We start from the raw sequence: 230,686 nt of genomic DNA, 5'->3' as shown, positions 1-230,686 counted from the left end.
AAACCTAGGCTTTAAAGCTGGTTTTAGTAAAGCAGATGAGGTTCTTGCCACAGCCTCAAGAGGTATAGCAGAGGTAATAACACACCACTATACACAAAACATTGACTTGCGTGATGCAAAGACAGTGTTAAGTAAATCTGGTACAGCTATAATGGGTAGCGCTACTGCTAGTGGTACAAGTCGTGCAAATGAGGCAATATCAAAAGCGCTAGACTCACCATTACTTAATGATAACAAGATTACAGGTGCAAAGAATGTACTACTACTTATCGTTTCTGGTGGTGATGAGATTACTATAGATGAGATAGGTGAAATAAATGATCACATACAAGCAGAGGCTGGTCACAGTGCAAACATCATTATGGGTGTGGGTGAAGATGACTCTCTAGGAGATGCGATTTCTGTGACAATAATAGCAACAGGTTTTAATGCGGAGCAGCAAAACGATATTGTAAACGTTGAGACAAAAAAAATCATACACACGCTAGAGGAGGAGCAAAAAGCACAACAAGACCTTATGCCAGAGGCTACAGTAGAGATACCGCCAGCAGCACCCGTTGAGCCTCAGAAACCAGTAGCACCAGCTAAGATTGTACACACGCTAGACTTAGATGAGCTGGAGGATACTACTAGCGCTTTCGCGAAAGCGCCTGTAAAAGAAGTTCCACAGGAAAAAGCTCCAGAAGCACCACAGGCTCAGTCAAGACAAGAAGCTCCAACAAGCCAGCAATATAAAATGGATATTGTGCCTACAACAGATATTATAAAAAATATCAATGTAGTATATGATGAAATTCTAGCCGAAAATGATGCAGACTTTGAAATTATAGACACAACTGTACGTCAAGAAAGCCCAGTAGTCGAAAACAAAGAGCCTGAAGGAAACGGAATGCTCTTTTTTGATATGCCACTTAATGCAGACACTACTGTACAAGAGGAAGAAAGTGCACCTAAGCTTTTTGACCTAGACGATAGCACAGCATCAATAGAAGTAAATGAGCCTATAGAAATCATTCCAGTTACCGAGCATACTAATGATGGAGAGACTCGCTACAGTCTTGAAGATTATATGGAGCTCGAAGAGACACTCTCAAGTGCCTCTATTGTAAAAGAAGATATTGATGAGGAAGAAACAATCGTTTTTGAAACAAAGACAGTTGCTCCTCAAGAGAAAGAAGAAGATGAGCCAGAGGCAGAAATAGACCCTATGAATAGCCCTATCTCAAAGTTACTTATAGATAGAGCATCAGAGCGTAAACGTAAGATGAAGGAGTTTAATTACAAGTTTAGAAATAACCAGTCACGTATAGAAGAGATTGAGAAGCAGCCTGCATATAAACGTATGGGTATAGATCTAGATGAGACGCCAAAAAAAGATGGTAACCTATCTAGAACGTCACTCTCTACAGATGATAATGACGAAGTACAACTACGTAAGAACAACTCATTTCTACACGATAATGTAGATTAATACAATTATTATTAGTGCTTTGTAGTCCAATGATCTCCCCCAAGATTGTTGGACTACTTTTTTATAGAGTGATTATTTCTACTTAAGTGGTACATATAAAACTCCGTATCTTTGATAATCTAATCAAAACAATAAATTATGAGTCTATCTAAAGATGTGATGACGGCTTTGAAGGAGGCTATGAAGGCCAAAGATCAAAATGCCCTTACATCACTACGCGCTATAAAATCTGCTATCTTACTTGCACAAACAGAAAGCGGTGCAAAAGAAGAAATAACAGAGGAGCAAGAGTTAAAATTGCTTCAAAAACTTGTTAAACAACGTAAGGATAGTGCAACCATCTTTAATGAACAAGGTAGAGCAGATCTTGCAGAGCCTGAGCTTGCTCAAGCAGAAGTTATTGCACAATTTTTACCTGAACAACTAGGAGAAGATGATATTGCCAAAGTGGTAGATGAGGTCATAGCTACTACTGGTGCTCAAGGAATGAAGGATATGGGTAAAGTAATGGGGCAGGTTAATGGCAAGCTAGCTGGTAAAGCAGACGGTAAGACTATAAGTACGATCGTAAAATCAAGACTGAGCTAGTATATACTTTAAATATAATACAATTGAAAGAGGCACAATAATGTGCCTCTTTTTTTATAACTAAGCTGAAGGAACAGCTATAATTTGTGAATACGTCGATTAATTAACACAAGTAGTGCCAATTTTCTAATTTAACATATTAAATTTTATGATGCAAGATGCTAGTTTTCAATAGGTAAGGCTAGTGTCTTTTACTTTTTTTAGTATGTTTGCGCTCTCCCCTTTTTTGTAGTAAAATTCTATCCTCAACTTATCTTTTAATTAAAAAGTTAATACTTAATACTAAAGGTTAAATGAAGAATTTTTTACGTGGGATCACGTTATTAGTCTGTTTTTTATTTTATATCACAGGGGCGGCTCAAGATGCAAAACTTGCTAGAGCAAATAAAAAATTTAATCAACTTGCATATATAGATGCAATAGAAATCTACAAAGACCTCGTAGCAGAAGGTTTTAAGTCTTATGATGTTTTTAAAAAAATAGCAGAAGCTTATTACTATAACGGTAAGTACTCACAAGCTCAAGAATGGTATAAAAAGATTACAGAAAATTATGCAGACTCGGTAAGTGCAGAGCATTATTTTAGGTATGCACAAACTTTACGTGCAACAAAGGAGTATGACGAGTCTGATGATATGATGCAGATTTTTACCACCTTGAGCGGTAATGATTTTAGAGCAAGGCTATTTAAAGAAAATCCAGACTATGTAGCTGTAGAGGGCTATAAGGAAAGTCTTTACGAAATCAATATGCTACGCACGCTTAACTCTAGGTACTCAGATTTTGGGCCCGCATATTATAATGGTCAATTAGTTTTTGCTTCGGCGAGAGATACGGGTATTGTAAGCAGGCGTATACATAAATGGACTAATCAACCTTTTTTAGATTTGTATAAATCTACAATTAAAGAAGGTGGTACAATGTCACCACCTTCACGATTTAGTAATAAACTCAATACAAAATACCACGAGAGCTCTCCTACATTTTCCAAGGATGGTAAAACGATTTATTTTACCCGTAACAATTATACCAAAGACAAGTATAAGGCCTCAAAAGATGGGATTAATAAGCTAAAGATTTATAAATCTACTTATCTCCCTTCTTCAAAAAACTGGACCATTGCAGAAGAAGTTCCCTTTAATAGTGATGATTTTTCAAATGCGCATCCGGCATTAAGTAGTGATGGTAAGTATCTCTACTTCTCTTCAGATAGGCCTGGAGGTGTGGGACGTTCAGACATCTGGAGGGTCGCTATAAATGAAGATGGGACCTATGGAGAACCGGAAAATATGGGCAAACCTATAAATACCGAAGGTAAAGAGACGTTTCCTTTTATAAGTGATACAGGTAATTTATATTATGCTTCAGACGGTTATCCAGGCTTAGGCGGTCTAGATGTTTATGTTACAAATCCCTCTTCAGAAGAAATTGCTGTTGTGGGTGTGGGAGCGCCTATTAATAGCTCTAGTGATGACTTTGGTTACATTGTAAATGATAGTATAAAAATGGGCTTTTTCTCGTCTAGTCGTGCTCAGGGTATGGGTAGTGATGACATCTACCGTTTTAAACAGACAGAAAAACCACCTCGCAAATGTGATATACCTATAAGTGGTTTTATAACAGATAAAAACACAAAAACACCTATTACAGATGCAAAGGTGCAACTTCTAGATCCTGATAATAAGGTTTTACAAGAAGTACAGGTCTCGCCTAAGGGTAAGTATACATTTGATCTTGTTTGCTCTCAGAATTATATCATACGCGCTTCCTCCAAAACGTATTACTCAAACGAAGTTTTTGTGATGACACCAGCAACAGAGCAAAGTTTAGAAAGAGATATAGAGTTAGAACTTAGACTTACAGAAGTAGGCGTAGGAGACGATCTTGCAAAGCTTCTCAATTTGAACCCTATATATTTTGACTATAACAAGTCAGATATAAGACCAGATGCCGCCCTTGAACTCACTAAAGTCATCTCTGCTATGAAGCAAGTGCCGGAGATGGTTATTAACGTGCGCTCACATACAGACAGTAGAGGTAAAGATTCTTATAACTTGTCATTATCAGATAGACGAGCAAAGTCTACAGTGGCATATATCATCTCAAGAGGTATAAAAGCAGAGCGTATAAGTGGTAATGGTTATGGAGAGACACAACTTGTAAATGGCTGTGGTAATAATAGTGATTGTACCGAGGAGCAGCACCAGTTAAACAGACGCTCAGAGTTTATTGTTGTTAATCAGTAAAGGAGTAAATTTGCGCTTTCGCGAAAGCGTAAAAAGGCTGCGTAGTTCAACTGGATAGAATATCAGATTTCGGCTCTGAGGGTTGGAGGTTCGAATCCTCTCGCGGTCACAGATAAATTTAAAAATCCCCCAGTAAGGTATAAACTGAATGGGGGATTTTAATTATAAGCTCTCTGTCTTTCAATTAATGAGGCAACTTGTCTTTAAGTATACCATATAAAAAAGTACCTAGTATTGCTGCAGCAATTACTACCAGTATAGGTACAAAACCTGCTCCTATAAGAGTAAACATAGGCCCCGGACACGCACCTGCAAGTGCCCACCCTAAGCCAAAGATTATACCACCTATAAGGTAGCGGCTTACACTCCTGGTTTTTGGATAAAAGTGTATGGTCTCCCCATAAAAAGATTTTATATTAAATTTCTTAATGAGCTGTATAGTGATAACACCTATCACCAGTGCAGAACCTATAATTCCATACATATGAAATGCGTCAAATTTGAACATTTCATAAATACGAAACCAAGAGGCAGCCTCACTCTTAAACATTGTAATCCCAAAGAGGATTCCTATAAATAAATAAACTACTGTTCTCATTAGGCAAAAATTAAGGGGTATAATAAATGTATCATCACAAGACCTCCTATAAAGAACCCTACTACGGCTATAAGTGACGGGAGTTGTAAATTACTTAATCCAGAAATCGCGTGTCCAGATGTACAACCACCAGCATAACGCGCCCCAAAGCCCACGAGGAGCCCACCTATAATGAGTATAGCTAAGGTTTTAAAATCTAACAGCGCCGAGGTTTCAAAAAGCTCTGTGGGAAGGTATGCTTTACCAGCACTATTAAAGCCTAGATCTTGTAAATCACTTATAGTTTCTGGTGTAATGGCAACGGCGGCATCTGGAGTCAAAAAATTTGTAGCTATAAAGCCACCTATAATGGCACCTATAACCACGGTGAGATTCCATTTTTGTGCACGCCAGTCTAGTTTAAAAAAGTCTGCTTTTGTACCTGCTCCACAAATGGTGCACATCGTTCTAAGGTTAGAAGACATACCAAAGTTTTTACCCACCATAAGTAGTAAAAACATTACAAAAGCAATCATTGGGCCCGATACATACCAAGGCCAGGGGGAATATATCCAATTCATTACTTGATTTTTGACAAAGAAAGCGCAAAAATAACCCCTGTTCAGTAACATTTGTTACCTAGGAGGGGTCTTTATTAATAAAGTGTTTTAATGTATTGTAAATGTGTTTGTTACGCTTTCGCGAAAGCGCAAAACTTAATAACTATGATCATCTAGTTGTACTTTTCCAGCAAAAGTCTTGTATACAAAAAATGTATAACCAAGCACCAGAGGCGTACCTATAGCCACCATTGTTAAACTTATTCCTAGTGATTTATCTGATGAAGCTGCATTGAAAATCGTAATACTATTTGCCGGATCTATCGTAGAATACAGTAAGGTAGGATACAGCTCTATAGCCACAAGCGCCATCATTAATGCAATAGTGAGAGCAGAGAAAAAGAAGGCAATTTTAAAGCGCTTTTTATGCGCTAGTCTAGGGATGTTTGCGATACTCAAAAATGTGAGAATTGGGAATATAAATAGTATAGGGTTAGACTTAAAATCATCAGATAGATGAGGGATGTAGATAAGTGTGTATAATGTGGTAATCACAAAAAATACTATAAACAGTATGATGCCCTTTTTAAGTAAGCCCTCCAGTTTATCAAAGAGCCTTCCTTCTGTTTTAAGAAGTAGATAGATAGCCCCGTGAGACATAAAAAGAAATAATGTAGTAAAGCCTGTTATGATAGCATAGGGATTTAAGAAACCTAAAAATGGACTTCCATCATACTCAAGATCTGGACCTATAGGGATGCCTTGTAAAACATTACCTAGCACTACACCTAGTAAAAATGCGAGCATTATACTGCTCACGCTATAACATATATCCCACATCTTGCGCCACCATAACCACTCTTCCTTACTTCTAAACTCTATGGCAATTGCCCTAAAAATGATAAACATTAAGAACAACATAAATGGAATGTATAAACCAGAAAAGAAGGTAGCATACATTACTGGGAAGCCAGCAAAAAGTGCACCACCACCTATTACGAGCCACACCTCATTACCATCCCATACAGGGCCCACGGCATTAAGCGCTATCCTACGGCTCAACTCTTTTCTAAAAAACAGATGCCAGGCACCGGCCCCAAAATCAAATCCATCTAGTATTGCATAACCAGAAAAAACACCACCCACAACGAGAAACCAAAGTGTAGGGTAATCTATACCAAATAAAGTTTCCATATCTAAGCGTTTAACGTGTTTGTAACTTGGTTTGTAATCTCTTTTGTAAATCTTCTTTCTTCCATATCGTTGTCGTCTTCATCATATGGCCCGTGTTTTATTTTTTTTGTCAAGAGGTATAAGAATAAAAATAGAAGTAGGGCATACACCACAAAAAATAGTATTAACGAGAATACAATTTGATTTGCCGTGACGGCTTGAGAAAATGCTTCTGAGGTTCTAAGATGTCCATATACAACCCACGGTTGTCTTCCCATCTCTGCCGCAAACCATCCTACTTGATTACCTATTTGAGCTAGGATTACAGAAAATACAAATGTTTTTAATACCCACTTGTTTGTAAATAAAGTGCCACGCCACCATAAGAAACAAGCATAAAGTGTGAGAGCTATAAAAAACATACCTATGGCAATCATTATATGATAAAACTGGAATACGGCATTTACCTGTCCTGGTCTATCTTCTTCTGGAAAAGCATTAAGACCTATGACTGGAGCCTCAAAATCTTGATCAATTAAAAATGAGAGTCCTCCAGGTATTTTAATACCAGTAACCTCTTGCGATTCATTATCTACCCAGCCAAAAAGGTATAAATCTGCAGGACCACTTTTATCATAGTGACCTTCCATCGCAGCTAGTTTTGCAGGTTGATTTTCTGCCACACCATCTGCAGAGCTATGCCCCGTTACGAGTTGCATTAATGAGAATACTGTAGCGACTCCTAGCGCAATTTTGAAAGCCATTTTTGAGATTTCTACATATCTACCTTTAAGCAAGTAATAGGCGTGCACACTTAAGACTAAAAACGCACCTGCAAGAAATGCCGCAAACCACGTATGCGTTAATCTATCTACACTAGAAGGGTTAAAAACCATCGCCCAGAAGTCTGTAATCTCTGCACGTGCATTCATTCCTTCTCCTACAATGTGATACCCCGCTGGTGTTTGTTGCCAGCTATTTGCTACTACAATCCACACTGCAGAAAACATAGAGCCCAAAAATACCCCTATGGTTGCTACAAGGTGTACCCAGGGTTTAACACGGTTCCACCCAAAAAGTAAGATGCCTAAAAAACCACTCTCAAGTGCAAAGGCAAATATTCCCTCTGCAGCTAGTGCACTCCCAAAAATGTCACCCACGTACCTAGAGTAAGTCGCCCAGTTGGTCCCAAACTCAAATTCCATCACGATACCGGTCACTACACCTATACCAAAGGTGAGTGCAAAAATCTTGGTCCAGAATTTTGCAAGAATATGATATTTTTCATTTTTAGTACGTATCCATAAGCTTTCCATTATGACCATAATAAGTCCCAGGCCTATGCTTAAGGGTGGGTATATGTAGTGAAAGGAAATAGTGAAGGCAAACTGGATTCTAGCGAGAATTTCTGTATCCATAGTGATAGTGTTTTAGCTATAACAAAGTTACTTCTAGAGGGAATTTCTCAAAGTAACTTTGGTTACATAATGTACGTGTTTTTTGGAGTTCTGTAACATAAGTAGCGTATCAATCTGGTTGCGTACAGTAATTTTGAAAGTTGAATAGTTATGCTGGATTTGTGTTTTAATTACGCTTTCGCGAAAGCGTAAAAAGTCACTCATAAAACGTAAAAAATCTATTCTTATTTACACCTAGTGAAAGCAATTACCGTTATCCTATTATCAATAGTACTATTAACTAATAGTTTGAAAACTTCATTCATATATGGGTGGTATACCCTCGAGATAGAAAGTTTTATTGAAATGTTATGTGAGAATACTGATAAACCAGAAATGCAATGTAACGGAAAATGCTTTCTCACTAAGGTGACCGCTAGTGATAGTTCTGAAAATCAACCAGAGGCTATCACAATAAACTGGGATCAACTTATATTTTGCGAGCTTGACGTAGTTGTAACCTCATATAAACTTATAAAGTTAGACCGCGGTAATGATATTGTATACAGGCAATTTTTACAATCTTCTTTTACAAACCTGATTTTTCATCCTCCTCGTTGTACGGAGTATTATCTCATATAATAACGTATAACAATATTATCATCACTTAATGATGATTAACAATTTAAGAAATGAAAAAGATGTTTCTCGCGCTCTTATGCGCAATACCTACGATGGTCTGTTATGGACAAATAGTAGAAAAAAAGATAGATAGTTCTAAAGGAAAGGTAATAGAACTTAATACCGTAATGGTCACCGGAAAGGCCAGTACAGACCCCGTACTTTCTAAAGTTAAAACAGATCTTGTAAAGAAGGTAGTTCAACCTAAAAATGTTGCAGATCTCTTTAGTAATATTAATGCTTTTACTCTTATAAAGAGAGGAAATTATGCTATAGAACCTTCGTTTAGAGCGTCACAGTATGAGCAATTAAATATTCAATTTGATGGAGGTACTAAGGCAATGCACGCCTGTCCTAATAGAATGGACCCTATTACAACACACGTAGTGCCAGAGGATATTGAAAAAATTGAAATTATAAAGGGCCCCTACACGATGAGATATGGTTCCACCTTTGCAGGGATTGTAAACCTTGTAACTCAAACACCTCAATCTATGCAAATGGGCTTGCACGGGAGTGTAAGCTCTGGTTATGAGTCTAATGGTGGTGCATCTGTGTCGTCTATAAAATTACAACAGGTTACAGATGCATATGATATCACAGCAAATGCTGGTTATCGAGATTTTGGTAATTACAAAGATGGTGCGGGTACGGTTATCCCTTCATCGTTTAGAAGCCTAGATTACGGTCTTAAGGTAGGATATAATATAAGCGACACACAACGTGTTCAAGCTCACTGGAGACAGTCTTACGGTAGAGATGTGTTACACGCGGGATTGCCTATGGATACAGAAGAGGATAACAGTTCTATATTATCACTAGATTATAAAATAAACGGACTTAAGGGGCTTATAAAAGAGGTAAATGCAAAAGCCTATTACTCTTATGTAGACCATATAATGTCTAATAATAACAGACCTTCATTTGCAATGACCGAAGCGTTATCTACTATAGATGCTACAACTGCTGGGGGAAAAGTTGAGTTTAAACTTAAGCCAGCTGAAGAATGGACCGTTTACTCTGGACTTGATGCCTTACTAGTGGCACGTGATGGAGGAAGATCACGACTTGTAAAACGTAATATGATGGGAGAGGAGCTCGCAGAGCCGTTGTATTTTCAAGATAAAGTATGGCAAGATTCTTATATAAATGATTTTGGGATTTTTACAGAACATAAATATAAGTTTTCAAATAATACACTACTTACTGCTGGGGTACGCTTAGACCTTGTAACATCAGATATACGAGATCCCGAAGAAGATTTTAGGGAATTATATCCAGACCTAAAAAATAGAACCGAGTCTAACTTTTCTGGAACAGTATCTGTGAAGCAAAAGCTCTCTGAGGTACATACGCTTGAGGTCGCCTTTGGTAGAGGAACGCGCAGTGCAAATATGATAGAGAGGTACATTAATCACTTTCAAGTGGGGCAAGATCCCTTTGAGTATGTAGGTAACCCTTATCTTGATGCAGAGGTTAATAATCAGTTTGAAATAGGCCTTAGCGGGAAAAAGAGCTTAACAAGAGGAGTAGATGCATTACAGTACAATGTGTCTGGCTATTATTCTATTTATGAAAATTATATTGTTCCCGTAGTAGACCCTCTGCTAGATAGAAAGTTTAACCCGACTGCACAACCTCAAGAGGTAAAGCGCTTTATTAATGTAGACAAGGCGTTCAAGACAGGTGTTGAAGCAGATCTCTCTATTGACTTTATGGAGTACTATAACTTTTATACCGCTCTCGCATACGTATATACCAGAAATGAAGATCTAGATGAATCTTTGCCATTAACACCACCTCTTACAACTCGCTTTGGAGTGCGTTATGAAAGAGGAAAATTATGGTCGAGCCTAGATTATAATCTTACTTCTCAACAAGAAGAAATTTCTACTAGTTTTAGAGAGCAAGAGACAGAGGGATACCAAACATTAGATTTTAAAATAGGTGTAGAGCCTATAACAAATGTACATATAGGTCTTGCTGTTCTCAATCTATTTGATGAGACATATAACAATCACTTAAATTTTTCCTTTGTAAACCAGGAGGGGTTTGATAGAGTTCCTATCAATGATCCAGGGAGAAACTTTTCAGTATTTGCAAAGTATTTGTTTTAACTATCTTAATTACAAAAGCCCTTTTGAGTTCATCAAAAGGGCTTTTTTTTACGCTTTCGCGAAAGCGTACCTATACTAGTTTTGATAAGCAGAGAGCATCCAGACTAGTTTTTCCTGCTGTACAATATAATCACTCATAAGTGCTACTGTACCTTCATCATTTGCATCTCCAGCGATAGAAAGGATTGCTCTTTCTTTTTTGAGTAAGACAGTAAGTGCCTCGAGTATACTTGATATTGCTGCCTCACCATCTGTAATATTTTCGGCACCTTCAATCTCTGATATCTCTAGATATTTTTTAAAGGTGTGAAGTGGAGTAGCGCTTAGGGTAAGTACACGCTCTGCAATCTCATCTACTTTTATAAGTGCGTCGTTGTATAATTCTTCAAACTTGAGGTGTAATTCAAAAAATCGCTTTCCTCTTATGTTCCAATGAAAACCTCTAAGGTTCATATAAAACATTTGATAGTTTGAGAGTAAATCATTAAGCTCCTCTGCTGTTTGTTGTGAGGATGTTACGTCTAGGCCTATGTTATTTAGATTTTTCATAATATTAGTTTTTAAAGTCGTTAATTGCTTCGCTAAGGTCATATACCTTAGCATCACGTAGTACTCTTTGTACAATACTACTACCTGCAGCGCTTCTATAACCTCCAGCACAATGTACAACTATAGGTTTATCTGTGGTAATAGTACTGGCAGTATCTCGTAAATTATTAAGTGGGTGCGAGTGAGCATTTTTAAAAAACTGCTCGTCGTTTACTTCACTCTCATTACGAATGTCAATAATTGTATAAGAATCTAGATTGTTTTTAAAATCAACTAGATCAAGTGTTTCTGTCTCGTTTAGGTTTTCTGGTGCTAGGGTTATGATTTCTTTAAGTTGTTTCTCATAGCCTATTTTTGCTACTCTATTGAGTATGTAATCGGTTTGATCTTCTGTAGCAATCACAAGAGTAAATGCTTCTTCTGGCTGCACGATAGAACCTAACCAGGTTTCAAACTTAGCATTTTCAGAAATAGCTTGAATGTTAATACTCCCTTCAAGATGTCCCTTCTTAAAATCAGCCTCATCTCTTATATCTATAATCAAGCCTTCTGCTGTGGTGTTCTTTTTAAATGGGATGTCACTTATCGCTGTTTCTAGATTATCTGCCCCAGCTTTATTAGTATCTACATCGTACCCAAAGTAAGATGGTATAAAGGGTTGTCCATCTAGTATAGTTGCCATAAACTCTTGTTTAGACTGTTCTTTAAAAGCCCAGTTACCTATACGCTCATTGCCTAGTGTACTGCTGTTTGCATCACTTAAATTTTTACCACAAAGCGAGCCTGCGCCGTGTGCTGGATATACAACAGCATTATCTGGCAGATTGCTGAATTTTGTAGTAATAGTTTCATACATCATCTCTGCAAGCTCTTCTCGCTTAGCCTTCATATTACCTGCCTTTTCTCTCAGATCTGGACGACCTACGTCGCCTATAAAAAGAGTGTCTCCGGTAAAAAGTGCTATATCATTAGCCTCTGTGGCAACAATTGTAATACTATCTGGAGAGTGTCCAGGTGTGTTAATAGCCTCGAGCGTGCAGTTACCTATGGTTATCTTATCACCATCGTCAAAACTTTTGTGAGGATATTCTGCTCCCAGTTTTTTACTGTTATAGATGGTTGCTCCCGTCTCTTTATGTAATTGCAAATGCGAGCTTACAAAATCTGCGTGAGGGTGAGTCTCTATAATTGCTTTGATGGTTGCGTTTTGCGCTTTCGCGAAAGCGTAATATTCTTTTGGATCACGCTCTGGGTCTATAATGGCCATCTCACCATTACTTACTATTGCGTATGAATAGTGGGCTAGAGGTTTATATTCAAATTGTTTAATATCCATAATAGGTTGTTTTATAGGTTGATGAAAAGATAAGGGCTTTTACTCTTAATGAGCAAAAGCCCAATAGTTTTTAAATGTCTTTTTTTGCAAGGTACCAAGTCACCTTTTCTACCGTGTCATCTTGTAAGCGTTCATTAAGAGCGTCAAGTGATTTGGGTGGAGGACATATTGCTTGGTCTCCTCTTTTCCAGTCTAGTGGCATTGCTACTTTATGCTTATCAGACATTTGTAGCGCATCTAAAGCTCTTAAAATTTCGTCCATATTTCTCCCTACATTAAGCGGGTAATACATTACGAGTCTTATCTTTTTTGAAGGGTCTATAAAAAATACGGCTCTTACGGCTGCAGTCTCACTCTCGTTAGGTTGTAGCATTCCGTAGAGCTTAGATACTTTCATATCTATATCTGCAATTATAGGAAAGTCAAAGTAAACTCCAGTGTTCTCTCTTACATTTTGGACCCACCCTAGGTGTGCGTGTATACTATCTATACTCAAGCCTAAGAGTTCTGTGTTAAGTGCATCAAATTCTGGTTTGCGTTGTGCAAAACCGCTCATCTCTGTTGTACACACTGGTGTAAAATCTGCGGGGTGAGAAAACATCACAATCCACTTGTCTTTTGCAAAGTCAGACATCTGGATAGTTCCTTTTGTTGTTACTGCCGTAAAATCTGGAGCTGTATCTCCAATTCTAGGCATTGCAATAGGTTGCTCTGGTAATAGGTTTTCGTTATTCATAATATAGTTTTTATTTATTGTTTTTAATTATGATATAAAAATACGCTATAACTAAAGTGTTTATAGTAACCTTTGTTACACAGTCATTATTTTATAAAAGTTTTAACAGCCTGAGTCTCTACTTAAAAGATAGGGCTTGTTATAAATTACAAAAGGCAAGATCTAAGATCTTGCCTCTATACAATATGGGGGTACTGTATGAATTATACATTTTGCCCTTTTAGCATTTTATTCCAGTATAAGTAGGGAAGCATAAATTTTTTGAGCATCCATAATCTCCAGTGTTCTTTTGAGCTATCTTTTATAAGCAGTTGCTTAAGTTTTGGGTCTGGAGTGAAATTGTTATTATAATCAAATTCTGCAAGCACCATTTTACCATAATCTGTTACAAGTGGGCACGATGAGTACCCGTTATATGATTGAGTACCTATTTTATTATGTTGTATAAGAAGGCTTAAGTTATCTACAACGATAGGAACTTGCTTGCGTATAGCAGCACCAGTTTTTGCTGTAGGTAAGGCAGCTACATCTCCAAGCCCAAAAATATTTGGGTACGTGTTATGCTGCATTGTATGATGATCTACATCAAGCCATCCAGCACTGTTTACTAGATTAGACTCTTTTACAAACTTAGGTGCTACAGATGGGGGAGCTGTGTGCATCATATCATAATGTATTCCATACCTGTCACCTTTTACAGTTACTTTTACATTTTTATAATTGTATTGAAATTTTTCATCTAGGTGTTTATTTTCATCGTCTCCAGACATTACAACACATCCACCTGCAGAGACATCTTTTGTGAGCTCATACCAGGCTATTTTATTAGCACCGTCTACTTCAACTAGTTTATGATTAAAACGCAAGTTTATATCCTTACGGTCTACAACCTCCATAAGTGTTTTTGCGATTTGCTTTACGCCAAAGATTATTGTACCCGCCGTTGCAAAGACTATATCTGTTTTTGCAGTGACATTATTTTTACGCCAGTGATTTTCTGCTAAATACATAATTTTTTGAGGAGCTCCACCACACTTTATGGGAGTTGCAGGTTGTGTAAAAAGAGCAACACCGCCTTTAAAGTTTTTTATGACATTCCAAGTATGTTTTGGATCTGTATAGTTACTACACACCACACCATTATCTATGGCATCTCCTAGACCTGGAACCAAACTAAAGTCATAAGCAAGACCTGGAGCAACAACGAGATAATTATAGGTGATACTACCATTAGATTCGGTGAGGACGCTATTTTTTTCTGGATTAAACCCCGTAGCTTTATCTTTTATCCATACTGCGCCTTCTGGAATGACAGAAGCCATAGGTTTTGCAGTTTTATCAAAATCATACGTACCTGCACCCACTAGTGTCCAGGCTGGTTGATAATAATGTGTATCTGCCGGCTCTATGATTCCAACACTGCTTGATTTTTTATTTTTAAGAAGTTGTGCAGCAGTCATTATACCTGCTGTTCCTCCGCCTATGATGAGTACTTGATAATGTGATGTCATTTTCTGTGTTTGTTTGTTAACTCGTTAAAAATAAAGCAACTATATTGTGATTAATGTAACTTATGTTACACACAGCAGGTGTTTTTAATAAATTAACAAGTAAGGTGTCTATTTTATTTAGACAGCTTAATCTCCCTATCATTAAGTGACTGTTCATCTCTATAGTTATTGAGTGGCATTAGAGCCTTTAGTTTTTCTACTTGACTTAGCGAGACGGTAATTGGGTTTTTAAAAATGAACCATTGCACGTTTTCTGTACAAGGAGGAGTGGTGAGAGAACCGCTATATGTGAAGTAAGCTCTATTATCAGGGAGGTTGAGGTTCATATCAAAAGCACTATCTACAATACGGTTTTCACCCACTGGGATGGGTAAAAAGCTTTCAAGAAAATCAAAAGGTTTACTACTTTTCCCTTCCTTTGCCATAACAGCTAGTACGGCATACGTGCCATTTTCACTTTTGTGCACGAGATGAATCACCATAGGGTAACGTATACCATCTATTAGATGCTCTGCAGGTTCGTGAAAATGAAACTGCTTTAGCTCATAAGTCACCCCCTCTATCGTGATATAATCTCCACTGTCAAAATTGTACTGTATCGTGTGTCCATTATTTATAATGTCGTGTATATGTGTGCTATCAGAATAGGTAATTTTAAGTGGAGTTAATAAGCTATCTACCTTATAGTTTACAATATTAAGAGGTGATTGAAACAACCCTCCACAATCAGAATTTTTTTCAATTTCTCCCCAGTGTACTGGTCCAGTCTCACCTTCATAGCTCCAGTGTGCATCCTTATGCAAATCTGTTTTTTGTACACAGCTTATTATTAGAATAGTGATTAATAATATTAAAGAGTGTTTCATTGTTAAAATGTATAAGTAAGCGTAGTTTCCCACACTCGGTTGTTTATAAATAGATCTTCTCTCTTAGCATATATGTCGTGATATCCAGAGCGCACTTTAACTTGTTTGCTTACGCGAAAAATTAAACCCACAAACATCCAGTTTTGATCGAGCTTTTTTGGCCTCAAACCAGTTTCTAGGTTCAAAAAGGCCTCATCATATAGTACAGCGCTTAAGACGCGATTATCACTATATACTCTTAAAGGTATTCTTACTTGAAATTTATAACGAAAACGGTTTCTTATCCTCGCGCCGTCCACATCATAGACTCCATTAAAAAGTTCTGTGATGTTGCCTATATGTCTCACTTCAAAACGCAATCTGTGATCTAAAATAAAATTTGAAAACCTATGCGTAAGAGTAAGTTGTTGAAAAATATTATGCTCTATGATATCAAGAGGTAGGCTATTACCATCGTGTTTATAATTGCGTATATAGCTATAACCAAATGCTATATCTAGATCATTCTCAAATTTATAATGGACAAAAGGACGTATTACAAGTTGTTCCCAATCTTTTAAGAACTGTGTGCGTCTCAGGTTAAATTCAGTATTTATAGACCAATTTTGATTGATTTTTTTTGAAACATCAAAGGTGTTCCAGCTACTATATCTTGTGCTAGTATTTTGACCAGTAGCATTTGTGATGCCAAAACAGAGGAAACTAAAAAGTATAAAAAATCTCATCATAAAATACGAGCATTGTTCCATAAGCTTCGTGAAGCAAACAGATGCGTAATTCATTAAAATCTAAAAGTGAGTATGGCTATTATGTTTACAAAATCAAATTATTGATTGTGCATTGTAAAGCCATTTTTGGAAGGTGTAAATCGTTATATGTTGCGGGTAATAAGGAAGAGAAAGCAAGAGGCTTTCATAATACATTACTCTTTATAGTAGTTTTTGATACTCTTCTTTACATATAAAAAACGAAACAAACCTATAATTAATAAGGCAGGTCCTATAACAATGAGCATAATACCTATCCAGCGTATTTCGTTTAACAGGTCTAATTTTATAATAGCAAAACCAGAACTTAAAAAAACAATAAACGTTCTAAAATAAGCAAGAAAGGTCCTCTCGTTTGCCAGTCTCGTTCTATCTATCGCTAGTTTATCTCGTAGTGATTGCTCTAGTGTGCTCATAGGTTAGGTTATTTTTCCCGTAGCACAACTTACAAAAGATTTTGCCTTTAACAATACACCATTATCATCTTCTATAGATGGATAGCCTAGTTTTTTTAGAGTTTCCTTTACAGATAGCGCATCTAGAGCATCTTCGGCTGTAAAGGAGATTGTAGATGATTCTAGATCTACACTAACATTATGTACATTTTCTAATGCATTAATTTTTGTAGTGATTGTATTAACACAGCCACCACATCTTAGATTTTGAACAATTATAGCCGTTTTCATAGTGTAAAATTTTGATGAAGAGATTAAGTAAATTGATTTAATTAATTACGCTTTCGCGAAAGCGTGATTGCATACATTATAATCATTATGATTTATAGACTAAGCTATTTCCAGTTGTTATAACCATCTTCTAGATCAAAGATGATTTTGAAACCTAGGCTATCTAATTTTGCCGCAGCGCGCTGGCTTCTATTACCAGATCTACAATAGAGGTACACCGGTTTATCCTTATCAAGTTTATTTACCTTAGTTGTAAACTCTGATGTTTTAAAGTAATCTATATTTTGTGCTTTTGCTATATGACCGGAGCTGTACTCATTTGCAGTACGTACATCTATGAGCTGTACACTAGGGGTTGCTATTGCGCTTTTAAAAGCGTCTCTGTCGAGTATTGTGATAGCATCGCTCTGTTGCAATTTATCACCGAAAAGTAAGGATAGAAATGACATAAGTATGAGTGTAAGTTTCATTATTATTTTTACTCAAAGATAAGCGCTTAGTATACGTTTGTCAGTGACTTAGGTTACATAGTAATGCTTTTAAAACAAAAAAAAGTGACTGTTTGTACAGTCACTTTTTTCTTCACTAATTTAAAATAATAAGCCTTAATTATAATGAGGCAAATTATGCGTTATGGTGCTACCGTTTCTCCTGTCCAGGCCATCATTCCACCTGTAAGATTGTATGTGCTTTGTACATCCATATTATCAAGTATTTGACAAGCTTGCCCACTACGATTACCGCTCCTGCAATAGATGTAGTAATTTTTTGAGGTGTCAAGCTCTTTTATAGAAGCCATAAACGAGGGTTGGTCTAAAAAATCAATCATTTGAGCATTAGCCTGTATACCCTCTGCACACTCTCCAGGAGTTCTTACATCTAGAATTACAGCCTGACTGTCATTTGCAATGAGTTCTTGCCATTCGGCTTGATTTATATTTTTCATTTTAAAAGTTTTATAATGTTGTTGGACACACAAAATCTGTAACAGGTACACCAGCTTCTTTTATGGCTTTAAAACCACCTTTTACATCTATAAGATTGTGTATGCCTCTGCTTTTTAAAATAGATGCTGCAATCATACTTCTATATCCTCCAGCACAGTGTACATAAAAAGTGTCGTTTTCTGGAAACTCTGCAAGGTGATTATTTAAGAAATCTAGAGGTGTGAGGTGAGCGTCTTTTACACGCTCAGATAAATACTCACTCTCTTTACGTACATCGTATACCGGTTTTTTAGATTTTTCAAGATCAGACTTAAACTGTGCAGCCGTTATAGAGCTTACCGTATCATACTCAAGAGCTTCCTTTTTCCAGGCATCAAAACCACCCTTGAGGTACCCCAGTGTGTTGTCAAAACCTACACGTGATAATCGTGTCACTGTCTCTTCTTCCTTGCCAGGTTCTGTCACTAGTAATATAGGTTGCTTTACATCCGCAATAAGGGCTCCTACCCACGGAGCAAAACCTCCCTTGAGACCTATAAAAATAGACCTAGGTATATGACCCTTTGCAAACTCATCTTGATGACGTACATCTAGTACAATGGCCCCCGTCTCATTTGCAGCAGCCTCAAAAGCTTGTGGTGATAAGGCTTGTGTACCTCTTTTTAAAACATCTTGTATGTCTTCATAGCCTTCCTTGTTCATTTTTACATTGAGCGGAAAATATTGAGGTGGCGGTAATAGTCCATCTATAACCTCATTTATAAACTCTTCCTTAGTCATATCTGCTCTCAAGGCATAGTTCATTTGCTTTTGGTTCCCTAGAGTGTCTACGGTTTCCTTCATCATATTTTTACCACAAGCAGATCCCGCACCGTGTGCTGGATATACTGTAACATCATCTGCAAGGGGCATTATTTTAGTGCGTAAGCTGTCATATAAGAAACCAGCAAGGTCGCGCTCTGTGAGTTCTCCCATTTTTTGAGCAAGATCTGGCCTTCCTACATCTCCTAGAAATAAAGTGTCACCACTAAAAATCGCGTGGTCTTTGCCGTCTTTGTCTTTAAGAAGGTAAGTTGTACTTTCCATCGTGTGTCCTGGTGTGTGTAATGCTATAATAGTTACATCACCCACCTTGAACTCTTGACCATCTTTTGCAATTATTGCATCAAAAGAAGGGTTTGCATTAGGACCATATATGATAGGAGCGCCTGTTTCTTTGGCTAGTGTTACGTGACCGCTCACAAAATCTGCGTGAAAGTGAGTTTCAAAAATATACTTGATTTTTGCATCATCAAGTTTTGCTCTATCAAGATAAGGTTTTACCTCTCTTAAAGGATCAATTATAGCAACTTCACCTTTGCTTTCTATATAATAGGCACCTTGTGCTAAGCATCCTGTGTAGATTTGTTCAACGTTCATAAGTATATTTTTGGATACGCTTTCGCGAAAGCGTACTAATAATTAATAGTGTAAAATTATAATACAAGTAGTGTCTTTACAGTAACCTAAGTTACATAGGGTAAAATTAATAAAAACTCCTATTACCAAGTGTTAATAGGAGTTTATCATAATACGTGCTACTTTATAGTAACGTAGTAGGGCAAATATAGTCAGTTTTTGGGATGCTTGTCTCAGCAATCTCTTTAAAACCGCCAGTAACATCTACAAAGTTGTCCCACCCACGCTGTTTTAAAATTGAAGCTGCTATCATACTTCTATAACCACCAGCACAATGTACTATAAATGGAGTCTCTTTCGGAAACTGAGCAAGGTGCTTATTGATCTCATTAAGTGGTATGTTTATAGCATCAACTATATGCTCAGAGTCATATTCACTCTTTTTACGCACATCTATTATAAGTGGTTGCTCACTTTTGTAACGTGCAGCTAGCTCTGTTGCGTTTATGCGGGCTGTGGTCTCAATGTCTTTACCGCTTTCTCTCCAAGCGCCAAAACCTTTTTTGATATAACCTATGGCATAATCATAACCTACGCGAGATAATCTAGTGATTGCTTCTTCTTCCTTACCTGGGTAGGTTATGAGTAAAATTTCTTGTTTTACATCTGGAATCATCTCACCTACCCATTGTGCAAAATTGCCATCTAGTCCTATGTTAATACTGTTAGGTATAAATCCAGAAGCAAAGTCTGAGGCATCACGAGTATCAAGCATAAGAGCACCAGTTTCATTTGCGACAAGCTCAAACTCTTCTGGAGTAAGGGCTTTTGTAGCTCTACTCATCACGGTATCTAGACTTTCATATCCTTTAATATTCATAAGAACATTTTGCGGGAAATATCCTGGAGGAGCAGTGAGTCCATCTAGTAGCACTTTTATAAACTCTTCTTTACTCATATCTTGAAGAGCGTAGTTATACTTCTTTTGGTTGCCTAGTGTGTCTGTAGTTTCCTTGCTCATCATTTTTCCGCAGGCAGACCCAGCACCGTGATTAGGGTAAACGATGAGATTATCATCGAGCGGTAGTATCTTATTTCTAAGAGAATCATAAAGGTGGCCTGCAAGTTTTTCTTCTGTGAGATCTGACACTACGTGTTGAGCAAGGTCTGGACGACCCACATCTCCTATAAAGAGTGTGTCACCAGTTATGATGCCGTGTTCAGAATTATTTTCATCTATGAGTAAGTAGGTAGTGCTCTCCATAGTATGACCAGGGGTGTGTATTACTTTTACTTTATAATCACCTATAGAAAAGATTTGCCCATCTGTTGCTATTGTAGCTTCATAAGCCGGTTTGGCTCCAGGACCAAATACAATCTCTGCACCGGTTTTTTTTCTTAAATCAAGATGACCGCTCACAAAATCTGCGTGAAAGTGAGTTTCAAAAACATACTTAATTTTTGCATTGTCACTTTGTGCACGATCTATATATGGTTGTACCTCCCTTAATGGATCAAACACTGCTGCCTCGCCATTACTTTCTATATAGTATGCAGCGTGTGCTATACATCCGGTATAAATTTGTTCTACTTTCATTGTGAATAGATTTTAATGTTAAACACTATAAAAGTAGTAGGCTTTTATGAGTAGTTTGGTCACTTATGTTACAGAGAGGGAGGTAATTATAAAACTATGACATTTGTCATATTATATGGCTGTAAATAAAAAAAGACCTCGTGAGAAGGTCTTTTGTATAATGTGTTGAGGCTTGAGTTATTTAACAAAGAACTCCATATAGAAAATAAATACCGCCATCACGAGGATAAAGTAACCAAAACCTTTTTTGAGCTTCTGTCCATCTATAAAATTACTTAAATAACTGCCTGTAAAAATTCCTACAAGAGAGATTAGTGTAAAAATGGAGAGAAATACCCAGTCTACATCCATCGTTAAAGCGTCACCTAAAAAGAAGCCCATAAGAGATTTAAATGCTATGATTATGAGTGATGTCCCTACGGCTACTTTCATTTTTATGTTTGCAAGTATTACTAGGGCAGGTATGATTAAAAAACCACCACCAGCACCTATCATACCAGTAATAGCACCTACTAGTAATCCTTCTATTAAGATAAGAGGATAGTTATAAGAAACCTTACCGTCATTTTTTTCTGGGCATTCTTTACGCTTTTTGAGCATTGAGAAAGCCGCTGGTATCATTAGTATAGCAAAGAGGCCAAACATTGCCATCCTGCGTGTAAAATCGAAATCACCTATGGTAAATAAAACGTCTGGTAAAGCTGGAACTACATAATGCCTTACCACTGTAACTCCTACAATAGCAGGAATACCAAATACTACTGCAGTACGCCAGTCTACATATCCTTTAAGATGCTGTTTAAGTCCGCCTACGAGCGCACTGGCACCTACAATAAATAAAGAGTATGCAGTTGCTACTTTTTCGTTTACAGAAAACAAATATGCAAGAACAGGTACCGCAAGTATGGAGCCACCACCACCTATGAGACCTAAAGAAATGCCTATAATGAGAGCACTTATATATCCTAATACTTCTAAAACTTCCATAATGAAACTTTGTATTTTACAGCAAATGTATTCTGATATAAAACTACTGGCAGTAACAAAGGTTACATAGCTAGTCTAAATCTATGATTTCTATATAATTTCTATGTAATTCTATTTTTCCTAGTTTTTCTAATTTCTTGAGGAGCCTGGATATAACTACTCTCGAGCTGTGTAGTTCTCCTGCAATTTCTTGATGAGTATTACGTATGCTGTTATCTTTATTAACTCTAGATTTCTCTCTAAGATAATCTAGTAAGCGCTGGTCCATATTGTTAAAAGCAATAGTATCTATGGTATGTAACATCTCGTTGAGACGCGTGTGGTAACTTTCAAAAACAAAATTTCTCCAAGATTTATATTTTGAGGTCCATAATTCCATTTTTTGGACAGGTACCATTATAAGTTTAGTATCTGTTTCTGCTATGGCTCTAATCTCACTCTTTGTTTGCCCAAGACAGCAACTCATAGTCATAGAGCAGGTATCACCTTTTTCTAGGTAGTAGAGTAGGAGCTCATCTCCTTCTTTATCGTCTCGCAATATTTTTATAGCACCAGAGATAAGTAAAGGCATTCCTTTTATGTAAGAGCCTATCTCCATAAGTTTAAAGCCAGCGGGAACTTCTTTATAAGTCCCTACTTGCGCAATCTCGTTTATTAAGTCGTCTTCAAAAAGGTGACCGTAATTTTGCTTAAGTTCTTGAATCATTTATATATAAATAAGTCAGTTTGTAAATTACAATTATGATGATAGATACTTCAGTTTTTATGAAGCATTACATTACTACTGTATTTTTTGTACTGTAAAGTTAACCTAATTCTAATGTCCTTTAAGTAACAAAAGTTACAGTAAGAAAGATATAGAATTCATTAATTTTACAAAATGAGATGAGCACTTTAAAAGGTAGCAAAGTTTGTAAGATTACTAGCAAATTACGTCTACTTATACGTGTAAAAGTCTAGCACTCTAGTTAAGAACATATGGAAAAATATATGATAGGTTTTAAAGATGCAATTCTAGGTACCATAGACTGGACCTGGAAATCTGTCATTTATGAAGTCCCGTGGTATTCGAATTACTTCTGGGGGCTTATCATTTTATCGTTACTTGTATGGTCTATGGAAATACTCTTCCCTTGGAGGAAGGAGCAATCTGTTTTTAGAAAGGACTTCTGGCTAGATGGGTTTTATATGTTCTTTAATTTTTTCTTGTTTGCAATAGCAATAAGCGGTTTTTATAAGCTATTGCAACTTGGTTTTGAAGATATAGGGATAAGCGAAGATTCTCTAGCGCTCTTTGATCCATCTTCTTGGCCTATGTGGAGCCAGTTACTCGTCTTTTTTGTTGTACTAGACTTTGTGCAATGGTTTACACACACCTTATTACATAAATATCCTTTTTTTTGGAAGTATCACAAGGTGCACCATAGTGTAAAAGAAATGGGGTTTGCAGCACACTTGCGCTATCACTGGATGGAGAATATTCTCTATAAACCACTTAAGACATTTGGTGTAATGATTCTTTTTGGTTTTGAACCTACGCAGGCATACATCGTGCACTTTATTGCAATAGCAATAGGTCACATAAATCACGCAAACATTAAGATTACCTGGGGGCCTTTAAAGTATATTTTTAATAATCCCGTAATGCACTTATATCATCACGCATATACCATTCCCGAAGGAAGTTATGGAGTAAACTTTGGAATATCTCTAAGTGTATGGGACTATATTTTTAAGACAGATTATATACCTGAAGATAGCGGTACCATAGAACTAGGTTTTCCCGGAGATGAGGTTTTCCCAAAAGACTTTGTGAGTCAAAACACCTACGGTTTCAAAAAAGGACAACAATAGGGGAGTAGTACGCTTTCGCGAAAGCGTAATTACAAATAAACAATCGATAATCGGGGCTATCTATTCAAAAAGCTCAGATGAAAGGTATCTATCACCACGGTCACATATAATACTTACAATAATACCACTCTCAAGCGTGCTTGCCAGTTTAAGTGCTGCTGCTGTAGCGCCACCGCTGCTCATACCCGCAAGAATACCTTCTTCTTTTGCGAGACGTCTAGCCATTGCAATTGCTTCTTCTGTACTTACTTCAAGAACACGATCTACCTTTGAAGCGTCAAATATAGCTGGGAGATAAGCCTCTGGCCATTTACGTATACCGGGTATTCTAGAACCATCTGTGGGTTGTACGCCCACTATCTCTACATCCTTATTTTGCTCTTTGAGATAGGTTGAGGTACCCATAATGGTACCAGTTGTGCCCATAGATGATACAAAGTGAGTTACTTCTCCATCTGTATCTCTCCAGATTTCTGGACCTGTAGACTTGTAGTGTGCTTTCCAGTTATTATCATTAGAAAACTGGTTAAAGCTGTAATAGCCTTCATTTTTTACTTTGTCGATAGCATAATCTCGAGCGCCTTCTATACCGTCTGGATGTAGCGTTACTTTTGCACCATAAGCACGCATAGTTTGTACTCTCTCTTTGGTAGCCCTTTCTGGCATTACAAGCTCTATATCTAGACCATAAATGGCTGCAATCATAGCTAGCGCGATACCCGTATTACCACTTGTAGCCTCAATGAGTTTTGACGTTTTATCAATCTCACCAGCATCTAGAGCCGTCTTAATCATATTAAGAGCAGCACGATCTTTTACACTCCCTCCAGGGTTATTTCCCTCAAGTTTAAAATATAGGGCTACGTTTGGGTTTGTATTAAGCGTAGTAGACTTTACAAGTGGTGTATTACCTATTCTATCTATGAGTGTTTTATTCATTTTTTCTTATTTGTTTTGTAGATACTTGTAGCTCTGGTCTATGTACGACAAAGGTATGTGGCTCTATAGATGAGGTTATCCAGGTGTTACCTCCTATAACGCTGTGCTCACCTATTACTGTATCACCACCTAGTATAGTAGCATTTGCATAAATGGTTACGTTGTTTAGTATAGTAGGGTGGCGTTTTGTGTTTTGTAATTCTTTAGTCACAATAAGCGCTCCTAGCGTTACTCCTTGATACAATTTTACGTGATTGTGTATCTCTACCGTTTCTCCTATAACTACACCTGTACCGTGGTCTATAAAAAAAGAGTCACCTATGGTAGCGCCAGGATGTATATCTATACCTGTAAGCTGGTGAGCATACTCTGTCATTAATCTTGGTATGAGTGGTAGGCTCAGATTGTAAAATTCTCTTGCCATTCTATAAATTGATATGGCAAAGAAGCCAGGGTAGGCAAGGTAAACCTCTTCAAGTGATTGTGCAGCAGGATCATTTGCAAGTATAGCCTGTGCATCTTTTTTGAGATTAGTGCAAATAGTAGGTATCACTTGCATAAAATCTGTCCAAGTCTTACAGGGCTTTCCCTTTATCTCTGGACAAGCTAGGTCTCTTATAGTAGTAAATAAAACTTCTAGTTCTATAAGTGATGTCTGTACATCTGTCTCAACATCAAAGAGTGTGTTAAAAAGAAGTTGAGCAAATCGCTGTGACTCCTCTTTTAACCGTACAGTAACGTGTACTTCTTTTTTATGAGCATTTATTGCATCTACAAGGTGTGATACCTCCATAAGTTATAAAATCTGGTGATGTGCCTAATTTATTAGACTTATTATGATACAAAAATAAGGTAATTATAAACGCTATGTTAGTAGTAGCTATGCAGGTCTATTTAAGAGTCTATAGTATTAGCTGCCTTTTTACGGGATTTATCATAATTAAAGAAAAACTGTGCCCAGATAATTTTAGATAGTGCATAAAGAAGCGGGAAAAGCACGATAAGAGATACCACAAAAGATATCATAAGTGAAGATGGAGTAAGCTCCTCTCTAAAAATATAATTTAGTACAACTACAGCCATAAATAATGCAACCCCTAGAGCATAAGAAACATAGTAAGACCCTTGGTAGAAACCCGTTTCAAGTTCAAACTTTGTATTGCAGCAAGAGCAACGCTTGTGTACTTTACCCATTGTGCTAAACTTATAAGGATGCCCTTTAAAAAAATCACCTTCTTGGCACACCGGGCATTTCATAAATAACACGCTATATAGTTTGGTTCCTTTAAGCATAATAAGAAGTTTTATGTAAAAATAACGGGTTGTTACGACCTTGTAAGTAACTATTGTTACATAAGGAGAGATAATATAACCGCGAGGGAGAAAGAATATTAAATAGTGAGTTTTATATTTCTATTTTAAGCATAATTATTACCTTAGTCGTTCCCTATGATGACACAACCAGATGCTTTAATTGCTAGATTTCTTCAAAAAGACGCTATGTCTTTTGAGAAGATATATGAGCTGTATAGTGAGAGCCTCTTTGGAGTTATTAATAGTATACTGCACGATAAAGAATTATCTGAAGAGGTACTACAAGACACTTTTGTAAAAATCTGGAATAACTCAGATCGTTATAACCCAAAGAAAGGTAGATTCTTTACCTGGATGCTCAACATAGCGCGCAACAGTGCAATAGATAAAACAAGATCCAAGGCATTTAAAAATCAACGTAAAAACCATACAGCCGAATATTTCGTAGATATTCTTGAAGCGAGAGGGAGTTTTAATACCTCTGTAGACGCCATAGGGATTCAAAAATTTGTAGACGTTTTAGAGCCGCTTTGTAAAAAGATAATTCACTTTTTGTTTTTTAAAGGGTATACCCAAAAGGAAACAGCCGAAGAGCTAGATATTCCTCTGGGAACCGTAAAAACAAGAAATAGAATCTGCATAAAAAAATTAAGAGATATCGTAGGAGTAGAATGAAAGACCCACAAACATATATAGACTCAGGAGTGCTAGAACTCTTTGTATATGGGATCCTTCCTGAGGAAGAGATGGTCGAGGTTGCTCACATCGTAGCTCAAAATCCTGTACTCTTACAAGAAGTAGTTTCTATAGAAAATAGCTTAATGAAACTTGCCAGCGCAGCCGCTCCGGCTCAGGTGGCAGACTTTAGCAACTTAAGAAAGTATATAGGTATAAATGGTAAAGTAATACCGCTTTCGCGAAAGCGAACTCCAATACCTACCATAATATTATGGGCAGCTGCCATTCTTTTACTTGCTGGTGTAGGTTATTTATACACTGAAAACAGTAAGCTAGAAAACCAGCTTGTAGATACAGAGCGAGAGTTATTATTACAAGAGTCTAAAACCCAAGTAGCCGAATCTGATTTACAACAAACAAAGGATATCCTTAACGTGATAAGACAGCAAGATCTTATCGCTGTACCACTAGGAGCTCAGGCCGTTGCACCAGAAGCATATGCATCTGTGTACTGGGATAAAGAAAATGGTAAAGCTTATATAGATGTAAAAGGTCTTCCAGAACCTCCACAAGGAAAGGTGTATCAAGTATGGTCGCTTACTTTAGAACCACTCACGCCTACCAGCTTAGGGATACTAGACAAGTATGATGTTACGGGAAATCAAATCTTTGAACTTGATAATCCTAACCAGTCTGAAGCATTTGGTATCACACTAGAACCTGCCGGAGGTAGTGAATCTCCTACTCTTGAGCAATTATATACGCTGGGTGTAGTAACCTCTTAATATTCTTCTTAGATGTTATATTTAAGACGCTAGTCGCAATTCTGTGTCTTCTCGTTTGTCTCATATAACTCACTAACTCATCTTTAATATATATGTTAATGTGAATTAGATTTCTTAATCTGAGTTGGGTTATGAGCAAAAAAAAACGACCTACTTAAAAAAGTAGATCGTTCACAAACAAACTAAAAAACTATCCAACCTTATAGCTTTTATACTATATCAATACTTACGTAAATGCTTGTGTCTTGGTTTCTTATTATAAATTTTTTATTTGTGAGTAGGTTACTGGTCCTAACTCATAACTTGTTTCTAATAGTTCTTCTTTAATAGTGGTGAGGTCTTTTTGCATACCTAGTGCTTTATAGATTTGTGCTGTGTGAAACTGTGCCGCTGGCTCATATGTTTTACCTATTACGTGGTCTTGTACAATTTTAAGTGCTTGCTTGTACTCACCTTTTCCATAGTGTGCGTGGGCTAGTAAATCATAAGACATAGGGGTGGGGCGGTTGCTCACTTCCTTTTTTGCTAGAGTAATTGCTTTATCTGCTGTTTCTGGTTGAGATGCATAAAGCTCTACAAGATAAGCTCCATACATATCACCGTAGTTTATTGCAGTGGCACTATTTATAAATTCCTTCTTTAAATCTTCGGAAGTTTTGTGATCGCCTATATACTCATAGATTTCAGATTTTAATAAGGTATAGTCTGGACTTTTAGTGTCTTTTTCAATCGCTTCAATAATTCGTAATGCCTCTTGAGGGTAATTCTCATATGAATATGTAATCCAGGCAATTCCTTTTTTCGCGTAAGCGTTAGAAGGGTCTAAAGTTAAAGTCTTAAGATAGTGGTTGTAAGAATCTCTTATGCGACCAGCGTGACCATAATAATCTGCTAGGTTTGTATATACCCATATTTTAAGATCTGGAATATTGCTGCGCTCTGCGATGCGCATTGCGTTTTCCATATGCTGTATGGTGGCGTCTAGATTACCGCTGTAGTCTTCCCACTTTGCAAGTCTTATTAAGTAATTGTAGTTAGAAAAGTCTGCTTCTTTGTCTAGTAGTGTTTTTGCTTCTTTATACTTACCTAGCTCCATTGCTACATCAAATAATACAAAGTTGCTAGCGCTTACTTCACCGCCTACTTGTGCGGCAGAGTCTATGATAGTTTTTGCTTCTTTAAAACGGTGTTGAGTGATATAGTTTTGAGCGAGAGCGCGTAGATAATTGTCTTTACCTATCGCCGCTTTTTGTGCAGCTTTGTGCAAATTTTGCTCAGCCTTTTTGAGCATCTCGATATCTGCATTTTGATTAAAAAGGGCGGCGTAAGTTCCTGCGCTTTTACTTAAGTCTATTATTTGCGAGCTGTCTTTTTTAATACGACTGTTCCAGAAGGCAACTTGATCATTAAGTTCTGAAATTACTTTACTATTTGAGGTGTTGAGATATGCATTATAATCATTTTGATCTGTGAGGATTTCCTTCTTATGGCTATGACACGACGTGAGAAAGATTAATGTACATAGCACTATGAGGTATTTTGTATGTGGTAGTTGGCGTGTTTTCATAGTTTGTTTTATTAAAAAAAGGGACTGAAAAACTTCAGTCCCTTTATCATTATTTGTTAGGGACTAGTGAGGTCCTTCTAGGTATGGGAACGTGGTGCTTGGGTTTTCACCAGTGTTTGATACATTATCTGTAACAAGTATTGGTAAATCTGCCACACCATCATTATCAAGATCTTGACCATTAAAACGGTCACCATTATTACCTCCAAAAAGAAGTATAAGTGATACATCTACAACATCATCTGTAAGATTACGACCAGTAAGTACATTACCATCACCATCTATATATGTAGTAGGTGCATCTGGCGCAACTTGTAATACATCTGCCGCGAGAACTGTTGTAAGTGTTGTTGCATCTAGACCTAATACATTATTTTCATATTCTACACCAAAAGCAGCGTGTAATGCAACTGCTCTATCAAGAAACCCTTGCTGAAAGTTTGCTACCATCTCAGACGGTACTGTAAGGTTAAAGCTGTTTTTTGAAGCGCTATCTCCATTAAGAACGGTGTTTATAGCGGCTCTTCCCATCTGGTCTTCTTGAGCAAAAGTTCCTTCAAAGTTAAGCTCCTCCATTTCCATTTGTTCTTCTGGTGCTGGTATAAATAAATCGTCATCATCGTTACACGATACAAACCCTGCGAGTACAGCACCTACTAATAGGTATTTTATGTTTTGTAATTTCATCTTTATGTGTCTTTAGTAATATTATTGTTGTCTTTTTGCTTCTACCCAAGTGTTCCATACTTGTACATCAAACCCTGCTGGGTGAGCTACTGTAGGTCCTATAAGGGCGTTAGGGATTTCTACAACTATTGATAGCACATTTGTGCCGTCAAAGGTGTCTACTGCATTTTCAGCAGTTTGAAAACCTCCATTAGGTCCATTATTTTCTGAATCTCCGCCTATAACAGCATTAAAAGTTCCAAAGTCAAAAAAGAAAGGATCTTCTCTAGGGCCTGCAAACATTTTAATACCACCTTCTGTAGTTTCTGTAATAGCATTACCATCTGTAGTAATCGCTACCGAACCTATCATTTGAGATGCATCTATAGTACTATTTAATCCAGTAGTAGAAGGCGCATATGGGCCAAAAAAGTACATTCTCCCATCTCTAGCTATAGCTTGTATCACGCGATCTTCTACAAGATCTCCCGTGTTATCTATATTAAACTCAACTAGAACGTTCTCGTCAAATGTTGCGTCGTTACCTGCAGGCGCTAGCGAGCTCTGTACGTTTGCTACAAATACGGTGTTGTCTCCATTTTCTGCACTTTCAAAGGCAAAATAATCTGTGATGTCTGCCGTGGTTCCTCCCACAGCTGGTGCATCTAGGTGGTCTGCCGCGATTAGGGCACCCACTCCAGCAACAAGTGTGCTGGCAATTAGAATTTTTGATACTGTTTTCATTGTTGTATGTTATTTATTTCAGATATCTACGCAGCTTATGTGCTATGGGTTTTATGGCATACGTTAAACTCTTGTTAACATAATTTTTAAAAATAGCATTCTATAATTCCTCTTTACACAAATTTTACAAGCAGTTTGTGCAATTTTCAATAGAGTATAATACCTTAGACCTTATACAAACACCATAGTAAATGAATACATTATTAGGAATAGGGAGTAGAATAGATCACCATAAACTTGGAAAAGGGGTGATCACAAACGTAACATCAGAGTTATATTGGGTTACCTTTATAGACGGTGGTCTAGAGACCATCACGCTAGATGATCATTTTGATGTGATAGAAGCTATAGAAGACGAGGTAGATACTGTAAGTTTTTATGAAATAGAGAAGTCTTTAAGAGACTTGTTAAAAAGATATAGTGACATCTCTGAGGTCGTGCCACTAGCAGATAAGTGGAGAGGAGGTACCCTCACAATGAATCCAAAGGATAGTAGCCTAGCCTCAAAAGAAATCCCTATAGATAGTTTCTTTCATAAAATCGTGATGGTGCGCGACCGTATACGTGTGATGGAGCAAAAGATAAACGCGAGTAAAACTCTTGATGATCAAGATAAGATAGACCTGCAACAGTATATTACCCGCATCTACGGAAGTCTTACCACTTTTAATGTCTTATTCAAAAATAGCTCTCAAAACTTTAAAGGAGCTTCTTCAAAGAAGTAAGAATCCTTTAAACTATACCTATTAGGTACAACTATAGACTAATAGGCGCTTGTAGGTTTTAATTACGCTTTCGCGAAAGCGTAAAACATCTTTTATTACATTTGAAACTATTAATCATCAATCAAATATATTTATATGGAATCACCACAACCTCAATTTTTACCAGTAAGCGCACTCTCAGACGAGCAGCGCGTAGATTTTTATCGCAAAACCTACACATATGTTGCGCTAGCGGTATTACTATTTATCGTTACTGAGTACTTATTTTTTCAATCACCAGTTATAGTAAACTTTGCAATGTCACTTACGGGTGGATGGAGTTGGTTATTATTACTGGGAGCATTTATGTTTATTACAAACTATGCCGAAGGCCTAGCACTTAACTCCCGTGATAAGACGAAGCATTATCTAGCGCTAGGTATCTATGTAGTGGCCGAAGCCTTTATTTTCATACCCTTATTGCTCATTGCTTTCTCAATGATAGATGGTGTTGAGATGCTTCAAAAAGCTGCTGTAATGACTATTGCACTCTTTGCGGGGTTATCTGGAGTGGTGATTATAACAAAAAAAGATTTTTCGTTTTTAAAATCAATACTCACTATAGGTTTCTTTCTTGCTCTAGGTCTTATGGTTGCAGGTTTGTTATTTGGATTTGACTTAGGACTCTGGTTTAGTGTAGGGATGGTTGCTCTTGCTGCAGGGTCTATACTTTATACAACCTCAAATATGGTTCATAAATATGATGAGGAGCAGTATGTCGGTGCTGCCTTAGGCTTATTTGCATCACTTATGTTATTATTTTGGTACATACTTAGAATATTTATGTCAAGAGACTAGTAATACCAAGTTTTATAAAAACAAAAAAAGCCATTGCTGTATAAGCGATGGCTTTTTTATTTACTTAATTGACCACTTATATAATCTGTGATTTTAGATTTTTAATTGTGGTAACAGGATTTTCGGCCTTAAAAACATAGCTTCCGGCTACGAGCACATCTGCTCCTTTTTCAATAAGTTGTGAAGCATTTTTATTTGTTACACCACCGTCTATTTCTATAAGCGTGGTCGCACCTTTTCTTATAATGAGAGAGTTGAGCGCAGCCACTTTATCATAAGTATTTTCTATAAATTTTTGACCGCCAAAACCAGGATTTACACTCATCACACATACTAGATCAATGTCTCTTATTACATCTTCTAGTAGAGATATAGGTGTGTGTGGGTTAAGTGCTACACCAGCTTTCATACCAGCATCTTTTATAGCCTGTAGTGTTCTGTGTAAATGCGTGCAAGCCTCATAATGTACGGTAAGAATATCTGCTCCCAGATCTGCAAATGTCTGTATGTACCTATCTGGATCTACTATCATTAAGTGCACATCTATAGGCTTACTAGCGTGCTTAGTGATATCTCTAAGTACTGGCATACCAAAAGAGATATTAGGCACAAAAACACCATCCATAATATCTATATGAAACCAGTCTGCATTGCTATTATTTATCATTTCTATATCACGTTGCAAGTTTGCAAAGTCTGCTGCTAGTATAGAAGGGGCTATGAGTTTTGAAGACATAAAAGATTCTTTAGGGTAAAGATAAGATTATCTAAATATTGAAATGAAAAATCCCCGGTAATCAGCCGGGGATTCATTCATCAATCAAAAAACGAACAGTTATGATAAACTGTTGTTGCGGTTATTAAGTCGCCAGAGGCGTTAATTACTTACATTAGTGCGGTAAAGATACCAAAACTTTTATTTTACAAAAAGTTAAACTGAAACTTTAAGAGATTATGCACTTTATCGATGCATATATCACGTTTATCCCAGATATGTTTTAAGAATTTTACTTCTTGAGGTATGCTTGAGTCTACGTATAGCTTTTTCCTTTATCTGTCTAACTCGTTCTCGAGTAAGGTCAAAGGTTTCTCCTATTTCTTCTAGCGACATAGGTCGTTGGTCTCCTAGCCCAAAGTAGAGTCTCACCACATCTGCTTCACGAGGGGTAAGGGTCTCTAGCGCTCTCTCTATTTCTGTTTTAAGAGATTCGTGCAATAAAGCACGGTCAGGGTTAGGTGATTCTCCAGAGTTTAATACATCATAAAGATTAGAATCTTCTCCTTCTACAAGAGGAGCATCCATACTTATGTGACGTCCAGAGTTTTTAAGAGACTCTTTTACGTCTTTTATCGTCATATCCAGTTCCTTTGCAATCTCTTCAGGACTAGGAGGACGCTCGTTAGCTTGTTCTAAAAAAGCAAAAGTCTTATTAATTTTATTTATTGAGCCTATCTTGTTAAGTGGTAATCTTACTATACGTGACTGCTCTGCTAGTGCCTGTAAGATAGACTGTCTTATCCACCATACAGCATATGATATGAACTTAAACCCACGTGTCTCGTCAAAGCGTTGTGCCGCCTTGATAAGTCCTAGATTACCCTCATTAATAAGATCTGGTAGTGTAAGCCCTTGATTTTGGTACTGTTTTGATACAGAAACTACAAAACGCAAATTTGCCTTAGTGAGCTGTTCCAGAGCACGGTGATCACCCGCTTTTATGCGCTGTGCTAGTTCTACCTCCTCCTCAGCAGTAATAAGATCTACTTTACCTATTTCTTGTAGGTACTTATCTAAAGAAGCAGTCTCTCTGTTTGTTACCTGCTTAGTAATTTTAAGCTGTCTCATAGGGCCGAAATAAACTTGGGTTAGCGTTCATTTATTATACGAGGCAAAGTTGCAAAATGTTACAAAAATCTTAAAGTTTTTTTTAAGTGGTTTTTTAGTTATAGCTTAGGGCGTTTTTTTGAACCTCACAAAACACTGGTTTTTATACTTATTGTTATCAGTAGTTTAAACTTTAGCAAGTATATACAGTTTAATGTATTATAAATGTGAAGTTAAGGAGTTACGCTTTCGCGAAAGCGTAAAACACAACTTTTGGAGACTCAATAATATTATATAAAGCTTTTAAACCATATTGCTATTAAATATCTTTGCAACCTATGATAAGCTTACCTCTTTTTATTTCGGGTACCGAGATTGCCTTCATTATTTTTATAGTGATTATGGTTTTTGGTGCAGATAAAGTTCCAGAAATCGCACGTGGTCTAGGGAAAGGTATGCGTCAGATTAAAGACGCTACAAATGATATCAAATCTGAAATAACTAAAACTGCAGAGCGTAACGATATAGATCTTGATGTAACTAAGGATATCAAGAAAGAAATAGATAAGGCAAAAGAAGATATAAACGACATCACGGGGCCTATTAAAAGATCGCTCTAGATGTGGGAGCAACTCCAGCAATGGGATAGGTCATTATTTATATACCTTAACAGTCTGGGTATAGAAGAATATGATGCTTTCTGGATCTTTGTCACCAAGATTGAGCACTGGACACCGCTCTACATTCTCTTTTTTATTCTCTTTTTTATAGTTTACACACGCCGCAAGGCATTTATAGGTGTAGGTATAACACTCTTAGTTTTTGTCACAACACTAGGTGTTACAGAACTTGTAAAAAATACAGTAGGTAGATTGAGGCCTAATAATAATACAGAACTTTCAGATCTTATACGGGTATTACAAACTCCTGGTAACTTTAGCTTTTTTTCCGGTCACGCAGCTGTTTCTTTTGCAATAACCACATTTGTTGTACTGGCATTGCGATCAAGGTTTAAGTGGGTGTATTTATTTTATATCTGGCCACTACTTTTTATTATGAGTCGTATTCTTGTGGGAGTCCATTATCCGGGTGACATATTTGTAGGTGCACTTGTAGGAACTACTATAGGCTTTGTTTTTTGGAAATATCTAGGTAGGCGCTTGCTGTTAAAGGCTTAATTGTTACCAACAAAAACGTATTCTTTAAAATTTCATATAAAAAATTATGATTTTAATATTATGCACGCATAATTATTAATTTTTTAATAAATTGAGGTGATTTCAACACAAACCCAATCAATATGAAAAAAGCTAACTCCTTAGTACTTGGACTGTGCCTTCTTGCGGCATTCTCTTGTACAAAAGATCAAGATGAAGCGTCAGACCTTCTTACAGAAAATGTAGAGGTAAACCTTCAAGATTCAGATACGTTCTTAACTATCGAAGAGATTAACGCCTTAATCAACCAGTCATTTTATGAAAAACAATCATTCTCTTGGAGTGAAGTCCCGGCCAATGTGCTTTGGAGTGCCACAGTGCACGGAGGTAAAGTCCTAACCATAGGTTATGGTGAAAAAGGTGAGAGCTTTAGAACAGAAAAAAATGACCGTCTTGATGCCACAAGGCTTGGTCTTGTAGATCTAGTTCAAAGCAGTGAGCAAGTTGCCAAAAAAGATTTCAGAGTAAAAGAAGATGAGGTTCTTAATGTCCTAGATCTTGAGGTCACAAAATTAGAAACTATAAGAGAACTCATAGCCTCAGATGGAGTGAGGTATTTAGAACCTAACGGTTATTCTTATTATGACATCACTACTCCACAAGGAGCAAAGCCGGCGCCTACTCAAACACGCAGCGCAGGTTGTGATACTAGTGGCAGTACCCTTAATAGTGCAGATTATAGGAGTATATGGCCGGGAGCACTTGTACCTTGGACGTTTGATCGTCACAATATAGCCAGCGCTTGGGGGCGCTCTCGTGGTGCAGGTATTACAATAGGTATTATAGATACAGGTCTTTCACCTAACCAGCCATTGCTGGGTAACAGTTTTGGAGATGGAGCTTCTATAAACGGAAGAACGGTAGAAAAATATGGAACTTATATAGACTCTGCCTGGTGGTGGTCTAACAATCTAGATGGACCAAATGACCGTTGTGGTCACGGTACAAGTATGGCAGGAGTCGCCGCAGGACCTCGCAACAACGATGGACTTCCTTCTGGAGTAGCTTATGATGCAAATCTTGTAATGTATAGAGGAACATCTGATGTTGTTCTTAATGATTATCACGAGCGCAAAGGGGTGTCTAACGCATTACGAGCACTTGCAGATAGGAGTGATGTAGATATTATCTCAATGTCTATAGGTTACCCTTGGAGTATAGGTAATGTAAGAGATGCTGTACGTTATGCATATAGTCGTGGTAAACTCATATTTGCTGCAGGAGGCACAAGCACCAGTGCTACAAACTGGTACCCAGTTATTTTTCCAGCAAGTATGCCAGAGGCTATTGCAGTGACAGGAGTGACAGACTGGTCTGGAGGTTATAGAGAGTGTGATATTTGCCACGACGGTAACGAGATAGAATTTACAATCGTGATGGAACGCGATAGTAATGATGATAGAACAACACCAGTGATAGGTTTTAACCAGGGGCAACGTGATTATGTAGGTGGCTCATCTGTAGCTACAGCAACTATGGCTGGCGTAGCAGCGATGGTTTGGTCAAAATATCCTAACTGGTCAAGACAGCAGGTTCTTAATAGGCTACGCCAGTCATCAGACTTATATGGTAATACGAGTAGTAAGTACGGTTATGGTAATATAGATGCCTACCAAGCTGTACAGTAAATAGGATGTCATTTTGAATATCAAAGGTCTCATTGTAATCATCAATGAGACCTTTTTTTATGATGTCTAGAATTACGCTTTCGCGAAAGCGTAATTAAGACGAGTAATATACTACTTCACACGACTCACCGTAAGACCATCTCTTATAGGTAATAGAACGGTCTCTAGACGTTTGTCTTCATTGAGTAGTTTGTTATACTCCAGTAACACTTTAGTGTCTATGTCTTTCTCATTAAGTGGTTCAACCACTTTGCCGCTCCAGAGCACATTATCAGAGAGGATAATGCCACCCTTGTTCATCTTATCAATAATCACATTATAGTAGTTAATGTAGTTGCGTTTATCTGCATCTATAAAAACGAGGTCAAAAGTAGTGTCAATGGTTGGAATGATATCTAATGCTTGACCGAGGTGCTGTGTAATTTGTGATCCGTAAGGCGAAGCGTCAAAATGCTTGCGCTGGAAGTCTACAAGTTCTTCCTTAATATCTATGGTGTGTAGATGCCCTTTTTGTTGTAAACCTTCGGCGAGGCATAAGCCAGAGTAGCCTGTAAAAGTCCCTATCTCAAGAATGTTTTTTGGGTTTACTAGCTTGCTTATCATACTAAGCACTCTACCTTGATACGCACCAGAAAGCATACGTGGTTGTAGTATCTTTTGATAGGTTTCCTTTGTAAGCGCTTTGAGATGAGCTGGTTCTTGCGCCGAGTGGGCAACCACATAATCATCAAGTTCCTCTGGTAAAAAATGCATTATAAATAAGTTTGAAAGGGCAAAATTACCTATCGCTTTTGAGATAGGTCTAGGTAATGCAATAATTTATTTTTCGCCTAATATTCTTTTCCTGAAAGCTTCTTTGCGCTTCTCATCATCTCCATATAGCCAGCGCACAACATTATCATCCCATATCTGGTCATACTCGGTAGCATTAATAATCTCGCGTTCTAAAGCAAGATCTAATATCTTACCAGGATAACTACTCTGGTTATCGCTTTCCATTTCACCTAGCGGGTATGGATCATCAAGTCCCATAACTACCTGCTTGCTTCCTTGGTTTTCTATCACCATTTTAAGCGAATTTGTATCGTGTACTAGGGTGTCAAAAAAGATATTAGGATGCCCCACAGATTTACGTGGGTGTGTTTTTCCTTCAAAAAGATCTGGCCTTCCGTCAAAACCTTGTATACGTCTCCCTAGATTTATTTGTGCTAGTTGGCCACCGTGTGCAAAGCACACACGCATACCTGGATACTTATCTGCATAGCCATTAAGCGTAAGAAAGTGGTAAGCATCTGCACATTGTGCAAGCATCCAGATGAGGTGAAAACGCCAGTTTGTATTCTGTAGTTTTATAAACTTCTCACCATCATACGGGTGAATCTCTACTGCGAGATTATACTTGCTTGCAAGTTCAAAAATAGGTTCATTTTCTTCATCAAAAATACATCGCCACGTCCCGATGGTATCCATATAGTGTGTAGGCAAGCATAGTAAATCCATACCTAGCACTTCCACACATCGCTCTATCTCCCATAATGCCCCACGCACAAACCCTGGATGTACCACAAAACCAGTTGTAAATTTATCTGGGTGATCTTGTTGTACTCGCGCATTAAAGTCGTTTTGAAATTTAAGTGCTTGCTTCATTTCCTCTAGACGTAGTCCGTTTCCATAGAGCTGGGATAGGTTAAGTACCACCGCGTGGTCTACCTTGTTGCGTTCCATCCATTCTAGTTTTTCGTGCAAGAAAAAACTAGAATCTGTCACAGGTCTGCTCCAGTCTTTTTGGAGCATAAACTTTCGGTCTTTGTCTACCCAAAAAATCCCCTTGTCTTTCATAAACTGAGGAATTTCCTCAGGGTAGGGAAGTAGGTGAGAGTGACCGTTTATGCGAAGTTTTTTATGTGACATATTGAGTATGCTTTCGCGAAAGCGTACTACGCAATCGCTGTTGTGTTTTTAAAAATACAATTATTATACGAGTACCGCCTTACTCTTTTACCTTCTTGAGTTGTATATAATATAAGACGAGTAGTATAATAAAACCGCCAAAGGTTGCAACCAAAAAATAACTACTTAATCCCGTCTGTTTACCCACGGCAACTGCCATAGATTGATAAACCAGCCACCCAAAAAGTAGGGTGCAATACAGCGCCATTTGTGACATAAAGGTTTTTGTAACGGTAACCTGTGCCTCATTTTTAACCCCTTGCTTATGCTTATTAATCTTTATAGACTTGCCTGTCATAAACTGGAATAGTAAGATAAGTAAGACGCTAAGTGCGGGTAAGATAAAAAGTTCATTTTTTGACCCATATCTATCTGCCACTCCAGTCGCATCAAAGTGCATAGGTACCTCGTCTGGAATGTCTCCATAGTGTATCAAAATCATCGCAAAGGTAACTCCCGCCACGAGCCAACTTAGTATCCAAAAAATCTTTTTAATATCCATCTACAAGCTTTTTGTGCGCCCTCCATCTACAGGAACATTTATTCCATTAATAAATGAAGCAGCTTCACTAGCTAGAAAAACAATCGCATTTGCTACCTCTTCTGGCTTTGCAAAACGTTTTGCTGGTGAAGCGTTTGCCATAGCTTGAGATACCTCTTCTATAGATTTTCCAGTCTTTTTTGCTTTGTTTTCTATAATCTCAGAGAGTCTACCAGTAGCGGTTGCGCCAGGAAGCACGTTGTTTACAGTGATGCCGTATTGTCCTAGTTCATTTGCCATAGTTTTACTCCAGTTTGCTACGGCGCCACGTATCGTGTTACTCACGCCTAGACCATCTAGCGGTTGCTTTACAGAGGTAGAAATCACGTTAATAATACGCCCATATCCTTCGGCTTTCATTCCTGGGAGTAAGGTTTGTGTTAATAGATGATTGGTTTGTAGGTGTTGTGTAAACGCTTTCGCGAAAGCGGTAACATCTGCATCCACAATGGGTCCGCCTGGAGGGCCACCCGTGTTATTGATTAATATGTGATGCACATTACCCGTTGCCGAAACAGCAGCTGCCACCTGTCGCGGATTTGTAAAATCTGCCACCACATAGCTGTGCTTTTGTGAGCCGTTATTAGGTAACTGCTTGATTACTTTTTTGAGCTTCTCTTCTGTACGAGCAGCAAGGGTTACATTTGCACCTTCTTCAGCTAGACCCATTGCGGTTGCTAGTCCGATCCCTGCTGTAGAGCCACAGACGAGTGCATTTTTATTAGTTAGGTTTAGTTTCATAGTATGTGATTGCGAGCGTAGCGAACTAATCTGTTCGACTGAGCTCTAATTTTATTTTCTAATTATATTTAATACAAACATTTTTTGCCTCAGTAAAAAATCGGAGCGCTTCAAAGCCGCCTTCACGCCCCACGCCGCTCGCTTTCACCCCTCCAAAGGGTGTGCGCAAATCTCGATTCATCCAAGTATTCACCCAGATAATACCCGCTTCAAGTGCATTGCTTAAATGCATTGTTCTGTCAAGTTGCTGAGTCCAAACCGTTGCAGAGAGTCCGTATTTTGTTTCATTTGCAAGAGCAAGGGCTTCTTCTTCGGTGTCAAAGGGCATTATAGTCACCACAGGTCCAAAAATCTCTTCTTGGTTAAGTTTGCAGTCATTACTGTTCACCTCAATAACCGTAGGTTCTAGGTAATAGCCATTCTCATATCCTGCAACGGTTACTCGCTTACCACCACAAAGAACAGTACCACCGTAAGTCTGTGCATTGTGAATGTAATCTTCTACTTTCTCAAGGTGTGATTTTGATACGAGTGCTCCTAGGTTTGTGCTTTCTTGTGATGGATGTCCCACGACTAACTCCTTAACTTTTGAAATGAAATCACTTTTAAATCGGTCATAAATAGATCGCTCTACAAAAATGCGACTCCCACAGAGACAGATTTGCCCTTGATTTGCAAAGGAGCTCCTTACGGTTGTGGCAAGCATATCCTCATAATTACAATCGGCAAAAATGAGATTTGGGTTTTTACCACCTAGTTCTAGCGAGAGTTTTTTAAACATAGGGGCACACGTCTTTGCGAGATGCGCTCCCGTTTTTGTACCTCCCGTAAAACTTATCGCCTTGATGTCTTTATGTTCTAAAATAGCTTGTCCCGTTGTGTGTCCCAGTCCGTGTACAATATTGAGAACACCAGGAGGAAGTCCAGCCTCTGTACAAATCTCACCTAGCAGATAAGCCGTAATAGGAGTGACTTCACTAGGTTTTGCAATCACACAATTGCCAGCGGCTATTGCCGGAGCGATTTTCCAGGTAAAGAGATACAGTGGCAAATTCCACGGACTTATGCATCCCACCACGCCTATGGGTTTACGTAGGGTGAAATTCATTGCGTTCATTCCCACACTCTCGTGACTCTCTGCCGAAAACTGAGTGATCGCATTTGCAAAAAACCGAAAGTTACTCGCCGCCCTCGGAATGTCTACAGCCATTGCTAGTGATACCGGTTTCCCATTATCGCGACTTTCGGCTAGCGCAAGTTCTTCAAGTCTAGCTTCAATGCCACTTGCAATGTTCATCAAGATGCGACTGCGCTCATCAAGCGTGGTGCCGGACCACTGTGGGAATGCCGCTTTCGCGAAAGCGGTAGCCTCCTCAATATCTTGCGCATTACTATTGGGAATCTGCCCATATACCTCACCAGAAGCTGGCTCATAATTATCTAACCAATCATTTGATGCTGGGTTTTTATAGTCGCCGTTTATGTAGTTTTTGATGTTCATCTATTCCGGCTTATAAGCCATTACCTTAATTTCAACCACCAGATGCGGATGTGGTAGCTGGTGTACGGCTACGGTGGTTCTTGCAGGGCCAGTTTCTTTATTAAAAAACTCTCCGTAGGCTTCATTGTAACCGCCAAAATCATTCATATTTACAAGAAATGAAGTAATATCTACGACATCTTCCATCGTGGCATTTGCGGTTGCGAGTGTTTTCTTTATATTTTCTAGCACGGCTCTGGTTTGCTCTTTGATATCAAGGTGCATTGTGCCCATCTCGTCTATCACGTGCACGCCGGCAAAGGTGTTATCTGCCTTGCGGCTGCTGGTGCCCGAGACAAATAGAAAGTCTCCAGCTCTTTTAATATGAGGATAAGCTCCTCTAGGTGTCACTTTCTTTTCATTAAAAGGATCGCCTTGTAAACGTAGGTCTAAATCTTTATCACTCATAGGTATATGATTTTGTTATATGTTTCCGGCTATGGCATCGTCGTGCAAGATGTCTTCTGTAGCCTGTTGTACTTTTTTTAATTTCGCTTTAAGCGAAAGAGAATCAGGAAGCAATCCGTCATCCAGTAGGTTTAAAATAGCTTTGTTCTGTGCTCTACCGCGCGTCATTGCCTCTTTGTATCCTATCGCCTCGTTGAAAGTTACTAAACTATATTTTGAGTAATACTCCTCAGGAAATTCTTTCTCAAATTGTGTCTCTAGCTTTCTCTTCTCTTGAAACATAGGGTGAGCCGTGTGTTCTTTCATCTCGTGAAAGTTATCTACAGCAAGGTCTGCAATGGCATCTGTATCTGGTTTTCTGGTTTTTTCAAATTCTTTGAAAACCTTCTCCCATCCTTGATCGCCAAATGCATCTAGCGTCTCGTCAAAAACTACCACATCTTCAAAACTAGCATTCATCCCTTGTCCATAAAATGGAACAATGGCGTGTGCCGCATCTCCTAGGATGCACGTTTTTCCAAAGGCGCTCCACGGGTGGCATTTTATAGTACCTAGCGGCCCTACAGGATTTTCTTCATACTCTTTTACTAGTTCAGGCATCATAGGGATAGCGTCTGGAAACTGTCTTGTAAAGTATTCTGTAATTGCAGCTGGGCTATCTAGCGATGCAAAACTATCTGGTGCATCTTCATAATCTATAAATAGCGTTACAGTAAAACTCCCATCTAGGTTAGGTAAAGCAATGATCATATCACGACCACGTGGCCAGATGTGTAAGGCATTTTTTTCAGTGCGGTAACCGCCATTTTCGGCAGGAGGGAAGGTGAGTTCCTTATAACCGTGACCTAAGTAATCTTGCGAGAAGCTGAATAAAAAGTCTCGACTCATATACATACTCTTACGCACTGCAGATCCTGCACCATCTGCACCAAGAATAATATCTGCAGTGATGGTTTGCTCTTCTTTTGTGTGATAATCTGTAAAGGTTGCCGTAGCATTTTTAAGATCTACGTTTGTACAAGCTTGGTTAAAGTGTACTTGTAAGGTGTCATACTCATCTGCCGCATTAAGTAGCATAATGTTGAGGTCTGTACGTGAGATAGAATTTATGTATTCATCTGTACGTCCAGAATACGGACTAAAAAGCGTGTTACTTTCTTTGTCGTGCAACATCCTTCCATTCATAGGGATGCACAAATCTTTTACTCGATCCTCAAGGCCTACGAGGCGTATACCTTTTAAACCTCTGTCTGACAAGGCGAGGTTTATACTTCTACCAGCATCTTGATGTACGGCTCTTAGGTCTGGACGCTTTTCCATCAAGGTGATTTTATAACCACGTTGTGCCATACGTAATGCTAGAAGCGAACCGCAAAGGCCTGCGCCTATAATGAGTATGTGTTCTTGTTTTGCCATATATTATTGTGAGTACTAGCGTGACCTCTCAGTTAGTACTGTTTGAATTTTATTTATTTCTCAAGCACTCCATTTCGTCTGCGACGGCTTTGTCGTTTGGAGTTCCATTTTCGCGTAAGCTAGAAACTACAGCAGCGTGATTTTTGTCGTTTCTGTTTTGTGACATCTTTTTTACAGCTTCAATGCTCGTGATCTCAATCTCAAATGCCACGACGCCATTTATTTGTCGCAATGTTTTTTCAGAAAGCGCATCCATATCTATTGGATTTTTTTGCGGAGCTTCATACTTATCCATCAATGCTTTGATGGATTTATAAGTGCCTTCTTTATCTAGTAAACGCACATTACCTCTCACTTGTACGGCCGTATAGTTCCAGGTGGATACTTCTTCAAAGTCGTACCAACTAGCCGAAATATAACTGTGAGGTCCATTAAAAATACAGAGCGCCTCTGCGCCATTTTTGAGATGAGCAACTTGCTCATTCATTTTTGAGATGTGTGCGTGTATGATTTCGGTGCCGTCTGGGCGTTTTGATAATTCTAGAGGGATGTGTGTCGCACACGATTTTCCGTCAAGATTTGTGACAAGAATCCCAAAAGCATTTTCTTTTAAGAAACTGCGTATCTCCTCTGGGTTTTCATTTTTATAAATCTCAGGGATATACATTACAGTATCTTTTTGAGTCGTTCTACCATTTCAAATACGTCTTGATAACTATTGTAAAGCGGTGCTGGAGCGACACGTATTACATCTGGCTCACGCCAGTCTGAGATGACTCCTGCTTCGGTTAGTTTTTTGTGTAAACTCTTATCGGCATTTTTTACTTGAATACTTAGTTGACACCCACGTTGCGCTGGATCGCTAGGTGTAATGATAGCGATGTGCTCATTATCGAGTTCGTTTACTAAGAACTCTAGGTAGCCAGTGAGTTTTTCAGATTTTGCACGTATGTTGCTCATACCAGCTTCCTCAAAAATATCTAAGCTCGCTTTTACCGCTGCCATACTGAGAATAGGAGGATTTGATAATTGCCAGCCTTCGGCAGTTGGTATGGGGTCAAAGCCTTTGCGCATATTAAAGCGTGTGTCTTTGTTTTGTCCCCACCAGCCCGTAAATCGCTGTATGTTTTTATCTGTATGATGGCGCTCGTGTACAAAGCAACCACCTAGACTTCCTGGACCGCTGTTGAGGTATTTATAAGTACACCACACGGCAAAATCTGCACCGCTCTCGTGTAAGTCTGGCATAATATTACCCACTCCGTGTGCAAGGTCAAAGCCTACTTTGCTGCCGTTGTTGTGACCTAAGTCAGTGATTTTTTTAATAGGGTAGCACTGTCCAGAATAATAGTTTGTGTTACCAATTAAAAGAAGCGCGACGCCGTCGCCGTGTTCTTTTACAAGTGCTTCTAGGTCTTCATAACGACATAATTCTTCTCCTTCTCGAGGTTGCCATAGTATAAGGCTCGTCTCTGGATCGTACCCACGCTGGCGTATCTGACTTTCTACCGCATATTTATCTGATGGAAAAGCATCACTTTCTATAATGATTTTATGACGTGATGGCGTAGGATTATAAAATGAAACCATCATCAAGTGAAGGTTTGTCGTGAGCGTATTCATTATCACTACCTCGCTCGGTTTTGCACCTACGATGTGTGCCATAGGTTTTGCGAGTTCCTCGTGATAAGACATCCACGGAGTTTCTTCTTTAAAATGCCCTTCGACACCCAGATCTGCCCAGTCATTGAGTTCTTGCTCTATGTATTGTGCTACAGATTTTGGCTGACAGCCTAGACTGTTTCCGCAGAGGTAGATAAGTTCGTTATCCTCTTTGTCTACTGGTATGTAGAAGTGATTTCGGTACTCTTTAAGGGGGTCTTTTTCGTCTTGCGCTTTCGCGAAAGCGAGATTATTTTCATACACCATATATGCTGTTTTCTTGAAGAACTGTTGCTTGTCTAAAAATAATGATTTTAAGGGAGAAAATGCCTTACAAGGCTTATGAAGCAGCCTAAATGTTCAGCACATTTAAATTGTAATATGTAACTGAGTTTTTCTTACGTTGAGAGCCGAGGTTATTTATATTTGTGCACCATTTAATAATAAACTTTATGAAAAAACTAGTTGTACTACTTTTACTAATTGCAGGTTGCTATACACAGGTTACTGCACAAGAAAAAGAAAAATTTAGATTTGATATACGCCTTGGTTATGCTGCGGGTAATGAATATGGCGATGGTGTTTTATTTAATCTGGAACCTAAATGGTCAATAGATGAAAAGATAAATGTAGGTTTTAGAATAGGTGGTGCGGCACTTGCCGAGTTAACAAATCCTTCTAATGAAATTGACGCTTTTGAAACAGATGTCGTTACTGTTTATGGATCATACCTAGGTACAATAGATTATTACTTTTACCATAGAGATGGGTCACCTTTTGCAGTATTTGGTGGTGCTGGGATAGGATATGTTTCTAGTGCAAACGTAATCGCAGATTTTGATGAATATGACGATGCAAATAATATAGAAACCGATAATGGTCTAGGTGGGATGTTGCGAGTAGGTTTTGACTACTTTAAGTTTAGACTTGCTGCAGAGTATAATTTTGCGCCAGAGGGTCAATTACGTGACCTTAATAATAATGAGTTTGGTGCTGTAAAGAATGGATACTTTGGTATCTCTTTAGGATTTTATTTTGGTGGTGGAAAGTGGAAAAATGTAACAGTCCAAGAGTAAATATTACTGACATACTATAATAAAAAGGTCTCTCAAACTGAGAGACCTTTTTATTATAAAACGTTTGCGTATAAACTCTTGCACTCTTGTGGTTTGAGTTATAAGATGATTTACTTTTGAGAGATGAATTCTCTGTTTCTCATACTATCAAGAAAACGATACTTTGCACCCGCTTGGGTTTTTGCCTCACTCAATATTATGATAGGTACTTGGGTGCTTTACATCCCGAGAGTAAAAGAAAAGCTAGAAATAGATGATGGTGAGCTGGGTGTAGCTTTATTCTGTATGGGGTTAGGAAGTCTCGTGTCGCTCACGATGGCCTCTCGAGTTATAAAGCGAGTGGGAGTAGGGGTAGCTACAGTAGCAGGTATTATAATCTTCTCACTATTGTTTTTAATGCCATTACTTGCGCCATCTTATATACTTCTGTGTGTGTCTTTGTTTTCTGTAGGGCTATTTTCTTGTTTTACAGATATAGCAATGAATGCGCTCGTCTCAGATATTGAAACCGAAGATGATGTACATATTATGAGTTCTTCTCACGGTTTCTTTTCTATAGGAGGAGCAATTGCCGCAGTGATAGGTTATTTTATAATAGACCTTGTTAAGGTGCCTGTTTATCACGGTATGGGAGCTGCAATTCTGGTCATTGTCACAAATTTGTGGCTTTGCAAAAGTTATATAACGCATAGAACACCTATAGATGACAGTCACGGGACACTTAATTTTAATTTACTCAAACCACTGCTAGGTCTTACCATAATAGCTCTCATTATTATGGGAAGTGAAGGTGCCATTGAGCAGTGGAGTAAGCTCTATCTAGAAGATATTGTGCAAGTAGCTACAGAAAAAACTGCAGGAATGGGGTTTTTACTTTTCTCACTGTTTATGGCGATAGGGCGTTTCTTTGGTGATGGGGTGAGTAAGCGCTTTGGGTCGTTCAAAATTATCATAGGTGGTGTTCTTCTTGCGGTTGTAGGCTACCTAGCGGTACTCTCAGCTAGTACCTGTGTCACTCTTATAGGTTTTGCAATTATAGGGCTCGGCTTTTCTGTGGTTATTCCTGAGTTGCTTAGACTAGCAGGGAAAGCAAAGGGAGTAAACAGCGCAGACGGTATTTCGTTTGTTGCGGGAGCTGGTTTTATAGGGTTTCTTGCGAGTCCACCATTGGTGGGATTTTTGGCAGATTTTTCAAGTCTCAAGCTGAGCTTTACGGTGCTAGGTGGCGGAGCATTACTAGCGATGATTATCGGGATTACGCTTTCGCGAAAGCGTAATTGACTCCAACTATAGCTATACGTATGTTAAGGTAACGTAGACAGTTATTGTAAATAGTTTTAAATCTAGTAGTATTATCTATCTTTGCACGCTATGACAAAACAGGCCCTAGATTCATTACAAGCACAAATAGACCTTGGTGAGATGCTTCCGCTTATGGAGGAATTTTATACCATACAAGGAGAAGGATTCCATAAAGGAACAGCAGCTTACTTTATACGAGTAGGTGGTTGTGACGTGGGGTGTCACTGGTGTGATGTGAAGGAAAGTTGGGATGCTGCAATACACCCTCCTACAAATGCAAATACCATTGCCGAAAATGCTGCAAAGTACTCAGATACAATTGTGGTAACAGGTGGTGAGCCGCTTATGTGGGATATGAACCCGCTTACTAAAAAATTAAAGTCACTAGGACTTACAACTCACATAGAAACTTCTGGTGCCTACCAGCTTTCTGGTGATTGGGACTGGATATGTCTCTCTCCCAAAAAACGTATGCTGCCTACACAGTCTGTACTAGAAAAAGCAAACGAACTGAAGGTGATTATCTTTAATAAGTCAGATTTTGACTTTGCAGAGAAGCACGCCGCACAAGTAGGTGAGGACTGTATTCTATACTTACAGCCAGAATGGTCTGTGCGTGATAAAATGGTGCCACTCATTGTAGATTATGTGATGGAAAACCCAAAGTGGAAGGTGAGCTTACAGACACATAAGTATTTGAATATTCCATAGTAGGCTTAAAGCTTTAAGCGATATGCTATAAGCAAGGGATACTGTTACGGAGATGATGAAGTTGGTAGTCCAACAGTTTCTGTACATCTTTCTTAAAAATTTTATCGTCAATTATCCAGCAACTTTATATTTGCTAACAGCTAATTTTCGCTAAAGCGCATAAAAAAATCCGCTACTTCTCAGTAGCGGATTTTTTATTTATTGAGTTTCTTAGAAGCTTATGCTTCTACTTCTTCCTCTTCTTTTTCTTCCTTTAATCCTTTCTTCTGTACTGTGTCAAACATTACAGGAGTTGCGATAAATAGTGAAGAATATGTACCTACGATCACACCTACAATAAGTGCAAACATTAATCCTCTAATAGATGGAGCTCCTAAGAAGAAGATCGCTAGAAGTACGATTAATGTAGTTACAGACGTATTAAGTGTACGGCTTAATGTACTGTTAAGTGCTTGGTTAATTAATTTACCAAATCCTCTAGTAGAACCGTGCTCTTTAATGTACTCACGTATACGGTCAAAAACTACCACTGTGTCATTCAGAGAGTACCCAATTACGGTAAGAATAGCCGCAATAAAGTTCTGATCTACCTCCATATCAAATGGCATTATGTTTTTGAATATTGCAAATACACCTAGTACTAACAATACATCGTGGAAAACTGCTGCTACAGCTCCAAGAGAGAATTGCCATCTACGGAAACGTAATAAGATGTATAAGAATACCACAATTAATGAACCGATTACGGCAAAAAGTGCTCCTTTCTTAATATCATCTGCAATAGTAGGACCTACCATATAATATTCCATTTTACCTACCTGCTTATCATCTGTAGACTTTGCAAAAGCTGCATAGCTCATACCGCTAGGTAAGAATGGTGTAAGTGATGTAAATAGTTGCTGCTCAACCTGAGCATCAATATCTGTACCTGTCTCATCGATACGGTACTTTGTAGTAATCTTTAATTGATTATCTGCTCCAAAAGTTTTTACATCTGCACTTCCAAAATCTGCAACAAGTGCATCTTCTACTTCTTGTGCATTCATAGGTTGATCAAAACGTACTGTATACGTACGACCTCCTACAAAGTCAATACCTGCGTCAAGACCTCCTGTTAATAAGGCAGCAAGACCTCCTACGATAAGTACTCCAGAGATAGCGTAAGCGATTTTACGTTTTCCTAAGAAGTCTACATTGTTGTTTACAAATAGATTCTTTGTCATAGATGTAGCAAACTCTAAAGACTTTCCGTTTTTACCGTATCCATCTATAAATAGACGTGTGATAAAGATTGCACAGAAAAGTGATGTTGCAATACCTATCATAAGCGTAGTTGCAAATCCTTGTACCGGTCCTGTTCCAAATAAGAAAAGGATAAGTGCCGTTAAGAACGTCGTAATGTTTGCATCAAGAATAGATGAAAGTGCGTTGTTAAAACCGTCTTTAATAGCATCTTTTTGAGACTTTCCTTTGCGTATCTCTTCTTTAATACGCTCAAAGATAAGTACGTTTGCATCTACAGACATACCTATAGTAAGTACGATACCCGCAATACCAGGAAGTGTAAGTACAGCTCCAAGACCTGCAAGTACTCCAAAGATGAAAATGATGTTTACTACAAGTGCGATATCTGCAAATCCTCCGGCTTTACCGTAGTAAAATACCATCCAGATAAGTACTAGTGAAAGTGCGATTAAGAATGATAAGATACCAGAGTTAATAGCCTCTTGACCTAATGATGGTCCTATTTCTTCTGCTTGAATAATCTTAGCAGATGCAGGAAGTTTACCTGCGTTTAATACTGTTGCAAGATCTTGTGCGCTTGCTACTGTAAAGTTCCCAGAGATCTCTGTGCTACCTCCTTTAATCTCTTGACGAGCTGTTGCTGCAGAGTATACATTACCATCTAGTGCAATGGCAATAGCATTTCCTTTTTGAGCAACCTCACGAGTAAGTTTTGCCCACTGGTTAACCCCTTGTCCTTCAAAATCAAGACCTACAGATGGTTGTTGTGTTTGAGTAAATTGCTGGCGTGAGTCGTTTACAACGTCACCATCCATATATGGTGCTCCCTGTCTGTTAGACTCAAGTGCATAAAGTCCTACGATGTCTGCACCTTCTTCTGGTACACCCCAAGCAAACTTTGCATAACGTAAAGATGCCGGACGCTGCTTGATAACTGCTGGGTTTCTTAAGTAAGAGTTTATTGTTGCTGTATCTTTTACAGCCGCAAATCCTACAGTAGGTACTTGACTAAACTGTACAGCTTGCTGGTTAGGACTAAAGATTTTAAATAGTGGTCCAAAATCTTGCTCCTCTTCTTCTTCATCTACATCTTTAAGTAGGTCAGATACATTATCATCTAGTGTGCTGTCTTGAGCAACAGCTGCTTCTTTTTTCTCAGATGCAGCAACAAGAGTTCTTAGTGTCTCATTTGCTCCAACAAGATAGTTAAGTGCTTCACCAGCATAGTGAGTTGTGTAAAACTCAAGTTGTGCTGTCTTTTCAAGAAGACCTCTCACACGGTCAATATCCTTTGCTCCTGGAAGCTCAACAAGTATACGCCCGTTATCTCCTAGAGACTGTATGTTAGGTTGTGTAACTCCAAACTTATCAATACGATTACGTAACGTTTCAAAAGCAGAGCCTATAGTTTCTTTAATTTCACCTTCAAGAACTGTAGCAACTTCAGAGTTGCTCATTCCTGTGTTTACTTTGTCTTCTAGAACAACATTTGCAAAGATGTCTGGAGAGGCTAGTTGCCCACCCTGCTTTTCAAATTCTGTTACAAAATCTTCAAAATAGGTGTTTTGGCTATCTTTTTGCGCCTCATCTGTAGCATCTAGTGCTGCGATAAAAGCTGGGTCTGTACTGTTGTTAGAAAGACCACCTAAGATATCACGTATAGATATCTGAAGTATCACGTTGATACCTCCTTTAAGATCCAGACCTTTATTAAGTTCTTTCTCTTTTGCATCATTATAAGTGATGCCAGCAAAGATAGGATTTGCTCCTATGCTGTCTAAGTACGTGCGCTCTATGCGATCTTGTGCATCTGCATCTGTAGGCGCTTGTGCAACGGCATATGCCTTTGCTTCGTCTTCTGTTTTGTTTGTTAAATACGTAAATGATAGTTGGTATAAACATACCAGACCAAAAATTAACGCAAAAACTCTAATGAGTCCTTTGTTTTGCATTTTACTTTGTTTGAGTTCAGAAAAGGTGGCTTTACTGTAAACCAAAATCTCTGAAGGTTGATAAATAATTAATTGATAATAAGTGCCACTTCTGGGTATTGAAGTAGCGTTGTAGACATTACAACAAGCCACTGGCGAGACTGTATATATCTAGGTGAAGTTGTTAAGAAATAGGTCCAGCACGTACTTGTGGTATGCGGTACTGGATATTTTTTAATGCGATAGCATTGTACCTATAAAGTGTATAGGTTGTGTGTGTATTACTATTTTCTTCTCTTGCTTGCTGGTTATTAAAAGCAGCATAGGTATCAAAGCTTGTAGCACGTGTAGTCTCAGGCTTAGGCTCAACAATATGACCAGCTGGTCCATCAAAATCGCTGGTATTCTGAATTTTATAGATGTCCAGCTCGTAGTACTCTGCAGGACTCTCACCAGTAGGGTAGTGGTCAGGAGTAGTCGTGTATGCTTGACTATTACTTGTTTCGCTAAAAATTTCTTGAATCTCAGATACGTCTAGATCACTGTAGTAACTGAGTTTGAGCGTTCCATCTGCAAGCTCTTCAACTTTGATATTACTTACGTCTACATTTTCTAGTTTGCTCTTTACAAGTGCAATTGCATCTTGAGTGTTATGCACACTGTTTTGAGAAGTAGTAAATTTTATGAGAATCTCCTGGTTAGGTACAGCATTTTGCTCCAAGCTTATTCCTAAAATAGCTAGGGCAATAATAAATGTATATAAGTACCACTTGTTTCTCACAAATTGATGTTTATTCATCAGGCGACAAATATAATATTCTCAGGTTAAGTACCCAATGTTTTAAAGACTACTTATTAGCATATTTGAAGGTATTGTAAAGCGTTTTATTGTTAGTTTTTAAGTATTCCGCTTTCGCGAAAGCGTAAAAAAAGCCTGCTACATTTAAGTAACAGGCTCTTTGTGTCGAGTTATGTAGGCTGTATTATAGCTCTAATAATCCGTTAGTTTTCTTAACGCCCTCTGCACTTTCTGCAAGGTGTGCTTTTTCTGCATCGTCAAGGTTGATCTCTACTATTTTTTCGATTCCGTTTTTACCTAGTACTACTGGTACACCGATACAAAGATCAGAAAGACCGTACTCACCATCTAGTAGTGTAGAACAAGGGAATATTTTCTTTTGGTCACAAGCAATAGCCTGTACAAGACCTGATACTGCTGCTCCTGGTGCGTACCAAGCAGAAGTTCCGAGAAGTTTAGTAAGTGTTGCTCCACCTACTTTAGTATCTTCTTTTACTTGAGTAAGACGTTCGTCAGAAATAAATTCTGATACTGGCACACTGTTACGAGTTGCAAGACGTGTAAGTGGTACCATTCCTTTGTCTGAGTGTCCACCTATTACCATACCATCTACATCTGAGATAGGAGCTTCTAGAGCTTCGGCAAGACGGTACTTAAAACGTGCACTATCAAGAGCACCACCCATACCGATGATACGGTTTTTAGGAAGTCCAGTTACTTTATGAGCTAGGTAAGTCATTGTATCCATAGGGTTAGAAACTACGATAAGGATCACGTTAGGAGACTCTTTTACAAGACTAGCAGCAACACTTTTTACGATACCTGCGTTAATACCTATAAGTTCTTCACGAGTCATACCTGGCTTACGAGGTATACCAGAAGTAATTACCGCGATGTCACTACCTGCAGTTTTTGAGTAATCACCAGTAGTACCTGTGATTTTTGTATCAAAACCGTTTAATGAAGCTGTTTGCATTAAATCCATTGCTTTACCCTCGGCAAAACCTTCTTTAATGTCTACTAATACTACTTCACTAGCAAAATCTTTTATTGCGATATATTCTGCACAGCTGGCACCTACGGCTCCAGCACCTACTACGGTAACTTTCATTGGATATAATTTTTAATTTTTATGTTGATTTATACAGCTTTTTAAAGCTGCTACGAAAATACGATATCTCCTTCTTTTAATGTAGTCTAAGATGATAAAACTGTATTAATAGGCGTCAAAAAAAAATCCCTGTCGCTACAAGTAGTGACAGGGATATAACAAGCCTGAATTCACAATCCAAATGAATCAAAATATTATGTTGCTTGTTTTTTAAACCATTTCAAATACCCAACTTAGAATAGTTTAATAATCAACGTATGATTACGCTGGTGTAAATGTACTACGACTTAAAAAATTGATTTTTTTGTTAAGTAATGTTAGAGATCAAATATGTAGATTTATGTAATTCATCGATAAATTAAGTATTTCATCGATTAAAACTAAAATCTTGTACGGAAGTATGCACTTATTGAGAAGGCTTAATTAAAAAAAATCCTCACTATCAGATAGCGAGGATTTACGTATGACTAGATTCTTTAAAATTAAACCCCTACATCTAATTATAAGAAAATAGCGAAAAGTGTCAAACACTCATCATATACTACTGCAATTTAAATATTTTTTGAAGCTTTAAATTGTGAGGTGATAAAACATTAATCAGATTGTTTAAAACTACACTTTGTCGATTATAATTTACTTTTTATCGATATTGTTTGAATAAGATGAGAGCTTTAAGATAGTTACAGCCTGTACATAACTGCTAGGTTAGAATTTGTAAATCTTCCTACCGTTAAGATGTGCGATAAGCTCCACTTTGAGAAATGATAGCTCACCCCAATCTCACCTCTTATAGCGGTTTTTTGAGTATCAATTTTTTCTACTAGCTGATTTAAAATAGATAAAAACTGACTTTCTTGACCATTGAGCGAAAAATCATAATTGCTCACTGTTATTCCCAGATTACCCATAAACTCAAATTGCTTATGTCTCTTAGAAGTTATAAGTTGAAAAAGCATCGAATTTGAAGCTATTTCCATACCGTCTACTTCTAGAAGCGGAGTTGTCTCTGTGTCATCTGGATTGTCTATAGTAAAAGCATCTAATTTGATCCTTAAGTCAAACCGAGCGTATGAAGCTGCAATAGCATACTGAAGTGATTCTGGATTTTCGCCTTTAGAGCTGTATTGATTGAGGTTATGTTTAACGCCTATACCATAAATATTATATGCCGCATCTTCAATGGGTATTCTAGGGGAATAACGTAAGGTAACCTCTGTCTTTTTCCACAAGCCTACAGAGGCCTGTAGAAAGGGGTGGAAAAGCACACTTTGTTGTACGCCTTCAAAAGCTTGTAATTCATTAGGTTCATCGCCTATGGTAAAATCAAAAAAGGTAGAAGTCTCACCACCTAATGCACTCGGTATGATAGCGCTGCTCGAACCATCACGAATGATAAAATTATTGAAATCTGAATTTGAGACTTCAAAACTACGCTTACTATTGGGTGTAAATAGCGTGTTAAAGTGCAAAGAAGTTTTGGTTTCGAATAATCTCAATGAACGGGCATTATCTACCCAAGCTGCAGAAGATTGAAATGAGCTTGCCTCTGCACCGGGTGTTATAAAACCTTCAGAAATAAAAACGAGGTCTTGTACAGTTTTTTCTACATCTTCAAAAACAGATTGGGCTTGAAGCGAAGTGCAAATAATTAAATTGAAAATACAAAGGCGTAGTTTTAGTGTCATAATCACATAGGTTTCAGTAGGAATATGGGAAAATACTATTTATCAAACTATTAGAGAATTCGTAATGCCATTTAAAATAAAAAAAGGCTCTAAACCTAAGTTTAGAGCCTTTTACGTATATTATTAAGAGTGTTTAAGCGTCTATGTTTGCATAGATAGCATTCTTCTCGATAAACTCACGGCGAGGTGGTACCTCGTCACCCATAAGCATAGAGAATATTCTATCTGCCTCTGTGCCATTATCTATAGCAACCTGGCGTAGTGTTCTAAATTCAGGATTCATAGTTGTATCCCAAAGCTGCTCTGCATTCATCTCTCCAAGACCTTTGTATCGTTGTATAGATACACCTTGAGTACCCAGACGCTCTGCTATCGCATCTCGTTCTTTATCATCCCAAGCATATTGCTTTTTCTGACCTTTTTTAACCAAGTATAATGGTGGTGTTGCAATGTATACAAAACCTTTTTCTACCAGCTCCCTCATATAGCGGAAGAAGAAAGTAAGAATAAGAGTAGAAATGTGACTACCATCTACATCGGCATCACACATAATAACTACTTTGTGATATCTAAGTTTTGAAAGGTTAAGTGCTTTACTATCTTCTTCTGTACCTATAGTTACTCCTAAGGCTGTAAAGATATTTTTGATCTCTTCGTTTTCAAAAACTTTATGCTGCATTGCTTTCTCAACGTTCAAGATTTTACCACGCAGTGGTAAAATGGCTTGAAACTCACGGTCACGACCTTGCTTAGCCGTTCCACCTGCCGAGTCTCCCTCAACAAGAAATACTTCACAAACTGCAGGATCTGTTTCAGAACAGTCAGATAATTTTCCAGGTAAACCACCTATACTCATTACCGTCTTACGTTGCACCATCTCACGCGCTTTCTTTGCTGCGTGACGAGCTTGAGCTGCAAGAATTACCTTTTGAACAATGGTCTTAGCATCATTCGGGTTTTCTTCCATATAAATCTCAATCATCTCTGCCACTGCTTGAGATACTGCAGATGTAACCTCACGGTTACCTAGTTTGGTTTTAGTTTGCCCTTCAAATTGTGGCTCACTTACCTTAACAGAAATAATAGCTGTAAGACCCTCACGGAAATCATCTCCCGCGATGTCAAACTTAAGTTTATCTAGCATTCCAGAGGCATCTGCAAATTTCTTGAGTGATCCCGTAAGACCACGACGAAAACCTGCAAGGTGTGTTCCTCCTTCGTGTGTGTTAATGTTGTTTACATATGAGTGTAAGTTCTCTGCATAGCTATCATTATAAATCATAGCAACTTCTACAGGGACACCATTTTTCTCTCCCTCCATTGAGATAACGTTCCCTATTATAGGATTACGGTTACCATCTAAGAAGCGTACAAATTCTGAAAGGCCTTCATTGGAGTGAAAAGTTTCATTTTCAAACTCACCATCTTCTTTCTTATTTCGCTTGTCAGTAAGTGTTACAGTGATACCTTTATTAAGGTAAGCCAGTTCTCTTAATCTTGAAGCAAGCGTGTCATAATTGTACTCTGTAGTTTGCTGGAAGATAGAATCATCAGGAGTAAACGTAACTTCAGTACCTGTAAAATCTGTATCTCCTATAGCTTTTACTGGGTATAATGCTTTACCACGTTCATACTCTTGCTCCCATACTTTTCCTTCTTTATAAACCGTAGCTTTAAGATGGTTAGATAGTGCATTCACACAAGATACACCTACCCCGTGAAGACCACCAGAAACCTTATAAGAGTCTTTATCAAATTTACCACCGGCACCTATCTTAGTCATTACTACTTGTAATGCAGATACACCTTCCTTTTTATGAATCCCTACAGGGATACCACGACCATTATCTCGTACCGTGATTGAGTTATCCTCGTTAATAGTAACATCTATAGCGTCACAGTAACCTCCCATAGCCTCATCTATAGAGTTGTCTACCACCTCATATACTAAGTGGTGCAAACCTCTAACTCCTACATCTCCAATATACATCGAAGGACGCATACGTACGTGCTCCATTCCCTCAAGGGCCTGAATACTATCTGCCGAATATTGCTTTTTATTAGCGTCGTCGCTCATATTATAATTCTTAAAATATTGTCTAAAAACAAATATAAAGAAAGGGTCTCCAGAAAGGTCTTAAAAACCCTCGAAAACCCTTGAAGTTATTAACATTTTGTGGAAAAATACAAGCCTCTTTTTAGCGTAATTTGTGAGGTGCATTTTTACGCTTTCGCGAAAGCGGAATTATGATCTTTAAATATCTATAAAGCTTTAATTTTTCATCTCAGTTGGCGCATTGATCTCTGCCTCTGGCGGAATGCGTTTTGCAAGAAATAAAACCTGACCTAAGTGACTCGACTGGTGTTCCATTACGTGAAACCAGGCGTAGTAATTATTCATCCCATAACTAGGTACTTCTTCAAGAAGCCACTCGTCACTTGCAGACTTAAAAAGAGCTTTAGTGCGCTCTCTAACTTTTGTAAACTCCTCTAGGTAATAGCTCACAGGCTTCCCTTTAAACTCCTCTTGAGCCTTTTTACCTAAGTCTAAGGCTAGTCCCCACTTTTTGGCTTCTTCTTCATTAAAGCCTCTGTTTTCAAATGTTCTTACTTGGTAAAATGCCTCTGCTGCTGCTAGGTGCATTACGAGTGCACCTATACGATTTGCATTCTCATCGTGTAGATGATCTATCTCGTGCTGAGACATTCCTTTTACTCTATACTCAACTCGCTCTTTTAAATCATCTAGCATTGATATTAAAACACCTAGCTGGGGAGCATAACCATCTTCAGACTTAATTTCGGCTGGGCCAAAGTCCATAGTTTCGGTACCTTCTCCTGTTATCATTAGGGAGTGTGCTCCGGTAAAAGCATCGCTAGATGATTCTAGTGTGTACTCCAGTACAGAACTGCTGTTTGTACCACCTATACCTTCTAACCAAGAGTCTATTTTCTCTCCTTTTGCTGTTTTTTCAAAGTCGGCATTTCCTAGTGGAAAATCTGTCATTATGCCGTTACTGTCTTCTATTTGTAAAGAGAAGTTGTCAAAATAGAATGTTCCATCAGATAGCATCAAACCACCTATAAGTAATCGTTCTGCATTTTTACCTATGGTCCCTTCTATGGTATATTCTTTCCACTTTGGATCTCTGATAGGTCTATCACCCATATTATCAAAAAAGCCATTCTCATTATTCTTCATATCTACTCGGGCCCATAGTCCTGCCCAAGCTGTGGAGTCTGCAATTTCGGCCTTTACAGCTGCTTTAAGAATAAATTTTCGCTCCTGGTCCATACTCATATCTATAGATTGAGAAAAGGCTGTCCAGCTGTTTGATACTTGAGATTGCTGTGCTTTTGCAACAAATGAGCAGCAGAGTAATACGATAAGAGTTGGAATAAATTTCATTGGATTGACTTGTTTGAGTTCTTACTGGCTTTATTAGTAGCAAGATAGGGGTTTTGTTACAAAATGATATGTTTGAAAAATCAACGATTAATCAATACATCTTTATAAATCATTGGATATTTGGATTTTGCAGAAGCATCATCTCTTAGTTGAGGATGATTATTGTAATCAGTTCTCAACTGATAGATAGCTTTTTTGTAACCTATTATAAATTCCAAATATTCTTCTACTGAAATATCTTGGTTAATGGAAAATACAAACGCAGTATTACTTTGTGCGCCTTCATAGATATATGAGAATATCGAATCTTCGATGGATGTCTTAGTGTTTTTAAATGAAGCAATATTTAAAGTGTCTACGTTTTTATCTAGTATAAATTCTTCAAAAAATCGGGGTGGTGGTGGAGGGGGAGGATAGTCCTTTGAGTTAGACCATTTGTTATAAAGTTCTTTAGACGTGATAATATGATGTTTGTAATAGATCTCCCATAAAGCCTCAGAGTCAGTAATTGTAATTAATACCTTATTTGCATTGGTTAATAGAAGTTTGTCAAATAATGTGTCTAGTTTATTCCATTTGATAGATTTATCAATATAGAATAGAGCATCATATCTATAATGAGATTGTTTAGATTCTAGGATAGACACCTGGACGTCGTGATAAGTCAAGAAACGATCCCATCCAAAAATTTTGATACTATCATTCTTCTCCGTGACTTTAAATCTAATTTGATTCTGATGTGAATCTATAAATATGTCTTCTCTATACTCGCTCTCAAGTTTAAATTTTGGAATATTTGCAAATGATCCATTCATAGATTGAAGATTGCCTTGCTTATCATAAGCATTTATGTTACTCAAAGCGATGATAAATACTAGTAGACTCAGTATAGCAAAGTGAATACTCATTTTTGCGATTGTATACCCTTTTAAAAATCTCCTTAGACTTTTTACTTGGTCAAAGAATAAAACTATGGGTGATAATGCTATTGCATAAGCAAACTCCTTAAATACTATGGAACTGTGGGATATTATGATGCTTCCTATTGTGAGGACTAAAATCTTTAAAATCCAGAATATTGCAGTTGGGGTAAGAGCACTTTGGTCATTTATAATTCTCCTTCTGGCTTTTCTTTTTTGACTATTTGTGTCAGTTCCAGAAAAAATAAAAGCTATGCTAATTGAGTTTCCTAGCGCGACAGAAATTGAAGAAAAGAATAGCGCAATATAATTCCGTGTATCTGTATCTAGAGTGTTATCTGAATTATATACAAATGCTAAGAGTACACCTCTCTGGAGTATAAAAAGATACTGCAGGAAGTAATAGAAGATAACAGCGGTTAAAATCCCTAAAACAATACCTAATAAGAATTTTCTTTTTGAGAATTCTTGTAGCGGTATTTTATGAAGAAATTTCTTTGAACCCAAATGTGTGTTGCTAGATTGTGTTCTAAGTTGGTAGTGATAAACTTGTATTTGTTACACCAACCCCTTAACCTCCTCAAAATCTAAGCCGCCATAATTGCCACTACTCATAAGCAGTATGGCTTTATTTTTAAGCTCTTGTTCAAATAAAAAGGCTTTAAAATCTGCGGGGTCTGTAAATATGGTAAGGTCATCACGTTTAAAAGCTGCTGCGATTTGCTGCGCTGTGATAGGTTCTAGTTTTTTGATTTCGACAGCCTTTGGTGAGTAAAAAACCACTGCCACATCTGCAGCATCTAGTGCTCCTTGATATTCGCTTAAAAACTCTGGATTAAGGCTGCTGTACGTATGAAGCTCTAGGCAGGCTACAACAGTACGGTCCCCATATTGTTCTTTTACGGCGCTTGTAGTTGCAGCTACTTTAGAAGGACTATGCGCAAAGTCTTTGTAAATGACCGTGTCTTTACTTTTAGCGATAAGTTCAAGTCGCTTACTGGCTCCCGTAAAGGTTGAGATGGCTTCATAAAAATCTTCTTCTACAACACCCATATGCTGGCAGATCCACTTGGCACCGGCTAGGTTATTGAGATTATGTTTCCCAAAAACTTCTATAGGCATCGCACCATCTGGAGTTTCTAGTAGGGTCTCACCATCTTCTACCGTGTACTCAGGTGTTTGGTAAGGATATTTTTTAATGTGGGCAGTGGCATTCTCTACTACTTTCACCACATTTTCATCTTCGGTATTGTACACCATTGCACCACCGTTTGTCATTGAGTCTACAAAAATCTGAAACTGCTCCACATAATTGTCAAACGTGGGAAAGACATTAATATGATCCCAAGCAATACCGCTTAGTAGGGCAATATTAGGTTTGTATAAGTGAAATTTTGGTCTGCGATCTATAGGGCTACTCAGGTACTCATCACCCTCTAGCACCATAAAATCTGCGTCATCTGTCATTCTCACCATCGTGTCAAAGCCTTCTAGCTGTGCACCCACCATATAGTCTACCTCTTTATCCCAGTAATGCATCACGTGCAGTATCATAGAGGTAATGGTGGTTTTACCGTGAGATCCTCCTATAACGACCCTAGTTTTGTCTTTTGCACGTTCATATAGATATTCTGGATATGAGTAAATGTTGAGGCCTAGTTCTTGTGCTTTGAGCAACTCTGGGTTGTCTTCTTTTGCGTGCATTCCTAAAATAACTGCATCGAGGTCGCTTGTTATTTTTTCTGGAAACCAGCCAAATGCTTCAGGTAATAGTCCATATTTTTCAAGTCGAGATTTTGACGGGTCAAAAATCGTGTCGTCACTACCTGTTACGGTCTCTCCTTTGTGATGTAAAGCAAGTGCTAGATTATGCATTGCGGCTCCACCTATGGCTATAAAATGAATGTTCATATGTTGTAAAAGTCTTTATCGTAAAAATAAGATTTCGATTCCAAATGTGCGAGTATTATAAGTTCTATTTTGGGTGTGAGTACGCTTTCGCGAAAGCGTAACAAAAACACTTTCTTCTCGTAAACCTCGCTGCCAAAACACTGTTACGACTGCAAAAAGGCGTTTGTTTATGCAGAAATATTGACTCTCTGCGAGTTGTCTGTACTGACATAACGACATTCTCAGTAAAAGGCACTATTTTTGTCTAACCGATACCAACGTTCTGCTTACGGAACACAGAAAACGCACAACCAAATGAGTTTCTTCAAGAAAATATTTTCAAAAGAAAAAAAAGAAACCCTTGATAAAGGGCTAGAGAAGACAAAAACGAGCTTCTTTGATAAGATGAGTAAGGCAGTTGCCGGAAAGTCTAAGGTAGATGATGATGTACTTGATAATCTTGAAGAAGTGCTTGTTACCAGTGATGTGGGTGTTAAAACCACGCTTAAAGTAATCACGCGTATAGAAGAGCGTGTGGCCAAAGATAAGTATGTAGGCACAGATGAGCTTAACAGGATACTACGCGAAGAAATCGCCGGTCTACTAAGTGAGACAAACACAGGTAACGCAACCGAATTTGAAATCCCATCGCAAAATAAACCACACGTGATTATGGTGGTAGGTGTAAACGGTGTGGGAAAAACAACTACTATAGGAAAGCTTGCTTACCAGTTTAAAAAGCAAGGTAAAAAAGTGGTGCTTGGTGCGGCAGATACGTTTAGAGCAGCAGCGATAGATCAACTGCAGGTATGGGCAGATCGAGTAGATGTACCTATTGTAAAACAACAAATGGGAAGTGACCCAGCCTCAGTAGCCTTTGACGCTCTAGAGAGTGGCGTAAAACAAGATGCAGATGTAATTATTATAGACACTGCCGGGAGATTACACAATAAGGTAAACCTTATGAACGAGCTTACTAAGGTGAAGCGTGTGATGCAAAAGGTAGTGGGAGATGCTCCTCACGATGTACTTCTTGTACTTGATGGTTCTACGGGGCAAAACGCCTTTGAACAAGCAAAACAATTTACAGCAGCTACAGAGGTGACTTCGCTAGCTGTGACAAAACTAGATGGTACCGCAAAAGGTGGTGTGGTGATAGGAATTTCTGATCAGTTTCAAATCCCTGTAAAATACATTGGAGTGGGAGAAGGTATCGAAGATTTACAAGTCTTTAATAAAGTAGAGTTTGTAGATAGTTTCTTTAAGTAAGCCATCACTTTTTTATGAAACTCGATTTAAGGTGGCTTCCAGAACTTACGTTGCGCACCTTACGAGTGGTTGCTATTGGTTTCTTATTACTTAACCTGTATAGCGTCTATACAGCATACACTGCGGTGAGGAGTGACCTTGTGCCTAAATATCTAGCGCAGTACACTGCTTTTCCTCATTATATTTTTATTGCCTTTTACAGTCTCATCATATTTTATATATGGAGAATCCTTAAGGGTACGATAGCTTCACAATACTGGTGGGTACCCGTAATTGCAGTGATTATATTTGAGTCTACTAAGTTTTTTATCTATGGTTTCTTGATGTGGGTTAATCCTTTTGGGTGACGCATTTTGTATTTTTAGTGGACTATAAAAATGCACTATGAAATACTTGTATACCCTCGCGCTCGCAACGGCGCTTTTTTCTTGTAAAAATGAAGCTCCCACTACCGCAGCAGACACAACTCCGCGATATGTTTGGGAAGCTTATAATGACTCACTAGATATTGCAAAAACGCAAGCACTAGAAAATAGCAGAATGCACCTCAAGCTTGTAAACGCAAAGGGACTCGATAAAAATGATATTTGGAAAGATCTCAATGGGGAGATAAATACGCTTTCGCGAAAGCGTATCTCAGAAATCTCTCCGCTTATTTTAGAACAAGATATCCCGACCATCCAGAAACACGTTAAAAATGGAGATTACTCATACGAAGAACTGACCCTATTTTATCTAAATCGTATTGCGCGTTTTGAAAGTGATAACAACTTAGCGCTTAACGGAGTCATCGCTCTCAATAAAGAAGCGGTGAAGGAAGCGAGAGCACTTGATACTAAAGATAAATCTATCATAGATGAATATTCTGTATACGGAATGCCTATACTTTTAAAAGATAACATTGGTGCAGCGGGAATGCCTACAACAGCAGGATCTGTAGCACTCACAGAGAATAATGCAGGTGATGCATTTATTACGAAAAGGCTCAAAGAAGAAAATGCCATAATATTAGGCAAAGCTAACTTGAGCGAGTGGGCTTATTTTTTATGTTCGGGTTGTCCAGTAGGTTATAGTGCTGTAGGTGGTCAGACCATAAATCCGTACGGTCGTTTACAGTTTGAGTCAGGAGGATCAAGTTCTGGATCTGGGGTGAGTGTAGCGGCAAATTATGCCGTAGCCGCCATAGGGTCAGAAACGAGCGGTTCTATACTATCACCTTCTAGCCAAAATAACCTAGTGGGCCTCAAACCTACCATCGGTCTTTTAAGTCGTAGTGGGATTGTACCTATTTCTAGTCACCTTGACACACCTGGACCTATGACGAAGAATGTAGTGGATAATGCGATTGTACTACAAGCGCTCACGGGTAAAGATGCTGCAGATTCTTATAGTTATGCATCTAGTGGTAATTATGTACAAGCTGTTAAAGAAGGGAACCTTGAAGGAAAATATCTTGGTGTTATAAAGGGATACTTGCAAGACAGTATTTATGCCGCGGCTATCAATAAGCTTAAGGAAACAAAAGCTACACTTATTGAGGTAGATATGGAGCGAGTTAATATGCCTGGTTTTCTGTCTATCTTAAATATAGATATGAAAAATGATCTTCCTGCTTATTACGATGCAGAGGTTGCTCCTTCAGTAAAAAATAGAAATATAGAGGAGCTCATTTCATTTAATAATCAAGATAGCCTTGCGCGTATTCCTTACGGTCAACAGCTTTTTAAAGGTATCGTTGCAGATAGCACAACCGATACAGAGCTTAAAGCAATTAAAGAAAACCTTATGGAGGTTACTCAGGCTTATTTTCAAGACGCATTGAGCAAGCACCCTGAAGCTAGTGGGCAACTAGACGCAATACTCTCCATAAATAATTATGATGCTGGCTATGCCGCAGCGGCACATTATCCAGCACTTACATTACCTATGGGCTTCACCGCACAAGGAGAGCCTAAGGGAATTACTATTATCACTCCGTCTAAAAATGAAGAAGTGATTTACAATATCGCGGTAGGTGTAGAGAGCACACTTAATGCTAGAACACTGCCAGAAGGATATCAGGAGTAAAAGAAGGAATACATTTTAAATGGCTGTTGTCGTCTAGCTTTTAAAAACTATTGGATAACAGCCATTATTTTTTCCCATAAATCTGTATCAAATCCAGAAGGGCCTAATAATGACTCTTCGGTTGCATCGCCTAGGCGTATTACTACTAGTCCTTCACTGGGTAAAACATATACTTTTTGATCATCTTTACCTAAACCAGCGATAAGATCATCTGGAGCAGTAGGGATTAATTTTCCTGTAAATGTTGTCGTGGTGCCGGGTAGTCTGTAACTGTCTTGCCCATTAAGCCACCATAGATATCCGTAAGCCTCATTAATATCTTGAGAAGGCGTTGTCATTTCTGTAAAGTATGCGGAATTTATTAGTTGGTTTCCCTCCCAATTTCCTTCATTGAGCGTGAGTAGTCCAAAACGCGCCATACTTCGAGCTGTACTAAAGTATAATCTAAAATAGCCAAAAGGCACCCAAGCACCCGTCATACCAGTTTGCGACTTAAGCTTATTGTCATAGTAGGTATTAAAATCATCGGGTACAGCTGCTGTTACTACGTCCTGTAATAAGGTGTAAAAAGCGTTATGATAGTACCACTCAGCACCAGCATCATTAAGGTACTGCAGACACTCAGGGTCAGAGCAGTTGGTATCGTCTACTGTATAGTCTCCTCCGCTGGTCATCGTGAGTTGGTTACGTATTGTTACTGCCGCTTCCTGTTCTGGAGTCATAGTAGTCCATCCCGTGCCTAGATAATTGCTGGAAGCATCATTTATAGATAAGTAGCCTTCTTGTTGAGCAATACCTACGGTATAAGCCGTGAGCGTTTTTGCAGCGCTATTCCAGCGATGGCTCGTGGTTGCGTCTGTATCTTGATAGTAATTCTCTATTACTATTTTTCCATCTTTAAGGATGATAAAAGCTTTACTGTTATTTTCTGCTACATAATCAGTAAGATCTTGTAAGGCTGTAAGATTCCAGTTAAGAGTAGACGGGCTTGTCACTTCCCAAGTGTCACCTGCGATAGGAGGGAAGTATAGATTATTAGTCTCGCCAGTATCATTTGGCTCTTCTGCGATGGTATCGTCAGTTATAATAATCGTATCATCTGTAATGTTTTCATTATCTGTAGTTGAACACGATAGACTTATAAGCAATAAGAAATATAGGTAACGCATCATTGAGGCTTTATGATAGGACTCTAAAATATAAAAAAGGATTAATGTAGCTCTCATAATTAAGGAATTGGCAGTTTTTAGAGCAATCAAAAGGTGTAAAATATCAAGGTGCTATTTACTATGTTATTTGGCTTATCTTTGCACTCCCTTAAAAGGAAGGCTATGCGTACAAAATCATTGAAGAAGAATAAGATAAACGTAGTAACTCTAGGTTGCTCAAAAAACGTTTATGATAGTGAGGTCTTAATGGGCCAGCTTAAAGCAAATGAGATGGATGTTGCTCACGAAGAAGATGGTAACATCGTTGTAATTAACACCTGCGGATTTATAGACAATGCAAAAGAGGAGTCTGTAAACACCATTCTTGAGTACGTAAAGCAAAAGGAAGAGGGTGATGTGGACAAGGTATTTGTTACAGGATGTCTTTCTGAGCGTTATAAGCCAGACCTTCAAAAGGAGATTCCAGATGTAGATCAGTATTTTGGAACAACAGAGCTACCAGGATTACTTAAAGCACTTGGAGCAGACTATAAGCACGAGCTTATAGGTGAGCGTATCACAACAACACCAAAAAACTACGCCTACCTAAAAATAGCCGAAGGCTGTGACCGCCCTTGTTCTTTTTGCGCGATACCTTTAATGAGAGGTAAGCACAAGTCAAAATCTATTGAGCATCTCGTAGTAGAAGCAAAAAAGCTTGCTGCAAACGGCGTGACAGAGTTAATCCTTATCGCACAAGATCTTACGTATTACGGTCTTGATTTATATAAAAAACGTAACCTAGCAGAGCTTCTTGAAAACCTTGTTCAAGTAGAAGGTATAGAATGGATTCGTCTACACTATGCATTTCCTTCTGGTTTCCCGGTAGATGTACTTGATGTGATGAAGCGTGAGCCTAAGGTGTGTAACTACCTTGATATTCCGTTGCAACACATTGCAGATCCTATCTTAAAATCTATGCGACGTGGTACAACAATGGCAAAGACAAATGCGTTGTTAGAACGCTTTCGCGAAAGCGTACCAGAGATGACCATAAGAACTACCCTTATTGTAGGATATCCTGGAGAAACCGAAGAAGATTTCCAAACGCTGAAGCAATGGGTAAAAGATCAACGTTTTGAGCGTTTAGGATGTTTTACATACTCACACGAGGAAAATACACACGCATATAATCTAGAAGATGATGTGCCAGAGGATGTTAAAATGGATCGCGCAAACCAGATTATGGAGATCCAATCACAAATTTCTTGGGAGCTCAATCAGCAGAAAATAGGGAAGGAGTTTAAAATTGTTGTAGATCGTAAAGAAGGGAACTTCTTTATAGGTCGTACAGAATTTGACTCACCAGATGTAGATAATGAGGTGCTAGTAGATGCGACTAAGTTTTATTTAAAAACTGGAGACTACGCAATGGTAAAAGTAACAGAGGCAGAAGATTTTGATCTCTATGCAGAACCACTTGTAGCCTTAGAGCGACCACAAGCATTGCACGCAAAACGTGCTACCAAAAAATAAGAAGTAGTAAATTAATTTACAAAAAGCCTTTTGGAACAAATGTTTTGAAAGGCTTTTTTGTGTGTAAGAGTTTGTTTGCAAGGCTTACATTTGTAGCACTAAAAAAGCTTTTTTTATGCGTATTACTTGTCTAGTGTTTTTTGCTTTTATTCTTATTACCTCTTGTAAAGAGTCTAATCAAACGGAGGTTGTCCCAGTAACAGAGCAGCCAGCAATAGCCGCGTCTACTAGCAATGCATCACTCACTGCGATACAACTACCCTCTACAGGAAAGTCTCATTTGCCTAGACTCAAGTCGAGTGGCGGTAAATTACATATGACTTGGGTGGAGCAAGAAGACAAGATGGCAATTTTAAAATATGCTAGTTACGATAGTGTTAAGTGGAGTAAACCTAGAACTATTACATCTGGAGATAATTGGTTTGTAAACTGGGCAGATTTTCCAGCACTGGGCGTAAATGGTGATTACCTACTCACTAATATCTTAGAAAAATCTGCAGAGGGCATTTATGATTATAATATAAAACTTCAATTATCAAAAGGTGATGCGGTTATTAAAGATGATTTCCTACTCAATACAGATGGCGTAGATGCAGAGCACGGTTTTGTGTCTATACAAGCATATGATGGAGGTTTTTATGCTAGTTGGCTAGATGGTAGAAATACAAAAAACGAAGACAAGAGTAAAAACCAAATGACCCTCCGCAATGCCTACATAGATTTAGCGGGAAACATAACTCAAGATACAGAGATAGATAGTCGCGTTTGTGACTGCTGTAATACAGCAACGGCTATTACAAATAATGGACCGGTTGCCGTTTACAGAGATCGCTCAGACACCACACCAGAGATACGAGATATGGCTATCGTGCGATGGGTAGATGGAGCGTGGTCAAAACCTATGGTTATAGGTAATGATAATTGGGAACTTAACGGTTGCCCCGTAAACGGACCTGCAATAGCAACCAAAGAAGAAAATGTGGTGGTGAGTTGGTTTACTGCAGAGGGTGATGCTCCTAGAGTGCTCACGGCTTTTTCAAATGATAATGGAGCCTCTTTTGGAGGTGCAATCCGTGTAGATAAGGGAAACGCAATAGGCAGAGTAGATACAGATTTTATGAGTGATGGCAGCGCTCTCATCTCGTGGTTAGAACCAATGGGTGAAAACGTAGTGCTACAAGTAGCCCGAGTGTATGTAGATGGCACACACGATGCCCCAGTGACAGTAACCAATACCTCTGCCGAACGACAAAGCGGTTTCCCACAACTAGAAGTTGTAGGCGATTCGATTTTTGTCGCCTGGACAGATCTTAATGGTGACAACACCGAAGTCAAGATGGTACACTTTGAGATGAAATAATTTATAATATTATTCTAGCCTTAACAATTTCTTTAATAAGCTCAAAATTATCATCACCCACTTCTTGTCGGTCAATTATTGCGTAATCTTTATAATTTTCAATATCAATAATTATTTGATTCTCTTCCAACTTGTAGTCAGTAAACTCACTCCAATCAATTTTTTGGTAATAGCCAGGAGTTGTGAAATTAAAAGATTCATCCGTCAATTCATAAATTTGCTTGTAATCTATGTATTTTAAAATGTATTTATTGGTTAACTTTTCTTGTACTTTTTTTTTAGTTTTATAAGTGTTCCAATTACTCCAAGAATCAAATAGACGAGATAGAGATATCCCGCAAATAATATAGCCAAACATTGCTTTTCCCAAAACAAGCATAATCCCAAAAGCTAACAGGATAAGGCCCCAGATAAACTTATTCTCAGTGCTCTTTCGATAATTATTCCAGATGTTGTCGAATCTATATGCTTGTTGGTGACGAAATAGTGATTCATCAAAATCAACTTCAATTTTCATACTACAACCTAAACTTTCCATTATTGGTCAAGAAAATAGCATTGGTGAAGAATAACTTTCCATTATGCCAGAACGCTCTAAAAAGTGGGTCGTCTACCATATAGATAATGCTCCCGCGCCCCATACGTTCTTCTCCAAAAATAAGAGAGTTACTTAGTTTCCCTTTTGCCGTTTCTCCTGCAAATCCTGCTACATTCTCTACCTCTTCAGGAATCCACGCTACGTTATAACCGCGGTCAAGATATGAGTAGGAATTGCTTCCTAGCTTTAAACTGTAGTACGTGTCTGGATAGCCAAAAGCCATAGGGTGTGTCGTATCTACTTTAGTCTTAAAGATAGAACCTGTGATAAAGTTTGTGGTACTTGCATTCTCACGATCTGCATACGGAGTTAGGTTTTCTTTCTTGTCGCTTTTTTCGGTATCGCTGCCGCCGGTATTTCTTTTTATTGAAAATCCAGATTTTCCAGCGAGGCTTCCTACGGCATTTGCTAGTGCAATTACTTTACCGCCACCACGCACAAAGTCTTTTACTTTATCAAGGTTACTTTCATTAAGAACGCTTCCGTACCAGCCGCTAGGCATTACGAGTACATCAAATTCATCAAGATTTACACGCCCTAGCTTATCTGCATTTATAGAAGTCACTGGGTATTGTAATGTTTGTTCAAAAAAGTACCACGTAGCTCCATAACTCAATGATGAGGTTGCATCTCCTTTAAGTAATGCAATCTTTGGCGGATTGATAAGCTTTACTTGTGACGACCCAAAGTCTGGTCCAGAACTTGCAAATGATGTAGAAGTAGCGGTAAGGGTTCTGTTATGCTTTCGCGAAAGCGTACTCAATACCTCATTAAAATCTTCACGTCCCAGATTATCACTTTTTGTGATGATTAAAGAACCGCGCTCGTAAGAAATTCCATTATTTACAAAGGGTTGCTCACTAAAACGTACTCTAATACCTTCCTTAAGAAGTCCTGCTAGAAACTGTGCATCATCAAGACTATTCCACTTCCCGATGTAGCCCGCTACATTTGTGCTTGCTGTGGTTATGTTTGTTTTAAAAGGGCTCGCAGCATTTGCTTTTACCAGTGATGTGCTTGCCACGGCATTAAGACCATAAGCGTGTGGTAAATTCCACGCGGTGATATCATAAGTGAGCGGTGTGCTTAGTTTTGCATCTGGCTCAAAAAGTGCCTTTACCATTTTTCCTTTTGGCTGGTCTGTACTTATCACCATTGCTGTATCATAGCTCATACTACCTTGACCGTTTGAGGTGTAGTTAAAACCTGTTGCCTTTCCGTTTGAGGCAAAGCCATAGTTTATCTCGTGCTTGTCCATTAAGTCGGCTAGCGCTTTGAGATTATCTACATTACCAGAAAGCACGTAGCTTTTATATTTAAGATTGTTGTTATTAAAGTATGCTTTAAATTCTGAGTTGAGTTTTGCAGCATTTTTTACAGAAATCTCTACGGTAGAGAGCCCCGTGGTTTTGTGATGTGCTACACGATCTACTAGCGTGAGTTCATAACCTCGATCTGTATGAATACCTAAACCGGCACGACCGTGACCAGCTTGCTCATAGGTCATCCCTATTGCTCCCATAAAGGTAGGGTAGGTGTCACCGTAAGAAGGGTAGAGTAAGTCAAAACTCTCTCTTGTAAAAAACAGCCAACCTTCTTTATCAAAATAACGCGCGTGATTTGCTCCTATTTGCGTTTGGAAATCCATCTGCCAGTCTGTGATAATCTCGTGATATGGCTCTGCTGCTGGAGCAAAATAATAAGGATTGTTTATTCCTTGCTCGTGAAAGTCTACGTGCACGTGTGGCATCCACTTATTATATACTTTTAATCGTTGTTGTGATTCTACTTGTGATGCCCACGCCCAGTCGCGGTTAAGGTCAAAAAGGTAGTGATTAGGTCTTCCTCCTGGCCACGGCTCATCGTGCTCTGCAGCTACTTGTGCTGGGTCGTAAGGTGTAGACGCTACTTGGTTAAACCAGTTTGCATAGCGATCACGCCCGTCTGGATTTACACAAGGATCCATAATTATAACGGCATCTTTTAACCATTCTTTTTTTGAAGTAATTAACTCATATAGTGTCACCATAGAAGCCTCTGTAGATGAAGCTTCATTACCGTGCACGTTATAAGAAAGCCAGACTATTGCCTTGTCTGCCGTACCAGAGTTGCCGGTAGCAATACCTGTTTGCTCCAGGTTTGCCTTGCGTATATTTTCTAGATTGCTATGGTTTGCGCTTGTGGTAATAACGGCATAGGTAAGGGGTCTACGCTCGTTAGTTTTACCATATTCTTGATAGGTGACTAGGTCACTATTTTCGGCTACGTGTTCAAAGTAGCGCACCACGTCTGAGTGTCGTGAGAACTGTGTTCCTATCTCATAACCCAGAAATTCTGATGGAGATTGTACTTGAGCGGTAAGTAATGTTGTGAGAAATAAGGCGACAAAAAAGCTGTAGATTCTGAGCATTTGGTTGGTTTTAGCAAAAGCTAAAGCTATAAAAAGAGCTCGCCGCAAATCAGCGTTTTAACGTTTTTTTGGGAAAAGTCGCAATTTATCAGAATTATCTTTACTATCTAAACCATAATTTATGCCAACCGACTGTCTGCCGTACCGAGAAACGGGGTATTTTTCTAACCTTATTACAAACTATCTAGATCAAGAAGAAGCACTTAAGCCCTTTTATCACAGATTTCCTACAGCAGATAATCTTATCAAACAGGCAGAAGAGAAAGGGCAATTTTTTAGTCCGCTTTCGCGAAAGCGTTTATATGATTCCCTCATCGCGCAATATAAAAATACAAACACCTCTGCCGAGACGCAGCTCAATCTAGAGCATCTTGCCAGCGAAAACACGTTTACCATTACCACAGGGCACCAGCTCAATTTATTTACGGGGCCGCTCTACTTTTTATATAAAATTATCTCTGTTATTAACCTCTGCAAGGAGCTTAAAGAGAAAGATTCAGACCGCAATTATGTGCCTATTTACTGGATGGCGACAGAAGATCACGATTTTGACGAGATTAATTACTTCAATTTTCAAGGTAAAAAAGTACAGTGGAATCGTGAGGACGGTGGCGCCGTAGGCGAACTCTCAACCGATGGACTGGCTGAGGTACTAGCATTATTTAAAACACAGCTGGGGACTTCAAGAAATGCGGAGTACCTCTCAAAACTTTTTAGTGATGCCTACCTCAATCACGATAACCTGGCAGATGCAACGCGCTATCTGGGTAACGAGCTTTTTGGTGAGTACGGCCTTGTCATTGTAGATGGTAACGACGCGGGACTTAAAGAATTATTTGCTCCTTATGTACAACGAGAATTGCTAGAGGGTGTGTCGCACGCAAAGGTGACACAGCAAACCGAGCAACTCACTGCGCTAGGCTACCCAGAGCAAGTGCACCCTCGTGAGATTAACTTGTTTTACATAAAAGAAGGTATACGTGAGCGTATTATCAAGGTGGATGATATGTATGTGGTAAATGATACAGATATCCGCTTTCGCGAAAATGAGATACTTAACGAGCTTGCTAACCACCCAGAACGGTTCTCGCCTAACGCCTTGCTGAGACCACTTTTTCAAGAAGTGATTTTACCGAATCTTTGTTACATAGGTGGAGGCGGAGAGCTGGCGTACTGGTTCCAACTGAAAACATATTTTGAAGAAGTGGGAGTTCCATTTCCGGTATTACTACTTCGTAACTCGGCATTAATACGTACCGAAAAGCAACGTGCAAAAGCCGAAAATCTAGGCGTTTCGTTGCCAAATTTATTTCTAAAACAAAACGAACTCATCAACCGAAAGGTGCGTGCCATCTCAAATATAGAGATAGACTTCTCTGCGCAACGCAGCTTCTTGAAAGAGCAGTTTAAAGCAATGCACTTACTAGCCGAAGAGACAGACGCTAGTTTTATAGGAGCCGTAAAAGCTCAAGAAGTAAAACAACTCAAAGGCTTAGAAAACTTAGAGAGTAGATTGCTGCGCGCTCAAAAGCGTAAACTAAGCGATCACGTACAACGCCTAGTAGATTTACAAAACGAAGTATTCCCAATGCAAAGCCTGCAAGAAAGAAATACTAACTTCTCACAGTTTTATCTAGAATTTGGCGAGCAACTCATCCCTGAACTTGTAAATGCGCTGGAGCCGCTAGGCGGCGAGTTTACGGTGGTTACTTTGTAGGGGGTTAGTTTGTTTAGTTTTCTATCAGCTCTACATCTAAAGCATCTCTCAGTTTATGCAAACTCTGTTTTGAGAATCTTTTAAAAAAGAATCGTATGCCTATAAATCTTATCATTACAATTTGAGCAATTACTGATAGTATCATAAACGGTTCGAATTTTTCCAAATCAAAAGTCACTATTAAGCACATTGCAATTATAGGAAAGATTAAAAGTATACTTAACATTATTTTAAACGCCTTGTTAATTGTAATTGTGACAGAACCTAGTTCAGTGTTGATTTCTCCTGTTAATACACAGAATGCTCCTTTTCCAACCGTTGAAGAGATAATTTTAAATTCATTATCTGAAATTTGACCTCTGAAAGATTTTGTCGTCCAATTTGATGTTAAGTATTTTGAATATTCGGTGCGTCTTTCAAGACGTTCAATTGTTTCTTTTTGGGAGCTAATTAACTTGAATTTGAATTCTCTAGTCGGAAATAGATTCATAACTTTTAATTTTTGATCTTTTTCCCGTTTATGAATTTGATGATCATTGGATTTCCATTATCATTTAAGCAAAATTCTTCACCATCTTTCTTTCCGTCTGTATAAGGACATTTATATATTAAAGTAGTATCCTTATGCCTTGTGACTAAAGTCTTTTTAAAATTAGTGTCGTAATAAGTCCTTTCAGTGAATTTACCATCCTCATTAGTTGTATAGCGAATTCTTTCCTTTGGTACTAGTGGATATTTCTTATAGTAGAAAACATTTTCAGCAAGTCTTCTATGGCTTTTATTATAAAATAATTTCCATTCTAGAAGAACACCATTCTTATATATCTCTTCTGCAACAATATGGCCATTTCCGTTTTTTCTAAGTTTTTGTGCAACACCAGTAAATAGCTCATTATTATAGTCTTGATATGCAAGATTGTTGTCAAAATATATCTCTTTGACAGATAATGTGTCTTGTGAGAATACATTTTGATAACCTACAATAAGTAGAAAAAGAATTATTAAACGTAACTTCATATCTATAAACCCAACTGCTTTATCCCTTCATAAGCTACAATTCCCACGGCATTTGCGAGATTTAAACTTCTGATGTGTTCGCTAAATAATGGAATTTTATAAAGTTGGTCGGGGTGTTTTTCGGTGATTTCTTTTGGGAGTCCTTTGGATTCTTTTCCAAAGACGAGAAATAGGTCTTCTTCAAAAGGAATGTCATAATGTGATTTTGTGCCGTGACTTGAGAGAAAGGCCATTTTCGCGAAAGCGTTCTTTTTAAAAAAGTCTTCTGTATTATCATAATACTGTACGTCTAGATGCTGCCAGTAGTCAAGACCTGCGCGTTTAAGGCGGGTGTCGTCTATCTCAAAACCAAAGGGTTTTACAAGGTGCAACTTGCAGCCAGAACCGAGGGCAAGCCTACCTATGTTACCTGTGTTATTTGGGATTTCTGGATTGATGAGTACAATATTGAGCATAATGGCTTGCTTGATGGGATGTATGGTGTATAAATGGTGTGTGAGATACTAATGTTATCACAAAAACTAAAGCTTGTCACGGGCTATAACTCCCGTCTACAGTATCTTTACCCAAAAATAGCATTTTGAGAGTAAACTACTTCCCCCAAAAATTGATATATCTTATTGCCATCGTACTTTTTACGGTAGGTAATACACAGACGGCACAGGCACAGGATTTTGAAAAAATTAAAGAGTTTTTTACGTTTCACCCTAACCACAAGGCTGTTGCAAAAGACAGTACTTTATATGCATCTAAGTTTATAGCAGCACCAGTAATGAGTTACAGTCCGGAGACAAATTTTGCCTTTGGGACGGGTGCAAAATACTTATTTAAATTTAACGGTAGTGGGGAGGAGACGCGTGTGTCTAATATGCCTATCACGCTGCAGTACACACTTAATAGTCAGTTTTTTGTTTATTCTGGATTTGAGATTTTTACAAACCAAGAGAAATGGGTGATAGAGGGTAATATCCTTTTTCAAAATTACCCAAGACTGTTTTATGGTTTTGGCACAAACTCACCAGAAAGTGCAGAGGAGGAGTATAATTATTACCAGTTGCTAGTGGAGCCTATCTTTTTAAAACAGGCTTTTACACGTTACCTTTTTGTGGGTGCAGGTGTACGGTTTAATCACATTTACTCTGTTGATATAGAAGAGGGCGGACTTATAGATCAAACCAGACCTACGGGTTATGATGGATCTACATCGCTAGGTGTTGAGGTCGCTGCGCTGTATGATAATAGAAATAATGTACTAAATGCTCAAAATGGATGGTACCTCGAGACGACGAGAGGTCAATATTTTGAGGCGCTGGGAGGTACACATAATTTTGATTTGACACGTTTTGATTTAAGACATTACACAAAGCCATTTGCAGATAAAGATGATATTCTCGCATTCCAGATGGTAGGAAGGTTTACTCGTGGTGACTTACCGTTTTCTGAGTTTTCTTTTCTTGGGGGTAGTGAGATTATGCGTGGTTATAGAGAAGGCCGTTATGTAGGTAGAGATTTACTTGCAAGTCAGGTAGAGTATAGAAAGACGTTTAAGAACTCTCGTTTTGGCGCTGTATTATTTGCCGGTGGAGGTGATATCTATAATGATGTGAGCGATTTTCAGTTTAAGAACTTAAAACCTACCTATGGAGGTGGTCTTCGTTTTATGATAGATAAGGAAGAGCGTCTCAATCTTCGTTTTGATGTAGGTTTTGGTAGAGGATCTAGTGAGTTTTACTTAGGGATTGCAGAGGCATTTTAATAGCTAGGAGCTAGTGCAATTTGCATCATTTTATTTTTAGAGATAGGAACAAAATTTCTATATTACTCTGAAAATAATCTAGATACGATGCTCAAACCTGTACTCTTTTTTCTTTCCATTTTTTTAGTTTGTAGTTGTGCTCAACAACAAGAACCAGAAGTTGCCATAAACCCAGAAACGTACTGGGGAGAAAATCCTTGGCCAGATATTAGAAAGAAGCGTATCAGCCAGCTATTACCGCAAGCGCTCAAAACTGCAGAGGTAGATTGCTGGATGAGTATTTGTAGAGAAAATAATAATGACCCCATTGCAGATCATATAGGAGGAGAAAATGCTGGTGGTACCGCCGTATTTTTATTTTACAACGACGCTACTGGGTTTCACTCCAAGGTATTCTCACCTTCTGGAGAAGCAACTGCGCTAGATGATCTAGATATACACGAGGAGGTCGTGAGTGTAGAGCGAGGAACCTCTGCTATTGAGCAAGCGTCAGATTTTATCAAAACAAAAGATTTTAAAAGTATTGCCGTAAACACTTCTTCAAAAAATGTGATGGCAGACGGACTTACGCATACACAGTATGAAGAAATCGCTACTGCCTTAGGTGACGAAACCTCAAAACTAGTATCCTCAGAAGAGGTTGTCTATGAGTGGTTATCTATAAAGCTACCAGAAGAAGTTGCCATCTTAAAGAAAGCAGCAAAGCTCACTGCCCAGTGGCAGATTGAAGCCTACGAGCAAGTAGTACCTGGCACATCTACAGATGCAGACATTGCAAAATATTTAAAACAAAGAATGACTGAGTATGGCGTGACAGATGGATGGGCACCTGCTCAAAATCCTAATGTAAATTCTGGGCCAGACCGTGGGCACTCGCACGCTACAGATAAAGTAATTATGCCTGGTGATGTGATACAAATAGATTTTGGCATCAAAGTATATGACAGGTGGGTGACAGATATACAGCGATTTGCATATGTTTTAAAAGAAGGCGAGAGCGAGGCTCCAGATGAGATTATGCACTACTGGGAAAGTTCTAAAGCTGGAAATAGGGCAGCACTCGCTGCGATGCAACCTGGCGTAAAAGGAGTAGATGTAGATAGAGCCCAGCGCGTACTTATGGAAAAAGCAGGGTCTGATTATGTGATGTGGAGCACGGGTCACCCAGTAGGCTATGTCGCTCACGATGTAGGACCTAATCTAGGAGGTTCTCAAGCATCACACGTGAGACCAGCCTCAGAAAAAGTAATCAAGGAAGGGATGACGTTTGCCTTTGACGGTTTTCACTCTTGGAAACTAGCAGACGGTGGTGTAAAAACAATGTCTGTAGAGGAGATGGCCGTAGTAACAGAAAATGGAGCGGAGTATCTTATCGCTCCACAAGAAGAACTTGTTATTATCTCAAATTAATTATCTAAGCAAAAAACCAGTAATCTTTAACGGCTTCTTTGCCCCAAGAATCAAGTAGTGCTTGTATTTCCTTCTTACCATCTGGAGAAGAAACTACAATCATAATCTGTGCATTTTCTATAGATGGGACATCTGTAAAAGATTGCATACGTACATCATAAATGTCTTTGCCTATCTGTTTCTCATTATTTGAAACCCAGTGAAAGCTGTCATTATACGATTGTAAAATCTTAGCCATATCCTTACCATTGCGACCGGCACCCCAGAGTACGAGTGGTCGTGTGTTATCACGATCTATCTCATAAAAGAAACGCATTTTCATATCAAAATAGCGATTGTCTTTATACTCATCCCAAGTACGTGAGATGCGGTTAGAGCGATCACGCCAGTGGTGAAGTATGGCATCTATCCCTATAACTTTGAGCCCGTGTTTATACATACGGAAACACAAATCATAATCTTCTGGATAGATAACAGGATCAAAAGCACCTACGGCATCAAAATCATCTTTATGAATCATCCAGCAATGTGACGGGATAACACACTCTTTATAAATCTGCTGGTAGTGTGTGCTTGTTCTCGCCACTTCATTAAGCCAGCGCTCATAGCGTAAAAAACCATCACCTACCTCGCCCTCATCTACAAAGTGCTCTGTACCTCCAGCAATCACGTGCCCTTTTCCATACTTATGCCACTCATCTACGAGAAGCTGAATTTTATAATCTGGCATTTTATCATCAGAGTCCATCCTGTTGAGCAGGGTTCCGCGTACTTCTCTGTATCCACATTGTAATGTAGGGATGAGTTTATAGCCGTCACTGTCAAAAACACGAACGCGTGCATCTTGCTTTGCAAATGCCGCAAGAATCTCTGGAGTCTCATCTGTACTGTGATCATTTACAGCAATAAGTTCCCAGTTTTGATACGTCTGGTTTATAATGGAGTTTATGCAATCGCGCAGATATGGAGCCGTGTCTTTTACGGCCATTATAATAGATACGAGGGGTTGATTTACTGCCACGATTTTGGAAGGTTTTTTGTGATTTCTATAGGGTCAAAAGTACTACTTTCTCTAGCGCCGTGTTCGGTCACCCATTTTGCGGTTTTTTGTAATCCTTGTGCAAGTGTTGTGGCTGGCTTTGGGCTAAAGATTTCTATAAATTTTGAGTGGTCTGCATAGGCGTGTACTACTTCCTCACGCTGTTCAAGGTGGTTGATGGTTACCTCTTTTTTCATAGCAACTCCTACTTCTTTAGCTAGATCATTTACCGTGTTTTCGGTGTCTGCGCCTATGTTAAAGATTTGGTTGTCCGCTTTCGCGAAAGCGTAACTAGCCGCAATATATGGTGCCACATCATCTATGTAGGTAAAGGCACGGGTTTGATTTCCGTCGCCAAAGATGGTAATCGGTTCGCCCTTTAATATCTGATTCATAAATATACCCACCACATTACGATATTTATCTCCGATGTTTTGTCCAGGCCCATACACATTATGCGGACGAAAGATAATATAGTCTAGCCCAAACATTTTATGTGCATTATATAGATCCATCTCTACCGCATATTTTGCAATACCATAAGGGTCTTCGGGTTGTGGTTTTTGCGATTCTTTAAGTGGTAATTCTTGAGTTCCATACACAGCAATAGAGCTTGTAAAGATGAACTTCTTTATGTTGTGATTAACCGCAGCATTAATGAGGTTGATACTCCCAATGAGGTTATTCTCGTAGTTGAACTTACGTATAAAATGGCTCAACCCTTCGGCGGCATATGCCGCTAGATGGTAGATGTAATCTATGTGATGTTGTGCAAATATCTCATCTATAAGTGTGGTGTCTGTAATACTTCCTTCTATAAAAATCGCACCTTGAGGTACATTGCTTGTAAAGCCGCCAGAGAGGTCGTCAAGTATGATTACGTGGTGATGTAAAGCTAGTAAATGACGAGCAACGTGGCTTCCTATAAAGCCAGCGCCACCGGTAACTAATGAGGTTATTTGCATACTGCAAACTTAGGAAAAGGAATTGAGAGGGGCGTTGTTACGCTTTCGCGAAAGCGTAAAAAAAACCACCTTTTACAGTGGTCTTTATATATTATCTCTTGCTTGCTCTCGCTTGCTTAAAATATTTTACTGGAGGAAAGAGCATCCCGAAAGATTCTCCATCATCTTTACCTAGGTGTTTGTGGTGCATTTTATGTGCTCTTCTTAATGCTTTACCGTACCATCCATTTGCATTGCGAAACAATTTAAATCGCTGGTGGATAAAGATGTCGTGCACACCAAAGTAGGCAAGACCATAAGCAAAAATACCTAAGCCTATAGGTAAACCTATCCATACGCCTTCGTACTGCCACAATAGGAAACAGCCTATTGAAACTAAAGCGTAAAAGATAAAGAAGAGGTCATTTTTTTCCCACCAAGAGTTATGTTTTTTATGGTGGTGGTCTTGGTGTAAAGACCATAAAAAGCCGTGCATTACATATTTATGCGTTGCCCAGGCTAGAAATTCCATAATGACAAAAGTCATAACAAAAACGAAGATCCAAAGTAATGTTTGCATTTGTATAGGGGATTCTTTTAAATAAGGTTTAAACGATATTTTACATAGCTACGTGCAAGTAGACTTGCCTTTACGTAGTCTGGCACGCGTACTCTTGTGTTCCTAATTTCGGCAGAGGGAACGCGTTTAAGTTTTGTGAGTAATTTTCTATAATAACGGAAGGCGGTGTACACCCCAAACTTTGCTTCTATAGGCAGTCTGTTTATACCTGCTAGTCCTTTTGCAAAGTCTTCTTCTATCTCTTCGATAATACGCTGTTTAGAGGCTTCATCAAGATTTACAAGATTTGTATTAGGGAAGTAGGTGCGACTTAGTCCTTCAAAATCTGCCTTGAGATCACGTAAAAAGTTTACTTTTTGAAAGGCAGAGCCTAAGCTCATCGCACTGTCTTTAAGGCTTTCGTATTTTTCTTTATCTCCTTTTACAAACACTGTAAGACACATAAGGCCTACCACATCTGCACTTCCGTAAATGTATTCCTTGTACTCCGCATCTGTGAGATAATCTAGTTTTGTGAGATCAAGGCGCATACTTTTCATAAACGATGCGATATGAGCAGGGTCTATATCATATTTATGCACGGTCTCTTGAAAGGCGTTGAGAATAGGGTTGAGGCTTATTTTATCTGTAAGCGCGTGCTCAAGATCTTCTTCAAAACGCTTGAATAGCGTAGGCTTGTCATAGTCGTGAAAAGAATCTACAATCTCATCTGCAAATCTTACAAAACCATAAATGTTATAAATGTCCTGACGTATACAGGGTGCAAGCATTTTAGTCGCGCTTGCAAATGAGGTGCTATATGATTGAGTTACAACCTTTGCACAGCTTCTCGATACGGTGTCAAATAGAGATTTCATTACTTAATTGATTTGCTTATTAATTGTGATACAAGCTTACCAGATATGAGGGCTGGAGGTACGCCAGGTCCTGGAACCGTTAACTGTCCAGTAAAATACAAATTTTTAACTTTCTTACTTCTTAAATTAGGTCTAAGAAAAGCTGTTTGCTTTAAAGTATTTGCCATTCCGTAGGCATTTCCTTTATAACTGTTATACTCACTTACAAAGTCATCTACACAAAATGACTTCTTAAAGATAATATGATTTCTAAAATTTTGACCAGATAATCGTTCTAGTCTTTCCATTATAATATCAAAATATTGATCACGTAGTGCCTGCGTATCTTCTACTCCGGGAGCTATAGGGATTAAGAAAAACCCATTTTCTTTACCTTCTGGCGCCATTGTCTCATCTGATACCGATGGGAAATTTGCATAAAATAAAGGCTCTTCTGGCCAAGCAAGGTCGTCATAAATGGTTCTTGCGTGCTGGTCAAAATCTGTATCAAAGAACAAGTTGTGATGAGCTACGTTATCAAACTTTTTATCAAAGCCTACATAAAAGAGTAGTGATGACGGTGCAAATACACGGCTGTCCCAGTATTTCTCTGTGTATTGTCTATATGATGGGTCTAACAAAGTCTCACTGTGATGATAGTCTGCTCCACTTACGACATAATCTGCAGTTATGGTTTCCCCATTAACTATAATTCCTTGTACTTTTCCTTGATCTACCAGAATTTTACTGGCACCAGCGCTTGTATGAGTTTTTACTCCTAATGAGTGTGCAAGCTTAATCATTCCTTTGATGACCTCGTGCATACCTCCTTTAGGATGCCAAGTCCCTAGGCCAAAATCTGCATAGTTCATAAAACGATAGAATGCAGGTGTGTTGTTAGGTTTAGCTCCGAGAAACAATACTGGAAATTCTAAAATCGAAACCAGCTTTTCATTTTTAAAAGCCTTGCGCACGTCATCACTTATTGTTTTAAAAAACTGATTTACGCGTACCGCCGTTTCTGGAGTTACAAGTTCAAAAGGAGAAAGGCCTGGCTTGTTTACTACATCATTAATAGCAATGTCATAGTTGACCCCAGCATTTTTTATAAACTTTTTGAGTTGAGGAGAGCTGCCTGGCTCTATACGCTCAAACTCTGTAGCTATTTTATCTAGCGTATCACCTATGGTTACAACTTCATCTTTAAACCAGACGTAATAAGCAGGGTTCAGCTTTTCTAACAGGTAAAAGTCTGAAACCTTTTTATTAAAATCTCCAAAAAACTTTTCAAAGATATCTGGCATCCAGTACCAGCTAGGGCCCATATCAAATGTAAAGCCCTCTTCTTTAAGTTGTCTAGCACGACCACCTAGGGTATCATTTTTTTCATAAAGGTGTACCTCGTTACCAGCTTGAGCGAGATAACACGCAGCAGATAAGGATGAAAATCCAGATCCTATAATCACAATCTTTTTAGGCATACGTAGCAGACTTGTTTTTTATAACATTTACAAATTCTCTTATACTCATCATTATATGCACATTTTTAGGAAGGCTAAGCTCGTCTATTTTACTAGTCATAGCTCCTAAAACATATAAATCTAGTTTCTGGTTACCAAAAAGCTCATTAAACTCATCAAAATATGCAGGTATATCTTCGGCTAGCGGTTGTACAGTGAAGTAAGTTGCAAATGAGAGGTTAGGATGATTTGAAGAGAGGTACTTTAAGTTTGATAACATTATGCTCTGCCCTAAATAAATCACCTTGTAGCCATTTGCAACAAGTTCATAATTTAAAAAGAGTAGGCCTAGCTCGTGTATCTCGTTTTCTGGTAAGAAAAGTGCAAATGTTTTATCCTTGAGAGGCGGCACATTAATTTGTGTCTTCTCAATATTTATAAGAATCTTTTGCTTAATAAGGTTAAAGATAAAATGCTCGTGAGATGGGTTTATCGTATCCGTTTGCCATAATAACCCTATCTCTTGTAGTAACGGTATAAACGTCTCATAAAAAATGGTGACAAATGGCTTATCTTCATTAAGAGCATTATAGGTCTTGTGAAATAAGTTTTGATCAAAATTCATCATTGCTATCTTAAATGAATTGATAGCGTGATTTTCATTTGCGGCACTAGTTTCGGTTACTAGCTCTGCCACGAGCGCTGCAATTTCCTTTGTGGAGTGCTTTGCTATTTTAGAAATCTTGAATTTATTCTCAGTAAGAAATACAACATTAAGAAGCTTTTGCAAGTCGCTTAAGGCATACGTTCTAATATTTGTAGAGGTACGCTGTGGCTCAAGAAGACCATACCTTTTCTCCCAGATACGTATGGTATGGGCTTTTATACCACTTAAACTCTCTAAGTCTTTAATGCTAAATTTTGTCTTTACGGCATTTTTCATACTACACTTATTTCTTGTAAAAATAGCGAATTTACTTATTTTGTTTAATCAAATAGTGTTAAGTTTTAAACAAAAAAATTAAATATGCGATATTTTCTTATGATGTAAGTGTGTAAAAGTTATTTCCGTGATGCTTAAGGTATAGGTGTTTTGGGTCTATTTGTATAGTTAAGAGTACTTGTATAAAAAAAGAGCTAACCTTACGATTAACTCTTGTATTGTACCCGGGATGGGACTTGAACCCACACGCAACTAGTGCACACGGCCCTCAACCGTGCCTGTCTACCAATTTCAGCACCCGGGTAGAAAAGCGGCATTTTGTCAATGCGGGTGCAAATATAAAATCTTCTTATGAAACTTGTGTATTAATCTACAGATATTTTAGAGTAGGATAAAACTGTTCTATAAAAAAACCTCTATCGTTAGATAGAGGTTTATGTTTGTAAAGTGACCTGGCTGGGGCTCGAACCCAGGACCCTCTCCTTAAAAGGGAGATGCTCTACCAACTGAGCTACCAGGTCGTTATTTTAACGGGGTGCAAATATAAAATCTTCTTTTGAGATTTTGGGCTTATTATGTAATTATTTTAAGAACGTTTTTTTAGCGGTGACACATAAAAAAACCTCTATCGTTAGACAGAGGTTTGCACTTATAAGTGACCTGGCTGGGGCTCGAACCCAGGACCCTCTCCTTAAAAGGGAGATGCTCTACCAACTGAGCTACCAGGTCATTGCCTTAATGCGGGTGCAAATATACAGTTAATTAATTCTTACTGCCAAGTGTTTTAAATAAAATTTTCAATCTTTTTTTTAGATTAATATATACTTTTGTTTCTCAACAAGTTCGCTTATGAAAATATATCTAGTAGGTTATATGGGGTCTGGAAAATCAACCATTGGACCGCTACTTGCCGAAGTGCTTTCTTATAAATTTATAGATTTTGACACCTACATTACTCAAAAAGAGGGGATGAGTATCTCTGAGATTTTTAAAAATAAGGGAGAAATATATTTTAGAAAATCAGAGTCTACGTACTTACAACAACTTTTAGAAGAAGAATCTGAGCAGGTCGTTGTTGCGTTAGGAGGAGGTACCCCTTGTTATGGCACAAATCTCCAGGTGTTAAAGGATAGTGATGCGCAAACGGTATATCTTAATTGGCACTTTAAAACACTTGCTCAACGTTTATGGTCTGCAAAAGAGGAGCGCCCTCTCATCGCTAGTATGCAATCTTATGAAGATCTAGAAAATTATGTTAGAAAGCACTTATTTGAAAGAGGTTTTTATTACAACCAGTCAGATCTAGTTCTAAAAATAGAAGATCAAAGTCCTCAAGAAGTTGTAGATAGTATACAGGAGTCTTTATTCTAATACAGCAGTATCATTACCTTTTCTAAAAGTTACTTTTACAGACTCATTGAGAGAAGTACTTAAAGAAATACCTTTAAAGTCTGCTTTAACAGGGTATTTTTTGTGGTTTCTATTAACAAGTACTGCCGTTTTAAATCTCTTGAGCGGTACATCAAGAAAATGCTTTACACCGTATACTAGCGTTGTACCAGAGTTTAGTACATCATCTATAAGTATCACAGATTTATCTTTATACTCCTCTGGTGACATACTGGTTTCTACAGTGCCTAAAGGTTTTTTCTTATTCATAGTTACTTTACAAAGCTTGGTTTGTAAAGGTGAGATTTCAGAAATTACTTTGGCTAGACGTTCTGCAAATTTGTAGCCATTATCTGCTATACCTGCAAGTATGATCTCTTCTTCATTTGCATTACTCTCGTAAATCTGAAACGCTATACGTTTTGTTTTATGCTGTATAGCTGTGTGATCTAGTATTTTTTCCAACTTAACTTTCATACTTGAAATTGCTTATGGTATAAAGATATTTAATATCCTGCTTATTCTTCTTCGTCACTACTAAAAAAGGAATCATTATTATAGATGTCATCTATATCTCTACGATCCTTTTTAGTAGGTCTACCAGACCCCTTCTTGCGGTAATAGTCTTTTGAATATTTGAGAAGTTCTAATTTTTCTAGATTTTCTTTTGGAGTATGATCTTGTACATACATTCCCACTAGTTTTGCCCCAAGTCTACTTTCTGGTAGGTCTAGAACTTCAAGAATATAGGTGACTTGATTTTTTCGCACAGAGATCTTGTCTGTAGGATACACATCTCGCGATGGTTTTACAGAAGCTCCATTCATTTTTACCTGCCCTTTTTTACAGGCAGCCGTGGCTATAGATCGCGTCTTAAAATAACGCACACACCATAAATATTTGTCTACTCGCATATAAAAAGCCCTAAAACAGCGTTAATAACTGTAAAGTAATGTGCAAAAATACATCAAAATTGTATCTTGCGCTCCTTAAAATAATATTGATGAAATTAAGAAATTACCTTGGTTTAGTGCTGGTTTTACTAGTTTGTGTAGCTTGTCCTAATAATGATGATGACCTTATAGAGGTTCCCGTAAGAGACCGTGGCGAGCAGTCTATAGAAGATGACGATTTGCTGGTAGAGTACCTTTCTACTCACTTTTATAATTATGAAGAGTTTGAAAATCCAGAAGCAGGGTTTGATTATAAAATAGTTTTTGATACAATAGCAGGAGAAAACAGTGATAAAATCCCGCTTATAGATCGTCCAGAGCTTAAGAAAAAAGAATATTTTAGATTTGATACAGAAAACTCACTATATATCTTGCAAGTAAGAGAGGGGAGTGGAGAAGAGCCAGTGGCAACATTTGCAGATTCTACATTACTAACTTACGAAGGTTTTAATCTTTACGGAGATGTGTTTGATGCATCTGTAAATCCTATATGGCTTAATCTTCCTACCACAATAGACGGTTTTGCAAATGGGTTAGGAACTTCTGTAAATCTTCTAAGTACAGTTGCAGAAGATAATAATGTAGGTTTTGGTGGCGCTTCAGGTTTTACAGTAGAGCCAGATGGTACTACTTCTTTTAACCAAGATTATGGAGTAGGTGCTGTATTTGTGCCTTCAGGTCTTGCTTATTTTAACCAGCCTCCGGCAGATATTAGCTTGTACGGATCTATCGTTTTTACATTTTCAGTATATGATGTAGTTATTACAGATCACGATGGTGATGGTATTATTACTATCAATGAAGATATAGATAATAATGGATTCCTTTTTGACGAGGCAGATAATCCAGATGAAGATGCTGTTCCAGCTTTTAGAGATCCTAATGATGATAATGATGGTATTCTTACTAAACTAGAGATAGTAACAGATGAGGATGGAAACTTTATAAGCCTACTGGATACAGATGGAGATGGTATAAATGATCACTTAGATACAGATGATGATGGTGATGGAAGACCTACAATAGATGAAATTATTGTAAATGCTCTTACAGGTGAAATCACCTACACAGATACAGATGGAGACGGTACACCAGATTATCTAGACTCAGATAGTTAGTAGACGGTATACCGCTTTCGCGAAAGCGTAATAAAAACCCACATTGTACTTCGCAATGTGGGTTTTTTAGTTAGATTAAATTTATCACATCCATTTTCGGTGAGACGCTACGGCTTAATTAATTATAAAAAATAGTACAATGGTCATTCTTTAAAAAGCAAAAAACACCCCAGATGAGGTGTTTTATATCAGTTTTTGAAGCTTGTTTTAATTCTTTTTATCAAAAGCGTATGAGAGACTTAAAATCCATTGTGAAGGCCTTGCATCTACTTGAAAACCTACACTGTTATCTTCTACTTGTGACTCAGTAATAATTGTATTATCTGTAAAGGCACCTTCATATCTTACATCTATACCTAGCTGGCCTAGTGTTACTCCTACACCTAGTTGATATCCTACGGTAAATGAATTTTCTGGATCTTCAAAATCTATATTTACCTCTTCAAATCCATTTTCAAGAATGTATTGAAATGACGGTCCCGCCTTGATGTTAAGTGGGCCTATTATATCAAATCCTACGAGAAGCGGAATGTCTATTTTTGAAAGTTCATAATCATATACGTCTGAAGATACTCCGTCATTTGTGTATTCTGTATTGAGCTTTGTATATAACAGCTCTGGTTGTATAATGAGTCCAGCAAACTTTGCTTTATAAAAAACACCAGCGTGAAAACCGGTTTTGTTTTCTTTACTAAAAGTGCTGTTTGCAAACTCAGACGTAAACTCTAAGTCACCTACAGATCCATAATTAAGTCCTCCTTTAATACCAAAGCCAGTACTCTGGCTTAATGCTGTAATACCTGACAAAAGTAGTACGGCGACAATGATTTTTTTCATAATTGAAATTTTATTGATTAATGTAAAGACAAATAAAAAGGCAGTATGTTACAATCATACTGCCTATGTCATATATAAAAAACGTATGGTTTACGTTATTATTTTCTTGAAATCACTTTTTCTACTTTCTTAACAATCGCGTTTGTATTAAGGCCATATTTCTCCATAAGTTGTGCTGGAGTTCCACTCTCGCCAAAAGTATCTTCTGTAGCGACATACTCTTGTGGTACTGGATGCGTAAGCGATAGCTCTCTAGCAACACTCTCACCTAGACCTCCTAGAAAGTTATGCTCCTCTGCAGTCACGACACATCCTGTCTTTTTTACAGACTTAATGATTGCCTCTGCATCTAGTGGTTTTATGGTGTGTATGTTTATTACATCTGCCGTGATGCCTTTCTCGTTAAGGACTTTGCAAGCCTCTAGCGCTTCCCATACTAGGTGACCAGTTGCAACAATTGTTACATCATTACCTTCTTGCAATTGTACGGCTTTACCTATTTCAAAAGTTTGATCTGCTGGAGTAAAGTTAGGTACTACCGGACGTCCAAAACGTAAATAAACCGGACCTACGTGGTCTGCAAGGGCTATTGTAGCGGCTTTGGTCTGGTTATAGTCACAAGTATTTATTACTGTCATACCTGGTAACATCTTCATAAGACCTATGTCTTCTAGTATTTGGTGTGTTGCACCATCTTCACCTAGGGTAAGACCTGCGTGTGATGCACAAATCTTTACATTTTTACCAGAGTATGCTATAGACTGTCTTATCTGGTCATAAACGCGACCTGTAGAGAAGTTTGCAAAAGTACCTGTAAAAGGTATTTTACCTCCTATGGTAAGGCCTGCGGCGATACCCATCATATTTGCTTCTGCGATTCCTATCTGGAAAAAGCGCTCAGGATTTTCATCTATGAAGGTTTGGATTTTTAAAGATCCTATAAGGTCTGCACAAAGAGAAACCACATTTGGGTTTGTTCTACCTAGTTCTGTCATTCCTGCGCCAAAACCTGATCTTGTGTCTTTACTGCCTGTATTTTCGTATGTTTTCATTGTAAAAGTTTTTGGTACGCTTTCGCGAAAGCGTAATAAGAAAAGGTTTAGTAATCGCCTAGTGTTTCTGGATTTTGCTCTAGTGCACTAGCGAGTTGCTCATCATTAGGAGCTTTACCGTGCCAGGCGTGAGTGCCCATCATAAAGTCTACACCGTTACCCATAACTGTGTGTAATAACACACAGACAGGTTTACCTTGACCAGATGCAGCTTTTGCCTCGTTCATTCCAGATACAATGGCCTGAATGTCATTTCCTTTTTCTATATCTAAAACAATCCACCCAAAGGCTTCAAACTTTGCACGCACACTTCCTAAATCAAGTACGTGGTCTGTGCTACCGTCTATTTGCTGACCATTGAGGTCTACAGTTGCAATAAGGTTGTCCACCTTTTTTGCAGAGGCATACATTATAGCTTCCCAGTTTTGTCCTTCTTGTAACTCACCATCACCCATAAGTGCATAGATGGTGTGGTTATCGTTATTAAGTTTTTTTGCTTGAGCGGCACCTACGGCAACACTAAGCCCTTGGCCTAGTGATCCAGAGGCTATACGTACTCCTGGTAGCCCTTCGTGTGTAGTAGGGTGACCTTGTAGACGTGAGTCTAACAATCTAAAAGTGTTAAGTTCTTCTACGGGAAAATACCCAGATCGTGCGAGCACGCTATAAAATACGGGTGATATGTGACCGTTAGATAAGAAGAAGAGATCTTCTTCTATACCATCCATATCAAATCCTTCTTTACGTTCCATTAGTTCTTGATAGAGAACCGAAATAAATTCTGCACATCCTAAGGATCCTCCAGGGTGACCTGAACTTACTTTGTGTACTTGTCGTACAATGTCTCTGCGCACTTGTGTTACAAATGCTTCTAGCTTCTTAATATCTGCCATCTTGGGTAAATTTTATAACGTAAAAATAAGCATATAAAAAAGTCCTACCATCTAGATTGCTCAAGATTGTAGGACTTCTTTGATTTTTGCGAAATATTGAATTTAAATTGCTTTATGCAATAACATCCATATTTTCTGAAAGTGTACCTATAAATTTTGTGATAGGTCCTTTTACCATCATTGCCATCATTGAATTAAACTCACCTTGAAAAAGGAGTTGCACTTCTGTTTTTGAGGCTTCTAGTTCTTTAATATCTGCAGTGAGTTCAAAAGGAATTTTGTCACTGGCAGCACCTAGTACTACTTTACTGTGTGGTATACCTTCTTTAAGATCTAATACAATCTCTGGCATTCCTTTAAGACCAAATAAGAAACGGGTATCGCTTATTTTTTCAAATTTGGTGTTTTCTGGCATTAATTTTTCAAAATTCTCAATGTTCATCAAGAAGTTGTACACCTCTTCTTGAGATTTATCTAAAGTTTTTACTGGGCTCTCTAAGTTCATTTAGCTTTTTTTAATATGTATAATTTATCCCCAGTTTGCTGGGTCTTTACGCCAGTTTTCTAAGGTTTCTTGCTGCGCTTCTGTTATGAAGTTTGTATCGCGAGCTTGTAATAATAGGTGCGAGTAATCACTTAATGTATTAAGTGCTACGCCAGCTTCTTCAAAATTTGTAGCAGCTGTGTCAAACCCATAAGTAAAGATGGCTAGCATCCCTTTTACATTCATATCAGAATTTTTAAGAGCTTCTACTGCCATAAGGCTGCTCTTACCAGTGCTTATAAGATCTTCTATTACCACAACATTACTGTTAGGCTCTAGGTGACCTTCTATTTGATTTTTACGTCCGTGCTTTTTTGGTTCAGGGCGTACATAAGCAAAAGGTACATTAAGATAATCTGCAACAAGCATACCAATACCTATCGCTCCCGTAGCAACGCCTACTATCGCATCTGGCTTACCGTAGATAGACTCTACTTGTTTTGCCATCTCTTGATGTATGTAGTTACGTATTGCTGGGTACGACAGTGTGATACGGTTATCGCAATAAATGGGAGATTTCCAACCAGAAGCCCACGTAAAAGGAGTTTGCGGTTGTAGTTTTATTGCATTAATTTGCAAAAGCAATTCGGCAGTTTTTTTTGCCGTTTCTTTGTCTAAAATCATATTGCAAATGTATAAAGTTTTTGTCAATGATATTCCTATTATTCTATCTACCGAAAAGATAATAGGTAAACAGTATAAGACGATTCCGATTAAGACGGTTAAGATTAAAAAATTAATCAAAAAACTATACAAGGGAGAACAGCTATACATCAATCTATATCACCCTAAAGAAGAAAAGCTTCTTAAACATTTACGCAAGAAGCTTAAGCTCGTGATAGCGGGTGGTGGTCTTGTTTATAATGACAAAAAGGAAATTCTTTTTATACACCGCAACGGCAGGTGGGACCTCCCTAAAGGAAAGATAGAAAAGAAAGAGGGCATAGAAGAATGTGCTCTGAGAGAAGTAGAGGAGGAGACCGGTGTAAAAGGACTTACTATTAAAAGACCGCTTGAGATTACTTATCACGTTTTTAAACGTAACGGTAAATTTAGACTTAAAGAGACTTTCTGGTATGAGATGCATACAAGCTCTACAGAGGCTCTTGTACCACAAACTAAAGAGGGTATAAAAAAAGCAAAGTGGCTCAACTTTGAAAAAGCACAAAAAGCGCTTGATAAATCTTACGAAAATATCAAGCTCATCTTCCCGAGTACATATCTAGTTAAGCATCCTAACGATAGGGTAGCGTAGGTGTGCTTTCTCATAGTTAGGTGATTTTTTATGAAGCCAGTCCAGCTGGGCATACCAGTTTTCGGCAAATTGAGGTTCTAGTGATTTTTTGAGGTTAAATTCAATTTGTAATTGTGGGTTGCGTTTAAGGACTTCGAGTGCTTTGTCTTCCCACACATATGGTGAGAATCCTTCCTTTTGTTGCAATATGGTGTCAAAAAAGTTCCAGTTAAAGAAACTGTCTGTTGCCTCTGGCTCGAGGGTTTCTAGCAAGTAGCGTATTCCATCTTGATCTGTAGGCACGAGATAGCCGCCTTTTGCCACAGTTACTTCTTGGTTGGTAGTTTTTACAGCTGTGTTGTAGTGTAAATAATGACCCTCGTAAGCACTCTTGCGAGTGTCATAGGTATCTATATGATATACTTCTCCCGTAAACGTAGTATCCCTTTTAAGCTGTTTGAACTTAATGTTGTTGTCCTTTAAAATGAGAGCAATGTCACGGTAGCCTCTAGGTATCACATATGCCTTAGGTATACGCACTTCTTTAGTAGGCTTAAAGTAATCGTAGTAGGTTACTTCCTTTGTGAAAGGCTTTGTTTTATCATATTTGAGGCGTTGTTTTCCTGTGATTTTACTTGGTATCATTTCTCCCTCGTAGCCTAAAAATTCTAACGTTGTGGTTTTTGTTGTGTCTAGAGCAAATTGTACGGGATAAGTTTCCGCTTTCGCGAAAGCGTTAAAAGCCTCTGCACGTATTTCTTTAATCTGATCTCCGTTTTGAGCAGTGAGTTTTAATACACTTTTCATTAACTCATATGTACCTTCTACACGTGGTTTATAAGGCTTGAGCATATGTGTCTCTACCATAAGGCCTATGGTGTTCCATAGTGATGTAAAGCCCGTAGAGTAGCGAGGATAGTCCATAAACTGGCTAAAACCTTTTTCTGGAACGCTATTAAAAACGTTTACATAAGGAGTGATTTCCCAGTCTTTACTCTTTAGATCTTTTTCAAGCATAGGCTGAAAGGTGTCGTGCACGTAGTTACCTAAAGCACCGCCTAGCTTATTGTGTTGTGTAAAAAGATGGGTAAGGGTGTATTGATAATCTGCGCCATTACTCACGTGATTATCTATAAAAACGTCTGGAGATATCATATGATAGATTTCTGCAAAGGCTTGTGCGTTTTTTGTATCTCGCTTTATAAAATCGCGGTTGAGGTCGTAGTTTCTTGCATTACCTCTAAAACCATATTCTTTTGGCCCATTTTGATTTGTGCGTGATGTACTGTTACGATTAAGAGCACCTCCTATATTGTATATGGCTATGGCACTTACCCAAGTGTCTTCTGGTGCCTCTATCTTGCCTTGTGCGAGGTCACGCATAAGCATCATTGTTGCATCTATCCCGTCTGACTCTCCCGGGTGAATGCCATTATTTATGAGAATACGGCGCACATCTATATCATCAGAAAACTCACTGTCAAAACTACGATTAGGATTAAAGGTGACTAGCGTGAGGGGCTTACCTGCATCTGTCATTCCTACTTCGTAGGTTTTTATAGATCTGTAAGCCTTGTCAAGATCTTGATAAAATGTGATCACCTCATCATAAGTAGGTGTTTCTGTACCACCGCTTTTTTCAAAGAGGGTTGTAAAGTCTGTATTATCTGGGTTGTCTTTGTGCTCTCCACAACTTAAACTAAGAATAGAGACGGCGATGAGTACGATAACTTTTTTCATATGGTGGTTGGATTGTGCTGTGAAGATACAAATTGACAAAAAAAAGGCCCCATCTTCTTTTTAAAAATGAGGCCTAAAGCAGGGAGATTGGTTAGTTGTTATTTTTTTACAACTCTTTTTACAAGTTGTGTTTGCCCTGCCGTTATGTGCATAAAATATACTCCAGCTTCATAATATCTGAGTGATATGTTTGTGTTTATACCGCTACTAGATAACTCTATACGCTCAACAATACGACCTCTTATATCTGTTATAACCATATAATCTAGTGGAGTATTACTCAAGTTTTTGAGAGTAATGTCTCCTCGCGTAGGGTTAGGGAAGAGTATGATGTCGCTTTCGCGTAAGCTTAAATCATCTACACTTAGCGGGTTGTTAGTCACTGTGATTGTAAACTCACAGGTAACCATATTTCCATCTTCGTCAAAACCTGTAAGCGTTACCGGAACCTCTTGAGGAGCATCTATGATCGTGCCAGCAACAGGTTGTTGAGAGACGTTTGTAAAGGTGCCACCACCACAGTTATCTGTAAGTGATTCTATGTAGTTTTCTATCTCATAAAGGTCAAAGAGATCTGCCTCTACGGTAAAATCTTCTTGACAAGAGATGAGTCCAAAATCATCTGCATCTACAAGAACAGTCGCTTCACAAGTGACAGTGTTTCCGTTTTGATCTGTAACGGTGAGTGTCACGATATTTTCTCCCACATCTGCACAACCAAATTCGGTTATGTCTAGACTAAGCGTTACCTCTCCACCACAATTGTCTGTACTACCATTGTCTATCATATCTGGTGTTATACTAGCTGTACCAGTATCTTCATCAAGTATAACAACAATACTTTGACAGATTGCCGTAGGTGGGGCTTCATCTACTACAGTGACATTTACTGTACAAGTAGCTACATTGCCTTTTGCATCTGTAACGGTAATATTCACAACATTCTCGCCTAGATTAGAACAATCAAAAGTATCTACGTCAAACTCAATATCTGAAGTAGGCGTACAGTTATCAGGAACTCCTAGAAGATCGTCATCTGGATCTGCAAAGCTTATTTCAAATCTCAATAGTTGTCCAACGTCACCTTGTGTATTATCACAAACAGATAGACTCCAGTTTCCATTTATTTGTTCACCAGCAAAGGTATCTGCAAAGGTTCCTCCTTCTGGAGAATAAATTCCGTTTACAAGACCTGTTGCCATTGTGATGTCTTCTCCATCATCATCAAAGGTTGCATCTTCATAGCCCTGTGCATTTCCGCCATTACCTGCAGAGAGTACAAGTTCTGTACCTTGTGGTGATGTAAGGGTTAAGTCTAGGTCGCCTACAAAAGAGTGATCCAGATCTATAATGACCGTAGCAATGCGATAGGCGTCACCTATAGTGCCCTCAAGATCTACTGCTGCTGTAGAGGTGGTAGGCCCTCCGGCACAATTTGTACCTCCTGTGCCCGTCATCGGGATACTTTCTGGCACTCCGTCACCAGTAAAAGGAATACCCTGTACAGGTACGAGGTTACCTATTACATCTTCTGGAGTAAGAATTGCGATACCATTTTCATCTAGTGAGATGGTTGCATCCATACATTCTGGTGTGGGTGCAGTAACATCTATTACTGTCACAATCGCTTCACAAGTAGCCGTATTACCAGCATTATCTGTAGCAGTAACTACTACCACATTTGGACCGGTGTTTGCACAGCCAAATTCTGATATATCTAATTCTAAATTATCTATAAGGCAAGTAGAAGATGTATCTGCAAGTACATCTTCTGGTATAATGGTAACCATCCCATTCTCATCAAGCTCAACAGTGATATCTTGACAAGTGATTTGCGGTATAACACTACTTGTAACCGTTACAATAGCCTCGCAACTTGCTGTATTTCCATTCTCATCTGTAGCCGTGAGGGTAACCACGTTTTCTCCAAGATTTTCACACGTAAATGAATCAATATCTATACTTAAAGTTACTGGCGTACAGTTATCACTTGTGCCACCATCAATATCTTCTGGAGTTATGGTTGCCATTCCATTTTCATCTAGTGCTATCTCAATATTTTGACAAAACATTCTAGGTGCTAGATCATCTATAATTGTGATTGTAAAAGAACAAGTATCTAGGTTACCATTACCATCTTCTACAGTAAAGGTGTTAGTAGTGGTACCTACGGGGAATGGGTTACCGCTTGCAAAACCAGCAGTTTGTGTAACAGTACCACCGCCAACACAGTTCTCATTTGTAAATGGTCCTTCGTAAGAAATAATTGCCCCACAACCTGATGCTGCATCAGAAAATACTATTTCTGCAAAACCTGTGTTTCCATCTCCATAATTAGATAGTACTTCCATACGGATTGTAGTTGCCGTAATAGGGGTGAATGTAAATATCTCTGGTGCGCTCGGTGCGTTTTCTTCCGCTTGCGCGAAAACTGTAGGCGCTCCCTCTACATCTATAAACGTACTACCATCTACACTATAAGAAATCAAAACATCTCTTATACCTGAAGTTCCATCTGCTCCCGGACCACCACCATTTTGATTCCAGAAAGAGAATCCGCTCACGGATGTCTCTGCTCCTAAATCAAAATCAATTGTGCCAGTACTTCCTTCTCCTATCCAAGAATTTTCTGGAGTAGAAGGAGCGTGATCTGTAGTAAGGCTAGGAGAGGTGTTTAGGCCCGTTCCGTCTATTGCATTTGAAAGCGTACTGCCAAAGGCGCTATTATATGTAGTAGTAGCTCCCGTAGGTACAATAGGGTTAGAAATTTCAGATAGATTTACAACCAAATCTTCTGGACAGGTAATTTCTATCGGTTGGTTATTAACTACTGTTATTACGGCTTCACAAGTAGCAGTGAGACCTTGCTCATCTGTTACTGTTAGAATAACAGTGTTTTCACCTAAGTTATCACAAGTAAACTCAAACACATCTAGTTCATAAGTGAGTTCGCCACAAACAGCAGTACTGCCTCCATCTACTAGTACTGGGTCTACAGTGATCATTCCTTCCTCATCTAGTTCTACAGTGATGTTTTGGCATACAGCTGTAGGTGCTATGTTGGTTTCGACAGTGACAATAGTTTCACAAGTCGAGCTATTTCCATTTGCATCTGTTACGGTAAGCACTACTATATTTTCCCCTAATTGCTCACAAGTAAATGTGTCAATATCTATTGCAGTAGCAATATCACCACAGTTATCAGAACTTCCATTGTCAATATCATTTGCGGTAATGGTTGCGATACCATTTTCATCAAGCACGACAGTTAAAGGTGCACAAACAGCTCTTGGTGCTACATCATCTATGAGTGTAATTGTAAATGAGCAAGTCACCTCGTTACCATTAGTGTCAGTTGCTATAAACGTATTAGTAGTGGTGCCTAGCGGGAACGGACTACCACTTTCAAAACCAGCTGTTTGTTCTAAAGTACCGCCACCTAGACAATCAAGATTTTCTAAAGGACCATCGTAGTTTACAATAGCGCCACATCCATCTGTTACATCTGCAAAAGCTACCTCTGCTATTCCCGTATTACCATCGCCATAATTGCTTAGTACATCAAAGCGTATGTAGCGAGCGGCCAGCTGAGTAAATGTAAATACCTCTGGACCTACAGGTTCTGAAGTAGTAACCTGAGCAAATACTGTAGGCGCTTCAGGAAGTACTGTATATGTCACGTTATCTAACGAGTAGAGTATAGTAACATCTTGAATACCAGAAGAACCTTCTGCTCCAGGACCTCCACCGTTTAAATTCCATAGAGAGAATCCATTTATAATAGTTTCTTGTCCAAGATCAAAATCTATACTACCGCTCGATCCAGTACCTATAAAAGCATTACTAGGTGTCGAGGCTTCGTGATTTGCCATTAAGCTAGGAGACATCTCAAGACCAGTGCCATTAAAAGCATTTGCAAGCTCACTGCCAAATGCAGGGCTAAATGATGTCGTACCATTAGAAACTTCTACAGGCATCAATACCTCAGAAAGATTAAGGACAATATCTTCTGGACACTCTATACTAAGCGGCTGTGTATTCTCTACAGTCACAATAGCTTCACAAGTCGTAAACTCGCCACTAGGACTCGTTGCAGTAAGTATTACTATATTTTCACCTAGTTGCTCACAAGTAAAGGTGTCTTGATCTAGTGTAAGCTCAAAAGTGCCACAGTTTGAGAAGCTACCTCCATCTACTTGCTCTGGGGTGATGATTGCCATTCCGTCTTCATCGAGTTGTATGGTAAGGTCCATACATACAGCAGTAGGAGGACTGTCACTTATGACAGTAACGATAGCCTCACAAGTAGCGGTAAGACCATTACTATCAGTTACAGTAAGCGTCACGGTATTTTCTCCTACATTATCGCAAGTAAAAGTATCTGTATCTATCGATAATGTAATATCACCACAGTTATCTGTACTGCCTCCATCTATATCTTCTGGTGTAATGCTAGCCGTACCATCTTCACCTATTTCTATAGTAATCGGTTGGCAAACAGCTCTTGGTGCTACATCATCTATAATGGTGATGTCAAAAGAGCACGTTTGTACATTCCCGGCACCGTCTGTAACTTCAAAAGTATTTGTGGTTGTTCCTAACGGGAACGGGCTTCCACTTGCAAAACCTTCGGTTTGTACAAGTTCACCACCTCCAGCACAAAGTGCATTTGTAAATGGTCCTTCGTAAGTGACAATTGCCCCACAACCTGACGAAGTATCGGCAAAGACTATTTCCGCGAAAGCGGTATTACCATCTCCATAATTACTCATCACCTCCATACGAATCACGGTAGCAGCAATTTGATCAAAAGTAAATAGCTCTGGCGCAGATGACTCACTTGTCGTTACTTGAGCAAACGTAGTAGGAGCACCCGGTATGGCAGTAAAAGTTGTGCCATCTGTAGAGTAGAGCATTGTTACCTCTTGTATACCAGAAGTGCCATTTGCACCAGGACCACCGCCATTTTGATTCCAGAAAGAGAAGCCACTTATAAGAGTCTCTCCACCAAGGTTAAAATCAATTGTACCAGAAGTTCCTGCTCCTATAAAAGAATTACTAGGTGTGGTAGCCTCGTGGTTTGCTGTGGTGCTAGGTGTCGTACTTAATCCCGTTCCGTTTGTAGCATTTGCTATATCACTACCAAAGGAAGGACTAAAGCTCGTTGTTGTACTACTTATGGTGACAGGCTCTAGTACTTCAGATAAGTTTAGAATGAGGTCTTCTGGGCAAGTAATAGTTACTGGCTCATTATTAACTACAGTTACAATAGCCTCGCACGTTGAGGTATTGCCTTGAGGATCTGTAACTGTAAGTACAACAGAGTTTTCGCCTAGATTCTCACAGGTAAACTCTGTGATATCTGCTTCATATGTAAGTGGTCCACATACAAAGGTGCTTCCTCCATCTAGTAAGGCAGGGTCTAGTATGCCTACACCAGTAGCATCAAGTTCTAGTGTGATGTTTTGACAAACTGCAACAGGTATATTAGGATTTTCAATAGTCACAATTGCTTCACAAGTAGAGATTAATCCATTACTGTCTGTAACGGTTAGAGTTACTATATTCTCTCCTACATTCTCACAGCCAAATTTATCTATGTCTATAGCAATACTCACATCACCACAATTATCTGTACTACCTCCATCTACATCTGCCGCCTCTATATTTGCAGAGCCTGTTTCATCTAGCTGTATCGTGATATCTTGACACACTGCTCTTGGCGCTACATCATCTATCACCGTAATATCAAAAGAACAGCTCAGAGTGGTGCCATTTACATCAGTTACCTCAAAGGTATTTGTGGTTGTACCTAGTGGAAAAATACTGCCGCTGGCAAAACCTGCCGTCTGTACAAGCTCTCCACTACCTAGACAATCTACATTTGTAAAAGGACCTTCATATACAATTGCTGCCCCGCAACCTACAGTGGTGTCTGCAAAAGCAATTTCTGCAAATCCAGTATTACTATCACCATAATTGCTTAATACTTCAAAGCGTATAACAGTAGCTGCTATTTGTGTAAAGTTAAATGTCTCTGGAGCTACATCTTGTGATGATAACGCTTGCGCGAAAACTGCCGGCGCTCCATCTACCGGAATAAAGTTTGTCCCATCTACCGAATAAGAAATACTTACATCTTGAATTCCTGAAGAGCCATTTGCACCTGGACCACCGCCGTTAAGGTTCCAAAAAGAAAAACCAGTTATTGTCCTTTCGGTGCCTAGATCAAAATCTATAGTTCCCGTTGTGCCCGCTCCTATAAAGGCATTGTCTGTTGTAGATCCATCGTGAGTCGCAGTAAGACTTGGTGAAGTTGCAAGACCAACACCGTTAATAGTATTCTGTATACTACTACCAAAGGCTGAATTAAAACTTGTCGTTACATTAGTAGGTATAACTGGTTCTAGCACTTCAGAAAGATTTATGACAATATCTTCTGGGCACGACAGATTAAGTGGCTGGTTATTTTCTATAGTTACAATTGCCTCACAAGTAGTGCTGTTTCCAGAAGCATCTGTTGCTGTAAGCGTTACTATATTTTCACCTAGGTCATCACAGGTAAAAGTTACTATATCTGCAGAAAGGGTAAATGTTCCACACCCTGCAAAGCTTCCTCCATCTATTTGTTCTGGGGTAAGCGTCGCTATACCATCTGCATCTAAAAGTAGAGTGATATCTTGACAAACAGCAGTAGGAGCATCACTTCCTATAATCGTAACAATAGCTTCACAAGAAGATGATAGGCCGTTACTATCTGTAACTGTTAAGGTCACAATGTTTTCTCCTACATTATCACAGGTAAATGTATCTGTGTCTATTGACAATGTAATGTCACCACAGTTATCTGTACTACCTCCATCTATATCTTCTGGAGTAATTGTTATAGAACCAGTTTCGTCTATTTCTAAGGTTATGTTTTGGCATACAGCTCTTGGCGCAACATCGTCTATTGTAGTGATATCAAAAGAGCACGTTTGCACGTTTCCTGCGCCGTCTGTTACCTCAAAAGTATTTGTGGTTGTTCCTAGCGGAAATGGACTTCCACTCGCAAAACCTTCGGTTTGTACAAGTTCACCACCTCCAGCACAAAGCGCATTTGTAAATGGTCCTTCGTAAGTGACAATTGCTCCGCAGCCTGACGAAATATCGGCAAAGACTATTTCCGCGAAAGCGGTATTACTATCTCCATAATTACTCGTCACTTCCATACGTATTACCGTAGCCGCTATCTGATCAAAAGTAAAAATCTCTGGTGCCGAAAAGTCATTATCTGTGACTTGTGCAAAAATGGATGGAGCACCTGGTATAGGGATGAAGTTTGTTCCATCTGTGCTATAAGAAAAAACAACATTTTGAACACCAGAAGAACCATTTGCACCGGGACCACCACCATTTTGATTCCAAAATGATAGTCCGCTCACAAGAGTCTCACTACCAAAGTTAAAATCTAAAGTTCCAGTAGTACCGGTTCCTATAAAAGAGTTGCTCGGAGTTGTAGGCTCGTGTGTAGCTGTAGTACTTGGAGAAACTGTTAGCCCCGTACCGTTTGTAGCATTTGAAAGTTCACTACCAAAGGCAGCCGTAAAAGTTGTAGAAGTACTTGTAATCGCTATAGGTTCTAGCGCCTCAGAAAGATTAAGAATAATATCATCTGGGCAAGTTATGGTTACCGGTTCATTATTTACTACGGTAACTATCGCCTCACAGGTTGAGGTATTACCTTGAGGATCTGTAATTGTAAAAACGACGGTGTTTTCACCTAAGTTTTCGCAGGTAAATTCTGTGACATCTGCTTCATAAGTAAGCGGCCCACAAACAAAAGTGCTTCCTCCATCTAGTAGTACAGGATCTAAAGTTGCTATGCCCGTAGCATCTAGTTCTACAGTTATATTTTGACAGATAGCCTCTGGTATATTTAGATTTTCTACTGTTACAATTGCCTCACAAAAGGAGGTGTTTCCATTACCATCAGTTGCAGTAAGGGTTACTATATTTTCGCCCACATTTACGCAACCAAATTTGTCTATATCTATAGACAATGTAACATCTGTACAGTTGTCTGCAGTACCTCCATCTATATCTGAGGCAAGTATAGAAGCACTGCCCGTTTCATCTAGTTGTATAGTAATATCCTGACATACCACATCTGGAGCAACATCATCTGTTATTGTCACGTCAAAAGAGCAAGTAATGATATTACCAGCACCATCATCTACCTCAAAAGTATTCGTAGTAGTACCTAGTGGGAAAGCACTTCCCGATGCAAATCCAGCAGTCTGAGTAAGAGCGCTTCCTGGGAAACATTCTTGATTTGTAAACGGACCTTCATAAGTAATCACTGCACCACATCCCGAGGTAGTGTCTGAGAAAGCAATTTCTGCAAAAGCGGTATTTCCATCTCCATAATTAGATTGTACTTCAATACGTATGGTTGACGCCATTACAGGCGTCCAGTTAAATATTTCTGGTGCGGCAGCGGTATTTGGTATCACTTGCGTGAAAGAAGTAGGCGCCCCAGGAATAGGTGTAAAATCTGTTCCGTTTGTTGATGATGAGATAATCACATTTTGAATACCCGAAGTTCCATCTGCCCCTGGACCTCCGCCATTTTGATTCCAAAAGGCAAGTCCAGAAACAGTTGTCACAGCACCAAGAGAAAAATCTATGGTTCCAGTCGTTCCTTCACCTATCCACGAGTTGGTATTACTTGATGGTGCGTGCTCACTTTCTAGAGATGGGAACGTATCGAGCCCTGTACCATCAAAGGTGTTATTGAGACTTGTACCAAATGCCGTGGTAAAACTTGTAGACGCCGAATTAGGAATAATAGGCGTAGCGACCTCAGATAAGTTAATGTTTATATCTGCCGGACAAGTAATTACGAGCGGCTCATTATTTTCTACGGTAACAATTGCGGTACAGGTATCTGTATTTCCAGAAGCATCTGTCACGGTAAGCGTTAAAGTGTTATCCCCCAGATTTTCGCAGGTAAATTCTTGAACATCTAGCGATAATTCTACAGCAGTACCACACGTAGAGCCTGAACCATTATCAATGTCTGCAGGAGTGATACTTGCCATACCATCCACAAGCTGGATAGTGATATCTTGACAAACGGCCACCGGTAGTTCATTAGAAGTAACCGTAACCATTGCCTCACAAGAAGCGCTATTTCCATTTACATCTGTTGCTGTAAGCGTCACAGTAACTGGCGTATCTACATCTGCACAAGTAAATGTATCTTGATCAATACTCAAGGTTACATCTCCACAGTTATCTGTAGTGCCATTATCAATATCGGCTGTTGTGATTACAAAGTTCCCTGTCTCATCAAGTACCACTTCGATATCTTGACATACCACATCTGGAGCAACATCATCTGTTATTGTCACGTCAAAAGAGCAAGTAATGATATTACCAGCACCATCATCTACCTCAAAAGTATTGGTAGTAGTACCTAGTGGGAAAGCACTTCCCGATGCAAATCCAGCAGTCTGAGTAAGAGCGCTTCCTGGGAAACATTCTTGATTTGTAAACGGTCCTTCGTAAGTAATCACTGCGCCGCACCCCGAGGTGGTGTCTGAGAAAGCAATTTCTGCAAAAGCGGTATTCCCATCTCCATAATTAGATTGTACTTCAATACGTATGGTTGACGCCATTACAGGCGTCCAGTTAAATATTTCTGGTGTGGCAGCAGTATTTGGTATCACTTGCGTGAAAGAAGTAGGCGCCCCAGGAATAGGTGTAAAATCTGTTCCGTTTGTTGATGATGAGATAATCACATTTTGAATACCCGAAGTTCCATCTGCCCCTGGACCTCCACCATTTTGATTCCAAAAGGCAAGTCCAGAAACGGTTGTCACAGCGCCAAGAGAAAAATCTATTGTTCCGGTAGTTCCTTCACCTATCCACGAGTTGGTATTACTTGATGGTGCGTGCTCACTTTCTAAAGATGGGAAAGCATCAAGCCCTGTACCGTCAAAGGTGTTATTGAGACTTGAACCAAATGCCGTCGTAAAACTAGTAGAAGCCGAATTAGGAATGATAGGCGTAGCGACTTCAGATAAGTTAATGTTTATATCTGCCGGACAAGTAATTACGAGCGGCTCATTATTTTCTACGGTAACAATTGCGGTACAGGTATCTGTATTACCAGAAGCATCTGTTACGGTAAGCGTTACAGTGTTATCCCCCAGATTCTCACAGGTAAATTCTTGAACATCTAGCGATAATTCTACGGCGCTACCACACGTAGATCCCGAGCCATTATCAATGTCTGCAGGAGTGATGCTTGCCATACCATCCACAAGCTGTATAGTGATATCTTGACAAACGGCCACCGGTAGTTCATTAGAAGTAACCGTAACCATTGCCTCACAAGAAGCGCTGTTTCCATTTACATCTGTTGCTGTAAGCGTCACAGTAACTGGCGTACCTACATCTGCACAAGTAAATGTATCTTGATCAATACTCAAGGTTACATCTCCACAATTATCTGTAGTGCCATTATCAATATCGGCTGCTGTGATTACAAAGTTTCCTGTCTCATCAAGTACCACTTCGATATCCTGACATACCACATCTGGAGCGACATCATCTGTTATTGTCACGTCAAAAGAGCAAGTGATGATATTACCAGCACCATCATCTACCTCAAAAGTATTGGTAGTAGTGCCCAGTGGAAATGCACTTCCCGATGCAAATCCAGCGGTTTGAGTAAGAGTGCTTCCGGGGAAACATTCTTGATTTGTAAACGGACCTTCATAAGTAATCACTGCGCCGCATCCTGAGGTGGTGTCTGAGAAAGCAATTTCTGCAAAGGCAGTATTCCCATCTCCATAATTAGATTGTACTTCAATGCGTATGGTTGAAGCCATTACGGGTGTCCAAGTAAATATTTCTGGTGCGGCAGCGGTATTTGGTATCACTTGCGTGAAAGAAGTAGGCGCCCCAGGAATAGGTGTAAAATCTGTTCCGTTTGTTGATGATGAGATAATCACATTTTGAATACCCGAAGTTCCATCTGCCCCTGGACCTCCGCCATTTTGATTCCAAAAGGCAAGTCCAGAAACGGTTGTCACAGCACCAAGAGAAAAATCTATGGTTCCAGTCGTTCCTTCACCTATCCACGTGTTGGTGTTACTCGAAGGTGCGTGCTCACTTTCTAGAGATGGGAACGTATCGAGCCCTGTACCATCAAAGGTGTTATTGAGACTTGTACCAAATGCCGTCGTAAAACTAGTAGAAGCCGAATTAGGAATGATAGGCGTAGCGACTTCAGATAAGTTAATGTTTATATCTGCCGGACAAGTAATTACGAGCGGCTCATTATTTTCTACGGTAACAATTGCGGTACAGGTATCTGTATTTCCAGAAGCATCTGTCACGGTAAGCGTTACAGTGTTATCCCCCAGATTTTCGCAGGTAAATTCTTGAACATCTAGCGATAATTCTACAGCAGTACCACACGTAGAGCCTGAACCATTATCAATGTCTGCTGGGGTGATACTTGCCATACCATTCACAAGCTGGATAGTGATATCTTGACAAACAGCCACCGGTAGTTCATTAGAAGTAACCGTTACAATCGCCTCACAAGAAGCGCTATTTCCATTTACATCTGTTGCTGTAAGCGTCACAGTAACTGGCGTACCTACATCTGAACAAGTAAATGTATCTTGATCAATACTCAAGGTTACATCTCCACAATTATCTGTAGTGCCATTATCAATATCGGCTGCTGTGATTACAAAGTTTCCTGTATCGTCAAGTACCACTTCTATATCCTGACATACCACATCTGGAGCAACATCATCTGTTATTGTCACATCAAATGAGCAAGTAATGATATTACCAGCACCATCATCTACCTCAAAAGTATTCGTAGTAGTACCTAGTGGGAAAGCACTTCCCGATGCAAACCCAGCAGTCTGAGTAAGAGCGCTTCCTGGGAAACATTCTTGATTTGTAAACGGTCCTTCGTAAGTAATCACTGCGCCGCACCCCGAGGTGGTATCTGAGAAAGCAATTTCTGCAAAGGCGGTATTCCCATCTCCATAATTAGATTGCACTTCAATGCGTATGGTTGACGCCATTACAGGCGTCCAGTTAAATATTTCTGGTGTGGCAGCAGTATTTGGTATCACTTGCGTGAAAGAAGTAGGCGCCCCAGGAATAGGTGTAAAATCTGTTCCGTTTGTTGATGATGAGATAATCACATTTTGAATACCCGAAGTTCCATCTGCCCCTGGACCTCCGCCATTTTGATTCCAAAAGGCAAGTCCAGAAACAGTTGTCACAGCACCAAGAGAAAAATCTATGGTTCCAGTCGTTCCTTCACCTATCCACGAGTTGGTATTACTCGAAGGTGCGTGCTCACTTTCTAGAGATGGGAACGTATCGAGCCCTGTACCATCAAAGGTGTTATTGAGACTTGTACCAAATGCCGTCGTAAAACTAGTAGAAGCCGAATTAGGAATGATAGGCGTAGCGACCTCAGATAAGTTAATGTTTATATCTGCCGGACAAGTAATTACGAGCGGCTCATTATTTTCTACGGTAACAATTGCGGTACAGGTATCTGTATTTCCAGAAGCATCTGTCACGGTAAGCGTTACAGTGTTATCCCCCAGATTCTCACAGGTAAATTCTTGAACATCTAGCGATAATTCTACGGCAGTACCACACGTAGATCCCGAGCCATTATCAATGGTTGCAGGGGTGATACTTGCCATACCATCCACAAGCTGGATAGTGATATCTTGACAAACCGCCACCGGTACTTCATTAGAAGTAACCGTAACAATCGCCTCACAAGAAGCGCTGTTTCCATTTACATCTGTTGCTGTAAGCGTCACAGTAACTGGCGTATCTACATCTGCACAAGTAAATGTATCTTGATCAATACTCAAGGTTACATCTCCACAGTTATCTGTAGTACCATTATCAATATCGGCTGCTGTGATGATAGCATTACCTGTACCGTCTAGGAGAACCTCAATGTTTTGGCATAATACATCTGGTGCTACATTATCGGTAATAACAATATCAAATGAGCAGGTTTGCGTTCCGCCACTGCCATCTGTAACTTCAAAGGTATTTGTGGTTGTTCCTACGGGGAAAGCACTTCCGCTAGGTAACCCTGCTGTTTGTATTACTTCACCACCGCCATTACAGGCAGCATTAGAAAATGGCGTTACATAAGCTATTAGTGCACCACAACCTGGTGTATCATCAGAAAATGCTATTTCCGCGAAAGCGGTATTACCATCTCCATAATTTGATTGTACTTCTATGCGAATGCTAGAAGCAATGATAGGTGTAAAGTTAAAGACCTCTGGAGCCACAGGACCACCTCCTGTTACTTGTGCAAATACTGCTGGCGCCCCAGGGATAGGTGTAAAGTCTGTTCCATTTGTTGATGATGAGATAATGACATTTTGAATGCCCGAGGTTCCTGAAGCACCAGGACCGCCGTTGTTTTGATTCCAAAAAGAAAAGCCACTTACGGTCTGACTACCACCTAGATTAAAAGTGATTGTGCCAGAGGTTCCTTCACCTATCCACGAGTTTGTAACTCCAGAAGAGCTGTGGTCAGAATTAAGATCTGGAAAAGTGGTAAGTCCATTACCATTAAAAGTATTAGTTAGGCTCGACCCAAAGGCAGTGGTAAAACTTGTACTTGCAGATGAGGGTATGATAGGTGTTGCCACTTCAGAAAGATTAAGGGTAATATCTGCTGGACAAGTGATGGTTGTAATACTGTTACTCTCCACCGTAACGATTGCTTCACAACTTGCTGTATTACCTTGATCATCTGTAACTGTAAGTGTAACGGTGTTAACTCCTAAATTTTCACAGTTAAATTCTGTGATGTCTGCACTTAGTATAGGAGCTCCACAAGCTACAGTACTACCATTATCAATATCTGCAGCTACAATGGTTGCTACTCCTGTATCATCAAGGCTTATGGTAATATCTTGACATACTACGGTGGGTACTACAGTATTTTCTACTGTGACAATAGCCTCACAGGTAGCACTATTACCATTGTCATCTGTTATGGTTAGAATTATGGTATTATCTCCTAGGTCTGCACAAGTAAAATCTGTTATATCTAAGGTTGGAGTTGCCGTACCACAGTTATCTGTAGAGCCATTGTTTATTTCTTCAGGAGTGATGGTGACAGAGCCCGTTGCATCTAGTTGTACCGTAATATCTTGACAAATAGCGATAGGAGCCACATCATCTATAATGGTAATATCAAAAGAGCAAGTTGCTGTATTTCCGTTTCCATCATCTACAATAAAGGTGTTTGTAGTTGTACCTATGGGAAAAGGATTTCCACTAGCAAATCCTGTTGTTTGAGTAACGGTGGCTGCCACACAATTTGTAGCTACTATAGGTGCATCATATGTTATAACTGCTCCACAACCATCTGTAATACTAGAAAAAATGATTTCTCCCAGACCTGTGTTGCCATCTCCATAATTAGATAATACCTCTATACGTATAGTCGAGGCATCAATAGGTTCAAAAGTAAATTCTTGCACTGCAGCGTTATCACTCGCTATTACTTGTGCAAAAGTTGCAGGAGCTCCTGTAATAGGTGTAAAATCTGTCCCATTTGTAGAAGCACTTATAATAACATCTTGTATACCAGATGAGCCTGAGGCACCAGGGCCACCTGCATTTTGATTCCAAATGTAGATTCCATTTATGCGCTCTGTACCACCTAAGCTATATTCTATAATACCACTAGTACCACCACCTATAAAGGAGTTTGCAGGCACTGTAGCGTCGTGAGTTGCAGTAAAACTTGGAAATTCTGATAAGCCACTACCGTTAAAGGTATTGTTAAGCGAACTGTCAAAAACAGTTGTGAAAGATGTAGAGGCAGAGACAGGTGTAACCATCGCAACATTCTCAGAAAGGTTAAGTATGATATCTGCTGGGCAGGTAATATCAAGTACTCCTGCTTCTACAGTTACCGTTGTAGTACAGGTATCTGTATTTCCTGCAGCATCTGTTATGGTGAGCGTTACCGTATTATCGCCTATGTTAGAGCAGTCAAAGCTGGTTATGTCAAGTGATAATACAGCGTCTGGACAATTGTCAGCAGAGGGTGTAACGGTATCATCCACATCTGCTGTGGTAATACTTGCAAGGCCATCCTCATCTAACGTAATTGTAAATGGAGCAATACAGTTTGCCACTGGGGCTTCATTATCTGTTACTGTAACTGTAAAGGTACAAGTCGCCACCCCATCTGGATCGCCAGTAGCCTCAAAGGTTACTGTAGTATCCCCTACAGGAAAGAAGTCTCCAGATGCTGGCCCTTCTATTTGTGTAACCGTAAAGGTTGCCGTTCCATCCGGATCGTTTGGTGTAGGCGTGGCAAATGTGACATTTGCACCGCATAGTCCAGCATCATTTATTTGTGTAATAGGTGCAACAGGACAGTCTGTAAAAGTCGGTGCGGTTTGCGCAATGGCAGTCGAAAAGATACCACATACCAAGAGTATGCGTATCGCAGTAGTAATTTGTTTCATATTAATCCCCCAATTAATGAAGACTAAATGTATGCACTATAAGTGGTTTGTATAAAGTGAGTTAAGTCAGAAATTTCCGTCAGAAATCGCGTCAATCTACACGGGTAAATGCCCTATGTGTCTCATTTAAAATGATTGAGGATATGTACGCTTTCGCGAAAGCGTAATTCTTCCCACATTACGCACTAAGTACGTCTACAAGGCATATTTATGAAGGTAGCTCACACCACTTTCTATTAGACATAAAAAACTTGCGGTTATAGCTTATTGCCCCTTTGGTCCATACGTATCATACAATTTGAGGTGATAATCGCCGTACACTTTACCGAAATGAGATGCGTGGTCACTGTTTTGATAAACAAATAATTAGTCGCTTTTTAAGTGATGTAATCTAGCTTTTAGAAAAAAGGAGTGTATTGCAATACTCTAAAATCTATGGTGTTAAAGTCGGAGTTTTCTGCCTTTAGTTTTTTATAAAGCGCCAGGCTTCCCACAGCTCTATTTGCTGCTCCAGATGGTGCTGTGAGTGATATCGTTTTAATAGTACGACCTTCCCAGTCAAAGTTGTGTACTCTAGGTACTACATCGCTTACAACCTTAAGGCGTACTTGTTTTTCTTTACAAGCTTTCCTAAAGAAATACTCAGGGCCGTTTTTACTGTTTCCGCCGGTAAATAATAGGGTGTCTACTTGTGTATGTTTAGAGAGATAACCGAAGATATCGCGCAGCGTGATGTTACTCATCCCTATGTCTGAGGCATCTACTTTTTGTCTCTCTGAAGAGGAAACAATGTCACAAATACCTATGTTTCTTGATTTTAGAAATGCCTTGCGCTGGTTTATGGCTTCTGCCGTAGTTTCAAATGTGAGGTTTAAGCCAAAAATTTTATTAAGTATAGGCCACAATTGCCCGTCTATGCTGCCATAACTAAAATCTACATCACCCACTTTTAAGTCACCCGTTGTAAAGCGTGGTGGCGGTAATGTACCAACGATAAGCTTGGTTGCTTTTTCCAGATTAAATGGCGGGTAGGGATGTGTATGCTTAAAAGGTCTTGACATATGCTCGTAAAGTTCGTAAATTGAAAGGAAACAATAGCATTATGGGACGCGGAGATAAAAAATCACGACGAGGCAAGATAAGTAGAGGCACCTTTGGCGCACGCCGCCGAAAGAAAGGACGTAAAAAAGCTAAAGAAGCTGCAAAAATGGAAAAGGTTTAACCTTTTGCTTTTAGTCTTTTTAAAATGCGTAGCTGTTTTTTGTCTACCTTTTTTCTAAGCATATTACCAGAACAGAGACCAGTTGTATGCGCATTTTTATCATCTACCAGCTGTGGAAATCTATCATTAAAATGAGAACTAGCTCTTGTATACACCAAGTAAGTCAAACCTTCACTAAATTCATAGCCACAGCTAATCTCAGAAGCTTCAGAAATTATCTCAATAGTGCTTTTAGAAAATGAGCCCTTGTACTGCTTGATTATTTCAAAGGTATAACGAACTGTATCTCCGCTACTGCGCTTGCGTGCTTTATTAAGCACTTCTTTCTTGACAAGATTACCACTAAAAACGACATCGGCGCGTTTGTACTTTTCTGTAATTTCTTCTTTTTTTGAAACCTTCGGGTCTTTTGCACAGGTGCAAGCAATTGCTTGTACACTAGTGAGAACAAATAGCACTATAATTAGTGATCTTAGCATCGATTACCTTGTAAATACAAATTCGTTTTTATCTTCATTAGACTCTTCTGCACTGTAGGCGTAGCCGTCATAATCAAAACCTTTAAGGCCGTCTATTGTGTTTATGTCGTTATCTATAATATAACGCACCATTGAGCCACGGGCCTTTTTTGCAAAAAATGAAATAATCTTGAGTTTCCCATTTTTAAAATCTTTAAAGATAGGTGTGATTACAGGTACCTTGAGCTGCTTAGGTTTTATAGACTTAAAGTATTCTTGACTTGCAAGGTTTACAAAAAGCTCATCATCTTTAAGTTCTTTATTAAGCGCTTCGGTAAGAGTGTCTCCCCAAAACTCGTATAAATTTTTATTACTGTAGTACTCCAGTTTTGTACCCATCTCAAGGCGGTATGCCTGCATTAAATCTAGTGGCCGCAAGATCCCATACATACCACTTAAAATACGTAAGGTGTCTTGAAGTTTGTCAAGCTTTTCTGTAGGTAGGGTATAGGCATCAAGCCCCGTGTATACATCACCATCAAAGGTGTACACGGCTGGCCTCGCATTCTTTTTTGTAAAAGGAGTGGTAAAATCTTGGTATCGCTGGTAGTTTAAGTCTGCAAGCTTCTCACTGATGTGCATCAGGTCTTGAATCTCTTTTTTTGTCGTATTAGAAAGCTTGCTGTTAAGCTTTTCTGCTTGCTCTAAAAACTGCGGCTGTGTAGCACGCGTAGTAGGTAGCTTATCTTCAAAATTAAGTGACTTTGCTGGTGATACAACGATTTTCATAGGTGTTTTTCTTTTGTATCAAAGTTAGCAATTATGTCTTATAATTAAGTGCTTGGCTATTGTTTTTGGTTATGGTGGGATTGATTGTTTAATGTGGTGTTTGATTTATAAAGATGAAAAATTTAATAATATCAAATGTTCAACATCCCTCTAAATCTCCCTTCAAAGGGAGACTTCTAGCCCCTTCCCTTTGAGGGGAATATTGGGTGTAGGTGTTGAATGGTATTTAAGTAATAATTCAAAAATTTACATAAACACCATAAAACAAAAAAGCAACCCTAAAAAAAGTTGCTTCTTGTTGTTATGAGTAAGCTTTCGCGAAAGCGAAAAAAAATCTTACTGCTCTTTGCTGTGTACGGCATAGGCGCGCCACTTTTCTATACAGCCCGCCATATCTTCTGGTACGGGAGTTTCAAAACGTTTGTACTCGCCTGTGGTGGGGTGTACAAAACCTAGTGTTTTTGCGTGTAGTGCCTGGCGTGGTAATATTTTAAAACAGTTTTCTACAAACTGCTTGTACTTTGTAAAAGAGGTTCCTTTTAAAATAGCATTACCACCGTAACGCTCATCATTAAAAAGGGTGTGGCCTATGTACTTCATATGCACACGTATCTGGTGTGTGCGTCCAGTCTCAAGCTTACAAGCCACCTGAGTGACATATCCTAGGCGTTCTAGTACTTTGTAGTGTGTAACGGCTGGTTTTCCTTGCTCCTCATCATCATCTTTAAAAACGGTGTTCTGAAGACGGTTTTTAGGGTGACGGCCTATGTTACCTTCTATTGTACCCTCATCATCTACCACGTTACCCCATACGATGGCCACATACTCACGCTCTGTCGTTTTATTAAAAAACTGCTTTGAGAGGTGGGTCATCGCGTGCTCCGTCTTTGCTACCACTAGAAGACCACTGGTGTCTTTATCTATACGGTGCACAAGCCCTGGGCGCTCGCTAGAGTTGTTAGGTAGATTATCTATGTGGTGTATAAGTGCATTAATCAAGGTGCCAGAGTAGTTGCCGTGACCTGGGTGCACGACCATACCGGCAGGCTTGTTTACCACGAGAAGATCATCATCTTCATAAATAATATCTAGTGGGATATCTTCTGGAGTGAGTAAAAACTCGTGTGGCGGGTGCTCAAACATCGCGCGTACCACATCTCCTGCTTTTACCTTGTAATTTTGTTTTACAACTTTGTTGTTTACTTGTATGCTACCATTTTTGGCAGCCTTTTGTATTTTATTACGTGTAGCATTTTCTACAAAGTTCATTAAGAACTTATCTACGCGTAGCGGTTCTTGACCTTTACTGGCAGTAAAGCTATAATGCTCATATAGCTCATCGTCTTGAGGTTCTGGACCTATGGGTTGTTCTTCGTTCATTGTTTAATTATCGTCAGATGCGTTATTAGAAATAGCATCTCGGTAATCTCCTTTACCATTACCTAGTACGAGGTCTATCACAGATGTTTTTTCTAAGCGATCTCCTGCTTTTACTTTTTTTCCTTTGTGTCTTAGGTCTCTTACCTCGTCTTCACCTATCCAGTCTACGTAGGTGATTTTTCCTATTTTAAAACCTAGGGCTTTAAGTGTAGGCTCTGCCTGGCGGCGTGTTTTTCCTACAATAGGAGGGATGGTCATTTTTTGATAACCAGAAGGGTTAAGCACTAGGTATATCTGTCTGTTTTCTTTTACAAATTTTCCAGCGTTAGGCTCTTGGTCTATGACAGAGTACTTAGGGTAATCTGGGTTAAAGTTTGCACTGTCTATGATAAAGTAGCGCAGCTCTGCATTTTCTAGTTCTTGACTCACAAGGTCTAGTGTCATCCCTTTTACATTAGGCACGGCAATGCGTTCATCGTGATTTGTGGTACTACCTAACCACCATCTGGTGATAAAAATTAAGGCAATTACAATAATGATGGCAAGGGCGATTTGTTTTACAAATGCTTTGCTTACTAGAAATTTTACAAAACTCATAAATGGGATGTGGTTAGAGGTGCAAATATATAAAAATGACAGCCTATTTGGCGTAGGTATGATTATACCTATTTTTACAATGTACGTTAATGAGACAGATTTAGTTGTCTCCTTTAAAATTTTCACGAAAGTGCAGAAAAGAAATATCGCCGTTTTAATGGGTGGCTACAGTAGCGAGTATGAAATATCGCTTAATAGTGGTGCCACCGTAGTTGCTTCTTTAGATAAAGAAAAATACCAAGTATATGCCGTGCACATCCTTACCGAAGGATGGTTTTGTGTGATAGATGATGAGCGATTTACGATAGATAAAGGTGACTTTAGCTTTAAGGACGCTTCCGCGAAAAAGGTAACCTTTGACGCCTGTTACAATACCATACACGGAACGCCGGGCGAGGACGGAAAACTACAAGCCTACCTAGAATTGCTAGGGATCCCACAGACAAGTTGTGGATTTTATGAGAGTGCGCTCACCTTTAACAAGCGTGATAGCTTAAGTGTGCTAAGCTCTTATGGAGTACCTATGGCAGCATCTGTATATGTAAATAAGGGCGATGAGATTGATATGTCTTTTAAAAACTTGCTTGCTATAAAAGTGGGCTACCCTTGTTTTGTAAAGCCTAATAGGGCTGGATCAAGTTATGGAGTGAGTAAGGTGTACAAAGAGGGTGATCTTATAGCGGCGCTAGATAATGCGTTTAAGGAAGATAACCAGGTATTGATTGAGTCATTTTTGAGCGGGACAGAAGTATCTGTTGGAGTGTATGATTTTGGCAATGGGGCAGAGGTGCTTCCAGTTTGTGAGATTGTGCCAGATGGAGACTTCTTTAGTCTTGAAGCAAAGTACTCTGGAAAATCACAAGAGATTGTGCCAGCAAGACTAGATGAGCGTGAGACGGCAGATGTGCAGGGACTTACAAAGGGTATTTATGAATTGCTGGGGCTTAAGGGGATTTGCCGCATAGATTTTATCTTTCACGAAGGGAAACCACATTTTGTTGAGGTAAATACTAATCCTGGATTGTCAAAGGAAAGTATCATCCCAAGAGAGTTTAAAGTAGCAGGATTATCACTTACAGAAGTGTTTGGGAAAGCTATAGAAACTTGTATTAAAGCACAGAAGTAATAGCGTATCTAGGCTAACACATAGAATAGAACATTAAGATTAAGATTATGAAAAGAAAGGCAGTATTTCCGGGCAGTTTTGATCCCATTACACTTGGGCATTACGATATAATAGAACGAGGTCTTACGCTCTTTGATGAGATAATACTTGCAATAGGTGTCAACTCAGATAAAAAATATATGTTTTCTCTAGAGCAGCGCAAGCAGTTTCTAGAAGATACGTTTAAAGATGAGCCACGCATTAAAGTAATGACCTATAAAGGTCTCACTATAGACTTTTGTAAAGAGCAAGAAAGCGAGTTCATTTTAAGAGGACTGCGTAATCCTGGAGATTTTGAGTTTGAAAAGGCAATCGCCCATACTAACAGAAAATTATCTGGTATCGAGACCGTATTCTTACTTACGAGTTCTGGTAAGAGTTACATCTCTTCTTCCATAGTACGTGATGTAATACGTAACGGTGGTGACTGCTCTGGTCTAGTACCAGATGTGGTTGAGCCTTGCGCAATTAAAATCTGGAAAGAGATACAAGCAAAAGCAAAATAAAGCTCAAAACCTTTATCCATAAAAAAAGCCGCCCACTGGGCGGCTTTTACCATTTATATATATAATCTAAAACCTAATTACTTCTTATTCTGCTGTTCTTTGATGGTCTTTTTATCGATATCAAAGTCGTTTGTAGTTTGATTTATATTTCCCGTTGGATTGGTCGGGTTAGTTTGCTCTACTTTTCTTTCAAATTTACGTTCCATAATCTTTTTCATTTTTAAGTTGCTATAAAGATAAAAATCACGGTTGTTAATTCGTCTTAAAGGCTTGTTAGTCTTAGGTTAAAGTGTTGATTATCTTATGGTTTCTACAAAGCTAGCCACACTGTTTGCTCCATTCTTAGTAATATGCTTTATAAAAGCACTTCCTATAATGGCTCCTTTTTGATGGGTAGTGGCTGCCTTAAAAGTTTCCTCATTACTTATCCCAAAACCTACAATCTGCGGATTGTTAAGATTCATAGCTGCAATACGTTTAAAGTAATCTTCTGTGCTGTTACCAAAACCGCTCGTAGCGCCCGTCGTACTCGCACTACTCACCATATAGATAAATCCATCACTCGCGGCATCTATCTGTTGTATACGCGCGTCACTAGTTTGTGGTGTGATAAGGAAGACATTAATAAGTCCGTGCTTTTCAAAAATCTCTTTATACTCAGCTTCATATTCGGCAAGTGGTAAGTCTGGCATAATAATACCATCTATCCCTATTTCTTGACAACGCTTACAGAATTTCTCAACCCCATATTGTAACATCGGGTTAAAGTAACCCATCACAATAAGTGGGATATGTATAGTCTCACGAATACCGTCTAACTGGCTAAACAACTTTTCGGTAGTCATCCCATTGTGAAGTGCAGCAGTACTTGACTCCTGTATTGTAGGACCATCTGCCAGCGGATCTGAAAATGGTAATCCTATCTCCACCATATCTACACCGCTTTCTTGAAGCTGCGTTAAGATAGAAACAGTATCATCTATGGCTGGATATCCAGCAGTGAAGTATAAGCTTAGTAGCTTTTTATCTTCTTGTAATTTTTGTTTTATTCTATTCATCTGAATAAATATTTTGTCATTCCTGCCTAAGCGGGAATTAATATTGATGTTTATTTCGCTTTCGCGAAAGCGTAGTTCTATAAATTAAAATATTCTATAAACGTATTCAAATCCTTATCACCACGTCCCGAAAGATTGATCACTACTATGTCGTCTTTTTTGAATTTTCTAGTTTCAAAAATGGCAAGTGCGTGACTTGTCTCAATCGCAGGGATAATACCTTCTAGTTTACTGAGCTCTAGTCCAGCCGTCATCGCATTTGCGTCTGTGACAGAGATAAACTCCCCACGTCCAGAGCGGAAGAGGTTTGCGTGCATAGGCCCTACACCAGGGTAATCAAGACCAGCAGAGATAGAATAAGGCTCTGTAATCTGCCCATCGTCTGTTTGCATTAATAAGGTCTTACTCCCGTGTATAATTCCCTCGCGTCCTAGTGCAGAAGTTGCAGCACTCTCACCAGTATCTACTCCTTTACCAGCAGCCTCTACCGCGATAATACCTACCTCTGGTTCATCAAGATAATGGTAATATAATCCAGCGGCGTTACTACCACCACCTACACAGGCTACTACATAATCTGGATTTTCTTTCCCTTCTTTTTCTAGCAACTGCTTCTTAGTCTCCTCAGAAATCACCGACTGAAAACGAGCCACCATATCTGGATAAGGGTGCGGGCCCACCACAGAACCTATGATGTAGTGGGTGTCTACCGGGTTATTAATCCAGTCGCGTATTGCCTCGTTAGTCGCATCTTTTAAGGTTCTACTTCCAGACATTGCTGGGCGCACCGTTGCACCTAGCATTTTCATACGAGCCACGTTAGGCGCTTGGCGCTCAATATCTACAGCACCCATATATACGATACATTCTAGTCCCATAAGTGCACAAACGGTCGCTGTTGCAACACCGTGCTGTCCCGCGCCAGTCTCTGCGATAATGCGGTTCTTACCTAGTCGCTTAGCCATAAGAATCTGGCCTATGGTATTATTTACTTTATGAGCTCCGGTATGACAGAGATCTTCCCTTTTGAGATATACCTTTGTGCCATACTTCTCGCTAAAGCGTTTTGCATAATAAAGCGGTGTAGGACGACCTACATAATCTTTTAAGAGTTGTTTAAACTCTTCTTGAAAAGAAGGCTCCTGCATAATTTGCACATACTGAGAGCGCAGTTCTTCTACATTAGGATAGAGCATCTCTGGAATAAATGCTCCGCCAAAATCTCCGTAGTACCCTCTCTCGTCTGCCTGGTAACTGGTGTTATTTTCTAGTATCATAGCTGCAATACTTTTTTAAATTCGGTTAATTTTTCAATATTTTTTAATCCTGGTTTATCCTCAAACTTGCTATTTACGTCTAGTGCGATAATAGGCAAATCTGTTGCCAGTATTTCTTTTACTTTTTCTACTTCTTCTAGTCCTATGCCGCCACTTAAAATGATAGGCGTTTGAGATGTGTAATTTTTTAAAACACTCCAGTCAAAGGTGTAGCCGTTACCTCCTTTTTCTTTTCCCTTTGTGTCAAAAAGGAAAGCATCTACAAGGCCCTCGTAAGGTGTGAGCTGCTCAAAGTCAAAACTGTCTTTGATTCCAAAAACTTTCCAAATCTTGAGGTCTCGACTGCGCTCGACCAGACAAGCTTGAAGCTCATTTATATATGCTGGTGATTCGCTCCCGTGTAACTGGATTACGTTGAGGTTGTGGGTGGTAATTTGCGCTTTCGCGAAAGCAATATCAGCATCTACAAAAACCCCTACGCGGTCAATTCCCTCAGGTAATTCTGGAATCTCTAGGTCGCCAAAATCTCGTTTGCTCTTCTCATAAAATATAAACCCAAGATAGTCTGGCTGCAACGCAGCGACTTCTTGTGTGTTATATTTCATACCGCATATTTTGAGCTGAACTTGAGTCATTTAACGTAACTGTTTTATAAAAGTTGCGGCACTCTCACCTGGGTTATCTGTTTTCATAAAATTTTCACCTATAAGGAAACCTTGAAAACCGTGTGGCTTTAATTCTTTGATCGCCTCTACAGAACTGATACCACTTTCTGATACTTTTACAAACTCATCTGGAATTTGCTTAATGAGTTCTTTGCTCGTCTCTAGGCTTACTTCAAAGGTTTTTAGGTTTCGGTTGTTTATGCCTAGCATATCTACAGAAGGCATAATAGACTTCTGTAATTCTTCTTCATTATGAGATTCACAAAGCACATCTAGACCAAGACCTTTTGCAAAGGTTGAAAACTGCTCTATTTGCTTTCGCGAAAGCGTAGCTGCAATAAGTAATATCGCATCTGCACCGTAGGCTTTGGCCTCAAGAATTTGGTATTCATCTACTATAAACTCCTTACGCAATAGCGGAAACTGTGCTGCTGCTCTGGCGAGCAATAGGTCGTCTAGCGAGCCGCCAAAATATTTTCCATCTGTAAGTACAGACATCCCGCTCGCGCCTGCCTGCTCATAACCGCTTGCGACATCTTGCACGCTCAGGCTGTTGTTTATAACAGACTTGCTAGGAGATCTTCTTTTATGCTCTGCAATAATCCCAGAGCCTTCGCGTACTGCTTTTGCAAGTGATACGGTAGCTCTCTCAAAAAGCACAGATTGCTCTAGCTGGCTCACAGGGATGAGACTTTTTCTTAAAGCTACTTCCTTGATTTTATCTGTTGTAATTTTATCTAGTATGGTCATCTTAGTTGCATAGGGCTTGAAGTTGTTTGAGTTTTTGTGCGGCTTTACCAGAGAGTAAGCTTTCTTTTGCTTGTTCAAAACCTTGTAAAGGTGTTAGCCCTTTTACAGTCGCAATAGCCATCCCAGCGTTTGCACACACCACATTATTTTGTGCCTGGGTACCTTTACCAGAAATTACATTTGTAAATATCTGCGCCGAAGACTCAACAGAGTCACCTCCATAAATATCTTTTTGAGCGTGTGCATTTACACCAAAATCTCGAGGTGTGAGCATAAGCTCTGTTTCATTTGTAATAGCCTTTGTAGCTCCTGTAAGTGAGATCTCATCATAACCGTCTAAGGCGTGCAGTATGGTAAAGTTTTTATCTCCTTTTTGATATAAATATCCATACATTCTTGCGAGTTCTAGGTTAAAAACTCCCACTAGCTGGTTGCTCGGGAATGCAGGATTAACCATAGGGCCTAGCATATTAAAAAAGGTTTTTACACCTAGCTCTCGACGTATAGGGCCTACGTTTTTCATAGCAGGGTGGAAGAGTGGTGCGTGCAGTACACACATCCCTACCTCATCCATTGAGCGCTTCAAGAAGTCCTTATCGTTACTGAATTTTATGCCTAGATACTCCATCACATTGCTACTTCCACTTACAGAGCTCACCCCATAATTACCGTGCTTAGTCACGTGCACACCAGCACCCGCTGTTACAAAACTAGAGAGTGTCGAGATATTAAAAGTGTCTTTACCATCACCACCTGTACCACAAAGATCTATGGCATTATACTCAGAAAAATCTACGGCAAGGCAAAGATCTAGCAAGGCATCTCTAAAACCTTCTAGCTCCTCTACCGTAATGCTACGCATCATATAAACGGTAAGGAAAGAAGCAATCTGACTCTGGTTGTATTTACCCTCAGAGATGTTTACCAGAACCTCACGGCTTTCGGCTTTTGTGAGTTGGTCGTGGTTAATTAATCTATTAAGTATGGCTTTCATTATTTAGGCGTGTTGATGTGAACAATAATAGGATCTGCTTTATCTTTCTTTATGTTTTGCAATCCTATTGTTGCTAGTTCTTGATCTGTTGCTAGTCTTGAACTAGCTTGGTTAAGTGCTACGTAATTGTAAACTCCCTTTGGTGTGCTTGCTATCCAGCCTTTTGTAAGTGGTGATTTTCTTACTGAGGCTGTCTCGCTTGTAAAGCGTTGCAAGAAACCTAATGCGCTTTTACGCATATCATCTTTACTGGTTCCCGTAGGGAAAATAATATAGGTTCCGTTTGAAAAAAGTACCCAGTTAGGTCGCTTAGGACTTACACCAAGTCTTGTATTAAAAATCAGGTTTTTATAGACATCTACATTCTCATCTTCTACCACTTCTTTAAGAGGCTCAGGTTCGGCTTCTATTACGACTACGGGTGTCGCAGGTTTTGTAGTTTCTTTAGGTGTTGATTTTGTGCTCTCACAACCACCTATTAATAGAAAACAACTCGCTAGTAGAAATAATGTAAATCTCATCGTATATAGTTTTAACTAATCACCCAATTCTTAATCATTGTTTTTCCTTCTGGAGTAAGCACAGATTCTGGATGAAACTGTACACCACGTATGTCAAGTTCTCTGTGACGTAGTGCCATTATCTGACCATTTTCATCTACCGCAGTAACTTCTAATGCTGGCGGAAAATCTTCTGTAGCTACCACCCACGAGTGGTAACGCCCTACGGCTATTTCTTCACCAAGATCTTTAAAAAGTACTGTGTCTGGCTGCGTGATACTCACTTGTGTCGCGACACCGTGAAAAACCTTATCAAGATTGATAAGCGTGCCTCCGTACACTTCACCTATGGCTTGTTGCCCAAGACAAACGCCAAGTATAGGTTTTCTTCCTCCATAAGTTTTTATTACTTGCTTGAGCAGTCCAGCTTCTTCTGGAATGCCAGGGCCTGGAGAAAGTAATATTTTATCATACTGCTCGCACTCTTCAAGCGCAAACTGGTCATTACGTTTTACGGTAACGATGCAATCTAATTCTTCTAGGTAGTGCACAAGGTTGTACACAAAGGAATCATAGTTGTCTATTACTAATATCTTTTTCATTGTCTAAATATCTTCTGCGATGTCAAGTGCTTTATTAAGCGCTCCTAATTTGTTGTAAACTTCTTGTAATTCTTTAGCTGGATCACTGCCAGATACCACTCCAGCACCTGCTTGCCAGTGTAGGGTGTGATTTTTACTTAAGAAAGAACGTATGATAATAGCGTGATTAAAATTACCGTAAAAATCCATAAAACCTATCGCTCCGCCGTAGAAGGTGCGATTGCGGTTTTCATACTTCTCAAGTAGCTGCATTGCCATATGCTTAGGCGCACCACTGAGTGTTCCTGCTGGAAAGGTGTCTGCTACCACTTGTAAGGTATTGCTACCCTCGTGCATTTGTCCCGTTACTTTACTCACGAGGTGTATCACGTGTGAGAAAAACTGCACCTCACGATAGGTGTCTACCTTTACATCGTGACCATTGCGTGATAAGTCATTACGAGCAAGATCAACAAGCATCACGTGTTCTGAGTTTTCTTTTTCGTCTTTGGCTAGTTCTTTTGCAAGTATGGCGTCTTGCTCATCATTACCGGTACGTTTAAAAGTACCTGCAATAGGGTGAATCTCTGCGAGACCATCTTGCACAATAATCTGAGCTTCTGGTGATGAGCCAAAGATTTTATAATCTCCGTAGTCAAAATAAAATAGATACGGCGACGGGTTAACACTGCGTAAAGCCCTGTATACATTAAACTCATCTCCTGTAAATTGCTGCGAGAAGCGTTTACTAGGCACAATCTGAAAAACATCACCACGCTGGCAGTGCTTTTTACAAGTTTCTACGAGTGCTTTATAATCTGCATCTGTGATGTTGCTGGTGAGTTCGTTCTTTCGGTTGAAGTTGAACTCTGCAAAGTTTTTTGATTTTAAAAGCTGCTCAATCTCATCTATATTATTGTCTCCCGTAGTGTTGTGACAAAATAAATGCGCCTCATTATTAAAATGATTAATAGCGATAATGTTTTGGTAAACGGCATAGTAAATATCCGGTATGTGGAGATCTCCTTCTTTTTTGGCGATTTCTATATCTTCAAAGTACTGCACAGAATCATACGATAGGTAACCAAACAAGCCATTGTTAATGAACTTGTGTGCTGTCTTTGTAGATGAGAACGCTTTCGCGAAAGCGTCTAAAACACCCACAACATTGGTCTCTTCTGTGATCGTAATTTCCTCCTTCTTGCCATCTGGAAATTGCTGTGTGATTGTACCATCGCCCACGCTTATAGAAGCAATAGGGTTGCAGCATATGTAAGAGAAGCTATTATCATTTGCGTGGTAGTCACTACTCTCGAGCAGTAAACTATTAGGAAAACGATCGCGCAGCCTTAAGTATACCGATACGGGAGTGATGGTATCTGCTAGGAGTCTTTTTGAAAATGTAGTTAATTGATATTTCATTTGTTACATATTGTTTTCTCAAAATTGAGAACAAAAAAAAGCCTGTCGTAAAGACAGGCTGTATATGAATGGTACATAGGTGCGTGCTTACGACAACGATTGTTGTGTAATCCACCACCAAGTATGTACTGTATTGTTTTTCATTTATGATGTAAAGATAGGGAGCTATTTTATAATAAAAAAGCCCAATGGATAAAAAATATACATTGGGCCTTGTAGGGGGAATAATTAGGAAATTATTAGAGTGTCAAGCTTACTGCAAGCTCAAAATTATCTGAGATAGCATTGTCTTTTAAGTTGTCAAAAAACGATGCAGAGCCATAACGTACACCATATTTTGTACGATCTACATTAAAAACGGTAGTGGCTACGCCATTCTCTATGGTCATATTAACCTTTGTAGGTAGTGTAGTTCCTTTTATAGTAAGGTCACCCACTACACTGTAACCATTACCACTTTTTGCTACTTCTGTAATAACAAATGTAGCTTCGCTATGGTTTGTAGTATCAAAAAAGTCTGCAGAGTTTAAGTGTCCTTCTAGTTTTTCTTTTCCTTCGCCAGCTTTTAAGTCTGTTACGGTAATAGTAGTCATATCTACTACAAAGCTACCACCTACTAGTTGGTCACCAACCATTTCAAGTGTTCCAGATTTTAGGTTAATAGTACCTGTGTGTTGTCCTAGTACTTTTTTACCTGTCCAAGTAATGGTGCTTTCTTTTACGTTTACTGTTTTTTCTACAGGCTCTGTGCTTGCCGTGGCTCCTGTTGTAACAATAAGTGCTAAAAATGCTGTTGTGATTGTCTTTTTCATCCTTTTAGTTTTTAATAATTATGTTCTTAGTTTATTGAGCAAGTTATTGAGCTGCTCTATCTCAGTATTGTCTAGTTGAGTGGTTATTTTATTTTCGGCTTGAGTCACTACTTTGTCTAGCTCATCAAGTAATGACAAGCCAGCCTCTGTAATAGTAATTTCAATTTTACGACGGTTTGAGGGGCACGTACTGCGATTTACAAGCTCTTTTTTGAGTAGCTTATCTACGAGGCGTGTTGTATTACTTGCTTTTGTAACCATACGGTCATTGAGCGTAGATAGGTTTGCAGGTTTTCCTTTTTGCCCACGTAATATGCGTAATACATTAAACTGTTGTAATGATATATCATAGGGTTTGAGTGCCATTAATAAGATATCATTAGACCATTGTGCTGTATAGGCTAGGTTAATACTAAGCCTTTGTGAGGGCTTGAGACTCGTAGTTTTTATGTGTTCCTCTATTGTCATTACAATATTTGTATGTACAAATGTATAATTATTTTACGATAGTTTAAGTATATTTAGATTTTTTTAACGTTAAAGTACTTCTGATTTTTTCCATTATCTTAACATCCTATTACTAAAGTCTGTTAAGAGATGTCCTTAGTTCTGGGTCTCTGTATAATTTTGTACGATGCGATTTTTAATACTCTTGTTGATTTTATGTACAATCTCTTGTAAGAAAGAGGTAGAAGAAAAGGCATATCATTATGTAGATGGTGCAGATATAAAGATGTTTGATTATAATGAGCTTGAGAGTTATATAAAAAATCATCCATCTGAGACACTTGTGGTAAATTTTTGGGCTACTTGGTGTGCTCCTTGTATTAAGGAGTTACCAGCCTTTGAGAAACTAGGAGAGACCTATGCCGCTCAAGATGTACACGTTATTTTAGTGAGTCTTGATTTTCCAGAGCAGATGGATCATCTCAAGAGTTTTATAGAAAAAAAGGATTTGCAATCTGAGGTTGTATTTTTAGATGATGGAGATGCAAATAAATGGATACCCAAAGTAAATAAAAATTGGAGTGGAGCTATACCAGCAACACTTTTAATAGGTGATAAAAGAAAACGCTTTTATGAACAATCATTTACATATGGCTTGTTAGAAAGCGAATTGAAATACATAATTAATTAAAAAATGAAAACTTTTAAAATATTAACCCTTCTTGCCTTGGTAGTAGTAGTGTCTGCTTTTGCGGCAAATGCTGTTGTCAAAAACGTGAGAAACGGATACAGCATAGGGGATGATGCAGCAGACTTTTATCTACGTAATGTAGATAATAAGATGGTATCACTTAAGGATTACGATAATGCACAAGGATTTATAGTAGTATTTACCTGTAACACCTGTCCTTTTTCTGTAGCAAATGAGGATAGAATCATTGCACTAGATAAAAAATACAAAACACTCGGATATCCAGTAATTGCTATAAATCCAAACAACCCACAAATCAAACCTGGAGATAGTTTTAAAGCAATGCAGCAACGTGCACAAGACAAAGGTTTTAGCTTTCCTTACTTACTTGACGATGGACAAGAAGTATATCCAAAGTATGGAGCTACAAAAACACCTCACGTTTATATTATAAAAAAGGAAAACGACAGAAATACAATAAAGTACATAGGAGCAATAGATAATAATACACGTAATGAGGCAGCAGTAACAGAGCGTTATGTGGAAGATGCTGTAGATGCCTTACTAGCTGGAAAAAATGTACAGGTAACCGAAACCAAAGCAATAGGTTGCTCTATCAAATCCTAAGTTTTGAGAAAAAGTATAAAAAAAGCGGGCACGAGCTCGCTTTTTTTATGAACGTATGGATGTGTAGTTAAAATAGGTGCTAAACCCCAAAAGTCATATTCATAATAATGGGTAAATTTGAATATCTTAAATAACTACAGCAATGTATTTTTAAATAATAATTATGAAAGATCTCACAATCCCAGAGTGGAAAGAAAAAATAGCTCAAGATAAAGATGCCGTAATACTAGACGTGCGTACCGAAGAAGAAACAGAAAACGGTATCATAGAAGGAGCAAAAGTGATAGATATATACCAAGGTCAAGGCTTTATAGATGAGGTAGAAAAACTAGATAAAGATAAAAACTACTACGTTTATTGTCGCTCTGGAGCACGTAGTGCTCAAGCGTGTGCCCTTATGGGACAGCTGGGTTTTGAGACTACATATAACTTGCTAGGAGGCTATATGGCCTGGAGCGAAAATAACTAGAGTATGAGAAAGAAAGTAACTCACATTTGCAGTGTTATTGCAATTATGATGATGGCTTTATCTTGTAACCAAGCGACCTCACAGCAAGCATCACCAGAAGCTTCAGTTAGTGAAGTGCAAGAACAAAAGATAGTCATCAATCGCATTTCTTCAGATGAGCTTGAGATTGCGATGAGTGCTCAAGAAATCCAACTAGTAGATGTACGTACCGATCGCGAGTGGGAGAGTGGCCATATTAAGGGTGCAAAGCATTTTGAGATGAACAATGTAAACTGGCAGTCACAGCTAGAGACTCTAGATAAAGATGAGCCCGTATATGTATATTGTGCAAAAGGTGGTCGTAGTGCTAGGTGTGCAAAACAGCTAGAAGAGGCTGGTTTTACTATCATTTATGACCTTAAAGGTGGTCTCACCAGCTGGAAGGCTAGTGGCAAGACCGTAGAGTAACACATACTCATAAAAAGTATAAACCCCATCTTAGTAGGATGGGGTTTTTTTACGCTTTCGCGAAAGCGGAATCTATATCAATCTAATACACTTCATCAACATTAATCGCTGTAAGTGTTTCTATAAAAGCCACCAGATCCTGAAGTTCCTGCTCTGATAGATTAAGATTATCAAAGGGAAGCGTTTGATGCTCCAGGTCAAACCCTAGGCCACCGCCGCCACCTTTATTATAAAAGTCCATAACCTCTTCTAGCGTGCTATATACACCATTATGCATATAGGGACCAGTTACTGCAGCGTTACGTACCGTAGGTGTTTTAAACATCCCCTTGTGGAGCTCTTCTTTAAAACGCCAGTAGTAACCTAAGTCATCATCTAGCATTTTATTTTGTGCGGTTTCTGGTACGCCTATTACTTCGCGCTCTGTCTCTGCATAAAATGGTGGTACTGTACCATTAGTAAGTGGCATAAAGTGGCAAGTTGCACAAAGGGCTTTCCCCATAAACAAGTTCATACCTCGTTGCTCACTTGATGTAAATGAACGCTCATCGCCACGCATATTTTTATCAAATTTTGAGTCAAAACTATTGAGTGTACTTACATATGACGAGATGGCTTTTATCACATCAATATTTCTTTTTGAAACACCGCCATAGGCCTCATCAAAAAGTGTGATATACGTACTGTCTTCTAGTACCTCTTTTGAAAACTCGTGTACGTTTGAGTTAAACTCATCCTTGTTTGTAAAAACAGAAGATACTTGATCTATTAATGTAGGAGAGCGACCGTCTGCAAAGAAGTTTTGTTGGAAAACGGTATTTATGAGGGTAGGTGTGTTGCGCTGTAAATTTTTACCTGCGTTAGAGAGGTTTACTACCATTCCATCTGTATATGCTTTTTCTGGGATGTGACACGTAGCACAAGCCATTGTACCATTTGCAGAGAGCTTATCATCAAAAAACAATTTTTTCCCTAAGGCGATTTGTATTGCTGTGGGATTCTTGTTTACGTTAGGAGTAAAAAATGCTGTATTAAAACTATCGTTTTCAAAAAATGTAGGAGCATCAAAGTTAAAAGGTGTATTTGTTGTTCCTTCCCATAGGTCGCTAGCTTTTCTTATAGCTACCCAAGTTTTTGTGATAGGAGAGAGGTGAGTGCTCACAAAGGTATAACGGTCAAAGCTGTTATAATCAGTATTAGAACTCATAAAAGCTATTGCTTTCTCGACCTGATTTATAAAGGTCTGGTCTAGTGTGACGTCCTTCTCTTTTATGATAGGTTGTATCGTTACTTTATAAGTGTCTACAAGATTTTGTAATGAAGCAGCACCTTCTGTAATGCCTAGCTGGCTTACAGGTGTGTCAAAACCAGATATAGAAAAACTAAGTACACGTAACAGTTGCTGGTGTGTAGCTATAAAATAGCGTTGTGGAGTAAGAGCTCGTTTTTCAATATTCTTTTTTAGAGTAGCGAGTAGGCCTGTGGTAATCTTTAGTTCTTTTTTGTATTGTGGAGTTGGTGTTCCTCCTTCATAGATAGATTCTTCTATCTTTTGTAAACCTACAGGATTCATTGTGCGGTCATTGTCCTCTTTATAAATAGGTAAGGCTGGTCCATTTGCACGATGACCTACTTCTGGATTGAGGTAAGAGGCGTAGGGCTCTGCTTTTTTAAAAGCAAGTCTAGCGTTGTTAAAAATCTTTTTGGCATCTGGATGTGATGCCGTAATCTCATTAAGAGAGTCAAGACCTGCGAGTGCATTATTTAGTTCTTGTAAGTAAATAGCTCTTGCAGCTTCCCAGTCTGGGGCTATGTTTTTTTTATATGAAGTGTCTTGCTCTTGCTTGCAAGAAAGGGTTAAGGGTATCGCTAGTAGGCAAACTAATAAACGTAAGTAATTCATAACAATGTAATTATAATTAAAGCGCAATCACCTTAAAGGGATTGCGCTTTTAGTATTTCCGAATGGCTAATCCGGGAGGATATTATCTAGGCAAACCTTTAAGTAAAACTACTTGAGATGCTTGATTATCTTCATATGTAGAGTTGATATGTCCATCAAGTCCAGCAAAGTCACTGTTTCTCCAGTAGTGTGGCTGTATGTTTAATATAAAAGTGTTAGGCACTCCTACTTTATCTGATATATCTATAAGTGCTCCAAACTCTCCACTAAGTCCTGTGCTATTATCATCTGCAAGGTCTTGACGTACTACAAGCTCAAGTACTTGCTGTATGTTTACACCATTTAAGTCAGACTGGTAGATGTATGCTGCGTGACCTCTAGAAAAAGAGTTAGGATCTTCTTGTACATATACAAAGTTCTCAGTTACAGTGATATTATCTGGGCTTTGTAAAGCTGCCAGGTTACCATCTTGATTATTTGTATCTGTATTACCACTTATGATTTGAGTAAGTTTACCTTCTAGTGGGTTTGTTTCATCTAGAATTAACTTGTATACCGTTCCCCAGTCATTGTAAGTACCTTGACCTGGACCACGACCTGTAACTGCAAAATATACATTTCTACCATTTGCATCAGATCCTTTTTGGTAATCTACATCTTCTACTCTCATAAACTGAGAAGCAAATACGTCGTTACACGCGCTTTCCATTTCATTTTTAGTAAGAGCAGCACCGTTTGGTATCTCAACAAACTCTACATCATATTCTGTCTGGAAGTCTAGTGAAGACTCGTTGTAAGCAGTGTTAGGAGCAACATCTACAACATTGCCAGCACCGTCACCTACTTGCTTAAGACGTAATACGTAAATAGAACCACCTGTAAAATCTGCATCACCAGCAGTAGAGTAATACATAGATACTTGACCTTCTGAATTACTTGAGTCATCATCACCACCTACTATTACTGTAGCACCTGGATAAGCGTTTTGTGGTAATGGAGTTGCGTTTTCCCAAGAGAATTCTCCTAGTGCATCAAGACCAAAATCTGCTTGAGGAGTTGGAGTAGACGTTCTAGGGTCTATAGCTTTTACATCATAGTGTATACTTTCTGAAGCACTTAAGAAAATGTCTTCTGTACCACCGTGTATATCTGCTTCCCACATAGTAGCACTACACTGGCGTGCAAAGTCTGCAACTCCAGAGTCTAGTAAGTAATCTCCAGAGATAGGCATTAAGTTCTGGTCAAAACGTATACGTGCAACAGCATAACTGTCTTCACAGTTTGTTACAAATATGTAGTCTTCTCCATCTTGTAAGAATCCTGCACCATCTGCAGATCCTGCAAGTTGAAAATCTCCTCCTATTACATCTGGAGTAGATACAAGAGAGAAAGCCTCTACGTAGTTAAACTGTGAGCTCATTGCTACAAGTGGAGCCGTAGGAGACTTGTCAGAAAACATAGTCTCTCCTGGTTCAAAATCTTCTCCATCTACACCATCTTCTCCATTTGACCCATCTGCACCGTCTTGTCCATCTGCGCCGTCTTGTCCGTCTACACCATCTATTCCGTCTAATCCATTCATTCCATCTACGCCATCTTCACAACTTGTGAAGGCTGCTGTTGCTGCTACAAAAAGCAGACTTAAAAAAACTGATTTGAAAGTTTTCATTGTAAAATAATTTTTTTGAGTGGTTAATTTGTGTGTTTGTATGAGGCTCTAAATTAGAATTGTATCTCTTTTTACAGGTTAATTAAGCGTAGCTTTTATATTAAATTGATGTGTATTTATTGTTACTGATTTTACAGTAATTTAAAGACAGATTTTACGTAGAGTTAACCTTTTGGGTTTTTGATATTTCTATTTTATAGGGGTAAAACCTATCATTATTGAAGGGTTATTTTTGGATATAACTGACCTTTTGGCAATGAGCCGCTTTACTTTTAAGAGTTTGGTTTACGCTTTCGCGAAAGCGTAATGCATCTTTTAACACCACTTTTAAGTGAGATGTCGTAATTTTAAAAGAAAAAATGACGCCTAGATTAGAACAAGCACTTGATAAATTGTACACTGCGTTATACACGGGGAAGCTCAATCCCGAGTGTTGTACAGCCTGCGCGGTGGGTACTATATGTGACACGGTAGATGCCTGGAAGCACTTTACAGACACACACGGCTCTTTACAGCTTAATTATGTGGGGAAGGTTAATGAAGGTTTTGGCCGCAGGCTTTATGGGTATCTCCCTAGCGAGCTATTAGAAATAGAAGCGGTATTCTTAAAAGCGTGTGGGTATGAGTTACCGCTTACGCGAAAGTCAAAACGACCACAACATCCTACATCGCAAGAAACCTTATTTAATGGTATGCGTGCCGTTATTGCTTTCTTATGTGAGCTAGATGGTGTAGAAGATGTTATGGAGATTGAACAGAAGTTACTACACACAAACCTAAGTTTTATAACGCGCGCCACGGTTTAAAAGCGCAAAATGTAAGCCTCTTACTGTTATATAATTGCGATATATAAAAGACATCTTTTTGAGTTTTAAAAGAGGTGTCTCTGGGTGCGTATGCCATAGGTTTAAGAAAATTTTAAGTTTTTATTAGCATAACGATTTTAGCTAGATTTCGTATTAATTCTGATATTATGGTGCTTTTAACATTATTTGTTAAGAATATCTAACAAACGCAATCTAATACAGACAATCTTATGAAAAGAAGAAACTTTGTCCAACTAGCCGGAATGGGTGCTGGTGCTGTGATGATGCCTTCCCTATTAATGGGAAATAACATCCCTACAGAGGCACTCCTAGAACCAGGAATGGATATACTAATGAAAAAACAAATGGCAGATGTTGCTCTTAACACAGCAAAAAGCCTAGGAGCTTCTTATGCAGATGCTCGTATAGGTAGATATCTTAACCAGTTTGTACGTACTAGAGAAGATAAAGTACAAGGGGTTGTAAACACAGAGTCTTTTGGAATAGGGGTACGTGTGATTGCAAATGGTACTTGGGGATTTGCATCTACAAATGATGTCTCACCAGATGGTATTAAAAAAGCAACAGAGCAAGCAGTCGCAATAGCAAAAGCAAACTCAAAGTTTCAAACAGAGCCAGTAGTGCTTGCACCAGAAGCATCATATGGTGAAGTCTCTTGGAAAACCCCTATCAAAAAAGATTTTAAAGAAGTGCCAGTTTCAGAGAAAGTAGATTTACTACTCACTGCAAATGCTGCTGCACAATCTAGCGGAGCAAACTTTGTAAACTCTGCCTTGTTTATGGTAAATGAACAAAAATATTTTGCCTCTACAGAAGGGTCGTACATAGATCAAGATGTACATCGCATCTGGCCTACATTTGGTGTAACTGCTGTAGGTGGAGGTAAGTTTAAGACTAGACAAGCTATGAGTGCACCTATGGGAATGGGGTATGAGTATCTAGATGGTCTTGCGTCAGAAAAACTAGAAGGTCCAGAAGGACTTAAATTATATAGAGGCAGCTATGATATGGTAGAAGATGCTACCACTGCAGCAAAGCAAGCAAGAGAAATGCTTACAGCAAAGTCTGTAGATGCTGGTAAGTACGATCTTGTACTAGAGCCTAACCACTTAGGATTAACGATACACGAGTCTGTAGGTCACCCTACAGAATTAGATCGAGTACTAGGTTATGAAGCAAACTATGCAGGTACCAGCTTTGCCACTATAGATAAATGGAAGTCTAAAAACTTCAAGTACGGTAGCGACCTTGTAAATATTGTGGCAGATAAAACACAAGTAGGATCACTAGGAGCCGTAGGATGGGATGACGAAGGTGTTAAAACAAAAAAGTGGGACATTATACGTAACGGTGTACTAGTAAACTATCAAGCAATACGTGATCAAGTAAAAATGATAGATCAAAACGAGTCTCACGGTTGCTGTTATGCACAGAGTTGGAATGATGTTCAGTTCCAGCGTATGCCTAATATCTCTTTAGAGCCTGGAAAAGAACCATATTCTATAAACGATATGATTAAAGATGTAGAAAAAGGGATCTACATAGCCGGTAGAGGATCTTACTCTATAGACCAGCAGCGTTATAACTTCCAGTTTGGAGGGACGATGTACTACGAGATTAAAGATGGTAAGATAGCAGGTATGCTTAATGATGTTGCTTACCAGTCTAACACGCAAGAGTTCTGGAACTCTTGTGCTAAGATTTGTGATAAGGATGACTATCGTCTTTTTGGTTCTTTCTTTGACGGGAAGGGGCAACCATCACAAGTAAGTGCAGTATCTCACGGGAGCTCAACTTCAAGATTTAATGATATTAATGTAATTAATACCGGGCGTACGGTATAAGTCTAACTTTTAAAAGAATAAATAATGGCAATATTTTCAAAAGAAGAGGCTAGAAAGATATTAGAAAAAGCACTAAGCTTTTCTACTGCAGATGCCTGTGTAGTAAATCTAGGTGGGAGCCAGGGAGGTAATATACGTTATGCTCGTAACTCGGTATCTACAGCGGGATATCAATCTAACCAGAGTCTTGCGGTAACTGCAAGCTTTGGGAAAAGATCTGGTACCGCAACTATAGATGAGCTAGATGATGCATCGCTCAAAAAGGTGGTACAACGTGCAGAGGAGCTAGCAAAACTATCTCCAGAAAATCCAGAGTATATGGAGCCACTAGGCCCACAACAATATGATGAGTCAAAAACTTTTGTTGAGGTTACGGCAAACATTACTCCAGAGTATAGAGCAGAGGTGGCAAATAGTAGTATTACCCCTGCAAAAACAAAGGATGTAACAGCTGCAGGATTTCTAGATGATGGTCAAGGCTTTAGCGCAATGATGAACTCAAACGGGCTATTTGCATATAATAAGTCTACAGATGTGAGTTTTACAGTAACGATGCGTACTAATGATGGTACAGGATCGGGATGGGTGACTAGAGATTATAATGACATAAATAAGTTTGACTCTTCTGAGGCGTCACAAGTCGCTATAGATAAAGCTGTAATGTCACGACAAGCAAAAGCAATAGAGCCTGGTAAATATACTGTGATATTAGAACCATCTGCAGGACTTGGATTATTACAAGGCTTGGGTAGAGCACTCAATGCCCGCTCTGCAGATGAGGGACGTAGCTTTATGTCTAAAGAAGGCGGAGGTACAAAACTGGGAGAAAAAATAGTAGATGAGCGTGTAAACCTATGGTCAGACCCGCTTAATGATGAGGTGCCTGCAGCCACTTGGAATGGAGCAGGTCAACCACTAAAGAAAACTACTTGGATAGAAAATGGTACGGTTAAGAATCTTGCTTATGGAAGATACTGGGCAAAAGAAAAAGGTGTTGAGCCAGTTCCTTTCCCAAGTAATTTTATAATGGGAGGTGGTGATGCATCCCTAGATGATTTAATAAAGAGTACAAGAAAGGGAATCTTAGTCACAAGACTGTGGTACATACGCTCTGTAGATCCACAAACGCTTTTATATACAGGTCTTACTCGTGACGGTACTTTTTATATAGAAAACGGAAAAATCAAATACCCAGTAAAGAATTTCCGCTTTAATGAGAGTCCTATTATTATGCTTAATAATCTTGAGACCCTCGGGAAGCAGGTACGTGTAGACGGTAGTTTAATCCCTTATATGAAGGTGAGAGACTTTACGTTTACCAGTCTTTCAGATGCGGTATAATATAATATAGTTGATAGGAAACTGGTTACGGCTTTAAGCGGTAGCCAGTTTTTATTTTAAGTACGCTTTCGCGAAAGCGTAATACAAACAATCACAGCTTATATAAGTTACATAAGGTAATGCCTAATAAATTTTTCTTCACACGCTTACAATACGAATCTGGAGATTGGGATGTAGACCAGCGTATGCCGTCTAACTTGCTCAACTCTCTGGTAGAGTACACCACGCTAGATGTAGATACAAAGGAAAATATCATAACACTAGCTAGTGATGATATTTTTAAATCGCCCTTTTGCTATATCTCTGGGCATAAACTGGTACAGTTTTCTAAGAAGGAAAAAGAAAATTTTAAACGTTATGTGGAGAATGGAGGCTTTGTCTTTGCAGATGATTGTAACCACGATATAGACGGCCTATTTGCAAAGTCTTTTGAGCGACAGATGGAGGAGATTTTTGGTCAAGATAGCCTTAAAAAAATTCCTAATGATCACGAGATTTATAATGTCTTTTTTGAATTTGAAGATGGTCCACCCACCACCTCACAAGAGCTTAACGGCTGGGGAGATGACCTCGTGCACGATTACCTTAAGGCCATAGAGATAAATGGGAGAATAGGCGTGCTGTATAGCAATAAGGATTACGGCTGTGAGTGGGATTATGATTTTAGAAACAAGCGCTGGTATAAAATAGACAATACCCGTTTTGGGGTAAATATTGTGATGTATGCCCTTACCTCATAGTATCGTTTTAATGATGCAGTCTTGCGAGCCAAGAAATAACCAATTTTAAATTGAAAATTGAATGAAACAAGAGTTAGTCACACTACAGCAAGAGGTAAATAGTCTTACTTCAAAACTAGGTGATCTTAAAAAAGAAATAGCAAAGGTTATCATAGGACAAGAAGATACAGTAGAGCAGTTACTTATCACATTTCTAGCTGGTGGTCACGCTTTACTAGAAGGAGTCCCAGGGCTGGCAAAAACACTTATGATAAGGACCTTATCACAGGCTATAGATCTCGACTTTAAGCGCATACAGTTTACACCGGACCTAATGCCGTCAGATATTGTAGGTACAGAGATTCTAGAAGAAGATCACAGCACCGGTAAAAAATCTTTTGAGTTTAAGAAAGGACCCATATTTGCAAATATTATACTGGCAGATGAGATTAACAGAACCCCGCCAAAAACACAGGCAGCGCTGCTAGAGGCAATGCAAGAGTTTGAGGTTACCTATTCTGGTAAAACCTATAAACTAGAGCGCCCGTTTTTTATACTTGCTACGCAAAACCCTATAGAGCAATCTGGAACGTTTCCTTTACCAGAGGCGCAACAAGATCGTTTCTTATTTTACATAAAAATAGGGTATCCCACAGCAAGCGAAGAAAAGCATATTTTAAAAAGTACAACAGGCGGAGTAAAGCAAAAGGTACAACCCGTACTAAGTGGTGCCGAAATTTTGAGATTACAAGAGCTTGTAAGGCAAGTGCCTATAAGTGATAATCTTATAGACTTTGTAAGCACCATTGTACGTGCAACACGACCAGAGACTACCGCAAATGATTTTGTAAAGCAATGGGTAGGCTGGGGAGCAGGCCCCAGAGCCGGGCAAGCTATGATACTCACAGCAAAAGCAAGAGCACTATCACAAGGTCGTATAGCCGTGACCCTAGATGATATTAAAAACGTGGCTCTACCAGTACTTCGTCATAGAGTGATTGTAAACTTTAAAGCAGAGGCAGAGGGTATCACATCAGATACGGTGACGCGTCAATTATTAGATCATACAGACTTTAGCGCATAGTATTTATGGCAAAAGACGATTATAGAGCACTTCTTAAACCAGATGTAATTAATACAGTTTCTGGTTTATCACTCATCTCGCGAGTAATTGTAGATGGGTATCTCTCTGGCTTAAATAGAAGCAGGCGAGTAGGAGCTGGTCTTGAGTTTAGCCAGTATAGAGGGTATGAGCCTGGCGATGACCTGCGACTTTTAGATTGGAAAATGCTCGCACGTTCTGGACGTTATTATATCAAGCAATCTGAGATTGACACGCATATAACTATAAAGTTTATTGTAGACACTAGCGCCTCAATGCTTCATAAAGAAGAAGGATTATCTAAAATGGAGTATGCGAACGTACTCATTGCTAGTCTCGCTCATCTAGCCCATTCTCAGGGAGATGCAGTGGGTTTACTTACTGTAAATAACAAGCAGTTAGAAACATTACAGCCAGCTACGGGAAAATCACATTTTAATAGATTTTTATACCAATTACTTAAGCTCAAAAATCAAGGAAGCTGGCCAGAGCGTATAACTAGTGATCAACTTCATAATCGTAGCCATAGAGAGCTTATATTTTTTATTACAGATCTCTATGAGCAAAGCGAAGAAATTACAACTATGATTACTGCCTTGAAGACCTCTCGCAATGAGGTTGCAGTTATTCATCTTTTAGGAAAGCAAGAGCTCGAGTTTAATTATAAAGGGCAAGTAATTTTTGAAGATCTTGAATCTGGAGAAAAAGTAAAAGTAAATGCCAGAGATGCCCGTGCTCAGTACGTACAGGCTATGGAATCATCAATGACAATAATTAAAGAAAAGCTCCTGTCTAGTGGTGTAGGTTATGATCTTTTTACATTAGACAAACATCTAGGAGAGGCATTACAGCTCTTCTTAAAAAAACGTGCAAACTTAATCTAGTATGACGCTCCTACAACCTACATATCTCTGGGGTCTACTAGGATTGTTAATCCCTATAGCAATACACTTGTGGAGTAAACGCAAAGTAAAAACAATACAGGTAGGAAGCACGCAGTTTATAACAGAAACAAAGTCAAAACAGAGTAATAGCATACAGATTAATGAGTGGTGGTTGCTGCTGCTGCGCTGTTTACTTATCGCTATACTCACAATCATACTAGCACAGCCTTATACAACACATACAACAGATCAAGTAGCGGTAGCTTATATTTTTGAACCCTCACTTATAGACACGCAAGAGGAGCAAAGTCGTTTTAAAACACTCCCCTTAGAAGATAGGTTTTTATTAAAAGAGGGATTGCCTAAATGGGATCTGGAGACAGAAATACCACCTACTAAAATAATACCTAGTTACTGGCAACTTGCACAAGAGATAGGCACCCTAAGAGCAGATAGTGTGGTTGTATTCTCGCAAAATCTCGTTCAAGGTATACAAGGTAAGCGACCTAACTTAGGTAAACATATAAACTGGGTTTCCATCACACCTCAAGAAGAGAAGGAAGTCCCGTTTTATGCATTACAAGATCAAGATAGTATCACTGTACTTTCGGCAGTAGGGGGGAATGATTATCACGCTTTCGCGAAAGCAAAAAAAGCAGCGTCACAATTTGCGGTTAAAGATGGTACCATCTCAATTACCCAAAACGATACAGAGCGACTAATACCCGTTGTAAAACAAGATACTATAACGGTAGATGTAATTTATAACAGCTCTTTTGCTACAGAGGCGATGTACCTAGAATCTGCATTAAGAGCAGTAAAAGGCTATACCAGAAAACCTATAACCATTAATATTTATAAAGGTTTAAAAAGTGCTTCAGACCCGGCACCAGATTATCTAATATGGTTGTCTAATGAGGAACCACCGGAAATTGATATTCCAGTTTTGAAATTTGAGGAAGACCTATTTTCAAATCAAATAGTAAAGACTATTTCTGGAACACACTATACAAATCTCACCCAGAGATTATCACCAGAGATAGTGATTAATAAGAGGTTAGTAGAAGGGGTGTTGCACTGGCTTTCACTAGATGCGGATGTACAAAGTGATTTTGATAGACTTGATAACAGATCGCTTGCAATGAGTCAGTTTACACCAAATATGGATGAAAGTAGCTCTATACCCGGCAAAGAAGTAAAAGCCTCTCTTGTAGATCCTTTATGGTTACTGCTTATAGTTATGATTATAATAGAACGTGTTGTTGCAAAACTTAGAAAACAATAATGCTAGAGGGAAAAAGACATATAGCAAAGTACACCAGCCGCTGGCAATTATTGCTAGTAATACAGGGCTTGCTTTATGGTATAGGAGCAGGTGTTTTCTGCTGGTTGTTGAGCAGGCAGTTAGGGATGTCTATGTTTGTATTTACTCTAGTAACTGGACTAGCGATGTTAGTGTTAAAACCGTGGCGCATTACGGCTACCACAGTAAGTGAGTATCTAGATCATCATCTTAGCAGTGCAGAGTATAGTACTAGTCTATTATTTACAGAAACAACAAGTCTTTCAGGCTTAGCACAATTACAGCAGCATAAGGTAAGTACTGTTTTACAAGAACAAATAAACACCATACGCCCAAAAACAAGTGTAAAGACAGCAGCTATTGTTGCATTTATGCTCATAGGTGCGGGGTACGTGGGTTCTCAATTTATTGTTCCTCCGGTTTTAGATAATGGTGATTCTCAAAAGGAGGTGATACAATTACAGTCTACAGATTCCGTAACGCCCTTGCACGCACCGCCGGTGTTAAAACAACAACAGCTCACTATACAGTATCCATCATATACTAAACTAGCAAGTCGTACTACAAGTAGTATGAATGTAAAGGCTGTAAAGGGTTCTAAACTTTTTTGGAGTCTAGATTTTGAGGGTTTTGTAAAAGAGGTCACACTAGAAGGTCTGGGGACGGGCAAAAAGTTTAATTTAAAAAGAACTAACGAGAACTCCCTCAGAGCTTCTGGCAGTTTAATTCCTACTACCTCTGGTTATTATAATTTTAATTTTATTGATAGTCTAGATGGTGCATATACATCAGATATTTATGCGATAGAAGTGGTGAAAGATCAACCTCCTGCCATTACCATAAAAGATATCGCTCAGTTTACAACTTTTGAGCATACAGACCGTAAAGTGATAGATTTTAGTGCCTTGATTACAGATGATTTTGGTATCGAGAGTGCTCAAATTATAGCAACCGTAAGTAAAGGAGAGGGTGAGTCTGTAAAGTTTAGAGAAGAAAAAATAGCTTTTGATGCACCCATAACTAAAGGTGTAAAAACTATAACTGCAACAAAAAGTATTAGTCTAGATGCCTTAAAAATGGAACTGGGTGATGAGTTATACTTTTATGTAGAGACAAGAGATCAAAAGACACCAAAGCCAAATATCACGCGCAGCGAGACCTACTTTGCAGTGATTAAGGATACGGTGAGTGATGGTTTTGGGGTAGAAGGCACGATGGGAGCAGACCTAATGCCAGATTATTTTAGAAGTCAGCGGCAACTTATAATTGATACAGAAAAACTTATAAAAGATAGAAACACACTTACAAAGCAAGAGTTTACAAATAGGAGCAATGAGCTAGGATTTGACCAGAAAGCCTTGCGTCTTAAGTATGGTAAATTTATGGGTGATGAGGACGACTCAGGTATAGGAGTTGCCCAAGATATAGATATGAGCGATTATGATGAAGATGATCCTACGGCCGGCTTTCGTCACGATCACGATACAGAAAATGAACACAACCTTGTAGAAGAAGACCACGACCACGAGCACGAAGAAGAACCTGGGGGAGAAGAAGAAAAAGAAACCTCCCTTTTTGAAGATTACCTGCATAATCACGATGACCCAGAGGAGTCAACACTTTTTACAGAATCGCTGCGTGGCAAGTTAAAAAATGCAATGGCACAAATGTGGGATGCAGAGTTACATCTCAGGCTAGCAGATCCAGATACATCTTTGCCTTACCAGTATAAAGCTTTAAAACTCATACAAGAGATAAAAAACAGTGCACGTATTTATGTGCATCGCATAGGTTTTGACCCTCCACCTATAAAAGAAGATAAGAGACCCTCTGGAGAGATTAAAGAGATAACAAACGTCTTTAAAAAAGAAGATTTTGATAATAAAGATCCTTATGCCGCTATGCGTGAGAGTGTAAACATTTTGGAAAGAATCCTTCAGCAAAAGGAGGTAATAACAGAGGATGATAAGACCGCTTTCGCGAAAGCGGGAGAAGAACTTGCACAACTAGCCATCTTAGAGCCCTCTAGGCATCTACTTACTTTACAAAAACTCAAATGGCTCACAGAAGATAAGAAACAACCTAAAACCGTGATACAATCTGTACAAAAAGGACTTCTTGAGGCACTACCTAAAGTTTCAGAAACTCCTAAAAACCCAGAAGGGTACACGAGTAAGCTAGAATCATTATTTACAAAAGAGTTACAAAAACGTGATTGATACAATACATTTTTTACGTGAGGATCTTATTTGGCCTACAGTGATAGGCCTTGTGTTGCTCTGGGTCTTATTTCTCTGGAAGGAATACAAGGCGGTTACAAGCACGAGGTTTATCATACGTGGTATTGTTGCTCTACTAGCACTGAGTGCGGTGGCTTCCTTATTTTTAGAACCTGTAACTTTTCAAAAACAGGTAAAGGGAGTAGCCGTTTTAAAGACAGCAAATTTTGATTCAAATCTAATAGATAGCCTTAAGAGTACAACTCCTGCGCTAAAAACAATTACCTATAAAGAAAATCAAAATCTACAGCCACAATTAGACTCCATAAGTGAGCTCCATATCTCAGGTGACGGGGTTGCTATTTATGATTTGTGGCAGTTTAAAAATAAGAAAGTCTATTACCATTCTCACAAACCCACCTCTGGGATTATAAAACTCGCTTATGATACAGAAGTATTGCTTGGAGATTCACTTACTGTAACTGGTCTATATAAAAACTCTTTTTCTAGTAATACGGTATTGCTACAAGAGTCTGGAGCACGTACTATAGACTCTGTAAAAATCTTAAATCAAGATGAGACTGTTTTTAAATTACACACACTACCCAAAGCAAAAGGAAATTACCTCTATCATATCATAGTTAAAGACAGTCTGGGTAAGATTATAAGTTCAGACCCGCTTCCATTAACAATAAAAGATCGTGGTCACTTGCGTGTTTTAATGGTGAATACATTTCCTACGTTTGAGACTAAATATCTCAAAAATTACCTAGCAGAGAGTGGTCACGAGGTACTTGTGCGTAGTCAGATTACAAAAGATCGTTATAAGTTTGAAAATTACAACCGTAGCCAGAAAAGCATTTACAATTTTACACGTCAAAACCTTTCTGAATTTGATGTTATAATTACAGATGTGAGCACGTATAATGGCCTGAGCCAGCGCTCAAAAAATGCCATTAATTATCGAGTAGAAGAGCAGGGTATGGGACTACTTCTTCAAGCAGATGCCCTACTTATAGAGCAGGGGTCAAAATTTGGTTTTCGCTTTAGGCGAAAAAATATAACAGCATTACAGCTTCCTTCTTGGCCTAGAGTAAAAATACCAGTATACCCTGCCACACTTACAAAAGATGCTCTTGTTGAACCTATACTAGCAACAAAAAATGGCATCTTAAGTGCCTATGCACAAAAGGGAACAGGACGCATAGGTACTCTACTGGCTGAAAATTCTTTTCAATTATTACTAAGTGGTAATGAGGATGTATATCACTATTTATGGAGTACGGCGCTAGGTAAAATAAGCCAGCAACCACAGTCGCTTGTACAGTGGTCACTCAGTGATTATATGGCATATAGTGATGAGCCGTTTGAATTTAATTTGCGCACAAGTATACCATTACCAAAGGTTGTAATGAATAATGATGTAGTAGTACCCCTTGTACAAAATATGACGCTGCAAGATCAATGGTCTGGTACAATCTACCCTAATGGTGATGGATGGGTAAACCTCAAGGTGGCGCAAGCTCCCGCTTCTCTAAAGGCTATGTATATTATAAATGATACCGCGTGGAGGGCAAAAAAGGTGTACAAACAAATAACAGAAAATGCTTCCTTTTATAAGAATGAGAGCAGTCTTTCTTCAGAAAGTTCTATACCTGTACCGTTTACAAAATGGTGGGCATTTACAGTTTTTATTCTAGCAATGGGTTACCTATGGCTAGCCCCTAGAATTTATAAGAGCTAGATGCCTAAGATTTCTTTATCTTTTGCTCATCTGTTGCAAGTCTTTTTTCTTCTTTTTCTACAAATTTTTGATGTTCAGACTGTGCGTAGTGATCTTTTTTTCGACTATAGATGCTTTTGATACCTTCTGCTTTTCCGTAAATAGTGACCTTGTCGTGAGGTAACATTTTAAAGTTACCAGACGGTGATCCAAAATAGCCTACGTTCTCACGCTCCACACCTAGAATAGTGATTCCTTCCTCACGTAAGTCTAACTCTTGTAATGTGCGATGACACATCCAGCCATCATCATCTACCTGTGCTTCTATAATTTTATAGTTGTCTTTGAGGTGTAATACGGCAGCATAATCATTAATCTCAAGATCTGTATATTTTTTGAGCATTTTATTTATGATACGTGATAGACCTCTGTCTACCCAAGCGCTTCTTATACCTAGCCATAAGAGTATCATACCAGCAACTATAATGAGAAAACCATAAAGTCTAGAAGCGTTAGACTCTGGCAATACAAATGTGAGGATGAGTGAAGACATTGCCGTTACAATACCCGCGTTACCTATGAGCATAAGATTATAGATAATCTTACGTCTCACAGGGTGATTCATAATATTCTCTGTTTCTTGAGTACTTAAACCAGCACCTGTGTAAGCAGATCTTGCTTGAAATTTTGCACTCTCGCTAGATAGACCTGTATGTACAAGTGCTATGGTAGCAATTTTTGTAATAAGAACCGAAAGGGTCACAATTAAAAATAGAGATACTGCTGCAATCATAATTTGATGTTGTTATATAAAGTAATTTATGCTAGCAACTTAACCTCCTAGTGTGTTGAGATAAAATGCCAGCACGAGTCCTATGGCTGTTGTCAGGCCTGTCCAATATTTGTCTTCTTTAAAAGCTTTTGTAAACACCTCTATAGCCAGTGAGCCTACAACGGCACCTCCCGCAAAGCATCTTATAAGATCTAGAATATCACTAGAAACATTATTGAGTTCTTTTAAAATAATCTATGACGTGTAAACTAGTAAAACCGTGTATGAGTATACTAAATAGTATAACATAACTCACAATGCCAAAAAGCTCATCATAATCGGTAAAATTACCCTTCATAAGAGCATAGCTTAAGTAAAAGAAACTACCTATGCCTCGTATTCCAAAAAAGCTTATCGCCCATTTTTTTGGCCCAGAAAAATCTGTAGTGAGCATTGCCAGATATCCAAAAATGGGTCTTAAAATAAGAACAAAAATAAGACTTGCAAAAACACCCCAAACATCTGTATATGATAAAATACCAGAAACAACGGCACCACCAAAAAATATTGTCCATAAGGCAACTAGTAGCTTTTCTGTCTCCTCGGCAAAGTGAAGCATCGTGGTGTTTATATTATCATCTGAGTTTTTACCACAATGAAACTGCATAAATACCCCGGTGGCAAATACACTTAAGAATCCATAGGTGTGTAGTACCTCTGCAATACCGTACGAGAAAAAGGTGAGAGCGACCGCAATAAAACCATCTAAAATATAACGACGGTTTTCTTTACTATGATATTGTACAACCCAGCTGTATATATAGCCTATAAGAGCCCCAATGAGCACACCACCTATAATTTTAAAAAAGAAATAGTACCCAGTAAAATGTAGCCAGTCTATTTCTGAAAAACTAGCTGCATTACTCCACAAAATCGCTAAAAAAACAAATGGAAAGGCAAACCCATCATTAATACCAGCCTCTGCAGTGAGTGTATATCTTAAGCCTGTATTGCGCTCTTTAAAACTTTGTCGCTCTTCTAATTGTAGTTCACTTGCTAGAACAGGATCTGTAGGGGCTAGTATTGCGGCAAGTAGTAGGGATACCGGTCCATTGAGGTCTAGTAGGTAGTACGCAATAAGAAACACAGCAATCATAAAGAGCGGCATTGTTATGGCGATAAGGGATAATGGTTTTTTCCAGTCACTCCATTTATAACTTGTGCCTATTTTGAGCCCGGCGGTCATTAAACTTATGATAACGATGACCTCACTTACTATTTTTCCAAATTCTAGTTCCCACAGTGGGTCTGGCCAGGGCAGTGGGGCACCTAGGTAGTATAAACACACCCCAAGAAGAAGTAAAGGAATGATGTAAGTTATTTTAAGTTTTTTTGAATATACAGGTATAAAGACCATTAAGGAGATGGCAAAACCGGTATAGGCAAGAGCTGGAAAGTATGACGATATTTCTATAAGTGCCATCACTATTCGACTATTGTTTCAATGGTGCGGCTTAGTTGTTTTTGAGGCTCTAATTTTGTGTATGTGCTCTTTTTTGTGATATCTAGAGATTCATTTTCTGCATCAGGAAGACCTAGCCAAGGTTCTATACACACATAGTCTGCTCCAGGTTGTGCCCAAAGTGCAAGATTTGGGTAACCAGTAAATCGTACAATTATACCCTTGGTTTTTGACTTTTCGCGTAAGCGTACCCAATTATAATCTATATCAGAAAAAATGAGTGCATCCTTATTAAACAATGATTTAGACAGTGAGAGTAGAGCCCCATCTATATTTATATCGCGTGTCACTGAGGTGAGTAGCCCAGTATTATCTAGTGTAAGTGACGATAGGTTTTGTGCCTCTGGAAACTCTATTACATAATCTGAAAGTTCTTTTTTATCACTTACGGGACACGCATATGCCGTGTGACCGCCAAAGGTAAAGTACATAGGGACGGTGTCTAGATTTACCACCTCGTAAGCCATAAGTAAGCGGTTATCTTCTAGTGTGTATGTTATTGTAAATGAAAATTTAAAAGGGTACAAAACCAGTGTATCTTCATTATGACTCAAGGTAAAAGAGCACGATGAGGGGCTTAACTGTTTGTAAATAAAATGGTCATTATCACGAGCTATGCCGTGTTTTGTCATAGGGTAGGCAGTTTCTTTATAAATGATGGTACCTTCTTTTATGGTGCCTATAGCGGGAAATAAAGGTGGCGAACTGCTTCTCCAAACTTCTGGATTGATTTGCCAGATGTATTCTTTTCCAGTTTTATTATTTGTGAGTGATCGTATCTCAGCACCTTTTGAAAAGATGGAGCAGGTGAGGTGCTCGTTTGTAATAGTATGCAGCATATATAGGGTTGTTGTGGTCTGTACTTAAAGGTAGTATAATTTATGGCAAGTTGCATACCCTGTTTATCATAACTACGCTTTCGCGAAAATGGTCTTCTCTTATAACCATCTCATAATTAAAGTACTCAATGTGCTTTGTTGCAAGTTCTTATTACAATATCAAGAGTGAAAATAAAAAAAAGGCTACTTGAGGGTAAGTAGCCTTTTGGGTCAATATGATTACGCTTAGTACGTCTAACAAATCAATACTCAATCACATTGAAAAAAGGGGCATTAATGCTTTTTTATAGAGTCTCTTCTGGTCTAATTCAAATAAAAACTGAAAAGTTTATTACTTAGAGCGTCTATGTTCTTTTTTCCTTACAAAAATCTTTATCGTGACAGTAGGTGTCTGTTCTTTGTAATGACAAATGTAGGTATCTACTTGATTTTTAAAGGTAAACCCAGCTGCACAGCTAGGGATTAGATAAAATGTTGTTTGTAATAGATAAACTACACAAGATATTGCAATTTATAAGTAGCTATGCATATTGAAGACCTTAGGTGGTAAAAGTAGATTAATTACAATATGATACATGTACTAGAAGCAACCGTAGGTTATCTAGCGTAGACGCTACATTGCCTAAGTATTAAACAAAAAAAGGTACCCAGCGACGGATACCTTTTGCAAATAAATTGGTTTAAATACCCCTAATAATCTAAACCGTGGCAAGAATACTAGATTTTCTGTTAGGTATTTTACGGATTTCCTTTTTTTGGGGTAAAAAAGTCAATTTTTTTTAGATTATTTTTTTGGGACACTATATAAACAGTAATATAATAGTGAGTATAAATCCACCTATAGCAAAGAGCATCCCTTTTTTAAAAATGGGCATTTTAGGCGTGTACATCCAGAATGCAGAGATTACAAAAAAGAGTAAAGAAGCTCCAAAGAAAATATTTAAGAAGTATACAGGGCTGTTAGTCGTCGCTTTATGGAGATGCTCCATCTTATCAAGTATATAAGGAAGTTCCATCTTGCGAGTGGTTACAATACCGGTTTCTTGATTATATGATCCTCCTTTAAAATAGAAAACAGCTCCCTCAGTCTTAGTCACTTTTGGATTTTTTCGCAATTTTGAACTCAACTCGCTAGAGGTAAGCTTAGGCTCCATTTGCTTTTCTGTAATCACTTCGTGTTTTAAAAAGTCTGTATTTCTATAGACCATTACAATACCACTTATGGCATAAACAGCCATAATACCGGCTAGAAAGAAACCTAGGTATCTATGTATTGAACGTACTTTTAATGAAAATGGAGTTTTGCGTTTTGCCATAATAGTCGTGTTCTGAAATCTTTGCGCTCTTCATTAGAACAAAGATTACTGTGTAAAAAAATAAGTCGCAAATGTAGTCTTCTTAAAATAAACCTGAAATAGGGTTTACTATATTATTAAATACCAATAGTCACCTTAAAAAGATGACTATTGGTATTTACATTTAATGAAGATATTTTAAACACTCGTTAGAAATTATAACTCACAACACCAGATAGCGTTCTAGGGTCAGTTTGATTTATGAACCTCGTTCTATATGCATTGTAACCTATTTCATCAAAAAGGTTATTTATCAACAATCTTGCACTCCAGTTTTGATTAAAAACATATGATGCTTGGAGGTTAACTTGAGTAAAAGCTTCTATATCAAAGGGTTCTTGGTTAGGAACAATACCCTCGTGACTTACAGCTCCTGCAGACCAATCATTTACAGGTCTTTCTCCAGTATAATAAACTCCACCACCTAGTGATAAACCTTTAAGTCTATTTTTAAAAGAATAATTTAAAAAGAGATTTGCTGTATGACTAGGTGTGTTGAGTGGGGAAGAACCATAAACAAATGATGTATGGTCTTTGTACTGAGCATCTATGTATGAATATCCCGCTACCGCTGTAAGATTTTCTAGTATTCTTCCAGTTAGTTCTAGTTCTACCCCTTGTCTTTGATCATTACCTCCTTTTTCATAAAAACCTGTGGCAATAAAGTTATCATCATAGACTGGTAAATTAATATTGCGATTATTAATCTTAAAATAAGTTACATTAAAACGTAGTCTGTCATTGTACCAGCTTGTTTTAATTCCAGATTCTAGTTGATCAAACCGCTCATTACCAAGGGCGTTACCGTTAATGTCTATTCTATTTCCGGTGCGAGGGTATGCGCTATTTGTATATGAAGCAAATACATTAAGATGTGATGAAGGAGAAACTACAACACCTACGAGAGGGCTAAAGGCATTACTGCTCGTTATTTCATCTCCCGTAATAGTTTCTGTAGTGCTATAACGTAACCCTATAAATGTGTTAAGCCATTTATTCCAAGATATAACATCTTGTGCTACAAAGCCTAGAGCGTTTGTCTCTGATACAGTTGAGTTTTCAACTTCAAAATCTAGATTAGGAAGTACATTACTGTTTGCCATAAACACATTTAGTGTATCAACGACATTTACAGTTTCATTACCATAAGATGCATAAGAGGTTCTGTAATCTAATCCTATTTGAAAAGTATGTTTTATTGAGCCAGTTTGTACATCTTTACCTACTAAGTCTAGTTGTAAGGTGCTATTGTTATCTGTTCTATAAGCACTTGAGTAGCCTCTCTCTCTAAGATTATATTGTGTTTCATTATTTAAGGAAACAGCTCCTCCTAGACTTGCTCCCTTATTATTAAGATCTAATTGCGAAGCATAGTAAGCTGCCTTAAGGGTGAGTCTATCTGAAAGAATTCTATCAAACCTCACGGCGTATGTCGTGTTTTTTGTTACTGCTTTATCATTTTCAAAACCCAAAAATTGATCATAAGGTAAGTCGTAAATTGCATTTGTATCATTCTCATCTAGATTTACGGTCCCTATATCAGGAGTTCGGCTATCATAAAAATGATCTAGTTCTAAGGTGAGCTTAGACTTGTTATCTATTTTAAACTCAAGTGAGGGATTTATATAAAAACGCTGAGATGAAATTCCCGAACGATAACTATCAGACCTTTGAATAGCTCCATTTATTCTATAAGCTATGGTTTCTTTTTGATTAAGCGGTCCATATACATCTGCTGTTGTACGAGTGAGTCCAAAACTCCCTACACGTTGCGAAACTTGACCTCCGAAACTATATTTTGGTGTTTTAGTAACTATGTTAACAACCCCTCCAGGACTACCTAAATCTGTAGCAACACCTTGAGTAATGGCTGCAGCCCCTTTTAAAACTTGAATATTATCTACCCCTTGCATATCTGTAAGTATACCAACACCTCTAAAATCTGAGTGTACACGTACACCATTCTTTAAAATTGGGATTCCTCTGAAGCCTCTAGATGAAATGCTTTCTCTTTTGTTACCGTATGTTGCAAAAGTGTAAACACCAGCTACATTTTTTGTAGCGTCTGCAATGGTTAATGCTCCCTGATTTTCTATAAGCTTTTCAGAAATAACAGAGATACTTTGTATTTGTTCGTGTGTAGCTAGCGGTAGTCTTGTAAGTGCCTCAATTTTATCTGGATGACTATTGCGCCTCCCAAAAACTTCAACCTGCTCGAGAGAGTTGTCGAGGTCTAGTATGAAGTTGTAGTTTACTGTTTTATTTGACGTAAAAGTTATGTCTTCCGTTTTTGTTACAAAACCCACAGCGCTTATTTGAATCTTGTAATTACCATCATTTTTTATTGATAAGGTATAAACACCTTGTTCATCTGCTACGGTACCTTTCTTTAAACTTGGTATATAAATGTTTGCAAAAGGAATAACTTCATTATGCATTCCTTTTACTGTTCCACTTATGGTGGGTTTGTCTTGAGCAACTACTACAGATAAAAACAGTAATTGTGTAAAGAGTAATAAATATTTCATTGATTGTTTTTATTTAGATTAAATATAAATAGAGCGCAAAACTAATAGATGATTTTTGCATAATCAAAATTATTTAGAACTAATCTAAATAAAATTGTTGCGTCTTTTTATAATCCTTTCGGAATGAGTACGATGTACTCCAAAGAGGATTTAATTTAAGTTTGATACTATAAGAGAGTAAAAAAACCAGCACTTGAGCTGGTTTTGAAAGTAATTATCGTCAGTGATTGACAAAAAAATATGAATAGCGATTTTTTGTAAACGAGATTTATCAATTTCGAGAGAATTTTCGCGAAAGCGGTCTCTTAAACTACTATATTTTAAGTATTTGCATTAATAGTATAGTCTAAAGTCTAGTAGCTTACAGAGTTTGTAATGTTTTTGAAACATCTGTTCTACAACTTCTTTAAAGTCATCATTTTCTTGAAACATAGTAATAAACACCCTGTCTATAGTATTATAACTTAAGATGTCTTTATTCCTTGATCCATAGCCAGATATGGCTCTTGCTCCAGTTACATCTAAAAAGTATTGTGACTCTTCATCAGTAAGATCTAGAGCTTTTCTGTTTGAAAAATGAATGATTTTACCGGTCATCTTCCCCTCAAAAATTTCGGCTATCTCCTCAATGCTATAATAGTAATCATTGAGCATAATATTATTGGGCTGGCCAGACATTATGAGATATATAATTTCATAATCCTTAAAATTATGGTCATCATAAATGAGCGTATTTAGGCTATCTTCTAGTCCTTCTATAGTGTCGCAACTTTTGTAAATACTAGTAATTCCTTGCGTTAAGGCAATATCTTCTAGGGTTTTTAAAACAGCTGTCGTGGCTTCTAGCTCTACATCTGGAACTGCCTCAAGGCAGTAAACAAATTTTTCTGCCTCGGTATAAGGTGTAAGATGCGATAGGGGCTCATTCATAACACAATGTGCAGTTAAGTGGTTAAGCTAGATAATTGCTTATACCAATATATTTTTCTGAATTGTAAAAATAATATAAAACCTTTCCATTAGTTTCTAAAAGCCTCCCGTTTACCTTAAGAAATTATCAAGAATACATTCGATCTGGTCTTTAAGGAACTTTTTATCGTAGTGTTTTGTCTTATACCTTATAAAAAAAACAGCGTTAAGGTGATTTTAATGAGTTTATGTACGCTTTCGCGAAAGCGGTATCAATCTTTTTAAAATTTGTGACCACGATATAATAAATTTTTGATAGTTTTATTTTAAAGTTCAGTAAATAAGACTGTTAACTGTGTAAATGGGGAGAATGATATGGCTAAAGCTATAAAAAGTATGACGTTAGATAAGAAGCCTACGTACCAAGAATTAGAAAGGGAGATAGCGGTTTTAAAATCTGAGAGAGAACAGAGTTATAAGACGCTCTTTGATAATTCTACCATATCTATATGGAATGAAGATTTTACCTTGGTGTATAAAGAAATAGAAAGAATAAGAACACATAAAATTTCTGATATAAGGGAGTACTTAAAGGAAAATCCCGATACGTTGTTCTTATTATTACAAAGCTTGAAGATTAATAGTGTTAATGAGGCTACTTTAAAGCTTTTTAAAGCAAGTAGTAAACAAGATTTTTTAGATAATATACAACGCACATTTGGCGAAGGAGCGACTAAAGTGTTTGTAAATCTTATAGTTGCTATTTGGAACAATGAGAAAGCATTTTCATCAGAAGTAAATTACAAAACGCTCAAAGGAGATGAGTTTGCGGCTATGATATCTCTTAACCTACCGCAAAATTTATTTGAGCAAAAAACGGTTCCAGTTACTATACAAGACATAAGTGCGCTTAAGGAGGCAGAGAATGCCAAGAAAAAATCGATATTAAATTTACAACAGGCTCAAAAAATTGGGAAAATAGGCAGCTGGGAGTGGGATTGGAAAACCGGTGCTGTTTACTGGTCTGATGAAATGCTTAATATTTTTGGGCTGAAGAGAGGAGAGATGGAGCTTACAAGCCTGAATGTGGGGCAATTTGTTGTAAAGGAAGATAGAGAAAAAGTAAATGATATCATTAGAGGGCTTTACAAAGGTAAAGGTATGAAGCCTTTTAAATTTAGTATTTTAAGATCTAATAGTGAGATAAGACATTTAAATCATCTAGCGATAGAAGTTGAAAACGGAAAAGTTTTTGGAGTAACACAAGATGTTACTGATATTAAGAATATAGAAAATGACTTAAAAGCAGCACAAACTCTTGCAAAAGTAGGTAGCTGGTTATTTGATATCTCCACACGAAAAATAGAATGGTCTAATGCTATGTTTTCTATCTGGGGTTTTGATCCTGCCCAAGGAGCTCCTCATTATGAACAGCTTATTGAACGCGTACACCCTGAAGATTTAGAGTTATGGAATGTTTCTGTACAAAGAGCTATAGACTCTGCAATTCCTTATGATATTGAGCATAAAGTATGTCTTCCAGATGGAACACAAAAAGTAGTGAGAGGCATATGTGAGCCAGTAATGGGTCTTGATGGAACCGTAGTAAGCTTAAAAGGAACAGGTCAAGATATTACCGAACAAAAACTCTTAGATCAAGAACTTATAAGAGCAAAGGAAGAAGCTGAGAAAAGTAAAAACCATTTTAATAATATTATTGATAATATAGGTGACCCTGTTTTTGTAAAAGATGATCAAAGTAGACTCCTTGTAGTTAATGATGCATTTTGCAAGCTTTTTGGTTTTGATAGATTAGATATTATAGGTAAAACTCTTGCAGAAGACGTAACAAAAGAGGAAAGGGATGCTTTTTTAGAGATTGACAGAAAGCTTATACGCGATGGTATAGAGAGTATAAATGAAGAGTCTATTACTATACGAGGTGGAGAGACACAAAGAATTTCTACTAGAAAGACACGCTTTATAGATAATGAAGGTGAAGTTTTTATAGTAGGTGTTATACACGATATTACAGAGCGTTTTAAGACAGAAACCATAATAAAAGAGGCAAAGGAACGTGCCGAGGCAAACGAACGACGTTTTAGAATTTTAATGCAAAACCTAGAAGCTGGCGTTGTGGTACACGCCCCAGATACTTCAATAGTACAATGCAATGATAGGGCTTCAGAAATATTGAGTATAGACCAAGAAGGTATGCAAGAAATGGCGCTTCGTTACGTCAATCCTAAACTTATAAATTTAGATAAGTCACCACTAGCATTATCAGAATATCCCGTAAATAAAATATCAAAAACTAAAGAGTCTATAAATAACCAAATTATCGGGCTTCTAGGTGATAATGATAATGAGGTAAAATGGACAACTCTTAATGGTTTTCCCGTACTTAATGATGTAGGAGAAATTACAGAGATAGTTACGGTCTTTATTGATATAACAGAACAGCGACAAAATGAAAAGGATAAACTTAAAGCCAAACTATTATTAGATAAAACGGAAAATGATCTCAGTGATGCTCAAGCCCTCGCAAAAATTGGTAGTTGGCTAGTGAGACCATCTGGTATGAAGATGGAATGGTCTAAAGAAATGTATAATATTTGGGGTTTTGACTATGGAAAGAAATTACCAGATTATGAAAGCGTAGTGGAGAGAGTACATCCAGATGATATGGAACTTCTTAAAAATGCTGTAGACAAAGCAATAACAGTAGGAGAGCCATATAATATAGAGTATAGAATTTGTATTTCTAATCGTCCACAAAAGACTATAAGAGCAATATGTCAGCCTGTGATGGGAGAGGATGGAAAAGTAATAAACCTTGCGGGAACTAATCAAGATATAACCGAGCAAAAGAAATTATCTTGTGAACTTATACGCGCCAAAGAGAAAGCCGAAGAGAGTGATAGGTTAAAGTCTGCTTTTCTTGCAAATTTAAGCCACGAGATGCGCACCCCAATGAATGGTATTTTAGGCTTTTCGGAATTACTAAGGAGAAAAAACATATCTGAAGAAAAAAAGGATATTTATCTAGAACTTTTAGAAAAAGAAGGACACCGTCTTTTGAGCTTTATCTCTAACATTGTTGATATCTCTAAGATAGAGTCTAACATCATAAATATTGAAAATTCTCACCTTAATCTCAATACCCTTATTGATGATTTATATTCAAAATATCAATTAAAACTAGAAGGTACAAATATTAAACTTGAAGTTAATAAGGGGCTATCAGATACAGACAGCGCTATAGAAACTGATGAAAATAAACTCGTTCAAATATTATCTAACCTGCTCGAAAACGCAATAAAATTTACAAAGGAGGGCTCTATAGAATTTGGCTACACTTTAAAAGAAGAAATACTACAATTCTATGTTAAAGATTCTGGAATAGGAATAGACGAAGAAGAACAAAAAAACATCTTTGACCGATTTACGCAGGGTAAGAGAGAGCAAACTCATAATCTAGGTGTAGGATTAGGTTTATCTATTGTAAAAGGTCTAATTAAAATTTTGAATGGATCTGTATGGATAGAATCAAAAACAGGTGAAGGATCAATATTTTATTTTACAATTCCTTATAAACAAGTAGCAGATAAGGTTACTATTGTAAATGACCCTAATGAAACAACTTTGGAAAATGGTGATTTTACAATTTTAGTAGCCGAAGATGATAATTTGAGTTTTCTTTACATAAAAGCTTGTCTTTCTAATTATAACTGTACCGTTATACGGGCTATTAATGGAAAGGAGGCCGTAAAAATTGTTAATGAAAACCCCTCACTAGATCTAGTATTAATGGACATAAATATGCCAGAGATGGATGGTAACGAAGCTCTAGTAGAGATAAGGAAAACAAATAAACAAATAAAAGTAATTGCCCAGACCGGTCTCGCTATGTCTGGTGATAAAGAAAAAATGCTCAATGCTGGCTTTACTGACTATGTATCAAAACCTATATCTACTTCGCAACTCATAAGCACAATAAACAAGCACTTAAAAATAGCAACGTAAACTCATAGCGTCATAAATTGTCAACGTATTATTTGTCACCTAAAAATAAAAAACCCCATAAACACTAGTGTTACGGGGTTTAATTGTGGAGTCGGAGGGATTCGAACCCTCGTCCAAACAAGCAATGTTACTGCTTTCTACGTGTGTAGTCTCTGTTTAGATTTTCGTGAGATTGCCGGTCAGTGACTACCAACGCACCCCTTATCTTCAATCAAGTTTCTCTCTCGCATCAAAGCCCTACAAGAGATAGGTTTACTTTTACGAAGTCACTATATCGATTGCCGTAAACCAAGGCTCTCGAGTGACTTCCTGCTTGTCTACCTTGTAGACCGAGGCGTAATCTTACTATAATTCAGATTATGCAGCTAGGGCGTAGTTATTCTCGCCGTTTAAAAAAGTTGAAATATGAGATTTACGAGCTATTTTCCAGCGCTCGACACGCTTACAATACCATTGATCTCGCTGTCAAAACCAGTCGACCCCAGTAGTATCACTCTCACAGGTACTCCTTAACTCATAAGCTGTAAACATTATAAGTTCTCTTGTACGCTTTCGCGAAAGCGGAATAGCAAATATAGCACTAAACCTTATATTTGCTCTTAATAAAATGCAAAAGCTATACCAACAATATACCCTGCCAAAACTTCACACACATTATGAAATTTGCCATCATCACAGAACGTAAGAATCCACCAGACAGAAGAGTTGTTTTCTCACCAGAAAAACTAGCCGAAGCACGAGAGCAGTTTGAAGATGCAAGTTTTGTAGTAGAAGAGTCAGACATACGCGTCTTTCCAGATATGGCATACACTATAAATGGTTTTGATGTAGAGGAAGATATTACAGATGCAGATGTAATGATAGGAGTGAAGGAAGTGCCTCTTGATGCTTTAATACCTGGTAAAAAGTATTTCTTTTTTAGTCACACCATAAAAAAGCAGCCTTATAACCGCAAGTTGCTCAAGGCTATTCTTGATAAAAATATCGAGATGTATGATCACGAGGTTATTACTAGAGCAAATGGAGCACGTCTTATAGGTTTTGGCCGTTATGCAGGACTAGTAGGCGCTTACAACGGTTTTAGATTACTTGGACAACGCGATAACCTATTTGCGCTTCCTAAAGTAGAGAACCTAGCAGATCTTAATGCCGTAAAAGCAGAACTTGATAAAATCTCAGTATCTGCCATAAAAATTTGTCTTTCTGGAAGTGGTAAAGTAGCTAGAGGCGCAAAAGAAATACTAGATCACCTTAAGATAAGAGAGGTGACAGATCAAGAATACTTAAGTCAAGAATTTACAGAGCCAGTATATTGCCTCATAGATGTACTAGAGTATAATAAAAGAACAGATGGACAGCCAGGTAGCAGAGCAGAGTTTTATAAAGATCCTTCTGGTTATGAGAGCGATTTTATGAAGTATGCAAAAGTTACAGACTACTTTATAGCGGGTCATTTTTATGGAGATGGAGCCCCTTACTTATTTACACGAGAAGACGCAAAACACCTAGATTTTAAAATCAACCTAGTTGCAGACATATCTTGTGATATAGATGGCCCCGTGGCAAGCACCATAAGACCATCTACTATTGCTGAGCCTTTTTATGGGTACAATCCACATACTGAGAAAGAAGATAACTATAAGAATAAGAGCGTGATAGCTGTGATGGCGGTAGATAATCTTCCTTGTGAGTTACCTAAGGATGCTAGTGAAGGTTTTGGTGAATTATTTTTAGAACACGTCATTCCTGCGTTTTTTAACGGTGATAAAGATGGTATACTTGAGCGCGCTCGTATGACACAATATGGTAAGCTTACACCACGCTATGCTTATCTTCAGGATTATGTAGATGGTAAGGAATAGTGTTAAAAATGGCATAATTTTCTTACATATGTGGACCTATACTTTGGTGCCGTTCGTATCTTTAGTTGCTGAATGCAAAATAATTAGATGAAAGTTTTAATCACAGGTGCTACGGGATTAGTGGGGACAGCCCTAACAGAATTATGTCACAATAATGGAATTGATGTTAACTATCTAACAACATCAAAAGATAAAATACAATCAAAAAATAATTACAAAGGATTTTACTGGAATACAAAAACAGATGAGATTGATGATGCCTGTTTTGAAGGTGTAGATACTATTTTTCATCTTGCTGGAGCTACGATTGCCCAGCGCTGGTCTGTAGAAAATAGGAAAGCTATCTTTGAAAGCCGGGTTGTAACTACAAGGTTACTTTATAGTACGCTTTCGCGAAAGCGTAAAAATGGCGAGACAGTTAACGTAAAGCATTTTATTACTGCAAGTGCTATAGGAGGGTATCCGTCTTCTTTTACAAAACTATATGATGAGTCTTACCCTGAATATGCTTCTGGCTTTTTGGGTCAGGTGGTGGAACAATGGGAGATAGCTGCACTGGAGTTTCAAAAAATAGATGTTATGACCTCTAGAGTACGCACAGGGGTAATACTTGATAAAGAAGCAGGTGCATTACCTAAACTTATGAAGCCTATTTCTTATGGAGTAGGTGCGCCGTTAGGTACTGGTAAACAATGGCAATCGTGGATACATATAGATGATATGGCTGGTATATATTATCACATTTATGAAAACAAATTATCTGGCGTTTATAACGGCGTTGCACCCTCACCAGTAACCAATAAAAAGTTTACAGAAGTGGTGGCAGATGAGTTAGGTAAACCACTTATACTTCCTAAAGTACCTGCGTTTGCCCTTAAGCTTATGCTGGGCGATATGGCTGCGGTGGTTTTAGAAAGCCAGAAGGTAAGTGCCCTTAAAATACAAGAAGACGGTTATAAATTTAAATACAGTGATATAGATAGTGCAGTAGCAGACTTGCTCGCATAAAAAAAGCCACTCGATAGAGTGGCTTTTTAATTATATAGCTTATTTAACTTATGCTTTAGTCGCTTGAAGTTTTACAGTAAGCTGGATATCATCAGAGATAAACTTATCTCCTAAGTTATCAAAGATTGATTTTGATCCATAATTTACTCCCCAGTTTGTACGGTCTATTGTAAATGGCTCACTTGTAAGTGTCATATTTGCTCCATCTACGCTATAAGTTACAGGGAACTCAATGTTCTTCTTTTGATCTCTTATCGTAAGGTTACCTTGCATCATTTTCTTCCCTTCTTTTTCTGTAACTCCAGTTACTTCAAAAGCTGCTGTAGGATATTTTGCCACATTAAAGAAGTGATCTTCTTTACCCTCAGCCTGTCCTTTAAGGTGTCCTTCTAATGATGCTTTACCATCACCTTCTAGATCTGTAACAGTAATACTAGTCATATCTATTAAGAAGGTACCTGTAATTTTGTCTCCAGCCACTTTTACAACACCACTCTCAATGTTTATAGTACCCGTGTGATTTTCTGTTGGCTTGCTACCTACCCAGTCTATAGTAGACGCACTAGTGTCTACAGTAAATTTCATAGCATCTGCTACGGTTGCAACTTCTTTAGCTTCGGTAGCCTCAGTTTCGTTTGTTTTGTCTCCTTTACAAGACACAGTTCCTGCTATAAGAGCAATTACTGCAAGAGTATTTAAAATTTGTTTTTTCATTTTGATATATATTTAGTGAACTGCAAAATTAACATTTATTAATAGTCGTCTTCTTAATAATTTCATAAATACATCATATTAATGTAAATAAGTTTTTGGTAAAGTTGGAAATGAGCATTTTTAAAGAGGGAAGGTGGATTGACTCAGACTGTTTTTATAGCACTAAAAAAGCAATGACATTTTGACATTTTACATCAATTGGCAGTACTTTTGCCATTTCAGTAAAAAATTGATTTAAGACCACTATGGCAACAGAAGATAAAAAACAAGATACTACAGTAGACGAGGCTGCTCAAGAGCAGCTTGTAAACGAGGCAGAGCAGGCAAATGAGACTAAAGAAGCCGAAAATGAGGCTCCTAAAGATGAGCGTACTGAGCTAGAAGTTGCTCAAGATGATCTTGCTGCCGAGAAAGATAAGTTTTTACGCTTATTTGCAGAGTTTGAAAACTATAAACGACGCACTACAAAAGAACGTATTGAATTGTATAAAACTGCAGGTCAAGAGGTAATACAAGCTTTATTACCCGTGGTAGATGATTTTGATAGAGCGCTTAATGAGTTTAAAGGAGATAAGGATGATGTACACATAAAAGGTATGACCCTTATAAGCAATAAATTTAAGGAGACACTTAAGTCTAAAGGGCTTGAAGAAATGGAAGTAAAGGCTGGAGATGCTTTTGATGCAGATCAGCACGAGGCTATTACTCAAATACCTGCACCTAGCAAGAAGCTCAAGGGTAAAATTGTAGATGTGATAGAGAAGGGGTATAAACTTGGAGATAAAATCATCCGGTTTCCTAAGGTAGTTACAGGACAGTAATATAAGTAGTACAAGGAAAAGTGTAGATGAGCATCTACCGTCCTTAATGATTTAAGAGTGCTCAGTCTTACTGAGTTTTTATTATGAAAGAAGATTTTTACGACATATTAGGTATCTCAAAAGGAGCTACTGCAGCAGAGATAAAGAAAGCATACCGTAAGAAGGCGGTACAGTATCACCCTGATAAAAACCCAGGTGATGAAACTGCAGAGGCAAACTTTAAGAAAGCGGCAGAGGCTTATGAGGTATTAAGTGATGAGCAAAAACGTGCTCGCTATGATCAATATGGTCATCAAGCCTTTGAAGGCGGCGGCGGCTTCGGCGGTGGCGGGATGAATATGGATGATATTTTTAGCCAGTTTGGAGATATCTTTGGCGGCGCTTTTGGCGGTGGCGGAGGTGGTTTCTCTGGTTTTGGTGGAGGCTTTGGCGGCGGTCAGCGTCGTGTGAAAGGAAGTAACCTTCGTATACGAGTGAAGCTCACACTAGAAGAAATAGCAAACGGCGTAGAGAAAAAAATCAAGGTAAAGCGTAAGAAGCAAGCAGCTGGTGTATCATATAAAACCTGTACAACCTGTAATGGTGCTGGACAAGTAACAAAAATCCAGAATACTATCTTAGGTCGTATGCAAACTAGTGCACCTTGTACTACTTGTGGTGGATCAGGACAGATGATAGACAAGCGTCCTGCTGGAGCAGATGCTCAAGGACTCATTGTAGATGAGGAAACAGTAAGTATCAAAATACCAGCTGGAGTAGTAGATGGTATGCAGCTCAAAGTGACGGGTAAAGGTAATGAAGCTCCAGGTAATGGAATCGCTGGAGATTTACTTGTAGCAATAGAAGAAAAAGATCACGACTTTTTACAAAGAGAAGGAGATAATTTACACTACGACCTCTATATAAGTATAAGTGAGGCCGTACTTGGTACATCAAAAGAGATAGATACTGTAACCGGTAAAGTGCGTATCAAAATAGAAGAGGGTGTACAGAGTGGTAAGATATTACGTTTACGAGGTAAAGGTATCCCTTCTATAAATGGATATGGTAAAGGAGATTTACTTGTACACGTAAATGTGTGGACACCTAAAACTCTTAATAAAGAACAAAAGCAGTTTTTTGAAAAAATGGCTACCGATGATAACTTCTCACCAAATCCAGAAACAGGTGATAAATCATTCTTTGAGAAGGTAAAAGATATGTTCTCTTAACAGCTGTTTTCAAATTTTATGAAACCAAATTAATTGGGTTCATAAAAAAAAGTTATATTTGAATAACGTTAAACAATGTTTGACGTTATTTTTCTTTTTCATAGCAATTTTTTTTCCCATCCTGAGCTTACGCCTAGGGTGGGTTTTGCTTTTAAGACGTTTTGTAATTAAGTAATTACGCATAGGTGAGCGTTGTTTAATTATTCTCACATCTGCGGGTTTATAATTTTCCTAAAATATACACAACACGCATACGTCACTCAGGTCATATCCCTATCTTAGCTTGATTAACGTCTTTATATGAATTCACTACTTGTAGCAGATACGGTTTCAAAAAAGTTTGGAGACTTTACTGCACTTAACGATGTGTCTATTACCGTACCAGAGGGAAGTATTTTTGGGCTTTTAGGTCCTAATGGAGCTGGTAAAACGACACTTATACGCATCATAAACCAGATTACAATGCCAGATACTGGTAGTGTGACCTTAGGAGGAGAACCTTTACAACAACATCATATACGTGATATAGGCTATATGCCAGAAGAGCGTGGTTTGTATAAATCTATGAAGGTAGGAGAGCAAGTACTCTATCTCGCACAGCTTAAGGGAATGTCTAAGGCCGAAGCAAAAACAAGAGCAAAGCACTGGTTTGAAAAACTTGAGATAGGCGACTGGTGGGGTAAAAAAATACAAGAACTATCTAAGGGACAAGCTCAAAAAATACAGTTTGTGGTAACCGTAATGCACCAGCCTAAATTGCTCATTTTTGACGAGCCATTCAGTGGTTTTGATCCTATAAATGCAAACCTTATTAAAGACGAGATTTTACAACTTAGAGATGAGGGTGCAACAGTAATCTTTAGTACACACCGTATGGAGTCTGTGGAGGAGCTGTGTGATCATATTGCACTCATAAATAAGTCTAACAAGATTTTGGATGGTGAGATTAACACCATAAAGAGAGCATATCAAAACAATACGTTTGATATAGGGGTGCAGGTGGTAGATGAGACCGCTTTCGCGAAAGCGCAACAACAACTAGCATCTTCTTTTAAAGTTACTCCTGCACAGTTTAAGAGCTTAGGTAATGAGCATAAATTGCGAGTTGAAATGGGTGATAATGGTAGTCCAAACGAACTATTAAGCACCTTACAAACGTATGGACAAGTAACACACTTTGTAGAAGTGATCCCGAGTGTAAACGATATTTTTATTCAAACCGTTAGTCAGAACAAATGAGCATCCTTTCTTTAATAATAAAGCGAGAGTATATCGCACGAGTAAGAAATAAGTCATTCTTGATAATGACTTTTCTGAGTCCGCTTATTTTGGTAGGTATGATACTGCTTATCTCTTATTTAACGCAGCTCAATAGTGAAGATAAACGCACAATTGTAGTGGTTGATGAGTCTGGACAATTTGAAACTGTATTTTTTAATACAGATAAGACAAGCTATGTAAACCTAAGTGATCAAGGGCTTGATGCCGGTAAAGAAGTTGCAAAAGATGATGTTTATTATGGCCTCATTCATATCTCAAAAAACCCAGAAACGGCTACAAATCCGGTTACGTTTTATGGTAATGAAACGCCCTCATATGACTTTATAGGAGATATAGAAAAGCGCATCGAAAAAAGAATTACAGATCAAAACTTAGTTGCACAAGGTATAAACCTCACGGCACTAGAGACTGCAAAAAGCACGATAGATATTAGTATAGAAAACTTCTCTGGTGAGTCTAGCTCAAAGATGAGCAACTGGGTGAAAGCAGGTTTTGGCGGTGCTGCGGGGTATCTTCTTATGATGTTTATTATTATATATGGTAATATGGTAATGCGCTCTGTTATAGAAGAAAAGACCAATAGAATTATAGAGGTAATTATCTCTTCTGTAAAGCCCTTCCAGCTTATGCTAGGTAAAATACTAGGTACAACACTGGCGGGCATCACGCAGTTTGCTATATGGGTTCTAGTAGGTGGGGTATTACTGGTGGTTCTTACAGCAGTTTTTGGGGTAGACCCATCTGCGGCAACCTCTGTAAATCCTGCAGCATCACAAGCTCAAGAGATAGCTCAAGATCCTAATATGATGATAGAGTTATTACAAGAGATTCAAAAATTACCTTTGCTACAGCTAGTGGGTGGCTTCTTTATTTATTTTATAGGCGGGTACTTTTTATACAGTTCTATTTATGCGGCTATAGGCGCAGCGGTAGATAATGAGACAGATACACAGCAGTTTATGCTGCCTATTATTATGCCACTTATGCTGGCTATATATGTAGGCTTTTTTGCAGTAATAGATAATCCTCACGGTACGGTAGCAACAGTATTTTCTATTATACCGCTTACATCACCTATTGTGATGTTAATGCGCATACCCTTTGAAGTGCCACTATGGCAAATTATATTATCCATAACATTACTTATAGCCACCTTTATTTTTACAGTGTGGTTTGGATCAAAAATATACCGAGTAGGGATCCTTATGTATGGAAAAAAGCCTACTTATAAAGATTTAATAAAATGGTTAAAATACTAGCGATACTTCTCTATCTACAAGAAGAAACGGTAGATAAGGTAAAAGATATTATAGAAGAAGACATCTGGGGCACAATAAAAGAGTGGCTTAGTTTTGAACTTATAAGTCTAGGTAAAGAACCTAATCATATAGGCTTTACCGTAGGGCATCTCATTGTTCTTATCATTGCATTTATACTCACAAGTATTGTGCTTAAGTGGGTGCGTGTTTTAATGACACGTAGAATGGAAGGTGATGACAAGCTCAAGTTTGTAAGTGTTTTTAAATTTATAAAATACATTGCCTATATAGTGGTAGTACTTGCAACGATGAGTGCTTCTGGTATTGATATAACGGTGTTGCTTACAGCCTCTGCAGCTTTATTTGTAGGTCTGGGTCTTGCTTTACAAGAAGTCTTTCAAGATGTAATAGGCGGGATTTTGATAATGGTAGATAAATCAATTTCGGCAGGTGATATTATTGAGATGGATGGTCGTGTAGGTAGAGTTTTTGAAATAAAACTGCGCACCACTAGAGCTCTTACTAGAGATGATAAAGTCATTATAATACCTAATCACAAGTTTATTACAGACACCGTATATAACTATACCCAGAACCATAAAACTACTAGAGAAAACGTAAAAGTAGGTGTTGCATACGGTAGCGATACCAGAGCGGTAGAAAAGATATTACTGGAGTGTGCAACAGAGCACCCGGATATTTTAAAACATCCTAAACCTTTTGTACTTTTTGAAAATTTTGGAGATAGTTCGCTAGATTTTGGACTCTATTTCTGTGTGAGGGACAGCTTTGTAGATCCTAGAATAAAAAGTGCTTTACGATATGCGATAGATGACCGCTTTCGCGAAAGCGGAATTACCATCCCATTCCCGCAGCGCGATTTACATCTTTTTAATACTGATAGACCAGTGTTTGTGCCAAAGGAGAAATCTGAGGATAATAATTCACTTCCAAAAAATGATACTATAAATGAGTAAAACTGCCAGATTTATTATTGCTTTATTATTGTTTACAGGGACAGTGAGCGCACAGTTGACAGATTTGGCAAGAGTAGAGTATACCTATTTCCCACAGAGTGATTCAGATAATTCTTTTAGGAGGTTTAGATCATTCATAAACGTACCTGTAAAACTTAAAGAAGATGTTTATTTAGTGCCAGGTTTTGAGTACCGAAATGTAAATTTAAAATTTGAAGATGTTACTCCTTTTAGTCGCAAGGACCTAGACAGATTTCAATCTTTTAGTTTTTCGCTAGGCTATACACAAAAGCTGAATGACAAGTGGCGTTTAGGTGCAAAGATAGGTTCAAGAATTACTTCAAACTTTACTACAGAAACCTTTTCTAGCAGTGATGTAGTACACACTGGGGCAGTATATTTTATTAATGATAAAACTAAAGATGGTCTTGATAAACCGTGGAGACTTATTATAGGTGGGAGATATGATACAGAGTCGGGTAGACCGTTTCCATTACCTTTTGTAAATTACTATCGTGAGTTTCATCCAGACTGGTCGTTTACCTTAGGGGTGCCTAAGTCTAATATAAAACGCTATTTTGGTAAAAACAGAGAGCATATCATTCAGAGTTTTTTAAGTCTGGATGGTTTTTATGCAAACATTCAAGATAATGTAGAAGTAAATATACCAGAAGGGGAGTTTGAAACAGCAGAGAGTATCTCTATGACGGTAGCCCTTTTTGGATTAGGGTATGAATATTGCTTTACAAAACATCTAGTGTTTTATTTTTATGCTGGACACACTGTTATAAACGACATACGACTACGTGATGGAGATCGTAATGACGTTTTTACAATAAATGATAAGAACACCTTTTATGGTCGTTCTGGAATAAAATTTAAATTATAATAATGGCAAAGATTTTAATTATAGAAGATGAGGCTGCGATAAGACGCGTTCTTACCAAGATATTATCTGAAGAGAGTAAGGACTATCAGGTAGAAGAAGCTGGAGATGGCCTAGAGGGTATAAATAAAATTCGAGAAGAAGATTATGACCTTGTACTTTGTGATATTAAAATGCCAAAAATGGATGGTGTTGAGGTACTAGAGGCTGCTCGTAAACTCAAGCCAGAAGTGCCTATGGTAATGATCTCTGGTCACGGTGATCTTGATACGGCTGTAAACACAATGCGCCTGGGCGCTTTTGATTATATATCAAAACCACCAGACCTCAATAGATTACTTAATACCGTGCGCAACGCACTAGACCGCAAAACGCTCGTGGTAGAAAATATAAAGCTCAAAAAGAAAGTGAGCAAAAAGTACGAGATGGTAGGTGAGAGTGAAGAAATAGGGCAGATTAAAGCGATGATTGAGAAGGTGGCTCCTACAGATGCCCGCGTGCTCATTACAGGACCCAATGGAACAGGTAAAGAACTTGTGGCGCACTGGCTACACGAAAAAAGTGAACGTTCTAAAGGACCACTCGTAGAGGTAAATTGTGCTGCGATACCATCTGAGCTTATAGAAAGTGAACTTTTTGGCCACGTAAAAGGAGCTTTTACAAGTGCAAATAAAGATCGCGCAGGAAAATTTGAAGCAGCAAATGGAGGTACCATATTTCTTGATGAGATAGGCGATATGAGCCTATCTGCACAAGCCAAAGTACTAAGAGCACTACAAGAAAGTAGAGTGCAGCGAGTAGGTAGTGATAAAGACATTAAAGTAGACGTGCGCGTAGTAGCAGCGACTAATAAAAACCTAAAGCAAGAAATTGCAGATGGAAACTTTAGAGAAGATTTATATCACAGGCTTGCGGTTATACTAATCAAAGTACCTGCACTTAATGACCGTCGTAACGATATTCCTATCCTTATAGCACATTTTGCAAAGAAGATCTCACAAGAGCAGGGCACCGCGCTTAAAACTTTTTCAAGCAAAGCCATAGACCTTTTAAAAGCTTATGACTGGACAGGTAATATACGAGAATTGCGCAACGTGGTTGAGCGTCTTATTATCTTAAGTGGTCCAGAGGTCACAGAGGGAGATGTAAAACTATTTGCAAGTAAATAACAGATGGTATGAGTGATATGGATTACAACACATTTAAGGTAACAGCGCCCGTAAAACTTTCAGATAAGAGCACGACGCTTTTTCAAGATCAAGAAGAAAAAGAACTAGAGAAAAAACTCAAAAAAGTACGCAAGCAGCTCGGTAAACTTCAAGACACAATGTACGCACACGATAAGTATGCGGTACTAGTATGTTTACAGGGTATGGATACTTCTGGTAAGGACAGCCTTATAAGAGAAGTCTTTAAAGACTTTAATGCTCGTGGTGTTGAGGTACAGAGCTTTAAAGTACCTACAGATCTTGAGCTGGGTCACGATTACCTGTGGCGTCACTATATCGCACTACCTCAGAGAGGAAAATTTGGCGTGCACAATCGCACACATTATGAAAATGTACTAGTCACGCGTGTACATCCCGAGTATATTCTAGGTGAAAACCTACCAGATGTCCACACGGTAGAAGATGTAAATGACGCTTTCTGGGATAAGCGCTTTGAGCAAATCAAAAACTTTGAAAAGCATCTTGTAGAAAACGGGACACTTATCTATAAGTTCTTTATGCATTTGTCAAAAGGTGAACAAAAAAATAGACTGCTACGTCGTCTGGAGAAAAAAGAAAAAAATTGGAAATTTTCTGCCGGCGACCTCAAAGAGCGCAAGCTATGGGGTACCTATCAAACTTATTATGAAGATGCTATAAACCGCACCTCCACAGATAAGGCACCGTGGTACGTTATCCCTGCAGATAATAAACCCGCTGCTCGTCTAGCAGTTGCAAGCATTCTACTAGAGACACTCTCGCAATATGAAGATATACAAGAGCCAGAACTAGATGATAAAACAAAAGCAAATCTTTCAGCATACAAAGAACAGTTAGAAAATGAATAAAGTACTCAAAAATATCTTTACGGTTGCTTTGGTGGTGGGGGTTTCCGCTTTCGCGAAAGCGCAAAACGACTCAATCACCGTACGTAACATCTATACAGAAGCATTAACAAAAGGGCAGAGCTACCAGTGGCTAGATCACCTCTCTAATGACATAGGCTCTCGCCTAAGCGGAAGTCTAGGTGCCGAAAGAGCCGTAACCTGGACAAAAGCCGAACTTGAAAAAGCAGGCCTTGACAAAGTATGGTTACAACCAGTAATGGTACCTAAGTGGATACGCGGCGAGGCAGAAAGAGCACATATAGAAGGAGAAAATGCACGCATAACCTCTGTGCCTATTTGCGCACTAGGAGGATCTGTGGCGACTAAGTCTGTAGGACTTAGAGCAAACGTAGTAGAGGTAATGGGCATAGAAGAGCTCAAAGCACTAGGAGAAGAAAATGTAAAGGGTAAAATAGTTTTTTATAATCGCCCTATGAATGATGAGCTTATACGCACCTTTCAAGCGTATGGTGGTTGTGTAGACCAGCGATATGCAGGAGCTATGGAGGCTGCGAAGCTAGGAGCAGTGGGAGTGATAGTAAGATCTGTTACGCACAGTATAGATGATTACCCACATACGGGGTCTATGTCTTATGGAGATTTACCTGCGTCAAAACGTATACCTGCAGCTGCCATAAGTACAAAAGGGGCAAACCTGTTAAGTACATCTTTAAAGCTCAATCCAGAGTTAAAATTCTTTTACAAGATGTCTTGTAAAAATATGGGAGAAGTTGAGTCGTACAATGTGATAGGTGAGATAACCGGGAGTGAATTTCCTAATAAATATATGGTTATAGGTGGTCATCTAGACTCTTGGGATCTAGGAGATGGCTCTCACGATGATGGTGCAGGAGTTGTACAGAGTATGGAAGTGTTACGACTTATGAAGGCTGTAGGATATAAGCCTAAGCATAGCATACGCGTGGTATTATTTATGAATGAAGAAAACGGTTTACGTGGCGGCAGAAAATATGCAGAAGAAGCTAAGGCAAAAGGTGAGCAACACATCTTTGCACTAGAGAGTGACTCAGGTGGGTTTACACCTAGAGGCTTCTCATTTGATACAGATGATCGTAATTATAATGAAGTACTAAGCTGGAAATCGCTTTTTGAGCCTTACCTCATACACGACTTTACAAGAGGAGGTAGTGGTGCAGATATTGGTCCACTTAAAGCTACAAATGATGGCATTGTACTAGCTGGATTACGACCAGACTCGCAACGTTATTTTGACCATCATCACGCAGCAAATGATACTTTTGATGCGGTAAATAAACGAGAACTAGAACTAGGCGCAGCAACTATGACAAGTCTAGTGTACTTAATGGATAATTATATTCAAAAGCCTGCCAAATTAATACAGGCACCCATAAAGCAATAAGGGTTTTAGATAATGCCTTTTTCTTGATAAATGGCAATCCCTTTATCTATCATATCACTAATGGATGCTTCTAGCGAGGCGTCCATTTTTTTTATATGAAAACAACTCTTGCCCTTAAGACATTTTTTAAGCGCAGGGTCTAGGTCTGTAAAAGCCGCAACATCTGTATAAATAGGGAAGAAGTAAAGTCTGCAGTCTTTGGGTTTAGGTATCACACTTGCAAAGTAATGACCATCTACTTTTTGTTTGCCTTGCATTGTGGGTATAGTTCCCGCCGCCTCAAGACCTGCGCTGTCGTCTTTTCTGAGTTGTAGCTTGTCTTCGTGTGCTTTAATAAGTGTTCTTAAAGCTAGGTCTATTTCTATAGGGTTAGTGAGCATAGGTGAGATGTACAATGTGATTACTGCCTTAAGATAAGAATTTGCTATTAAACTACTCGGTCTTTGTTTATGGATGAAGTATTTTTGCGCTTTCGTGAAAGCGTAAAAAACCAACCCAATGCAGTTTTCAGACTACACAAAAGAATTTGGCACAAACCTTAAAATAGCATTTCCTATAATGCTGGGGCAGCTGGGTCATATACTTGTAGCTCTTGCAGATAACTTGATGGTAGGACAGCTAGGTGCCGCACAACTGGCAGCAGTAAGTCTGGGTAATAGTCTCGTATTTATAGCACTCTCTATAGGTATAGGTTTCTCTTTTGCCATTACGCCACTTGTGGCAGAGGCAGATGGTCAGGGTAATATAGAGAAGGGGCGATTGCACTTTCACCACGGGGTGATTATGTGTGCTGTAAACGGTGTGTTGCTTTTTGTAACCTTGCTTATTGCAAAGCCGGTTTTGTATATGCTAGATCAACCGCCAGAGGTGGTAGCGCTTGCGATACCGTACCTTGAGATTGTAGCGTTGTCTATGATTCCGCTTATGATTTTTCAAGCTTTTAAGCAGTTTGCAGATGGATTGTCACAAACTAAATATGCGATGTATGCTACTATACTTGCAAATATTATAAATGTCTTATTTAACTATGTGCTCATTTACGGGATTTGGATTTTCCCAAGGCTTGAGGTTGAGGGGGCTGCCTGGGGAACACTCATATCACGATTTTTTATGCTGGGGCTGCTCATTTTTATGCTTTCTCGAAAACGTAAATTTAAATCTTACTTTTTCTGGGATGGTGCAAGTCACATACAGCTTAGCGAGTTTAAAACACTTATAAAATTAGGTTTTCCCACAGCTTTACAAATGCTTTTTGAAGTAGGTGTGTTTACGGCGGCTATTTTCTTATCTGGAATTCTGGGGACTAATGCCCAGGCGGCAAATCAAATTGCGCTTAACCTTGCGTCTATGACATTTATGATAGCTGTAGGGCTGGGAGTCACTGGTACCATACGTGTAGGAAACCAAAAGGGGAAAAGGGATTATCCAAACTTGAGACGTATCGCTTTTTCTATCTTTATACTTTGTTTCCTTATCGAGGCGGTCTTTGCTGTAGGTTTTATAGTGCTCAAAGACTGGTTACCTCCTTTTTATATAGATAATCCGGAGGTGATTTTTATGGCGGCACAATTACTTGTTGTCGCAGCATTGTTTCAGCTCAGTGATGGAGTACAAGTTACAATTCTAGGTGCGTTAAGAGGTTTACAAGATGTAAATATCCCTACGGTGATATGTTTTATAGCTTACTGGGTAATAGGCTTCCCGGTGATGTGGTATTTTGGAAAAGAGGCGCAAATGGGTGTTCAAGGCATCTGGGTAGGGCTACTGGTAGGGCTCACAGCATCTGCCACAATGCTATATTTTAGATTTAACTACCTTAGTAAAAAGTTGATAAGTGGGGTGTAACCGCACCATAACAAGAGATATATAAATAGATAATTATGACAGTACCAAAGTTTTTACTAGGTGATAATTCAGATTTTTCTGATCATATTTTTGTGATTCATACAGAGTTTCCTCGTTTTATAATAGACCTCACTATTGATGAGATAGAGTGGTTTGAAGAGTTTGACCGTCAAGACGAAGATGAGCTTGCCTCAGAGACCGAAAATGCTATAAAAGAAGCTACAGAGTGGTACGACGCCGAAATGGAAAAATTTGAGAACGAGTAGGTAATGGAGCAACTCGTACAGTATGATCAAGAGCTTTTTTTGTTCTTAAACGGTCTGGGTAGTACCACCTGGGATCAGTTCTGGCTTATTGTAACAAATAAGCTTAGCTCTATACCCTTATATGCGCTCTTACTTTTCTTTATTTACAAGCAGTACGGGATAAAGGGTACACTCATTACTGTGGTATGTGTAGCATTACTCATTACTGGGGTGGACCAGCTTGCAAATGCTTTTAAGCACGGTTTTATGAGACCAAGACCGTGTAGAGTTGCCGCTTTTGAAGCTACCATAAGATACATTGCAGAGCGCTGTGGTCGTTATGGATATTATTCTGCACACGCTGGTAATAGTATGGCTGTTGCCGTTTTTGCAGGTCTAGCGCTTAGGCGTAGTTATAAGAATTTGATTTTCTTTTTACTTTTTTGGTCTGCAGTAGTGGGTTATAGTCGCATTTATGTGGGAGTACATTATCCTGGTGATGTCCTTACTGGGTGGATTATAGGAGCAGCGATAGGCTATGGTCTTTATAAATTACAGCAGTTTTTGATTGTGAAATATGGTCAGAGATCTTGACACTCTTTACCAGGGGTAAATGGTGTATAAGTATCTTTATACTCCTTACGTATACTCACACCATTAAGAATGTTGCGGAAATCTAGGTATATAGATATTTTTGCTGGCTCTGTAAGCTTGCTATAGGTGGCTTTATAATTGTACATTACAACAGAATGACCATTGCCATATATCTTCCCTAATTCTAGATTCTCTAGCTTGCCAAAGTCTTTATTTATCAATTCACAAGTACATTCTATTTTTTTTACAGAGAGCCCTTTACTTAATCCATTACTTACTTTAGGACCATCTAACCATTCCTTTAGTAGTTTTTGATCTTGTGGTGATTTACAGTGGTTAAAGTAAAAAAGTGCAGCATTATGAGCAATGTCTTTACTTTCTTGTGACAGCTGGTTTTCTTTAATAGCAATAGGTTCAAATGAAGATTTACAAGCTGTGATTACTATCAGACAGAGAACTATAAGTATTATCTTATTCATTAGCGAGTTTTAATAGTTGCTGTGCGGCTATAAATGGAGAAACCTCTCCCAGAGCTACTTTAGATAAGACAACATCTAGTTTACCTACCACCTTCTCATTTGCATAAAAGGCGTCTTTGAGCTTATTTTCTATAGTTTGTAGTAGCCAGAATTTATTTTGCTCAGCTCTTTTAGTTTCAAAGAAAGTTGAGTTTTTTGTTGTTGTGGTATAATCAGATATGAGTTGCCATACTTCTTGAATCCCCGTGTTTTCTAGCGCGCTACAGGTTGTAACCTTTGGTGTCCAGTTACTGGGTTTAGGAGGGAAGAGATGTAACGCTTTCGCGAAAGCGGTCTTAGCCAGCTTTGCAGCTTTTGTGTTGCCACCGTCTGCTTTATTGATCACAATGGCATCTGCCATCTCAATAATACCTCTTTTAATGCCTTGTAACTCATCACCAGCCCCAGCTAGTTTGAGTAGCAAAAAGAAGTCTACCATAGAGTGTACGATGGTCTCGCTCTGACCTACACCCACCGTTTCGATTATAATCACGTTATAACCTGCAGCCTCACAAAGGATGATGGCCTCTCTAGTTTTACGAGCTACACCTCCCAGTGATTTTCCTGAGGCGCTGGGACGTATATAAGCATTAGGGTTTTGAGCAAGTGTATACATTCTAGTTTTATCACCTAGTATACTACCGTGGGAGACTGAGCTTGTAGGGTCTACCGCTAGTACGGCAACTTTATGTCCTTGTGAGGTAAGATAGTTGCCAAAGGTTTCTATAAAAGTACTCTTGCCCACGCCAGGCACGCCAGTAATACCTATCCTTACAGATTTATTAGCCTTACTTAGACAAGCTTCTATAAGTTGTTGTCCTTTATCTTGATGTGATTGTACAGTGCTCTCAATGAGAGTGATGCCTTGAGAGAGTGCCGTGATATCTCCTTGAGCAATAGCAGTTGCTAGTTCTTGAGTATTTATAGTTTTTTGCCTTTTACGAGTCTTGTAAAACGCAGGATTAATACTCTTGTTGATATGTGTAGCATCTTTACTCACAGAAGTACCAAATTACTACTTTCTTCATAATTATATGAGTTTAAGAGTTGCGTTTTATCCCTAAAAGAACTGCCAAGTGTAAAGAAGTAAAACTAGAGTTATAAGTCTTTGTACTTCTTTTTAACCTTGGCTTTAAGCTTTGCAAGATCTGCGTGTGATTGCTTTATCTGGAACTCCATAGGTACAAGCACTTCTAGTATATGTACGGGTAACCAGCTGTCATCTATAAGACGTTTGAGGAGTATGAGTACCATCTCGTCTTGAATCATACAAGCGCCCACAATGTTTGTAGGTGTTTTATGCTCCATAGCAGCTATTACATCTAGCCAGTCACGATCTGCACTACCCTTTACAATATCTAGCCTGTTTGGCGTGATACCTTCTTCTGCCATTCGGGATACTATCTTGTGACAAAACTTATTACGGCTTACACTTTCCTTAGCTAGAAATCTTTTGTACTCTGTAATCTCAATTTCTTCTGCAGCATTAAAATAGCGACGCTCTGCCCAGAAACATTCGTCTAGCAGGTCGTTAAGATTTTCATATGCAATATCGAGGTGATTCATATACTGAGCTTCAAATATAGACTAGACGCAGTATTTAAAATAGTCTTACTTCATTATTACTTAAAATTTATGAATAGTTTATTTATAATCTAATAGTATCTTAATGGGCTGTTAACTCAAAAAAATAAAACTTTTTGCAACATTGCAAAAAAGACCTCGTCTTTAAGAAGAATAGCAATAATAAACCAATCAAAACCAACCATCCATTTTGCTAGTTAGTGATCTCATACAAAAATGCAAGGCAAATGATAGAAAGGCACAGCTGCAGCTGTACAATAAATACTGTGATGGTATGTATTGTGTAGCCTTTAGATTTTTGAAAAATGCATTTGAGGCAGAAGAGGCAATGCACGAGGGCTTTATAAATGCCTTTGCAAAGCTTCATCAGTTTACGGGAGAAGTCACCTTTGGAGCCTGGCTTAAGCGCATCGTGATTAATAAAAGTCTCGATATGATCAAGGCAAAAAAAGCAACACTTATCCCACTTAATGAGGAAGTAATGGGCAAGGTAGATGATGATAATGATTGGAATGTGGCAGACGGGGTAACCGTAGACCACATTAAGAAAACCATCAGTGAGCTTCCTGAGCGATATGAGTATCCTCTTATGCTATTCTTAATAGAGGGATACGATCACCAGGAGATCTCAGAGATATTACAGATTACAGAAGTCGCTTCTAGAACGCTGGTGCACCGCGGTAAGAAGAAGCTTCAACAACACTTAAAGACCCTTAATTATGGCACAGGATATTAGAGAGCTTATCAAGAGCGAGAGCGGTGAGCAAGAGCAGCTGCGAGAAGGCCACTTATCACGTTTTGAGCAATTACTTGAAGAGCGTATGCCAGAAGAGCAGAAATCTTCTAAGCCTAAAGGCGGTATATTTTTATGGATGAAGATAGCAGCCGTACTTATTGTAGCTGGTGCTATTGTAATGATGGTGTATAATAACGCTTTCGCGAAAGCGGAAGACGCACCCATAGTACAATCTACTCCAGAAAATACAGAAACGGTAGAACCAGAAATCTTATTAAGTGCTATATCACCAGAATTTAAAAAAGTAGAAGATTACTACCTCGCTAGTGTAAACCTAGAGATTGCCCGCCTTGAGATAACAGATGATAACAAGGAGCTTATAGATGCCTTTATGAAGCAGCTATCAGATCTTGATGCAGAGTATAAAAGTCTCAATCGTGAGATTACCGAAAGTGGTGTAAGTGAAGAGATGGTAAACGCAATGATAGAAAACTTAAAATTGCGTGTGGAGCTTATGATAAAGCTCAAAGCAAAACTTAAAGAAATGAAAAACGCTGCTCAACATGAAGCAGCCATTCAAACGGTATAAGATGAAACAGTATAAGATATTATGGCCAGTGATGATGTTACTATTTGTAGCATCAGGGAGCGTATTTGCGCAGGCTAAAAAAACAAAATTAAACGAGCGGTTTTCTGTAAACAAAGACGTGCAGATAGATGTAGACACACGTTATGCAGATGTGATTTTTGAAACTTGGAACAAAAATGAAGTCTCAATAGAGGCTTATGTAGAGGGAGAAAATGCAAGTGAAGCAGCAAGGTCTTGGGATCTTGACGTGAGTGGTAATAGTAACCAGGTACGAGTTACAAGTAAAGGAGGTTATGGAGATGTAAAAGTGTATAATCTAAGCGATCTTGATAATGTACACCTAGATCTTGATCTTGGAGAAATTATAGGGCAGTCACTTAGTATTGTTGAGCCTGTGATGAATGGCCTTGTAGGGCCGTTACTAGAAGGTATCTCTGGAGCAAGACTTCCAGATGAGTATTATGAAGAAATGGGAAAAATGAAATTTGACCACGAGGCATATAAAAGAGAAGGTAGAGCTTACATAAAGCGATGGGAGCGTGAGATGGATAAGAGTTTTGGCCCTGAGTTTGAGCGTAAAATGGAGAAGTGGGAGAAAGAAGCAGAGCAAAAATCTGAAGACTGGAGCGAGCGCCTTATAGAGCAATCTGGCATCCCAAAATGGCCTTTTAATAGCAAAGGAAATATCACTTTTGACAGTGATGAGTACGAAAAAGACAAGCAAGCTTACGTAAATAAGTTAAACCGAAAGTACGGTACGAGAGTAAGTGTACGTGAGGTAGATAGCTGGCTTGAAGATGTTGAGGCCTGGGGAGAAGATTTTGGAGAGAGAATGGAAGACTGGGGTGAGAACTTTGGTAAATCTATGGAGAAGTGGGGCGAAAACTTTGGTGAAAACTTCGGAAAGTCTATGGAGAAGTGGGGAGAGTCTTTTGGAAAAGATATGGAGAAGTGGGGAGAAAACTTCGGCAAGAAAATGGAAAAATGGGCAGAAGAGCACGAAGGTGAGTGGGAAGAAACGCATACAAGAGATGAAAACGGAAATAGAAGTAGTCACTACAGCCTTAATTATGATTCTGATAAGGCCTCATCAAAAAAGTCTAACCGAAATGTAAAACGTGTTATTATCATAAAAATGCCTAAACGTGCAGAGCTAGATCTTAATGTACGTTACGGTAAAGTAAAAATGGCAGATGCTTATAATGCAAAAGCGGTTATCTCACACGGTAGCCTTGCTGCCACAACCATCGATGGAGGAAACACCTCCATCGATGTTTCTTACAGCCCGGTAACCATCACAAACTGGAACAAAGGAACTCTCGTGACTAATCACGTTAAAGATTGTGATATAAACATAGCTACAGACATTAAAGTAACGTCTAACTCTAGTAACGTACACATTAATCGTCTAGATGGTTCTGGTATGATATCTGGGTCATTTGGTAAGTTATCAATTCCTCAAGTAAGTGATAACTTTGGGACGCTTACTTTATTTTTAGAAAATAGCGACCTCGCTTTAAAATTACCGCAGGCGGCATTTAACTTTAGTTACAGTGGTGATCATAATGACTTCTTTATCCCTAAGCAACTCGAGACACAGTCTATGAAAAACGGATCTACAGAGATGGTAAATGGGTTTCATAAATCTAGAAGTACTGGTAATACCATTACGATTAATGCTAAGTATAGCGACGTAGTATTGCAATAAACAGGGATTACATACTAATTTATTGTGCAGCTATGGCTGCTTTTTGTGTTTTGTATTGAAGTTGTATTTTTAGGCAACAAATAACAACCAATGGATACTAGTTTTTTTAGTGCGCTTACAAAAGAATTTACATCTCCTCTCCACACTCCTTTTCAAAAAGAAGACTTCTATCCGCTAGATTTATCTACGTCAAATAATGAGCTAGATGTTGAGCTCCTTACAAGACCTTATGATCACCATAAGTTTTTACAGTTGTATCTTATGATAAGTGGTTCTAAGGTAGCCTATGGCGGTTATCTAGAGAAACGACCTCTCTATGATAGATCAGATTATTTTCAGGCACAAGATCCGGGAGATAAGCGCAATATTCATCTTGGTATAGACTTGTGGTGCAATGCGGGAGAAAGTATTGTCAGTCCCCTAGATGGAGAGATTCATAGCTTTAAACACAATAAGAACTTTGGTGATTATGGACCTACGCTTATTGTAAAGCACACCATAGACGGGCAGGAGTTTCACACCCTATATGGACACTTAAGTGTAGCATCTTTACATAATAAAAAAGTTGGTCAAAAGGTAAAGGCTGGTGAAGTAATTGCCGCTCTAGGTACTCCAGATGTAAATGGTGATTATGCGCCTCATCTACACTTTCAGATAATTATAGATATGCAAGGTAAAGAGGGTGACTATCCTGGTGTAGGAAGCCAAAATGATCTTGAGTTTTATAAAAAGAACTGCCCCGACCCTAATCTGCTATTAAAAATTTATGAATAGCCTTTGCGACAGCATCTTCTTTATTAGTAAATGGGCTCGTATAATCTGCTAGTGATTTTAGAGTAGGAGTAGCATTTCTTACAGCAACACCTTTACCTACGCGACGTATAAGCTCATCATCATTATGATTATCGCCAAAAGCCATTACAGCCTCTAGCCCAAAGTTGTGTTCCTTTTTTAATAAGACCGCTAGCGCCTTTGCTTTATCTATATATTTTGGGGTAATCTCAAGGTAGGTGTCCTTAGATCTATAAAGGTGAACTTTATCACTATAAAGTGGTTCTAGTAATGCAACTAGACTATTAAGTTCTTCAGAGGCTCCCATACACATTAGTTTGTGTATGCCTAGCTTTTTGTTATTAAGAAAGTCAAGACTTTCACTAGCCGCTTGATAGATAGGAGTAGCTCTTGTGTTGTTTATTTCGCGTAAGCTCCACTCATCTTCTTGATCTGTAAACCAGTGCTGGTTGCTATAAATACTTAGGTTGTAAGAATGTTTTGTATGATGTGGGATAAGTGTAGACAGTACTTGCGTGTCGTAGCTATTATTTTCTATTATAGTTCCATCCTTTCCTATAATAAGTCCTCCGTTAAAGGCAATAAGTGCCTCACCTAGATTGCCCAGCCCTTCTTGCAGGTAGCGCATAGCTTGTGGTGGGCGTGAGGAAGCTAGTATGAGGGGTAATCCCGCTTTCGCGAAAGCGGAAATAGTAGCATCACTCAACCATCGGTCTGCATTGAGTAACGTACCGTCTATATCTGAACATAAAAGCTGTATGGAGTCTCTCATAGCTATAAAAATAATAAGGCGGCCTCAAAAGAGAGCCGCCTTATGTAGAAAATTATTAAAACAATCTAGCTGTTTACAATCACCCATTGTCCTTTTGCAATAAGTGGTTCAGCCTGTTTGTACTTTACTTCTTTTGTCTCACCATTTATTACATTTTTAATAGTAACACGGTCGTTACGACCTATTTTAGGTTGAGATCTTACAATAGTTTCTGTAACCTGTTGTTGCTTTGGTTGTGTGTTGCCAGCAGCTCTAGCCTGTGCAGAACGCTCATCCATATTTGGAATTTCTTCCTTTTGAGTTTGCGTTTCTTCACGGCGCTCACGTATTTGTGATGCATCGCTCACCTGCTCTTGGTTACCCTGAGGTATCTCTCCTTTAAATAGGAATGAAATCACCTCTTTATTAACCTTATCAATCATCTTTTTGAAAAGCTCAAATGCTTCAAACTTATAGATTAATAATGGATCTTTTTGCTCGTGTACAGCAAGGCGTACACTTTGCTTAAGCTCATCCATCTTACGAAGGTGTGTTTTCCAAGCGTCATCAATAATGGCAAGTGTGATGTTCTTTTCAAAATCTGTCACTAGTTGCTTACCGTCTGAGTCGTAAGCTTCTTTAAGATTTGTAACCACACGTAGCTCTTTTGTACCATCTGTAAATGGTACCACGATACGCTCAAACTTTGCATTAGGATCTTCATACACTCTCTTGATGATAGGGAAGGCAAGGTCTGCATTCTTAGTCATCTTTTCTTTATAGTGATCAAAAGCTGCTTTGTAAATGAGGTCTGTAAGATCTTTTGCAGACTTACTGCTAAAGTCGCTCTCGCTTACTGGACTCGTCATAGAGAAATAACGAATGAGCTCAAACTCAAAGTTCTTAAAGTCTTGTGCTTGCTTGTTTGACTCTACAATTACCTCAGAGGTGTCATAGATCATATTTGCAAGATCAACACGTAAACGCTCTCCATATAGTGCGTGACGACGACGCTTGTATACAACCTCACGTTGCATATTCATCACATCATCATACTCAAGTAAGTTCTTACGAACTCCAAAGTTGTTTTCTTCTACTTTTTTCTGTGCGCGCTCTATAGATTTTGAAATCATACCGTGTTGTATCACTTCTCCTTCTTTAAGCCCCATTCTATCCATCATCTTTGCAATACGCTCAGACCCAAATAAACGCATTAGGTTATCCTCAAGCGATACATAAAACTGTGAGCTTCCTGGATCTCCTTGACGTCCAGAACGACCACGTAGCTGTCTATCTACACGACGTGAGTCGTGACGCTCTGTACCTATTATGGCAAGACCACCGGCTGCCTTTACCTCGTCAGATAACTTAATGTCTGTACCACGACCTGCCATATTTGTTGCAATGGTTACCACTCCAGGGTTACCAGCCTCTGCAACGATGTCTGCCTCGCGTTTATGTAGCTTTGCGTTAAGTACGTTATGAGGTATTTTACGAAGGGTAAGCATTTTACCTAGTAATTCTGATATCTCTACAGAAGTTGTACCTATCAAGACTGGACGTCCAGATTTTGAAAGTTCTGTAACTTCATCTATAACGGCGTTATACTTCTCGCGCTTCGTTTTGTAAACTAAGTCGTCTTTATCTTTTCTTGCAATAGGGCGGTTAGTAGGTATTTCTACTACGTCTAGTTTGTAAATCTCCCAGAATTCTCCAGCCTCTGTAACCGCTGTACCTGTCATACCAGATAGCTTGCGATACATACGGAAGTAGTTTTGAAGGGTTACTGTTGCAAAAGTTTGTGTAGCATCTTCAATTTTTACATTTTCTTTTGCCTCAATCGCTTGGTGCAGACCGTCACTGTAACGACGACCATCCATAATACGACCAGTTTGCTCATCTACAATCATCACCTTGTTTTCCATCACAACATACTCGGTATCTTTTTCAAATAACGTGTATGCTTTAAGCAGCTGGTTCATTGTGTGAATACGCTCAGACTTGATTCCAAAATCTTTAAAGAGTTCTTCCTTCTCTGTAGCTTCTTCTTCTGGTGATAATCCTTTTGCTTCTATTTTTCCTATCTCAAGACCTATCTCTGGCATTGTAAAGAAATCTGGATTGTCTTTACCAGAAAGTGTCTCGATACCTCTGTCTGTAAGTTCAATCTGATTGTTCTTTTCATCTATCGTGAAGTATAGTGCCTCATCTATTTGATGCATTTCACGATTATTGTCTTGCATATAGAAGTTCTCAGTCTTTTGTAATAACTGGCGTATTCCTTCTTCACTCAAGTATTTTATGAGGGCTTTATTTTTAGGTAATCCGCGGTATACACGTAAGAGTTGTTTACCACCTTCTTTTGTGTCACCTGCAGCAATAAGTTTTTTTGCTTCTGGTAAAACTTTTACAAGCTCCTGGCGCTGTAGGTTTACAATCTTCTCTATTTGTGGTTTAAGATCATTAAACTCGTGCACATCACCTTTAGGTACAGGTCCAGATATTATAAGTGGTGTACGAGCATCATCTACAAGTACAGAATCTACCTCATCTACAATCGCATAGTTATGTGGGCGTTGTACTAGATCTTCTGGTTTATGAGACATATTATCACGTAGGTAGTCAAAACCAAATTCGTTATTTGTACCATATGTAATATCTGCCGCATATGCTGCACGACGCTCAGGACTGTTAGGTCTGTGATAGTCTATACAGTCTATAGTCATCCCGTGAAACTGGAATAAAGGAGCCATCCACGCGCTATCACGCTTAGCTAGGTAATCATTTACTGTTACAAGGTGTACACCATTACCAGTAAGTGCGTTAAGGTAAACAGGTAGCGTCGCCACGAGTGTTTTACCTTCACCCGTTTGCATCTCTGCTATTTTACCTTGGTGCATTGCCACACCACCTATGAGCTGTACGTCATAGTGTATCATATCCCAGGTTACTTCTTTACCAGCGGCATCCCAGCTATTTGACCAGATGGCTTTATCGCCTTCTAGTGTTACATAGTCTTTTGTACCACTAAGTAAACGATCATACTCTGAGGCAGTTACCTCAAGTTTTGTATTATTAGTAAATCGCTTTGCAGTTTCTTTTACAACGGCAAATGCTTCTGGAAGTATTTCAGAGAGTGTTTTTTCAGAAATCTCGTAAGCCTCGTCTTTAAGCTTGTCTATCGCTAGGTAAACGTCTTCGCGCTCATCTATATCTTCGGTAGCTTCGGCTTTTATTTTAAGCGCTTCTGTAGCTTCTGTGTTTTCTTTGAGAGCAGTTGCAAGAATTTGCTTAAACTCTGCTGTTTTATTTCTCAAATCATCTAGTGATAACTTTGCTAATGCTGCTTCGTGTGCTTTAATTTTTTCAACAATAGGGGTAATCGCTCCCACGTCTTGTTTAGACTTATCGCCTACAAAAATTTTTAATACACTATCTAAAAATCCCATAATATGGTGTTGTTTTGTGTCAATTTTGAACCCGTAAATTTAATCAAAAAAAAAGCCTCATAGAGAGACTTTTTAGTGTTTTAACGGGTATATATTTAATATTCGTCTTCGTTCCAGAGATAATCCTCGTCTGAGGGATAGTCTGGCCAGATCTCTTCGATAGAATCATAAGAATCACCTTCGTCTTCGATAGCTTGTAGATTTTCTACAACTTCAAGTGGTGCTCCAGTTCTAATCGCATAATCGATCAACTCATCTTTAGTAGCAGGCCAAGGCGCGTCACTTAGGTAAGAAGCTAGTTCAAGTGTCCAGTACATAGCATTTGTGTTTTTTAATTTGTGCAAAAATAATTTTTCTAAGCAGAAATGCAAGTGAATTGAAGATTATTTCAAAATAAATGTAAGAACGTGGCTTTCAGACCTTGTAGAGAGTATAATTACGCTTTCGCGAAAGCGAGATACCTCTCAATAATTGTTTTCTGTATTCGGTACTCTTAATCTAGCTTGGTAGGTATCCATTTAACCTCATCTGCTTGTAAGTCTTTTGACAACTTTCGTGCCAGCACAAATAGGTAGTCAGAAAGGCGGTTAAGGTATTTAAGTGTATGCTTATCAAACGGCTCTAGCTCGTAAAGCGCTGTGGCCAAACGCTCTGCGCGCCTACATACAGTGCGTGCTACGTGACAATGTGACACGGTGGTGTGACCTCCGGGGAGTACAAAATGCGTCATAGGTGGAAGTTCTGTTTCCATCTTATCTATTTCATTTTCTAGTAGTTCAATATCTTCTTCATTAATTTTTGGGATATTGAGGCGCTCTTTGCCATTTTTAAGAATCATCTTCTCTGGGTCTGTAGCGAGTACAGCTCCTACGGTAAAGAGTTTGTTTTGAATATGAATAAGAATCTCCTTGCTACGCACATCAATCTCTTGATCACGTATGAGGCCTATAAATGAGTTAAGCTCATCTACAGTGCCGTAGCTGTCTATTCTTATATGATGTTTTGGGACTCGCGTGCCGCCAAATAAGGCTGTAGTACCGGCGTCACCAGTTTTTGTGTATACTTTCATTTGTGATGAAGTTGTATGCTGTTATTGTTGTTCTTTTTCTCTTTCCTTGCGTTTTTTTTGAAAACCTTCATTAAAGTTGCGCGTTCTTCTCCCACGTTGCTTTGTGGTATTACGTTTTGTATTTGCAAAAACTAGTAAGAATAAAACGGCAACCCCTATGATACTTACAAGTATCTGTGTGATAGGAGAGAGGTTGTTAAAAAAGTCCATAGTTTGTTATTGTGTCGTGAAGATAAAAAAAAGGATATGATTCTTCTTTGAAAAGTGGTAAGTATGTAAAACAAAAAAACGCCAGCAAGTGGCGTTTTAAAATAGTTTTTTTGAGTAGGATCTAGTTACTTTTTATTTTTTACATCGCTCTCTATAACTCCATCTCTAAGGCGTATCACTCTATGCGCGTGCTCTGCAATATCTTCTTCGTGTGTAACCAGGATCACTGTGTTACCTGCTGCGTGTATAGCGTCAAAGAGTGCCATAATCTCAACCCCTGTTTTTGAGTCTAAGTTACCCGTAGGCTCATCTGCAAGTATGATAGACGGTTTATTTACAAGTGCACGACCTACGGCTACACGCTGGCGCTGCCCTCCAGAAAGCTGGTTAGGTTTATGGTCCATACGGTCTGCAAGGCCCACATCTGTAAGAACCTCTTCGGCTCTTTTATTACGAGCAGATTTTGATAACCCAGCATATACCATAGGTAGTGCGACGTTATCTAAAGCTGTTGTTCTAGGTAATAGGTTAAATGTTTGAAAAACAAAACCTATCTCTGTATTACGTACATCTGCAAGCTCATCATCACTCATCTGGCTTACATCTCGACCATTAAGAACATAAGATCCTGCTGTAGGAGTATCAAGACACCCTAAGAGATTCATTAATGTAGATTTACCAGACCCAGAAGGTCCCATAAACGCTACATACTCGCCCTTGTCTATATCTAGATCTATACCTTTAAGTACGTGTACAATTTCGTTTCCTAGAGGGAAGTCGCGTATGATGTTTCTTATTTTAATGAGGTTACCCATAGATGTGTTTAGTTTGCTATTAGAAGATGTTACACACAATTTGTTACACAATTTACTTAAAAATGTAAGTAAGATGTAAAGATGCTTGATTTAACCGCAGTTATAATCGTATAGATTATCTTCAATTATAACTTGATGTAAAAATCTTCTTTGGCTTGTTTGGGTTTAAAAAATACCATTCCAAAATAAAATGCATCTACCGTAGCAGTTACTTGTGGTAGTGCTTTTATATACTCCCAGGCTTCTGTCATTTCTTGCGACCAGTGTATGTCGTCAAAAACCCATACACTCCCATCGTTTACAGTAATTAGAAGTTTATTTACATAGTTTATAGTAGCGTCTCTGGCGTGATTACCATCAAAGTATATGAAGTCAAAATTTTTCTCAATGTGGTTATCTAGCTCTGTAGTAAAGTCGCCTACGCAAATTTTCACGTTTTTTATACCGGCATTATCTAGCTCTTGTTGTGCTATTTGAGCCGTCTGAGGGCAGCCTTCTATACTTGTAACTTGGGCATTACTCTTTATAGCTAGTGCTGCAGTCGCAATACCTAGTGAGGTACCTAGCTCTAGTACCTCTTGAGGCTGAAAGTAGGCAATAAGCCGCTGGAGTAATAAAATGCGTTTATGAGTTGCTCCAGCATAGGTGGCGATGTCCTTTATTTTTCTTTCGGCAGATTTAAATACGCGTGAGCCAGCACCATAATCTGTTACTGTGATGGTTTGCTGGTTATCTAGCAATGACCTTTTATAGGCGTATAACTGTTGTGAGATGCTAGGGTCACTCTTTCCTCGTAATACTTCCTTTTCTAGTTTGAATATAAAAGGGGAGTGTATCCCGTGTAGATGAAAGGTTTTAGGTAGCCATTTTATGTATGCAAGCGCAGTATGTAAACTATTATTATTTGCGATAACTAGTGTTTTTAAAACAGAGGGTTTACAGGTGTTTGGATAAGGGTTACTCTTCCATTTTTGAGCTCAGTTCAAACCAGCGTTCTTCTTTTGCCTCTATGTCGTCTATTATTTTTTGAAGTTTTATGCTCTCTTCTGTGATCTCATCTTGAGAGAGATCAGGATTTAAAAACACTTTTTGTTTTTCTTCCTTTTGTCTCTCTAGCTTTGCAATCTCACGTTCTAGTTTTGCGTGCTCCTTTTGCTCATTAAAAGAGAGTGCTCCTTTGTGCTGTTTTTCTTTCCAGCTTTTGGTGTCACTTGCTGTTTGAGTAACAGATGCTTCAAATTTTTGCTTGTTTTCTTGCTGTACTTGTTCTTTTTCTGCTTTCGCGAAAGCGTTACTTATCCCACCCTCGTATGCTCTAAAATCTGAGTAGTTACCCGGGAAGTTTTCTACCACGGCATCTCCTTTAAAAACAAAGAGGTGGTCTACTATTTTATCCATAAAATAACGGTCGTGAGAAACCACCACTAGACACCCTGGGAAATCTAATAGAAATTGCTCAAGCACGTTGAGCGTTACTACATCTAGATCATTTGTAGGCTCATCTAGAATTAAAAAGTTAGGATTCTGAATAAAAACAGTACATAGATAGAGTCGCTTGCGCTCCCCACCACTTAGTCGCTCTACAAAGTCATACTGCTTCTTACGGTCAAACAAGAAACGTTCTAATAGTTGGCCAGCAGAGATGGTACGTCCTTTTTTAAGAGGGATGTGATCTCCAAACTCCTTTATAACATCTATCACCTTCTGACCCTCTTTTATGGCGATTCCTTTCTGAGTGTAATAACCAAATTTTACCGTGTCGCCCACAATCACCTTTCCAGAATCTGGAGGTAGTGCACCGGTCATTATATTAAGAAATGTAGTTTTACCAGTACCATTTTTACCAATGATACCTACACGCTCACCCGTTTTAAAAACATACTCAAACTTGTTGAGTAAGGTGAGATCCCCATATGATTTACCTACATTATGAAACTCAAGGATTTTACTCCCCATACGCTCCATATTAATTTCTAGCTGTACGGTGTGATCATTGCGGCGCTCGTGAGCACGTGATTTTATCTCTGCAAAGTCGTCTATACGAGATTTTGACTTTGTGGTACGTGCTTTAGGCTGGCGGCGCATCCACTCCAGTTCTTTTTTATATAGCTGTTTTGCTTTACCCGTTTCTGCCTCCCAGGCAGCAACGCGAGCATCTTTGTTTTCTAGATAGTAAGCATAGTTACCTTTATAGTTATAGAGTTTTCCATTTTCTAGCTCTACAATCTCATTACACACGTTTTCTAAAAAGTAACGGTCGTGTGTAACCATAAAAAGCGTGATGTTTTCTGTTCTAAAATAATCCTCGAGCCACTCTATCATCTCTAGGTCAAGGTGGTTAGTAGGTTCATCTAGAATAGCCAGATCAGGTTTAGTAAGCATCATCTGGGCAAGTGCGAGGCGTTTCTTTTGTCCACCACTTAGTAACTCAACCTTACGACCTAGGTCGTCTAGCTTAAGCTTAAAAAGAATCTGTTTATACTGCGTCTCAAAATCCCAAGCTTGTGCTGCCTCCATAGCATCAAAGGCTTTTTGATAAGCATCTGCCTCTTCCATATGGAGAAGTGCCTTCTCATAGTTTGTAATGGTTTTAAGAATAGGATTATCTCCTGCAAATATGGTTTCTTCTATCGTGAGGCTTGGGTCTAAGTCTGGTTCTTGTGGTAAGAAAGAGATGGTAATACCCTTTCTGCTCACAACCTGCCCATCATCTGGCGATTCAAGACCAGCAATGATATTAAGGAGTGAGGTTTTACCTGTACCGTTTTTGGCAACAAAACCTATTTTTTGGTCCTTATTAATTCCAAAAGCGATGTCTTTAAAAAGGTGGCGTTCACCAAATGATTTTGATACGTTTTCTACAGAGAGGTAATTCATTGTGTGTTGTGTGGATGCGGTATGCTGCATCTTTTATGATATAGCACAGTGTAAATCTGTAAACTATAGATATGATAAAGGTTTTTTTTACGCTTTCGCGAAAGCAAAAATAAGGCTTCCCAAAAGAACTATAGCGTTTTACGAGATGCTCTCTCACCGATTATTGATACTTTTTTGGAAAATTTTAAGCGATGAAATACACACCTCTCTGTGAAAGTTTTATTTTTATCGATGAAAGTCTATATTTGTGAGCCTAACACAACTTAAATGAGATACCCATTATTATTATTGATACTCGTGATTATGGCGAGTACAGCATCTTGTGTACCTCTCAAGGATATCACATATCTTCAAGAAAATGAGACCGCTACAGATAGTATAGTCTCGCTACAACAACAGCAACCTCCATACAGAGTTCAAGTAGGTGATATATTAAGTATACGTCTTAAGGCACTAGACCAGCAACTTGTTGAGTTTTTTAACCCATCTGGAGAAGATGGCGTATCGCTTAACGAGGGTTTTTATTACGACGGCTTTGCTATAGATACTCACGGTAATATACGTGTGCCAGAACTAGGAGAGATAAACGTACTAGGCAGAACAACCGAAGAAATACGTGACATTATAGAGCAACGATTACTAGCAGATTATATAAAAGATGAAGCAGATCTCTTTGTTACGGTAAAGCTACCAGGTATAAGATACACGCTAGTAGGAGAAATAGGGAGCTCAGGAACGCAAAACGTACTTGCCGAAAAAGTGACTATACTAGAAGCTATTGCAAACGCTGGTGGAGTACCTATCACGGGAGATCTTACAGATGTACTCATTATAAGACAGTACCCAGGTGGACAACGCGTACATCACATAGACCTGACTCAAATAGACGTAATGCAGTCACCTTATTACTACATACAACCTAACGATATTATTACCGTAAACCCATTGCCACAAAAAGCGATAGGGATAGGTACTACCGGCCTACAGGCCTTTACCACCATACTGGGACTAGTCACAACACTAGCTTCTGTTATTTTACTAGCAACACGATAGAAGATGGAAGAAGAGTTTGACCAACAGAGTTCTGGAAGTTTTTTTGATTTTAAGGGCTTCTTATACAGGTTACTTAGTTACTGGTGGCTGTTTTTAATATGTCTAGCCATCACATTTTCTATAGCTCGCTATATCAATGTGCGCAAAGTCCCAATTTATAGAGAGACCAGCTTGATCTCCATTAAAGATGATCAAAACCAAATGTTTGGGGGTAATACCAGTCTTGTATTTAACTGGGGAGGAACTACAGATAAAGTCCAGACCAGTATTATAATGCTTAAATCGCGTACACACGCAGAGCGAGTAGTACAGTATTTACAATTTTACACTAATTACCAAAGGCAAGGCAAGTACAATATAGAAGATGTATATGGTTACACACCATTTACTTTAAAACTCAATGACTCATTCCCGCAGTTATATGGTAAGCGTATGACCTTTATAGATGAAGGTAATGGAAACATAAGAGTGAAAATTCCTTTTGCGGGTGGTACAGCCCCTTTGTTCAACTATTCTACGCTTAAACCCTCATCTATCACAGCTCCTAATGCGGACTATGATGAAGTATTTCAACTAGGAGATACTATCAATACCCCATTTTTAAAAGCAACTTTATTACCTACAGATGTTTATCCTCAAGAAGGGCAAGAGTATTTTGTAAGTCTAGGCAATTTTAATGGTACCGCAGGAAGATATAGAGGTATAGGAGTAACTCAAACTCCGCGAGGGAGCTCTACATTAGAATTAAGCCTGGTAGGCACAAATAAAAAACGCCTTATAGATTACTTAAATGCTAGTGTACAAGTGCGTACCGAAGAACAATTAAGGCAGAAAAATCTATTTGCAACAAAGACCATAAAGTATATAGATAGTAGTCTTAAAACTAGCAATGTAGATCTTGATAAGGCCTTAGAAGATCTAAATAAGTTTCAAAATAAAAATAGTGCTGTGACACTTTCTGGTGGTGCAGAGCAAATAAGTATTGCTTTACAAGACCTTGATAATGAGAAAGACGGTCTGTCACGACAGCTAGTTTATTACAAGCAACTAGAAGATTACCTACGCACACGTACAGATTATACAAATGTGCCTGCTCCTTCTGTATCCCTTATAGATGAAGGTAGCATTACCGCTGGGGTGGCAAATATTGTACAACTAGCATTACAACGCAGTAACCTAGCCTATACAGCAAAGGAGGGTAACCCAGCTTTTAGAGATTTAGACAGACGTATAGATGCCGAAAAAGAGGTTCTTTTTGAAAATATAAAGTCAAGTAACCGGCTAATCAAAGCACAAATATCTAGCCTTAATAGACAGATAGGGCAGGCTCAAGGAAAATTAAAACAGTTTCCAAAAGAAGAACAAGAACTAGCCGAAATACAAAGACGCTTTACAATAAGTCAAGAAGCCTATAACCTGTATACAGAAAAACGTAGCGAGGCAGAGATTATAAAAGCTTCAAATGTATCTGATATTCTATTTATAGATAGAGCAAAAGATGTTGGGAAGGGACCTATAGGTCCTAATACAAAACTAAACAAGGTACTAGCAGGCGTATTTGGTATGGTAATTCCCATTGCATTTGTGCTTATTATCTTCTTTTTAGACACAAAAGTAGGAACTCCAGAAGATGTGAAGAAACGCTCTAGCATTCCTATTTTAGGCACAATAGGGAAGAGTAAGCGTTCCTCTGGTCTTGTTGTGAGAGATTATCCACGTTCTGCAATGGCAGAGGCTTTTAGAGGGTTGCGATCTGGGTTGCAGTTTATGTATAAGAAGCGTGGTGTGGAGGGAGCAAAAACGGTTTTAGTAACTTCTAGTGTAAGTGGTGAAGGAAAGACATTTACTTCAATGAATCTTGCTTCGGTTTTCGCTTTAAGCGAAAAGAAAACAGTACTGGTAGGACTCGATTTAAGGAAGCCAAAAATATTTGACGATTTTGAGTTAGAAAATGATAAAGGTGTAGTTAATTACTTGATAGGCGATGCTACGCTGGATGAGGTAAAGCAGAAATCTGGTATTAATCATCTAGACGTTATTCTTTCTGGGCCTATCCCGCCTAACCCTTCTGAACTTATCATAAGTGATGCTATGGGTGAGTTTATTGATACTCTTAAACAAGAGTATGATTATATTGTATTTGACACGCCTCCATTAGGGTTAGTGTCTGATGCATTTGAACTGATGCCATATGCAGATGCTTCGCTATATATGGTACGTCAAGGTTATACTCGTAAGGATATGCTAGGTCTTGTTAATGAGAAGTATCAAAGAGAAGAGGTGACACACATAAGTTTTGTACTTAACTATTTCCAGCAAAAACGAAAATATGGCTACGGTTATGGCTATGGTTACGGGACTTATAATAATGGCTACCACGAGGATGATGCACCTACGGGTATCTTAGGCAGGTTTAAAAAGCTGTTTACTAGGCGCAACTAAGATTTATGAGCCGTAATACGATAACAGAAGATAGCTGGCTTTATGAAATTAAGCCTAAAGGCAAACTTATTGATCTTAACTTTAAAGAGATTTGGAGTTATAGAGATCTCCTCGTGCTTTTTGTTAAGCGTGATATCGTTACAGTTTATAAGCAGACTATACTTGGCCCGCTATGGTTCTTGATTCAGCCATTGTTTACCAGTATTGTTTTTACGCTTATTTTTAATAATATAGGTAACGTGAGCACTGGTGCGGTTCCTGCTTTTTTATTCAACCTAGCTGGTATAACCTTATGGAATTATTTTAAGGAGTGTCTTACTACAAGTAGCACAACCTTTACGGCAAATGCTGGACTTTTTGGAAAAGTATACTTTCCTAGGTTTATAGTACCGGCTTCACGAGTTATTTCTGGCCTTTTTAAGTATAGTATTCAGGTATTGATCTTTGTTTTATTTTACCTCTATTTTGTTTTTTATAAAGGTGTAGATATAGCACCCTCTCCATTCTTTTTATTGAGTCTGTTATTAGTTTTCAATATGGCACTTATAGGTCTAGGAGTTGGGATGATTTTAAGTGCACTTACGACAAAGTATCGAGATTTGACCATATTAGTATCTTTTGGTATCAACCTACTTATGTACGTAAGCGGGGTTATGTATCCTCTAGAAGAGATGCGAGCAAAGTTGCCAGACTATTATTGGCTCATAGAGTATAATCCTATAGCACAAACAATAGAGTTATATAGAAATCTGCTCTTGGGTACGGCACAAGTCAATTTTGCTATGATGGGAATAAGTCTTTTAATAGGCGTCATATGTTTTCTGGTAGGACTTATAATTTTTAATCGTACCGAGCGTAATTTTATAGATACAGTGTGATGAAAGATAAAATTAGATTGTATTGGTGGAGTGAGGTTCATATTCAAAAAAAGAAGAAGGAAAATTATGGTGACCTTATCGGGAAGTATCTAGTTGAAAAAATTTCTGGTAAAGAAGTACAGTGGCTAAGAGCTAATAGATTTTATTTAAAAAATTTTTGGAAACCCCTGTATGTGACAGTGGGTAGTATTTTAGATCATATAGGAGCGCATTGTACTGTGTGGGGAAGTGGTATAATAGCCAAAGATTCTCAAGTTGCTAATGCACATTTTTTAGCAGTAAGAGGTCCGCTTTCGCGAAAGCGTTTACAAGAACTCAACTATACTTGTCCAGAAGTTTATGGTGACCCAGCATTATTATTACCATCTTATTTTAACCCTAAAGTTAATAAGATATTTAAAGTAGGTATAGTACCTCATATAAACGATTATAATAGTACTCTCGATTTATATGCGAAGGACAAAGATATTTTAGTGATTGATTTTATGACAAATGATATTGAAAAAACGACTAGAGACCTATTGTCTTGTGAGTTTATATTGTCGTCTTCACTACACGGACTCATAGTGTCTCACGCTTATCAAATTCCTGCTATTCAAATACGTTTGTCTGATAAAATTCTAGGGGATGGCGTTAAGTATCACGATTACTTTATGTCTGTAAACTTAGAACCTTATCAACCTTTACCTATGGAAGTGGCTCTTAAAGAAGAAGAATTAATTATGTTCGTAAAAAATCATAAGGAATCTTTACCTTCTTTAGAAAAAATACAAGAAATTCAAAAACTACTTATTGAGGTTTGCCCTTTTAAATAGACTTATATGGAGGATCATATTATTCTAAAAGCTTCAAATATTTCTAAACAATACAGATTGGGTCTTGTAGGGACTGGCACGTTAAGCCACGACATTAATAGATTGTGGCATAAAATAAGAGGAAAAAAAGATCCCTATCTGAAGATAGGTGCAGAAAATGACAGGGCTCTACAATCTAAGTCTGATTATGTGTGGGCACTTAAAGATATTAACTTTGAAGTTAAGCGTGGAGAAATATTAGGAATCATTGGTAAAAATGGAGCAGGTAAGTCGACCTTGCTTAAGATATTATCACGAGTAACAAGCCCCACAACAGGCTCTATTAAAACAAGAGGTAGAATTGCCAGTTTGCTAGAAGTAGGAACTGGAATGCATCCCGAGCTTACAGGTAGAGAAAACATATACCTTAATGGTGCTATACTGGGAATGACAAAAGTTGAGATAAGCAGTAAAATAGATGAGATAGTAGATTTCTCAGGTTGTAAGATGTATATTGATACACCTGTAAAAAGATACTCTAGTGGAATGCGTGTGCGGCTAGGCTTTGCGGTAGCTGCCTTTTTAGAACCTGATATTCTTGTGGTAGATGAGGTACTAGCAGTAGGTGATGCAGAATTCCAAAAGAAGGCCATAGGTAAGATGCAGGATATATCTCAATCTGGAGGCAGAACGGTTCTTTTTGTTAGTCACAATATGGCCGCTGTACAAAACCTCTGTAATCGAGTACTCATTTTAGATAAGGGTAAAATAGTAAATAATGATGGTGATCCAGCTATAATAGGGGTAGAGAAATATTTGAATTTAAGCAAAAGAAGCTCAGAGATAAAAGCTTTGGATAGTAATTTTGATATCAAGCTACATCAAAAAAGTGTTTACCATTTTGACGAAAACTTTACTATTGATTTATGTGCAAATTCTTTATTATCAACTTCTAAAAATGCCTACATAGATATCGCAGTTGTAAACAAGTTAGAAGAATTTGTCCTTCATTATAGGATGGATGTTAGTTGTAACCCTATGATTTTACATCCAGGTACAAATAAGTTTACAATTCAAATAGAAAACCCTCGCTTAGTAATGGGAGAGTATACTATAATCGCTTATGTATATGATAAGGTTAAGAACGTACTTTTATGGGTAGAAAACACCTTGCCATTTCAAATTGTAGATGTAAATAGTGATAGTATTAACACCACAACTGTAAAGTCACAAATTATACCTAATGTTTCAATAAGTAGAGTAGACTCAATATAACTATGCTAAAAAAATATATTTATAAGTTTATTAGCCGTCTGGGGTATAGAATAGAAAGAAAAAGAACTAGAGAGGAGCTTTGGGAGAACCATCAGATTTACGAGATAAAAAATAATCTCAACCTTTTCTTTGGGGCTAAACCCTATATTGAGCGTTTAAACTCAAGGTATGATAATTTTAAACTAGAGGCTCAAGATAAGGGTCTTCTAGTGCAGTTTTTGGATTTAAAAATTTATGTAGAAACCATAGAGGAGTTTTTTATTATAGATGAAGTTTTTCTAACAAATGACTATAATTTTAGTACTCTTTGTGATGCTACAGTAATCGATATAGGAACAAATATTGGAATTAGTTCACTATTCTTCTCAACTCTTGAAAATGTGAAAAATGTTTATTCATTTGAACCAGTTTTAGACACCTATAAGCAGGCTCTTATGAATTTTGAGATGAACCCCTCAGAAAAATTAAGTAGTATAAAAAACATAGGTTTAGGGAAATCTACTAGAGAAGAAACTTTTATTTACAATAGGCATTTTAAAGGTAATACGGGAGTAAGAGGTTTACTAAGCAAGACGATGTCTAACTTAAAAAACAATGAAACAAGAAAGGTTCAAATAGAAAATGCATCTAAGCAGTTGAGGCCTATTGTAGAGCGTCACTCTTTAGGTAGTATTGTTATAAAGATGGATTGTGAAGGAGCTGAATATGAAATCATAGAAGATTTAAATCACACAGGTCTATTAAAGGACATTGATATAATTATGTTAGAGTGGCACGATAAAGGTCCTCATTTTATTGAAAAAGTACTTAAAGAAAACAAATTTCAGGTTTTCTCAAGAAGTCTAGGTCCTAATGCAGGAATCATCTATGGTGTAAATAGCAAATAAATTTTTGAGATGCTCATTTCAGTTATAATACCAGCCTACAACGTAGAACGTTTTATAAAAAAAACAATCCAATCGGCTCTTGATCAGTCACAAGTTGGAGAAGTGATTGTAATAGATGATGGTAGTACAGATAGCACCTTGCAGATAGTTAATGAGTTACAGGCTTCTATACCTATTTTAAAAGTGTATCAACACAAGGATGGAATAAACAAGGGTCGCGGCGCCACAAGAAATCTAGGAATACATAAAGCGACACAAGACTATATTGCTTTTTTAGACGCAGACGATTTTTATCTTGAAGATCGTTTCAAAGGTGATGAGCAAGTATTTAGCCATAGTAATGTCGATGGGGTTTATAATGCAGTTGGGTTTCATTTCTATAGAGAACCACTAGATTCTGAAAAAATACACTTCAAACCTAACACTCTTTCTAAGAGATTGAAACCAGAGGAACTCTTTGATGGTATTGTGTCAAGTAAATATGGGTACTTACATTTAAATGGTCTCACTGTAAAGAAATCCGTATTCGACAAAAGTGGCTATTTTAATGAAACGCTAAGAGTAACTCAAGATTCAGATATTATCTTTAAAATGGCGCTTGTGTGCAATTTGTACCCAAGCAATATAGAAGAGCCAGTTTCAAAAAGAGGAATTCATACAGAAAATGTTTTTACCAAGAGTGAGATATATAAAGAGTATAATCCTAAGCTTTTTGAATCACTTGTGAGTTGGTCCTTAAAAAATAAAATTAAAAAGGATAAGATAGATACGCTATTAAACTGGCAGTGGTTTCATAAATTCGAACAGAAAAAGACAGTGGGAGCTTATACTCGGTATTGGATAGCTTTTATTTTCAAAAACCCACGGTTAATGTCATCTATACTAGCCATAAAGTATTTTCCAATTATTAGATTAAGAAAGCGCTTATTTCCAAGATTTTATAATTGAATTACCTTATTATTAAATTAAAATGCCCAAACTCTCCATTATCACAGTTAATTACAATGATCTGAACGGTCTTAAAAAAACCGTTCAGAGCGTGCGTACTCAGACTTTTCAAGAATTTGAGCATATCATCATTGATGGAGGATCTACAGATGCAAGTGTTGAGTATATAAAAAAACATCAGGATAGTTTCTCATACTGGGTGAGTGAACCTGATAAAGGTGTTTATAATGCTATGAATAAAGGGATTGAGCAAGCTTCAGGCGAGTACTTGCTATTCCTTAATGCAGGTGATCATTTTATAAATGAGCAGTCCTTACAACGCGCTTTAACCCATTTATTAGGAGAGCATATAATTTATTTTAACCTTCACGTGGTAGAAGGCTCACGTGACTTTACAAAGACCTATCCTAGTCGTTTGTCATTTTCTTATTTTGTAGAGGATACATTACCTCACCCAGCTACTTTTATAAAGAAGACCGCTTTCGCGAAAGCGGGAACCTACAGAGAAGAATTTAAGATAGTGTCAGACTGGAAATTTTTTATAGATGCCATATGTAGATATCAGTTATCTTCCAAAAAAGTATCCGAAACTATAACTACATTCTACATAGGAGGAATGAGTTCTGATCCAAAAAATTATGACCTAAAAAATAATGAGCGTACTGAAGTTTTGAGTAAGGAGTATACAGCATTTTATCAAGATGTTAATGATACCTTACATATGAGAAAAACACTTAATAGTTTTAAAAAATCAAGGATTATAAGTTTACTTGTGAAGCTTAAGTTTCTAAACAAATTTTAATGAATAGCCCTAAAGTTTCTATAATAGTACCTTGTTATAATCAGGCTCATTTTTTAAATGACAGCTTGCAATCTGTTTTAAATCAGATTTTTGACGCTTGGGAGTGTATTATAGTAAATGATGGTAGCCCAGATAATACAGAAGAAGTAGCTCAAAAGTGGTGTGCAAAAGATGCAAGGTTTAAGTATATAAAAAAACCTAATGGTGGTTTATCTAGCGCTCGTAATGCAGGTATATCGATAAGTCGTGGAGATTTTATCCTTCCACTAGATGCAGATGATTTGATACATCAAGACTATTTACAAAAGCTCTTACCAGTAATAGAAAATAATGACGGTATAGAAGTAGTTACTTGTTATAGTATTTTTTTTAGAAATACTATTGATAATGTAGTAAATACAAGAAAACCCACGGGTACAACAATAGATGCTCTATTATATGAAAATATGATAATGGCAACATCTTTATATAGAAAGGAATCTTGGAATCGGGTAGGAGGCTATGATGAAAGTATGAAAGATGGCTTTGAAGATTGGGATTTTTGGATTTCTATTTTAAAGGATGGAGCAGAATTTAAAATTGTCCCTGAGTTCCTTTTTTACTATCGTAAAGCTGCAGCGTCAATGTTAACCAATACAGTTGCAAATCATCTAGAATCAGTAACAAAATATATTTATAAAAAGCACTCTGAGGTTTATATAAATAAGTTTGATACAACTATGGATTATGTTTTTTATTTAATTAAAAAACATAAAGCTAGTGAGGATAATTTAAAAAAATCTCTTGAATATAGAATAGGAAAAGCTGTAACAAAGCCTTTTAGATTTATTGCCAAATTAAATAAATCAAAAAATAAATAGCTTATGATATCTGTTGTTATACGTAATAAAAATCAAGAAGTAGCACTGGAGTTTTTATTAAAAAACCTGACACAGCGATACAGTGAAGATATTTCTGAAATCATAGTAGTAGATAATTTATCTACAGATAGAAGTAAGGAGATAACCGCTAGATATAATGCACGCTTTGAAACTATAAAAGAATTTAGTTATGGTGGTAGTGCAAACTTTGCTGCTAGTAAAGCTCAATTTTCTATAGTCGTAATATTTAGTGCGCATTCATATCCCGTGAGTCACGATTTTTTTAAAACAATAAAAGATAGATTTGAATCAAATAATAACCTGGCTGGTGTACGTTGCTTGCATAGCCCAAATGATTATAGAAATTACATAAATAAAATAAGTGCAAATACTGACCCTAATAAATCAGGGTTAATATTCTCGGGTTCTGCTTTTAGTAAAAAAGTTTGGGATGAGTATCCATTTAGAGAAGATGTCGCTACATTCGAAGATAAGGAGTGGACAAAAAGAGTGGTTAATGCAGGGTTTGATATTGAGTTTGCACCTGCTATCTTTAGTTATGAAATACACAGAACAAAAAAGCAGCAATTTTTTAGGTGGAAGAATGATTTAGTAGGCAATTATCAGCTTTGGCATAAAGATGTAAGTATCCTTTCTGCTGGTAAAGGTTTTATTGCTACTGGATGGAGGCTTAAAAAAGCCCTAGTTGTTGATTTATGGTATGCCATAAGGCGCTTTGTTTATACTATAAAGTTTTGCTTTAATAAACCAAAAAAGTTTTAGATATATAAATAATCTTCAGTAGTGCTGTATGTTTTTCCTATGTCTTTTCAATAGAAAATAGTATAATTTTTAAATACAAATTATTAAAATATCAATCATAATACCTTCTTACAATCAAGCAATGTTTCTTGATGAAACACTTGATTCTGTTTTTCTTCAAACAGAGAAAAGTTGGGAGTGCTTAATCATTGATGATGGTAGTACAGATGAGACTGCCGCTGTAGCTCATAAATGGGTGATTAAAGATGATAGATTTAAATATTTTAAAAAAGATAACGGCGGGTTAAGCAGTGCACGCAACTACGGACTTAAACTTGCGCAGGGCACTTACATTCAATTGTTAGATTCTGATGACTTGCTTATTCCTACTAAGTTTGAGAAGCAACTTGTTAATTTAAATAATACAGATATCTGTATTTGTGATTACAGACCATTTGATAATGAGACAAATCAAGATGTAGTCCATAGATATTTGACTCCTTTTGTATCTCCTAATAATTTGGTTAATAGTGTTATACTCAATTGGGAGTCTAAGTTGTCAATACCTTGCCATACTGCCTTATTTAGAAATGATATTCTATTTGATAATACTTTAACTTTTGATGAGTCGCTTGATAATCACGAAGATTGGGTGTTTTGGGTGAAGTATTTTTATTATTCTCAAAAGGTTAGTTTTAACAGGGAGATACTAGCAGAGTATAGAATCCATCCTTACTCAATGACACAAGACTATTTTAAAATGAAGAATGGCTTTTTGCAAGCCATACGACTTTTAGAAGAGTTTTTTAAGAATAATAAACAGCCTGAATACGCAAGAGTTTTATTAAAAAAAAGGAGAGAAATTTTAAGAAGAGGTAGAGAGCCGCTTTTGATTAAATACCCTAAGCGGTTATACCGTAAAATTATAAGTAAGTACAAGAATGTCAAAGGAAATTAAAGCAATCGCTATTCATTTACCGCAATTTCACCCCATTAAAGAAAATAATGAATGGTGGGGTAATGGTTTTACCGAATGGACTAATGTTTCTAAAGCAAAGCCTTTTTTTGATGGACATTATCAACCTCATTTACCAGCAGATCTTGGTTTTTATGACTTAAGACTTGAGGAGGCAAGGATTGCACAAGAGAATCTGGCTCGTGCTAATGGAATATTCGGATTTTGTTATTATCACTATTGGTTTAATGGAAAACGTATACTAGAAACACCATTAGAGCGTAAACTTAAAAACGTTAAGGAAGATTTTCCTTTTATGTTATGTTGGGCAAATGAGAACTGGACAAGAGTTTGGGACGGTGGGGAAAAGAATATTCTTTTAGAGCAAAAGTATTCGCACGAAGATGATTTACTACATATTAGGGAATTGATAAAATACTTTAAAGATGATCGCTACATAAAATCTAATGGAAAACCCGTATTTATTATATACCGACCTAACTTGTTTCCTGATATTAAAAAAACAATAGCGATATGGCGAGAGGAGGTTAAGGCGGCAGGTTTTTCTGACATCTATTTGGGGTACGCGCTAGGAGAAAAAAACCAGTCGCTTCTTGGAGAAGGAGGGTTTGATTTTTCTTATGACTTTCAGCCTAATTTTAGTAATAGACCTTCCAGTATTAAAAATAATCTATTTAAGAGGTATACTACCGCATTACTACGTAAATTTAAATGGACTATAGATAATCGTTATGAGTTATTTTATGATTATGAACAGTTTGTTGATTTACAGATAAATACTGAGTTTAAATCAAAGGTCTATCCTGGAATAACTCCTATGTGGGATAATACCGCTAGACGAAAAAAGAATTATTTTGCTTTACATAATTCAACTCCGCAGAAATATGCAAAATGGTTAAAGCATATCGTTTTAAATTATCCTTGGCAAAAAATGCCAGAAAATTATCTATTTATAAATGCTTGGAATGAGTGGGCTGAAGGAAATCACTTAGAGCCTTGTCAAAAGTGGGGTAAACAGTATCTAGAAGAGACATATAAAGCACTGAAATAATCTAATTTACCTACAATAAAGCCATAAATATTTAAAACAGAATGCAAGATCTTTTAACCGTAGTCTTACCTAACAGGAATAGAGATTTACAACTTGTTGTAAAGTCTATAAGCTCTGTTTATAGTCAGATCGAAGAAAATGTTAAGCTGATTCTGGTAGATTATGGAAGCCCAGTAGGTTATCAAAAGGAACTGAAAAATGTCTGTGCGAAATTTTCTAAACTCCAAATTATCTTATATCAAACACAAGGTCAGCTTTGGAACAAGTCTAGAATTATAAATTCAGTACTAAAAGACTGTTCTTCTCAATACTTTATGGTAAGTGATATAGATATGCTGTGGCATCCTGATTTTTTGGAAGAAGTATACTCATATTTACACAGTTCAAAAGTCCTTTATTTTCCTGTGGGTTTCCTAACCGAGAGCGAAAGTAAAAGAGAAGTTTCATTTCATAAATATATCGTTAAGGGTATCTCAACTCACGAAGCAACCGGAATTTCGATTTTTCCAACGGTAAAACTCAAGTCTATAGGTGGTTTTGATGAATTTTATCACGGATGGGGAGGGGAGGATACAGATGTACATATAAGACTGCAAAGAGCAGGTGTTACAGTAGAGTTCATAGAAAACACTCTTTACTTCAAGCATCAATGGCACCCTAAGATGTATCGAAGTTTCAAAAGTAACTATCCTTTTGCTGAAACTTTAGAATTAATAAATGGTCAATACCTAAACAGAGTACAAAAAGGAAGTGTTGTAAAGGCAAATAATTCATCTGGCACAGGCATAATTCCTGATTCATATGACCTTAGTGTAGACGAAGTCAAAATCAATGTTCTTACAACTCGTGATCAAGTAAAATCTGCCTTGTATTATATAGAAAACTGTGTAGGGAAGAGAGTTTTATTAACAGTAAAAGAGCATCCAGAAAGACACGATTTTATTAAGAAAATAAAGAGAAAAGCCAGAGGTAAAGCTTTGAATTTTATAACGATTAAAGAAGCAAATAACATTATCTTAGAATGGGTTGTTTCTAAAGCTAGAGATTCTTTTTATCAGTATAAAATGTCTGAAAGTAATGTCATCACACTTGAAGTACATTATAGATGAAAATGCCTATGTATTTTGAAAAGCTAAATTTACTTAGAGATGAAGAACCTACCGTAAGTGTTTTTGTACTTTGTTATAATCAAGAACCTTATATACTTCAAACTATAGAGAGTATTCTTTCTCAGAAAACTAATTTTCCATTTGACATCATTATAAGTGATGATTCAAGTAGCGATAAAACGCCACAAATTTGTGAAAGTTTAGCCGCTATAAATAGTAATATCACTTTTATTAAGCAGGAAAAGAATCTAGGCTTGATGGGTAACTTTGTAAAAACTTCAAAGCGGCTCAGAGGCAAATACGTTGCAATTTGTGATGGTGATGACTACTGGATTAATAATAATAAACTTCAACTTCAAGTTGACTTTTTAGAAAAGAATAAAGAGTTTAGTGTTGTAGGTACAAGTTGTTTTAAATCTATAGATGATAAAATAAATAAAATAGATATAGATAAATATACTGGGCCTATTGCGTTAAGTGAGCTTTCTCTAGAAAATAAAATTATAGCACCTACTGCAGTGTTTCTCAATGTGTATCGTGTTCTAGAATTACCACAGTTTTTTCATAAATTTCCTTATGGCGACTGGCCATCGTATTTACTAGTTATGTCTTTAACAAATACTGCAGCATTTAAACTAGCAGAGGTTACGGCTGTTTATAGAAGTACTATAGGTGTGTCTGCACGTATGAGAGAGGATAATACTAATGTGGCCATTCAAAATTTAGAAATTATTAAAAGCTTAATGCATTTGGAAGCTCTAAAACCTAATGAAGCATTGTTTAAAAATAGTTTAGAGTACCATCAATTGGTACTAGTAACTTCTTACAATAGAGATAAAAAGTTTTTAAGAGGAGCTTTTTTAATGTTACAAATACTTAAGTCAAATCTATCCTTGACATTATTTAAGCGATACATTTACTCCTTAAAAAAGTCTATAGTATAACAATGAGGATTTTACTAGTATCAATGAATTCTATACATTTTCGTCGTTGGTCTGACCAACTCCGGGATAGTGATCACGAGGTGTATTGGTTTGATATTTTAGACCAAGGGTATGCACCATCAATGTCTTGGATGACCCAAATAACAGGCTGGAAAAAGGGTTTTTTAATAAAAAGAGGAAGGACAACAATAAAAAAATATTTCCCAAAAATTTATAACTACCTGAGCGATAAACTTGACACTAAAGTTGAGACCGCTTTCGCGAAAGCGTTACAAGACATAAAGCCAGATGTTGTTCACAGCTTTGCATTATATACTTCTTGTATACCCATATTACCTATTATGAATAAGGAAGTAAACATAAAATGGATATATTCTAGCTGGGGAAGTGACTTATTTTACAAGAAAAATAAACCCAATTATCACAAGGAGGTGCCTGCTGTGCTCGCAAGAGTTGATTACCTTTTTACAGATTGTTTAAGAGACTACCATATAGCAAAAAATGGTGGCTTTTCTGGAAGATTTTTAGGCGTTGTGCCTGGAGGTGGAGGTTTTGAATTTCATACAGATAAAGACTTTGTAAAAAATTCTTCTTTTATAGTAAAAGGTTATGAGGATGCACTTGGAAGATGTATTAATGTATTAAAAGCATTAGATGTCATTGCTAGAAAACATACTGATATATCTATCATAATATTTGGAGCTTCTAAGAAGGTTACTGAATATCTTAATAGGAATACTGGGAGAGATTATGAGGTTAAAGTATTTGGGAAAGTAAGTAACTCAGAGGTCATAGATTTAATGCTTCAATCTAAGTTTTATATAGGTAATAGTATAAGTGATGGTCTTCCTAATACACTGTTAGAATCTATTTTTTGTGACTGTATACCTATCCAGTCTAATCCGGGAGGTGCAACCGAAGAAATTATTAAGGATACAATAAATGGATTTATTATAAGTAATCCAGAAGATGTAAATGCAATAGCCAATAGTATAGAAATGGCGCTGTTATCAAACCCATCATCTATATTAATGGAAAATAAAGAGATTAAAAAAGCCTATGACAGAAATGAAATCCAGGCAAAGGTGTTAGCTATTTATAATTCTTTAGCTGTATGATTTTATCTGACATCTCTTTACAACTGGAAAAAGATTATTCAAAATTAGAATGCCTACTAGATGGCAATTCTATTTATTTTACATTATCGCATATTAATTCTAATATTTCATTAGTGTACGATGCATTTGTAGTAGCGCTTCTACCACTTTTATTAGAAAAACAAGAAAATATAGTGGTTCAAGGTACTATGGATGACGTACTCTGTAAGCAGTTAAATGATGTCTTAATACCGAGACTTTGTCAAGTCAATAAGATAGCCATAACTCTTAAAGTTATACCAGATGTTACAGAAAATGCTATTGCTCTTAATAAACGAGTTAATGCAACGGGACTGTCTTGTGGGGTAGACAGTTTGGCAACTGTAAAATATTTTTTTGACAATGATATAGGCTTAGATTATCTAACTTTTTTTGATGCTGGTTCACACGGTATTTATAATGGTAATTATGCTAAGGAAAATTATGAGTATAGGTTGAAAAACAGTGAAAGAGCTGCCACTACAATTGGTTTACCTTTGGTAAAAGTCAAGACTAATGCGCATAGTTTCATACGTGGTTCATTTGAATCTGCTCACAGTTTTTTAAATATTTCTTGTAGTCTAGCAACACTAGGCCTGATAAATAAATATCATTATGCATCTGCATATGCTGTATCTCAAAGTAATTTCAAACCTGGTGATACAAGTAATTTTGATAATTTTTTATTACCACTATTATTTACCTCTTATTTTAATACACATTCTACACTGCAAACAAAAACTCGCTTAAAGCGCATTTCTTATATTCAACATTACGATGTTGCTAATGCTTACCTAGATATTTGTACAAATTCCATACTTGCTAAGAAAATGAACGTGCGAAACTGCACATCTTGTGATAAATGTCTTCGTACGGCAGCAACATTAGAGCTGTATGATTCTTTATCTAGATTTGATAAAGTTTTCGATTTAAATATTTATCATAGTAAAATTGACAATTATATAGCCAAACTCATATCAAAGAAAGTATCCATCCACGAGCGAGAGTTTTTAGATAGTTGGTTAAAAGAGAACAAAATAACTACTTTACAATACTGGAAAGCCTTTAAATTAATAGCAAAAAGAGTTATATCGACTATAGGTTCTTAAATCGATTATCTGACTTTTTTTACCGATAAAATACACTAAAGGGCGTACTGGTATTTAATATTTTTATAAATTCACCAAAATTTAAACAAATGAAATCCATTGGATTTATCCCCTTGCGCAAAGGCTCAAAGGGCATACCAGGTAAAAATAAAAAGAAGCTGCTAGGCCGTCCTTTATTTTGCTGGGCGCTTGGTGAGGCAATTGCATCTCAATTAGACGCAATTTATATTTTTACAGATGATAATGATATCATCACTTTTGTTCATAAGGAATACCACTGGACAGACAAGGTAAAGACCGTAAAACGTAGTGAAGAAAGCGCTACAGATGCAGCCTCTACAGAGATGGGAATGCTAGAGTTTGTAAATGGTTTAGAAGAGCCTTTTGATATATTATGCTTACTGCAAGCAACCTCTCCTTTTACTACTTCGGTAGATATAAATGCTTGCTTAGATAAAGTGCGATCGGGGGCAAATTATGATTCGGCACTTACGGTTGTAAATACGCATCGTTTTACTTGGTATGAAGACGGTACACCAAAAAATTATGACGTTTTTAATCGCCCACGTAGACAAGATTTTGAAGGCTTACTTATAGAGAATGGAGCGTGTTATGTGACGACAAGTAGCGCTTTTCGCGAAAGCAAAAATAGAATAAGCGGTAATATCGCCACAGTGCAAATGCCCGAAGATAGCCTCACAGAGATAGATACCCTCACAGACTGGAAAATAGTAGAAGAGTTACTAGCTGCTCGTTTAAAAACTAAGAAACAAAGTAATCGTATCACGCATCTTATACTCGATGTAGACGGCGTTTTTACAGATGGTTGTATTTATTATGGTGCAGAGGGCGAACTTATGAAAAAGTTTGATATGCGCGATGGTATGGGACTAGAGATATTGAGACAGTACAATGTTGAGGTGATGGTAATGACCTCTGAAGACTCGCAGATTGTGGCTTCTAGAATGAAGAAGCTTAAAATTAATGACGTCTTTATGGGCGTAAAAGATAAATATAGTCTGCTTTCTAGAATCGTAACAGATAGAGACCTCTCCTTTTCAAACATTGCTTACATAGGTGATGATGTAAATGATATGGCAAATATTTGTGCAGCAGGATGGTCATTTACTCCGGCTAATGCGACAATGCCTATCAAAAATCACGCAGACGTAATACTACAAAATAATAGCGCAGAGGGAGCGATACGCGAGGCCTGTGACTTTATTATAAAATATAACAATAGATATGAGTAATTATAAAGCTCCATACACCATTGCAGAGATAGGTGGTAATCACAAAGGTGATATGGAGATAGCAAAAGAAATGATAAAAGTAGCCGCTATCTTTTGTAAGGTAGACGCCGTAAAATTTCAGAAGCGACACAATATAGAATTGCTCACTAAGGAGCAATATGAAGCTCCACACCCTAATCCTATAAATTCATATGGAGATACGTATGGGGCACACAGGGAGTTTTTAGAATTTGATGTAAACCAGCACGCAGAGCTTAAGGCTTTTTGTGAAGAGTTAGGCATTACCTATGCAACTTCGGTTTGGGATACTACGAGTGCAAAGGAAATAGCAGGGCTTCATCCAGAGTTTATAAAAATACCAAGCGCTTGTAATAATCATTACGAAATGCTAGGGTGGTTATGTGAGAATTACAAAGGGGAGATACACTGCTCTACTGGGATGACTACTAGAGATGAGATAGAGGAACTAGTACAGTTTTTTGAAAAGCATCACAGAGGTAAAGACCTAGTGCTTTATAACTGTACGTCTGGATATCCAGTACCCTTTCCAGATGTGTGTTTACTTGATATTAAAACACTCATAGAGAAGTATGGCAATCGTGTAAAACACATTGGGTTTTCTGGTCACCATCTAGGTATTGCTGTAGATGTTGCTGCTTATACCTTAGGAGCAAATATAGTAGAACGTCATTATACATTAGACCGTACTTGGAAGGGTACAGATCATAGTGCCTCACTAGAGCCAGCAGGTATGCGTAAGCTTGCGAGAGACTTGAGAGCAGTATATCAAGCATTAGACTATAAAGCGACAGATATCTTGCCTATCGAGCAAGTACAACGCGATAAGCTTAAGTATCGTAAAGCATAATAATGGGTAAAAAAGTTTTCATTCTTTTTCCAGATGGTGTAGGCCTGCGCAACTTTGCTTTTACTAAGTTCAAAGAAGTAGGAGAGGCGCAAGGGTTTGACATCACATACTGGAATAACACCATATTTTCGTTAGAAAAGGAACTGGGGTATAAAGAAGTGGTGATTGAAAACACAAGGATTCACCCTAAAACGCCTACACTTAGTCACGCAAGAAAAAGGGTAGAACTTGCGCTTTCGCGAAAGCGTGAAAAGGATAATGTCTATCCTACCTATCGTTTTCCATTGCAGTGGAATAGTATAAAGAAAGCCTTAAAAAGCGCTTTTGTAAAGTATCACGAAACGTTTAGTGCTACGCCAAAAGGTTGGCAACGCATTATGAACCAAATACAAGTTGCCGAACGATCTACTGTTCGTTACCAGGAGCTTAAAGCACAACTAGAAGAGCACCGTCCAGATATTGTTTTTTGCACCACACAGCGGGCTACACAGGCCATTGCGCCTATGTTGGCGGCGCAGGATCTCGGGATAAAAACAGCGTGCTGGATATACAGTTGGGATAACCTGCCTAAGGGAATGACTACGGTAGAAACAGATTACTATTTTGTATGGTCTGAGTTGATGAAGGAGCAGCTCTTACAGTATTACCCAAAAACGAGAGAAGAGCAGATATTTGTAACGGGGACTCCGCAGTTTGAGCCCCATTATGATAAGGATTTATTGCTTTCGCGAAAGCAATTTTGTCTAGAGCATAATCTTAGTGAAGAGACAAGATACATTTGTTTTTCTGGGGATGATCAAACCACGTCACCACTGGATCAATATTATCTAGAAGACACAGCAATTGCTGTGCGCAAGTTGAGAGAGGAAGGTGAAGATGTAGCAATTGTGTATAGAAAGGTCCCTATTGACTTTTCGGGTAGATATGATGAGGTTTTGGCTAACTATAGTGATGTCATAAGACCTATAGATCCTTTGTGGAAACCTATGGGGAGTCAATGGAATCAAGTAATGCCTACCAAAGAAGATTTTGCTTTATTAGTAAACACTTGTCACCACTGTGAACTTGTGGTAAACATATGCTCGAGTATGGTCTTTGACTTTGTGGCGCACGATAAGCCTACAATTTACCCCAATTATGAGCAGCCACAACTTAAGAAAGGAATACGTGACATAGGGCAAAACTATAAATACGTCCACTTCCGCTCAATGCCAGATTATGATACAAGCGTTACTTGGGCAATGAATAAAGAAGAAATTTATGATGGAATTAAAGGCTTACTTAATGGTAGTCTTAATCCAGTGCCTGTTACTAAGAAGTGGTTTGGGATTGTAAACAAGCCAGAACAGCCTGAGAAGGCAAGTGAACGTATTTGGGAAGGGATAAATCAAATTCTTGATTAATGCATATAGGCTTTATAACCCCAGAATATCCACATCCAGAATTAGGTAATTCTGGAGGGATGGGTACGAGTATCAAAAACCTCGTTATGGCTTTTTGTAAAATGGGTCATAAGGTCAGCTTATTTGTTTATAATCAACATAAAACGGACACTTTTATCGAAGATGGGATAACCTTCCATTTGATTGCCAAAAAGCATTATAAGATAGGAGGCTTCTACTTTTATAGAAAGCATATAGAGCAGTATATAAATAAGCATAGTAGTGATGTCGATATTATCGAGGCTCCAGATTGGACAGGGATCACTGCCTTTATGAGCTTAAGAAAACCACTTGTAATACGTTTTCACGGAAGTGATACCTACTTCTGTCATATTGAGGGAAGACCACAAAAATGGAAAAATGCTTTTTTTGAAAAGCAAGCGGTAATAAAAGCAAAGGCATTTATAGCACCTACGCATTTTGCAGGAAAAAAAAGTATTGAGCTTTTTAAGCTACAGTATTCTAATGTGAAAGTTATATGTCACGGTCTTAATCTTGAAGATTTTAATAACAATTCTCCAGAAGAATTTATATCTAAACGTTTACTTAATATCGGGACACTTATTAGAAAGAAAGGCGTGTTTCAGTTAGTAGAAATATTTAATAAAATTATAATAGCGCATCCCACTGCAAAACTTGATTTTATAGGGGCAGATAGTTATGATGTACAAACCGGTAGTGCTTCTACTTGGCAATTAATGCAAGAGATGATGAGCCCTGCAGCTAGAGAGGCCATTACTTATTTAGGTAAAATACCTTATCATCAAGTTAAAGAGGAGATACAAAAAGCACATATATGCGTGTTTCCTTCTCTTGCAGAAACACTTGGTATGGTGACTATTGAATCTATGGCTTTGCAAAAGGTGGTGGTTAATACTAATATAGGGTGGGCACAAGACCTTATAGAACACGGTAAGGATGGTTTTATGCATCATCCAGATGATATTGATGCTTACGTGGACACTATAAGCACAGTGTTTGAAAATGATGCTCTTAGAATGAAAATTACAGAAGCGGCAAGAGAAACTATAGAAAAACGATTTGATATAAATCACATTGCTCAGACTAATGTTTCATTTTATAATAAAGTCATAAGCCTATGATTTTTATAGAACACGATGGTAGTAAGGTTAAGAGTGATGAAGGAAAAAGCAATGCTATTGTTGCTTGTATCTACACAATTGCCAAAAATAATCCTGATAAGTTTCTTATAATATATAAGGCTGGTTGCGATATAGAACGTTTTTTAGAGCAAGCAATATCTTTCAAGTCCAAAAATCATTACGTCTCATCATATAATGCACTTAATTCAGATTTTGGCTATGTAGAGGATAAACCATTTATACCTACAAATGATAGGGTGGTGTACCCAACCTGGAAAAAGGGAACCACCGCTTTGCTTATTCACGCATCGTTAATTAATCAGGTTGCAAATCAGATTAAGCCAAGTGGCGATTATTTGTATTGGGTAAATTCTCTAGGAAAGCTTACAATGCCACTTGGAGTACTCAATTATCAAATTCCCATTTTTAATGATGTAGCATCTTTTAGTAATGAACTTTTGTATCGTTTTGTAAAACAGCATTATAAAAGAAGATGGACGCTACACTTGCTGTTGTGCCATTTGTACTATGATAAAAAAATGCCTTTGTACGCTTTCGCGAAAGCGCAATTTTACAAAACCCGTTCATTATCCTTAGATATGGAGTCTTTGCAAGAGGTAGATTCTTGTAAAGATTATGCACCTCTTAAATACGATGTCATTATACCTACGATAGGTAGGGAGGAATACCTTAAGGACGTTTTAGAAGATTTAAATAAACAACTAAATCCTCCATCTCAAGTCATTATAATCGAGCAAAATCCTAGTGAGGATAAAGAATCAAAACTTTATTACATAAATGATGAAAAATGGAATTTTACTATAGTTCATAAATTACTAGACACTGCGGGAGCTTGTAGAGCAAGAAATATAGCAATGTCACTTGCTACTGCTCCTTGGTTATTATTTTTTGATGATGATGTACGTGTTGAGTCAACGTTTATTGATGAGGTAACTTCATTTATAAATAGAACCAAAGCAACTTGTATTACGTTTGCTTGTTTACAAAAGGGTGAAAAGGAGACAATGAAAGCCTATAAACAATGGGAATCTTTTGGGTCGGGCTGCTCTATTGTACATAGGGATATATACAGTAAATGTTCTTTTGATATGGCTTTTGAAAATGGATACGGCGAAGATGTGGATTATGGAATGCAGGTGCGTAATATAGGTAAGGATGTAATATATGCACCTAGCATACAGATACTACACCTCAAGGCTCCTACAGGTGGTTTTAGAAGTCCGCACAAGTTTCCTTGGAGCACAGAAGCCTTAACCCCAAAGCCATCTCCTCAAATAATGTATCTCAGGAAGAAAAATTACACCTTAGAGCAAGTAAGGGGTTATAAGGTTGTTCAATTCTTTAAAACATTTGGATTTTTTAAAACTAAGAACCCTCTGTCTCACTTAGCGAGATTTAAAAAAGCCTGGATACAAAGTGAAAAATGGGCGTCTAGGTTATGATTAGAATATATACAGATAACTCACTTCTCACTCCAGATAATAGAGGGATAGCGCATCCCTTAATATTTGATTTGTACTATTTTGAGAAAACTCATAAAGATGTCTTAGCGCTTTACAGTCTAGTAGATACTCCTGAAAGCGCTGATGTTTTTCTATTTCCTATAAACTATCATTTCATAAATAAAAGAGGTTGTAAAAAGCATTACAGAGATTTATACAACACCGCCTTAAAATTTGAAAAGAGAATAATGGTCTACTCTGGTGGTGACTATGGTAAAACCTTTAAGGATGATAATGTAATTGTATGGCGTAATGCAGGATTTAAAAGTCATAACGACAAGCAGACTGTAATTATACCAGCATTTATAGATGATCCTATAGGTCGAGACGAGGTCTCTGGAGAAGTAATAAACTATACAAGTTTACCTCAAATTTCTTTTACTGGATTTGCTTCAAAAAATTATCTAGAGCGATCTCGTGTTATAATGTCTGTTCTAAAAAGAAACTTGCTAAGAGCTTTTCTTAAAGACGAAACAGATTTCCAAAATGTCTTTTATGCTGCTTTGCAACGTTATAAATATCTGAAGAAATTAGAAAAATCTGATCGTGTTGAGACCAGTTTTATATATCGATCAAAATACAGAGCAGGTGCGAGATCTAAAGCCGAAAGACAGAAAACTTCAAAAGAGTTTTTTGAAAATTTAAACGGCGCTCCGTATACCTTTTGCCTAAGAGGAGCAGGTAATTTTTCTGTAAGATTTTATGAAGCCCTAGCCTGTGGTCGTATCCCAGTTTTAATAGATACAGATTGCCACTTGCCACTTGAAGGTATAATAAATTGGGAGCAACATATTTGTAAATTAAATGTAGAAGATAATATAGAGGAAGCGCTACTGGCTTTTCATAAAAAATATGATCAAGTTTCTTTTGCAACCTTGCAAAAGTCTAATCGTAAATTATATGTAGATTATTTGGTAAGAGATCGTTTTTTTTGCAATTTATATCATTCTTTAAAACGTATTATATAATTTGAAATTCTCTCTAATAATTTGCACCTATATGCGCCCAGTAGCGCTTACCACGCTACTAGATTCTGTAAAAACCCAAACGGTTTACCCAGATGAGATCCTCATTATAGATGGAAGTGTTAATGATGAGACAGAGGTACGCTTTCGCGAAAGCGGAATAAAAAACCTCGTCTACTACAAAGTTTCAGACGCACAAAGAGGTCTTACTAAACAGCGGAATTATGGTATAGAACGAGTAAGTAACACAATGGATGTGGTGTGCTTTCTAGATGATGATACAGTGCTTGAACCTACATATTTTGAGAAAATACTTGACGTGTATCAAGCATATCCTAATGCTTATGGTGTAGGAGGTTACATTAATAACGAAGTGCAGTGGGAGCGTGCAGAAACATTAAACAAAAGAGATATACATCACTTCTATTATGATGGGTATAGAAGGAAAGAGGGAGCGCGTTTTAAATTAAGAAGAAAGTTAGGTCTAGATGCAAATACTCCACCAGGCGTCCTACCGAAATATGGTCACGGCAGGTCTGTTAGTTTCTTGCCTCCTACTGGAAAAATTTATAAAGTAAAACAGCTTATGGGAGGAGTCTCGAGCTTTCCACTAGAGGTTTTGAAAAAGAATAAATTCTCTGAATATTTTGAAGGTTATGGTCTTTATGAAGATGCAGATTATACATTCAGAATTTCAAAACTAGGACAGCTATATATAAATACAGGCGCAAACCTTGCGCATCATCACGACGCTTCTGGAAGGCCTAATCAATATCATTATGGTAAGATGGTAACACGTAATGGCTGGTACGTGTGGAGAGTGATGCACCCTAAGCCTGGATTTATTAATATTATAAAATGGTATGCGATAAGTAGTGTTTTGACACTTATTCGTTTTGCAAATGTGGTTACTACTTCTAGCCGTAAAGGAGCATTAACAGAAGCTCTGGGTCGCACTGTTGGTCTTTTTAGCTTACTTTTAAGCAAACCTAGATAATGCGTTATAAAAAGGACATACAACGTTATAAAGAGTACAGTAAGAGCAGTGCTTTATTACTGGTGTTAACACAGCAGGGATTGTGGGCTTTGTTTGTATATCGTTTCTTTAATGCTATTTATAGATCTACAATGCCCAAGATTGTAAAAGCACCTTTACTGGTTATTGGTGTTTTTTTTCAGAAATGGATTGAAGTGATTACAGGGATAACATTACCCTATGCAGCAACAATAGGTGAAGGCTTATATATAGGTCACTACTCAGGTATAATTATTAGTCCAGAAACCGTAATAGGTAAGCGTTGTAATATCTCGCAAGGAGTAACGATAGGTGTGAGTGGACGAGGAGCACACCGCGGTGTCCCTACAATAGGTAATCGTGTTTATATGGCTGCTGGAGCTGTTATCGCAGGAGGAATAAATGTAGGTGATGGGGCTGTTATAGGAGCAAATTCCTTAGTAATTACAGATGTTAAAGAAGGTACTACAGTATTGGGAGTACCCGCAAAGATGGTAAGTGCTAAAGATTCTAAAGATTACATATAATGAATTTTTTAGTTATTTCTGACGCTCCTATCTTATATAAAAAGGGAATATATGAAGGGTATGCCCCTTATATAAAAGAGATGAATATTTGGCTTGATTCAGTAAATCAAGTAACCTTTGTATGTCCCACTAGTTATAAAAAAGCACTACTCACTGCTCCATTTAATAGACAGGACATCAATGTTAAAAGTCTCCGAAGACTAGAATTTAACAGCTTTTTTGTTGCACTTATATCTATACTTATATTGCCATATCAAGCCATCGTTTTATGGAGTGCTATGCGTAAGGCAGATCACATACACTTGCGGGCTCCGGGTAACCTGTGCTTACTTGCTTGTGTGGTACAAGTTCTGTTTCCTAACAAGAAGAAAACTGCCAAGTATGCTGGAAATTGGGACCCTTTGTCAAAACAACCACTCGCTTACAGACTTCAACAAAGGATTTTATCGAGTACCACGCTTACTAAAAATATACAAGTGCTAGTGTATGGAGAGTGGGAAAACAGTACTAGTAATATCACACCTTTTTTTACAGCAAGTTATTACCTAGAAGAGATAGACTCTTTTAAAAAAAGAAGTTTTAATAAACCTTTAAGAGCAATTTTTGCAGGCACAATGGGAAGTAATAAACGACCATTTGAAACGGTACAGCTTATACATAAGTTACGTAAAGCTGGTCTTGATATAGTGCTTGAGATGTTTGGCGATGGTCCACAAATGGAAGATATCAAATGGTATAGGAAGGAAAATGGTCTCCTTGATTACGTCATTTTGAGAGGAAACCAACCGGCAAACGCTGTAAAAGAAGCCTACAAAAGATCTGATCTTGTCATACTATTATCAAAAAGTGAAGGCTGGCCTAAGGTTATTGCAGAGGGTATGTTTTGGGGAGCAATTCCTATAGTTACTCAAGTTTCTTGTGTTCCTTGGATGCTAGATAATGGCAGCAGAGGAATACTTGTTAAAGATCCAGATAAAATAAAGACCACTCAACTAATCAAACAGCTAGAAGATAGTGCATCTTTACCTAAAATGAGTAATGCTGCCACACAATGGTCTAGGCAATATACGATGGACACATTTACAGCTCAGATAAAAGAATTGCTTTAATGAGAGTATTACAACTTATAGACTCACTAGATGCAGGAGGGGCAGAGCGTATGGCAGTAAATATTGCAAATGCTTTATCTCAGAATGGTGTAGAATCATATTTATGTGCCACAAGACGAGGCGGATCGCTAGAAAATGAACTGTTTGTAAAAGAGAGCCTTTTTATTTTAAATAAAAAAGCGACCCTAGACGTAATTGCTTTTTTTCGATTTTTTAAATGGTTAAAGAGAAAACAAATAAATATAATTCACGCACATTCTACCTCAATACATCTTGCAGTTTTTGCAAAAATTTATAACAATAATATTAAGGTAATCTGGCACGATCATTATGGAATGAGTGACTCTTTAGAAAATAGAAAAGCCTATTTACTCAAGCTACTAGGACCTTATATAAATAAAGCGATAGTTGTAAATCCTAAGCTTGTCCTATGGTCTAAGGAAGTGCTTAAGATTAATAAAGTACACTTTTTACAAAATTTTGCTACTGTAACGGTGAATCAATCTAAAAAGACGTTGCTTAATGGAGAAGCAGGGAAGCGCATAGTGTGTCTAGCAAATTTACGCCATCAAAAAAATCATTTAGCGCTTATTGATGCTTTTGCAAAAACACAATTGCAGTTTCCAGATTGGACGCTTCATCTTGTGGGGAAGTCTTTCAATGACGATTATTCAAAATCTGTGATGGATAGTATTATTACAAATAATTTATCTAATAGTGTTTTTTTGTACGGAAGCTGTCAAGATATAAGTCACATACTTGAGCAAAGCACTATTGGGGTCTTAACTTCCTTATCAGAAGGGCTCCCTGTATCTCTACTTGAGTATGCAAATTGTGGTTTGCCGGTCGTTGTAACAAACGTTGGGCAATGTGCTGAGGTAGTAGGTCAAGATGGATTTGTTATTAATAGCGTTATTGAAGAGCTTCCTGATGTGCTTACTCAATTAATCAAAAACAAAGATAATATACAAAGGGTAATGGGAGACCGCTTTCGCGAAAGCGTAAGTACAACCTATAGCAAAGAAGCTTTTATAGAAAAGTTAATGCCCATTTACAACGATTTAATATCTTAGGGTGGTGAGTATTTCTCAAAATAAAACATATACAGTCTTTTTGATAATTCATATTATCATTGGGGTTTTGGTATACTTTGTAAAGCCATTTGCAATTGTTTATTTTCTTGGCGTTGTAGCTTATTTTATAATACAGATTTTAAGGACTGGGAATAAAAATAATGAAGCCCTTATGGGGGCGGCTTACATAGCAGGCGCAGAGGTTTTTTTTAGAATGAGTAATGCCGTCCCTATCTATGAGGCGGGAAAGTATTCTGTAATTTCATTTATGTTAATTGGGCTCTTTTTGAGCGGTGCTAGCCGAAAATCTGGTGTTTACTGGATATATATATTCTTACTATTACCTAGCGTGCTCGTAGCTTCAATAACACTTGACTTAGGGACAGATGTGAAGAAAGCCGTTTTCTTTAACCTTAGTGGTCCCGTATGTTTAGGAATATCTGCATTATATTGTATAGATAGAAGAATAACGTATCGCCAGCTATCTAATCTTACAAAATGGATTCTATTACCCATAGTCGCAATGTCTATTTATATAACTCTTGGAACTCCAGATCTGAGGGAGACTTTACGAAGTACCGGAGCAAATTATGCGGCTACCGGTGGTTTTGGACCTAATCAAGTATCTACCGTACTAGGTTTAGGTATGTTTATGGCTCTAGTACAATTAATTGTTAATAGTAAGAATAAAGTACTGTTATTCGTTCATCTCGCCTTAATAGGCTTTTTGCTTTATAAAGGTATAATTACTTTTTCGCGTGGGGGGGTTATCACAGGATTAGTTTGTAGTGGTGCTTTTTTAATAATCTATTTTGCCGGATCCAAAGGAAAAGTTAGAAGGAAGATGATAACCTATCTCATCTTACTGGGTGGTGTTTTAGTAGGGGCTTCATTGTATAGCTCCTTTCAAACCAATGGACTTATAAATAAACGATATACAAATAGAGATGCAGCGGGTAGACTTAAGAGTGATATTACTACAGGTAGAGCGGAGTTATTAGAGACAGAGATATCTGCATTTTATAATAACCCGCTTGTAGGAGTAGGTGCAGGAAAGGTAAAAGAGTTAAGAGGTAATGAAAACATTGTTGGGGTTGCCTCTCACAATGAGATAAGTAGACTATTATCAGAGCACGGTATCCTAGGCTTAGTAATACTTGGCATTTTAATCATTTATCCATTAGTTTATAGATCCAAAAACAGGCGTAATTATCTGTTTTTTTCGGCGCTGTTGTTTTGGTTCTTAACTATAAACCACTCTTCAATGCGTATTGCGGCACCAGGTTTTATTTATGCTTTATGCCTATTAAATATTGTAAATGAAAACAAGAAAACTCCTGTACGTAGGCAACGCGCTCTCCGCTAGTGGTAAAACGCTCACTACTATAGAAACTTTGAGCCCGCTGCTCGAGCAGGAGGGCTATGACGTAATAACGACATCCCAAAAGCCTAATAAACTTCTTAGGTTGCTGGATATGATTGCTACCTTTTACAAGGTAAGGGACACTGTAGATGTCGTTCTAATTGATACCTACAGCACACTTAACTTTTGGTATGCAGTGATTATAGGGAGGCTTTGTAGCAAGAGTAACCTTCTTTATATTCCCATCTTACACGGTGGTAATTTACCAGAGCGGCTAGAAAATAAACCACAAATATGTAAAGCACTTTTTGGTAAGGCAAAAATAAATGTTGCGCCTAGTGGTTATTTATATAACGCTTTCGCGAAAGCGGGATTCTCAAATCTCATACACATTCCTAATACGATAGAAATCTCTCACTACCCATATAAAGTGCGAACAGCTTTTGCACCAAAATTACTATGGGTACGCTCCTTTGCCAAAATATACAATCCTTTAATGGCTATTAAAGTTTTGGAGGAACTTTTATCATATCATCCAGATGCTGTGCTCACTATGGTGGGGCCTGATAAGGATGGTAGTCTGGAGGAGTGTCGCGCATATGCATTAACCAGAAAGTTGCCAGTAACCTTTACAGGTAAGCTATCAAAAGAACAATGGATAGCAGAGAGCGTTCATCACGATATATTTATAAACACGACAAATTTTGATAATATGCCACTGAGCGTAGTAGAGGCAATGGCTCTAGGCTTACTCGTAGTATCCACCAGTGTGGGAGGGATGCCTTACCTTATAAGTGATAGAGAAGACGGCTATCTTAGTCCACCGTTAGACGTTAAGTTGTTTACCGAGAAAGTGGTAAACGCAATTACAAACACTAGTGACAGTATCAAGATTACACAAAAAGCTCGAGATAAGGCAGCTGCATATGACTGGGAATCAGTCAAAAGCAAGTGGCATCAAGTGCTCTCCTAATTTTATGATATATTTACACCCCTAACCAACTAGAAATGTCGTTTTTCTCAGATATTCATTTTAACGTTTCAGAACGTAAAGTGTTGCTTCGTATTTTTGATATAGTGGCTGTTCTGGGAGCACTTTATCTTACACAGTTATTTTTAGAATTTGATTATCTCGAGATCAATAGTCATAACCGAGTAGCTATTCTCGTCCTAATAGCCTATATATCTATTTTTGGGACTGTTTTTGAACTTTACTTTTTACCCAAAACAGTAAAGTTTCAGACTATGCTTAAAAATGTGATTTTAACCGTATCGGTAACTGTTTTATTCTATTTGTTAACCCCTTTTTATACTCCTATTCTTCCCGAAAACAGACTGCAGATAGTATTTTTCTTTCTAGCTATGGTTATAGGTATAAGCCTTTGGAGATGGGTTTATATAACAGTTATTGCTGCTCCTAGGTTTTATAAAAAAGCTATTGTGGTAGGAGATTCATTTAACATTAGTAAGATTATAACAAATCTTGAAAGTGCAGATCCTAATTATAAAATAGCTGGTTATGTAAATACAGAACCTATGACAATTGAAGAGGTTATCTCAACCAATGCAAAAAGGTTTGAAATAGATAGTATAGTTAAGACTATAGAAGATAATGGTATCTCAGAGATTATTGTGGCTAGTAGTTATACAGATGGAGTAATGCTACCTCTTTATGATCAACTTATAACTCTTTTAGAAAAAGGATTTCCCATACGTGAGTATATGCAGGTGTATGAGGAGATCACACAGCGTGTACCTGTAGAGCACGTAGATAAGGACTTCTATCGTTATTTCCCATTTAGTAGGAGTAATCAAAATAAATTCTATAAACTTTTCCATAGAGTGTTTGATATTATTTCAGGTCTTTTAGGTTTATTATTTATTACTGCTCTGTTACCACTAGTGTGGGTAGGAAATTTACTTGGCAATAGAGGACCACTTTTTTACACACAAACTCGTGTAGGTCTCAATAGTAAACCTTTTAAAATCATCAAACTACGTACGATGATTGTTAATGCAGAAAAAGATGGTGCCGCTTGGGCTCAAAAAGGGGATAAACGCATTACTAAATTTGGAAGGTTTTTAAGAATGAGCAGGATAGATGAGATTCCGCAATTTTTTAATGTATTAAAAGGGGAGATGAGTGTCATAGGCCCTAGACCTGAACGCCCAGTATTTGTAAAAGAATTGTCTAAAGAAATTCCTTTTTATGAAACAAGACATATTGTAAAACCAGGGCTCACTGGCTGGGCACAAGTAATGGGTAGCTACACTAGCTCTGGAGAAGGCGCTTTAGAAAAATTACAATATGATTTATACTATATAAAACACCGTAACCTTTTTATAGACTTGAGTATTATACTTAAAACTATAAGTACAGTTATAAATTTTAGAGGGCAGTAGTTCTTTTATTCCTCTCTTGTGAGCTTAATATTTCTCAATATATAAATATACCTTACGGTTATTGCTATAAGAAGCGGCAACAATGAGGGAGCATAACTCTGTACTCCTATCGCCCAGTGAGCAAATAGTAAACACATTAAAATAACTGCTAGTTTCATATAAGGATAAATCCATCTTGCAGGTTGCACCTTCTTAACGGCAAATGCTGCAAGTATGTGAAAAGGAAATGCCCACAGAATATTATAATTCCAAGCGGTAGCAGTATGGTCTGTACCAAACCACAAGAAAGCCACTAGCACACCCGTAACACCCGTAAAAAGTAGAAGAGTAGAATCTAGCCACCCTATTCCATTATCACCTTTAAAGTCTTTATAGGTCTTGTAAATGATAAATAAAGCAATGAGTCCTAGTATAAATAGAGGGCTTACATAAAAAGGGACTCCATAAGAGTGTATAAAGCTAGGTTCAAATATAGTCTGAGAGTTTTTAACCAGTGCTTTTGAACTATTGCCACTAGTTACTTGGGCTGTTTTAAAATAAGCCATAAGCTCGTTAGGTAAAAATAAATGCTCCTCTGGCGTGGCAACACGATCTATCACGGACCCAAGAGCTACATCTATACCTAAACTTCCCCAGCTGTTCCAAGGTACATACTGTCTTATAAGATCCCTATGAGTGAGCGTTGTATCTATACCTGTATGTTGTAATGCAAGAGATCCTTCTACAGAAGATGCAATGGCATAATAAGGTCGTGTTGCACAGTTGTCATAAAAGAAATCATATTTATAATAGCGGTTAGCCTCATCTAGATTATAGAGTAAAAACTCATAGGTATCTTGCTTTTCTTGCTGGTTTAGATTGAGCTCTTGTGATTTTATCCAGCGCTGTTGCGCTTTATAGCTGTACTCAAAATTTTTATAAGGAGCGGCTGCTAGCTTGTAAAGTAGTTTTCCTCTAGCAAATTTTAAGTAAAAATTAGGCGTGTCAAAGTCAAAAACACCATAATTAAAAACCAGATCTATCTTGTTAGGTACATCTTTAACACGTACAGAAGTGTGCCCAAAGGCGTCATAAAGCTCCGGCCCTGGGCCTATAGTTATGAGTTCGATACTTGCCTCTGGTGAAAGTGTAGGAAATCGTTGCTGTGCCTCACAAATAATAGAGTAAGCGAGTAAGAGTAGGAGTAGTGCCTTTTTCATAGATGGTAAAGATAGTTGAGAAGTGATAAAAGACCAACGCTTATCTCTTAACTTAAATCCATAAAAAAAGCCAGACATAGTCTGGCTTTACTATATTAAAAAGGTTTTAAACACCTGGTATGATACGTACAGGTACTGTAAATTGTTCTCCCACTTTTTGTGTATCTAGTTTTTCATAATTAAGGCGTGACTTAATAAAAGCAGCTACATATTCTTCTTTAGTGTCTACATCTATTACCACTACCTCACTTGCTTTGTTTACCATCAAGGTAACCTGTGCAGTAAGATCTTTTTTTACTTCAAATCCTGGCTCGCTTAAAAGAGTTGCCACTTGTTGAGTTACAGTCTTCCCTTTCTCGTCAGACGTTGGTTCAGTTTCGGTTGCAAATACTGTGCTTATTGATAATAAGGCTACAAGTACTAATAGGTTTACTTTTTTCATAATAGGTTTTTGTTTTTTTCGATGAATTCTATAACAAAGAGACGGCTATTTTTTCAATATGTGACACCTCGACTTGAAGCTTAACTGTTCTTTAACCCTCATTTACAGACGTTAACGTTGTGTTGATTTTCAAATAACGCTTTCGCGAAAGCGTAAAAACATACTCCCTAATTAATTGTTTAAAACCCTAAATAGGTCATTTTGAAAAAGGAAAAATTATGACCGAAAGTGTAGTAATTATGAGATTTTATTACACATAGTGCAATGTTACCAAAACAAAAAAATCCCGCTCTATAAAAGCGGGATTTTGCAACGTGATTACTCACGTTTATATAATGTAAGTCTTAAGCTAGTACAGCCTGAACTTTATCTGCAGCTTCTTTAAACTCGATAGCAGATTGAACGTCAAGTCCAGAATCATCTATAAGTTTCTTTGCGATATCTGCATTAGTACCTTGTAAACGTACAATGATAGGTACGTTTATAGTTCCCATATTTTTATATGCATCGATAATACCTTGTGCGACACGGTCACAACGTACAATACCTCCAAAAATGTTTACTAAGATTGCCTTTACAGCTGGATCTTTAAGTATTAATTGGAAAGCAGCCTCAACACGCTCAGCATCTGCAGTACCTCCTACGTCAAGGAAGTTTGCAGGCTCACCACCAGATTGCTTAATAAGGTCCATAGTTGCCATTGCAAGTCCAGCACCATTTACCATACACCCTACGTTTCCGTCTAGGTCTACATAGTTAAGTCCTTTCTCACCAGCTTCAACCTCTACTTGGTTTTCCTCACGCTTGTCACGCATTGCTGCATAATCTTTACGACGGTATAATGCGTTATCATCTAGTGATACCTTAGCATCTACTGCCATAATCTTATCGTCACTTGTTTTAAGAACAGGGTTGATCTCAAAAAGTGAACTGTCAGAATCTGTATATGCTTTATAAAGAGCAGCAACAAACTTTGTCATATCCTTAAAAGCAGCACCGCTTAACCCAAGGTTAAAAGCGATTTTACGTGCCTGGAAAGGAAGTAATCCTGTTGCAGGATCTATCTCTTCGTGAAAGATAAGGTGCGGAGTCTCCTCTGCTACCGTCTCAATATCCATCCCACCTTCTGTAGAGTACATAATCATATTGCGACCTGTCCCTCTGTTAAGAAGTACAGACATATAATATTCTTCTGGCTCGCTGTCACCTGGGTAGTATACATCCTCTGCAACAAGTACTTGGTGTACTCTCTTACCTTCAGCACTAGTCTGTGGTGTTACAAGATCCATCCCTATAATCTGGTCTGCGATTGTTTTTACTTCATCAAGACTTTTTGCGAGTTTTACACCGCCACCTTTACCGCGTCCACCTGCGTGTACTTGGGCTTTGATTACGTGCCATCCAGTACCGGTTTCTTCTGTAAGTTTTTTGGCAGCTGCAACAGCTTCATCTGGAGTCTGTGCTACATAACCGCGTTGGATACGTACGCCAAAACTATTTAATATCTCTTTTCCTTGATATTCGTGTAGATTCATAATCTTCGTTTAAGATGCTTAATTTGCCTCGCAAAAATAACAAATGCGCTACGGGAGCGCAATAGTTTTTGTGATTAATTCTGAGGAATGATTTTATACAATTTCTGCACTTAGTCCCGCTTGTAAAAGTTTAGAACAACGAGGCTCTAAATCTTTGTAATCGCCAGACTTTACAGAGCACTTCCCTTTATAGTGTACCAGTAGTGCACACTGGTGTGCTTGATTTTCTTCGTGATCACAAGCATAGATGAGAGTGTTGATCACGTGATCAAAGGTATTTACATCATCATTGTAGAGTATAATCTCGTGTGCCGGTGATTCTTCGGTTAAGATGTCTAGTTCTTCTTGATATTTTTCTTGATTGCTCATATCATTAAGATTTTTGCTACAAATTTACAAATTTTGTGGGTTTACGCTTTCGCGAAAGCGTAATTCTAACATAATATTATCAACTCTATAACTGTGTCTAGCCTCGCTTCTCAAACTTACAAGCGACCCAATTATTGCGCTCGTAGTTACTAACGAAATAAAGTCCGTGTTCATTGCATTTTTCAGAAATAAGCGGAATATCTTCTGTATAAAATCCACTTAATAATAAAATTCCATCTTCGGGAAGACAGCTAGCATAGGTAGGGATGTCACTTAGTAGTATGTTGCGATTTATATTTGCGATGATGATGTCATAATTTTTGTCACTAAGTAAAGAGGCTTCCCCCTCATAAGTGGTGATGTGTTTACAGTTGTTACGTTCCACATTTTCTATAGTGTTAAGGTAGCACCAGTTGTCTATATCTATAGCATCTATAGGTTGTGCGCCACGCATCTCTGCAAGTATAGCAAGCACGCCTGTTCCACATCCCATATCTAGTGTTTTCTTACCTGCAACATCAAGTTTAAGAAGATGCTTGATCATCATATGGGTAGTCTCGTGATGGCCGGTGCCAAAAGACATTTTTGGCTCTATTACGATATCAAACGCTACATCTGTTTTTTTGTGAAAGGGCGCTCTTACCGCACACTTACCATCTACTTCTATAGGTTCAAAATTCTTTTCCCATTCCTCATTCCAGTTTACTTGCTCTATCTCTTCTGCAGTATAAGTGATTTTAAATTCTTGAGAATTTAAAATCTGTATATCATTGAGTAGTTGGTCAAACTGTACCTCACCTTCTGGAAACGCCTCTTGTTTCTGTATGTATGCAATTACACCGGTAGAGGTCTCTGTAAAGCTTTCAAAACCTGCGTAGCCTAGCTCTGCAATGAGAATTTCTGTAGCAGGGTCGCGTGGTTCTATAGTAAATGTGTAGCCTAGGTAGATGGGAGTCATTAGTTGTTTTTTTGTAAGTTGTATGTTGCTTCTGGGTCTATGGTGAGAAGTATAGATCCATTTACATCGGGCAAAAATACGGTTTCTGTATCGATGAGAATCTCTTCTTTTGCAGTAAAATCTACTCGGGCAGCTTCTCTAAATTGCTCATTTTTTATAAGTACTTTATAAGGAGCTCGTAAGCTAAAATTCCACCTTGTAAAGTTTTGATTTTCTAAAAGCGTATAGCTGTCCGGTTGCAGCATCTCGTGTGTCATTTTTACTGCTCTGCCAGTGTGTAAAGACCCTGCGCCATAGAGGCCAAGTAGCGGCTCGTTTGCCTTAATGTGATCTATGTTTGTAGCAGAGAGTTTTATAATGCTACTCATCTCATCTACAGATAGGTCATTGTTTACGGAGAGCATAAGACCTATAGTGCCGGTTACTAGTGGCGCTGCGGGTGAGGTAGCTTGATAAGGGTTGTAAGCAATCTCTCCATTTTTTTGAAACTTGTAATACTGAAAGATGTCATTACCCGGCGCCACAATATCTACTGTGGTGTCAAGATTATTTGTAGAGCTTAAGTACAGTCTATAGGTGTCTTTTGGGTCATTATTTGCAAATCCTCCTGTGCGGGAGAGGTGATACTGTTGTTTTTCGGCATAATATTTACCATTCTTTTCTTCTATGTTGAGACCATCTTCTATAGTATCATATTTATGTTGTACACTACCCACAGATAGTACGTGCTCATAGGCACCTGGGTATCTTAATTGTGTTCCGTTGGTTTTGCTATAAGGTGCATTATGGGGCACAGATACAATGATGGTCCCAAGATCTCGCATCTCATTAATAGCTTCTTGAGCGGTCTCGTAATAAATGCGACTTCCCCAGCTGCAGTTTATCACTTTCACGCCGCTTCTCGCAAGTTCTAGTAGTTGATTAAATTCTTTAAAATCTCCATAGGTAGTAGTCTTGATGCTACAGTCGTAACAAACACCTGCACCAGCATAGGCATTATCACCTTGAGCAGCTGCAATAGCTGCTATCGTAAAGCCGTGTCCACCAGAGAGGCTGCTTTTTTTTACCATTGTAAGTTTACCAGCAAACTCTGGATCTTCTGGGTCTACATATCCATCAGAAATACCAATGTGAATATCGGGAGAACCCGTTGTGTAATGCCAGGCTTGGGGTACTCCAAGAAAATCATAATAATCAAATATAATCGGTGCTCCTAGATTTTGTCCTGTAGTACTTGTAACTCCATAATCATTAGGTTCATAGATTTGTAGCTTTTGAGCGGTAATACTTTCAGAAAACTCAAATATATCTGGAGAAATCATTTTTAACTCTTGCTGAAAGGCAGGCGTAGCGGCAATGGCATAGAAGGTGCGCTTGAGCTTATCGCGAGTGGCATATTTAAACCCTTTTCGAAAGACCTTTACATCGTGTTTTTCAAAAAGCGTTTTTAAACGCAAGTCATCTCCTGTATATGTAACAACAGAGTCTTGTGTTTTTACAGGTATTTCTATAGCATTTGAAACAGTTCTTATATAAAATCTGTCCTCTTGTGCCGTAATGGTATAAGAGAAAGCAATAAGTATGATGATGACTAGCCGCTTCATAACTATGATTTTTTAATAGCAGCTATTTCTTTTTCGAGCGTTGCGACTTTGTCTAGTGCTTGTTCTATTTGTTTCTCTTGGCGAATGAGGTGTAGCGTGAGTTCTTCTACTTTTTTGAGGAGTAATCTATTCATCTCACCTAGTTCTATCCCGTTTTTAAGTACCTCTTCGGTAGAGGGGATTTCTGGTAGATGCCCGTTTGTGTTTATGTAGTTCTCAATTTCGCGTAAGCGGGCTAAATCATACCCGTCTTCAAAAACAGTATCTGCCCATTCCTTTAGATCTACTTTTACAGAGCGAGCGTGTATGCGTCCGTTTACTTCTAGCTTATCTGTAGGCTTCTTTTTGCCTATGCCCATATTGCCACTTTTAGTCACATAAATGGCGTTGCTCTCTTTTTTGTTTTTAAAGAGAGCCAGTGATCCATCACGGTTTGTGGCAGTCTCACTAGTAGTTTGAGCAGCACAGCTTGAGGTGGTTAATATTATAAGTAGAGCGAGCGTAAGTATTTTCATTACAATAAGATTTAGCTCTAAAATACTAATACCAATTGATATAAAATAAAAATGCGCCAGCCGTGATGGCTAGCGCATTCCTATTTATGATAAAATGTGCCTGCTTTTAAGCAAAAGCATTTACAATTTCAAAAAAGTCATCTGCTTTAAGCGATGCACCACCTATAAGGCCGCCATCTACGTCTGGCTTGCCAAAAATCTCTTTTGCATTACCAGGTTTTACAGATCCTCCGTAAAGTATGGTTACATTTTCTGCTACTTCTTTGTTATAGGTCTCTGCAACTGTTTTTCTTATAAACGCGTGCATATCTTGTGCCTGCTCTGGTGAGGCAGTCTCTCCCGTACCTATTGCCCATACTGGCTCATATGCTAGCACGATACTAGACCAAGCCGAAGCATCAAGGTGAAAAAGTGCATTTTTAAGCTGGCTCTCTACAACCTTTTCTTGGTTGCCAGCCTTGCGATCTTCTAGCTCTTCTCCAAAACAAAATATCACTCGCATCTCGTTTTCAAGAGCAGCATTTACCTTTTCTGTAAGAAGCTCATCTCCTTCATTAAAATAGGCACGACGCTCGCTATGACCTAAAATTACTGTATTTACCCCCACGCTTTTAAGCATATCTGCAGAGATCTCACCAGTGTAAGCTCCACTTTTTGCCTGGTGCATATTTTGTGCGGCTACAGTGATGTTACTATCGCTTAGACTCTCAAAGGCGCTATGTAAATTAATGTATGTAGGAGCAATAATAACCTCTGCATCCCCATTATTTACTTTGCGTTTTAAGTCTGTGATGAGACCAGCTGTGGCAGCAAGGTCATTGTTCATTTTCCAGTTTCCGGCAACGATGTGTTTTCTCATTATGTATATTTTTCGGCGCTAGGGTTGTAGCTTGTTAGTTGTATGTGATTATAGATGAGCTTATCAAAGTGATTAATAAGGGTTGTTGTTACGCTTTCGCGAAAGCGTACTCATCATAACAAATATAACACCCGTAATTGAAGTTTGGGGTGCGGTTAACGTAGTTTTCACGATACCGTTTTCGTAAGGAGGCAGTGTCTTATCCCAGTTTTACCTTTGGGTCTAGCCATTTATATACAAAGTCTACTAAGATATTAATGATAACAAATAGGGTTGCAATCACTAGTACAGCTCCCATAATAATAGGGAGATCTAAGGTGTTGAGCGCATCTACTATCTCTTTTCCTAGTCCGTTCCACCCGAAGATGTATTCTACAAAAACAGCACCGGCTAGCATAGATGCAAACCACCCAGAAATTGCAGTTACAACAGGGTTGAGCGCATTTTTTATAGCGTGGTTTTTAATAATCTGGTAGGTGCTAAGCCCTTTTGCACGGGCGGTACGTATGTACTCTTGATTATATACTTCAAGAAGTGAGTTGCGCATAAGTTGTATTACAACTGCTAGTGGTCGTATGCCTAAAACGAGGGCTGGTAATATGAGGTTTTTCCAGCGTATGTGTACCTCTTCGCCAAAATCATCCATCTCATACAGGCTACCCGTCATATTAAGATTAGTAAAGGAGTGCAATGCATAGCCAAAGAGCCAAGCAAACAAAATAGCACTAAAAAAACTAGGAACACTCATCCCTAGGGTACTTACAATCTGTATGGTCTTATCTACCCAAGTGTCCCTCATTTGCGCCGAAATAATACCGAGTATAATCCCAATAATTATCGCTATAAGTATGGCGCTTACCGCCAGTACAATAGTGTTAGGTAGCGTTTCTGCAATAACTTGAGTGACTGGTTTACCCGTTTTCTGAAAGCTTTCTCGTAAGTATGGATATTTTAATACCACAGTAGTATTACCTATCGTAAATAAGGGAGTAGCGCTATACTTCCCAGAAGTGAGAGACGTGTAGTTAGTATGATCACTTGCGTGAAAAGACAATGGTGACAAATCATTGAGGTAATACCCATATTGAGTACTTACAGGCTTATCAAAACCATACTTTGCACGCACCTTTGCTAGTTGTTCTGGGTCTTCATTTTGATCTAGCATCATACGTGCGGGATCACCGGGTAGTACCGTAAATAAAAAGAAGATAACCGTCACAACTCCCCATAAGGTGAGAAGTGCATAGCCTAGTTTATATATAAGTTGCTTGACCAAGTTATTTTATATCACTAGGAGTGAGTTTTCCTTGTTTTATAGCAAGCGCATCTTCTAGCGAAATCGCTTTATACTCAAAGCCTTCACCAAAGAGTGCTTGTGCATACTCCTCAATAGTTTGTGTAAAACCTGCTTGAGCGCGCATTGCATTTACCTCTTCTGGGTTTTTTACAGGCCACATAAAATCACCAGATCCATAGTTTACGCCTTGCGTTCCATATACTTGTGGGAGGTCTTGCTGTGAGAGATAACGATCCTCCATCATTGCAACGAGGCGCATAGGTAATTCTCCCTTTGCACCAGCCTCCTTTATAGTGTCTAGATAAGTGTCTATTTTATTAGAATGCTGCACTACATACCAGGCTGCGGTGTTTGTAGGCTCTCCTACAATACTTTTACCTGGATAACCAGATGTAGTAAGTATGCGTTCTACTCGCTGCAAATTAATGCTGTCTAGTAGTTCCTGCTGTTTCCATAAAAAGCCTTGCAACTCTTCTGGGGCTACACCTGCTTTTTTAGCCTCAGCTATTTTTTCTGGACCTTCAGGTAGATACATTAGTTTGCGGTATTTCTGGTCAAGGTATGCAATGCTGTCTAGCTCATACTTGAGAGCAAAGTCCATTTCTGGTTTACTATTTTCTTGAGGTACAAGTCGTAGGTCTTCTGCATCATTGTAATGCAATTTTTGGAGAATGGTTCCTTTATGCATACTCACAATACCAGGGTTTGCGCGTATAATGGTTTTAAGTACCGTCTCATCTGTAAAGAAAAACTTAAAAGGCAATCTGTTTTCTTGTACAAAAGCATCTGCAGCGTCTTGGGCAGATGAGCTTAGCCCTATTACATTATACCCTTTGCGTATAGCCTCTTCTGTAATATTACGTATGTTGTAATAACCCTGAGCTTCTGTGTTGAGTAAATTATAGGCAATGATTACGATTAGATTTTCTTTCTCAAGATAAGTGGTTGTATAATCCCTGCCGTCACGCTCTATAGTAAAGTCGTGCACAGGTGGTTCATATCCCTCACTAGTTTGTACTACTTCATAAGATACGTATGTGCCATCTACCTCTGGATACCCACCATCTGTAGTGATTACCTCTTCTTTGCCATCTACAAGAAAGGTCCATTGATACTCAAAGGTCGCCTCTGGTGCTCCTTCTGGTACCACCATACCCTCTGCAATATTAGACCCTACTTTGTATGCTCTAAAATCTAGCCACGGTAGGTGCTCAAGTACGTGCATACCAAAAAACATACATCCTAAAAATGATACAAAAACAAGCGATGCATTTATAAGTTTTGAGAAGAGTGGTTTAATGTGTTTCTGGTTAATCATTAAGAAAAGAATCAATACTAGAAGTATCACATCCTTTGCAAAAGACTCCCAAGGCACGAGTGGTATCGCATCGCCAAAGCACCCACAATCTGTCACCTTATTAAAGTAAGCCGAGTAAAACGTGAGGAATGTAAAAAATACAATCATCGCAAACAGCAGCCACAAGGTGATTTTCTTTCTAAAACCTACGAGCAGTGCAATACCCAGCAACACCTCTACGACAACCAGTATGATGGAGATAAGCAGTGCATAAGGAGATAAAAACTCTAACCCTAACACCTCTGCGCTAAAATATTCTTGAAGTTTATATGAAAACCCAAGCGGGTCATTGAGTTTTATAAAACCAGAAAAAATAAACAAAGCACCTACTATAAAGCGTGCTATGTGTGTAAGTACCTTCATCATAAAAAAGCTTTGGTCGTTTTTAATATAGCTGTAGTAAGTAATAAATATTAAGCCTCTCCTAAGTGTATCATTGCAAACACCGCATAGTTTATCATATCTTGATAATTTGCATCAATCCCCTCAGATACCAGTGTTTTACCTTTATTATCCTCTATCTGTTTTACACGTAAAAGCTTCTGCAATATAAGATCAGTAAGGCTGCTCACACGCATATCTCTCCAGGCCTCACCATAGTCGTGGTTTTTATCCATCATTAACTGTTTTGTGAGTGCGATTTTCTCATCATAAGCCTTTACAGCCTCTTCAAGCTCGAGGTCGGGTTGCTCTACCACACCGCGCTCGAGATTTACTAGCGCCATCGCACAGTAATTTATAATACCTATAAACTCAGACTGCTGCCCCTCATCTACCTTTTGTACCTCGTTTTGCTGTAAGCCACGTATGCGTTGTGCTTTTATAAAAATCTGATCTGTAAGAGATGGCAAGCGCAGTATGCGCCACGCACTCCCGTAATCCTTCATTTTTTTTATATACAAATCTCTACATTGAGTGATTACCGCATCATATTGCGCAGACGTATCGGCCATAGGGTTTCTTTTGATTTTTGGTAAATTTCGGTTAAAAACTTCAATATAAGAAATACCCCTTGCCTTATAAAGAGAGAAGTGTACTATCTTTTTGAAGCACACAATTTATGGTGTACTTTTGGGGGAGTATCCCGCTTTCTGTTGCAATTCCTCGCGGCGGTTGCACCAGCCAGCTGTGGGATTTACACGGCAATCGGGGCTAGAGACTAGAGGTAGTCTATACCTCGAGACTTTATAAGTGATACTACTGTATATAAATACCTAACTACATCTAAACAACGTTAACCTATAATGACCATAAACTGCAACGGAAAGCTAATAGATCTCACCACACCAAAGGTAATGGGTATTCTCAATCTCACACCAGATAGCTTTTATGATGGAGGAAAATATGGTGATATAGATGCTGCCATAAGTCAGGTAGAGATGATGCTTAGCGATGGCGCTACGTTTATAGATGTAGGTGCATATAGCTCAAGGCCTGGTGCGACAGATATTTCGGTAGAGGAGGAGGAGCGCAGGCTTATACCGGTGGTAAGGCAGTTGGTTACTACTTTTCCTGAGATTGTGATAAGCGTAGACACCTTTCGCGCAAGCGTAGCAAAAAAAGCAATTGAGGCAGGTGCAGCTATTGTAAATGATATAAGTGCTGGGATGCTGGATGATGATATGATGGCTGTCGTAGGGGCATTACAGGTGCCTTATATAATGATGCATATGCGAGGGACGCCTCAAACTATGAAGCAACTTACCACTTATGACAATTTTCTTAAAGAGGTGATGTACTACTTCTCAGAGCGAGTTGCAGTGGCAAAAAGTCATAAGATTAATGACCTTGTTATAGACCCCGGTTTTGGCTTTGCAAAAACTACTGCGCAAAGTTTTGAACTACTCAATAACCTTGACTTGTTTAAGGCTTTTGAAATGCCCGTGCTAGCAGGTGTTTCTCGTAAATCTATGATTTATAAAACATTAGATGTAGCGGCAGATGGAGCTCTTAATGGCACGACGGTTCTTAATACGGTGGCAATAAGTAAAGGAGCGCGTATACTGCGAGTACACGATGTTAAGGAAGCTATGGAGGTGATATCACTCTCAAATGCTTTGACATCTAACGTGTCTTAATAAGATTAGGTTTTATAACAATTGCAATTAATCTCCGTTAGGATACACAAAACCGCCTTTGATTAACAGAATTTTGGCAAAAAAATGCTATTTTTCACCTCTTAAACATTTCTATGATGAAAATCCTACGTCTAGCATTAGCTTTCATACTATTTTCTTTTTCTAATACCTTGGTTTTTGGACAGGCTAGTCCTGGTGGACCTACGTGTGCAGACGCTGTACCTTTTTGTACGGCAGAGCTAGCTCAGCCCTTTGATAACTGCTACAATGGTAGTACAAATCCAAACTGTACTACTTCTGGAGAATCAGGAATTGATTATGGCTGTTTAGGCTCTACGCCCTATCCAACTTGGTATTTTTTACAAATAGACCAAGCGGGAACGCTTGAGTTTGAAATCGTTCAAAATGGATCTATAGAAGACGACGGAACTCCTACAGGAAACGGACTTGATGTAGATTTTGCTATTTGGGGGCCCTTTAATGATACTAACGTATGTGGTATGTTAGGATCACCATTAGATTGTAGTTTTTCGGCAGCACCCATTGAGAATGCCACTATTCCAAATGCGCAGGTTGGTGAGGTTTATGTTTTTTTAGTAACTAATTATGCTGCAAGTATTGGAGGTACACCGAATGGAGGTCAAGGTGAAATTTTTATAAGTCAAACAAATGCTACTGCCGGTAATGCAGGAACTACAGATTGCTCAATAGTTAATGCTTCTTTAGGAGCAGATCAAGAGGTTTGTGATGGAGAGACAGTAACGCTAGATGCGACATCACCAGATGCTGCTGGATATGCTTGGGCAGTAGATACGGGCGCAGGATTTATGCCAGTACTAGATGGTACGGGTACACAAGTTACAACAGCAACACTTGACGTAACGACTTCTGGTAACTACCAAGTGACTATAACAGATTTTAATGGTGACACCGGGACAGATGAGGCGTTAGTAACATTTTTTACGGTACCTACAGCAACGCAACCAGCAGATCTTTTTGAGTGTGATACAGATGCAGACGGATCGGCTACTTTTAATCTAGACACTCAAATAGATGATATCCTTAATGGGCAAGACCCTAATGAGTTTGATGTGACTTTTCACTTAAGTCTTGCAGATGCTTCTGGTCCGGCAGGAATAGGAGCCCTTGCAGGTACCGCAGCTTACACTTCTACTACAGATGAGATATTTGTGCGTGTAGAAAATGCAAACTTGGCTGAGTGTGTAGCGACTACAAGCTTTATGATTAACGTTGTAGACTTACCTGTAGCAACAATGCCAGATCTTTATGAAATTTGTGATGATGCGGCAGATGGTGATGATACAAATGGTGTTGCCACCTTTGACCTATCTACACTTAATGATGATGTTTTAAATGGACTTGACCCTATGCAATTTGTGGTGAGTTACCACGCAACAGGTCCTGATGCGACTGCAAATGCAAATCCATTACCGCTTGCTTATGAAAACGTAGGTTCACCAAACAATGATCAAATCTTTGCACGTGTCGAGAATACGGCTTTTACAGGTTGTTTTTCTATCACCCCAGTAAATTTACGAGTAAATCCTCTACCTGTATTAGCTTCACCTGTGACGCTACGCCAGTGTGATGATGATATGAATGGAGTAAGCATTATAAATTTAACCCAAGCAGAAGGCGAGTTAAGTACAAATGCCGCAAACGAAACCTTTGCTTATTTTGATTCTTCTGGAGCTTCTATTCCAGACCCTACTGCTTATATGAATAGTAGTAACCCATTTCTTGAAACAATTACAGTAACAGTAACAAACTTAAATGGGTGTTCTCGCGATGGTGCCATAAATCTTATAATTAGTGCTTCTCAAATACCTGGAGGTACATTATTTGCAGATGAGATGGAGTGTGATACAGATAGTGATGGGGTAGCTTTGTTTGATTTTTCTGCAGCTACAGCAGCTATAGAAGCATCGTTTGCTCCGCAAGTTGTTATCGTGTCTTACTATGAAACACAACAAGAAGCTTTATCTGAAGTAAATCCTATTGTAGATCCATCTGCTTATAATAACAACCTTACGTATACAAGTGCTGGAGGAGTTCAAGATATCTGGGTACGAGTTGAAGCAGACACAGATAATGGTTGTGTAGGTCTTGGAGAGCACGTACGTCTTACCGTTGTTCCTAACCCCACCTTTCTACCCAACATCTCTTCACTTGAAGAATGTTCACCTATCGCAAATGCTGCACAATTTGATCTAACCGAGAACGATGCCGAGATTACGGGCGGTGATTCTAATATTCTTGTTACTTATTATGAAAATGTAGGGAATTACACGGCGATGAATGCTATTGCTAACCCTACCACTTTTTTAAACAGTAGCAACCCTCAGACCATTTACTACAGTCTAGAGGATGCTACTACAGGCTGTACTACGTTTGATTTTGTCAACCTTGCGATGAACTTTGAGCTCATCGTAAACCAGAATCCTGTACTCACC

Annotated in this window: 204 protein-coding genes, 4 tRNA genes, 1 other RNA gene and 1 pseudogene (1 of these 210 cut by a window edge); 94 read left to right on the top strand and 116 right to left on the bottom strand. The window is 38.2% G+C overall.

Features of this window, described 5'->3' with window-relative positions; translation table 11 throughout:
- The 4 genes from ftsZ to ACFO5T_RS07905 all read left to right on the top strand — a co-directional run.
- Nucleotides 1–1,471, top strand: partial view of a cell division protein FtsZ gene (gene ftsZ, locus ACFO5T_RS07920; RefSeq protein ID WP_380033437.1) — the 3' portion only. Its footprint begins 545 nt before the window's first position; the window shows 1,471 of its 2,016 coding nt (coding positions 546–2,016); the start codon falls outside the window, past its left edge; its stop codon occupies nucleotides 1,469–1,471.
- A 138-nt stretch (nucleotides 1,472–1,609) separates the two neighbouring features.
- On the top strand, nucleotides 1,610–2,059 hold the full coding sequence (locus ACFO5T_RS07915) for a GatB/YqeY domain-containing protein (protein WP_380033435.1): 450 nt from the start codon (nucleotides 1,610–1,612) through the stop codon (nucleotides 2,057–2,059).
- Between the two features lie 293 nt (nucleotides 2,060–2,352).
- On the top strand, nucleotides 2,353–4,305 hold the full coding sequence (locus tag ACFO5T_RS07910) for an OmpA family protein (protein WP_380033433.1): 1,953 nt from the start codon (nucleotides 2,353–2,355) through the stop codon (nucleotides 4,303–4,305).
- A gap of 35 nt (nucleotides 4,306–4,340) precedes the next feature.
- Nucleotides 4,341–4,414: transfer RNA gene (locus ACFO5T_RS07905), tRNA-Arg, on the top strand.
- A gap of 75 nt (nucleotides 4,415–4,489) precedes the next feature.
- Here ACFO5T_RS07905 and ACFO5T_RS07900 read toward each other — a convergent pair.
- The 4 genes from ACFO5T_RS07900 to ACFO5T_RS07885 form a co-directional block, all read right to left on the bottom strand.
- On the bottom strand, nucleotides 4,490–4,903 hold the full coding sequence (locus ACFO5T_RS07900; RefSeq protein WP_298351946.1) for a DUF6691 family protein: 414 nt from the start codon (nucleotides 4,901–4,903) through the stop codon (nucleotides 4,490–4,492).
- Complete coding sequence (locus tag ACFO5T_RS07895) at nucleotides 4,903–5,463, bottom strand: YeeE/YedE family protein (RefSeq protein ID WP_380033430.1); 561 nt, start codon at nucleotides 5,461–5,463, stop codon at nucleotides 4,903–4,905. Before ACFO5T_RS07895 ends, ACFO5T_RS07900 begins: the two co-directional genes overlap by 1 nt.
- Before the next feature lie 135 nt (nucleotides 5,464–5,598).
- Nucleotides 5,599–6,636, bottom strand: a complete 1,038-nt coding sequence (gene cydB, locus ACFO5T_RS07890) for a cytochrome d ubiquinol oxidase subunit II (RefSeq protein WP_380033428.1) — start codon at nucleotides 6,634–6,636, stop codon at nucleotides 5,599–5,601.
- Nucleotides 6,637–6,638: 2 nt separating this feature from the next.
- Nucleotides 6,639–8,033: a cytochrome ubiquinol oxidase subunit I gene (locus tag ACFO5T_RS07885; RefSeq protein WP_380033426.1), complete on the bottom strand. Its 1,395-nt coding sequence runs from the start codon at nucleotides 8,031–8,033 to the stop codon at nucleotides 6,639–6,641.
- A 288-nt stretch (nucleotides 8,034–8,321) separates the two neighbouring features.
- Here ACFO5T_RS07885 and ACFO5T_RS07880 point away from each other — a divergent pair, with 288 nt between their 5' ends.
- Together ACFO5T_RS07880 and ACFO5T_RS07875 are read left to right on the top strand one after the other, a co-directional pair.
- Complete coding sequence (locus ACFO5T_RS07880) at nucleotides 8,322–8,654, top strand: hypothetical protein (protein WP_380033424.1); 333 nt, start codon at nucleotides 8,322–8,324, stop codon at nucleotides 8,652–8,654.
- Nucleotides 8,655–8,704: 50 nt separating this feature from the next.
- Nucleotides 8,705–10,810 (top strand): TonB-dependent receptor domain-containing protein, encoded by a 2,106-nt coding sequence (locus ACFO5T_RS07875; protein WP_380033422.1) that lies wholly within the window; start codon nucleotides 8,705–8,707, stop codon nucleotides 10,808–10,810.
- Between the two features lie 75 nt (nucleotides 10,811–10,885).
- Here the strand turns inward: ACFO5T_RS07875 and ACFO5T_RS07870 are convergent, their stop codons facing one another.
- From ACFO5T_RS07870 to ACFO5T_RS07805, 14 genes are all read right to left on the bottom strand, one after another.
- The gene (locus ACFO5T_RS07870; protein WP_380033420.1) at nucleotides 10,886–11,359 is read right to left on the bottom strand and encodes a Dps family protein; all 474 of its coding nucleotides are present in this window, start codon (nucleotides 11,357–11,359) and stop codon (nucleotides 10,886–10,888) included.
- A 4-nt stretch (nucleotides 11,360–11,363) separates the two neighbouring features.
- Entirely contained in the window at nucleotides 11,364–12,695 is a 1,332-nt protein-coding gene (locus tag ACFO5T_RS07865) for an MBL fold metallo-hydrolase (RefSeq protein ID WP_380033418.1), read from the bottom strand.
- Nucleotides 12,696–12,765: 70 nt separating this feature from the next.
- The gene (locus ACFO5T_RS07860; RefSeq protein ID WP_380033416.1) at nucleotides 12,766–13,431 is read right to left on the bottom strand and encodes a peroxiredoxin; all 666 of its coding nucleotides are present in this window, start codon (nucleotides 13,429–13,431) and stop codon (nucleotides 12,766–12,768) included.
- 203 nt (nucleotides 13,432–13,634) lie between these two features.
- Nucleotides 13,635–14,942 carry an NAD(P)/FAD-dependent oxidoreductase gene (locus ACFO5T_RS07855; RefSeq protein ID WP_380033414.1) on the bottom strand — a complete coding sequence of 436 codons (1,308 nt, stop codon included), beginning with the start codon at nucleotides 14,940–14,942 and terminating at the stop codon, nucleotides 13,635–13,637.
- 113 nt (nucleotides 14,943–15,055) lie between these two features.
- Nucleotides 15,056–15,808 carry a carbonic anhydrase gene (locus tag ACFO5T_RS07850; RefSeq protein WP_380033412.1) on the bottom strand — a complete coding sequence of 251 codons (753 nt, stop codon included), beginning with the start codon at nucleotides 15,806–15,808 and terminating at the stop codon, nucleotides 15,056–15,058.
- 2 nt (nucleotides 15,809–15,810) lie between these two features.
- Nucleotides 15,811–16,536, bottom strand: a complete 726-nt coding sequence (locus tag ACFO5T_RS07845; protein ID WP_380033410.1) for a DUF2490 domain-containing protein — start codon at nucleotides 16,534–16,536, stop codon at nucleotides 15,811–15,813.
- Between the two features lie 194 nt (nucleotides 16,537–16,730).
- Nucleotides 16,731–16,991 (bottom strand): YidH family protein, encoded by a 261-nt coding sequence (locus ACFO5T_RS07840; protein WP_038599726.1) that lies wholly within the window; start codon nucleotides 16,989–16,991, stop codon nucleotides 16,731–16,733.
- Nucleotides 16,992–16,994: 3 nt separating this feature from the next.
- Entirely contained in the window at nucleotides 16,995–17,261 is a 267-nt protein-coding gene (locus ACFO5T_RS07835; RefSeq protein ID WP_298351983.1) for a heavy-metal-associated domain-containing protein, read from the bottom strand.
- Between the two features lie 104 nt (nucleotides 17,262–17,365).
- Entirely contained in the window at nucleotides 17,366–17,731 is a 366-nt protein-coding gene (locus ACFO5T_RS07830; protein ID WP_380033407.1) for a rhodanese-like domain-containing protein, read from the bottom strand.
- A gap of 161 nt (nucleotides 17,732–17,892) precedes the next feature.
- Entirely contained in the window at nucleotides 17,893–18,207 is a 315-nt protein-coding gene (locus ACFO5T_RS07825; protein ID WP_038599732.1) for a rhodanese-like domain-containing protein, read from the bottom strand.
- 10 nt (nucleotides 18,208–18,217) lie between these two features.
- Nucleotides 18,218–19,627, bottom strand: a complete 1,410-nt coding sequence (locus ACFO5T_RS07820; RefSeq protein ID WP_380033404.1) for an MBL fold metallo-hydrolase — start codon at nucleotides 19,625–19,627, stop codon at nucleotides 18,218–18,220.
- 163 nt (nucleotides 19,628–19,790) lie between these two features.
- Complete coding sequence (locus ACFO5T_RS07815; RefSeq protein ID WP_380033402.1) at nucleotides 19,791–21,203, bottom strand: MBL fold metallo-hydrolase; 1,413 nt, start codon at nucleotides 21,201–21,203, stop codon at nucleotides 19,791–19,793.
- 177 nt (nucleotides 21,204–21,380) lie between these two features.
- Complete coding sequence (locus ACFO5T_RS07810; protein WP_380033400.1) at nucleotides 21,381–22,190, bottom strand: sulfite exporter TauE/SafE family protein; 810 nt, start codon at nucleotides 22,188–22,190, stop codon at nucleotides 21,381–21,383.
- 70 nt (nucleotides 22,191–22,260) lie between these two features.
- A complete protein-coding gene (locus ACFO5T_RS07805) occupies nucleotides 22,261–22,896 on the bottom strand; it encodes a Crp/Fnr family transcriptional regulator (protein ID WP_380033398.1) in 636 nt (211 codons plus the stop codon).
- A 272-nt stretch (nucleotides 22,897–23,168) separates the two neighbouring features.
- Here ACFO5T_RS07805 and ACFO5T_RS07800 point away from each other — a divergent pair, with 272 nt between their 5' ends.
- Nucleotides 23,169–24,044, top strand: coding sequence for a sterol desaturase family protein (locus ACFO5T_RS07800; protein WP_380033396.1), 876 nt, complete (start codon nucleotides 23,169–23,171; stop codon nucleotides 24,042–24,044).
- 60 nt (nucleotides 24,045–24,104) lie between these two features.
- On the opposite strand, the gene cysM is transcribed toward ACFO5T_RS07800, so the two are convergent.
- The 3 genes from cysM to ACFO5T_RS07785 form a co-directional block, all read right to left on the bottom strand.
- The gene (cysM, locus tag ACFO5T_RS07795) at nucleotides 24,105–24,983 is read right to left on the bottom strand and encodes a cysteine synthase CysM (RefSeq protein WP_380033394.1); all 879 of its coding nucleotides are present in this window, start codon (nucleotides 24,981–24,983) and stop codon (nucleotides 24,105–24,107) included.
- Nucleotides 24,976–25,776 carry a serine O-acetyltransferase EpsC gene (gene epsC, locus ACFO5T_RS07790; protein ID WP_380033392.1) on the bottom strand — a complete coding sequence of 267 codons (801 nt, stop codon included), beginning with the start codon at nucleotides 25,774–25,776 and terminating at the stop codon, nucleotides 24,976–24,978. Before epsC ends, cysM begins: the two co-directional genes overlap by 8 nt.
- 101 nt (nucleotides 25,777–25,877) lie before the next feature.
- Nucleotides 25,878–26,276, bottom strand: a complete 399-nt coding sequence (locus ACFO5T_RS07785) for a DUF983 domain-containing protein (protein WP_380033390.1) — start codon at nucleotides 26,274–26,276, stop codon at nucleotides 25,878–25,880.
- A 156-nt stretch (nucleotides 26,277–26,432) separates the two neighbouring features.
- Between ACFO5T_RS07785 and ACFO5T_RS07780 the strand changes: the two genes are divergently transcribed.
- Entirely contained in the window at nucleotides 26,433–26,972 is a 540-nt protein-coding gene (locus ACFO5T_RS07780) for an RNA polymerase sigma factor (protein WP_038599750.1), read from the top strand.
- Nucleotides 26,969–27,760 carry an anti-sigma factor gene (locus ACFO5T_RS07775; RefSeq protein WP_380033387.1) on the top strand — a complete coding sequence of 264 codons (792 nt, stop codon included), beginning with the start codon at nucleotides 26,969–26,971 and terminating at the stop codon, nucleotides 27,758–27,760. The genes ACFO5T_RS07780 and ACFO5T_RS07775 overlap by 4 nt, the downstream gene beginning before the upstream one ends.
- Before the next feature lie 256 nt (nucleotides 27,761–28,016).
- On the opposite strand, the gene ACFO5T_RS07770 is transcribed toward ACFO5T_RS07775, so the two are convergent.
- From ACFO5T_RS07770 to ACFO5T_RS07760, 3 genes are all read right to left on the bottom strand, one after another.
- Nucleotides 28,017–29,327 carry a tetratricopeptide repeat protein gene (locus tag ACFO5T_RS07770; RefSeq protein WP_380033385.1) on the bottom strand — a complete coding sequence of 437 codons (1,311 nt, stop codon included), beginning with the start codon at nucleotides 29,325–29,327 and terminating at the stop codon, nucleotides 28,017–28,019.
- A gap of 63 nt (nucleotides 29,328–29,390) precedes the next feature.
- A complete protein-coding gene (locus ACFO5T_RS07765; protein WP_380033383.1) occupies nucleotides 29,391–30,014 on the bottom strand; it encodes a hypothetical protein in 624 nt (207 codons plus the stop codon).
- A gap of 21 nt (nucleotides 30,015–30,035) precedes the next feature.
- Complete coding sequence (locus ACFO5T_RS07760) at nucleotides 30,036–30,737, bottom strand: DUF4331 family protein (protein WP_380033381.1); 702 nt, start codon at nucleotides 30,735–30,737, stop codon at nucleotides 30,036–30,038.
- Nucleotides 30,738–30,928: 191 nt separating this feature from the next.
- Between ACFO5T_RS07760 and ACFO5T_RS07755 the strand changes: the two genes are divergently transcribed.
- Nucleotides 30,929–31,462, top strand: a complete 534-nt coding sequence (locus ACFO5T_RS07755; protein ID WP_380033379.1) for a hypothetical protein — start codon at nucleotides 30,929–30,931, stop codon at nucleotides 31,460–31,462.
- A gap of 135 nt (nucleotides 31,463–31,597) precedes the next feature.
- A complete protein-coding gene (locus ACFO5T_RS07750; protein ID WP_380033377.1) occupies nucleotides 31,598–32,299 on the top strand; it encodes a Bax inhibitor-1/YccA family protein in 702 nt (233 codons plus the stop codon).
- A gap of 76 nt (nucleotides 32,300–32,375) precedes the next feature.
- Here the strand turns inward: ACFO5T_RS07750 and rpe are convergent, their stop codons facing one another.
- Both rpe and ACFO5T_RS07740 read right to left on the bottom strand, forming a co-directional pair.
- Nucleotides 32,376–33,035 carry a ribulose-phosphate 3-epimerase gene (gene rpe, locus ACFO5T_RS07745; protein ID WP_380033375.1) on the bottom strand — a complete coding sequence of 220 codons (660 nt, stop codon included), beginning with the start codon at nucleotides 33,033–33,035 and terminating at the stop codon, nucleotides 32,376–32,378.
- 246 nt (nucleotides 33,036–33,281) lie between these two features.
- Complete coding sequence (locus ACFO5T_RS07740; protein ID WP_035327724.1) at nucleotides 33,282–34,145, bottom strand: sigma-70 family RNA polymerase sigma factor; 864 nt, start codon at nucleotides 34,143–34,145, stop codon at nucleotides 33,282–33,284.
- Between the two features lie 317 nt (nucleotides 34,146–34,462).
- On the opposite strand from ACFO5T_RS07740, the gene ACFO5T_RS07735 reads away from it, so the two are divergent.
- From ACFO5T_RS07735 to ACFO5T_RS07725, 3 genes are all read left to right on the top strand, one after another.
- Nucleotides 34,463–34,744, top strand: a complete 282-nt coding sequence (locus ACFO5T_RS07735; protein WP_035327726.1) for a Sec-independent protein translocase subunit TatA/TatB — start codon at nucleotides 34,463–34,465, stop codon at nucleotides 34,742–34,744.
- The gene (locus tag ACFO5T_RS07730; RefSeq protein ID WP_380033372.1) at nucleotides 34,745–35,302 is read left to right on the top strand and encodes a phosphatase PAP2 family protein; all 558 of its coding nucleotides are present in this window, start codon (nucleotides 34,745–34,747) and stop codon (nucleotides 35,300–35,302) included. It begins immediately after the preceding gene.
- Between the two features lie 122 nt (nucleotides 35,303–35,424).
- Nucleotides 35,425–36,969, top strand: a complete 1,545-nt coding sequence (locus ACFO5T_RS07725; RefSeq protein WP_380033370.1) for a S8 family peptidase — start codon at nucleotides 35,425–35,427, stop codon at nucleotides 36,967–36,969.
- Between the two features lie 111 nt (nucleotides 36,970–37,080).
- Here ACFO5T_RS07725 and ACFO5T_RS07720 read toward each other — a convergent pair whose 3' ends face one another.
- The 9 genes from ACFO5T_RS07720 to kynU all read right to left on the bottom strand — a co-directional run bounded on the left by ACFO5T_RS07720 (nucleotide 37,081) and on the right by kynU (nucleotide 45,494).
- Nucleotides 37,081–37,722, bottom strand: coding sequence for an O-methyltransferase (locus ACFO5T_RS07720; protein WP_380033368.1), 642 nt, complete (start codon nucleotides 37,720–37,722; stop codon nucleotides 37,081–37,083).
- A gap of 66 nt (nucleotides 37,723–37,788) precedes the next feature.
- Entirely contained in the window at nucleotides 37,789–38,880 is a 1,092-nt protein-coding gene (locus ACFO5T_RS07715; protein ID WP_035327734.1) for an amidohydrolase family protein, read from the bottom strand.
- A 79-nt stretch (nucleotides 38,881–38,959) separates the two neighbouring features.
- Nucleotides 38,960–39,421 carry a DUF1648 domain-containing protein gene (locus ACFO5T_RS07710; RefSeq protein ID WP_375252293.1) on the bottom strand — a complete coding sequence of 154 codons (462 nt, stop codon included), beginning with the start codon at nucleotides 39,419–39,421 and terminating at the stop codon, nucleotides 38,960–38,962.
- Nucleotides 39,422–40,201, bottom strand: coding sequence for an SDR family oxidoreductase (locus ACFO5T_RS07705; protein WP_380033365.1), 780 nt, complete (start codon nucleotides 40,199–40,201; stop codon nucleotides 39,422–39,424). It lies immediately after the preceding gene.
- A gap of 58 nt (nucleotides 40,202–40,259) precedes the next feature.
- Nucleotides 40,260–41,702, bottom strand: a complete 1,443-nt coding sequence (locus ACFO5T_RS07700) for an aldehyde dehydrogenase (RefSeq protein ID WP_380033363.1) — start codon at nucleotides 41,700–41,702, stop codon at nucleotides 40,260–40,262.
- Nucleotides 41,703–42,149, bottom strand: a complete 447-nt coding sequence (locus tag ACFO5T_RS07695; RefSeq protein WP_380033361.1) for a RidA family protein — start codon at nucleotides 42,147–42,149, stop codon at nucleotides 41,703–41,705.
- 15 nt (nucleotides 42,150–42,164) lie between these two features.
- Nucleotides 42,165–43,565 carry an FAD-dependent oxidoreductase gene (locus tag ACFO5T_RS07690; RefSeq protein ID WP_380033359.1) on the bottom strand — a complete coding sequence of 467 codons (1,401 nt, stop codon included), beginning with the start codon at nucleotides 43,563–43,565 and terminating at the stop codon, nucleotides 42,165–42,167.
- Between the two features lie 49 nt (nucleotides 43,566–43,614).
- Nucleotides 43,615–44,232: an FMN-binding negative transcriptional regulator gene (locus ACFO5T_RS07685; RefSeq protein WP_375252298.1), complete on the bottom strand. Its 618-nt coding sequence runs from the start codon at nucleotides 44,230–44,232 to the stop codon at nucleotides 43,615–43,617.
- Nucleotides 44,232–45,494 (bottom strand): kynureninase, encoded by a 1,263-nt coding sequence (kynU, locus tag ACFO5T_RS07680; protein ID WP_375252299.1) that lies wholly within the window; start codon nucleotides 45,492–45,494, stop codon nucleotides 44,232–44,234. The genes ACFO5T_RS07685 and kynU overlap by 1 nt, the downstream gene beginning before the upstream one ends.
- 185 nt (nucleotides 45,495–45,679) lie before the next feature.
- Between kynU and ACFO5T_RS07675 the strand changes: the two genes are divergently transcribed.
- The 3 genes from ACFO5T_RS07675 (at nucleotide 45,680) to ACFO5T_RS07665 (ending at nucleotide 48,316) form a co-directional block, all read left to right on the top strand.
- Nucleotides 45,680–46,303, top strand: coding sequence for a hypothetical protein (locus tag ACFO5T_RS07675; protein ID WP_380033356.1), 624 nt, complete (start codon nucleotides 45,680–45,682; stop codon nucleotides 46,301–46,303).
- 123 nt (nucleotides 46,304–46,426) lie between these two features.
- Entirely contained in the window at nucleotides 46,427–47,584 is a 1,158-nt protein-coding gene (locus ACFO5T_RS07670) for an MFS transporter (RefSeq protein ID WP_380033354.1), read from the top strand.
- A gap of 90 nt (nucleotides 47,585–47,674) precedes the next feature.
- Nucleotides 47,675–48,316, top strand: coding sequence for a 7-carboxy-7-deazaguanine synthase QueE (locus ACFO5T_RS07665; RefSeq protein ID WP_380033352.1), 642 nt, complete (start codon nucleotides 47,675–47,677; stop codon nucleotides 48,314–48,316).
- A 218-nt stretch (nucleotides 48,317–48,534) separates the two neighbouring features.
- Here ACFO5T_RS07665 and secDF read toward each other — a convergent pair whose 3' ends face one another.
- The 8 genes from secDF to ACFO5T_RS07625 all read right to left on the bottom strand — a co-directional run bounded on the left by secDF (nucleotide 48,535) and on the right by ACFO5T_RS07625 (nucleotide 61,327).
- A complete protein-coding gene (gene secDF / locus ACFO5T_RS07660; protein WP_380033350.1) occupies nucleotides 48,535–51,513 on the bottom strand; it encodes a protein translocase subunit SecDF in 2,979 nt (992 codons plus the stop codon).
- 163 nt (nucleotides 51,514–51,676) lie between these two features.
- Entirely contained in the window at nucleotides 51,677–52,273 is a 597-nt protein-coding gene (locus ACFO5T_RS07655) for a hypothetical protein (protein ID WP_380033348.1), read from the bottom strand.
- 202 nt (nucleotides 52,274–52,475) lie between these two features.
- A complete protein-coding gene (mdh, locus tag ACFO5T_RS07650; protein WP_299148087.1) occupies nucleotides 52,476–53,402 on the bottom strand; it encodes a malate dehydrogenase in 927 nt (308 codons plus the stop codon).
- A 680-nt stretch (nucleotides 53,403–54,082) separates the two neighbouring features.
- Complete coding sequence (locus ACFO5T_RS07645) at nucleotides 54,083–55,087, bottom strand: DUF6588 family protein (protein ID WP_380033345.1); 1,005 nt, start codon at nucleotides 55,085–55,087, stop codon at nucleotides 54,083–54,085.
- Between the two features lie 133 nt (nucleotides 55,088–55,220).
- A complete protein-coding gene (gene gyrB / locus ACFO5T_RS07640) occupies nucleotides 55,221–57,164 on the bottom strand; it encodes a DNA topoisomerase (ATP-hydrolyzing) subunit B (RefSeq protein ID WP_038599816.1) in 1,944 nt (647 codons plus the stop codon).
- A gap of 195 nt (nucleotides 57,165–57,359) precedes the next feature.
- The gene (locus ACFO5T_RS07635) at nucleotides 57,360–58,496 is read right to left on the bottom strand and encodes a DinB family protein (RefSeq protein WP_380033343.1); all 1,137 of its coding nucleotides are present in this window, start codon (nucleotides 58,494–58,496) and stop codon (nucleotides 57,360–57,362) included.
- An 80-nt stretch (nucleotides 58,497–58,576) separates the two neighbouring features.
- Complete coding sequence (locus ACFO5T_RS07630; protein ID WP_380033341.1) at nucleotides 58,577–59,923, bottom strand: hypothetical protein; 1,347 nt, start codon at nucleotides 59,921–59,923, stop codon at nucleotides 58,577–58,579.
- Nucleotides 59,924–59,974: 51 nt separating this feature from the next.
- On the bottom strand, nucleotides 59,975–61,327 hold the full coding sequence (locus tag ACFO5T_RS07625; RefSeq protein WP_380033339.1) for a UDP-N-acetylmuramate--L-alanine ligase: 1,353 nt from the start codon (nucleotides 61,325–61,327) through the stop codon (nucleotides 59,975–59,977).
- A gap of 294 nt (nucleotides 61,328–61,621) precedes the next feature.
- Here ACFO5T_RS07625 and ftsY point away from each other — a divergent pair, with 294 nt between their 5' ends.
- From ftsY to ACFO5T_RS07610, 3 genes are read left to right on the top strand one after another with little or no spacing between them, the layout of a single operon-like run.
- Nucleotides 61,622–62,575: a signal recognition particle-docking protein FtsY gene (ftsY, locus tag ACFO5T_RS07620; protein WP_035327777.1), complete on the top strand. Its 954-nt coding sequence runs from the start codon at nucleotides 61,622–61,624 to the stop codon at nucleotides 62,573–62,575.
- Between the two features lie 14 nt (nucleotides 62,576–62,589).
- A complete protein-coding gene (locus ACFO5T_RS07615; RefSeq protein WP_375253330.1) occupies nucleotides 62,590–62,922 on the top strand; it encodes a hypothetical protein in 333 nt (110 codons plus the stop codon).
- Nucleotides 62,923–62,959: 37 nt separating this feature from the next.
- Complete coding sequence (locus tag ACFO5T_RS07610) at nucleotides 62,960–64,642, top strand: amidase family protein (protein ID WP_380033336.1); 1,683 nt, start codon at nucleotides 62,960–62,962, stop codon at nucleotides 64,640–64,642.
- Between the two features lie 47 nt (nucleotides 64,643–64,689).
- Here the strand turns inward: ACFO5T_RS07610 and ACFO5T_RS07605 are convergent, their stop codons facing one another.
- Entirely contained in the window at nucleotides 64,690–65,868 is a 1,179-nt protein-coding gene (locus ACFO5T_RS07605; protein WP_380033334.1) for a serine hydrolase domain-containing protein, read from the bottom strand.
- A 105-nt stretch (nucleotides 65,869–65,973) separates the two neighbouring features.
- Here ACFO5T_RS07605 and rimO point away from each other — a divergent pair, with 105 nt between their 5' ends.
- Both rimO and ACFO5T_RS07595 read left to right on the top strand, forming a co-directional pair.
- Nucleotides 65,974–67,326 carry a 30S ribosomal protein S12 methylthiotransferase RimO gene (gene rimO, locus ACFO5T_RS07600; RefSeq protein WP_035327787.1) on the top strand — a complete coding sequence of 451 codons (1,353 nt, stop codon included), beginning with the start codon at nucleotides 65,974–65,976 and terminating at the stop codon, nucleotides 67,324–67,326.
- 115 nt (nucleotides 67,327–67,441) lie between these two features.
- Nucleotides 67,442–68,686 (top strand): hypothetical protein, encoded by a 1,245-nt coding sequence (locus ACFO5T_RS07595; RefSeq protein WP_380033331.1) that lies wholly within the window; start codon nucleotides 67,442–67,444, stop codon nucleotides 68,684–68,686.
- A gap of 1 nt (nucleotide 68,687) precedes the next feature.
- On the opposite strand, the gene ACFO5T_RS07590 is transcribed toward ACFO5T_RS07595, so the two are convergent.
- Entirely contained in the window at nucleotides 68,688–69,203 is a 516-nt protein-coding gene (locus ACFO5T_RS07590; RefSeq protein WP_380033329.1) for a hypothetical protein, read from the bottom strand.
- 1 nt (nucleotide 69,204) lies between these two features.
- Nucleotides 69,205–71,694 (bottom strand): M14 family metallopeptidase, encoded by a 2,490-nt coding sequence (locus ACFO5T_RS07585; RefSeq protein ID WP_380033328.1) that lies wholly within the window; start codon nucleotides 71,692–71,694, stop codon nucleotides 69,205–69,207.
- 121 nt (nucleotides 71,695–71,815) lie between these two features.
- On the opposite strand from ACFO5T_RS07585, the gene bshC reads away from it, so the two are divergent.
- Entirely contained in the window at nucleotides 71,816–73,411 is a 1,596-nt protein-coding gene (gene bshC / locus ACFO5T_RS07580; RefSeq protein WP_380033326.1) for a bacillithiol biosynthesis cysteine-adding enzyme BshC, read from the top strand.
- 13 nt (nucleotides 73,412–73,424) lie between these two features.
- Here bshC and ACFO5T_RS07575 read toward each other — a convergent pair whose 3' ends face one another.
- From ACFO5T_RS07575 to ACFO5T_RS07565, 3 genes are read right to left on the bottom strand one after another with little or no spacing between them, the layout of a single operon-like run.
- The gene (locus ACFO5T_RS07575) at nucleotides 73,425–73,901 is read right to left on the bottom strand and encodes a hypothetical protein (protein ID WP_380033324.1); all 477 of its coding nucleotides are present in this window, start codon (nucleotides 73,899–73,901) and stop codon (nucleotides 73,425–73,427) included.
- Nucleotides 73,902–73,906: 5 nt separating this feature from the next.
- A complete protein-coding gene (locus tag ACFO5T_RS07570) occupies nucleotides 73,907–74,428 on the bottom strand; it encodes a hypothetical protein (protein ID WP_380033322.1) in 522 nt (173 codons plus the stop codon).
- 2 nt (nucleotides 74,429–74,430) lie between these two features.
- Nucleotides 74,431–74,886: a tRNA (cytidine(34)-2'-O)-methyltransferase gene (locus tag ACFO5T_RS07565; protein WP_380033551.1), complete on the bottom strand. Its 456-nt coding sequence runs from the start codon at nucleotides 74,884–74,886 to the stop codon at nucleotides 74,431–74,433.
- Nucleotides 74,887–75,035: 149 nt separating this feature from the next.
- Here ACFO5T_RS07565 and ACFO5T_RS07560 point away from each other — a divergent pair, with 149 nt between their 5' ends.
- Nucleotides 75,036–76,184: a BamA/TamA family outer membrane protein gene (locus tag ACFO5T_RS07560; RefSeq protein WP_225969287.1), complete on the top strand. Its 1,149-nt coding sequence runs from the start codon at nucleotides 75,036–75,038 to the stop codon at nucleotides 76,182–76,184.
- An 87-nt stretch (nucleotides 76,185–76,271) separates the two neighbouring features.
- A complete protein-coding gene (locus ACFO5T_RS07555) occupies nucleotides 76,272–77,594 on the top strand; it encodes a M24 family metallopeptidase (RefSeq protein ID WP_380033319.1) in 1,323 nt (440 codons plus the stop codon).
- 4 nt (nucleotides 77,595–77,598) lie between these two features.
- Here ACFO5T_RS07555 and ACFO5T_RS07550 read toward each other — a convergent pair whose 3' ends face one another.
- The 9 genes from ACFO5T_RS07550 to ACFO5T_RS07510 all read right to left on the bottom strand — a co-directional run bounded on the left by ACFO5T_RS07550 (nucleotide 77,599) and on the right by ACFO5T_RS07510 (nucleotide 84,125).
- Nucleotides 77,599–78,615, bottom strand: coding sequence for a glycosyltransferase family 2 protein (locus ACFO5T_RS07550; protein WP_051583851.1), 1,017 nt, complete (start codon nucleotides 78,613–78,615; stop codon nucleotides 77,599–77,601).
- Nucleotides 78,606–79,598 carry an NAD-dependent epimerase/dehydratase family protein gene (locus tag ACFO5T_RS07545; RefSeq protein ID WP_380033317.1) on the bottom strand — a complete coding sequence of 331 codons (993 nt, stop codon included), beginning with the start codon at nucleotides 79,596–79,598 and terminating at the stop codon, nucleotides 78,606–78,608. The genes ACFO5T_RS07550 and ACFO5T_RS07545 overlap by 10 nt, the downstream gene beginning before the upstream one ends.
- 91 nt (nucleotides 79,599–79,689) lie before the next feature.
- Nucleotides 79,690–80,157: a sterol desaturase family protein gene (locus ACFO5T_RS07540; RefSeq protein WP_035327817.1), complete on the bottom strand. Its 468-nt coding sequence runs from the start codon at nucleotides 80,155–80,157 to the stop codon at nucleotides 79,690–79,692.
- A gap of 17 nt (nucleotides 80,158–80,174) precedes the next feature.
- Nucleotides 80,175–81,014, bottom strand: coding sequence for a phytoene/squalene synthase family protein (locus ACFO5T_RS07535; protein ID WP_035336076.1), 840 nt, complete (start codon nucleotides 81,012–81,014; stop codon nucleotides 80,175–80,177).
- Nucleotides 81,014–82,474, bottom strand: coding sequence for a phytoene desaturase family protein (locus tag ACFO5T_RS07530; protein ID WP_380033314.1), 1,461 nt, complete (start codon nucleotides 82,472–82,474; stop codon nucleotides 81,014–81,016). The genes ACFO5T_RS07535 and ACFO5T_RS07530 overlap by 1 nt, the downstream gene beginning before the upstream one ends.
- Nucleotides 82,467–83,396 carry a MerR family transcriptional regulator gene (locus ACFO5T_RS07525; protein WP_380033312.1) on the bottom strand — a complete coding sequence of 310 codons (930 nt, stop codon included), beginning with the start codon at nucleotides 83,394–83,396 and terminating at the stop codon, nucleotides 82,467–82,469. Before ACFO5T_RS07525 ends, ACFO5T_RS07530 begins: the two co-directional genes overlap by 8 nt.
- Nucleotides 83,397–83,617: 221 nt before the next feature.
- A tRNA-Leu gene (locus tag ACFO5T_RS07520) sits at nucleotides 83,618–83,700 on the bottom strand.
- A 144-nt stretch (nucleotides 83,701–83,844) separates the two neighbouring features.
- Nucleotides 83,845–83,917, bottom strand: a tRNA-Lys gene (locus ACFO5T_RS07515).
- Between the two features lie 135 nt (nucleotides 83,918–84,052).
- Nucleotides 84,053–84,125: transfer RNA gene (locus tag ACFO5T_RS07510), tRNA-Lys, on the bottom strand.
- Between the two features lie 120 nt (nucleotides 84,126–84,245).
- On the opposite strand from ACFO5T_RS07510, the gene ACFO5T_RS07505 reads away from it, so the two are divergent.
- A complete protein-coding gene (locus tag ACFO5T_RS07505; protein WP_380033310.1) occupies nucleotides 84,246–84,767 on the top strand; it encodes a shikimate kinase in 522 nt (173 codons plus the stop codon).
- On the opposite strand, the gene ACFO5T_RS07500 is transcribed toward ACFO5T_RS07505, so the two are convergent.
- Nucleotides 84,759–85,262, bottom strand: coding sequence for a phosphoribosyltransferase family protein (locus ACFO5T_RS07500; protein WP_380033308.1), 504 nt, complete (start codon nucleotides 85,260–85,262; stop codon nucleotides 84,759–84,761). The two genes, ACFO5T_RS07505 and ACFO5T_RS07500, sit on opposite strands and share 9 nt — an antisense overlap.
- A gap of 41 nt (nucleotides 85,263–85,303) precedes the next feature.
- Nucleotides 85,304–85,699, bottom strand: coding sequence for an RNA-binding S4 domain-containing protein (locus ACFO5T_RS07495; protein WP_035327837.1), 396 nt, complete (start codon nucleotides 85,697–85,699; stop codon nucleotides 85,304–85,306).
- Nucleotides 85,700–85,788: 89 nt separating this feature from the next.
- Here ACFO5T_RS07495 and ACFO5T_RS07490 point away from each other — a divergent pair, with 89 nt between their 5' ends.
- The gene (locus tag ACFO5T_RS07490) at nucleotides 85,789–86,856 is read left to right on the top strand and encodes an FKBP-type peptidyl-prolyl cis-trans isomerase (RefSeq protein WP_380033305.1); all 1,068 of its coding nucleotides are present in this window, start codon (nucleotides 85,789–85,791) and stop codon (nucleotides 86,854–86,856) included.
- Between the two features lie 207 nt (nucleotides 86,857–87,063).
- On the opposite strand, the gene ACFO5T_RS07485 is transcribed toward ACFO5T_RS07490, so the two are convergent.
- The 5 genes from ACFO5T_RS07485 to pyrE all read right to left on the bottom strand — a co-directional run bounded on the left by ACFO5T_RS07485 (nucleotide 87,064) and on the right by pyrE (nucleotide 90,806).
- Nucleotides 87,064–87,693 carry an outer membrane beta-barrel protein gene (locus ACFO5T_RS07485; RefSeq protein WP_375253064.1) on the bottom strand — a complete coding sequence of 210 codons (630 nt, stop codon included), beginning with the start codon at nucleotides 87,691–87,693 and terminating at the stop codon, nucleotides 87,064–87,066.
- A gap of 98 nt (nucleotides 87,694–87,791) precedes the next feature.
- Nucleotides 87,792–88,745: a transketolase family protein gene (locus ACFO5T_RS07480; protein ID WP_375253065.1), complete on the bottom strand. Its 954-nt coding sequence runs from the start codon at nucleotides 88,743–88,745 to the stop codon at nucleotides 87,792–87,794.
- A 47-nt stretch (nucleotides 88,746–88,792) separates the two neighbouring features.
- A complete protein-coding gene (locus tag ACFO5T_RS07475; RefSeq protein WP_380033302.1) occupies nucleotides 88,793–89,638 on the bottom strand; it encodes a transketolase in 846 nt (281 codons plus the stop codon).
- 112 nt (nucleotides 89,639–89,750) lie between these two features.
- Entirely contained in the window at nucleotides 89,751–90,143 is a 393-nt protein-coding gene (locus ACFO5T_RS07470; protein ID WP_380033300.1) for an SRPBCC family protein, read from the bottom strand.
- Nucleotides 90,144–90,167: 24 nt separating this feature from the next.
- A complete protein-coding gene (gene pyrE / locus ACFO5T_RS07465) occupies nucleotides 90,168–90,806 on the bottom strand; it encodes an orotate phosphoribosyltransferase (protein WP_035327849.1) in 639 nt (212 codons plus the stop codon).
- A 7-nt stretch (nucleotides 90,807–90,813) separates the two neighbouring features.
- On the opposite strand from pyrE, the gene ACFO5T_RS07460 reads away from it, so the two are divergent.
- Nucleotides 90,814–91,437, top strand: a complete 624-nt coding sequence (locus tag ACFO5T_RS07460) for an NUDIX hydrolase (protein WP_380033297.1) — start codon at nucleotides 90,814–90,816, stop codon at nucleotides 91,435–91,437.
- Here the strand turns inward: ACFO5T_RS07460 and ACFO5T_RS07455 are convergent.
- From ACFO5T_RS07455 to ACFO5T_RS07445, 3 genes are all read right to left on the bottom strand, one after another.
- Nucleotides 91,405–93,156 (bottom strand): M14 family metallopeptidase, encoded by a 1,752-nt coding sequence (locus tag ACFO5T_RS07455; RefSeq protein ID WP_380033295.1) that lies wholly within the window; start codon nucleotides 93,154–93,156, stop codon nucleotides 91,405–91,407. The genes ACFO5T_RS07460 and ACFO5T_RS07455 overlap by 33 nt on opposite strands.
- A 98-nt stretch (nucleotides 93,157–93,254) precedes the next feature.
- Nucleotides 93,255–108,710, bottom strand: a complete 15,456-nt coding sequence (locus tag ACFO5T_RS07450) for an HYR domain-containing protein (RefSeq protein WP_380033293.1) — start codon at nucleotides 108,708–108,710, stop codon at nucleotides 93,255–93,257.
- A 398-nt stretch (nucleotides 108,711–109,108) separates the two neighbouring features.
- A complete protein-coding gene (locus ACFO5T_RS07445) occupies nucleotides 109,109–109,771 on the bottom strand; it encodes a uracil-DNA glycosylase family protein (RefSeq protein ID WP_380033291.1) in 663 nt (220 codons plus the stop codon).
- 41 nt (nucleotides 109,772–109,812) lie between these two features.
- Between ACFO5T_RS07445 and ACFO5T_RS07440 the strand changes: the two genes are divergently transcribed.
- Nucleotides 109,813–109,932, top strand: a complete 120-nt coding sequence (locus tag ACFO5T_RS07440) for a 30S ribosomal protein THX (protein ID WP_035327856.1) — start codon at nucleotides 109,813–109,815, stop codon at nucleotides 109,930–109,932.
- On the opposite strand, the gene ACFO5T_RS07435 is transcribed toward ACFO5T_RS07440, so the two are convergent.
- The 4 genes from ACFO5T_RS07435 to ACFO5T_RS07420 form a co-directional block, all read right to left on the bottom strand.
- Nucleotides 109,929–110,411: a hypothetical protein gene (locus tag ACFO5T_RS07435; RefSeq protein WP_380033289.1), complete on the bottom strand. Its 483-nt coding sequence runs from the start codon at nucleotides 110,409–110,411 to the stop codon at nucleotides 109,929–109,931. The genes ACFO5T_RS07440 and ACFO5T_RS07435 overlap by 4 nt on opposite strands.
- Before the next feature lie 3 nt (nucleotides 110,412–110,414).
- On the bottom strand, nucleotides 110,415–111,179 hold the full coding sequence (gene yaaA / locus ACFO5T_RS07430) for a peroxide stress protein YaaA (RefSeq protein ID WP_380033287.1): 765 nt from the start codon (nucleotides 111,177–111,179) through the stop codon (nucleotides 110,415–110,417).
- Nucleotides 111,180–111,515: 336 nt separating this feature from the next.
- Complete coding sequence (locus ACFO5T_RS07425; protein WP_380033285.1) at nucleotides 111,516–112,559, bottom strand: RluA family pseudouridine synthase; 1,044 nt, start codon at nucleotides 112,557–112,559, stop codon at nucleotides 111,516–111,518.
- 3 nt (nucleotides 112,560–112,562) lie between these two features.
- A complete protein-coding gene (locus ACFO5T_RS07420) occupies nucleotides 112,563–113,156 on the bottom strand; it encodes a PASTA domain-containing protein (RefSeq protein WP_035327865.1) in 594 nt (197 codons plus the stop codon).
- A 79-nt stretch (nucleotides 113,157–113,235) separates the two neighbouring features.
- Here ACFO5T_RS07420 and ACFO5T_RS07415 point away from each other — a divergent pair, with 79 nt between their 5' ends.
- Both ACFO5T_RS07415 and coaD read left to right on the top strand, forming a co-directional pair.
- Complete coding sequence (locus tag ACFO5T_RS07415; RefSeq protein ID WP_380033549.1) at nucleotides 113,236–114,282, top strand: D-alanine--D-alanine ligase; 1,047 nt, start codon at nucleotides 113,236–113,238, stop codon at nucleotides 114,280–114,282.
- Nucleotides 114,283–114,329: 47 nt separating this feature from the next.
- Nucleotides 114,330–114,827, top strand: coding sequence for a pantetheine-phosphate adenylyltransferase (gene coaD, locus ACFO5T_RS07410; protein WP_035336114.1), 498 nt, complete (start codon nucleotides 114,330–114,332; stop codon nucleotides 114,825–114,827).
- 77 nt (nucleotides 114,828–114,904) lie between these two features.
- On the opposite strand, the gene ACFO5T_RS07405 is transcribed toward coaD, so the two are convergent.
- The 11 genes from ACFO5T_RS07405 to ACFO5T_RS07355 form a co-directional block, all read right to left on the bottom strand.
- On the bottom strand, nucleotides 114,905–115,045 hold the full coding sequence (locus tag ACFO5T_RS07405; RefSeq protein ID WP_157496178.1) for a hypothetical protein: 141 nt from the start codon (nucleotides 115,043–115,045) through the stop codon (nucleotides 114,905–114,907).
- 78 nt (nucleotides 115,046–115,123) lie between these two features.
- On the bottom strand, nucleotides 115,124–115,885 hold the full coding sequence (gene trpA, locus ACFO5T_RS07400) for a tryptophan synthase subunit alpha (protein WP_380033282.1): 762 nt from the start codon (nucleotides 115,883–115,885) through the stop codon (nucleotides 115,124–115,126).
- A gap of 77 nt (nucleotides 115,886–115,962) precedes the next feature.
- Nucleotides 115,963–117,162, bottom strand: coding sequence for a tryptophan synthase subunit beta (gene trpB, locus ACFO5T_RS07395; protein ID WP_380033280.1), 1,200 nt, complete (start codon nucleotides 117,160–117,162; stop codon nucleotides 115,963–115,965).
- On the bottom strand, nucleotides 117,159–117,767 hold the full coding sequence (locus ACFO5T_RS07390) for a phosphoribosylanthranilate isomerase (protein WP_380033278.1): 609 nt from the start codon (nucleotides 117,765–117,767) through the stop codon (nucleotides 117,159–117,161). The genes trpB and ACFO5T_RS07390 overlap by 4 nt, the downstream gene beginning before the upstream one ends.
- 30 nt (nucleotides 117,768–117,797) lie before the next feature.
- Nucleotides 117,798–118,577: an indole-3-glycerol phosphate synthase TrpC gene (gene trpC / locus ACFO5T_RS07385; protein WP_380033276.1), complete on the bottom strand. Its 780-nt coding sequence runs from the start codon at nucleotides 118,575–118,577 to the stop codon at nucleotides 117,798–117,800.
- Nucleotide 118,578: 1 nt separating this feature from the next.
- Entirely contained in the window at nucleotides 118,579–119,571 is a 993-nt protein-coding gene (gene trpD / locus ACFO5T_RS07380) for an anthranilate phosphoribosyltransferase (RefSeq protein WP_380033274.1), read from the bottom strand.
- Nucleotides 119,571–120,092, bottom strand: a complete 522-nt coding sequence (locus ACFO5T_RS07375; RefSeq protein ID WP_380033272.1) for a hypothetical protein — start codon at nucleotides 120,090–120,092, stop codon at nucleotides 119,571–119,573. Before ACFO5T_RS07375 ends, trpD begins: the two co-directional genes overlap by 1 nt.
- 11 nt (nucleotides 120,093–120,103) lie before the next feature.
- Complete coding sequence (locus tag ACFO5T_RS07370) at nucleotides 120,104–120,673, bottom strand: anthranilate synthase component II (protein WP_035336124.1); 570 nt, start codon at nucleotides 120,671–120,673, stop codon at nucleotides 120,104–120,106.
- 3 nt (nucleotides 120,674–120,676) lie between these two features.
- Nucleotides 120,677–122,074 (bottom strand): anthranilate synthase component I family protein, encoded by a 1,398-nt coding sequence (locus ACFO5T_RS07365; protein ID WP_380033270.1) that lies wholly within the window; start codon nucleotides 122,072–122,074, stop codon nucleotides 120,677–120,679.
- Between the two features lie 239 nt (nucleotides 122,075–122,313).
- The gene (locus ACFO5T_RS07360; RefSeq protein ID WP_380033268.1) at nucleotides 122,314–122,886 is read right to left on the bottom strand and encodes a YceI family protein; all 573 of its coding nucleotides are present in this window, start codon (nucleotides 122,884–122,886) and stop codon (nucleotides 122,314–122,316) included.
- A gap of 18 nt (nucleotides 122,887–122,904) precedes the next feature.
- On the bottom strand, nucleotides 122,905–123,354 hold the full coding sequence (locus ACFO5T_RS07355) for a MarR family winged helix-turn-helix transcriptional regulator (RefSeq protein ID WP_380033266.1): 450 nt from the start codon (nucleotides 123,352–123,354) through the stop codon (nucleotides 122,905–122,907).
- A 166-nt stretch (nucleotides 123,355–123,520) separates the two neighbouring features.
- Here ACFO5T_RS07355 and ACFO5T_RS07350 point away from each other — a divergent pair, with 166 nt between their 5' ends.
- From ACFO5T_RS07350 to ACFO5T_RS07335, 4 genes are all read left to right on the top strand, one after another.
- Nucleotides 123,521–124,024: a TlpA disulfide reductase family protein gene (locus ACFO5T_RS07350; protein WP_375253490.1), complete on the top strand. Its 504-nt coding sequence runs from the start codon at nucleotides 123,521–123,523 to the stop codon at nucleotides 124,022–124,024.
- A gap of 3 nt (nucleotides 124,025–124,027) precedes the next feature.
- Nucleotides 124,028–124,651: a thioredoxin family protein gene (locus tag ACFO5T_RS07345; RefSeq protein ID WP_375253489.1), complete on the top strand. Its 624-nt coding sequence runs from the start codon at nucleotides 124,028–124,030 to the stop codon at nucleotides 124,649–124,651.
- Between the two features lie 163 nt (nucleotides 124,652–124,814).
- A complete protein-coding gene (locus ACFO5T_RS07340; RefSeq protein WP_375253488.1) occupies nucleotides 124,815–125,120 on the top strand; it encodes a rhodanese-like domain-containing protein in 306 nt (101 codons plus the stop codon).
- Between the two features lie 3 nt (nucleotides 125,121–125,123).
- Nucleotides 125,124–125,567, top strand: a complete 444-nt coding sequence (locus tag ACFO5T_RS07335) for a rhodanese-like domain-containing protein (RefSeq protein ID WP_380033263.1) — start codon at nucleotides 125,124–125,126, stop codon at nucleotides 125,565–125,567.
- A gap of 82 nt (nucleotides 125,568–125,649) precedes the next feature.
- Here ACFO5T_RS07335 and ACFO5T_RS07330 read toward each other — a convergent pair whose 3' ends face one another.
- Nucleotides 125,650–127,470 (bottom strand): cytochrome c peroxidase, encoded by a 1,821-nt coding sequence (locus ACFO5T_RS07330; protein WP_380033261.1) that lies wholly within the window; start codon nucleotides 127,468–127,470, stop codon nucleotides 125,650–125,652.
- Between the two features lie 82 nt (nucleotides 127,471–127,552).
- Complete coding sequence (locus ACFO5T_RS07325; protein WP_380033259.1) at nucleotides 127,553–129,139, bottom strand: PhoX family protein; 1,587 nt, start codon at nucleotides 129,137–129,139, stop codon at nucleotides 127,553–127,555.
- A 359-nt stretch (nucleotides 129,140–129,498) separates the two neighbouring features.
- Here ACFO5T_RS07325 and ACFO5T_RS07320 point away from each other — a divergent pair, with 359 nt between their 5' ends.
- The 9 genes from ACFO5T_RS07320 (at nucleotide 129,499) to ACFO5T_RS07280 (ending at nucleotide 141,122) form a co-directional block, all read left to right on the top strand.
- Nucleotides 129,499–129,945 carry a Na(+)-translocating NADH-quinone reductase subunit F gene (locus ACFO5T_RS07320; RefSeq protein WP_380033257.1) on the top strand — a complete coding sequence of 149 codons (447 nt, stop codon included), beginning with the start codon at nucleotides 129,499–129,501 and terminating at the stop codon, nucleotides 129,943–129,945.
- Nucleotides 129,946–130,175: 230 nt separating this feature from the next.
- Nucleotides 130,176–131,810, top strand: coding sequence for a TldD/PmbA family protein (locus ACFO5T_RS07315; protein ID WP_035327914.1), 1,635 nt, complete (start codon nucleotides 130,176–130,178; stop codon nucleotides 131,808–131,810).
- Between the two features lie 24 nt (nucleotides 131,811–131,834).
- Nucleotides 131,835–133,151 (top strand): TldD/PmbA family protein, encoded by a 1,317-nt coding sequence (locus ACFO5T_RS07310; RefSeq protein WP_380033255.1) that lies wholly within the window; start codon nucleotides 131,835–131,837, stop codon nucleotides 133,149–133,151.
- A gap of 119 nt (nucleotides 133,152–133,270) precedes the next feature.
- Entirely contained in the window at nucleotides 133,271–133,891 is a 621-nt protein-coding gene (locus tag ACFO5T_RS07305; protein WP_038599958.1) for a DUF4159 domain-containing protein, read from the top strand.
- 61 nt (nucleotides 133,892–133,952) lie between these two features.
- On the top strand, nucleotides 133,953–134,954 hold the full coding sequence (locus tag ACFO5T_RS07300; protein WP_380033253.1) for an AAA family ATPase: 1,002 nt from the start codon (nucleotides 133,953–133,955) through the stop codon (nucleotides 134,952–134,954).
- Nucleotides 134,955–134,959: 5 nt separating this feature from the next.
- Nucleotides 134,960–135,856, top strand: a complete 897-nt coding sequence (locus ACFO5T_RS07295; RefSeq protein WP_380033251.1) for a DUF58 domain-containing protein — start codon at nucleotides 134,960–134,962, stop codon at nucleotides 135,854–135,856.
- 1 nt (nucleotide 135,857) lies between these two features.
- Nucleotides 135,858–137,141: a BatA domain-containing protein gene (locus tag ACFO5T_RS07290; protein WP_380033249.1), complete on the top strand. Its 1,284-nt coding sequence runs from the start codon at nucleotides 135,858–135,860 to the stop codon at nucleotides 137,139–137,141.
- Nucleotides 137,141–139,378, top strand: coding sequence for a tryptophan-rich sensory protein (locus tag ACFO5T_RS07285; RefSeq protein WP_380033247.1), 2,238 nt, complete (start codon nucleotides 137,141–137,143; stop codon nucleotides 139,376–139,378). The genes ACFO5T_RS07290 and ACFO5T_RS07285 overlap by 1 nt, the downstream gene beginning before the upstream one ends.
- Nucleotides 139,371–141,122 (top strand): hypothetical protein, encoded by a 1,752-nt coding sequence (locus tag ACFO5T_RS07280; protein WP_380033245.1) that lies wholly within the window; start codon nucleotides 139,371–139,373, stop codon nucleotides 141,120–141,122. The genes ACFO5T_RS07285 and ACFO5T_RS07280 overlap by 8 nt, the downstream gene beginning before the upstream one ends.
- Nucleotides 141,123–141,126: 4 nt before the next feature.
- Here the strand turns inward: ACFO5T_RS07280 and ACFO5T_RS07275 are convergent, their stop codons facing one another.
- From ACFO5T_RS07275 to ACFO5T_RS07250, 6 genes are all read right to left on the bottom strand, one after another.
- Nucleotides 141,127–141,894 carry a TrkA C-terminal domain-containing protein gene (locus tag ACFO5T_RS07275; protein ID WP_375252818.1) on the bottom strand — a complete coding sequence of 256 codons (768 nt, stop codon included), beginning with the start codon at nucleotides 141,892–141,894 and terminating at the stop codon, nucleotides 141,127–141,129.
- 211 nt (nucleotides 141,895–142,105) lie between these two features.
- Nucleotides 142,106–143,356, bottom strand: a complete 1,251-nt coding sequence (locus ACFO5T_RS07270; RefSeq protein WP_380033242.1) for a cation:proton antiporter — start codon at nucleotides 143,354–143,356, stop codon at nucleotides 142,106–142,108.
- Between the two features lie 2 nt (nucleotides 143,357–143,358).
- Nucleotides 143,359–144,234, bottom strand: coding sequence for an aldose 1-epimerase family protein (locus ACFO5T_RS07265; protein ID WP_380033240.1), 876 nt, complete (start codon nucleotides 144,232–144,234; stop codon nucleotides 143,359–143,361).
- Between the two features lie 800 nt (nucleotides 144,235–145,034).
- Complete coding sequence (locus ACFO5T_RS07260; protein WP_038599979.1) at nucleotides 145,035–145,550, bottom strand: PepSY domain-containing protein; 516 nt, start codon at nucleotides 145,548–145,550, stop codon at nucleotides 145,035–145,037.
- A 188-nt stretch (nucleotides 145,551–145,738) separates the two neighbouring features.
- A complete protein-coding gene (locus tag ACFO5T_RS07255) occupies nucleotides 145,739–148,117 on the bottom strand; it encodes a TonB-dependent siderophore receptor (protein WP_375252487.1) in 2,379 nt (792 codons plus the stop codon).
- Nucleotides 148,118–148,450: 333 nt separating this feature from the next.
- Complete coding sequence (locus tag ACFO5T_RS07250) at nucleotides 148,451–149,047, bottom strand: DUF6642 family protein (protein WP_375252488.1); 597 nt, start codon at nucleotides 149,045–149,047, stop codon at nucleotides 148,451–148,453.
- Nucleotides 149,048–149,422: 375 nt separating this feature from the next.
- Here ACFO5T_RS07250 and ACFO5T_RS07245 point away from each other — a divergent pair, with 375 nt between their 5' ends.
- Nucleotides 149,423–153,052: a PAS domain S-box protein gene (locus ACFO5T_RS07245; protein ID WP_380033237.1), complete on the top strand. Its 3,630-nt coding sequence runs from the start codon at nucleotides 149,423–149,425 to the stop codon at nucleotides 153,050–153,052.
- An 83-nt stretch (nucleotides 153,053–153,135) separates the two neighbouring features.
- Here ACFO5T_RS07245 and ssrA read toward each other — a convergent pair.
- Nucleotides 153,136–153,535: a transfer-messenger RNA gene (gene ssrA, locus ACFO5T_RS07240) on the bottom strand.
- Nucleotides 153,536–153,708: 173 nt separating this feature from the next.
- On the opposite strand from ssrA, the gene ACFO5T_RS07235 reads away from it, so the two are divergent.
- Nucleotides 153,709–154,914: an NAD(P)-dependent oxidoreductase gene (locus ACFO5T_RS07235; protein WP_380033235.1), complete on the top strand. Its 1,206-nt coding sequence runs from the start codon at nucleotides 153,709–153,711 to the stop codon at nucleotides 154,912–154,914.
- 87 nt (nucleotides 154,915–155,001) lie between these two features.
- Nucleotides 155,002–155,922 carry a TIGR01777 family oxidoreductase gene (locus ACFO5T_RS07230; protein WP_380033233.1) on the top strand — a complete coding sequence of 307 codons (921 nt, stop codon included), beginning with the start codon at nucleotides 155,002–155,004 and terminating at the stop codon, nucleotides 155,920–155,922.
- A gap of 48 nt (nucleotides 155,923–155,970) precedes the next feature.
- On the opposite strand, the gene ACFO5T_RS07225 is transcribed toward ACFO5T_RS07230, so the two are convergent.
- Complete coding sequence (locus tag ACFO5T_RS07225) at nucleotides 155,971–156,636, bottom strand: YceI family protein (RefSeq protein ID WP_035327961.1); 666 nt, start codon at nucleotides 156,634–156,636, stop codon at nucleotides 155,971–155,973.
- Between the two features lie 245 nt (nucleotides 156,637–156,881).
- Between ACFO5T_RS07225 and ACFO5T_RS07220 the strand changes: the two genes are divergently transcribed.
- From ACFO5T_RS07220 to ACFO5T_RS07180, 9 genes are all read left to right on the top strand, one after another.
- Complete coding sequence (locus ACFO5T_RS07220; RefSeq protein WP_380033230.1) at nucleotides 156,882–157,457, top strand: nucleotide exchange factor GrpE; 576 nt, start codon at nucleotides 156,882–156,884, stop codon at nucleotides 157,455–157,457.
- Nucleotides 157,458–157,540: 83 nt separating this feature from the next.
- Nucleotides 157,541–158,668 (top strand): molecular chaperone DnaJ, encoded by a 1,128-nt coding sequence (gene dnaJ, locus ACFO5T_RS07215; protein WP_375252493.1) that lies wholly within the window; start codon nucleotides 157,541–157,543, stop codon nucleotides 158,666–158,668.
- 300 nt (nucleotides 158,669–158,968) lie between these two features.
- On the top strand, nucleotides 158,969–159,907 hold the full coding sequence (locus tag ACFO5T_RS07210; RefSeq protein ID WP_375252494.1) for an ABC transporter ATP-binding protein: 939 nt from the start codon (nucleotides 158,969–158,971) through the stop codon (nucleotides 159,905–159,907).
- The gene (locus ACFO5T_RS07205; protein WP_380033227.1) at nucleotides 159,904–161,208 is read left to right on the top strand and encodes an ABC transporter permease; all 1,305 of its coding nucleotides are present in this window, start codon (nucleotides 159,904–159,906) and stop codon (nucleotides 161,206–161,208) included. The genes ACFO5T_RS07210 and ACFO5T_RS07205 overlap by 4 nt, the downstream gene beginning before the upstream one ends.
- On the top strand, nucleotides 161,193–162,185 hold the full coding sequence (locus tag ACFO5T_RS07200) for a mechanosensitive ion channel family protein (protein WP_375252496.1): 993 nt from the start codon (nucleotides 161,193–161,195) through the stop codon (nucleotides 162,183–162,185). Before ACFO5T_RS07205 ends, ACFO5T_RS07200 begins: the two co-directional genes overlap by 16 nt.
- Nucleotides 162,178–163,074, top strand: coding sequence for a DUF6268 family outer membrane beta-barrel protein (locus ACFO5T_RS07195; RefSeq protein WP_380033225.1), 897 nt, complete (start codon nucleotides 162,178–162,180; stop codon nucleotides 163,072–163,074). The genes ACFO5T_RS07200 and ACFO5T_RS07195 overlap by 8 nt, the downstream gene beginning before the upstream one ends.
- A gap of 2 nt (nucleotides 163,075–163,076) precedes the next feature.
- Nucleotides 163,077–164,240: a sigma-54-dependent transcriptional regulator gene (locus ACFO5T_RS07190; protein ID WP_038600011.1), complete on the top strand. Its 1,164-nt coding sequence runs from the start codon at nucleotides 163,077–163,079 to the stop codon at nucleotides 164,238–164,240.
- An 8-nt stretch (nucleotides 164,241–164,248) separates the two neighbouring features.
- Nucleotides 164,249–165,127 carry a PPK2 family polyphosphate kinase gene (locus tag ACFO5T_RS07185; protein ID WP_380033223.1) on the top strand — a complete coding sequence of 293 codons (879 nt, stop codon included), beginning with the start codon at nucleotides 164,249–164,251 and terminating at the stop codon, nucleotides 165,125–165,127.
- Complete coding sequence (locus ACFO5T_RS07180; protein WP_380033221.1) at nucleotides 165,120–166,547, top strand: M20/M25/M40 family metallo-hydrolase; 1,428 nt, start codon at nucleotides 165,120–165,122, stop codon at nucleotides 166,545–166,547. The genes ACFO5T_RS07185 and ACFO5T_RS07180 overlap by 8 nt, the downstream gene beginning before the upstream one ends.
- A 5-nt stretch (nucleotides 166,548–166,552) precedes the next feature.
- Here the strand turns inward: ACFO5T_RS07180 and ACFO5T_RS07175 are convergent, their stop codons facing one another.
- Nucleotides 166,553–166,927: a hypothetical protein gene (locus tag ACFO5T_RS07175; RefSeq protein ID WP_035327979.1), complete on the bottom strand. Its 375-nt coding sequence runs from the start codon at nucleotides 166,925–166,927 to the stop codon at nucleotides 166,553–166,555.
- A gap of 118 nt (nucleotides 166,928–167,045) precedes the next feature.
- Here ACFO5T_RS07175 and ACFO5T_RS07170 point away from each other — a divergent pair, with 118 nt between their 5' ends.
- From ACFO5T_RS07170 to ACFO5T_RS07160, 3 genes are read left to right on the top strand one after another with little or no spacing between them, the layout of a single operon-like run.
- A complete protein-coding gene (locus ACFO5T_RS07170) occupies nucleotides 167,046–168,392 on the top strand; it encodes an MATE family efflux transporter (protein ID WP_375252502.1) in 1,347 nt (448 codons plus the stop codon).
- Nucleotides 168,393–168,427: 35 nt separating this feature from the next.
- Complete coding sequence (locus ACFO5T_RS07165; RefSeq protein WP_038600020.1) at nucleotides 168,428–168,658, top strand: hypothetical protein; 231 nt, start codon at nucleotides 168,428–168,430, stop codon at nucleotides 168,656–168,658.
- 3 nt (nucleotides 168,659–168,661) lie between these two features.
- On the top strand, nucleotides 168,662–169,231 hold the full coding sequence (locus ACFO5T_RS07160; protein WP_375252500.1) for a phosphatase PAP2 family protein: 570 nt from the start codon (nucleotides 168,662–168,664) through the stop codon (nucleotides 169,229–169,231).
- Here ACFO5T_RS07160 and ACFO5T_RS07155 read toward each other — a convergent pair.
- The 3 genes from ACFO5T_RS07155 to ACFO5T_RS07145 all read right to left on the bottom strand — a co-directional run bounded on the left by ACFO5T_RS07155 (nucleotide 169,219) and on the right by ACFO5T_RS07145 (nucleotide 171,315).
- Nucleotides 169,219–169,710 (bottom strand): hypothetical protein, encoded by a 492-nt coding sequence (locus tag ACFO5T_RS07155; RefSeq protein ID WP_375252501.1) that lies wholly within the window; start codon nucleotides 169,708–169,710, stop codon nucleotides 169,219–169,221. The genes ACFO5T_RS07160 and ACFO5T_RS07155 overlap by 13 nt on opposite strands.
- The gene (gene meaB, locus ACFO5T_RS07150; RefSeq protein WP_380033217.1) at nucleotides 169,703–170,749 is read right to left on the bottom strand and encodes a methylmalonyl Co-A mutase-associated GTPase MeaB; all 1,047 of its coding nucleotides are present in this window, start codon (nucleotides 170,747–170,749) and stop codon (nucleotides 169,703–169,705) included. Before meaB ends, ACFO5T_RS07155 begins: the two co-directional genes overlap by 8 nt.
- A gap of 98 nt (nucleotides 170,750–170,847) precedes the next feature.
- The gene (locus ACFO5T_RS07145; RefSeq protein ID WP_380033215.1) at nucleotides 170,848–171,315 is read right to left on the bottom strand and encodes a DUF2383 domain-containing protein; all 468 of its coding nucleotides are present in this window, start codon (nucleotides 171,313–171,315) and stop codon (nucleotides 170,848–170,850) included.
- A gap of 208 nt (nucleotides 171,316–171,523) precedes the next feature.
- Between ACFO5T_RS07145 and ACFO5T_RS07140 the strand changes: the two genes are divergently transcribed.
- The 4 genes from ACFO5T_RS07140 (at nucleotide 171,524) to ACFO5T_RS07125 (ending at nucleotide 175,140) form a co-directional block, all read left to right on the top strand.
- Entirely contained in the window at nucleotides 171,524–172,069 is a 546-nt protein-coding gene (locus ACFO5T_RS07140; RefSeq protein ID WP_035327995.1) for an RNA polymerase sigma factor, read from the top strand.
- On the top strand, nucleotides 172,053–172,658 hold the full coding sequence (locus tag ACFO5T_RS07135) for a hypothetical protein (RefSeq protein WP_380033212.1): 606 nt from the start codon (nucleotides 172,053–172,055) through the stop codon (nucleotides 172,656–172,658). Before ACFO5T_RS07140 ends, ACFO5T_RS07135 begins: the two co-directional genes overlap by 17 nt.
- A 1-nt stretch (nucleotide 172,659) precedes the next feature.
- Complete coding sequence (locus ACFO5T_RS07130; RefSeq protein ID WP_375252801.1) at nucleotides 172,660–174,366, top strand: hypothetical protein; 1,707 nt, start codon at nucleotides 172,660–172,662, stop codon at nucleotides 174,364–174,366.
- A 90-nt stretch (nucleotides 174,367–174,456) separates the two neighbouring features.
- Nucleotides 174,457–175,140 carry a peptidoglycan DD-metalloendopeptidase family protein gene (locus ACFO5T_RS07125; RefSeq protein WP_380033210.1) on the top strand — a complete coding sequence of 228 codons (684 nt, stop codon included), beginning with the start codon at nucleotides 174,457–174,459 and terminating at the stop codon, nucleotides 175,138–175,140.
- On the opposite strand, the gene ACFO5T_RS07120 is transcribed toward ACFO5T_RS07125, so the two are convergent.
- From ACFO5T_RS07120 to ACFO5T_RS07085, 8 genes are all read right to left on the bottom strand, one after another.
- A complete protein-coding gene (locus tag ACFO5T_RS07120; protein WP_380033208.1) occupies nucleotides 175,112–175,930 on the bottom strand; it encodes a Cof-type HAD-IIB family hydrolase in 819 nt (272 codons plus the stop codon). The two genes, ACFO5T_RS07125 and ACFO5T_RS07120, sit on opposite strands and share 29 nt — an antisense overlap.
- 65 nt (nucleotides 175,931–175,995) lie before the next feature.
- Complete coding sequence (gene secA, locus ACFO5T_RS07115; protein WP_380033206.1) at nucleotides 175,996–179,358, bottom strand: preprotein translocase subunit SecA; 3,363 nt, start codon at nucleotides 179,356–179,358, stop codon at nucleotides 175,996–175,998.
- 95 nt (nucleotides 179,359–179,453) lie between these two features.
- A complete protein-coding gene (locus ACFO5T_RS07110) occupies nucleotides 179,454–179,675 on the bottom strand; it encodes a DUF2795 domain-containing protein (RefSeq protein ID WP_013751528.1) in 222 nt (73 codons plus the stop codon).
- Between the two features lie 176 nt (nucleotides 179,676–179,851).
- Nucleotides 179,852–180,427, bottom strand: coding sequence for a cob(I)yrinic acid a,c-diamide adenosyltransferase (locus ACFO5T_RS07105; protein ID WP_035328013.1), 576 nt, complete (start codon nucleotides 180,425–180,427; stop codon nucleotides 179,852–179,854).
- Nucleotides 180,428–180,448: 21 nt separating this feature from the next.
- Nucleotides 180,449–180,637 (bottom strand): hypothetical protein, encoded by a 189-nt coding sequence (locus tag ACFO5T_RS07100; protein ID WP_298352397.1) that lies wholly within the window; start codon nucleotides 180,635–180,637, stop codon nucleotides 180,449–180,451.
- A gap of 125 nt (nucleotides 180,638–180,762) precedes the next feature.
- Nucleotides 180,763–181,452, bottom strand: a complete 690-nt coding sequence (locus ACFO5T_RS07095; RefSeq protein ID WP_038600050.1) for an ABC transporter ATP-binding protein — start codon at nucleotides 181,450–181,452, stop codon at nucleotides 180,763–180,765.
- Nucleotides 181,453–181,577: 125 nt separating this feature from the next.
- Complete coding sequence (locus tag ACFO5T_RS07090; RefSeq protein WP_380033202.1) at nucleotides 181,578–182,192, bottom strand: O-methyltransferase; 615 nt, start codon at nucleotides 182,190–182,192, stop codon at nucleotides 181,578–181,580.
- Nucleotides 182,193–182,409: 217 nt separating this feature from the next.
- Nucleotides 182,410–184,329: an ABC-F family ATP-binding cassette domain-containing protein gene (locus tag ACFO5T_RS07085; protein WP_380033200.1), complete on the bottom strand. Its 1,920-nt coding sequence runs from the start codon at nucleotides 184,327–184,329 to the stop codon at nucleotides 182,410–182,412.
- A 267-nt stretch (nucleotides 184,330–184,596) separates the two neighbouring features.
- Here ACFO5T_RS07085 and ACFO5T_RS07080 point away from each other — a divergent pair, with 267 nt between their 5' ends.
- The 29 genes from ACFO5T_RS07080 (at nucleotide 184,597) to ACFO5T_RS06940 (ending at nucleotide 215,999) form a co-directional block, all read left to right on the top strand.
- Complete coding sequence (locus ACFO5T_RS07080; RefSeq protein WP_380033198.1) at nucleotides 184,597–185,382, top strand: polysaccharide biosynthesis/export family protein; 786 nt, start codon at nucleotides 184,597–184,599, stop codon at nucleotides 185,380–185,382.
- A 3-nt stretch (nucleotides 185,383–185,385) separates the two neighbouring features.
- Nucleotides 185,386–187,824, top strand: a complete 2,439-nt coding sequence (locus ACFO5T_RS07075; RefSeq protein WP_380033196.1) for a GumC family protein — start codon at nucleotides 185,386–185,388, stop codon at nucleotides 187,822–187,824.
- A gap of 5 nt (nucleotides 187,825–187,829) precedes the next feature.
- Nucleotides 187,830–188,702, top strand: a complete 873-nt coding sequence (locus ACFO5T_RS07070) for an ABC transporter permease (RefSeq protein ID WP_380033194.1) — start codon at nucleotides 187,830–187,832, stop codon at nucleotides 188,700–188,702.
- The gene (locus tag ACFO5T_RS07065; protein ID WP_380033192.1) at nucleotides 188,702–189,517 is read left to right on the top strand and encodes a polysaccharide pyruvyl transferase family protein; all 816 of its coding nucleotides are present in this window, start codon (nucleotides 188,702–188,704) and stop codon (nucleotides 189,515–189,517) included. The genes ACFO5T_RS07070 and ACFO5T_RS07065 overlap by 1 nt, the downstream gene beginning before the upstream one ends.
- A gap of 6 nt (nucleotides 189,518–189,523) precedes the next feature.
- Nucleotides 189,524–190,771: an ABC transporter ATP-binding protein gene (locus tag ACFO5T_RS07060; protein WP_380033190.1), complete on the top strand. Its 1,248-nt coding sequence runs from the start codon at nucleotides 189,524–189,526 to the stop codon at nucleotides 190,769–190,771.
- A gap of 2 nt (nucleotides 190,772–190,773) precedes the next feature.
- Nucleotides 190,774–191,658 carry an FkbM family methyltransferase gene (locus ACFO5T_RS07055; protein WP_380033188.1) on the top strand — a complete coding sequence of 295 codons (885 nt, stop codon included), beginning with the start codon at nucleotides 190,774–190,776 and terminating at the stop codon, nucleotides 191,656–191,658.
- A gap of 9 nt (nucleotides 191,659–191,667) precedes the next feature.
- Nucleotides 191,668–192,606, top strand: a complete 939-nt coding sequence (locus tag ACFO5T_RS07050) for a glycosyltransferase family 2 protein (protein ID WP_380033185.1) — start codon at nucleotides 191,668–191,670, stop codon at nucleotides 192,604–192,606.
- A 22-nt stretch (nucleotides 192,607–192,628) separates the two neighbouring features.
- Nucleotides 192,629–193,408 (top strand): glycosyltransferase family 2 protein, encoded by a 780-nt coding sequence (locus tag ACFO5T_RS07045; protein WP_380033183.1) that lies wholly within the window; start codon nucleotides 192,629–192,631, stop codon nucleotides 193,406–193,408.
- A complete protein-coding gene (locus ACFO5T_RS07040; RefSeq protein ID WP_380033181.1) occupies nucleotides 193,408–194,268 on the top strand; it encodes a glycosyltransferase family 2 protein in 861 nt (286 codons plus the stop codon). The genes ACFO5T_RS07045 and ACFO5T_RS07040 overlap by 1 nt, the downstream gene beginning before the upstream one ends.
- A 3-nt stretch (nucleotides 194,269–194,271) precedes the next feature.
- A complete protein-coding gene (locus tag ACFO5T_RS07035; RefSeq protein WP_380033179.1) occupies nucleotides 194,272–195,051 on the top strand; it encodes a glycosyltransferase family 2 protein in 780 nt (259 codons plus the stop codon).
- Nucleotides 195,052–195,124: 73 nt separating this feature from the next.
- Nucleotides 195,125–195,988, top strand: coding sequence for a glycosyltransferase family 2 protein (locus ACFO5T_RS07030; protein ID WP_380033547.1), 864 nt, complete (start codon nucleotides 195,125–195,127; stop codon nucleotides 195,986–195,988).
- The gene (locus ACFO5T_RS07025) at nucleotides 195,972–197,057 is read left to right on the top strand and encodes a glycosyltransferase WbsX family protein (RefSeq protein WP_380033177.1); all 1,086 of its coding nucleotides are present in this window, start codon (nucleotides 195,972–195,974) and stop codon (nucleotides 197,055–197,057) included. The genes ACFO5T_RS07030 and ACFO5T_RS07025 overlap by 17 nt, the downstream gene beginning before the upstream one ends.
- Nucleotides 197,058–197,098: 41 nt before the next feature.
- Nucleotides 197,099–198,166: a glycosyltransferase family 2 protein gene (locus ACFO5T_RS07020; protein ID WP_380033175.1), complete on the top strand. Its 1,068-nt coding sequence runs from the start codon at nucleotides 197,099–197,101 to the stop codon at nucleotides 198,164–198,166.
- Entirely contained in the window at nucleotides 198,163–199,110 is a 948-nt protein-coding gene (locus ACFO5T_RS07015) for a glycosyltransferase family 2 protein (RefSeq protein ID WP_380033173.1), read from the top strand. The genes ACFO5T_RS07020 and ACFO5T_RS07015 overlap by 4 nt, the downstream gene beginning before the upstream one ends.
- Nucleotides 199,111–199,133: 23 nt before the next feature.
- Nucleotides 199,134–200,228: a glycosyltransferase gene (locus tag ACFO5T_RS07010; protein WP_380033171.1), complete on the top strand. Its 1,095-nt coding sequence runs from the start codon at nucleotides 199,134–199,136 to the stop codon at nucleotides 200,226–200,228.
- Nucleotides 200,225–201,355, top strand: coding sequence for a hypothetical protein (locus ACFO5T_RS07005; protein WP_380033169.1), 1,131 nt, complete (start codon nucleotides 200,225–200,227; stop codon nucleotides 201,353–201,355). The genes ACFO5T_RS07010 and ACFO5T_RS07005 overlap by 4 nt, the downstream gene beginning before the upstream one ends.
- An 89-nt stretch (nucleotides 201,356–201,444) precedes the next feature.
- Nucleotides 201,445–202,608 (top strand): cytidylyltransferase domain-containing protein, encoded by a 1,164-nt coding sequence (locus tag ACFO5T_RS07000; RefSeq protein WP_380033167.1) that lies wholly within the window; start codon nucleotides 201,445–201,447, stop codon nucleotides 202,606–202,608.
- Nucleotides 202,601–203,476, top strand: a complete 876-nt coding sequence (locus ACFO5T_RS06995) for an N-acetylneuraminate synthase family protein (RefSeq protein ID WP_380033165.1) — start codon at nucleotides 202,601–202,603, stop codon at nucleotides 203,474–203,476. The genes ACFO5T_RS07000 and ACFO5T_RS06995 overlap by 8 nt, the downstream gene beginning before the upstream one ends.
- Nucleotides 203,477–203,478: 2 nt before the next feature.
- Nucleotides 203,479–204,879: a glycosyltransferase family protein gene (locus ACFO5T_RS06990; RefSeq protein WP_380033163.1), complete on the top strand. Its 1,401-nt coding sequence runs from the start codon at nucleotides 203,479–203,481 to the stop codon at nucleotides 204,877–204,879.
- Nucleotides 204,879–206,021, top strand: a complete 1,143-nt coding sequence (locus tag ACFO5T_RS06985) for a glycosyltransferase family 4 protein (RefSeq protein ID WP_380033161.1) — start codon at nucleotides 204,879–204,881, stop codon at nucleotides 206,019–206,021. The genes ACFO5T_RS06990 and ACFO5T_RS06985 overlap by 1 nt, the downstream gene beginning before the upstream one ends.
- On the top strand, nucleotides 206,018–207,484 hold the full coding sequence (locus ACFO5T_RS06980; protein ID WP_380033159.1) for a glycosyltransferase family 2 protein: 1,467 nt from the start codon (nucleotides 206,018–206,020) through the stop codon (nucleotides 207,482–207,484). Before ACFO5T_RS06985 ends, ACFO5T_RS06980 begins: the two co-directional genes overlap by 4 nt.
- Nucleotides 207,481–208,512 carry an exostosin domain-containing protein gene (locus ACFO5T_RS06975; protein WP_380033157.1) on the top strand — a complete coding sequence of 344 codons (1,032 nt, stop codon included), beginning with the start codon at nucleotides 207,481–207,483 and terminating at the stop codon, nucleotides 208,510–208,512. Before ACFO5T_RS06980 ends, ACFO5T_RS06975 begins: the two co-directional genes overlap by 4 nt.
- A 1-nt stretch (nucleotide 208,513) precedes the next feature.
- Entirely contained in the window at nucleotides 208,514–209,506 is a 993-nt protein-coding gene (locus ACFO5T_RS06970; RefSeq protein ID WP_380033155.1) for a glycosyltransferase family 2 protein, read from the top strand.
- Nucleotides 209,506–210,051: a serine O-acetyltransferase gene (locus ACFO5T_RS06965; RefSeq protein WP_380033153.1), complete on the top strand. Its 546-nt coding sequence runs from the start codon at nucleotides 209,506–209,508 to the stop codon at nucleotides 210,049–210,051. The genes ACFO5T_RS06970 and ACFO5T_RS06965 overlap by 1 nt, the downstream gene beginning before the upstream one ends.
- Nucleotides 210,051–211,160 carry a glycosyltransferase gene (locus ACFO5T_RS06960; protein WP_380033151.1) on the top strand — a complete coding sequence of 370 codons (1,110 nt, stop codon included), beginning with the start codon at nucleotides 210,051–210,053 and terminating at the stop codon, nucleotides 211,158–211,160. Before ACFO5T_RS06965 ends, ACFO5T_RS06960 begins: the two co-directional genes overlap by 1 nt.
- On the top strand, nucleotides 211,160–212,233 hold the full coding sequence (locus ACFO5T_RS06955) for a glycosyltransferase (RefSeq protein ID WP_380033149.1): 1,074 nt from the start codon (nucleotides 211,160–211,162) through the stop codon (nucleotides 212,231–212,233). The genes ACFO5T_RS06960 and ACFO5T_RS06955 overlap by 1 nt, the downstream gene beginning before the upstream one ends.
- A gap of 172 nt (nucleotides 212,234–212,405) precedes the next feature.
- On the top strand, nucleotides 212,406–213,599 hold the full coding sequence (locus tag ACFO5T_RS06950; protein ID WP_380033147.1) for an O-antigen ligase family protein: 1,194 nt from the start codon (nucleotides 212,406–212,408) through the stop codon (nucleotides 213,597–213,599).
- A complete protein-coding gene (locus tag ACFO5T_RS06945) occupies nucleotides 213,553–214,569 on the top strand; it encodes a glycosyltransferase family 4 protein (protein ID WP_380033145.1) in 1,017 nt (338 codons plus the stop codon). The genes ACFO5T_RS06950 and ACFO5T_RS06945 overlap by 47 nt, the downstream gene beginning before the upstream one ends.
- Before the next feature lie 35 nt (nucleotides 214,570–214,604).
- Nucleotides 214,605–215,999: a sugar transferase gene (locus ACFO5T_RS06940; protein ID WP_380033143.1), complete on the top strand. Its 1,395-nt coding sequence runs from the start codon at nucleotides 214,605–214,607 to the stop codon at nucleotides 215,997–215,999.
- 5 nt (nucleotides 216,000–216,004) lie between these two features.
- Here ACFO5T_RS06940 and ACFO5T_RS06935 read toward each other — a convergent pair whose 3' ends face one another.
- The 11 genes from ACFO5T_RS06935 to ACFO5T_RS06885 all read right to left on the bottom strand — a co-directional run bounded on the left by ACFO5T_RS06935 (nucleotide 216,005) and on the right by ACFO5T_RS06885 (nucleotide 227,087).
- Nucleotides 216,005–217,276, bottom strand: a complete 1,272-nt coding sequence (locus ACFO5T_RS06935; RefSeq protein ID WP_380033141.1) for a lipoprotein N-acyltransferase Lnb domain-containing protein — start codon at nucleotides 217,274–217,276, stop codon at nucleotides 216,005–216,007.
- 28 nt (nucleotides 217,277–217,304) lie between these two features.
- Nucleotides 217,305–217,640: a hypothetical protein gene (locus tag ACFO5T_RS06930; RefSeq protein ID WP_380033139.1), complete on the bottom strand. Its 336-nt coding sequence runs from the start codon at nucleotides 217,638–217,640 to the stop codon at nucleotides 217,305–217,307.
- A gap of 344 nt (nucleotides 217,641–217,984) precedes the next feature.
- Nucleotides 217,985–219,175, bottom strand: coding sequence for an ADP-forming succinate--CoA ligase subunit beta (gene sucC, locus ACFO5T_RS06925; protein ID WP_035328085.1), 1,191 nt, complete (start codon nucleotides 219,173–219,175; stop codon nucleotides 217,985–217,987).
- Nucleotides 219,176–219,268: 93 nt separating this feature from the next.
- Nucleotides 219,269–219,544, bottom strand: coding sequence for an ATP-dependent Clp protease adaptor ClpS (locus tag ACFO5T_RS06920; protein ID WP_035328087.1), 276 nt, complete (start codon nucleotides 219,542–219,544; stop codon nucleotides 219,269–219,271).
- A 97-nt stretch (nucleotides 219,545–219,641) separates the two neighbouring features.
- Nucleotides 219,642–220,502 carry a 50S ribosomal protein L11 methyltransferase gene (gene prmA / locus ACFO5T_RS06915; protein WP_380033136.1) on the bottom strand — a complete coding sequence of 287 codons (861 nt, stop codon included), beginning with the start codon at nucleotides 220,500–220,502 and terminating at the stop codon, nucleotides 219,642–219,644.
- Complete coding sequence (locus tag ACFO5T_RS06910) at nucleotides 220,502–222,106, bottom strand: S8 family peptidase (protein ID WP_380033134.1); 1,605 nt, start codon at nucleotides 222,104–222,106, stop codon at nucleotides 220,502–220,504. Before ACFO5T_RS06910 ends, prmA begins: the two co-directional genes overlap by 1 nt.
- Before the next feature lie 2 nt (nucleotides 222,107–222,108).
- Nucleotides 222,109–222,621 (bottom strand): hypothetical protein, encoded by a 513-nt coding sequence (locus tag ACFO5T_RS06905; RefSeq protein WP_380033132.1) that lies wholly within the window; start codon nucleotides 222,619–222,621, stop codon nucleotides 222,109–222,111.
- 106 nt (nucleotides 222,622–222,727) lie between these two features.
- Complete coding sequence (gene tpiA / locus ACFO5T_RS06900; RefSeq protein ID WP_380033130.1) at nucleotides 222,728–223,480, bottom strand: triose-phosphate isomerase; 753 nt, start codon at nucleotides 223,478–223,480, stop codon at nucleotides 222,728–222,730.
- 199 nt (nucleotides 223,481–223,679) lie between these two features.
- Entirely contained in the window at nucleotides 223,680–224,756 is a 1,077-nt protein-coding gene (locus tag ACFO5T_RS06895) for an ABC transporter permease (RefSeq protein WP_380033128.1), read from the bottom strand.
- Between the two features lies 1 nt (nucleotide 224,757).
- A complete protein-coding gene (locus ACFO5T_RS06890; protein ID WP_380033126.1) occupies nucleotides 224,758–226,500 on the bottom strand; it encodes a BT_3928 family protein in 1,743 nt (580 codons plus the stop codon).
- Between the two features lie 47 nt (nucleotides 226,501–226,547).
- A complete protein-coding gene (locus tag ACFO5T_RS06885) occupies nucleotides 226,548–227,087 on the bottom strand; it encodes a DUF1599 domain-containing protein (protein ID WP_035329080.1) in 540 nt (179 codons plus the stop codon).
- Between the two features lie 291 nt (nucleotides 227,088–227,378).
- Here ACFO5T_RS06885 and folP point away from each other — a divergent pair, with 291 nt between their 5' ends.
- Both folP and ACFO5T_RS06875 read left to right on the top strand, forming a co-directional pair.
- Nucleotides 227,379–228,212, top strand: coding sequence for a dihydropteroate synthase (gene folP / locus ACFO5T_RS06880; protein WP_380033123.1), 834 nt, complete (start codon nucleotides 227,379–227,381; stop codon nucleotides 228,210–228,212).
- A gap of 113 nt (nucleotides 228,213–228,325) precedes the next feature.
- A pseudogene (locus ACFO5T_RS06875) lies at nucleotides 228,326–230,686 on the top strand (T9SS type B sorting domain-containing protein); the annotation flags it as partial.

It is taken from the genome of Dokdonia genika (assembly GCF_042652845.1).
GTDB lineage: Bacteria > Bacteroidota > Bacteroidia > Flavobacteriales > Flavobacteriaceae > Dokdonia > Dokdonia donghaensis.
This window is presented reverse-complemented; position numbering and strand designations above follow the sequence as displayed.

What these genes read in the sequence shown, in the direction of transcription:
- ACFO5T_RS07900 (WP_298351946.1), bottom strand. Translation starts at nt 4,903, where the DNA reads ATGAGAACAGTAGTTTATTTATTTATAGGAATCCTCTTTGGGATTACA.
- ACFO5T_RS07340 (WP_375253488.1), top strand. Translation starts at nt 124,815, where the DNA reads ATGAAAGATCTCACAATCCCAGAGTGGAAAGAAAAAATAGCTCAAGAT.
- ACFO5T_RS07345 (WP_375253489.1), top strand. Translation starts at nt 124,028, where the DNA reads ATGAAAACTTTTAAAATATTAACCCTTCTTGCCTTGGTAGTAGTAGTG.
- ACFO5T_RS06905 (WP_380033132.1), bottom strand. Translation starts at nt 222,621, where the DNA reads ATGAAAATACTTACGCTCGCTCTACTTATAATATTAACCACCTCAAGC.
- ACFO5T_RS07025 (WP_380033177.1), top strand. Translation starts at nt 195,972, where the DNA reads ATGTCAAAGGAAATTAAAGCAATCGCTATTCATTTACCGCAATTTCAC.
- ACFO5T_RS07125 (WP_380033210.1), top strand. Translation starts at nt 174,457, where the DNA reads ATGGATACTAGTTTTTTTAGTGCGCTTACAAAAGAATTTACATCTCCT.
- ACFO5T_RS07445 (WP_380033291.1), bottom strand. Translation starts at nt 109,771, where the DNA reads ATGTCAAGACCTTTTAAGCATACACATCCCTACCCGCCATTTAATCTG.
- ACFO5T_RS07160 (WP_375252500.1), top strand. Translation starts at nt 168,662, where the DNA reads ATGGAGCAACTCGTACAGTATGATCAAGAGCTTTTTTTGTTCTTAAAC.
- ACFO5T_RS07330 (WP_380033261.1), bottom strand. Translation starts at nt 127,470, where the DNA reads ATGAATTACTTACGTTTATTAGTTTGCCTACTAGCGATACCCTTAACC.
- ACFO5T_RS07590 (WP_380033329.1), bottom strand. Translation starts at nt 69,203, where the DNA reads ATGAAAATTGAAGTTGATTTTGATGAATCACTATTTCGTCACCAACAA.
- ACFO5T_RS07095 (WP_038600050.1), bottom strand. Translation starts at nt 181,452, where the DNA reads ATGGGTAACCTCATTAAAATAAGAAACATCATACGCGACTTCCCTCTA.
- ACFO5T_RS06980 (WP_380033159.1), top strand. Translation starts at nt 206,018, where the DNA reads ATGATTTTTATAGAACACGATGGTAGTAAGGTTAAGAGTGATGAAGGA.
- ACFO5T_RS07170 (WP_375252502.1), top strand. Translation starts at nt 167,046, where the DNA reads ATGCAGTTTTCAGACTACACAAAAGAATTTGGCACAAACCTTAAAATA.
- ACFO5T_RS07425 (WP_380033285.1), bottom strand. Translation starts at nt 112,559, where the DNA reads ATGAACGAAGAACAACCCATAGGTCCAGAACCTCAAGACGATGAGCTA.
- ACFO5T_RS06985 (WP_380033161.1), top strand. Translation starts at nt 204,879, where the DNA reads ATGCATATAGGCTTTATAACCCCAGAATATCCACATCCAGAATTAGGT.
- ACFO5T_RS06965 (WP_380033153.1), top strand. Translation starts at nt 209,506, where the DNA reads ATGCGTTATAAAAAGGACATACAACGTTATAAAGAGTACAGTAAGAGC.
- ACFO5T_RS06910 (WP_380033134.1), bottom strand. Translation starts at nt 222,106, where the DNA reads ATGAAGCGGCTAGTCATCATCATACTTATTGCTTTCTCTTATACCATT.
- ACFO5T_RS06950 (WP_380033147.1), top strand. Translation starts at nt 212,406, where the DNA reads ATGGGGGCGGCTTACATAGCAGGCGCAGAGGTTTTTTTTAGAATGAGT.
- ACFO5T_RS07685 (WP_375252298.1), bottom strand. Translation starts at nt 44,232, where the DNA reads ATGTATATCCCTGAGATTTATAAAAATGAAAACCCAGAGGAGATACGC.
- ACFO5T_RS07350 (WP_375253490.1), top strand. Translation starts at nt 123,521, where the DNA reads ATGCGATTTTTAATACTCTTGTTGATTTTATGTACAATCTCTTGTAAG.
- ftsY (WP_035327777.1), top strand. Translation starts at nt 61,622, where the DNA reads ATGAGTTTCTTCAAGAAAATATTTTCAAAAGAAAAAAAAGAAACCCTT.
- ACFO5T_RS07135 (WP_380033212.1), top strand. Translation starts at nt 172,053, where the DNA reads ATGGCACAGGATATTAGAGAGCTTATCAAGAGCGAGAGCGGTGAGCAA.
- ACFO5T_RS07480 (WP_375253065.1), bottom strand. Translation starts at nt 88,745, where the DNA reads ATGAAAACATACGAAAATACAGGCAGTAAAGACACAAGATCAGGTTTT.
- ACFO5T_RS07535 (WP_035336076.1), bottom strand. Translation starts at nt 81,014, where the DNA reads ATGAAATCTCTATTTGACACCGTATCGAGAAGCTGTGCAAAGGTTGTA.
- ACFO5T_RS07605 (WP_380033334.1), bottom strand. Translation starts at nt 65,868, where the DNA reads ATGAGAGCTACATTAATCCTTTTTTATATTTTAGAGTCCTATCATAAA.
- ACFO5T_RS07305 (WP_038599958.1), top strand. Translation starts at nt 133,271, where the DNA reads ATGCCTAATAAATTTTTCTTCACACGCTTACAATACGAATCTGGAGAT.
- ACFO5T_RS07460 (WP_380033297.1), top strand. Translation starts at nt 90,814, where the DNA reads ATGTATAAAGTTTTTGTCAATGATATTCCTATTATTCTATCTACCGAA.
- tpiA (WP_380033130.1), bottom strand. Translation starts at nt 223,480, where the DNA reads ATGAGAAAACACATCGTTGCCGGAAACTGGAAAATGAACAATGACCTT.
- ACFO5T_RS07540 (WP_035327817.1), bottom strand. Translation starts at nt 80,157, where the DNA reads ATGCAAACATTACTTTGGATCTTCGTTTTTGTTATGACTTTTGTCATT.
- ACFO5T_RS07450 (WP_380033293.1), bottom strand. Translation starts at nt 108,710, where the DNA reads ATGAAACAAATTACTACTGCGATACGCATACTCTTGGTATGTGGTATC.
- ACFO5T_RS07440 (WP_035327856.1), top strand. Translation starts at nt 109,813, where the DNA reads ATGGGACGCGGAGATAAAAAATCACGACGAGGCAAGATAAGTAGAGGC.
- ACFO5T_RS07230 (WP_380033233.1), top strand. Translation starts at nt 155,002, where the DNA reads ATGAAAGTTTTAATCACAGGTGCTACGGGATTAGTGGGGACAGCCCTA.
- ACFO5T_RS07010 (WP_380033171.1), top strand. Translation starts at nt 199,134, where the DNA reads ATGAATTCTATACATTTTCGTCGTTGGTCTGACCAACTCCGGGATAGT.
- ACFO5T_RS07775 (WP_380033387.1), top strand. Translation starts at nt 26,969, where the DNA reads ATGAAAGACCCACAAACATATATAGACTCAGGAGTGCTAGAACTCTTT.
- ACFO5T_RS07040 (WP_380033181.1), top strand. Translation starts at nt 193,408, where the DNA reads ATGAATAGCCCTAAAGTTTCTATAATAGTACCTTGTTATAATCAGGCT.
- pyrE (WP_035327849.1), bottom strand. Translation starts at nt 90,806, where the DNA reads ATGATTTTAGACAAAGAAACGGCAAAAAAAACTGCCGAATTGCTTTTG.
- ACFO5T_RS07200 (WP_375252496.1), top strand. Translation starts at nt 161,193, where the DNA reads ATGGTTAAAATACTAGCGATACTTCTCTATCTACAAGAAGAAACGGTA.
- ACFO5T_RS07470 (WP_380033300.1), bottom strand. Translation starts at nt 90,143, where the DNA reads ATGAACTTAGAGAGCCCAGTAAAAACTTTAGATAAATCTCAAGAAGAG.
- ACFO5T_RS07155 (WP_375252501.1), bottom strand. Translation starts at nt 169,710, where the DNA reads ATGAATAAGATAATACTTATAGTTCTCTGTCTGATAGTAATCACAGCT.
- ACFO5T_RS07840 (WP_038599726.1), bottom strand. Translation starts at nt 16,991, where the DNA reads ATGAGCACACTAGAGCAATCACTACGAGATAAACTAGCGATAGATAGA.
- ACFO5T_RS07570 (WP_380033322.1), bottom strand. Translation starts at nt 74,428, where the DNA reads ATGAAGTTACGTTTAATAATTCTTTTTCTACTTATTGTAGGTTATCAA.
- ACFO5T_RS07750 (WP_380033377.1), top strand. Translation starts at nt 31,598, where the DNA reads ATGGAATCACCACAACCTCAATTTTTACCAGTAAGCGCACTCTCAGAC.
- ACFO5T_RS07055 (WP_380033188.1), top strand. Translation starts at nt 190,774, where the DNA reads ATGCTAAAAAAATATATTTATAAGTTTATTAGCCGTCTGGGGTATAGA.
- ACFO5T_RS07100 (WP_298352397.1), bottom strand. Translation starts at nt 180,637, where the DNA reads ATGGACTTTTTTAACAACCTCTCTCCTATCACACAGATACTTGTAAGT.
- ACFO5T_RS07760 (WP_380033381.1), bottom strand. Translation starts at nt 30,737, where the DNA reads ATGAAAACAGTATCAAAAATTCTAATTGCCAGCACACTTGTTGCTGGA.
- ACFO5T_RS07730 (WP_380033372.1), top strand. Translation starts at nt 34,745, where the DNA reads ATGTGGGAGCAACTCCAGCAATGGGATAGGTCATTATTTATATACCTT.
- kynU (WP_375252299.1), bottom strand. Translation starts at nt 45,494, where the DNA reads ATGGTGTATGAAAATAATCTCGCTTTCGCGAAAGCGCAAGACGAAAAA.
- ACFO5T_RS07695 (WP_380033361.1), bottom strand. Translation starts at nt 42,149, where the DNA reads ATGAGTGATAAAGATTTAGACCTACGTTTACAAGGCGATCCTTTTAAT.
- ACFO5T_RS07645 (WP_380033345.1), bottom strand. Translation starts at nt 55,087, where the DNA reads ATGACACTAAAACTACGCCTTTGTATTTTCAATTTAATTATTTGCACT.
- ACFO5T_RS07875 (WP_380033422.1), top strand. Translation starts at nt 8,705, where the DNA reads ATGAAAAAGATGTTTCTCGCGCTCTTATGCGCAATACCTACGATGGTC.
- ACFO5T_RS06945 (WP_380033145.1), top strand. Translation starts at nt 213,553, where the DNA reads ATGAAAACAAGAAAACTCCTGTACGTAGGCAACGCGCTCTCCGCTAGT.
- ACFO5T_RS07805 (WP_380033398.1), bottom strand. Translation starts at nt 22,896, where the DNA reads ATGATTCAAGAACTTAAGCAAAATTACGGTCACCTTTTTGAAGACGAC.
- ACFO5T_RS07770 (WP_380033385.1), bottom strand. Translation starts at nt 29,327, where the DNA reads ATGAAAACACGCCAACTACCACATACAAAATACCTCATAGTGCTATGT.
- ACFO5T_RS07825 (WP_038599732.1), bottom strand. Translation starts at nt 18,207, where the DNA reads ATGAAAAATATAAATCAAGCCGAATGGCAAGAACTCATTGCAAATGAC.
- ACFO5T_RS07885 (WP_380033426.1), bottom strand. Translation starts at nt 8,033, where the DNA reads ATGGATACAGAAATTCTCGCTAGAATCCAGTTTGCCTTCACTATTTCC.
- ACFO5T_RS06920 (WP_035328087.1), bottom strand. Translation starts at nt 219,544, where the DNA reads ATGAGCAATCAAGAAAAATATCAAGAAGAACTAGACATCTTAACCGAA.
- ACFO5T_RS07420 (WP_035327865.1), bottom strand. Translation starts at nt 113,156, where the DNA reads ATGAGTTTTGTAAAATTTCTAGTAAGCAAAGCATTTGTAAAACAAATC.
- epsC (WP_380033392.1), bottom strand. Translation starts at nt 25,776, where the DNA reads ATGGAGGTATCACACCTTGTAGATGCAATAAATGCTCATAAAAAAGAA.
- ACFO5T_RS07325 (WP_380033259.1), bottom strand. Translation starts at nt 129,139, where the DNA reads ATGAAAACTTTCAAATCAGTTTTTTTAAGTCTGCTTTTTGTAGCAGCA.
- cydB (WP_380033428.1), bottom strand. Translation starts at nt 6,636, where the DNA reads ATGGAAACTTTATTTGGTATAGATTACCCTACACTTTGGTTTCTCGTT.
- ACFO5T_RS07080 (WP_380033198.1), top strand. Translation starts at nt 184,597, where the DNA reads ATGAGATACCCATTATTATTATTGATACTCGTGATTATGGCGAGTACA.
- ACFO5T_RS07820 (WP_380033404.1), bottom strand. Translation starts at nt 19,627, where the DNA reads ATGAACGTTGAACAAATCTACACAGGATGCTTAGCACAAGGTGCCTAT.
- ACFO5T_RS07035 (WP_380033179.1), top strand. Translation starts at nt 194,272, where the DNA reads ATGATATCTGTTGTTATACGTAATAAAAATCAAGAAGTAGCACTGGAG.
- ACFO5T_RS07310 (WP_380033255.1), top strand. Translation starts at nt 131,835, where the DNA reads ATGGCAATATTTTCAAAAGAAGAGGCTAGAAAGATATTAGAAAAAGCA.
- secA (WP_380033206.1), bottom strand. Translation starts at nt 179,358, where the DNA reads ATGGGATTTTTAGATAGTGTATTAAAAATTTTTGTAGGCGATAAGTCT.
- ACFO5T_RS07005 (WP_380033169.1), top strand. Translation starts at nt 200,225, where the DNA reads ATGATTTTATCTGACATCTCTTTACAACTGGAAAAAGATTATTCAAAA.
- ACFO5T_RS07065 (WP_380033192.1), top strand. Translation starts at nt 188,702, where the DNA reads ATGAAAGATAAAATTAGATTGTATTGGTGGAGTGAGGTTCATATTCAA.
- ACFO5T_RS07270 (WP_380033242.1), bottom strand. Translation starts at nt 143,356, where the DNA reads ATGGCACTTATAGAAATATCGTCATACTTTCCAGCTCTTGCCTATACC.
- rimO (WP_035327787.1), top strand. Translation starts at nt 65,974, where the DNA reads ATGCGTACAAAATCATTGAAGAAGAATAAGATAAACGTAGTAACTCTA.
- ACFO5T_RS07485 (WP_375253064.1), bottom strand. Translation starts at nt 87,693, where the DNA reads ATGAAAAAAATCATTGTCGCCGTACTACTTTTGTCAGGTATTACAGCA.
- ACFO5T_RS07665 (WP_380033352.1), top strand. Translation starts at nt 47,675, where the DNA reads ATGACAAAACAGGCCCTAGATTCATTACAAGCACAAATAGACCTTGGT.
- ACFO5T_RS07050 (WP_380033185.1), top strand. Translation starts at nt 191,668, where the DNA reads ATGCTCATTTCAGTTATAATACCAGCCTACAACGTAGAACGTTTTATA.
- ACFO5T_RS07175 (WP_035327979.1), bottom strand. Translation starts at nt 166,927, where the DNA reads ATGCTCACTAACCCTATAGAAATAGACCTAGCTTTAAGAACACTTATT.
- ACFO5T_RS07320 (WP_380033257.1), top strand. Translation starts at nt 129,499, where the DNA reads ATGACGCCTAGATTAGAACAAGCACTTGATAAATTGTACACTGCGTTA.
- ACFO5T_RS07300 (WP_380033253.1), top strand. Translation starts at nt 133,953, where the DNA reads ATGAAACAAGAGTTAGTCACACTACAGCAAGAGGTAAATAGTCTTACT.
- ACFO5T_RS07765 (WP_380033383.1), bottom strand. Translation starts at nt 30,014, where the DNA reads ATGAAATTACAAAACATAAAATACCTATTAGTAGGTGCTGTACTCGCA.
- bshC (WP_380033326.1), top strand. Translation starts at nt 71,816, where the DNA reads ATGCCAACCGACTGTCTGCCGTACCGAGAAACGGGGTATTTTTCTAAC.
- ACFO5T_RS07690 (WP_380033359.1), bottom strand. Translation starts at nt 43,565, where the DNA reads ATGGCAAAACAAGAACACATACTCATTATAGGCGCAGGCCTTTGCGGT.
- rpe (WP_380033375.1), bottom strand. Translation starts at nt 33,035, where the DNA reads ATGTCTTCAAAACTCATAGCCCCTTCTATACTAGCAGCAGACTTTGCA.
- ACFO5T_RS07625 (WP_380033339.1), bottom strand. Translation starts at nt 61,327, where the DNA reads ATGAACATTCATTTTATAGCCATAGGTGGAGCCGCAATGCATAATCTA.
- gyrB (WP_038599816.1), bottom strand. Translation starts at nt 57,164, where the DNA reads ATGAGCGACGACGCTAATAAAAAGCAATATTCGGCAGATAGTATTCAG.
- ACFO5T_RS07670 (WP_380033354.1), top strand. Translation starts at nt 46,427, where the DNA reads ATGAATTCTCTGTTTCTCATACTATCAAGAAAACGATACTTTGCACCC.
- ACFO5T_RS07210 (WP_375252494.1), top strand. Translation starts at nt 158,969, where the DNA reads ATGAATTCACTACTTGTAGCAGATACGGTTTCAAAAAAGTTTGGAGAC.
- ACFO5T_RS07390 (WP_380033278.1), bottom strand. Translation starts at nt 117,767, where the DNA reads ATGAAATATAACACACAAGAAGTCGCTGCGTTGCAGCCAGACTATCTT.
- trpD (WP_380033274.1), bottom strand. Translation starts at nt 119,571, where the DNA reads ATGAAAGCCATACTTAATAGATTAATTAACCACGACCAACTCACAAAA.
- ACFO5T_RS07250 (WP_375252488.1), bottom strand. Translation starts at nt 149,047, where the DNA reads ATGAATGAGCCCCTATCGCATCTTACACCTTATACCGAGGCAGAAAAA.
- ACFO5T_RS07000 (WP_380033167.1), top strand. Translation starts at nt 201,445, where the DNA reads ATGAAATCCATTGGATTTATCCCCTTGCGCAAAGGCTCAAAGGGCATA.
- ACFO5T_RS07225 (WP_035327961.1), bottom strand. Translation starts at nt 156,636, where the DNA reads ATGAAAAAACAAATTTTAAATACTCTTGCAGTAATTGCTCTTATAGCA.
- ACFO5T_RS07265 (WP_380033240.1), bottom strand. Translation starts at nt 144,234, where the DNA reads ATGCTGCATACTATTACAAACGAGCACCTCACCTGCTCCATCTTTTCA.
- trpA (WP_380033282.1), bottom strand. Translation starts at nt 115,885, where the DNA reads ATGAATAGAATAAAACAAAAATTACAAGAAGATAAAAAGCTACTAAGC.
- ACFO5T_RS07895 (WP_380033430.1), bottom strand. Translation starts at nt 5,463, where the DNA reads ATGAATTGGATATATTCCCCCTGGCCTTGGTATGTATCGGGCCCAATG.
- ACFO5T_RS07715 (WP_035327734.1), bottom strand. Translation starts at nt 38,880, where the DNA reads ATGTCACATAAAAAACTTCGCATAAACGGTCACTCTCACCTACTTCCC.
- dnaJ (WP_375252493.1), top strand. Translation starts at nt 157,541, where the DNA reads ATGAAAGAAGATTTTTACGACATATTAGGTATCTCAAAAGGAGCTACT.
- ACFO5T_RS07245 (WP_380033237.1), top strand. Translation starts at nt 149,423, where the DNA reads ATGACGTTAGATAAGAAGCCTACGTACCAAGAATTAGAAAGGGAGATA.
- ACFO5T_RS07455 (WP_380033295.1), bottom strand. Translation starts at nt 93,156, where the DNA reads ATGAAAAAAGTTATCGTACTCATCGCCGTCTCTATTCTTAGTTTAAGT.
- ACFO5T_RS07355 (WP_380033266.1), bottom strand. Translation starts at nt 123,354, where the DNA reads ATGACAATAGAGGAACACATAAAAACTACGAGTCTCAAGCCCTCACAA.
- ACFO5T_RS07375 (WP_380033272.1), bottom strand. Translation starts at nt 120,092, where the DNA reads ATGAGATTTACATTATTTCTACTAGCGAGTTGTTTTCTATTAATAGGT.
- ACFO5T_RS07500 (WP_380033308.1), bottom strand. Translation starts at nt 85,262, where the DNA reads ATGAAAGTTAAGTTGGAAAAAATACTAGATCACACAGCTATACAGCAT.
- ACFO5T_RS06960 (WP_380033151.1), top strand. Translation starts at nt 210,051, where the DNA reads ATGAATTTTTTAGTTATTTCTGACGCTCCTATCTTATATAAAAAGGGA.
- ACFO5T_RS07145 (WP_380033215.1), bottom strand. Translation starts at nt 171,315, where the DNA reads ATGAATCACCTCGATATTGCATATGAAAATCTTAACGACCTGCTAGAC.
- ACFO5T_RS07800 (WP_380033396.1), top strand. Translation starts at nt 23,169, where the DNA reads ATGGAAAAATATATGATAGGTTTTAAAGATGCAATTCTAGGTACCATA.
- ACFO5T_RS07060 (WP_380033190.1), top strand. Translation starts at nt 189,524, where the DNA reads ATGGAGGATCATATTATTCTAAAAGCTTCAAATATTTCTAAACAATAC.
- ACFO5T_RS07610 (WP_380033336.1), top strand. Translation starts at nt 62,960, where the DNA reads ATGAAATACTTGTATACCCTCGCGCTCGCAACGGCGCTTTTTTCTTGT.
- ACFO5T_RS07190 (WP_038600011.1), top strand. Translation starts at nt 163,077, where the DNA reads ATGGCAAAGATTTTAATTATAGAAGATGAGGCTGCGATAAGACGCGTT.
- ACFO5T_RS07735 (WP_035327726.1), top strand. Translation starts at nt 34,463, where the DNA reads ATGATAAGCTTACCTCTTTTTATTTCGGGTACCGAGATTGCCTTCATT.
- ACFO5T_RS07785 (WP_380033390.1), bottom strand. Translation starts at nt 26,276, where the DNA reads ATGCTTAAAGGAACCAAACTATATAGCGTGTTATTTATGAAATGCCCG.
- ACFO5T_RS06975 (WP_380033157.1), top strand. Translation starts at nt 207,481, where the DNA reads ATGATTAGAATATATACAGATAACTCACTTCTCACTCCAGATAATAGA.
- ACFO5T_RS07045 (WP_380033183.1), top strand. Translation starts at nt 192,629, where the DNA reads ATGCCCAAACTCTCCATTATCACAGTTAATTACAATGATCTGAACGGT.
- ACFO5T_RS06930 (WP_380033139.1), bottom strand. Translation starts at nt 217,640, where the DNA reads ATGAAAAAAGTAAACCTATTAGTACTTGTAGCCTTATTATCAATAAGC.
- ACFO5T_RS07405 (WP_157496178.1), bottom strand. Translation starts at nt 115,045, where the DNA reads ATGAAAAAGATTATGGAACGTAAATTTGAAAGAAAAGTAGAGCAAACT.
- ACFO5T_RS07070 (WP_380033194.1), top strand. Translation starts at nt 187,830, where the DNA reads ATGAGCCGTAATACGATAACAGAAGATAGCTGGCTTTATGAAATTAAG.
- ACFO5T_RS07740 (WP_035327724.1), bottom strand. Translation starts at nt 34,145, where the DNA reads ATGAGACAGCTTAAAATTACTAAGCAGGTAACAAACAGAGAGACTGCT.
- ACFO5T_RS07855 (WP_380033414.1), bottom strand. Translation starts at nt 14,942, where the DNA reads ATGACATCACATTATCAAGTACTCATCATAGGCGGAGGAACAGCAGGT.
- ACFO5T_RS06955 (WP_380033149.1), top strand. Translation starts at nt 211,160, where the DNA reads ATGAGAGTATTACAACTTATAGACTCACTAGATGCAGGAGGGGCAGAG.
- sucC (WP_035328085.1), bottom strand. Translation starts at nt 219,175, where the DNA reads ATGAATCTACACGAATATCAAGGAAAAGAGATATTAAATAGTTTTGGC.
- ACFO5T_RS06935 (WP_380033141.1), bottom strand. Translation starts at nt 217,276, where the DNA reads ATGTCTGGCTTTTTTTATGGATTTAAGTTAAGAGATAAGCGTTGGTCT.
- prmA (WP_380033136.1), bottom strand. Translation starts at nt 220,502, where the DNA reads ATGACTCCCATCTACCTAGGCTACACATTTACTATAGAACCACGCGAC.
- ACFO5T_RS07475 (WP_380033302.1), bottom strand. Translation starts at nt 89,638, where the DNA reads ATGGCAGATATTAAGAAGCTAGAAGCATTTGTAACACAAGTGCGCAGA.
- ACFO5T_RS07085 (WP_380033200.1), bottom strand. Translation starts at nt 184,329, where the DNA reads ATGAATTACCTCTCTGTAGAAAACGTATCAAAATCATTTGGTGAACGC.
- ACFO5T_RS07255 (WP_375252487.1), bottom strand. Translation starts at nt 148,117, where the DNA reads ATGAAATATTTATTACTCTTTACACAATTACTGTTTTTATCTGTAGTA.
- ACFO5T_RS07370 (WP_035336124.1), bottom strand. Translation starts at nt 120,673, where the DNA reads ATGAAAAAGATATTAGTAATAGACAACTATGATTCCTTTGTGTACAAC.
- ACFO5T_RS07615 (WP_375253330.1), top strand. Translation starts at nt 62,590, where the DNA reads ATGAAACTCGATTTAAGGTGGCTTCCAGAACTTACGTTGCGCACCTTA.
- ACFO5T_RS07870 (WP_380033420.1), bottom strand. Translation starts at nt 11,359, where the DNA reads ATGAAAAATCTAAATAACATAGGCCTAGACGTAACATCCTCACAACAA.
- secDF (WP_380033350.1), bottom strand. Translation starts at nt 51,513, where the DNA reads ATGCAAAACAAAGGACTCATTAGAGTTTTTGCGTTAATTTTTGGTCTG.
- ACFO5T_RS07835 (WP_298351983.1), bottom strand. Translation starts at nt 17,261, where the DNA reads ATGAAAACGGCTATAATTGTTCAAAATCTAAGATGTGGTGGCTGTGTT.
- ACFO5T_RS07195 (WP_380033225.1), top strand. Translation starts at nt 162,178, where the DNA reads ATGAGTAAAACTGCCAGATTTATTATTGCTTTATTATTGTTTACAGGG.
- ACFO5T_RS07910 (WP_380033433.1), top strand. Translation starts at nt 2,353, where the DNA reads ATGAAGAATTTTTTACGTGGGATCACGTTATTAGTCTGTTTTTTATTT.
- ACFO5T_RS07815 (WP_380033402.1), bottom strand. Translation starts at nt 21,203, where the DNA reads ATGAAAGTAGAACAAATTTATACCGGATGTATAGCACACGCTGCATAC.
- ACFO5T_RS07830 (WP_380033407.1), bottom strand. Translation starts at nt 17,731, where the DNA reads ATGAAACTTACACTCATACTTATGTCATTTCTATCCTTACTTTTCGGT.
- ACFO5T_RS07720 (WP_380033368.1), bottom strand. Translation starts at nt 37,722, where the DNA reads ATGCATTTTTTACCAGAGGAACTTGATGATTATGTGGTTGCCCACTCG.
- ACFO5T_RS07075 (WP_380033196.1), top strand. Translation starts at nt 185,386, where the DNA reads ATGGAAGAAGAGTTTGACCAACAGAGTTCTGGAAGTTTTTTTGATTTT.
- ACFO5T_RS07360 (WP_380033268.1), bottom strand. Translation starts at nt 122,886, where the DNA reads ATGAAAAAGACAATCACAACAGCATTTTTAGCACTTATTGTTACAACA.
- folP (WP_380033123.1), top strand. Translation starts at nt 227,379, where the DNA reads ATGACCATAAACTGCAACGGAAAGCTAATAGATCTCACCACACCAAAG.
- ACFO5T_RS06940 (WP_380033143.1), top strand. Translation starts at nt 214,605, where the DNA reads ATGTCGTTTTTCTCAGATATTCATTTTAACGTTTCAGAACGTAAAGTG.
- ACFO5T_RS07525 (WP_380033312.1), bottom strand. Translation starts at nt 83,396, where the DNA reads ATGAAAAATGCCGTAAAGACAAAATTTAGCATTAAAGACTTAGAGAGT.
- ACFO5T_RS07220 (WP_380033230.1), top strand. Translation starts at nt 156,882, where the DNA reads ATGGCAACAGAAGATAAAAAACAAGATACTACAGTAGACGAGGCTGCT.
- ACFO5T_RS07585 (WP_380033328.1), bottom strand. Translation starts at nt 71,694, where the DNA reads ATGCTCAGAATCTACAGCTTTTTTGTCGCCTTATTTCTCACAACATTA.
- ACFO5T_RS07285 (WP_380033247.1), top strand. Translation starts at nt 137,141, where the DNA reads ATGCTAGAGGGAAAAAGACATATAGCAAAGTACACCAGCCGCTGGCAA.
- ACFO5T_RS07495 (WP_035327837.1), bottom strand. Translation starts at nt 85,699, where the DNA reads ATGCGAGTAGACAAATATTTATGGTGTGTGCGTTATTTTAAGACGCGA.
- ACFO5T_RS07545 (WP_380033317.1), bottom strand. Translation starts at nt 79,598, where the DNA reads ATGCAAATAACCTCATTAGTTACCGGTGGCGCTGGCTTTATAGGAAGC.
- trpB (WP_380033280.1), bottom strand. Translation starts at nt 117,162, where the DNA reads ATGATACTAGAAAATAACACCAGTTACCAGGCAGACGAGAGAGGGTAC.
- ACFO5T_RS07260 (WP_038599979.1), bottom strand. Translation starts at nt 145,550, where the DNA reads ATGGCAAAACGCAAAACTCCATTTTCATTAAAAGTACGTTCAATACAT.
- ACFO5T_RS07700 (WP_380033363.1), bottom strand. Translation starts at nt 41,702, where the DNA reads ATGAACATCAAAAACTACATAAACGGCGACTATAAAAACCCAGCATCA.
- ACFO5T_RS07015 (WP_380033173.1), top strand. Translation starts at nt 198,163, where the DNA reads ATGAAAATGCCTATGTATTTTGAAAAGCTAAATTTACTTAGAGATGAA.
- mdh (WP_299148087.1), bottom strand. Translation starts at nt 53,402, where the DNA reads ATGAAAGTTACCGTAGTAGGTGCTGGAGCCGTAGGTGCCAGCTGTGCA.
- ACFO5T_RS07335 (WP_380033263.1), top strand. Translation starts at nt 125,124, where the DNA reads ATGAGAAAGAAAGTAACTCACATTTGCAGTGTTATTGCAATTATGATG.
- ACFO5T_RS07725 (WP_380033370.1), top strand. Translation starts at nt 35,425, where the DNA reads ATGAAAAAAGCTAACTCCTTAGTACTTGGACTGTGCCTTCTTGCGGCA.
- ACFO5T_RS07635 (WP_380033343.1), bottom strand. Translation starts at nt 58,496, where the DNA reads ATGAAATTTATTCCAACTCTTATCGTATTACTCTGCTGCTCATTTGTT.
- trpC (WP_380033276.1), bottom strand. Translation starts at nt 118,577, where the DNA reads ATGACCATACTAGATAAAATTACAACAGATAAAATCAAGGAAGTAGCT.
- ACFO5T_RS06995 (WP_380033165.1), top strand. Translation starts at nt 202,601, where the DNA reads ATGAGTAATTATAAAGCTCCATACACCATTGCAGAGATAGGTGGTAAT.
- ACFO5T_RS07185 (WP_380033223.1), top strand. Translation starts at nt 164,249, where the DNA reads ATGAGTGATATGGATTACAACACATTTAAGGTAACAGCGCCCGTAAAA.
- ACFO5T_RS06890 (WP_380033126.1), bottom strand. Translation starts at nt 226,500, where the DNA reads ATGATGAAGGTACTTACACACATAGCACGCTTTATAGTAGGTGCTTTG.
- ACFO5T_RS07105 (WP_035328013.1), bottom strand. Translation starts at nt 180,427, where the DNA reads ATGAAAGTATACACAAAAACTGGTGACGCCGGTACTACAGCCTTATTT.
- ACFO5T_RS07165 (WP_038600020.1), top strand. Translation starts at nt 168,428, where the DNA reads ATGACAGTACCAAAGTTTTTACTAGGTGATAATTCAGATTTTTCTGAT.
- ACFO5T_RS07110 (WP_013751528.1), bottom strand. Translation starts at nt 179,675, where the DNA reads ATGTACTGGACACTTGAACTAGCTTCTTACCTAAGTGACGCGCCTTGG.
- ACFO5T_RS07235 (WP_380033235.1), top strand. Translation starts at nt 153,709, where the DNA reads ATGAAATTTGCCATCATCACAGAACGTAAGAATCCACCAGACAGAAGA.
- ACFO5T_RS07120 (WP_380033208.1), bottom strand. Translation starts at nt 175,930, where the DNA reads ATGAGAGACTCCATACAGCTTTTATGTTCAGATATAGACGGTACGTTA.
- ACFO5T_RS07710 (WP_375252293.1), bottom strand. Translation starts at nt 39,421, where the DNA reads ATGGATATTAAAAAGATTTTTTGGATACTAAGTTGGCTCGTGGCGGGA.
- ACFO5T_RS07490 (WP_380033305.1), top strand. Translation starts at nt 85,789, where the DNA reads ATGAAATTAAGAAATTACCTTGGTTTAGTGCTGGTTTTACTAGTTTGT.
- ACFO5T_RS07295 (WP_380033251.1), top strand. Translation starts at nt 134,960, where the DNA reads ATGGCAAAAGACGATTATAGAGCACTTCTTAAACCAGATGTAATTAAT.
- ACFO5T_RS07860 (WP_380033416.1), bottom strand. Translation starts at nt 13,431, where the DNA reads ATGAATAACGAAAACCTATTACCAGAGCAACCTATTGCAATGCCTAGA.
- ACFO5T_RS06990 (WP_380033163.1), top strand. Translation starts at nt 203,479, where the DNA reads ATGGGTAAAAAAGTTTTCATTCTTTTTCCAGATGGTGTAGGCCTGCGC.
- ACFO5T_RS07365 (WP_380033270.1), bottom strand. Translation starts at nt 122,074, where the DNA reads ATGAAATATCAATTAACTACATTTTCAAAAAGACTCCTAGCAGATACC.
- ACFO5T_RS07595 (WP_380033331.1), top strand. Translation starts at nt 67,442, where the DNA reads ATGCGTATTACTTGTCTAGTGTTTTTTGCTTTTATTCTTATTACCTCT.
- ACFO5T_RS07415 (WP_380033549.1), top strand. Translation starts at nt 113,236, where the DNA reads ATGTACGTTAATGAGACAGATTTAGTTGTCTCCTTTAAAATTTTCACG.
- ACFO5T_RS07505 (WP_380033310.1), top strand. Translation starts at nt 84,246, where the DNA reads ATGAAAATATATCTAGTAGGTTATATGGGGTCTGGAAAATCAACCATT.
- coaD (WP_035336114.1), top strand. Translation starts at nt 114,330, where the DNA reads ATGAAAAGAAAGGCAGTATTTCCGGGCAGTTTTGATCCCATTACACTT.
- ACFO5T_RS07865 (WP_380033418.1), bottom strand. Translation starts at nt 12,695, where the DNA reads ATGGATATTAAACAATTTGAATATAAACCTCTAGCCCACTATTCATAC.
- ACFO5T_RS07130 (WP_375252801.1), top strand. Translation starts at nt 172,660, where the DNA reads ATGAAACAGTATAAGATATTATGGCCAGTGATGATGTTACTATTTGTA.
- ACFO5T_RS07915 (WP_380033435.1), top strand. Translation starts at nt 1,610, where the DNA reads ATGAGTCTATCTAAAGATGTGATGACGGCTTTGAAGGAGGCTATGAAG.
- yaaA (WP_380033287.1), bottom strand. Translation starts at nt 111,179, where the DNA reads ATGAAAATCGTTGTATCACCAGCAAAGTCACTTAATTTTGAAGATAAG.
- ACFO5T_RS07290 (WP_380033249.1), top strand. Translation starts at nt 135,858, where the DNA reads ATGACGCTCCTACAACCTACATATCTCTGGGGTCTACTAGGATTGTTA.
- ACFO5T_RS07205 (WP_380033227.1), top strand. Translation starts at nt 159,904, where the DNA reads ATGAGCATCCTTTCTTTAATAATAAAGCGAGAGTATATCGCACGAGTA.
- ACFO5T_RS07020 (WP_380033175.1), top strand. Translation starts at nt 197,099, where the DNA reads ATGCAAGATCTTTTAACCGTAGTCTTACCTAACAGGAATAGAGATTTA.
- ACFO5T_RS07780 (WP_038599750.1), top strand. Translation starts at nt 26,433, where the DNA reads ATGATGACACAACCAGATGCTTTAATTGCTAGATTTCTTCAAAAAGAC.
- ACFO5T_RS07845 (WP_380033410.1), bottom strand. Translation starts at nt 16,536, where the DNA reads ATGATGAGATTTTTTATACTTTTTAGTTTCCTCTGTTTTGGCATCACA.
- ACFO5T_RS07810 (WP_380033400.1), bottom strand. Translation starts at nt 22,190, where the DNA reads ATGGAAGTTTTAGAAGTATTAGGATATATAAGTGCTCTCATTATAGGC.
- ACFO5T_RS07435 (WP_380033289.1), bottom strand. Translation starts at nt 110,411, where the DNA reads ATGCTAAGATCACTAATTATAGTGCTATTTGTTCTCACTAGTGTACAA.
- ACFO5T_RS06885 (WP_035329080.1), bottom strand. Translation starts at nt 227,087, where the DNA reads ATGGCCGATACGTCTGCGCAATATGATGCGGTAATCACTCAATGTAGA.
- ACFO5T_RS07555 (WP_380033319.1), top strand. Translation starts at nt 76,272, where the DNA reads ATGCTCAAACCTGTACTCTTTTTTCTTTCCATTTTTTTAGTTTGTAGT.
- ACFO5T_RS07180 (WP_380033221.1), top strand. Translation starts at nt 165,120, where the DNA reads ATGAATAAAGTACTCAAAAATATCTTTACGGTTGCTTTGGTGGTGGGG.
- ACFO5T_RS07675 (WP_380033356.1), top strand. Translation starts at nt 45,680, where the DNA reads ATGAAAAAACTAGTTGTACTACTTTTACTAATTGCAGGTTGCTATACA.
- ACFO5T_RS07850 (WP_380033412.1), bottom strand. Translation starts at nt 15,808, where the DNA reads ATGAAACACTCTTTAATATTATTAATCACTATTCTAATAATAAGCTGT.
- cysM (WP_380033394.1), bottom strand. Translation starts at nt 24,983, where the DNA reads ATGAATAAAACACTCATAGATAGAATAGGTAATACACCACTTGTAAAG.
- ACFO5T_RS07755 (WP_380033379.1), top strand. Translation starts at nt 30,929, where the DNA reads ATGAATACATTATTAGGAATAGGGAGTAGAATAGATCACCATAAACTT.
- ACFO5T_RS07315 (WP_035327914.1), top strand. Translation starts at nt 130,176, where the DNA reads ATGAAAAGAAGAAACTTTGTCCAACTAGCCGGAATGGGTGCTGGTGCT.
- ACFO5T_RS07575 (WP_380033324.1), bottom strand. Translation starts at nt 73,901, where the DNA reads ATGAATCTATTTCCGACTAGAGAATTCAAATTCAAGTTAATTAGCTCC.
- ACFO5T_RS07705 (WP_380033365.1), bottom strand. Translation starts at nt 40,201, where the DNA reads ATGAAACTAAACCTAACTAATAAAAATGCACTCGTCTGTGGCTCTACA.
- ACFO5T_RS07275 (WP_375252818.1), bottom strand. Translation starts at nt 141,894, where the DNA reads ATGATTGCAGCAGTATCTCTATTTTTAATTGTGACCCTTTCGGTTCTT.
- ACFO5T_RS07530 (WP_380033314.1), bottom strand. Translation starts at nt 82,474, where the DNA reads ATGCCTAAAAAGATTGTGATTATAGGATCTGGATTTTCATCCTTATCT.